The following is a 170250-nucleotide window of genomic DNA, read 5'->3' as shown; positions in this document are numbered from 1 at the left end:
CAGCGTGACGTGCTGAGTCCTGGCGGCCTGCAGGGCTGTGGCGGCGACTGCGTCGGGGTTGCGGACATTGCGTCCCTTGAGCCAGGTGGTGAGGCGGGCTTGGCCGTGCCGCCGTATGGCTGCCGGGGTCTGGTGGCGGGTGAGCAGGATGAGTGCGCCTTTCTGATCGGTGTAGTCGAAGGCCCGCTCCAGAGCGGGGAAGATCCCGGTGAGCATGTCGCGGAGTCGGTTGAGCATGCGGACGCGGTCGGCGATCAGGTCGGTGCGGTGGGCGGTCAGCAGAGCCAGGTCAGCTGCCAGCTGGGCGGGGACTCTGATGGAGGTGAAGTCCCGCCGCAGCCGGGCGGTGTCTGCGATCACGTAGGCGTCGCGGGCGTCGGTCTTGGCTTCACCGCGGTAGGACCCGGACATCCGGTTGACCGTCCGGCCGGGAACGTAGACGGCCTGTTGGCCGTGGGCGGCGAGTAAGGCCAGCAACAACGCGGATGCGGTGCCGGCGATGTCAACGGCCCAGTGCACCTGGTCGCAGAGGGCGAAGATCTCGCCGAGGGCGGTCAGGATCTCGCTCTCGTCGTTGGGGACCTTCTTGCTCCAGATCGTTGCTCCGGTTTCGTCGACCGCGGCGAGCCAGTGATGGGCTTTACCGGCGTCGATCCCGACCCAGAGGCGGGTCAGCTGCTCGGCCATGTGCGTCTCCTCGGTTAAGGCAGCATGCCGTTCGGCCCGAGGAACACCCGCCGTCAGCTCCGTAAACAGCGATCAGTGCGCAGATCTCAATCAGCGGCCAGGCGTCCCGAAGAGCGGGGCGGCCACTCCACCGGAGCCACCGAAGGCAAGCGACTTCAGAGCCACACCCCCACTCTTCCGGACCGCCAAACAACTTACGGAGCGACTTTGGGCCGGAGCTGCTCTAGCGCGAGTGATCATGGCCCCGTAACCTTCCGGCGCGTCGGGCAGTCTGTGGACCTGCCCGTTAAAGCACGACGTTGGGGCCATGATCTTCGAGGCCCGTGCCAAAGTGGCTGCCTGGAGCCGTGGAGTCGACCGCCCCAGCCACGGCGTACCTCTTCTCTGGCATCAGGCGCCTGATCGCCAGGAGCGCGGCGCGGGCGTCGGCCGGGCTGGAGCGGGGCGGAGACAGGAGCGCAGGCCCGGCCGGGGGCCGGGCCGCGCGCGGGGAGCGGAGCGAGCCGCCTTGAACTAGTACAGAGACTTTGAATCACACTCACGCTGGCGGCTGTTGATGCCGCTCTTGCGCCTGGTCGCTATCGGCTCGTGGTGTAGAAACCTGGGTATGGGGAGTGAACGGCGCGAGCGGATGAGGGTGTTTGGGGCACGTCTTCGGGCTCTGCGTGCGGAGGCTGGTCTGACGGGTGCTGCTCTGGCTCAGCGGGCCGGCGTTGGTCAGCCGACGGTCTCCAAGGTGGAAACCGGGCGCATGGTCCCCAGCGCCGATGTGCTGGACCGGCTGTGCCGAGCACTCAACCTCGATGAGTCGGCGGCCGGGGAAGTCCATGACCTGCTCGTCGCCGTTGAGTCTGCGATCGCCACCGACTCCCAGCCGGCGGGGCTGCCCGTTGGGCTCGTCGTTGATGACGCGGTCCGCGGTGCTCGGTCGGTTCGGTCCTTCCAGTGCGTCGTTCTGCCTGCCCTGCTCCAGAGCGCCGAGTACGCCCGCCACGTCTTCGAGAGTGTGCCGGACTCGACCCCTGAGGCGGTTGGTCGGGCTGTCGCTGCCCGTGTGGAGCGGCAGAGTGTGTTGTACGAGCCTGGGCGCGAGTCGGTGTTCGTGCTGACGGAAGCCGTGCTGCGAACCTGGCCGGGCACGCCGGCGCTGATGCTCGCCCAGTTGGACCGGTTGTTCGCCGTCGAGAGCCTGAGTACCGTCCGGCTCGGCGTCATCCCGTGGCGCTGCCCGGTGCCGCTTCTGCCTCGTCACGGTTTCACGCTGTGCGACGAGCAGGCTGTCGTGATCGAGGCGTTCACTGGTGAGCGGGTGTCGGTCGACTCCGCCGAGGTGGCTGCGTACGAGGAGACCTTCGACCGCTTCCAAGAAGCAGCCGTCTTCGGGGACGAGGCGCGTGAGCTGTTGTTGCGGGTGATGAAGGAGTTCCGTGAGCTGGGAGACACGGTCACCCCTTAGAGGAATAATTCCTCTACATGCCTAGCGTGCTGCCTTCCCGCGGGCATAACCTGCCGTCGCGCTGTCTAGTCCCCTAGACGCAGACAAGGAGCTTGCCATGCGTACCAAGTGGTGCCGCGCTTTCCCCGGTTTGGCCGAGCAAGTGGTCCAGGCCCGTCACTTCGTCGCTGCCTTAGTCGCCGAGAAGGGACCGGTCGATGACGCCACCCTGGTCGTCAGCGAATTGGCCACCAATGCCGTGCGGCACTCGCTGAGTGGGGCGGAAGGCGGCTGGTTCCTCGTGGTCGTCGGCTTCGGTGACGGCTTCGTCCGTATCGAGGTGGTCGACCAGGGCGGCGAACGGGTCCCGCACCTGTGCGATGTGACCAGCCAAGAAGAGGGCGGGCGCGGGCTGCTGCTGATCGCGGCCTGCGCGAAGGACTGGGGTGTGAAGAACTGGCCCGACGGGCGTTCCGTGTGGGCGGAGCTGGCCTGGGAGGGTGCGTGATCGCGCACCGTCCGCTGATAGGCGGCCGTTGCTGTGCCGGCGGTGACGGGTGACTCCTCGGGGTGTGCCTCGGCGGCGGTCGCGTTTCTTCGTCGTTGAAAGTCGTACGGGACGGCGCCTCCCGCCCATTCCGTCTAGGGCCCTAGACTCCTGGGTACTTCTGGGAGGTGTGGTCATGTCGGACGAGTTGCAGCGGATCATGGCGATCGATGATCCGTACCTGCTCCTGCGCGAGGTCACCACGAGGTTGGCCGCTGCGCAGCAGGAGGTTACCGAACTTGCCCGGCTCCGCCGCCGCGTGGTTCAGGACCTCCACGCGCAAGGAATGTCCTACGCGCAGATCGCCGAGAAGGCCGGCCTGAGCCGCGGTCGCATCCATCAGATCCGGCACACCGGCCCGGCTCCCGAGGGGGCCTTCCTCGGGACGGGCTCCGTCACGGTGGTGACGCCACTCCGGTGGGACGACACGAAGAAGCGCTCGGTTGTTGCCATGGCCGACATGAACTCCGGCAAGCGGCTGGAGGAGCTGGCGAAGTCGTACGGGCTGGACGTCAGCTCCGGCCACGTGCAGGTGAGTGGCGAGGTCGACCTCAACCGTGACGGCCTGGTTGTCGTCTGTGGGCCGGGCATGTCTCAGGCCATGCGCGACCTGTACGCCCAGGACCCGGTACTCGCCTGGGAACACTCGGAGGGTGAGCCCTGGGCGCTGGTGGACCGGCGTACTGGCACGGTGTACCACGCAGGGGCGGACCTTGAACCGAGCCGCCCGCACGATGTCGGATACCTGGGCCGACTGCCCCGCCCGGACGGCAACGGCTCGGTGCTCGCCATCGCCGGCATCCACACGGCAGGCTCCCTCGGCGTCGTCCACCTGCTCACCTCAGACCTCAGCACGCTATGGGGACAGGTGGGGGAGCGGCACTTCTCCACACTGGTGAGTGTCGAGTACGACCCCGAGACCGAAGAACCGCAATCCGTCGAACTCCTCTGCCCCCTCTACCTGCACGGCGAGGAGGTGACGGCGTGAACGTCGTCCTCGGCACGCTGTCCGCCGAACCAGACCAGCAGAACGAGGACTTCGCGGCCGCCGCTCCCGGTGCGGCCGTCCTCCTCGACGGTGCCGGCGTCGCCGGGGCCGAGACCGGATGCGTGCACGGTATCGCGTGGTTCTCCTCGACGCTGGGCGGACTGCTGCTGGGCAACATCGCTGGAGATCCCGTCCGGCCGCTCGCCGACTGTCTCGCCGACGCGCTCCGCGGCGTTCGATCCCTGCACGAGGACACGTGCGATCTGACCTACCGGGCCAGCCCGACCAGCACGGTCGTCGCGGTCCGCGTCGGCGGGGGAGCGCTGGAGTACCTCGTCCTCGGTGACTCGACCCTCCTCCTCGCCGGTCAGGACGGGAAGACGACCGCTGTCACCGACGACCGTCTGGACCAGGTCGGAAAGCAACTCCGCGCGCCGGTCGACCGACTACCCACCGGCACGCCCGAGCACGCTGCCGCCCTGGCCCAGTACCGCGACGACCTGACGGGACTCCGTAACCGGCCGGGCGGCTTCTGGATCGCCGGCCCCGAACCCCGGGCAGCCGAGCACGCCCTCACCGGAACGGTGCCGCTGGAGTCGCTGGCGTCCGTGACCTTGCTGAGCGACGGCGCGACACGCCTCGTAGACCGGTTCGGCCTCGCCGACTGGACGGACGTGCTGGACGTGCTCGCGTCCGCCAGCCCGGACGAACTCATCCGCCGTGTACGGGAAGCGGAGAACAGCGATCCCGACGGGCAGCGATGGCCTCGCGGAAAGGCGAGGGACGACGCCACGGTTCTCCACTGGGTGCCCTCGTCGTAGCCGCACACCCAACCATAGAATCGAACGTGTGAGCGACCAACCGTCCCGACTGGAGCTGCTGCGCTTCGCGCGCCGTGTGGTCGTGCAGCAGGCGACGGCTGCCGTGCGGCAGCTCGACGGTTGGATCGCGGACGAGGAGCGGCGCGAGGCTGAGCGGCGTCGAGGTGAGGAGATGCGGCCGCCGCCTTCGGACTGGCTGCTCCAGTACGGGCTCAACCGGAAGAACGTGGATGCCGTCCATGCCGGGGACTGCTGGGCAGCGGCGAAGTCGGGCCGGTGTCGTCCCGCGTCCCGCGAGCAGGTGGTTGAAGCTCTGCGGCATGGCGTGCCAGCGTGCGTGCACTGCCGCCCGGATACAGCGCTGGGCCTGCTCGACAACCCGTGACGGTGGTGGTCGAGGAGCGTGCGAAGGGCTCCCGAATGGCGTCGCTGGCCGCTGCGAGATCGGGTGGTCCCATCGACGCTCGCGCGACACGCTCGTATACCCCCCTAGACAGTTGACGGGGCGTCGGTTTACGGTGGTCGTCAACCCCCCTGGACGGTTGGGGTGGTCGCCTCCCTGTGCTGTCTAGGGGGGTATTCAACGGCTCGGCGTCCACGAGGGCGCCCGAATCACGTGAGGTTCAAAATGCGTGTCATCCCCGTGGACACCTCGTCCGCCACTCTGCTGGTCACCAAGCTCCCCGAGGTCAAGGTGAGGGACCGGCAGACCGGCGAGGTGGCCGTGGACCCGGTCACCAACGACCGGCTCATGGTCATGGAGTTGGTGTTCATTGCCCAGGGCGGCTCGGACATGATCAAGGTCACCGTGCCCGAGAAGGGCATCGGCGAGGGACTGGTCATGGGCGCGCCGGTGTTCCTGTCCGGTCTGATCGCGCGGCCCTGGGAGAGCGAGTTCGGCGGCCGTACTCGGCACGGCATCGCCTACCGGGCGGATGCAGTCATGGTCGGTACCCCGGCCGCGGTGCAGGGCTGAGCGCCATGACCGATGCCCTGTGGGTTCTGCTGTTAGCGCTGCTGGTGGCGGCTGCGCTGGTCGCTGTGCGTCGTCGGCTGCCGGTCCTGTTCTGGTGGTTGGTCGGGTATCCGGCTGTGACGCTGCGGGTGCTCGCCACGTATCGGGCCACAATGGACGCCTGCGGGCTGACGGTGCCCGCCTCGGCCGTGCGCCGTGCAACAGCCCGGATGCTGGGGCGGCAGGCCGCTCCCGTGCCGCCTCGTCGGTCGCTGCCACTGCCGACCGGGTCCGGACTTGTGATGCGGCTACGTATGGCGGCCGGCCAGGCACCCGAAGACTTCAACGCGTCCGCCGACCGGCTACGGCATGCCTGGGGTGCGCACGCCGTGCACGTCCGGCCCACCAAGCCGGGACGGCTGGAACTCCGGTTGGTCGGCTGGGACGTCCTCACCGACGTCCGGCCCCCTCGTCGGTGGCTGCGGACCGAACCGCTGACCCTGCCCCTGGCGCTGCGCGAGGACGGGCACTGGCACGTGCGGGACTTCCGCACCGTGCCGCACGAACTCATCCTCGGCGCAACACAGTCGGGCAAGTCCGTGTACCTGCGCAACCTGCTCTGCGGGCTGGCTCGGCAGCCCGTCGCACTCGTCGGCATCGACTGCAAGTGGGGCGTCGAACTGGCGCCCTTCGCGGCCCGGTTGTCGGCGCTCGCCGACACACCGGACCGCGCGAACGACCTCCTTGACGTCCTGGTGGACGAGATGGAGGCACGCTTCCGCCTCATCGGCATGAGGGGCGGGGCCGGTCCGGATGCCGTGCTCACCTCGGACGTCTGGGGCCTGCCGGAGAAGACGCGGCCGGTGCCGGTCGTGGTCGTCGTCGACGAGGTCGCCGAACTCTTCCTCGCCGCGAGCAAGGACGACGAGAAGCGGCGAGACGCCATGGTCACCAAGCTGATCCGCCTCGCCCAGCTCGGGCGCGCGGCCGGCATCTATCTAGAGGTGTGCGGGCAGCGCTTCGGCGCCGAACTCGGCAAGGGCGCCACCATGCTCCGCGCCCAGCTCACCGGTCGGGTCTGCCATCGCGTCAACGACGAGACGTCCGCCAACATGGCGCTCGGCGACATCGCACCGGAAGCGGCGCTGGCGGCCACCAGGATCCCGGCCGAACGACCCGGAGTCGCGGTGGTCGGTGACTCCTCCGGCGGCTGGTCCCGGGTCCGCTCCCCACACCTCACCCTCGAAGACGCGGCGGCCGTCTGCCGCGACACTTCGGGCCTCATTTCGGAACTTCCCCGCCTGGAGGCCTTCCGACCTGTCGTGGCGCAGCCTTCCGCTGTTCCCGCCGCGCAGCCCTCCGCGCGCCCGGTGACCGGGTAGCCGCACTTCCCCTCCAACGGTCGGCGTGACCGCCTCACGCCAAGTCCCTACCCCTGCCATGCCCGAACCGAAGGAGCCCGAGCCGATGCGTGCCCACCTGGTCCGCGTGGACGCCGTGATCGTGCAGGCCGTCATCGCCGGTGCCCTGTCCTTCTCCCACCTGCACGACGTCGCCGCGGCGGCCGGACAGGACGGCTGGAAGGCGTGGGCCTACCCCGTGAGTGTCGACCTGCTCCTGGTCGCCGCCTGGCGTCGGATGCGCCAGTCGCAGCGAGTGGGCCAGGCGGCCGGCGGTCCGCGTCTGTGGTTCCTCGTAGCCCTGGCCGCGTCCCTGGGTGCCAACGTCGCCACGGCCGGCCTCCTCGACTTGGACGACGTACCCGCCTGGCTCCGCGTGACGGTCGCGGGCTGGCCGGCTGTCGCCTTCTTCGGCGGCACGCTGCTGGCCCACGCTCCGCACACCCTGGAAGGGCCCGCCGCCTCTCCCGCGACGGACGGCGCTACGGCTCCTGACGGCGGTTCGTCCGACGTGGAGGGGCCCGATCACAAGGTTCCGTACAGCGCCGATCCCGAACCGACTCCCGAGCCTGCTGCTGCACCGGCCACCGCTCCCGCCCCGGCGCCTGCTCCAGCCGTCGCCCTGCCGCCCGCCCTCGTCGACCGCGTCCGGGCCTTGGCCGAGGAACACCGTTCGGCCACCGGCCGGCCCGCCGACCCCGATGCCGTACGTACTCAGCTCGGCCTGCCCCCGTCCATGACCGTATCCGTCGCCGCACACCTCTGAGAGGAGCCCCACCGTGAACCGCCGTTTCCGCAACCTCCGACGCATCGGCCCCGTCAACGTCGCCTCCTACGTCGAACGCGGCCGGAACCGCCACCTGGCCGCCTGCACCGCTCCCCGCTGCGACTTCTCCGCCGAGTACGACAGCCGTGCCGCCGCCGAACTCGCCGCCCGTACCCACCGCTGCCCGGCCTGACAGGAGACCACCGACATGGACGTTCCGCTCTGGCTCGCCCTGCTCGTCGTCGGCGTCCTTGGCGTCAAGCTCATCCGTCCGCCCTGGTGGCTCATCGCCGTACTGCTCCTCGGCGGCTACCTCCTCGCCGACAGCCTGCTCGCCCCCGTCATCGACCCCGCCCTCAAGTGACCCGCGAAGGGAGACCGCTCATGTTCCGACCGAAGGTCCCGACCATGCCGCAGCCCACCGGCCTGACCACCCCGCCCGCGGTCGTCGAACCGACCACCATCACGCCGGACACCCCGGCCCCGCCGCCGGCACCCGCTACCCCGGCCCCGGCCCGTCCGGCCGTCCAGCTCACGCCGGGCACCGTGCTCGCCCTGGTCGGCGGCGGCACCGCCGTGGTCCTGGTCGTCGGCGCCGTGTTGGTCTCCATGCTCCTCGCCGTCGCCCTCACCGCCGCATCCGTGGCCGTGTGTGCCCTCACCGTCCGCTCCGTCATCGCCCGCCGCTGACACCACTGCCCCGACCTCCCCGGTCTTTTCGCACTGTCTAGCCCCTCGACAAACTCAACCGCACGCCCACGTAAGGAGGACACCGCACATGACTCCTGCGGCTCCGACCGCAGCCTTCCGCCAGCTGGCAGCACTTGCCCGCCACGGCGACCTCAGCACCTACGCCCACCAAATCCAGCGCCTCGGCGGCTGTGAGCAGCCCATCCGAATGGAGGGCCACCGGCTCGACATCCACGCCACCACCGGGGAGATCGTCCGGGAATTCGCCGACCGCGACCTCCCGGCCGGACAACTCCTCATCCGCTGCAACAACCGCCGCGCCACCCGCTGCGCATCCTGCGCCGAGGTGTACCGCAAAGACACCTTCCACCTCGTCACGGCCGGCCTGAGCGGCGGCAAAGGCATCGGCCCGGCCGTGGCCCAACACCCGCGCGTCTTCGCCACCTTCACCGCACCGTCCTTCGGCCCCGTGCACAACCGCCCTGGCGGTGGAAGGTGCCGCTGCGGACGCCTTCACCCGGACGACGACCCCGCCCTCGGCACACCCCTGGACCCGGACCGATACGACTACCGCGCGGCCGTTCTGTGGAACGCCCATGCGGGGATGCTCTGGGGCCGCTTCACCACCTACCTGCGCCAGCACCTCGCCTCCCGCGCGGGCCTGAGTCGTTCGGCGCTGCGGCACTGCCTCAAGGTCTCCTACGCCAAGGTCGCCGAGTACCAGCGGCGCGGTGCCGTCCACTTCCACGCCGTCATTCGCCTCGACGGCCCGGACGGTGCCGAGGACACCCCGCCAGCCTGGGCCACGGCCGAACTCCTTACCGATGCGATCCGCTGGGCGGCCAGGGAGGCCGAGGCACCCGGTCCGGTCCTCGACGGCCACGCGTACGCCTTCCGCTTCGGCGACCAGCTTGACATCCGCCCCATCCGCTCAGCCGACTTCGACGGCACTTCGGAACTGTCCAGCCGCGCCGTGGCCGCCTACATCGCCAAGTACGCCACCAAGGGAGCCGAAACCGCCGGCACCCTCGACCGGCCCATCCGCAACCCGATCACCGACCTGATCGGCTCCGGCGTCACCGACCACGCCCGGCGCATGATCCTCACCTGCTGGCATCTCGGGGCGCTCCCCGAACTGGAAGACCTCCGCCTGCGCAAATGGGCCCACATGCTCGGTTTCCGCGGCCACTTCTCCACCAAGTCCCGCGCCTACTCCGTCACCCTCGGCGCTCTCCGCCAGGCACGCGCCGACCACAACGAAGCTTTGGCCCGCGAACGCGCGACCGAAGCCGGTCACCCCCTGCCCGACCCGGACACCGTGCTCGTCCTCTCGCACTGGCGCTTCGCCGGCACCGGTCTCACGGATGCAGAAGCCCTTTTCACTTCCTCGCACCCCGCTTCTCACAACGCAGAAGGAGAACCCGACCGTGCGCGATGACGAACTGCTCACCGTCGCTGAGGTGATGGCCCGTCTCAGGCTCGGCCGGTCCACCGTGTACGACCTGATCCGCACACGACGGCTTCCCTCGGTCACCATCGGCCGATGCCGGCGTATCCCGGCCTCCGCCCTGGGCGACTTCATCGCGGAACAGATGGAGCGTGCGGCCTGATGACCAAGCGTCGGAGCCGCGGGGATGGCGGCCTGCACTGGGACGAGAAGCGGCAACGGTGGATCGCCACGGCGAACCTCGGCTTCGATCCGAGCGGCAAGCGGATCGTCAAGCGGGGGAGTGGCAAGACCAAGACGGAGGCGAAGAACAAGCTCAAGGAGGTGTTGCGGGACCACGAGGACGGTCTTGCGATCGCGCCCACCAACTACACGGTCGAGGACGCGGTGACGGACTGGCTCACTTACGGCCTGGCCGGTCTCGACCCGCGCACCGTCGAGACGACGACGCTGCTGAGCCAGAAGCACGTCATCCCGTCACTCGGCGCACGCAAGCTCCGCGACCTGAGCGCGGAGGACGTCGACCGCTGGCTGGCTGCCAAGGCGAAGACGCTCAGTACGCGCACGCTCCAGGCGATCCACTCGTGCCTGAACCGTGCTGTCAAGCGGGCCATGGCTCGGGACAAGGTGAAGCGGAACGTCGTCGAGCTGTGCTCGGTGCCCCAGGGGCAAGCGGGGCGCCCTTCTAAGGCGCTCACCTACGCCCAAGCCGAAGCCGTGCTCAAGGGCGCCGAGGGGACCTCGATGTACGCGTACATCGTCGTCGCCCTGCTGACCGGTGCCCGTACCGAGGAACTGCGGGCGCTCACCTGGGACCACGTCTTCCTCAAAGGCAAGCCGGACGCGGACCCGCCGCAGCCTCCGCACATCGCGGTCTGGCGCTCGGTCCGGCGGGGCGGGGACACCAAGACCCGGAAGTCCCGGCGCACGCTCGCGCTGCCGACGCGCTGCGTCGAAGCCCTCTGGCAGCAGTTCGAGAATCAGGGCTGGGATCGGCTCGCCGCCGGCGACAAGTGGGAGGAACACGGGCTCGTCTTCTCCTCGGCCGTGGGCAAGCCGCTGGACGCGGCCAATGTGCGTCGTGCCTTCCGGCAAGCGCTCAAGGGCATCGACGGGATCAACCCCGACGAGTGGACGCCCCGGGAACTCCGGCACAGCTTCGTGTCCCTGCTGTCCGACCGCGGCGTCCCGCTGGAAGTGATCTCACGCCTCGTGGGGCACTCGGGGACGGCCGTGACCGAGGAGGTCTACCGGAAGCAGATCCGGCCCGTGATCCAGACCGGTGCCGTGGTCATGGACGGGATCTTCGGCGCTGATCCGCAGCGCCCGTAGGCACGCGGGAAGCGGTAGTCACGCAGATAGACACGCACCCGAAAACAGGTGAGGCACCTACTCACATCAGTAGGTGCCTCACCTGCTGTTACGGCTGTCGGGGTGGCGGGATTTGAACCCACGACCTCTTCGTCCCGAACGAAGCGCGCTGCCAAGCTGCGCCACACCCCGGTGTCGCTGCTGTCGCGGCGACGACGTTTACTTTAGCCCACTGGTGGCTAGAGACGAAATCTGGTTTTGGGGCGGGTGTGGTCCAGGGCCACCAGCAGGACCGCCACGGCGTAGATCGCCAGGCCGACGAGCAGCGCGTTGGCGAGCACGCTCCGGTAGCCGTGCCGGGCGACGTCGAGGAACGGGTAGAGGTAGCGGGCGGCGGTGGAGCCGGGAAGCAGTTCGCCGCGGGTGAGGGTGAAGGCCAGGTACGCCAGCGGATACAGGAGCCACGTCGTCGCCTGGCGCAGGTGCATGCGGGCCGGCGGGGTCAGGACCAGCCAGTCCAGCAGCGCGGCGACCGGCAGCACCGTGTGCAGCAGGTGGCCCGCGACCGGCTCGAGCCATGCCGCGCCTCCGCCGGAACCCGCCGTCATGGCATAGGCCGGCGCGGCGTCCGCGAGGGCGATGTGGTGGACCAGGGACGCGACGACCACGTACAGGAGCGCCGCCCCGGTCACGGCGCCCGGCAGGGGATGGCGGGCCGTCCACGCCCGGCGCGCCGAGGCCAGCGTCACCAGGGCCAGCAGCACCGTGCTCTGGATCACGAAGTAGCTCAGGACCCGGGTGGGGCTGCCGAGGAGGATCTCGATCAGTACGGCCGCCGTCGCCAGCACCGCCAGGGCCAGCCGGTACGCCGCGGTCAGCGGGCGGCGCACCGGCGGGACGACGGCTCGGGCGGGGACGACGGAGGGAAGCACCTGCGGAGCCGTCCGCGGGAGGGCGGGGATGTCCGGGAGGTCCCTGGGTATCGGCGCGGTCATGCCCCCAGCGTGGGCCGGGGGCGGTGGCGCGGCGACGTGGCGTGGGCCGGTCGGGTTACCCCACCGGTCGGCCGCTCAGCGGATCAAGCTCGAACTCAGCGCCTCAGCGCCGCCTCAGCGGCTCAGCGCCAGCGACTCAGCGGCTCAGCGCCAGCGACTCAGCGGCTCAGCGGCTCACCAGCGTCAGCAGCGTCGCCTCCGGCGGGCACGCGAAGCGCACCGGCGTGTAGCGGCTGGTGCCGCAGCCTGCCGAAACGTGCAGGTACGACCTGTGGCCCTCCGCCGTGTGCGTGGACAGGCCCTTCACCCGGTCCGTGTCCAGGTCGCAGTTGGTGACCAGGGCGCCGTAGAACGGGATGCACAGCTGCCCGCCGTGCGTGTGCCCGGCGAGGATCAGCGGGTAGCCGTCGGCCGCGAACGCGTCCAGCACGCGCAGGTACGGCGCGTGCACGACGCCCATCGAGAAGTCCGCCCCGGTCGACGGGCCGCCCGCCACCTCCGCGTACCGGTCCCGCTTGATGTGCGGGTCGTCCAGTCCCGTCAGCTCGATCGACGTGCCCTCGATCTTCAGGGTGCCCCGCGTGTTGGTCAGGTTGAGCCAGCCCGCCGAGTCGAAGCCGTCCCGCAGGTCCTCCCACGGGTTGTGGACGGCGTCGACGACCGGCGGGTTGCCGTTCAGGCCGTGGCGGCCCTGCACCTTCTCGACCAGGTAGCGGGCGGGGTTGCGCAGCCGGGGGCCGTAGTAGTCGTTGGAGCCGAAGACGTACGCGCCGGGGAACTCCATCAGCGGGCCGAGCGCGTCCAGGACCTCGGGGACGCCCTCGGGGTCGGACAGGTTGTCGCCCGTGTTGATCACGAAGTCGGGACGCAGTCCGGCCAGGGAGCGCAGCCAGCGCTGCTTCTTGCGCTGGCCGCCGACCATGTGGATGTCGGACACCTGCAGCACGCGCAGGGGGCGCATCCCGGAGGGGAGGACGGGGACGGTCACCCGTCGGAGGCGGAAGGAGCGGGCCTCGAAGCCCGCGGCGTACAGCAGTCCGGCGGCGCCGGCCGCCGTGATTCCCAGGGGGATTCCGTATCGCGCGCGCATACGCCCATCGTGTCAGACCCTGACGGTCCCTCCGCACACCCCACGGGCACTCAGGGGCAACGACGGCCCCGCAAATCAGCAGGCGCCGCCTCCCCCGCACCTGCGACAATCAAGTCATGACCACGCTCAAGTCGAAGCTGCAGGATGACCTCAACGCCGCGATCAAGGAGCGCGACGAGCTCCGCTCCTCGACGCTCCGGCTGACGCTCGCCGCGATCACCAAGGAGGAGGTCGCGGGCAAGGAGAAGCGCGAGCTCTCCGACGACGAGGTGCAGAAGGTGATCGCCCGCGAGGCCAAGAAGCGCCGTGAGGCCGCGGACGCCTTCGCGCAGGGCGGCCGCCCCGAGCAGGCCGAGCGGGAGAAGGCGGAGGGCGAGGTGCTCGCCGGCTACCTGCCCAAGCAGCTGTCCGACGACGAGCTGAACGCGATCGTCGCCCAGGCGGTCGAGGAGGCCCGCGCCGCCGGCGCCGAGGGGCCGCGCGCCATGGGCGCCGTCATGAAGATCGTGAACCCGAAGGTGGCCGGCCAGGCGGAGGGCGGCCGGGTGGCCGCCGCCGTGAAGAAGCTGCTCGCGGGCTGACCCAGCTTCACCAGAACGAGAACGGGGTGCGGCCCCCTCCCTGCCCAGGGAGGGGGCCGCACCCCTAGTCGCGTGGACTGTCAGGTGACCGGCGTCAGTCGCGTCCGCCCGGTCCGTTCCCCGGCCCCTGGATGAAGCCCTCGGGGATGGAGAACTCCGGGTCGGGTTCGCCGCCGTTGCCGCCGTCACCGCCCCCGTCGCCGTTGCCGCCGTTGCCGTTGCCGCCGTTGATCAGGCCGCCGATGAAGCCGCCGTCGCCGTTGCCGTCGTCGTCGCGGTCACGGTCGCGGTCGTCGGGCTTCTTCGGCTTCGGGTCCGGGATGTGCACCGGGACGAAGGACTCCGCCTCCTTGCCCTCGAGGGCGCCGGTCATGGCGTCCTTCCAGATCGGGCCCGGGGTGTCGGCGCCGTAGACGAGCTCGTGGTAGACGCCGCCGATGGTGATGTTCTGCATCTTGACCTGCTGGGTGGCGCTGCCGACCCAGACGGCGCCCGACAGGTTCGGCGTGTAGCCGACGAACCAGGCGTTGCGCCGCTCGTCGGTCGTACCGGTCTTGCCCGCGTTGTCACGGTCGCCGAGGCCGGCCTGCTGGCCGGTGCCGGAGTCGACCACGCCCTTGAGCAGGGCGTTGATGGTGTCGGCCGTGTTCTCCGACATCGCCCGCGAGCAGGAGGACTTCGGGACCTCGAGGCTCTCGTTCTTGTTGCCCACCCGCTGCGTGACCGACTCGATCGCGACGGGCGTGCAGTACATGCCGCGGTTGGCGAAGGCGGCGTACGCGGAGGCCATGGTCAGCGGCGAGACGGACTCCGTGCCGAGCGCGATCGACGGGACCTGGGGCATCTTCTTGCCGCTGCCCTGCCGTACGTGCAGCTTCTCGGCCATCTCGGCGACCGGGCAGAGACCGATGTCCGCGACCATCTCGATGAAGTAGGTGTTGACCGAGAGGGCCATCGCCTCCTTCAGCTGGTACGGGCCCTTCTCCGACTCGTTCTCGTTCGGGATCTTGGTGCCGTCGTCGTTCGTGTAGGGCTTGCCGCACGTCTGGATGGGGCTCGGGACCGTCAGCTCGTACGGGGACGGGTACTCCTGCGTCGGCGGGCGGCCCGCCTCCAGGGCGGCGGCGGCCACGAACGGCTTGAACGTCGATCCCGTCGGGAAGCCGGCGCTCGTCCCCATCTCGTAGTTCACCGAGTAGTTGATCTCGGTCTCGTGCTCCTTGGCGTTGGAGCCGTACGGCTTCGACTGGCCCATCCCCACGATCTTGCCGGTGCCCGGCTCGACCAGGGTGGCCGCGGCCGCGACCTCGTCGCTCTTGTTGACGTGGTCCTTCAGCGACTGCTGGACGGACTCCTGGGCCTTCGGGTCGAGCGTGGTGCGGATGGTGAGGCCGCCCTGGTTCCACAGCTTCGCCCGGGTCTGCTTGTCCTTGCCGAAGACCGGGTCGTTGAGGAACACGTTCCGGACGTAGGCGCAGAAGAAGCCGGCGCCCTTGACCGCCGTCGTGCAGCCGTTCTGCGGCTTGCTGACCTTGAGGCCGAGCGGGGAGCGCATCGCCTCGGCGGCCTGCTCGGGCGAGATGTCGCCGACCTCGGCCATCCGCTTCAGGACGACGTTGCGCCGCTTCTTCGCCTCCGCCTCGTCGTTCACCGGGTCGTAGCGGCTCGGTGACTGGACGATGCCGGCGAGGAGGGCCGACTCCTGGAGGTTGAGGTCCTTGGCGGGCTTGGAGAAGTAGCGCTGGGACGCGGCCTCGACGCCGTAGGCCTGCTGGCCGAAGAACGTGATGTTCAGGTAGTTCTCGAGGATCTTCTTCTTGCCCAGCTCCTCCTCGACCTGGATCGCGTACTTCAGCTCCTGGATCTTGCGGCCGATGGTCTGCTGGGTGGCCTGCGCGACCTTCGTCGGGTCGTCGCCCGCCTCCTCGACGAAGACGTTCTTCACGTACTGCTGGGTGAGCGTCGAGGCGCCTTCGGAGACCTCGCCGCTGCGGGCGTTCTTGTTGAGCGCGCGCAGGACGCCCTTCAGGTCGATCGCCCCGTGCTCGTAGAAGCGCGAGTCCTCGATGGCGACGATCGCCTTCTGCATGTACGGCGAGATGTCCTTGAGGTCGACCACCGTGCGGTCGCGCGAGTAGACGGTGGCGATGAGGCCGCCGTCGGCGTCGAGGATGGTGGTGCGCTGGCTCAGCGGCGGCGTCTTCAGGTTGGCCGGGAGCTCGTCGAAGCTCTCCACCGACCCCTTGGCCGCCAGGCCCAGCGCGCCCACGGCGGGCAGTGCGATACCGGCCATGACGGCACCGGCCAGGACACTGACACCGAGGAACTTGGCGGCCTGCTGCGTGGGAGACAGACCACCGCCCGAGCGCTTCTTTGGCATGGGAGCAGCCTACGTTCTCATTCGCCGGACAAGCGTATATGCCTTGGCCTAAGCTGCACTCAACTGTCACAGCAGTGAGGCCACGTATCAATACGTCCGGCGACCCCGAATCGTTCCGGATCCTCTCGACTTTCTTCGTGCAAGTTCGGTCGAGGAACGTGGAGACCGTGTCCGGATCGCCTCGTGTGTCACACGATGCCCGTTGTGACGTAACTGAACTGACCCGAAATGCCCGATTCGTTACGCATGTCGCCCCCTCACTCCCCCGGGTGATCTGCCGCTTACCCATAGTCCGTTCGGACCATTCAAGATTGGGCCCGCTGGGGGTGTTGCGCTGTGCCCACCTTCCGTAACGTCCTCAACTGGCGGCGGTGAATATGCCGCTGCCGCCGTGGGGGAGCCTCGATTCGGGAGAGGACGGCGCCGGTATGGGCTGGGTTACCGACTGGAGTGCGCAGGCTGCCTGCCGCACTACCGATCCGGATGAACTGTTCGTTCAAGGAGCAGCGCAGAACAGGGCCAAGGCGGTGTGCACCGGCTGCCCGGTGCGCACGGAGTGCCTGGCCGACGCGCTGGACAACCGCGTCGAATTCGGCGTGTGGGGAGGCATGACGGAGCGTGAGCGCCGTGCGCTGCTGCGCCGGCGGCCGACCGTGACCTCCTGGCGCCGGCTGCTGGAGACCGCGCGCTCGGAGTACGAGCGGGGCACGGGCGTCGTGCCGCTCAACGACGACCAGGTCTACGAGGACTACGCCGCGGTGAGCTGAGAGCGGGAGGCTCCCGGTGAGGGTGCTCGGGGGATCGTCCTCGGCGCGCCCGGTCCTGTTGGGTCCGTGACCGGGTCTGCGTGGGGCGTCTTCGGTGGTGGCGCGCAGGCGGAGAGGCCTGGGGTGCCCTGTTGGGCGCCGTTGTGCCCCGTCGTGCGCGGGGACGTCTTTGTGAGCTGGGCGTGCGCGGGTGCTTGAGGGTCGGCCATGGTGGTGCGTTGCGCCCTGTGACGCCTGAGGCGCGCGCCGGCGCGTGGGGCGTACGCGTGGTCACCGACCGGTGTGCGGAGAGCGCGCCCAATGCCGGCCCGCGCTGCTCCGAGCCGCTCGAATACAAGCCCGCGCGCGAGTCGTCACCGCCCGGAAAGGGACGCCGGGCGCGCCCCTCAGGGCGTGTCCGACAACTCCGTGCGCCCGGCGGCCAGCCGTTCGCCGATGTCGCGCAGGCCCGCGAGGTCGTGGACGTCGCCGGGCAGGGCGGCCACCTCGGTCATCGCCACCTCGGGGTGGAGTGCCGTGAAACGGTCACGCGTCCGCCGCTCGCGCGCGAGCAGCTGCATCCGCTCCGCGTGCAGCCTCAGCAGGCCGGCGGTGAGACGCTCCACGGAGCGCTCGGCATCCGTGTCGCCTTCCGCGTCCGCCGCGTCCACCGTGGTCGGGTCGTCTTCGGGAGCCGCGTCGGTGACGTCCTCGGTGGCGGGGGAGCCTCCGTCGGTGACGTTACGCGCGGATGGTTCTGAACTGCCGTACGTGTCGGGAGAGTTACGAAGTCCAGCTTTCCCGTCCGGCTGATCCACAATGCGGGAGTCCTCAAGATTTTCCGCGGCGGCCAGCGCCCGCTCCGCCGACAGCCGGCCGGCCCCGCTGCCGTGCACCCGGTTCAGCACCAGGCCCGCGAGCGGCATGTCCTCCGCGGCCAGCCGCTCCACGAAGTACGCCGCCTCCCGCAGCGCGTCCCGCTCCGGGGCCGCGACCACCAGGAACGCCGTACCCGGCGCCTGGAGCAGCTTGTACGTGGCGTCCGCGCGCGTACGGAACCCGCCGAACATGGAGTCCATCGCCGCCACGAACGTCTGCACGTCCCGCAGCAGCTGACCGCCGAGCACCTTGCCGAGCGCGCCGGTCATCATCGACATCCCGACGTTCAGGAACTTCATCCCCGCACGGCCGCCCACCTTGGCCGGCGCCAGCAGCACCCGGATCAGCTTGCCGTCGAGGAAGGAGCCGAGCCGCTTGGGCGCGTCCAGGAAGTCCAGCGCGGAACGCGACGGCGGGGTGTCGACCACGATCAGGTCCCACTCGTCCCGCGACCGCAGCTGCCCCAGCTTCTCCATCGCCATGTACTCCTGCGTGCCGGCGAAGCCCGCGGAGAGCGACTGGTAGAAGGGGTTGCCCAGAATCGCGGCGGCCCGCTCGGGGTCCGCGTGCGCCTCGACGATCTCGTCGAACGTGCGCTTCATGTCGAGCATCATCGCGTGCAGTTCGCCGCCCGCGGAGTCGTCGATGCCCTTGACCCGGCGGGGGGTGTTGTCGAGGGAGTCGATGCCCATGGACTGGGCGAGCCGGCGCGCCGGGTCGATGGTGAGGACCACCACCTTGCGGCCCCGCTCCGCCGCCCGCAGGCCCAGCGCCGCGGCCGTGGTCGTCTTGCCGACGCCGCCCGAGCCGCAGCACACCACGATCCGGGTGTCCGGATTCTCGATCAGCGGGTCGATCTCCAGCGCGCGGGCGGGCGACAGGTGCTCACGGACCGGGTCCTGGTCCTGCGCCGGTTCCGGACGACGGCTCATGACATCCCCTGCTTCCGGTGGGTCCGACTCGTGACGGGGGCGATGCGGTGGCGCGGGTGACGGTCCGAGGAACGGGTGTGGCCGCTCATGACACGCCCTGTCCGCGCAGCTTCCGCGCCAGCGCGTACAGCCCGGCCAGATCCATCCCCTCGGCGAGCAGGGGGAGTTCGTGCAGCGGCACGCCCAGCTCCGCCAGTACCGCACGCTGCTCGGTCTCCAGCGCGTACCGCTCGGCGTACTCCTCCGCCTGCGCGAGCAGCGGCTCCACCAGCCGCTCCGCGTGCCCGCCGCGCCGCGCGCCGCCGAGCCCGGCCGAGGACAGCGACCGCGCGACGGCGGAACGGGGGATGTCCCCGACGAGCTCCAGGTCGCCGGCGTCCAGCACCTGGGGGCGCACCATGTTCACGATGACGCGCCCCACCGGCAGCCGGGCCGCGCGCAGCTCCGCGATGCCGTCCGCGGTCTCCTGGACCGGCATCTCCTCCAGCAGGGTCACCAGGTGCACGGCCGTCTCCGGCGACTTCAGCACGCGCATGACGGCCTGCGCCTGATTGTGTATCGGGCCGATCTTGGCGAGCCCGGCCACCTCGTCGTTGACGTTGAGGAAACGGGTGATGCGGCCGGTCGGCGGGGCGTCCATCACGACGTAGTCGTAGACGAACCGGCCGCCGCGGTCCTTGCGCCGCACCGCCTCGCACGCCTTGCCGGTGAGCAGGACGTCACGGACGCCGGGGGCGATGGTGGTGGCGAAGTCGATCGCGCCGAGCTTGCGCAGCGCCCGGCCGGCGCTGCCGAGCTTGTAGAACATCTGGAGATAGTCCAGAAGGGCCAGTTCGGGGTCGATGGCGAGCGCGTACACCTCCCCGCCCCCGGGAGCGACGGCGATCTTCCGCTCCTCGTACGGCAGCGCCTGCGTCTCGAAGAGCTGCGCGATGCCCTGCCGGCCCTCGACCTCGACGAGAAGCGTCCGCTTCCCCTCCTCGGCCAGGGCCAGCGCCAGAGCGGCGGCCACCGTGGTCTTGCCGGTTCCGCCCTTGCCACTCACGACCTGGAGCCTGCTCACGTCTTCGAGCCTAAATGGTCACCGCGCGTGGCGGCGGCTCCGGGTGACGTTCCCGCCTCCGTGTGCCGTCCCGGGCGGGCGCGACGGCGACGCGGGCGGCGGGCGCGGCAGCGGCTAGAGTCGGCCGCATGACCAAGTGGGAATACGCGACTGTGCCGCTTCTCGTCCACGCGACGAAGCAGATTCTGGACACCTGGGGCGAGGACGGCTGGGAGCTCGTCCAGGTCGTGCCCGGGCCGAACAACCCCGAGCAGCTGGTGGCCTACCTGAAGCGCGAGAAGCAGGCATGAGCGGCGTCGTCGAGTCCAGGCTGGCCGAGCTGGGCCTGAGCCTGCCCGAGGTCGTCCCGCCGCTCGCCTCGTACCAGCCGGCGGTCGTCTCCGGCCGGTACGTGTTCACCTCCGGCCAGCTGCCGATGGTGGACGGCAAGCTGCCGGTGACCGGCAAGGTCGGCGCGGAGGTCACCGCCGAGGAGGCCAAGGAGCTGGCCCGCACCTGCGCGCTGAACGCGCTCGCCGCGGTCAAGTCCGTCGTCGGCGACCTGGACCGGGTCGCGCGCGTCGTGAAGGTCGTCGGCTTCGTCGCCTCCGCCGCGGACTTCACCGGGCAGCCGGGCGTCGTCAACGGCGCGAGTGAACTTCTGGGCGAGGTGCTCGGCGACAAGGGCGTGCACGCCCGCAGCGCGGTCGGCGTCGCGGTCCTGCCGCTGGACGCGCCGGTCGAGGTCGAGATGCAGGTGGAACTCACGGAGGCGTAGCCCTCCGGGCGCCCTCCGCTGACCTAGGGGAGTTCCCCGTTCCCCGTACGCCGCCCCGGCCGGCCCCACGCCCGCCGGGGCGCGGCGCGTCCGGCCGCCGAGTCTCGGCGGCCGGGGGTACGGGGTTGAGGGACGGCCCGGGGCCTTTCATGGGGGTGTCCGTCGCGAGGCGGGGGTACAGCGGCCCTCCGACAGCCTCCGGGTCGCAGCGCCCGCACGCGACCTTCGCTGGCCAGGGCCGTGGCCCGTCGGCGGCGCCGGAACACCGACACGCCGGCGGCGGCCCGCACCCGGCACGGGACGGACGACCGGCAACCCTTCCTTCCGGCCGCTGTCGAGCCGCCCGACCCCAAGAGATGCCCCGGTCCGCCGACGATCTCGGCGACCTCCCGCCTCGCCCCGGCCGTCGGCCTTCCGCCCTCGGGGCCTCCGCCGCACCGGCCGCCGCCCCCTCCCGTCCGCCCCGAGGGGCACTCGAACATCCGGGCGTCTCGGGATAGCCTCCGGCCATGGCGAATGCGCAGGCTGGCGGGCAGTGGTACCCGCCGGAGTGGCCCGGGCGGATCAGAGCGCTGGCGAGCGGTGACCTCACCCCCGTCACGCCGAAGCGCGCCGCCACCGTCATGCTCCTCAAGGACACCGGCCCCGGCGCCGGACCCGCCGTGCACATGCTGCGCCGCCGTACGTCCATGGCGTTCGCGGGCGGCGCGTACGCCTACCCCGGCGGCGGCGTCGACCCGCGTGACGACGACCGGCACGTCCGCTGGGCCGGGCCCTCGCTCGACTGGTGGGCCGGCCGGCTCGGCGTGGACCGCGCCGGCGCCCAGGCGATCGTCTGCGCGGCCGTGCGGGAAACCTACGAGGAGGCCGGCGTGCTGCTCGCCGGGCCAGCCCCGGACGCCGTGGTCGGCGACACCACCGGCGCGGACTGGGAGGCGGACCGCGCCGCCCTCGTCGCGCGCGAGCTGTCCTTCGCGGAGTTCCTCGACCGGCGCGGCCTGGTATTGCGCTCCGACCTGCTGGGCGCCTGGACCCGCTGGATCACCCCCGAGTTCGAGCCGCGCCGCTACGACACCTGGTTCTTCGTCGCCGCCCTCCCCGAGGGCCAGCGCACCCGCAACGCCTCCACGGAGGCCGACCGCACCGTGTGGATCACCGCGCGCGAGGCGGCCGACGGGTACGACCGGGGCGAGCTGCTGATGATGCCCCCGACCATCGCGACCCTGCGCCAGCTCACCGCGTACGGCACGGCCGCGGAGGCGCTCGACGCGGCGCCCGCGCGGGACCTCACGCCGGTGCTGGCCTCCGCGCGCCTGGTGGACGGCGAGATCGTCCTCTCCTGGCCCGGGCACGACGAGTTCACCAAGCACATCCCGACCGGGGGAGCCCCCTCATGACGGACGCCACCGCCCTCCCCGGCCAGCCGCGCGGCGGGGTCCTGTCCGGTCCCGCGACCGCGCGGGCCGTCAACGTGCTCGCCCCGAACGCCTCGGCGATGACCCTGGACGGCACGAACACCTGGATCCTGTCCGAGCCGGACTCCGACCTCGCCGTCGTCGTCGACCCGGGCCCGCTGGACGACGGGCATCTGCGGCATGTCGTCGGCACCGCCGAGCAGGCCGGCAAGCGGGTCGCCCTCACCCTGCTGACGCACGGTCACCCCGACCACGCCGAGGGCGCCGCCCGGTTCGCCGAGCTGACCGGCACGAAGGTGCGCGCCCTGGACCCGGCGCTGCGGCTCGGCGACGAGGGGCTGACCGCCGGGGACGTCGTCACCGTGGGCGGTCTGGAGCTGCGGGTCGTCCCGGCCCCGGGGCACACGGCGGACTCCCTGTGCTTCCATCTGCCGGCGGACCGGGCGGTCCTCACCGGCGACACCGTGCTGGGGCGCGGCACGACCGTCGTCGCCCACCCCGACGGCCGCCTCGGCGACTACCTCGACACCCTGCGCCGGCTCAGGTCCCTCACCGTCGACGACGGCGTCCACACGGTCCTGCCGGGACACGGGCCGGTGCTCGACGACGCCCAGGGCGCCGTCGAGTACTACCTCGCGCACCGCGCCCACCGGCTCGCCCAGGTGGAGACCGCCGTCGAGAACGGCCACCGCACGCCCTCCGAGGTCGTCGCCCACGTCTACGCCGACGTCGACCGCTCCCTGTGGCCGGCCGCGGAACTCTCCGTACGGGCGCAGCTGGAGTACCTGAAGGAGCACGGGATCCTTTAGATCCCTCACGGCACGGCACGGCACGACACGACACGGCACGACACGACACGACACGGCACGGCACGGCCGCGCCCCCACGGCCGGGGGCCGTAGGGGCGCGGAAGGTTTGTGGGAACGCGTCAGCGGGAGCGCTTGGCGAGCCGCTCCACGTCCAGCAGGATCACCGCACGTGCCTCCAGCCGCAGCCAGCCGCGCTGGGCGAAGTCCGCCAGGGCCTTGTTGACCGTCTCGCGGGACGCGCCGACCAGCTGGGCCAGCTCCTCCTGCGTGAGGTCGTGCACCACGTGGATGCCCTCCTCCGACTGCACGCCGAAGCGGCGGGAGAGGTCCAGCAGGGCGCGCGCGACACGGCCCGGGACGTCGGAGAAGACCAGGTCGGACATGGCGTCGTTGGTCTTGCGCAGCCGGCGGGCGACGGCGCGCAGCAGCGCCGTGGCCACCTCGGGGCGGGCGCTCAGCCAAGGGGTCAGGTCGCCGTGGCCCAGGCCCAGCAGCTTCACCTCGGTGAGCGCCGTGGCGGTCGCGGTGCGCGGACCCGGGTCGAAGAGGGACAGCTCACCGATCAGCTCGCCGGGGCCGACCACGGCCAGCATGTTCTCGCGGCCGTCGGGGGAGGTGCGGTGCAGCTTCACCTTGCCCTCGGTGACCACGTACAGGCGGTCGCCCGGGTCGCCCTCGTGGAACAGTGAGTCGCCCCGTGCCAGGGTCACCTCACTCATGGAGGCGCGAAGCTCCGCGGCCTGCTCGTCATCGAGCGCCGCGAAAAGCGGGTTCCGCCGCAGAACGTCGTCCACGAGTTCTCTCCTCTTCGACCTGCTCAGGGGATCTTGGTTCCCCTGCGTGCCAGGGGACCGTGGTTCCCATTTTGCCGGACCGTGCAAACAGTGTGATCTGTCACAAGGATGCCGCACAGGTCGGCCCGGGTATGCGGCAGGGGTCCAATTGGACGCCGATCCTCTGGGGCCGGGGCGGATGTCCGTACCGGGTCGTAGGCTGGCCGGGTGTCCAAATCGCCGGTGAGAGCACAGGCCGAGGGGGCTGCGCGGGTGAGTGCAGAACGCGATTCCGCTGTGGGCGAACAGGGCTCCGATGGCGGTAGGAAGACGGCGAAAGCCGCGAAGACGGCTGCCGCCGGGGCGCCTGCCGCGGCCAGGGAGGCCGCCTCCGCTTCCGGGAAGAGGGCTGCCCCGGCGAGCAAGGCCGCCACGGGGAAGAAAGCCGCCCCGGCGAGGAAGGGCGCCTCCGCCCCGGCGAAGAAGGCCGCCCCTTCCAAGAAGGCGCCCGCCGCCCAGAAGGCCGCCGCCAAGAAGCCCGCCCCCCTCAAGAAGGCCCCCGCCCCCAAGAAGCAGCTCGTCGCCCCCAAGAAGGCGACCGCCTCCGTCCCGGCCGCCCCGGCGAAGACGGTGGCCGCGCATCCGCGGGGCGAGTCCCGTACCGCGCTGGTGCGCCGGGCGCGCCGGATCAACCGCGAGCTCGCCGAGGTGTACCCGTACGCCCACCCCGAGCTGGACTTCGACAACCCCTTCCAACTCGTCGTCGCCACCGTGCTGTCGGCCCAGACCACCGACCTGCGCGTCAACCAGACGACCCCCGCGCTGTTCGCGAAGTACCCCGCCCCCGAGGACCTGGCGGCCGCCAGCCCGGAAGAGGTGGAGGAGATCCTCCGCCCCACCGGCTTCTTCCGCGCCAAGACCAAGTCGGTCATCGGGCTGTCGAAGGCGCTGGTGGAGCAGTTCGGCGGGGAGGTGCCGGGGCGGCTGGAGGACCTGGTCAAGCTGCCCGGCGTCGGCCGCAAGACCGCGTTCGTCGTGCTCGGCAACGCCTTCGGGCGCCCCGGCATCACCGTCGACACCCACTTCCAGCGCCTGGTGCGCCGCTGGAAGTGGACCGACGAGACCGACCCGGACAAGATCGAGGCGGCGGTCGGCGCGCTGTTCCCGAAGAGCGACTGGACCGACCTGTCCCACCACGTCATCTGGCACGGCCGCCGCATCTGCCACGCCCGCAAGCCCGCCTGCGGCGCCTGCCCGATCGCCCCGCTCTGCCCGGCCTACGGCGAGGGCGAGACGGACCCGGAGAAGGCGAAGAAGCTGCTGAAGTACGAGAAGGCCGGCCAACCGGGCCAGCGGCTGAAGCCGCCGCAGGCGTATCTGGACGCCGGCGGCAGGGCGGCCCCGCCTCTGGGGGCCGGATGAGGGCAGGCGGGGCGCCCCTGCGCGCCGCGGAACGATCTCGGGACCGCCGCGCGTTGGACCCGTGGGACGGGGCCGGACGACGGGGGTGGGCATGACGCGGGCGAGCGGGACGCAAGGGGGTCCGGTGTCCCTGAGCAGGGACGGGCTGCCCCAGTGGCTGGACCCGGTGGTCCGCGCCGCCGAGACGGTCCGGCCCACGCAGCTCAGCCGCTTCCTGCCGCCGCGGGACGGCTCGGGACGGCAGTCGGCCGTCCTCATTCTCTTCGGCGAGGGCGAGCGCGGGCCCGAGCTGCTGCTCATGGAGCGGGCCAGTTCGCTGCGCTCGCACGCCGGGCAGCCGTCCTTCCCGGGCGGCGCCCTCGACCCCGGGGACGGCGACCCGCAGGGCGACGGTCCGCTGCGCGCGGCGCTGCGCGAGGCCGAGGAGGAGACCGGACTCGACCCGTCCGGTGTGCAGCTCTTCGGCGTGCTGCCGGCGCTCTACATCCCCGTCAGCGAGTTCGTCGTCACGCCGGTGCTCGGCTGGTGGCGTGCGCCCAGCCCGGTCGGCGTCGTCGACCCGAACGAGACGGCGCGGGTGTTCACCGTGCCCGTGGCCGACCTCACCCACCCGGACAACCGTGCCACCGCGATCCACCCCAGCGGCTTCCGCGGACCCGCGTTCACGGTCGAGTCGGCCCTCGTGTGGGGGTTCACCGCGGGGGTCATCGACCGGTTGCTGCACTTCGCGGGCTGGGAGCGCCCCTGGGATCGGGAGAAGCAGGTCCCGCTGGACTGGCGGGCGTGACAGGGTGGGCGCCGTGCTGCGTAGGACGAGGCGAGGCTTGAATCGGTGAACGTGCTGGACATCCTGCTGCTGGTGGCAGCCGTGTGGTTCGCCGTGGTCGGCTTCCGACAGGGCTTCGTCGTCGGCATCCTGTCGGTGATCGGCTTCCTCGGCGGCGGTCTGGTCGCCGTCTACACACTGCCCGTCATCTGGGACGCGCTCACCGACGACTCCGAGGTGGGCACCACCGCGGCCGTCGTGGCGGTGGTGGTCGTCATAGTGTGCGCCTCGGTCGGCCAGGCCCTGACCACCCATCTGGGCAACAAGCTGCGCCGCTACATCACCTGGTCCCCGGCCCGGGCGCTGGACGCCACCGGCGGCGCCCTCGTCAACGTCGTCGCGATGCTGCTGGTCGCCTGGCTGATCGGCTCCGCCCTCGCCGGGACGACGCTGCCGACGCTCGGCAAGGAGGTGCGCGGCTCCAAGGTGCTGCTCGGCGTGTCCCGGGCGCTGCCGGACCAGGCCGACATCTGGTTCGCCGACTTCTCCTCCGTCCTCGCGCAGAACGGCTTCCCGCAGGTCTTCAGCCCGTTCGCCAACGAGCCCATCACGGACGTCCGTCCGCCGGACCCGGCGCTCGCGGGCAGCCCCGTCGCCGCCCGCGCGCAGCGCTCCATCGTCAAGGTGACGGGCACGGCGACGAGCTGCGGCAAGGTCCTGGAGGGCACCGGCTTCGTCTTCGACGACCGGCGCGTCATGACCAACGCCCATGTGGTGGGCGGCGTCGACGAGCCCGTCGTGCAGATAGGCGGCGAGGGCCGCCGGTACGACGCCACGGTCGTCCTCTACGACTGGAAGCGCGACATCGCCGTGCTCGACGTGCCCGACCTGGACGCGCCCGTGCTGCGGTTCGCCACGGAGGACGCGAGCAGCGGGGACAGCGCGATCGTCGCCGGCTTCCCGGAGAACGGCGCGTACGACGTCCGCGCGGCGCGGCTGCGCGGGCGCATCACGGCCAACGGCCCCGACATCTACCACCGGGGCACGGTGCGCCGCGACGTGTACTCGCTGTTCGCGACGGTCCGTCAGGGCAACTCCGGCGGTCCGCTCCTCACCCCGAAGGGCGAGGTCTACGGCGTCATCTTCGCGAAGTCGCTGGACGACGCCGAGACGGGATACGCGCTCACCGTGGACGAGATCCGCGAGGACATCGCCCGGGGCCGCAGCGCCGCCCAGGAGGTCGACAGCGACAAGTGCGCGCTGTGAGCGGGAACCGGACCGGATGCCGACGGCTCGTCAGGAACGGCCGGACGTCAGGAACGCCGGATGTCTCGCGGGGTCGCCAGGGACGGCCGGATGTCTCGCGGGGTCGCCAGGGACGGCCGGATGTCGCGGGCCCCTCAGGGACGCCCGGGCGGACCGTCAGCCGCGTGGGTGACGCAGCCGGACCGACACCCAGCGCGCGCGGCGGCGGAGAATGCGCGGGATGCCGACCCTGAGATCCGTAGCTGCCATCTGTGGTGCACCGCCTCGCTGGTGGGAGCCCACACCGCTCGCCGAGCGGCGATTGCGGCTTGCGTCACTGTAGTCGTGCGTCCAGCCCATACCCGGACGTGTGCCCCTGCCCCAAGGTCGATAACCGCCTGAGGGGCCGCCAATTGGCCTATGCGCCAGGCAATTGGCGTTCGCAGGACAAGCGTTCACGCCTTACCGGTCCGGCTCGGGATCCTTCAGCCAGTTGATCAGCTCGGTCGAGAAGGTGACCGGGTCCTCCTCGTGCGGGAAGTGCCCCAGTCCGTCGAACAGCCGCCAGCGGTACGGCGCTTCGACGTACTGCCCCGATCCCGCGGCGCTGCGCGTGCGCACCACCGGGTCCAGCGAGCCGTGCAGATGCAGCGTCGGCACCCGCACCGGGCGCTTCATCCTGCGGTTGAACTGGATGCCGTCCGGGCGCGCCAGCGACCGCACCATCCACCGGTACGGCTCGATCGAGCAGTGCGCCGTGGACGGGATGCACATGGCGCGCCGGTAGGTCTCCAGGGTCTTCTCGTCGGGCGGCTGCGGCCCGGACCACTCCGTGATGAGCCGCGCCACCATCGCCCCGTCGTCCGCGGTCAGCTGCCGTTCCGGGATCCAGGGCCGCTGGAAACCCCAGATGTGCGACTGGGCGGCCGTCTGCCGGGCGTCGGCGAGCATCGAGGAGCGCCAGCGCCTCGGGTGCGGCATCGAGGACACCGCGAGCCGCCGTACGAGCTTGGGGCGCATCGCCGCGGCCGTCCAGGCGAGGTAACCGCCCAGGTCGTGGCCGACCAACGCGGCGTCCGGCTCGCCCAGGGAGCGGACGACGCCGGTGATGTCGAGGGCGAGGTTGGCCGGGTCGTAGCCGCGCGGGGTGCGGTCGCTGCCGCCGACGCCCCGCAGGTCCATGGCGACGGCCCGGAACCCGGCGTCGGCGAGCGCGGTCAGCTGGTGCCGCCAGGTCCACCAGAACTGCGGGAAGCCGTGCAGCAGCAGCACCAGCGGGCCGTCGCCCAGCTCCGCGATGTGGAAGCGGGCGCCGTTGGCGGCGACGTCACGGTGGACGAGTCCGGGGGCGTCCGGGAGGTCCAGGCGTACGACCGAGGGAGGCTGCGCCGGAGGAGTGGCGGGGTCCGTCATGAGGACGAGCGTGCCACAGCCTCGACGGCCTCGGGGCCACGGTGCTCGGGAAGGGCCGGACGCGGATGCGGCTTGGCCTTCTGCAGGACGCCGGCCGTCTCCTTCACCGAGGCGGCGACCTTCTGCGGGCCGCGGCCCTTCTTGGCCTTCTTGGCGAAGGTGATGCCGATCAGCGCGAGGACGCCGGCGACGAGGCAGTTCGCCGCGAACGACAGCAGGAAGCACACCGCCATGTTCCAGCCGCTCCAGGTGCGGATGCCGTAGGCGAGCGCGAAGTTCAGCATCGGCAGGGAGAACAGCAGCAGCACGCCCGCCGCCATGAACGCGCCGCCGCTCGTCGCGCCCCGCTTCACGTCCTGCCTGAGCTGCGCCTTCGCCAGCGCGATCTCGTCGTGCACCAGCGCCGACATCTCCGCCGTCGCCGTGGCGAACAGCTGGCCGATGCTGCGTTCGGCGCCGACCGGGCTGCCGTCGGGTGCGCTCATCGCGGTCTCCCTCTTCTCCGTACGCCTCGCGTACGTCCGTCGTGCCTGCGCGGGACGATCCCGTCTTTTGTACCGTCTCGTCAGATCATGCCGGACCGTCGTGCCGATCGCCTGCCCCGCCCGGCACTTGTGCAAGCGCGTCTCGTGCGGCGGCCTTCTCGCGGGCGAGCCGCCGGTGCTCGGCGGCCTTCTTCTCGAGGATGCGGGCCATGCGCAGGTGGTACTCCGGGTCGTCCTGCTCGTAGACGTCCGGGACGCCGTCCTGGTCCTCGTCCCGCTCCTCCTCGTCGGCCAGCCTGCGGTACCGGGCGTTCCTGATCTTCAGCAGCACGGTCGCCAGGGCGGTCGCGATCAGCGAGCCGGCCAGGACGGCCGCCTTCACGCTGTCCGTCAACGCCGCGTCGTCCTCGAACGCCAGCTCCCCGATGAGCAGCGACACGGTGAAGCCGATGCCGGCGAGCGTGGCCACCGCGAACACGTCCGCCCACTCCAGGTCGTCGCTGAGCGAGGCGCGCGTGAAACGGGACGTCAGCCAGGTGCCGCCGAAGACGCCGAGCGTCTTGCCGGCCACCAGACCGAGGACGACGCCGAGCGTCTCGGGCTGCGTGAACACCTTCGCGAGCGCGTCACCGGAGACCGCGACACCGGCGCTGAACAGCGCGAACAGCGGGACCGCGAGACCCGCCGACAGGGGCCGGACGCGGTGCTCGATGCGCTCGCCCAGGGAGTGCTCCTCGCCCTCCTCCCGGTGGCAGCGCAGCATCAGACCCATCGCGACGCCCGCGATGGTGGCGTGGATGCCGCTGTTGTACATCAGCCCCCAGATCACCACGGCCAGCGGCACGTACACGTACCAGCCGCGCACCCGCCTGCGCAGCAGCAGCCAGAAGACCACCAGGCCCGCGACCGCGCCGCCGAGCGCCGCGAAGTTCAGTCCGTCGGTGAAGAACAGCGCGATGATCAGGATCGCGAACAGGTCGTCCACGACCGCGAGGGTGAGCAGGAAGGCGCGCAGCGCGCTGGGCAGCGACGTGCCGATGACGGCGAGCACGGCCAGCGCGAACGCGATGTCCGTGGCCGTGGGCACGGCCCAGCCGGCGAGGGAACCGCCGCCCGCTCCGCTGGTGAGCGTGTAGACGACGGCGGGGGCGATCATGCCGCACAGCGCGGCGGCGACGGGGAGCGCGGCCGCCTTGGGGTCGCGCAGGTCACCGGCGACCAGTTCCCGCTTGAGTTCGATGCCGGCGACGAAGAAGAAGACGGCGAGCAGGCCGTCGGCCGCCCAGTGCGCCACGGACAGGTTCAGCCCGAGCGACGCGGGGCCGATGTGCCAGTGGCTGACGCTCTCGTAGCTGTCGTGCAGCGCGGGTATGTTCGCCCACACCAGGGCGGCGACGGCGGCGAGCAGCAGCAGGACGCCCCCGACGGTCTCGGTGCGCAGCGCGTTCGCGACGAAGTTCCGCTCGGGCAGCGAGAGCCGGCCGAAGGCCTTGCGGGGGGCGGGGGCGGTCACGGGCGTTTCCTCCGGTGGTCGGGCAGCACGAATCGTGTGCCGACCAGACTTCCCGGCGCGCCATGAGACAGCTTGTTGGTGTCGAGGGTAGCCAACGTGCGTACGGGGCGCACCAGCGGCATCGACGGGGGCCGCGCGGACCGCCGCGGACCGCTGCGGATCGCTGCGCGGGGCGGTCGTCGGGCGGGGCGGTCGTCGGGCGGACGAGATGGGACGCCCCGCGGCGAGGCGGGGTGCGCGGCGGGTCCGGCGGGCGAGGCGGGGCCCCCGGGGACGGGAACCGCCCGTGTCCCCACGAGCGGGGGCACGGGCGGCGACGCACCCGGCCGGGCGGGCGGAATCGGACTGGGGCTCGTCCGATCCCGCCCGCGTGCGGCCAGGCGCCCGGTCAGTCCTCGCTCGGCGCCGCCGGCAGCTTCGCCTGGATGAGGTCCATGACCGTGGAGTCCGTCAGCGTGGTGACGTCCCCGAGCTGGCGGTTCTCCGCGACGTCCCGCAGGAGACGGCGCATGATCTTGCCGGAGCGGGTCTTCGGCAGCTCGGCCACCGGCAGGATTCGCTTCGGCTTGGCGATCGGGCCCAGCGTGGTGCCCACGTGGTTGCGCAGCTCGCCGACGAGGTCCTCGCTCTCGGCCGCCGTGCCCCGCAGGATGACGAAGGCGACGATCGCCTGGCCGGTGGTCTCGTCCGCCGCGCCCACCACGGCCGCCTCGGCGACCGACGGGTGGGAGACCAGCGCGGACTCGACCTCCGTGGTGGAGATGTTGTGGCCGGACACCAGCATCACGTCGTCCACCCGGCCGAGCAGCCAGATGTCGCCGTCGTCGTCCTTCTTCGCGCCGTCACCGGCGAAGTACTTGCCCTCGAAGCGCGACCAGTAGGTGTCGAGGAACCGCTGGTCGTCGCCCCAGATGGTGCGCAGCATCGACGGCCACGGCTCGGTCAGCACCAGGTAGCCGCCGCCTCCGTTGCCCACCTCGTTCGCCTCGTCGTCCACGACCGTGGCGGAGATGCCCGGCAGCGGGGTCTGGGCGGAGCCCGGCTTGGCGGAGGTCACGCCCGGCAGCGGGGAGATCATGATGCCGCCGGTCTCGGTCTGCCACCAGGTGTCGACGACCGGGGTGCGGTCCGCGCCGATGTTCTTGCGGTACCAGATCCACGCCTCGGGGTTGATCGGCTCGCCGACGGAACCGAGCACGCGCAGCGACGACAGGTCGAACTTGGCGGGGATGTCGTCGCCCCACTTCATGAACGTCCGGATCGCGGTGGGCGCCGTGTAGAGGATCGTCACGCCGTACTTCTGCACGATCTCCCAGAAGCGGCCCTGGTGGGGCGTGTCCGGCGTGCCCTCGTACATGACCTGGGTGGCGCCGTTGGCCAGCGGCCCGTAGACGATGTACGAGTGCCCGGTGACCCAGCCGACGTCGGCCGTGCACCAGTACACGTCCGTCTCCGGCTTGAGGTCGAACACCGCCCAGTGCGTGTACGACGTCTGGGTCAGATAGCCGCCGGAGGTGTGCAGGATGCCCTTCGGCTTACCCGTGGTGCCCGAGGTGTAGAGGATGAACAGCGGGTGCTCGGCGCCGAACGCCTCCGGGGTGTGCTCGCTGCTCTGCCGGTCGACCACGTCGTGCCACCACACGTCGCGGCCCTCGGTCCAGGCGACGTCCTGGCCGGTGCGGCGGACGACGAGGACGTGCTCCACGTTGTCCACCCGGGTGACGGCCTCGTCCACGGCCGGCTTCAGGGCGGAGGGCTTGCCGCGCCGGTAGCCGCCGTCGGCGGTGATGACGACCCGCGCGTCGGCGTCCTGGATGCGGGTGGCGAGCGCGTCCGCCGAGAAGCCGCCGAAGACGACCGAGTGCGCGGCGCCGATGCGGGCGCAGGCCAGCATCGCGACGGCGGTCTCCGGGATCATCGGCATGTAGACGGCGACCCGGTCGCCCTTGCGGACCCCGAGCTCCAGCAGGGCGTTGGCGGCCCTGGACACCTCGTCCTTGAGCTGGGCGTAGGTGATGGAGCGGCTGTCGCCCGGCTCGCCCTCGAAGTGGATCGCGACCCGGTCGCCGAGCCCGGCCTCCACGTGCCGGTCGACGCAGTTGTAGGCGACGTTGAGCTCGCCGTCCTGGAACCACTTGGCGAACGGCGGGTTCGACCAGTCGAGGGTCTCGGTGGGCTCCTTGGCCCAGGTCAGCCGGCGGGCCTGCTCGGCCCAGAAGCCGAGCCTGTCAGCCTTGGCCTGTTCATACGCCTCCGCGGTGACGTTGGCGTTCGCGGCCAGGTCGGCGGGGGGTGCGAAGCGTCGCTCCTCCTTCAGGAGGTTGGCCAGGCTTTCATTGCTCACGGCATCTGCCTTTCCCAGGGTGTCCGTTGTGTCCCAGGCCACAGCTCATCAGACCCGGGGGTGCGCTGACAAGGGTCGACGGGAAATTGGTTTAGACCTGTCGGGGCTCTGTCGTGCGGCTGCCCGACACCCCTTCCCACGGGACGGGGGGCAACCCGGTTCAAGAGGTGTAACGCCTCTCACACCCGGGCGTCCGTCACACCGCCAGATCCACGTCGCGTACCCGGTCGAACACCCTGTCCTCCTCCCGTTCGGCGAGCAGATACGCCTGGGCCTCACCCACGTGGAAGTACACCCCGTGCAGTTCGAGCCGTCCCTTCTTCATCGCGCGGGCGACCGACTCGTGGGCGCGCAGATGCTCCAGCTGCTGCACGACGTTGGTCAGGCAGAGCTGCTCGACGTCGTCCGCGGGGGCCCGCCCGGCCAGCCGGGGCGCGGGCGTACCGGTGTCGCGCAGCCGTTCGAGGCTCGGCCTGCCGTGCCGGAGCCAGCGCCCCAGCGGTGTGGCGGCGGGGGAGGCGGGGCGGGAGTCGAGCAGGGCCTGCATGGCGCCGCATCCCGAGTGGCCGCACACCGTGATCGACCGCACCGCCAGCACGTCGACGGCGTACTCGATCGCGGCCGCCACCGAGTCGTCGCCGCTCTCCGCGCCGGGCGGCGGCACGAGATTGCCGACGTTGCGCACCACGAACAGGTCTCCGGGACCGCTGGAGGTGATCATCGAGGTGACCACGCGGGAGTCGGCGCAGGTCAGGAACAGCTGGGACGGCCGCTGGCCCTCACGCGCCAGCCGGGCCAGCTCGCCGCGCACCAGGGGCGCCGTCCTGCGCTGGAACGTGCTGAGCCCGCGCACCAGTTGGGTGCCGCCCGGGGTGCGTCCGCGGGCCGGAGCGTCTGGGGTTGTGCCGGTCCGCGGGTCCGTCTCGACGCTCCCGGCGGCCTCGTCCGGGAGGGCCTCGGTGTCCGGGACGGGGGAGGGCCGGTCGCACTGGTGGTTGCGCCAGGCCGTCCAGGGGCGGCAGCGGCAGTCGCCCGTGGTTCCGGCCTCCCCGCCGGGAGCGTGCCCGGAGGCGAGGTCTCCGGGTTCGGCGATCCGCACGCCGGTGCGCCGGCCGGTGATCTCCACGGTGCCGCCGCGCGCGGTGTGCGTGCTCTGCCAGTCCTGAAGCGTCTCGTATGCCGCGTGGTCCATGAAGGACCCGTCCAACGCCACCACCGCGTCGGCGCCTTGAGGCACCAGATGCAACGCGCGGCTGAGCCGCGGCACCGCGAGGAACGTCAACTGCCCGCGCACGTGCACGTGATGAACGCCGCCCTCCTCCTCGTGGGTGATCCGGGTCCGGGTGAGCCGGTGCAGGGCCACGCCCACGGCCACGGCGATGCCGAGCACCACACCCTCCAGCACCCCGAGGCAGATCACCCCGAGGGCGGTGACGGCGTAGACCAGGACCTCGCGATGGCGCGTCACCGTGCGGATGTGGTGCAGGGACACCATCCGGAGACCGACCGCCATGACCAGGGTGGCGAGCGAGGCGAGCGGGATCAGCTCCAGCAGCGGGACCAGGAGCAGCGCGGCCGCCACCACCAGCACGCCGTGGACCATCGTGGAGTTCCGGCTGACGGCGCCCGCGTGGACGTTCGCCGTGCTGCGGACGGCGACGCCGGCCACCGGCAGACCGCCGAGGGCGCCGGAGACGACGTTGGCCGCGCCCTGACCGAGCAGTTCCCGGTCCAGGTCGGAGCGGACGACATGCCCCGCGCCGGGCCTGGCGGACGCCAGCTTGTCCACGGCCACCGCGCCGAGCAGCGACTGCACGCTGCACACCAGCGCCGTGGTCAGCACGGCCGCGGCGAGACCGAGCACCGGGCCGTCGGGCAGTCCCGCCAGCGCGTGGCTGCGCCACGACGGCAGGTCCACGACGGGCAGCACCAGCCCGGCCGCCGCGGCGACCGCGGTGGCGCCGGCGACGGCGACGAGGGCGGCCGGCACCCGCCGCAGCAGGCGTCCGGCGCGGCCGGGCAGCCGGGGCCAGAGCAGCAGGGCGGCCAGGGTCAGCACGCTCACCGCGAGGGCGGCGGGGTCGAGACGCGCCAACTGGGCAGGCAGAGCCTGGAGGTTGTCGGGCACGGAGCTCTGCGGCTCGCCCCCGAGGACGATGTGCGCCTGGGCGACGGCGATGGTGACGCCGATGCCGGCGAGCATGCCGTGCACGATCGCGGGACTCACGGCGAGGGCGCCGCGCGCCACGCGCAGACAGCCGAGCCCCAGCTGGACCAGGCCGGCCAGGACGGTGACGGCGCAGGTGGCCCGCCAGCCGTACTGGTGGATGAGGTCGGCGGTGACGACCGTGAGCCCCGCCGCCGGGCCGCTCACCTGGAGCGGGGAGCCGCCGAGCCGTCCGGCGACGAGCCCGCCCACCGCCGCGGCGACCAGGCCGGCCTGGAGGGGCGCGCCGGTGGCGAGCGCGATGCCGAGGGACAGGGGGAGGGCGATGAGGAAGACCGCGACGGCGGCCGACAGATCGGCGCCCGCGACGCGGAAGCGCGGGCGGCGGCCGTGCGGCGGGCTGTGCGGGGGGTGGGCTCGCTCGATGTGCGCCGATTCGGCGGCGCCGGCGGGAACGCAGGCTGACATGGACTCCCGTCTCCTTCGGGTCTGCGCGGTCGCGTGACGGTGGGGGCCCGCTCCGGGGGAGCGGTCGCGGCCGTGGGGCACGGCCCCAGAACGGCGGGATCAACGGTGGGACGAACGCTGAGGTGAACGGCGGGACGAACTCTGAGGTGAACGGCGAGACGAACGCTGAGGTGAACGGCGGGACGAACGCTGGGACGAACACAGAGCGGAACCGTGAGCGCGAAGCAACTCTCGGTAAACAGATCGTAATTGAGAGTAAAGGCCCGGCATAGACTTTCCGGGCAAATGGCGGCAAGCATCACCCCGAAGGGTGAAGTGGCCATTTCATCGGCTTGTCGTATTAATTCATTTCTTCCCTCCGTGCGACGTTGACGGCGCGGTCGGCGTGGACCGGCGCAGTGCCGCACAACGCCTCATCGAGCTCGGCCCGAGAGAAGGAAGAAGGTGGGCGAATGGCCGCCACCCACAGGATCGCCACGGGCACCGTGATCACCGCGGTCTGCCTCACCGCGCTCGCCGGCTGCGGAACCGGCGGAGGCGGTGCGGGCGGGCAGGAACGGGAGAAGGCGCAGCCGGCGCCCGCGCCCAAGAACGTCGTCCGGCTGATCGGCGACGGGTCCACCGCCTACACCGGCGCCCAGCCGCATCTGCCGAAACCGGAGCGGCTGAAGCCCGGTGAGAAGCCGCCGCAGTTCGTGGTGTTCTCCTGGGACGGCGCGGGCGAGGACAGCCAGAAGCTGTTCTCCCACTTCCGCAAGGTCGCCAAGGAGAACGACGCGACCATGACGTACTTCCTGAGCGGCGTGTACCTCCTGCCGGAGGAGAAGCGCGACCTGTACCACCCGCCGCAGCACTCGCCGGGCCGCTCCGACATCGGCTTCAACGACCAGCAGGGCATCGCCGACACCGTGAAGCAGCTGCGGCTGGCCTGGCTCGAGGGCAACGAGATCGGGACCCACTTCAACGGCCACTTCTGCGGCAGCGACGGCGGGGTCGGCGAGTGGTCGGTGGAGGAGTGGAAGGAGGAGATCGCCCAGGCCAAGCAGTTCGTGAAGACCTGGAAGACCAACGCCGGCATGAAGGACGAGGCCCCGCTGCCCTTCGACTACGACAAGGAACTCGTCGGGGCCCGCACGCCCTGCCTGGAAGGGCAGAAGAACTTCAGGAAGGCCGCCCGGGAGCTGGGCTTCCGCTACGACACCAGCGGCGTCAACAACCAGATCTGGCCCGAGAAGAAGGCAGGCCTGTGGGACCTGTCGATGCAGCTCGTGCCCTTCCCCGGGCACTCCTTCGAGCAGCTCACCATGGACTACAACTTCATGGTCAACCAGTCCGGCACCACCACCCAGGGCGACCCCGACAAGCACGAGATGTGGGGCGACCAGATGCGGGACGGCCTGCTCCAGGGCTTCGAGCGCGCCTACGACGGCAACCGGGCGCCGCTGATCATCGGCAACCACTTCGAGTCCTGGAACGGCGGCACCTACATGCGGGCCGTCGAGGAGGTCATCGAGACGGTGTGCACCAAGTCCGACGTGCGGTGCGTCTCCTTCCGCCAACTGGCGGACTGGCTGGACGCGCAGGACCCGGCGACCCTGGAGAAGCTGCGCTCGCTGGACGTCGGCGAGGCTCCGAAGCAGGGCTGGAAGGCCTTCCTGGCCTCCGGCCCCGCCCCGGCCCCCAAGGGCGCGCCGGGTTCCCCCGCCGCGAAGGAGTGAGACTCAGGCCCCGGCGGTGACGCTCTCGCCGAGCACGAAACCGGGGTCGACCTGCGCCGCCAGGTCGGCCCCGGTGCGCTCGTTCCCCCACGACCGGGCGTTCTTGAGGTGGAACTGCACCATCTGGCGCGTGTACCGCTCCCAGTCCCGCAGCTCGTACGTCGCGTCGGCGGCCTCGCGCAGCGTGCGCAGGGCGAGCCGGTTGGACTCCTCCAGGGCGGCGAAGCGGGGCGGGCGGCCCTTCTCCATGGCCCGCACCCAGTCCGAGTGGCCCACGGTCACCAGCAGGTCGTCCCCCACCTCAGCGCGGAGGAAGTCCAGGTCGTCCGGGCCCTGCACCTTGTTGCCGACGACCTTCAGCGCCACGCCGAAGTCGCGGGCGTACTCCTTGTACTGGCGGTAGACGGAGACGCCCTTCCGGGTCGGTTCGGCGACGAGGAACGTCATGTCGAAGCGGGTGAACATGCCGGAGGCGAACGAGTCCGAGCCGGCCGTCATGTCGACCACGACGTACTCGCCGGGGCCGTCCACCAGGTGGTTCAGACAGAGCTCCACCGCCCCGGTCTTGGAGTGGTAGCAGGCGACCCCCAGGTCGGCGTCGGTGAAGGGGCCGGTGACCATCAGGCGGACCGTGCCGCCGTCCAGCCCGACGGGACGCGCGCAGGCGTCGTAGACCGGGTTGTCCTCCAGGACCCGCAGCAGCCGGGAGCCCTCGCCGGGCGGGGTCGTCTTGATCATCGTGTCCGCGGACGCGATGCGCGGGTTGGCGCCGCGCAGGTAGTCCTTGATCAGCCGGAGGTGCTCGCCCATCGCGGGGAGGGCGGCGGCCTCGGACTCGTCCAGGCCCAGCGCGGCCCCGAGATGCTGGTTGATGTCGGCGTCCACGGCGACGACCGGGGCGCCCTCGGCCGCGAGATGACGGATGAACAGGGAGGACAGGGTCGTCTTTCCGCTCCCGCCCTTCCCAACGAAAGCAATTTTCATGTTCACAAAGCGTAGTAGGGGAGTAGCTGTACGTCACAGCCGGGCGTGAGGAAGACCACTCCATCGTGGGGTGGGCGTTCAGGGTGCGTAGGGTCGTACTCATGAGTACGACGGGCGCGACCGCCGATCCCCTCGCGGCCCTGGGCAACCTGCCCGGAGTGGCCGACTCCGTGGAGTCCGTGCGCAAGGCCGTGGACCGGGTCTACGGGCACCGGGTCATGCGGCGGCGCAGCAACGAGATCACCTCCGAGGCGGCCCTGCGCGGCGCCCGGGGTTCGGCGGCGCTGTCCGGCGCGGACTGGGCGCTGGAGGAGGTGCGGCGCCGCAGCGACTTCAGCGGCGACGACGAGGCGCGCACCGTGGGCGCGGCGCTGCGGCTGACGGCCGAGGCGGGTCAGCTGCTGTCGATCTGGCGGCAGTCGCCGTTGCGGGTGCTGGCGCGGCTGCACCTGGTCGCCGCGGCCGACAAGGCCGAGCACGTGGGCCGGCCCCGGCAGACGGGTGAGCCGGTCGACGAACCCCTGATCGACCTGCCCCTGCCGGGCGCCGCCGAGATGCACGGCCGGCTGGAAGGGCTGGCCGAGATCGTCATCGCGGGCGGTTCGGCGCCGGCGCTGGTGACGGCGGCCGTGGTGCACGGCGAGCTGCTCGCGCTGCGCCCCTTCACGTCCCACAACGGCCTGGTCGCGCGCACGGCCGAGCGGATCGTCCTGGTCGGCAGCGGCCTTGACCCGAAGTCGGTGTGCCCGGCCGAGGTCGGCCACGCCGAGCTGGGGCGGGACGCCTACCTCGAGGCGCTTAGGGGTTACCTGTCCGGCACGCCGGAGGGCATGGCGGCCTGGATCGCCCACTGCGGGCGCGCGGTCGGGCTCGGCGCGCGCGAGTCGACGGCGGTGTGCGAGGCGTTGCAGCGCGGAGCCGCCTGACCGGCCGGTAGGTCACACGGGCCGGGGTGGAGGGGCCCCGCGCGAGAAATGCGGCGGTACGAATACTCGTACCGCCGCTGGCACGTCCGCCGCGTTACCAAGCGTCCTCGATATGTGCCCATCAGGCCGGGGAACTTTGCCCGGCCTGGTGCGGCTGGCCCGTAATCGACGGGTCGACGTCGCGTGGGTGCGCGGTTTCCATGCGCGGTCCGTGGGGCCTCAAGCGTTCTGGAGGTCGTCCTCTCGGACGTCCTTGGTCTCGCGGGCCGACAACTCCTTTGTACTCCGGCTTCCCGGAGAGGGGAAGTCCTGGCCGCCGTTCCTTTACTTTTCCGTTCAAACGAGTAGTAAACGGACGCCGAAATGGCGAACGCGTCCCGGACGGGACGCGTGGCGAAGAAAAGGTATGTTCAGGCAACCGTCGAGCGGCGCCGGCTGGCATACCAGACAAGGCCCGCGGTGGCCGCCGCCGCGCCTATCGCGGCCGCCGCGACAAGGGCGGGACGCGGCGGAACGGAGAACGCCGGGAAACGCTGCTTCAGCCGTACCGGACGGTGGAAATCGAGGATCGGCCACTCGCGCGTCAGCGCTTCCCGGCGCAGCGCGCGGTCCGGGTTCACGGCGTGCGGGTGGCCGACGGCCTCGAGCATCGGGATGTCGGTCACCGAGTCGCTGTAGGCGTAGCAGCGGGCCAGGTCGTAGCCCTCGGACGCGGCCAGCTCCCGGACCGCCTCCGCCTTGGTCGGGCCGTAGGCGTAGTACTCCACCTCGCCGGTGAAGCAGCCGTCGTCGCCGACCACCATGCGGGTGGCCACGACCCGGTCGGCGCCCAGCAGCTCGCCGATCGGCTCGACCACCTCGGCGCCGGAGGTGGACACGATCACCACGTCGCGGCCGGCGGCGTGGTGATCCTCGATGAGGGTGGCCGCCTCGTCGTAGATGATCGGGTCGATCAGGTCGTGCAGGGTCTCCGCGACGATCTCCTTGACCTGCTGGACGTTCCACCCGCGGCACAGTGCGGACAGATACTTCCGCATCCGTTCCATCTGGTCGTGATCCGCGCCGCCGGCGAGGAACACGAACTGGGAGTACGCGGTCCGCAGGACGGCCCTGCGGTTGATCAGGCCGCCTTGGTAGAAGGACTTGCTGAAGGTGAGTGTGCTCGACTTCGCAATGACCGTCTTGTCCAGGTCGAAGAAGGCGGCGGTGCGGGGCGACAAGTGGTTTTCCACGTTCCTGAGCATAGGCGCAGCCCATTCGGCGTAAGGTGTGGCGCGTGGGTTTGCCTGAGAGGGCCCTCGGGTACACCATGGAAGTCACGGATCGTTCGCGACCGTGCTAACCCGGTCCGACTCCTCCCCCCCCCGAGTCGGCCGTGGGGACGACCCCCGCTCTCCCCCCGGCGGGGGTCGTCGCATGTCCGGACGCATTTTCCGCCGCTTGCTCCCCTTCCTTCTCCCGCGCGGGCTCGTGTGAGGAATTGATTGTCATGTGCGTGATAGGTGACGGAGGGTAGCGGTCGGACTGCTCTGCGGTTGTCGCACAGAAGCCGTGACGGTCTCACCGGTATGGGTGACCGCGATATTCACAGGCACCGTCTCGTCCACAGTTTTCCACCAAGATCCCCACGATTTCCGGGACCGCTGCACTGTCATTCCCACGCATCCCGCTCGGAGCGAGTTCCCACCCGCTTCCGATGCGCCGGGAAGCGTACGGCCGGTTTTCGCCGGCCGGTCCGCGGGAGGCCGCAGCGCGGTCCTCCCCCACCTGGAACCGGCGGGGCCCCGGGCCCCGCGAGGCAGCGAGCACTGGGGACGACATGACCGGAACCGGAACCGTCACACACGACCCGCCGCCCGGAGGCCACCGGCCGGGCGCACCGCTGATCGTCACCGAGGACACGGCACTCCTCGACGACCTGCTGCGCCTGTGCGCGGCCGCCGGCGCCACCCCGGAGGTCCACCACGGACTGCCCGGGCCGCGCGGAAGCTGGGAGGCCGCGCCCCTGGTCCTGGTCGGCGACGACGCCGCCCGGCGGGCCCGCGGCGCGCCCCGCAGACAGGGAGTGGTGCTCGTCGGCCGCGACCAGGACGACCCCGGCGTCTGGCGGCGGGCCGTCGAGATCGGCGCCGACCACGTGCTGATGCTGCCCGACGGCGAGCAGTGGCTCGTCGACCGCATCGCCGACGTGGCCGAAGGCGTCGGACGGCCCGCCCTGACCGTCGGCGTCATCGGCGGACGCGGCGGCGCGGGTGCCTCCACCCTCGCCTGCGCGCTCGCCGTCACCTCCGCCCGCGAGGGGCTGCGCACCCTGCTGGTGGACGCCGACCCGCTGGGCGGCGGACTGGACGTGGCGCTCGGCGGCGAGACGGCCGAAGGGCTGCGCTGGCCCGCCTTCGCCTCGTCGCACGGCCGGGTCGGCGGCGGGGCACTCGAGGAGTCCCTTCCCGAGCTGCACGCGTTGCGGGTGCTGAGCTGGGACCGCGGCGACTGTCTCTCGGTGCCGCCCCGGGCCGTGCGCGCGGTTCTCGCCGCCGCCCGGCGCGGCGGCGGAGCCGTCGTGGTCGACCTCCCGCGACGCGTCGACGAAGGCGTCGCCGAGGTCCTCGCCCAGCTCGACCTGGCGGTGCTCGTGGTCCCCGCGGAGCTGCGCGCCGTCGCGGCGGCCGGCCGCGTCGCGTCCGCCGTGGGCATGGTCCTGCGCGACCTGCGCGTCGCCGTCCGCGGACCGTACGCACCCGGCCTGGACGACCGCGAGGTGGCCCGGCTGCTCGGCCTGCCCCTTGTCGGGGACGTGCCCGTCGAGCCCGCCCTCCAGCGCCCGTACGGCACGGGACGGCCGCCCGGGGTGACAGGCCGGGGCCCGCTGGCCCGCTTCTGCCGGGAGTTCTGGGAGCGCGCGCTGGTGGAGGCGAGGGCGGCATGAGCGGTATGAACGGCATGGAGACGACCGGGGCGGGGATGCCGCCCGGCCTGCTCGACGGGGTGCGGCGACGGCTGGCCGAGAGCGGGGCCGAGCCGACGCCCGCACGGGTGGCGCAGGCCCTGCGCGAACAGGGGCGGGTGCTCGGCGACGCGGAAGTGCTCGGAGCGGCCGAGCAGTTGCGGTCCGAGCTGGTCGGCAGCGGACCGCTGGAGCGGCTGCTGTCCGACCCGACCGTGACCGACGTGCTGGTGTCGGCGCCGGACCGGGTCTGGGTGGACCGCGGCGGCGGCCTGACGCTCACCCCGGTGTCCTTCCCGGACGAGTCGTCCGTGCGGCGCCTGGCGCAGCGGCTCGCCGCGGTGGCCGGACGGCGCCTGGACGACGCCCGGCCCTGGGTCGACGCCCGGCTCCCCGACGGCACCCGGCTGCACGCGGTGCTGCCCCCGGTCGCGGTCGGCGGCACCTGCCTGTCCCTGCGGGTGGTACGGCCGCGCGCCTTCACCCTCGACGAACTGGTCGCGGCCGGGACGGTGCCGCCGGGCGGCGACCGGGTGCTGCGCGCCCTGATGGACGCGCGGCTGTCCTTCCTGGTCAGCGGCGGCACGGGGACGGGCAAGACGACCCTGCTCAGCGCTCTGCTGGGGCTGGTCGCGCCGGACGAGCGGATCGTGCTGGCGGAGGACTCGGCCGAACTGCGGCCCGACCACCCCCATGTCGTGCGGCTGGAGACCCGGCCCGCCAACCAGGAGGGCGCGGGACTGGTGACCCTGGAGGACCTGGTGCGCCAGGCCTTGCGGATGAGACCGGACCGGCTGGTCGTGGGCGAGGTGCGCGGCCCCGAGGTGGTGCATCTGCTCGCCGCGCTCAACACGGGCCACGACGGCTCGGGGACGGTGCACGCCAACGCGGCGAGCGACGTGCCCGCCCGGCTGGAGGCGCTCGGCACGGCGGCGGGGCTGGACCGGTTGGCCCTCCACAGCCAGCTCGCGGCCGCCCTGTCGGTGGTGCTGCACCTGGTGCGGGACCGGAGCGGCAGACGGCGCATCGCCGAGGTGCACGTGCTGGAGCGGGACGCCTCGGGGCTGGTGCGGACGGCGCCGGCGCTGCGGTGGGGACCGGAGACCTTCGTCGCCGAGCCGGGCTGGCCGCGCCTGCGGCACCTGCTGCGCGCCGCGCGCGACGAGGAGGCCCGGGCAGGTCGAGAGGCGGTCGGCGCATGAGCGGGGCGACCGGGACGTCGATGGGCGCGGCGGCGGCGTGCCTGGGGACCGCGGCCTGGCTGCTGGGCGGCGGCGGACACACGGAGGCCAGGCGGGCGCGGGCGCTCACCGGGGACGACCCACGCCCGGCGGGATGGTCAGGGGCACTGCTGCGGGCCGGCGACCGGCTCCGGCGGCGACCGCGCGTCGAGTGGGCGTCCTTGGCCGTCGGTGTGGTGCTGGCGGTGCTCGGGGCGTCGGTGCTGCCGGTCGTCGCGGGGGCGGCCGGGGTTCCTCTGCTGCGGAAGGCGCGGCGGGCCGCGGCCGTGCGCAAGGAGCGGGACGGCCGCGCGGACGCGGTGATCGCGCTGTGCGGGTCGCTCGCCGGGGAGCTGCGGGCGGGACGGCAGCCGGGCGAGGCGCTGTGGCCGGCCGCTCGGGACTCCGGAGGGCTCGGCGACATGCAGGCGGCCGTGCTGGCGGCGGCGCGGTTCGGCGGGGACGTGCCGGACGCGCTCGCGGCGGCCCGGCAGCCCGGCGCCGAGGGGCTGCGCGGTCTCGCCGCGTGCTGGCGCGTGGCGGTGGACCAGGGCGCGGGTCTCGCGGACGGCCTCGACCGGCTGGAGGCGGCACTGCGCGCCGAGCGGGACCAGCGTGCCGACCTGCGCGCCCAGTTGTCCGGGGCGCGGACCACGGCGGTGATGCTCGCGGGACTCCCGGTGGTGGGGCTGGCGCTCGGCGCGGCCCTGGGCGCCGACCCGCTGCACGTCCTGCTGCACACGCCGCAGGGGGCGGTCTGTCTGGCGGCCGGCGGGGTGCTGGAGGGGCTGGGCCTGTGGTGGGCGCTGCGGATCATGCGCGGTGCGGAGGAGGCGGCGTCATGAGCGGTGCCGAGAAGGCGGCGTCATGAGCGGCGACGTCGTCCACAGGCTGGGGACGGTCGTGGGGATCGCGGCGGTGCTCGTCGGGGCGTGGGCCTGGTGGCAGCGCCTGCGGTGCGAACGGCGGACACGGCGGCGGCTCGACGCGCTCTCCGCCCGGGAGCGTCGAAGGCCTGGCGCCCACCTCCCGCTGCTCAGGGCGGCGCGCGGACGGCTGCCGTACGTGGCGGTCGTGGGCGCCGGGTGGGTGACGGTGGGCGGGCTCCACGGCGTGGGGCTCGGGCTGGTCCTGGCGGCGGGACTGTGGCGGTGGCAGCGGCGCCGGACGCGGGCGGACGCCCAGGCGCCGGTGCCGGACACCGCGCAGGCGGCACGCCAACTCCCGCTCGCCGCCGACCTGCTGTCCGCGTGCATCGCGGCGGGCGCCGGGCCGGTACCGGCCGCGCAGGCGGTCGGGGAGACCCTGGGCGGCCCGGTCGGTGACGCCTTGGCGCGGGGCGCCGCGGAGGTGCGGCTCGGCGGTGAGCCGGGGGAGGCCTGGGGCCGGCTGGCCGCCCTGCCCGGCGCGGCTTCGCTGGCCCGGCTGCTGGAGCGGGCCGATGTGTCCGGCCTCCCGTTGGCCGCCCCGGTGGGCCGGCTCGCCGCCGAGGCGCGGGCCGAGTGGGCCCGAGCGGCGACCGCGCGGGCCCGGCGGGCGGCGGTCCTGATCAGCGCCCCGGTGGGGCTGTGCTTCCTGCCCGCCTTCATCGCCGTCGGTGTCCTGCCCGTGGTGATCGGCCTCGCGGGCGGGGTGCTGGGGGGAGGCGGGTGAGCGGACGACGGAGACGGACGACGACGGGACAGGACGACGGACGGCGAAGGACGGCAAGTGACATGGCACGTACGGAGGTTCGGATGTATCAGGTGGTGCGGGCGCGGCTGCGTGCCCTGACGGCGCGGGTGCGCGGGGCGCGGAGGGACGCCGGGATGGTGACCTCGGAGTACGCGATGGGCATCGTGGCGGCGGTGGCGTTCGCCGTGGTGCTCTACCGGGTGGTCAACAGCGGCCCGGTCAGCACGGCTCTGCGGAACATCGTGCAGCAGGCCCTCGATGGCCGGATGTGACAGGTGGCGCGGCAGATGGCACGACCGGTGGGACCGCAGATGGTGCGGCGGATGGCGCGACCGCGGGTTCGTGACGGCGGAGTCGGCGCTGGTGCTGCCCGTGCTGGTGCTGGTCATGGCGGCGCTGGTGTGGGGGCTGATGGTGGTGGCCGCGCAGATCAAGTGTGTGGACGCGGCGCGGGCAGGGGCTCGGGCGGCGGCCCGGCAGGATCCGCCGGACGCGGTGGTCGAGGTGACCCGGGAGGCCGCGCCGGCCGGTGCGCGGATCACGGTCCGCCGGGACGCCGAGGAGGTCCGGGTGACCGTCGTGGCCAGGGCGCCGATGCTGCGGGCGCTGCCCTTCGAGCTGAGGGAGGAGGCCGTCGCGGCGGCCGAGGAGGCGGTGGTTCCCGTGGACGCGGGGAGGGGGACGTGAGGGACGGCTCGCGGAGTCCGACGGACCGCGGCTCCGCCTCTGTCTGGTGTGTCGGTGCGATCGCCGTGCTGTGCGTGGTGTTCGGGGTGGTGCTCGCCCTGGGGCACGCCGTGGTGGTCCGTCACCGGGCGGCCGGCGGCGCGGATCTCGCCGCGCTCGCCGCCGCCGACCACTGGGCGCGCGGTGCGGCGGAGGCGTGCGCGCGGGCGGACCGGGTGGCCCGCGCCCAGGACGCGCGGCTGGTGCGGTGCGTGATGACCGGCGAGGTGTCGGACGTGTCGGTGGCGTCCGGCGCGGGGCCGTTCACGGCGGAGGTCAGGGCACGGGCGGGACCTGGCGGTCCGGCGCCTCCTCCGCCGGGCCGTCCGCCGGCGCACTGATCCGGTCGCCGTCCCCCTCGGGAGCCACGGCGCCGGCGGGCCCGGCGGCACCGGCCTCCTCCGTCCCGTCGGTCTTCTCCTCGGGCGCCCCCTCCAGCAGCACGTCCAGGAGCCGCACGGCGCCCCGCTTGTGCAAGGGGTCGTTGCCGTTGCCGCACTTGGGGGACTGGATGCACGAGGGACAGCCGGCCTCGCACTCGCAGGAGGCGATGGCCTGGCGGGTTGCGGTGAGCCAGGAGCGGGCGGTGTGGAAGGCGCGTTCCGCGAAGCCCGCGCCGCCCGGGTGGCCGTCGTAGACGAAGACCGTGGGCAGCAGGGTGTCGGGGTGCAGCGGGACCGAGACGCCTCCGATGTCCCAGCGGTCGCAGGTGGCGAACAGCGGCAGCATGCCGATCGAGGCGTGCTCGGCCGCGTGCAGGGCGCCACCGAGGATCTCCGGGTCGACGCGGGCCCGGTCCAGCTGGTCCTCGGTGACCGTCCACCACACGGCTCGGGTGCGCAGCGTACGAGGAGGGAGGTCGAGTTTCGTCTCGCCGAGCACTTCGCCGGTGATGACCCGCCGCCGCAGGAAGGAGACGACCTGGTTGGTGACCTCGACGGAGCCGAAGCACAGACGTCCGTCGCCCCAGGGGATCTCGGTGTCCGTCTCCAGGACGGAGATGGACGTCGTGTCCCGGGCCACGGTCGTGTAGGACGGGGACGCCTGCTCGACCAGGGCGACGGAGTCCTCCAGGTCGAGGGAGCGGACGACGTAGGTGCGGCCCTGGTGCAGGTGGACGGCGCCCTCGTGGACGCTGGTGTGCGCCGCGCCCTCGTCGACGGTGCCCAGCAGCCGGCCCGTCCCCTCCTCGACGACCTGGACGGGGCGGCCGCCCTGCCCGCGGATGTCGGTGAGGTCGGCGGCCCGCTCGCGGCGGGTCCAGTGCCAGGCCCGCGTCCGGCGGCGCAGCAGCTTCGCGGCCTCCAGCTGCGGCAGCAGCTCCTCGGCGGTGGGGCCGAAGAGGGCGAGGTCCTCGTCGGTGAGGGGCAGTTCCTCGGCGGCCGCGCACAGGTGGGGGGCGAGGACGTACGGGTTGTCGGGGTCGAGGACGGTGGACTCCACGGGACGGTCGAAGAGCGCCTCGGGGTGGTGCACGAGGAAGGTGTCCAGCGGATCGTCGCGGGCCACCAGCACCGCGAGCGCGCCCTGCCCGGAGCGTCCCGCGCGGCCGGCCTGCTGCCACAGGGAGGCGCGGGTGCCCGGGTAGCCGGCGATGACCACGGCGTCCAGGCCGGAGACGTCCATGCCGAGTTCGAGGGCGTTGGTGGCGGCGAGGCCGAGAAGCTCACCGGAGTGCAGGGCGCGTTCGAGGGCGCGGCGTTCCTCGGGGAGGTAGCCGCCCCGGTAGGCGGCGACCCGCCGGGCCAGGGGCCGGTCGACCTCGGCGAGGCGCTCCTGGGCGATCACGGAGATCAGCTCGGCGCCGCGCCGGGAGCGGACGAAGGCGACCGAGCGGACGCCCTGCACGGCGAGGTCGGTGAGCAGGTCGGCGGCCTCGGCGGTGGCGGTGCGGCGGACCGGGGCGCCCTTTTCGCCGTGCAGCTCGGTCAGCGGCGGCTCCCAGAGGGCGAACACCAGTTCACCGCGGGGTGAGGCGTCGTCCGCCACCTCGACCACGGGCAGGCCGGTGAGGCGGCGGGCGGCGACGGCCGGCTCGGCGGCGGTCGCCGAGGCGAGCAGGAACACCGGCGACGCGCCGTAGCGGGCGCACAGCCGCCGCAGCCGGCGCAGCACCTGGGCCACGTGCGAGCCGAACACGCCCCGGTAGGTGTGGCACTCGTCGATCACGACGTACTTGAGCGCCTTCAGGAAGGAGGACCAGCGGGGGTGGGACGGCAGGATGCCGCGGTGCAGCATGTCGGGGTTGGTCAGGACGTAGTTGGCGTACTGGCGGATCCATTCGCGTTCTTCGAACGGAGTGTCGCCGTCGTGGACCGCCGCGCGCACCGAATGGCCCAATGGCTGTGAAAGTTCCTTCACGGACCGGCACTGGTCCGCGGCGAGGGCCTTCGTGGGGGCGAGGTAGAGGGCGGTGGCGCCCCGGCCGTTCGGCGCCTCGGAGCCGTCCAGCAGCGTGGACAGCACGGGTACGAGGTACGACAGGGACTTGCCGGAGGCGGTGCCGGTGGCGACCACCACCGACTCGCCGTCCAGGGCGTGCTCGGCGGCCCGCGCCTGGTGGGCCCAGGGGTGTTCGATTCCCGCGTCCCGCACCGCGGCGATCACCTCCGCGCGGATCCGGTCCGGCCAGACGGCATGCCGACCCGCACGCGGGGGCAAGTGCTCCGTATGAGTAATGCGCGAAGCCCGGCTCGGTCCGGACGTGAGCCGGTCCAGGACGTCGCCCGGCGCGGCGGTCCCGGATCGCGTGTCCGTCGGGGGTCGATCGGATCGGTGATTCTTGGCCATCGGCACCGAGTGTGTCACCGGCGTGACGGACAATGGGGCCAAGGCGTCGTGCACGCCTGCCGGTAAGTGATTGAATGCCATGGCGGCTGGCGAACCGTCCCGGGGGCTGAGCCGAGATGTCCCAAGGGCGACCGCTCGATAGCTAGGTGCTGGAGGATCCGTGGACCTGTCCCTGTCGACCGAGACCGTGGGCGATCGCACGATCGTCAGGGTCGGTGGCGAAATCGACGTATATACCGCGCCCAAGCTGCGCGAGCAGCTGGTCGAGCTGGTGAACGACGGCAGTTTCCACCTTGTCGTCGACATGGAAGGTGTGGACTTCCTCGACTCCACCGGACTCGGCGTGCTGGTCGGCGGCCTGAAGCGGGTACGAGCCCACGAGGGCTCGCTGCGCCTGGTCTGCAACCAGGAGCGCATTCTGAAGATCTTCCGCATCACCGGCCTCACCAAGGTGTTCCCGATCCACACCTCGGTCGAGGAAGCGGTGGCGGCGACCGACTGACCACCCGCTCCCGGGCGGTCGTGCCCGGGCAGCACGAGAGACACGAAGGGGGCCGGGCGTTCGGCGGCCCGGCCCCTTCACCGCACGCCCGTAGTCGCGAGGGGGATGCATGGCCACCGTCGAACTCCGCTTCAGCGCGCTGCCCGAGCACGTCCGGACCGCCCGGCTCGTGGCGGCGGCGGTGGCGCGCAGGGCCGGAGTGGACGAGGCCGTCCTCGACGAGGTGAGGCTCGCCGTGGGCGAGGCCTGCACCCGCGCCGTCGGACTGCATCAGCACGGCGGCATCTCGGCGCCCGTGCGGGTGCTGCTGATCGAGGAGGAGAAGCAGTTCTCCATCGAGGTCGGCGACGAGGCCCCGCACGCTCCCGTTCGTGCCCGCTCGGCCGGTGAGGTGCTCGGCGACGCCGACACGGAGACCGAGGAGGACGAGATGGGCCTCGCGGTCATCAGCGGCCTCGTCGACGACGTCGAGGTCAGTGCCGGGGAAAGCGGCGGATCGATCCGCATGAGGTGGCCCACCACGCCGCCGGCCGCGCTGTTCACCTGACCGGTTCACCCGTACGCCGACCGTTTTCCGAAGGGCCCCTGCGTGGGGGCCCTTCGGCATGTGCGGGTGCCGGGGACCGCGCTTACAGTGGTTCCCAGCGGTTGATCGCGTGAATTCGTTCACGATCCTCCGTGCCCGGGAAAATGCGATCACGAGAATGCCTCAAAGGCATTACCGATTTCCGGCCGACCGATCGCCTGCCGTTCGGCCGAGATCAATCGTGAAGGGCGACTGCACGCCATTTACATTTCTCGCGGTCTGTTTAGATCAGGTTCCGGTACCTACAATCCCGTCCACATCTTGAGCTCAGCCCAAGCGTCAAGGAGGACGAATGGCGGGGCTTTCCATCTCATACGAGTCGGGCCAACCCACATCCCTCGCAGCCGCCGTGCTGACCGACGAGAACCGCGTGCTCGTGGTGACCATCGGCATCGTGGCCCTGGCGGCGCTGGCCGTCGCGGCGGTCCTGGTGCGCCAGGTGCTCGCGGCCGGCGAGGGCACCGACGGCATGAAGAAGATCGCGGCCGCGGTCCAGGAGGGCGCCAACGCCTATCTGGCCCGCCAGCTGCGCACCCTCGGCGTATTCGCCGTGATCGTTTTCTTCCTGCTCATGCTGCTGCCCGCGGACGACTGGAATCAGCGTGCCGGGCGATCGGTGTTCTTCTTGATCGGAGCGGCGTTCTCGGCGGCCACCGGCTATATCGGCATGTGGCTCGCCGTCCGCAGCAATGTCCGGGTCGCCGCCGCGGCCCGGGAAGCCACTCCGGCGGAGGGCGAGCCGGAAAAGGATCTCACCACCGTTTCGCACAAGGCGATGAAGATCGCTTTCCGTACGGGCGGTGTGGTCGGCATGTTCACGGTGGGGCTGGGTCTGCTCGGCGCCGCCTGTGTCGTGCTGGTGTACGCGGCCGACGCGCCGAAGGTGCTCGAGGGCTTCGGCCTCGGGGCCGCCCTGATCGCCATGTTCATGCGTGTCGGCGGCGGCATCTTCACCAAGGCCGCCGACGTCGGCGCCGACCTGGTCGGCAAGGTCGAGCAGGGCATTCCGGAGGACGATCCGCGCAATGCCGCGACCATCGCCGACAACGTGGGCGACAACGTCGGCGACTGCGCGGGCATGGCGGCCGACCTCTTCGAGTCGTACGCCGTGACGCTGGTGGCCGCGCTGATCCTCGGGTCCGCGGCGTTCGGCGACGCGGGACTGGCGTTCCCGCTGCTCGTCCCCGCGATCGGTGTGATCACCGCGATGATCGGCATCTTCGCGGTGGCGCCCCGGCGCACCGACCGCAGCGGCATGAGCGCGATCAACCGCGGCTTCTTCATCTCCGCGGTGATCTCGCTCGTCCTCGTCGCGATCGCCACGTTCGTCTACCTGCCGTCGTCGTACGCCGACCTCGACGGGGTGACCGACACGGCGGTCCTGGGCAAGAGCGGCGACCCGCGGGTCCTCGCGCTGGTCGCGGTGGCCATCGGCATCGTGCTCGCCGCGCTGATCCAGCAGCTCACCGGCTACTTCACCGAGACCACCCGGCGTCCCGTGCGGGACATCGGGAAGACCTCGCTGACGGGGCCGGCCACGGTGGTCCTCGCCGGCATCTCCGTGGGTCTGGAATCGGCCGTCTACACCGCCCTGTTGATCGGCCTCGGGGTGTACGGGGCGTTCCTGCTCGGCGGCACGTCGATCATGCTGGCGCTGTTCGCGGTGGCGCTGGCCGGCACCGGTCTGCTCACCACGGTCGGTGTGATCGTCGCCATGGACACCTTCGGCCCGGTCTCCGACAACGCGCAGGGCATCGCCGAGATGTCCGGCGAGGTCGAGGGCGCGGGCGCCCAGGTGCTCACCAACCTGGACGCGGTCGGCAACACCACGAAGGCCATCACCAAGGGCATCGCCATCGCCACGGCCGTCCTCGCGGCGGCGGCGCTGTTCGGCTCGTACCGGGACGCCATCACCACCGGCGCGCGGGACGTGGGCGAACGGCTCAGCGGCGAGGGCGCGCCGCTGACGCTGATGATGGACATCTCGCAGCCCAACAACCTCGTCGGCCTGATCGCGGGCGCGGCGGTCGTCTTCCTCTTCTCGGGGCTGGCGATCAACGCGGTGTCGCGGTCGGCGGGTTCGGTGGTCTACGAGGTGCGGCGGCAGTTCCGCGAAAAGCCCGGGATCATGGACTACAGCGAGAAACCGGAGTACGGCAAGGTCGTCGACATCTGCACCAAGGACGCCCTGCGGGAGCTCGCCACGCCCGGTCTGCTCGCCGTGATGGCGCCCATCTTCATCGGGTTCACGCTCGGTGTGGGCGCGCTGGGCGCCTTCCTGGCCGGCGCGATCGGCGCGGGCACGCTGATGGCGGTGTTCCTCGCCAACTCCGGCGGCGCGTGGGACAACGCGAAGAAGCTCGTCGAGGACGGCAACCACGGCGGCAAGGGCAGTGAGGCCCACGCGGCCACCGTCATCGGCGACACGGTCGGCGACCCGTTCAAGGACACCGCGGGACCCGCGATCAACCCCCTGCTGAAGGTGATGAACCTGGTGGCGCTGCTCATCGCGCCCGCGGTCATCAACTTCTCCTACGGCGAGGACGAAAGCGTCGGGATGCGGGTGCTGATCGCGGTCGTCTCTGCGCTGGTCATCGTCGCCGCGGTGTACGTGTCCAAGCGGCGCGGGATCGCGGTGGACGACGACGAGGGCGACGCGAAACCCGAGTCCAACTCACCGGACCCGGCGGTGGTTTCCCGGTAGGGCACGCCGGACACCGGACCAAGGTGCGGGCGGGCGGCGCGGATTGACGCGCCGCCCGCCCGCACGGTTTTCGTCCCGTGACCCTTGTCTCGCCTGGTGCAAATGGCTACAAAAACGCTTGTACCGGACGACCGACAAGTGGGTGTAGGCCATCCGGCGTGTATGTTCCGGGGCCGAAGGCCATGGAAGGGACCAATCCGGTGAACAAGAAGCTCGCGGCCGCACTGTCCGGCGGTGCGGTACTGGTACTGGCGCTGACGGGATGCGGCGGCGACGACAGCGACGAGAAGCTGGACGCCTGGGCGAAGGAGGTCTGCGACGCCGTGCAGCCGCAGGCCGCCAAGATCAAGGCGGCCAACACCGCGATCCAGAAGGAGACCTCGGACAACAGCACGCCCCAGGCCGTGCAGCAGGCCGACTCCAAGGCCTTCCAGGACATGTCCGACGCCTACAAGGCGATCGGCGCGGCCGTGAGCAAGGCCGGCGCGCCCGACGTCGACAACGGCGAGCAGAAGCAGCAGGACGCCGTGAAGGAGCTCAACAGCATCTCCGCGTCCTACGCCACCCTGAAGAAGCAGGTCGACGGTCTCAACACCAAGGACCAGGCGGACTTCGCGGACGGTCTCAAGGACATCGCGGCCGAGCTGGACAAGCTGAGCAAGAGCGGCAGCGACGCCCTCAGCACGCTGGAGGAGGGCGAGGTCGGCGAGGCCATGTCCCGGCAGGCCAGCTGCCAGACGGCCACGGCGTCGGCGGGCGCGACCAAGAGCTGACGGCGGAGCCTGGTGCCGCCCGCCCGGGTCGCTGACGGCTGCTCAGCGGCCGCGGGTGCGCGCCGGGTGGGGGCGGCGGCCACAATGGGGGGCGTGAGTGACGCCAGCCTGCCGCCCCTGCCCTTGTCCGACCGCACCGACGCCGCCGCCCGGCTGCGGGAGGCGCTGCTCGGCGCCTCCTTCACCGCCGACGGACTCCTCGACCTGCTCGGCGCCCCCGCGTACGCGGCGCTGGCCCGCAGCGAGACCGTCCCCGCGCTCCGCGCCACCCGTGGGGACAGTCCGCTGGAGCTGCTCGTGCGGCTGTTCCTGCTCCAGCAGCCGGTGCCGCGGGCGGGCCTGGACGCCGTCCTGCCCGTCGACGTGTGCCTGGAGAGCGGGTGGCTGCGGAGTGCGGGCGGCGACGCGCTCGCGGCGGCCGTGGACGTACGGCCGTACGGCGGGTCCGACGGCGAGGACTGGTTCGTGGTGTCGGACCTCGGGTGCGCGGTCGGCGGCGCCGGGGGCATCGGCAGCCGCGACCCGGGCGTGGTGCTCGGCGTCGGCGGCGCGTCCACCACCCTGGCCGGCATCACCGTCCGTACGCCCGTCAGCTCGGCGCTCGACGTCGGCACCGGGTCCGGCATCCAGGCGCTGCACGCCGCCCGGCACGCCACGCGCGTGACCGCCACCGACGTCAACCCGCGCGCCCTGCACATCACGGCGCTCACCCTGGCGCTGTCCGGGGTCCCGGCCGCCGATCTGCGCGAGGGGTCGCTGTTCACCCCGCTGCGGGACGACGAGACGTACGACCTGATCGTGTCCAACCCGCCGTTCGTCATCTCGCCCGGGGCGCGGCTCACCTACCGCGACGGCGGGATGGGCGGGGACGACCTGTGCCGCACGCTCGTCCAGCAGGCGGGGGAGCGGCTCAACCCGGGCGGCTACGCGCAGTTCCTCGCCAACTGGCAGCACGTGGAGGGGGAGGACTGGCAGGACCGGCTCCGCTCGTGGGTGCCGCGCGGCTGCGACGCGTGGATCGTGCAGCGTGAGGTGCAGGACGTGACGCAGTACGCCGAGCTGTGGCTGCGGGACGCGGGCGACCACCGTGGGGACGAGGCGGAGTACCGGGCGCGGTACGACGCGTGGCTGGACGAGTTCGAGGCGCGGAAGGTGAGGGCGGTCGGCTTCGGGTGGATCACCCTGCGGCGGTCGGACGCGGCCGTGCCGTCGGTCACGGTGGAGGAGTGGCCGCATCCGGTGGAGCAGCCGCTGGGCGACACGGTCCGGGCGCACTTCGAACGGCTGGATCATCTGCGGGCGCACGACGACGCGGCGCTGCTCGAGACGTGCTTCGCGCTGGCCGACGAGGTGGTGCAGGAGCAGGTGGGGCTGCCGGGGGCGGAGGATCCTGAGCATGTTGTGCTGCGGCAGAACCGGGGGATGCGGCGGGCCACGAAGGTGGACACCATCGGGGCGGGGTTTGCCGGGGTGTGCGACGGGAGCATGAGCGCGGGGCGGATCTTGGATGCCATTGCGCAGCTGCTGGGGGAGGATCCTGTGCTGTTGCGCGACCGTACGCCGGCTCAGATTCGGGTGTTGGTGGAGCAGGGGTTTCTGAATCCGGTGGGGTGAGGCGTCTGGGCTGGGCCGGGGGTGGGGTGCGCTGCTCGGCGCCGACGAGGTGCCGCTGCGCCCACCCTCCCCCACTCTCGGCTTCGCTCGAGCGGGAGGTGCCCCCATCGCCCAGCGGCACGAATGCCCGCAGCTGGCGCCGCCCGCTCAAGTCGCGAAGATTTTTGTACGCGGGTCGGGTAGGCCCGTTTACGTTCCCTCGCCGTCCTCCCGAGCCCCTTCGTTCACCTTCGGTTCGTCCTCTCGCCGCCCAGGCGTGGCAGCGTCCCCAGCAGTCGGCGCAGGGACGGACGAGAGGGGGCGCGGGCGGCATGGAGAGTGGGCCGGCGATCTTCGCGGGGACGGTGTTCTGCCTGTTCGGCGCCGCTTTGCTGGCCTGGACGGTGACCCGCGCGCGGCAGCACCGCCCGGTTGCCCTCGGTGTGAACCGCGTCGCATCGACCACGGTCGCCGGGACCGTCGCGACCGTCGCCCTGGCGCTCGGCGCCTGGTGCTTCACCCGCCTCTGAGACGCGTCGGGTTCCGGACGCCGCCGGTAAGCGAAGGATCGCGCTCCGCATAAGGGCGGGCGGAGTCTGGACACTCCGGGCGGCAGGAACGGCGGTAGTCGGGTTACCGTTCGAGTGGCCGTTGCGGGCTTTTCCCGTTTGACACGGGGGCGGGATGTACCGTCACACTCCGCAGCGTCACCATGACCCGACCCCGGGGAGAAGCGCCTGGGGAGGCCCGAGCGTCGACGGAGAGAAGAGCGAAGTTGTCCCCGACCAGCGAGACCGCGAACGGCGGCCGCCGACTCGTCATCGTCGAGTCGCCTGCCAAGGCGAAGACGATCAAGGGCTATCTCGGCCCCGGCTACATCGTCGAGGCGAGCGTCGGGCACATTCGCGACCTTCCCAGCGGCGCCGCCGAGGTTCCGGAGAAGTACACCGGCGAGGTGCGCCGCCTCGGTGTGGACGTCGACCATGACTTCCAGCCGATCTATGTGGTCAACGCGGACAAGAAGGCGCAGGTCAAGAAGCTCAAGGACCTGCTGAAGGAGTCCGACGAACTTTTCCTCGCCACCGATGAGGACCGCGAGGGCGAGGCCATCGCGTGGCACCTCCAGGAAGTGCTCAAGCCGAAGATCCCGGTCAAGCGCATGGTGTTCCACGAGATCACCAAGGACGCGATCCGGGAGGCCGTGGCCAACCCGCGTGAGCTCAACCAGAAGCTGGTCGACGCCCAGGAGACCCGCCGCATCCTCGACCGCCTCTACGGCTACGAGGTCTCGCCGGTCCTGTGGAAGAAGGTCATGCCGAAGCTGTCGGCAGGCCGCGTCCAGTCCGTCGCGACGCGTCTCGTGGTCGAGCGGGAGCGCGAGCGCATGGCGTTCCGCTCCGCCGAGTACTGGGACCTGACCGGCACCTTCTCCACCGGCCGCGCCGGTGACGCGAGCGACCCGTCGACGCTGGTCGCGCGGTTGCAGACGGTCGACGGACGCCGGGTCGCGCAGGGCCGCGACTTCGACTCGCTGGGTCAGCTGAAGAGCGCGAACACCCTCCACCTCGACGAGGCGAACGCCCGCGCGCTCGCCGCCGCCCTTCAGGACGCGCGGTTCGCGGTCCGCTCGGTCGAGTCCAAGCCGTACCGCCGCTCGCCGTACGCCCCGTTCCGTACGACGACGTTGCAGCAGGAGGCGAGCCGCAAGCTCGGCTTCGGCGCGAAGGCCACGATGCAGGTCGCGCAGAAGCTGTACGAGAACGGCTACATCACTTACATGCGTACGGACTCGACGACCCTGAGCGAGACGGCGGTCGCCGCCGCCCGCGCCCAGGTCACGCAGCTGTACGGAGCCGACTACCTGCCGCCGCAGCCGCGCACCTACGCGGGCAAGGTGAAGAACGCGCAGGAGGCGCACGAGGCGATCCGTCCTTCGGGGGACCGTTTCCGCACGCCCGCCGAGACGGGTCTCACCGGCGACCAGTTCAAGCTCTACGAGTTGATCTGGAAGCGGACCGTCGCCTCGCAGATGAAGGACGCGACCGGCAACAGCGTGACGGTGAAGATCGGCGGGACGGCCGCCGACGGCCGGGACGTCGAGTTCAGCGCGTCCGGCAAGACGATCACCTTCCACGGCTTCCTCAAGGCCTACGTCGAGGGCGCCGACGACCCGAACGCCGAGCTGGACGACCGCGAGCGCCGGCTGCCGCAGGTCGCCGAGGGCGACGCGCTGAGCGCCGAGGAGATCTCGGTCGACGGGCACGCCACCAAGCCTCCGGCCCGCTACACCGAGGCATCGCTGGTCAAGGAGCTGGAGGAGCGGGAGATCGGCCGCCCGTCGACGTACGCGTCGATCATCGGCACGATCCTCGACCGCGGCTACGTGTTCAAGAAGGGCACGGCCCTGGTGCCGTCGTTCCTCTCCTTCGCCGTGGTCAACCTGCTGGAGAAGCACTTCGGCCGGCTCGTCGACTACGACTTCACCGCGAAGATGGAGGACGACCTCGACCGCATCGCGCGCGGCGAGGCCCGCGCCGTGCCGTGGCTGAAGCGCTTCTACTTCGGCGAGGGCGCGGGCAACGGCGGCGCGGCCGACGCGGGCAACGGCGACGGGGACCACCTCGGCGGTCTCAAGGAGCTGGTGACCGACCTGGGCGCGATCGACGCGCGCGAGGTGTCGTCGTTCCCGGTGGGCAACGGCATCGTGCTGCGGGTCGGGCGCTACGGCCCGTACATCGAGCGCGGCGAGAAGGACACCGAGGAGCACCAGCGCGCCGACATCCCGGCCGACCTGGCGCCCGACGAGCTGACCGTCGAGCTGGCCGAGGAGCTGCTCGCCAAGCCGAGCGGCGACTTCGAGCTGGGCACCGACCCGGCGACCGGGCACACGATCGTCGCCAAGGACGGCCGTTACGGCCCGTACGTCACGGAGGTCCTGCCCGAGGGCACGCCGAAGACCGGCAAGAACGCGGTCAAGCCGCGTACCGCCTCGCTCTTCAAGTCGATGTCCCTGGACACGGTGACGCTCGACGACGCGCTGAAGCTGATGTCGCTGCCGCGCGTGGTCGGCGTGGACGCCGACGGCCAGGAGATCACCGCGCAGAACGGCCGCTACGGCCCGTACCTGAAGAAGGGCACGGACTCGCGGTCGCTCCAGGCGGAGGACCAGATCTTCACCATCACGCTGGAGGAGGCGCAGGCGATCTACGCCCAGCCCAAGCAGCGTGGCCGGGCCGCGGCCAAGCCGCCGCTGAAGGAGCTGGGCACCGACCCGGTCAGCGAAAAGCCGGTCGTGGTGAAGGACGGCCGCTTCGGCCCGTACGTCACCGACGGCGAGACCAACGCGACGCTGCGCTCGGGCGACAGCGTGGAGACGATCACGCCGGAGCGCGGGTTCGAACTGCTGGCCGAGAAGCGTGCCAAGGGTCCCGCCAAGAAGACGGCGAAGAAGACCGCCAAGAAGACGACGGCCAAGAAGGCGCCGGCGAAGAAGACCGCGGCGGCCAAGACGACCGCGGCGAAGAAGACCACGGCCGCCAAGAAGACGACGGCGAAGAAGACCGCCGCCGGGAAGACGGCCGCGGCGAACGGCGCGGAGGACTGATCCCGGTGCGGTGACCCCCGTGCCGTGCCCCCCGTCCCTGATCCGCATCCCCCGAACGCCGGGCTCCGCCGCCCGGCGTTCGGAATGCGAACGTCCCGGCACGGTTCTATGTCGGGACGTGTGCATGTCAGGCGCGTCGGCCCCGGGGTGTCGCCGCGGGCCGATAGGCTGAACGCATGACGCGAGCCGAGCAGCCCACGGCCTCCCCACCGGCCCCCGACGACGCCCTTGTCGCGGACTCCCGCGAGCGTGCCGTCCGCGCCCTGCTGCGCCGACCGCAGGTGAAACGGTTGTGGAGCGCACAGCTCGTGGGCGGGGTCGGTGACGTCCTCGCCCTCCTCGTGCTGGTGCTCCTCGCCCTCCAGGCCTCGGTCGTCGAGCAGGCGTTCGGCGGCGGGTACCGCGGGGCGGCGTTCGCAGTGGCGACCGTTTTCGGCGTACGGATCCTCGCGACGCTGCTGTTCGGCGCCGTGCTCCTCGGCCCGCTCACGTCGCTCACCTCGCAGGACGGACCGCTGGACCGCCGCTGGACCATGGTCGGCGCGGACGGACTGCGCGCCGCCCTGCTGATCGTCGCGCCGCTGTGGATCGACTGGACGCCCGACAACGCCCTGGCGCTCCTCCTCGTCACCGCGTTCGTGGCCGGGGTCGCCGAGCGTTTCTGGACGGTGTCCCGTGAGGGCGCCGCGCCCGCGCTGCTGCCCGCGCCGCCGCCCGAGGGCGCCAGCATCCGGCCGCTGCCCGACCACCTGGACGCCCTGCGCCGCCTGTCGCTGCGCACCGGCTTCGTGGCGATACCGCTCGCCGCCCTGACGCTCGTCGCCGCCGCCCTGTGCAACAACCTGCTGGGCACGGGCATCGAGTGGTTCGGCGAGCACCAGGCGGCCCTCGCCTCGTACGTCGCGGCCGGACTGTTCGCCGCGTCGCTGTCCGTCGTCACCTTCCTCGAACTGCCCGGCGCCCGCACGCCCCGCCCGCGCTCCCCGCTGGAGGGCCTGCGCCGCCCGCGGCACGCCGCCGGACCCGACAAGGGCCGCACCGGCGCGCTGCCGCTGCTGGTGCTCGCGGGCGCGGCCGTGGCCGGCGCGGTGGCGGCCGCCGTCGCCGTGTCCGTGCTGCACGCCAAGGACCTGGGCGGCGGACCCGTCCTGTTCGGCCTGATGGTGGGCGCGCTCACCGGCGGCGTGGTCGTCGGCATCCGCACGGCGCCCGCCCTGCTGCCGTCGCTGTCCCGGCGGCGGATGCTCGCCCTCACCCTCGCCTTCACGGGTCTCGCGCTGCTCGCCGCCGGACTCGTCCCGGACGTCACCAGCGTGCTGCTGATCCTGGCGCTGGCCGGCGCCGGCGCGGGCATGGCCGCCAACATCGCGCACGCCCTGCTCGACCAGGAGACCGAGGAGCAGCGCCGGTCCCGGGTCACCGAGCACCTGCACGCCGTGGTCCGCGTGTACGTGGGGCTCGGCGCGGTCGTCGCCCCCGTCGTCGCGGCGGCGATCGGCCCGCACCGCCTGGAGAACGGCAGGTTCGTCTTCGCGCACGGCGGCGCCGCCTTCACGCTCATGCTGGTCGGCGCACTGCTGCTGCCGGTCGCCGCGCTGGTCCTGGCCAAGGTCGACGACCGCTCCGGCGTGCCGCTGCGGCAGGACCTGCGGGACGCGCTGCTCGGCGGCGACGACCCCGCCCCCGCGTCCGCGGGCACCGGCTTCTTCATCGCCCTGGAGGGCGGCGACGGCGCGGGGAAGTCCACCCAGGCCGAGGCCCTCGCCGACTGGATCCGCGCCAAGGGCCACGAGGTCGTCCTCACCCGCGAGCCCGGGGCGACCCCGGTCGGCAAGCGGCTGCGCTCGATCCTGCTCGACGTCTCCAGCGCCGGCCTCTCGCACCGCGCCGAGGCCCTGCTGTACGCGGCGGACCGCGCGGAGCACGTGGACACCGTCGTGCGCCCGGCGCTGGAGCGCGGCGCGGTGGTCATCAGCGACCGGTACATCGACTCCTCCGTCGCCTACCAGGGCGCCGGACGCGACCTGTCGCCGACCGAGATCGCCCGGATCAACCGCTGGGCCACCGCCGGACTCGTGCCGAACCTGACGGTGCTGCTCGACGTGGCGCCGGAGACCGCGCGCGAGCGGTTCACCGAGGCGCCGGACCGGCTGGAGTCGGAGCCCGCGGAGTTCCACGCGCGCGTGCGCTCCGGTTTCCTCACCCTGGCCGCCGCCGACCCCGGCCGCTACCTGGTGGTCGACGCCGGCCAGGAGCCGGAGGCCGTCACCACGGTGATCCGGCACCGGCTCGACCGCGTCCTGCCGCTGTCCGAGGCCGAGATCGCCGCCCGCGAGGAGGCGCGCCGCAAGGCCGAGGAGGAGGCCCGCCGCAAGGCGGAGGAGGAGGCGGCCCGCAAGGCCGAGGAGGAGCGCCTGGAGCGGGAGCGCCAGGAGCAGCTCGCCAAGCTGCGCGCCGAGGAGGAGGAGCGCAAGCGGCGTGAACTGGAGGAGGCGCAGCGGCGTGAGGCCGAGCGCCAGGCGGAGGAGGCCCGGCAGCGCGCCGAGGAGGCACGCCGCCGCGCGGAGGAGGAGCGGCAGCGGCTGCTCGCCGAGGAGAAGGCGCGCGCCGAGGAGGAGGCGCGCCGCAAGGCCGAGGAGGAGCGCCGCCGCAAGCAGGCGGAGGAAGAGGCGCGGCTGCGTGCCGAGGCCGAGGCGCAGCGCCTGGAGAAGCAGCGCAAGGCCGAGGAGGCCCTGCTGCGGGCGGAGCAGGCCCGGCAGCTGGCCGAGCGCGCGGCGGCCGCGGCGGAGGCGGGCCCGCGCACCACGGCAACCCCCTCCGAGCCCCCGGCCCCGCCCGCCGCGCGCCAGGACGCCGGCGAGGCGGTGACCGTGCCGACGCCGGTGGTGACGCCGACGAACGCGACGGGCGGTCCGGTGGACGAGACGGCCGTCCTGCCGCGCGTACGGGACGAGCGCGTACGGGACGACCGCGTACGGGACGAGGACGGCGCGCGGGACTCCGGCCGGCAGGCGCCCGCCGACGCGGAGGTGACGACCGAGCTGCCCCGGCCGCAGGTGCCGGGCGCGGCGGACGAGACGGCGGTGCTGCCGCCCGTCCCGCCGGGCGCGGCGGACGAGACGGCCGTGCTGCCGCCGGTGCGCGGGGGCGAGTCCGGTCCCGCGGGCGGCCCGGAGGGGCCCGACGACCGTACGCGGGAGCTGCCGCAGGTCGACGCCCAGAGCGCCCCGCGCCGCCGGGAGCGCCCCGACTGGGCGGAGGAGACTCCGCTGGACGACCTGCCGTCGCTGGCCGACGAACTGCTCGGCCCGCGCGAGGACGACCACGGCGACGACGAGGGCCGCGGCGGCGGACGGTGGCGCCGCCGCTGAGACGCGGCCGGCGCCGGCGCCGAGACGCGGCTGTACCGTGCCGGGCGTGCCTGCGGGCGCGCCCGGCACCGCCGTGTTCCGGGCGGTCCGGGCGGAGGGGACGGGCCGTGTTCGGGGCGGAAGGGACGGGCCGTGTTCGGGGCGGAGGGGACGGGCGTGTCGGTCCGGACCCGCACAATGGATCCGGCACAGCACGGATGCGACGGACGCGACGGAAGGGCGGGCTGACCCATGACCGTGTGGGACGACCTGGTCGGGCAGGAGCGGGTGAGCGAGCAGCTCGCCGCCGCCGCCCGGGACGCCGACGCGTTCGTCACCGCCGCGGCGAGCGACGCGCCCCCGCCCGAGGCGTCCCGCATGACGCACGCGTGGCTGTTCACCGGCCCGCCCGGCGCGGGCCGCAACCAGGCGGCGCGCGCCTTCGCCGCCGCGCTCCAGTGCGTCAGTCCCGACCGGGCCCTGGGCGGCGTCCCCGGCTGCGGCTTCTGCGACGGCTGCCACACCGCGCTCGTCGGCACTCACGCCGACGTCTCCACGGTGGCCGCGGTCGGCGCGGAGATCCTGGTCAAGGACATGCGCGACACCGTGCGCAAGTCGTTCACCGCCCCGGCCAACGGCCGCTGGCAGGTGATCCTCGTCGAGGACGCCGAGCGGCTCAACGAGAAGTCCGCCAACGCCGTCCTGAAGGCCGTCGAGGAGCCCGCCCCCCGCACGGTCTGGATGCTGTGCGCCCCGTCCGTCGAGGACGTCCTGCCGACGATCCGCTCGCGCTGCCGCCACCTCGTCCTGAGCACGCCGTCGGTGGAGGCCGTCGCCGACATGCTCGTCCGCCGCGAGGGCATCGAACCGGACGTCGCCGCCGCCGTCGCCCGCGCCACCCAGGGCCATGTCGACCGGGCGCGCCGCCTGGCCACCGACCCGGCCGCGCGCGCCCGCCGCGCCGCCGTGCTGAAGCTGCCGCTGCGCGTCGAGGACGTCGGCGGCGCGCTGAGGGCCGCCCAGGAGCTCGTCGACGCGGCCGCCGAGGACGCCAAGCAGCTCGCCGAGGAGATGGACGGCAAGGAGACCGAGGATCTGAAGGCGGCGCTGGGCGCGGCCCAGGGCGGCCGCCTCCCGCGCGGCACGGCGGGCGCGGTCAAGGACTTGGAGGACATGCAGAAGCGGCGCAGGACGCGCACCCAGCGCGACAGCCTCGACGTCGCCCTGGCCGACCTCACCAGCTTCTACCGCGACGTCCTCGCCCTCCAGCTCGGCTCCCGCATCGCCCTCGCCAACACCGACGCCGAGGACGCGCTGGAGCGCCTGGCCCGCGGCAGCACCCCCGAGTCCACGCTGCGCCGCATCGAGGCGATCGCGGCCTGCGGGGAGGCCCTGGACCGCAACGTGGCGCCGCTGCTGGCGGTGGAGGCGATGACGATGGCGCTCAGGGCGGGCTGAGCGGGCCGAGCGGGCTGAACGGCGCTCGCACGCGGGGCCGCGCCGGCGGGCCGCCGTAACTCGTCCGGGGCACGGCGTGTGCACAGAGCGTCCGCCCGGTCGCTCACCGTTACGCTCGCGGTATGCACACACGGCGCACCCCACGCAGGACCCGTACCGCAGCCGCCCTGATCGCCACGGCCGCGCTGCTGCTGGCGGGCTGCTCCTCGGGGACCTCTGGGACCTCGACCACCAGCAGGGCCGGTTCGCCGGTGGCGGGAGCGGCCGCCGCGCTCGCCCCGCTGCCCGGCTCGACCCCCGCGGCCCTCGCCCCGTACTACGCACAGGAACCGGCGTGGCGCGACTGCGGCGTCCCCGGCTTCCAGTGCGCCACGGTGAAGGCCCCGCTCGACTACGCCGAACCGTCCGCCGGGGACGTCCGTCTCGCCGTCGCCCGCAAGAAGGCCACCGGCCCCGGCAAGCGGCTGGGCTCCCTGCTGGTCAACCCGGGCGGCCCGGGCGGCTCGGCGGTCGGCTACCTCCAGATGTACGCGGGCATCGGCTACCCGGCCGAGGTGCGCGCCCGCTACGACATGGTGGCCGTCGACCCGCGCGGCGTCGCCCGCAGCGAGCCCGTCGAGTGCCTGAACGGGCCCGCGATGGACGCGTACACCCGCACGGACACCACGCCGGACGACGCGAAGGAGACCGAGGCGCTGGTCTCGGCGTACCGGACGTTCGCCGAGGGGTGCGGGGCGAAGAAGCCTAAGCTGCTGCGCCATGTGTCGACCGTGGAGGCGGCCCGGGACATGGACATCGTGCGCGCGGTGCTCGGCGACGAGAAGCTGACGTACGTCGGCGCCTCGTACGGCACGCTGCTGGGCGCGACGTACGCGGGACTGTTCCCGGAGCGCACCGGGCGGCTGGTGCTGGACGGCGCGATGGACCCGTCGCTGAGCGCGCGCCGGCTCAACCTGGAGCAGACGGAGGGCTTCGCCACGGCGTTCACGGCGTTCGCGAAGGACTGCGTGCGGCGCAGCGACTGCCCGCTGGGCGGCAAGGGCACGAGTGCGGAGAAGGCCGGCGAGAACCTGACGGCGTTCTTCGAGAAGCTCGACGCGCGCCCGATGCCCGCCGGGGACGCCGACGGGCGCGAGCTGACCGAGTCGCTGGCGACGATGGGCGTGATCGCGGCGATGTACGACGAGGCGGCCTGGCCGCGGCTGCGCGAGGCGCTGACGTCGGCGATGAAGGAGGGCGACGGGGCGGGGCTGCTCGTGCTCTCCGACAGCTACTACGAGCGGGACGCGGGCGGCGCGTACAGCAACCTGATGTCCGCCAACGCGGCCGTCAACTGCCTGGACCTGCCGCCCGCCTTCGAGTCTCCGGACCAGGTGCGGGCGGCGCTCCCCGACTTCGAGAAGGCGTCCCCGGTGTTCGGCGAGGGCCTGGCCTGGGCCTCGCTGAACTGCGCGTACTGGCCGGTGCGGGCCACCGGCGAGGCGCAGCGCATCGAGGCGAAGGGCGCGGCGCCGATCGTGGTCGTCGGCACCACCCGGGACCCGGCGACCCCGTACCGCTGGGCGGAGGGCCTGGCCGGCCAGCTCTCCTCGGCCCGCCTCCTCACCTACGACGGCGACGGCCACACGGCGTACGGCCGCGGCAGCTCCTGCATCGACGCGGCGATCAACACGTACCTGCTGAAGGGCACCCCTCCGGCGGACGGAAAGCGCTGCTCGTAGCGGGTACGGCCACCCCCGGAGGCGACGGCCCCGCCCCGCCTCCGGGGGCGGTACGAAGCACCCTCGGAAACTGTGTAGACTTACCGACGTCGCTGATCGCACCATGGTGCACACGGCACGCCGCCTTAGCTCAGATGGCCAGAGCAACGCACTCGTAATGCGTAGGTCTCGGGTTCGAATCCCGAAGGCGGCTCTTTTTCGAGCCCCGCGCGGACAGTGTCCGAGCGGGGCTTCGTCGTGCCGGTGCGCTCACGCGCTGTGCCGGAGCAGTTCCCCGGCCGGCTCGCCGAAGCCCGCGTCCCGGGCCACCACCACCGCCGTCGCCCGGTCGTGCACCTCGAGTTTGGCGAAGATGCGTGAGACGTAGTTGCGGACGGTCTTCTCGGCCAGGAAGAGCCGGCGGGCGATCTGCCGGTTTCCCAGGCCGCCGGCCAGCAGCTCCAGTATCTCCAGCTCGCGGCTGGTCAGTCCCGGGAACCCGGCGCTGTCGTGCGGGCCCTGCATGGCGGAGAAGTAGCGGCTCAAACGGGCGGCGACGCTGGGGCAGAAGACGGCGCAGCCCCGGGCGACGACCTTCAGGGAGCGCAGCAGTTCGTCGGCCGAACCGAGGCGGGAGAGGTAGCCGTTGACGCCGGCCCGGAGGGCCGCGACGATCATCTCGTCGTCGTCGTTCTGCGCCACCACGATCATGTGCGGCCGGGACGCCTCGTCGGGGAAGGCGGAGGCGATGTGCCGGACGCGTGCGGAGACGGTTCTCCTGGAGGACGGTTCGCTCAGGACGACCACGTCGGGGTGGCGGGCGGTGCCGGCCAGGTCCGACAGACATCGCAGGTCGTCGGAGTCGTCCGTGGCACGGCCGACGAGAGTGCACTCCTCATCCTGATCGACAATCGCTTCCAGCCCGGCGAGGGACACCGGGTTGTCGCTGACCACGAACAGGTTGACGGTCATCTCGTACATCCCCCAGAAATGCGTCGGCGTGGTGCGGACGGCGCCGGACGGTCCCGGGGGCACACGCGACGAAGGGTCGGTCCGTATGCGGCCGACTCCGGGCGTGACGTGGTCAGTTGTGGTGTTCAGTGGCCCCCGTGGCCATGGCCTGTCGGCGCAGGCATGGTGTTGTTCCGGAGCGGCAAGGCGCTCGTGATGCCGAGTATGTGGACGCGTCCTGAGAGAACGCAAGGTCGTCAACACCCCTGATCCGTACGAGGGGTGAGTATCGGCCGGACCCCGCCGAACACTCCCTTTCCCGGCGTCGGTGGTGGTGGGGGCGGCTCCGGGCGCGCGACCCGCGGGACCGCACGCCCGTGGGGGCCGTGGTGTGCGGCGGACGACACTGGCCGAAACGGTCACCGCCCGGCGCGACACGCGGACGCACGGCGTTCCGCCCGTTGGACGGGTCGTGGAGCGAACACCTACGTTCGAGGGCATGGGTGGAGGGTCCCGGAGGCGTGCGCTCGTGTTGGACGCGGCGGCGGCCTGCGCGTTCACGCTCCTGCCGCAGGTGTCGCTGCTGCGGCCGGCCGTCGACGGCGGGACGGGCGGCGGCATCCTGTGGCTGCTGTCCCTGGGCGCCGGACTCCCCCTGGCAGCACGGCGGTTGTGGCCCGTCCCGGTCTTCGTCGTCGTCCTGGCCGCCGCGTGCGGGGCGTTGGCCGCCGGCCTCGGACCCGCCTCGTTCCTGGCCGCCTCCTACGCCGTCTACACGGTGGCCGCCACGCGGCGGCGCGACCCCGGCGTGTCGGCCGTCGCCGTCGCCGGGCTGTGCGCGGCGGTCGCCGCCCTGCTCACGCTGTCGGGCGGGCAGTCCTACCAGGGCGGCAGCACCACGGTGCAGGCCGTGTTCGGCCTCCTCGTGCTCGGCGCGACCTGGGCGGCCGGCTCGGCGGTCAGGGAGCGCAGACGCAGTACCCGGCGTGCCATCGAGCACGCCGCCGAGCAGGCCAGGACCGAGGAGCGCCTGCGTATCGCCCGTGACATCCACGACGTCGTCACCCACAGCGTGGGACTCATCGCCGTCAAGGCCGGCATCGCCAACCACGTCGTGGCCACCCGTCCGGAGGAGGCGAAGGAGGCCCTGGCGGTCATCGAGGACGTCAGCCGCCGGGCGCTGCGCGACATGCGCGCCACCCTGACCGTGCTGCGCGGTGAGGACCGGAGCGAGGCTGGGGATTTGCGGCCCGCCCGCGGCCTGGCGGACCTGCCGGCGCTGCTCGACACCGCCGAGGCGGCAGGCGTCCGGGTCGAACTGCGCACCCGGTACGACCAGGAGCCGCCCGAGGGCGTCGCGCTGGCGGCGTTCCGCATCGTCCAGGAGGCCCTCACCAACGTGGTCAAGCACGCCGCGCCGACCGGCTGCCGGGTGGAGGTCACGGCGCGGGAGGGCGTGCTGACCGTGGACGTGACCGACGACGGGCCCGGCCCCGGACGCCGGACCACGGTGCCCGGCGGCGGCATGGGGCTGGTCGGCATGAAGGAACGGACCGCCGCGCACGGCGGCACCCTCAGCGCGGGCCCCCGGCCCGGCGGCGGCTTCCGGGTGACGGCCACCCTGCCGTTCTAGGACCTGACCGACCCCGGCTCATCCTCGGGTATGAGGGACGCCCGTGCCGCACCCCGCCGGGTTCCCGACCGCGGGCCGATGTGGTCGCGGGGCGCCCACCGCGAGACTCGACGCGTGATGCTTGTTGAGAGACTGACCAAGCGGTACGGGCCCGCCACCGTCGTCGACGACCTGTCCTTCACGGTGCGACCAGGGGTCGTCACCGGCTTCCTCGGGCCCAACGGCGCCGGGAAGTCCACGACGATGCGGATGATGCTCGGCCTGACCCGCCCCGACAGCGGCACGGCCACCGTCGGCGGACGCGCCTACCACGACCTGACCTACCCCCTCCGGCACGTCGGCGCGCTCCTGGAGACGTCGGCCCCGCACCGTGGCATGACCGCCGTCGGCCACCTGTCGTGGCTGGCACGCAGCAACCGCATCCCCCGCCGGCGGGCGGACGAGGTGCTCGACGCGGTCGGTCTCACGGGAGCCGCCCGCAAGCGGGTCGGCACCTTCTCCCTGGGCATGGCACAGCGTCTGGGCCTGGCGGCCGCCCTCCTCGGCGACCCCCAGGCCCTGGTGCTCGACGAGCCGGTCAACGGGCTCGACGCCGAGGGCATCCGGTGGCTTCGCGAACTGCTGCGCGCCAAGGCCGCCGAGGGCCGTACCGTCCTCGTCTCCAGCCATCTGATGGCCGAGATGGCGCAGGTCGCCGACGAGCTGATCGTGATCAGCCGGGGCCGGCTCCTCGCCGAGACAAGCGTGTCGGAGTTCATCGGACGCCACGGCCGGACGTTCGTACGGGTCAGGACCCCCGAACCGCTGCGGGCCGCGCAGGAGTTCCAGGCGAAGGGCGCCACCGCGGTACGGCCGGCCGCGGACGGCGGCCTGGAGGTGGACGGCCTGCCGGCGGGCGAGGTGAACCGGATCGCCGCGGCGGCCGGCGTCCCGGTCGAGGAACTGAGCACCCACACCGGCTCGCTGGAGGAGACCTTCCTCAAGCTCGTCGACGACGGAGGAGACCCCACGCATGTCTGAGACCCTCGCGGCAGCGCGGGCGGAGTTCACCAAACTGCGGGCGGTGCGCGCCACGTCCGCCGCGCTGCTGCTGTTCGCCGCCGTCAGCGTGTTCATCGCCGCGCTGGGCGGCTGGTCGGCCAAGGGCGCGATCGAGTCCGACAACCCCGGGCTGCGTTCCGACTTCACGCCCGAGCAGGCCGGCCTGGACGGCATCCTCTACGGCCAGCTCGCCCTGATCGTGTTCGGGGTGCTGATGATGTCGGGCGAGTACACCTCGGGCATGATGCGGGTCTCGCTGCTCGCGGTGCCCCGGCGCGGCCGGTTCTACCTGGCCAAGACGGCCGTCACCGCCGCCGCGGCCCTGGCCGTCGCCCTGCCGGTCACGGTCGTGTCGTACCTGGTCACCCAACTCGCCCTGGGCCCGCACGGGTCGACGATCGACGCGGACGGTGTCCCGCGAGCCCTGGCCGGCGCGGTCGTCTACCTGACCCTCATGAGCCTGCTCGCCGTCGGGGTGGCGGCCGCCGCCCGCAGCGTCGTCCTCCCGCTGGCCGTGCTGCTGCCGCTGGTGCTGGTCGGCTCCCAGATCCTGTCCGTCATCGGGGCGACGAAGGAGGTGGCGCGCTGGTTCCCCGACCGGGCCGGCACCGAGATGCTCACCGTCGACTCGGGCGACGCCCTCACCGGCCTCGTCGTGCTGCTCGCGTGGACCGCGGCCGCCCTGACCGCCGGCTGGCTCCGGCACCGCTCGTGGGACGGGTGACGGGACGCGCCTGGGTCATGTGCCCCATGCACGTGGGACACGGCCCTCCGTAGGTTCCCGGACAGGTCACGGAGCCGAAAAGGTCGGCCCGGGCCGTTCGACCCACGGGAGGAACCATGACCGCGATCTACGAGCCGCCCGCCCTGCAGGAGATCGGCGACTTCGACGAGCTCACCAAGTGCCTCGGCGTCGGGAGCTGCAACGACTTCGCCGGCTGCGGTTACGCCGTCGTCTGCTTCTGGTGATCGCACCGGTGCCGGTGTGCCCCTCGCGGCACACCGGCACCGCCCGGGGGGAGTGAGACGACATGGAATTCACCGTGCTTCCGGACTGTCCCGCCGGCGCCGCGCTGGCGGACCGGGTGGGGGCGGCGAAGCGGATCGACCACGCGTCGGGACGGCCCTGGATCGTGGGGAGCTGGGCCGAGGGCGAGGCGACGGTGACCGAGGCCGGCACCCGCCGGCTGGCGGTGTTCGGACACACCAGGCCCGACGGCGCGGGATGGGCCTCCGCGCTCGGCCGGATGCGCTCGCTGCACGACGTCGACCGGGTCGCGTCCCGGCTGCCCGGGGTCTTCCACCTCGCGGCCTCCCTGGACGGCGCGGTCCGCCTCCAGGGTTCCGTGGCCGGCGTACGGCAGGTGTTCACCACCCGGGTCGACGGGGTGACGGTCGCCGCGAGCGCCGTGCGACCGCTGCTGCGCCTCACCGGCGCGGACCTCGACGAGACCTTGCTGGCCGCACGGCTGCTGGCACCCGGCGGGGCGCCCTGGCCGCTCTCGCTGCGCCCGGTCCGCCGCGGCGTGGACGCGCTGCCCACCGGCCACTGGCTGGAACTCGGCGCCGACGGCCGGGCCCGCAGCGTCCGGTGGTGGGAACTGCCCGAGGCGACCCTCTCGCTGGAGGAAGGTGCCGGGGCCGTCCGTTCCGCGCTGACGGACGCCCTCACGACCCGTGTGGACCCCCACCGCACGATCAGCGCGGACCTCTCCGGCGGGCTCGACTCCACCAGCCTGTGCTTCCTCGCCGACGCGGCCGGCGCCGACCTGGTCACCTATCACGTCATGCCGCTCGACGAGGCCAACGAGGACACCGCCTGGGCCCGCAAGGCCGCCGCGCACCTTCCGCACGCCCGTCACCACATGCTCGCCGCGGACCGCGCCGCCAACCTGTTCGACATCGGCTACACCGCCGACACCGTCAACGCGGCCCCCGAAGGCCCCTCGACGTGGGCCTCCGGACTCGCGCACATCCGGGACCTCGCCGGGCGGGCCACCGCCGAGGGCGCGGCCCTGCACCTGTCCGGGTTCGGCGGGGACGAACTCTTCGGCCGGATGCCCGCCTGCGCCTGGTCCCTCGCCCGGATCCGCCCCGCCGACGGCCTGCGGCTGGTGAACCGCTACCGGCTGGCCAACCGCTGGCCCTGGCGCAGCACCCTGCGGCAGCTCGCGGACCGTTCGACGTTCGCGCGGAACCTGACGGAGGTCGCCGGGCGGATCACCGCCCCGCCTCCGCCGGTCAACGAGCCCGACTTCGGCTGGGTGTTCGCGCCGCGCATGCCCGCCTGGGCCACCCCGGACGCGGTGGCCGCCGTGCGGGACCTGCTGACCACGGCAGCCGAACGGACCCCGGAACCGCTGGACGCCGACCGGGCACGGCACCAGGCGCTGTCCTCCCTCGTGTTCGAGGGGAACACCGTCCGGCAGGTCAACACCGCCGTCGCCGGCACCGGCCTGGTCTGGGAGGCGCCGTTCCTCGACGACCGGGTCCTCGAGGCGGCCCTCGCCACCCGGATCGACGAGCGGCTGGCGGCCGGACGGTTCAAGCCGCTGCTGACCACCGCCGTACGGGGCACCGTGCCCGGCGACTTCCTCGCCCGGCGCGACAAGGGCGAGTTCAGCGCCGAGACGTTCCGGGGCATCGAACGCAACCGGGACCGGATCCTGGACCTCTGCGAGGACTCGCTCCTGGCCCGGCTCGGCCTGGTCGACCCGGACGCCTTCCGGTCCGCGGTGCTCAACCCCGGGCCGATGTCCCATCACCTCCAGCCGATCCAGACCACGGTGGCGTGCGAGAGCTGGCTGAGGGCGCACCCCCAGGACACCGGAGAGAGCCGATGAAACTGAGTCTTGCCCGCGACGTCACCCTCACGCCCGTCGATTCCGGGGCGGTCCTGCTCGACGGCCGCCGCGGCCGCTACTACCAGCTGAACGCCTCGGGCTCCGCGATTCTGCACAAGCTGCTCGACGGCGACACCCCCGCCGCGGCCGCCGCGAGCCTGTCGGAGTCCGCTCCCGTCAGCGAGGAGCGGGTGCACCAGGACGTGCTGGCCCTGGTCCGCGCGCTGAGCGAGGCCGACCTCGTGGAGGTGGCGCAGTGACCACGCCCGCCGTCGCAGAACAGACCACGCGCCTCCCGCTGCACCGGCAGGTCGCCCCGAGATGCGCGGCCGGCGCCGCCCGCCTGCTGGTCCGGCTGCCCCCGGCCCGGCTGCACCGGGTGCTGCGCGTACTGAGCAAGGGCTCCCGGCCCGCCGGGTACGCCCAGGTGGCCCGCGCCCGGCGGTCCGTCGTCTCGGTCAGCACCCGCTGCGCGGGCCTCGGCTGCCTCCAGCGGTCCGTCGCCACGGTGCTGCTGCTCCGTGTCCGGGGCAGGTGGGCCGACTGGTGCACCGGCTTCCGGGTGCAGCCCTTCGCCGCGCACGCCTGGGTCGAGGCCGGCGGCCGTCCGGTGGACGAGCCCGGGGAGGTCGGCGTGTTCCGCACCGTGCTGGCCGTGCGCCGTACCGGGAGCGGCTCATGACGGCGATCCGGGCCGAGGGCCTCTACGCGTACTACGGCACCACGCCGGCCGTGAACGGCCTCGACCTGACCGTCCCCGAGGGCGCCACCTTCGGGTTCCTGGGACCGAACGGCGCCGGCAAGACCACCACGATCAGCATGCTCACCACGCTGCTCAGGCCCACGGCGGGCCGCGCGGAGGTGGCCGGGTTCGACGTCACCACGCACGCCGCCGAGGTGCGGCGCAGGATCGGCATCGTCTTCCAGGAGTCGACGCTCGACCTGGAGCTCACGGCCACCGAGAACCTGCGCTTCCAGGCCGATCTGTGCGGTCTGGGCCGGGCCGAGGCACGCACCGCGGTCGCTGCGATGCTCGACATGATGGAGCTCACGGGACGCGACAGGACCCCCGTACGGCACTTCTCCACCGGCCTGCGCCGGCGCCTGGAGATCGCCCGCGGGCTGCTCGGCTCCCCGCGCGTGCTCTTCCTCGACGAGCCGACCACCGGCCTCGACACGCAGACCCGCGCGGCCGTCTGGCACCACCTGGACCGGCTCCGCGAGGAGCAGGGCATCACGGTCTTCTTCACCACGCACCAGCTGGAGGAGGCCGAGCACTGCGACCGCATCGCGATCTTCGACCGCGGCAAGCTGGTCACGGAGGGCTCACCCGCGGAGCTGAAGTCCGTCATCGGGGCCGACGTCGTCGACCTGCGCACCGAGGACGACCGGCTGGCCGCTGACCTGCTGTCCGACCGCTTCGGGCTGACGGCCGAGACCACCCCCGGCGGGCTGCGGCTGAGGGTGCAGGACGGCGCCTCCACAGTGCCCCGCCTGTGCACCGGACTGGGCCTGACCGTGCGGTCGGTGACCGTCACCCCGCCCTCGCTCGACGACGTCTACCTGCACCACACCGGGACCGCGATCCGGGACAGCGGGTCCGACGGCCGCTCGCTCGACAGCCTCGGGGAGGGACTGCGATGACCCGGACCGACATCCCGCCGAGCGTCACCGTGACGAAACCGGCCGCACCCCCGTCCGAGGGGCGGACCTGGCACACCGTCCGGCCCTACGCGCTGCTGTGGCGGCGTGAGATGACCCGGCTGCGGCACAACCCGCTGCGTCTCGTCATGGGCCTGGTCACCCCGCTGCTGTTCCTGGTCGTGCTGGGCACGGGGCTGGAAGCGGCGTCGTCCACGCTCGGCAAGGCCCAGCTGAACGACTACCGGGCCTACCTGTTCCCGGGCGCGCTCGTGATGTCCGTGCAGGCCCCGGCCATCGCCGTGGGCATCTCGCTCGTCTGGGACCGCCGGCTCGGCATGCTGCGCCAGATGCTCGTCTCCCCGTTCCCGCGGTCGAGCATCGTCCTCGGCCTCGCGCTCGGCGGAGCCACCACGGGCGCCGTCTACGGCCTCGCCCTGCTCGCGGTCGGAGGCATCGCGGGTGTCCGGTACACACCGATGCTGCTGGTCGTCCTCATCGAACTGCTGCTGGTGTCGCTGCTGTTCACCTCGTTCGGTCTGCTCGCCGCGGTCACCATCCGGCAGGTCGACACCTTCCAGATCGTGGTGAACCTCAGCCTCATGCCGCTGATGTTCTTCTCCGGCGCGATGTTCCCGCCCAACGGGCTGCCGGGCTGGCTCGACACCGTCGTCAAGCTGAACCCGCTGACCTACGGCGTCGACGCCGTGCGCCGGACCCTGCCCGGCCCCGACGTCCTCACCTCGGAGCAGACCCGGCTGATGCTCGGTGACTGGAACCCGCCCGTGTACGCGGAACTCGGCGTGCTGGCCGCCCTCACCGCCGCCGTACTGGGCCTCGCCACCTACCGGTTCTCCCGGACGCAGTGAAAGGGGACCGGCCATGACGATCGTGCGGACCTGGGCGGGCACCGCGGCCCGGATCGTCCTCGCGGCGGTCCTGGGCTACGCGGGCTGGGTGAAGGTCCAGGACCTCACGGAGGCCGGCCGTACGGTCGCCCTCTACCGGCTCGTCCCCGAAGAAAGCGCACAACTCGTCGGCGCCGCCGTGGCGTTCGTCGAGCTGGCGCTCGCCCTGCTGCTCCTCGCCGGGCTCGCCACCCGCGCCGTGGCGGCCGTCACCGCCCTGCTGATGGTCACGTACATCGCCGCCATCACCTCGGTGTGGGCGCGCGGGATGTCCATCGACTGCGGCTGCTTCAGCAGCGGCGGCACCCTCACCGGCGGGGCGGAACGCGGCTACGTCATCGACATCGTGCGTGACCTTGCCTTCCTCGGCGCCGCCGCGTTCCTGATCACCCGCCCGCGAACCCGATACGCCCTGGACCGCCTGGTCCTGGAGACGAAGGAGCGTTAGACATGCAGCCGTCGACGGACGCCCAGGTCCGGGACATGGTGCACCGGCGCCGCCGCCGTCGCCGCACGGTGCTGGTGTCGCTCGCGGCGGTGGTCACGGTGCTCGGCGCCGCGCTCGTCGGCGCCGGCCTCGTCCGGGCCACCGACACCGAGCCCGGCGACGCGCCGGAGGAGGTCCCGGCCGGCGTGGCCGCCGACCAGGCCGGACTCGTCACGTCCGACGGCCCGGTCCGCGTCGATCTCTACCTCGACTACCTCTGCCCCGAGTGCCGGATCACCGAGAAGGCCCTCGCACCCGAACTGAGGAGGATGCAGGAACGCGGAGAGGTGCGCGTCGTCCACCATCCGGTCGCCTTCCTCGACGACCGCAGCGCCCCCGCCGGCTACTCCACCCGGGCCGCGTCCGCCGCCGCCTGCGCCGCGGACCAGGACAAGTTCGAGCCGTACACGGCGGCGCTCTTCGACGAACAGCCGCCGGAGCAGGGCCCCGGCCTCGACACCGACCGCCTGGTCGCCCTCGGCCGGGACGCCGGCATCACCGGCGCGTCCTTCGAACGGTGCGTGCGCGACGGCACGTACCGGCCCTGGGTGACGTACGTGTCCGACGTCGCCGCCTCCAGCGGGGTGGCGCTCACCCCGACCGTGAAGGTGGACGGCAAGCGCGTCGAGCTCTCCGGACCCGACCGGGCGAAGGACTTCGTGCGGGCGGTGGAGGAGAGCCGTTCATGAGCCGCCTGACCGTGGCCCTGACCGGGGACTGCATGGTGACGCGGGGTGCGCCGCTCACCTCCGACCCGGCCGCCGGCCGGCTGGGCGAGGTGCTGCACGGGGCCGACTTCGCCTTCACCAACCTGGAGGTCGCGCCCGCCACCGGACGCGGCCACCCCGTACCGGACGCGGCCAGCGGAGGCGGCCTGATCGCGGACCCCGCCGTCCTCGACGATGTGACGGCGATGGGCTTCTCGGCCCTGAGCTGCGCCAACAACCACGCCCTCGACCTCGGCCCGGAGGGCGTCCTCGGCACCGTGGACCTGCTGCGCGCCAAGGGGCTGCCGTTCGCGGGGATCGGCGCCGACCTCACCGCGGCCCGGCGCCCGGTGTATGCGGACCGGCCGGCCGGCAGCCTGGCGCTGATCGCGTGCACCGCCACCTTCCGGGACGGGCAGGAGGCGGCCGCCCCGTCCCCGGACCTGCCGGGCCGGCCGGGAATCAGCCCGCTGCGGCACGGGGTGACCCTCCGGGTGACGTCCACGCAGCTGGAGGTGTTGCGGGAGATCGACGGCGCCACCGGGCTGCGGTCCCGGCGGGCCGAGGCGCGCACCCTGCTCGGGTTCGACCCCGCCATGCCCGGCCCGGGCCGGCTCGCGCTGTTCGGCACCCGGTTCGAGACCGCGGACACCCCGGGCCTGACCACCGCCTGCGACCCGCGGGACGTCCACGACATCACCCGCTGGGTCGCCGAGGCGCGCCGCCGCGCGGACCTGGTCCTGGTCAGCGTGCACTCCCACGAACCCGGCCCGACCCCCGAGACCCCCGCCGAGTTCCTGCGGGACTTCGCCCGCGCGGTGATCGACGCCGGCGCCGACGCCGTGGTCGGACACGGCCCGCACATGCTGCGCGGCGCGGAACTCCACCGGGGCCGGCCCGTCTTCCACAGCCTGGGCAACATCGTCAGCCAGATCGAACTGGCCGACCGCGTCCCCGCCGAGGACTACGCGCGGGCCGGGACGGACGAGGCCCTCACCCCTGGCGGGTACTTCGAGCGGATCACCGCCCACGGCCGGCGGATGTTCGTCCCGCACCGCCGGTACTGGCAGTCGCTCGTCCCGGTGCTCACCTTCGACGACGGGGTCTTCACCGGAGCCCGGCTGCACCCGGTCGACCTGGGCTTCGGGCAGCCCGTGCACCGGCGGGGACGGCCCCGGCTGGCCGGTCCGGCCGACGCCAAGGAAATCTTCACCGACTTCGCGCGGCTCGCGGAGCCCTACGGCGTCACCGTCACCGTCGGGGACGACGGGACGGGGGAACTGGTGGCGGCGGAAACCTGACGGCGGTCACCGGCCCGGCCGGTAGGGTGCCGGGGAGACAGGCCGACGAGGTGTCGGACCGCCGGGGCACGGCGGCGACCCGAGGTACGAGGGATGCGGAATGGCCGAGGCGGTCCGGGTCCTGATCGCGGACGACCAGGCGCTGCTGCGCGGGAGCTTCCGGGTCCTCGTCGACTCGACTCCCGGCATGGAGACGGTGGGGGAGGCGGGGGACGGCGCCGAGGCCGTCGCGCTCGCCCGTGAACTGACACCCGACGTCGTCCTGATGGACCTGCGGATGCCCGTCATGGACGGGATCGCCGCCACCCGCGAGATCTGCTCCGACGCGTCGACGGCGGGCGTGCGGGTGCTGGCCCTCACCATGTTCGACATGGACGAGTACGTCTACCCGGCCCTCCAGGCGGGCGCGAGCGGTTTCATGCTGAAGGACGCCTCGCCGGACGACCTGGTCGCGGGCATCCGTGTCATCGCCACGGGTGAGGGCGTGCTGGCCCCCTCGGTCACGCGCCGCGTCATCGCGAACTTCTCCCACCAGGACACGGCCGCCCGGCCGGCCCCCCGGCTCGTCGGGCTCACCCGGCGCGAACAGGAGGTGCTCGTGCTGATCGCCAAGGGTCTGTCGAACGCGGAGATCGCCGAGCACCTGGTGATCAGCCTGCCCACCGTGAAGACCCACGTGAGCAGACTGCTCTCCAAGCTGAACGCCCGCGACCGCGCCCAACTGGTCATCGTCGCCTACGAGAGCGGCATCGCCGAGCGCGGGATGCCGCCGGGCTGACCCGGTGGCGGCGGTCCCGGCCGCGGAACGCCGCGGAGGGAACGGTCGTCAGGGCTCGTCCGTCGCACGCGCGGCCGGGCCGCGTTCCGCGCGGAGGAGTGCGCGGGCCGCCCGGAGGACGTCCTCGTCCTCTCCCGCACCACAGGCGACGAGGACGCGGAGCAGTCGGGTTCCCCATACGTCCGGGTCCGTCGCATGGGCGTCGAGGACCCGGACGCCGTGGCGTCCGCCCGTGCCGTCAGGGCCCGTCACGCGTCGGCGGACCGCTTGTCTCAGCGCGTCGTGGAGGTCGTGGACGGTTCCGCGGGACGTGCCCGTCAGTCCGGCCGCCGCTCCCGTGGTCAGCGCGGTGGCCACCAGTTCCGCTCCGGTCAACGTGGGCCCCTTCGGATGTGCGGGTTGTGCGTACGAGCACGGCCACTGTGTCCGGGGGTGCTGCAATGCTGATGAACGACCGATGAAGTGCGGGAGCGGAGGCTCGGGGTGGGCGGGGATTCTCGGCGGCTGCGCATCGAGGTGCTGGGCCCGCTGCGGGCGTGGCGGGACGGGAGCCCACTGCACCTGGGACCCCTCAGACGGCAGACCGTGCTGGCCGCCCTGCTGCTCCGGGACGGCGCCCTGGTGAGCCACGAGCACCTGCTCGACGGCGTCTGGGGAGCGGACCCGCCCGCTTCCGGCACCAAGGTGCTGGCCAGTCACGTCAATCCGCTGCGCAGAACGCTCGACCGTGCGGGCACCCGCCACACGGAGTCGGTGATCCGCAGCGGGAAGGGCTGGTACCGCTTCGTCCTGGACGACGTCCGCCTCGACCTCGCGGACCTCGCCGAGCTGGGCGACCGGGCGCTGCGGACCAAGGCGTCCGGCGATCGGGCAGGCGCCGCCGAGCAGTTGGCCAAGGCGCTCGCGCTGTTCCAGGGCGAGCCGCTGGCCCATCTCTCCGGGCCGTTCGCCGCGGCCGAGCGGGAACGGCTCCTGGAGCGTCGGCGGACCCTGCGGCTGGCCCGGCTCTCCTGTCTGGTCGACCTCGGCCGGTACGGCGACGCCCTGGACGACCTGGCGCGTCTGCCCGAGGCGGACCGGTACGACGAGTCGGTGCTGGCCCTGCGCATGCGCGCCCTCTACGGCTGCGAACGCCAGGCGGAGGCCCTGCACGCGTATGAGGACATGCGCAGGCGTCTCGCCGACGAGCTGGGGGTCGACCCGGGCGAGGAACTGCGCCGGGTGCACGAGGCGGTGCTGCGTCAGGACGACGCCACGCTCCTCGGCGCCACGGAGCGGCAGACGACCACCGTGCAGCCGCCGCCCCAACGGAGCCCCGTCAACCAGCTGCCGGGCGACACCGGCCAACTGGTCGGACGGGAGGCCGAGTTGTCCGTCCTGACGGCTCCCGGTCCCGCCGACGCGGTCTCCGTCGTCGCCGTGGACGGCCCCGCCGGGGTCGGCAAGACGGCCCTCGTCGTGCGGGCGGCCCACCGCATCCGCGACCGCTACCCCGACGGGTGCCTCTTCGTGGACCTGCACGCCCACAGCCGCGAACGCGGCAGGCCCGCACCGGAACGGGTGCTGCGGCGGCTGCTGCGCTCCCTCGGCGCGGACGGCAGCGAGGTGCCGGACGACCTCGACGACCTCATGACCGTCTGGCGGGCGGTCACCAGCCCGCTGCGTCTGCTGCTCGTCCTCGACGACGCGGCGGACACCCGGCAGCTTTGGCCGTTGCTGCCCGCCGGGCCCGGCAGCACGGTGATCGTCACCGGCAGACAGCGGCTGGCGGGCCTGGACGCCGACCGCCGGGTCACGCTGGAGACCCTCGGCGCCGGCGAGGCGGCCTCGCTGCTGCGGCAGATCGTCGGCCGGGAGCGCACGGACCGGGAGCCGGAGGCGACGCGGGAACTGGTCCGGCTGTGCGCCGGGCTGCCGCTGGCGCTGCGTATCGCGGGCACCCGGTTGCAGACCCGGCCGGCGTGGACGCTGGCGTATCTGGTGGACCGGATGGCGGACGACGAGGGGCGCCTGGGCGAACTCAGCGCCGGTGACCGCAGCGTGGAGGCGGCCTTCCGGCTGTCGTACGACCAGCTGCCGCCGGAGCAGCGGCGGGGCTTCAGGACACTGGGGCTGGCGCCGACCGTGGAGTTCGACGTGCGCACCCCCGCGGCGATGCTCGGCCGGTCCGCCCGTGACGCCGAGCGGATCATGGAAAGCCTGGTCGACACGAGCCTGCTCCAGCAGCCCCGGCCGGGCCGCTACCGGCTGCACGACCTGGTGCGGGTCCACGCGCGACGGCTGGCCGAGGCCGCGCCCGCCGAGACGGGTCCGGCACGCGAGGCGGCGCTGCGCCTCTACCTGGACGCGGCCCGTGTGGCCAGCGACTGGGGCGCCGGCGGCTATCCCACCGGTCCGGGGCCGTCCGGGACGTCGTTCACCGACTGGCGGGAGGCCGCGGTGTGGCTGGACGAGGCGGGCGGGGAGCTGGCGGACGTCGTCGGTCACGCGGTGGCGTCGGGCGAGGCCGACCACGCCTGCTGGATCGCCGAGGCCCTGACGGACCACTTCGTCGGCCGCGGCCGCCTGCACGAGTGCCAGGCGGCCCTCGAGACCGCGCTGCCGCACGTCGACGCGGCGGCGGACCGGCGGATGGCGCCCGCGCTGCACAACTGCCTCGGGTACACGCTCACGCACCGGGCGCGCTTCCCGGAGGCCTGCGGTCGCCTGCGGACGGCGCTCGACCTCAGCCGTGAGCGCGGGGAGCGGCACGAGGAGGGGCGGGCGCTCGTCGGACTCGGGGCGATGACCGGGCTGGGAGCCGCGGGACCGGACGCCGCCGGCGAGGAAGGGGTGTCCGTGCTCGTCGCGGGGCGGGAGCTCGCCGAGCGGTACGACGACCACTGGCTCGTCGCGATGGCCTCCTTCGCCCTCGGGTTCGTCCGCCACCGCCAGGGCAGGGACGAGGAGGCGCTGGCCTGTTTCCGGGAGGCCCACACCCGCGGCAGGGCCATCGGGCGGCCGAGGGCCCTGAGCAGGGCGCTGACCTCCAACCTCGACCTGCACCTGTATCTCGACCCGTCGGCGGCCAGGGTCCTGTTCCGCCGGGTGGCCGACCTGATCCAGCGGACCGGTGACGTACTCCTCCACACCCTGACGCTGGCCCGGCTCGGCACGGCGGAGCACACCGCCGGGAACCTGGACGCGGCGGCGGACGTGTTCCGGCGCGCCCTCGCGCAGCACGGGACACCGGACCCGCTCGACGATCCCGACCACGACCGGCGGGAAATGGACCTGAGGTGCAGGCTGGGCCGCACCTGCCTGGTGGCGGGGCGGCGGGCCGAGGCCCGGGAGCAGTTCCGGACCGCGCTGGCCGTGCCGGGCGCCGACCGGTACCCGAAGGAGCACAAGCTGGCGGTCGAGGGGCTCGCCGCCACCGAGGAACCGGGGCGGGCCGGCTGACCGGGGCGGGGCCGAAAAGAACGAGGCCCCGGTCGTTCACCTCTGGCGACCGGGAACCTCGTGACGCGGATCGGCCGGCGGCGACACTCCCCCGAGCAGCGCGTCCTTCGCGCGCACCCCCGGGCCGGATCCGGTGTAGTGATCACATCAAACCTTGCCAACGGATGGCTAACATAAGGCCAATGGGTTCCGTTTCGGTCAGCCGGAAGGCAGTGGTGCGGCGTGACACGACGCGGACTGCGCTTCGGACTGCTGGGGACGCCGGTCCTCCACGGCGGTGAGCCGGCCCGCGGTCAGGCGCCCCGCACCCCAGGCGGCGTCCCCGTCGTTCCCGTGACCAGCCCCAAGCTCCGCACCCTCCTCACCGTCCTGCTGCTCGACGCCGGGCGGGTCGTCTCCGTCGAGGTGCTGAAGGACGCCCTGTGGGGCGGGGCGCCGCCCGTCTCCGCGCTGCCCTCGCTGCACAACCACGTCGCCCGCCTGCGCCGCCTCCTCGACGAGCCCGGCCGGCTCCTCACCGTGCCCACGGGGTACGTCCTCCGCGTCGACGACGGCGAACTGGACGTCCAGGTCTTCGACACCCACGTCGCCGCCGCCCGTGCCGCCCGCGCCGAGGGCGACTGGGAGCGGGTGCGCGGGGAGTGCCGGGCCGCGCTCCGGCTGTGGCGGGGGACTCCGCTGGGCGGGCTCGCCCCCGACGTGGGCGGGTACGCCCTCGTGCGCCGCCTCCAGGAGGCGCGGCTGCTGCTCCACGAGTGGCGGTACGACGCCGAACTCGCCCTGGGTGACCGTCTGGCCGACCTCGTGCCCGAGCTGGCCGCCCTCGCCGAGGAGCATCCGCTGCGGGAGGCCTACCACCGCCAGCTCATGCTCACCCTGCACCGCACCGGCCGCCAGGCCGAGGCCCTCGTCGTCCACCGCGACCTGCGCGCCCGCCTCACCGACCAACTCGGCGTGGAGCCGGGGCCCGCCGTGCGCGACGCCCATGTGGAGGTGCTGCGGGGGAGCGGGACGCGGGACGGCGCGTCCCTGTGGGTGCGGCCCGCTCAGACGCCGATCGCTCAGACGCCGTTCGTTCAGGTGTCGTCCGGTCACCTGCCGTCCGCTCAGCTGCCACCAGCTCAATTCCCGCCCGGTCAAGTGCCACCCGGCCGACTTCCCCCCGCCCCCGCCCACTTCGTCGGCCGCGCCGACGCCCGCGAGGGCATCACCCACGCGCTCTCCGCCACGGACGGCGCGACCCGTCTCGTCGTCCTCAGCGGCACCGTCGGCATCGGCAAGAGCGCCCTCGCACTGCACGTCGCGCATGCCCTGGAGGAACGTTTCAGCGGAGGCCGGCTGTACCTCAACCTGCGCGGCGCCGAGCCCGGTTCCGCGCCCCTCACCGCCGAGCAGATCCTCGCCGCACTCCTCCGCGACCTCGGCGTCCCCTCGTGTGCCGTCCCCGAACACCCCGACACCGCCTCCGCGTTGCTGCGGTCCCTGCTCGCCCCCACCCGCACCCTGCTCGTGCTGGACGACGCCGTGAGCGCCGCCCAGATACGGCCGGTGCTGCCCGCCGGGCCCGGGTGCGGTGTCGTCGTCACCAGCCGGTCGCCCCTCACCGCCCTCGACGGCGCCGCCCGTTTCCCGCTCCCGCCGTTGAGCGACGAGGAGAGCGCCGCGCTGCTGCGGGCCGCGTCCGGGCGGGACGGGATCACCGCCCGGCACCCGCTGGTCGCCCTCACCGGGCGGCTCCCGCTGGCGCTGCGCGTGGTCGCGGCCCGGCTCGCCGCGCGCCGAGCCCTCACGCCGGACGCGTTCGCCGCCCAGCTCGCCGCCGCCGAGAGCAGGCTGGACCTCCTCGACTACGACGACCTCGGCGTCCGCCGCTCACTGGACGCCGCCTTCGCCGCGCTCACCGCCTCCGAGCGCCGTACCGACCGGGACGCGGCCCTCGCCCTGCGCCACATCGGCGCTCTCGACCTGCCCTCCTACGACGCCCCCTCGCTGGCCCGGCTCACCGGCGTCGACGAGGCCCGGGCCGAGGCGGCGCTGGAGCGGCTGGCCGACGTGGCGCTGCTGGAGGAGACCGCGTACGGGCGCTTCGTGCCGTACGACCTCGTGCGGGACTTCGCCCGCGAACGGGCGGCCGAACCCTGCGCGCACGCCCCGGCGGGGTGTCACTTCGCGTCGGCGTAGCACTTCACCACCGCCGTGGTGAACGGGAACCGCACCGGCGTCTCGCCGAACGCGATCCGCCCCGCCTGCTCGGCGGCCTCACGGATCGCCGCCGTCACCGCCCGCGTCTCCTCCTCGGGGCAGTGCACGATCACCTCGTCGTGCTGGAAGAACACCAGCTCGGCCGCCATGCCGGTCAGCGCCTGCCGGAGCCCCGCGAGCAGCAGCAGCGCCCAGTCGGCCGCGCTGCCCTGCACCACGAAGTTGCGGGCGAAGCGGCCCCGGGCGCGGGCGTCGGTCGAGGTGTAGCCGGGGGTCCACGGGCGGGCCGTCTCGGAGTCCGGATCGTCCCTCGCCACCGGGATGCCCGCCTCCTCCACCGCGTCGTCCGTCGTCCGCGCGGCCGGCGGGCAGGTGCGGCCCAGCCAGGTGCGCACCAGCCGGCCCTCCTCGCCCGCGCGGGCCGCCTCGTCGACGTACGCCACGGCCCGGGGGAAGCGGCGGCGCAGCGCGGCGAGGTTCTTCAGGCCGTCGCCCGAGGTCTGTCCGTACACCGCGCCGAGGACGGCGATCTTGGCGCGGTCGCGGTCGCCGGAGAAGGCGCGCTCGGACACCGCCTGGTAGAGGTCGCTCTCCCGGCCCGCGACCTCCATCAGCGCGGGGTCGCGGGAGATGGCCGCCAGCACCCGCGGCTCCATCTGGTCGGCGTCGGCGACGACGAGCCGCCAGCCGGGGTCGGCGACGGCCGCGCGGCGGATCACCTTGGGTATCTGGAGGGCGCCCCCGCCGTGGGTGACCCAGCGGCCGGTCACCGTGCCGCCCGCGAGGAACTCGGGGCGGAAGCGGCCGTCGCGCACCCAGTCCTGGAGCCAGGACCAGCCGTGCGCCACCCAGATCCGGTACAGCTTCTTGTACTCCAGGAGCGGCTTCACCGCCGGGTGGTCCACCGACCGCAGCTCCCAGCGGCGGGTGGAGGTCACCTTGACCCCGGCCTGCGCGAACGCCTTGACCACGTCGGCCGGGAGGTCGGGCCGGACGCGGCGGCCGAAGGCGGCGGACACCTCGTCGGCCAGCTCGGCCAGCCGGCGCGGCTCGCCCCCGCCCGCGTACCGCTCGCCCAGCAGGTCGTGCAGCAGCGCGCGGTGCACGTCCGCGCGCCAGGGCAGCCCGGCGCGGTTCATCTCGGCGGCGATCAGCATGCCCGCCGACTCGGCGGTGACCAGCAGCCGCATCCGGTCCGGGTGCGCGGTGGCGTCGGTGCGCCGCTGCTGCTCGGCGTAGACCGCGAGCAGGTCGGTCAGCGGCAGCGGGGCCGCCTGCGGGTCGAACAGGGACGACTGGGCTCCCGGGTCCGCCTGCCGCTGGGGCGGGTCGGGCGGTACGGGGCCGCCGCGCAGCCGGGCCAGGGCCGCCGCGGCCGAACGCGGCTCCCCGTACCGCCCCTCGTGGCCGAGGAGCAGGGTCTCGGCGGCCTCCACGTCGTACGCCCGCTCCACTCGCACCCCCGTGGCGAGCAGGCGCGGGTAGACCTCGGCGGTGGACCGCCACACCCACCGGGCGACGCCCGGGCGGCTCCGTACGGCCTCGGCAGGGTCCGTCTCGCGCCGCACCGGGCCGGAGGGCAGCCCGTCGGGGCCGAGGGGGGCGACGTCCACGCCACCGTCCTCGGCCGGAGCGAGCGCCCACCGGCCGGCCATGTACGCGAGTGTCGCAGGAGGGTGTGACAACGGCCTGGTGGGAGGGGTGCCGGGCCGGGCCGTGGATCAGCTCTCCCGCGTCGCCTCGTCCTCGGAGTCCGTCTCCACGTACTGCGCGAGCATCTTCGCCAGGTACTCCTCGGCGGCGGCCTTGGTGACGCCGAGGGAGCTGAGCACGCCGGTGCCGTTCTCGTGCTCGAGGAGGGCGAGCAGGATGTGCTCGGTGCCGATGTAGTTGTGGCCGAGGCGCAGCGCCTCGCGGAAGGTCAGTTCGAGCACCTTCTTGGCGGCCGGGCCGTACGGCACCAGCTCCGGGGCGTCCTCGACGGCGGCGGGCAGCGCCGCGCGCGCGGCCTCGCGGACCGCGTCGACGGTGACGCCCTGCTCGGTGATCGCCTTGACGGCCAGGCCCTGCGGCTCGGCGAGCAGGCCGAGGACCAGGTGCTCGGGGAGCCCCTCGGCGTTGCGGGCGGCCTTCGCCTCGTTGTGCGCGGCCATGACGGTGTTGCGGGCGCGGGGCGTGTAGCGGTTGAAGCCCTGGCTCGGGTCGAGGTCGTTGCCGCCCTGGGGGACGAAGCGCTTCTGGGCGGCCTGCCGGGTGACGCCCATGCTCCGGCCGATGTCGGTCCAGGAGGCGCCGGAGCGCCGGGCCTGGTCGACGAAGTGACCGATCAGATGGTCGGCGACGTCGCCGAGGTGCTCACCGGCGAGCACCGCGTCCTGGAGCTGTTCGAGCGGCTCCTCGTGGACCTTCTTGATGGCCGCGATGAGGTCGTCGAGACGGATGGATGACTTGATGGCGGGGTTCGTCGTCATGTGTCAACCGTAAGTTGACAGTAGGAGGGTGTCAACCCGTGGTTGACACTTTCGGGTGACGGGTCGCGGCGTGGCACGATCGGCCCCGTGAGTACGTCCTCCGCCGTCGACCGCGCCTTCCGTTCCGCCCTCTACGACACGGGCGACGACACCCTCGACACGGGCGCCTCCCTGCTCGCCGCGGACCCCACGGCGGACGCCGAACTCGCCCGCCGCGGCGAGGACTTCGTCGCGGCCGCCTGGCAGCGCGGGTGGCAGCCCGCCGACGTCGTACGGGTGGTGCGGCGGGAGCTGGACGAGACGCACGTCCGTCTGGCCGGCGCGCTGATCCTGGCCGAGGCGCGACGGGACGGGCGGACGCGCGGGGCGCGGTGGGAGGCGCAGCTCGCCGAGCTGCGGGCGGGGAAGCCCGCGCCGCGCGGTGACCGGTTCTCGTACGCCACCGCCGTCCTGGAGCTGTACCGGCTGCTGCTGCGGCTGCCCGCGCTGGAGCCCCTCGACGAGGCGGCGGGGGCCTCGCCGTCCGCCGGGCGGGAGCGGAAGCCGGAGTCCCGCATGCTCGGACGCATCCGGGCGCTGCTGGCCAAGGCGGAGGCGACCGGGTTCCCGGAGGAGGCGGAGGCGCTGAGCGCCAAGGCGCAGGAGCTGATGGCGCGGCACAGCGTCGACGAGGCGCTGCTCGCCGCGCGCACGTCCGCCGCGGAGGGTCCGGACGCCGTCCGGATCGGTGTGGACCCGCCCTACGAGCAGGCCAAGGCGGTGCTGCTGGACGCGGTGGCCTCGGCGAACCACTGCCGGGCGGTGTGGAACGAGCCGTTCGGCTTCTCCACGGTGGTGGGCTTCGCGCCCGACCTGGAGGCGGTCGAGCTGCTGTTCACCTCGCTGCTGGTGCAGGCGACCACCGCGATGACCAAGGCGGAGGCGGCGCAGCGGGCGGGCGGCCGGAAGCGGACGAAGACGTTTCGGCAGGCTTTTCTCGCCGCGTACGCCCACAGGGTGGGGGAGCGGTTGGCGGCGGCTGCGGCCGAGGTGCCGGTGGAGGGCGATCTGTTGCCCGTGCTGGCGTCGCGGGAGGTCGCTGTGGGGGAGCGGGTGGAGCGGTTGTTTCCGTCCACGACGAGTACGCGGTTGCGGGGGGTGGGTGATGTGGCGGGGTGGGAGGAGGGCAGTCGGGCGGCCGAGGAGGCGGTCGCCGCCACCCGGAGGCGGTTGGGCCGGCGCCGCTGACGTCGGGGTGCGGGCCCGTCGCCGACTGCGGGCGCCGTCCGCGCCCACCCGTGGCCGCCCCTACGAACCCAGGCCCTCCGTCGGCAGGCCCGGGGGCAGGCTGCCGCCCTCCGCCTTCGTGTACGTCTCCGTGCCGGCCGCGCCCTCCCAGGTGACCGTGAGGGACGACCCGTCGACCGACTCCACCGTGCCCTTGGTGCGGTCGCCGTCGCCGGTCGGGCACGTGAGGGTGAGGGTCGCGTCGCCGTCGCCCTTCGCCGTGCCGCTGCACACCGTGCCGCCGGTGACGAAGAGGGCCGCCTCCTCGCCGTTGACCATCAGGACCACGGCCTTGCCGTCCGCGGTGGTGAGCCAGCTGCCCTGGAGGTCGCCCGCCGGCGCGCCGTCGGAGCCCCCCGTGCCGCCGGTGCCGCCGCCGGAGTCCGCGGTCCGTGTGACGGACGGGGTGGGCGTGCCCGCGGAGTCGTCCGAGCCGCCGTCGCCGTCGTCGCCGCACGCCGTCAGCGTCAGCGCGCCCGCCAGCCCCACGGCCGCGAGCGCCCACCGGGCCCGCCGGGAACGTCCCCCACGCGCGCGTGCCGGGCCGAAGTGCTCCACCGAGGCCTCCGTAGTCACCGCTGGTCCCCTCCCTGACGCCGGCCCGGGCAGCCGGACGACCGCTGCCAGCTAACAGGAACCGCCCCGCGTCCGGCCAGGGGTGGGTGACGGACCTCGCACCATCACCGCCGGGCCGCCCGCAGCACCTCACCGCCCGCCCATCGAAAGGGCACAGGAGGGAACACAAACGCGCGCGCGTGCGTCTCTAAGGCAGCGGGGCCCGGTAAAGCGTCCGTCAAAGCGGGCGCCGTGCGGCCGGTGAGGCTGTAATCGCGCCGACACCCGCCGTGCACGTGCATACGCTCATGCATGTGCACATGAACGAAGCTATGATCCGGGTCAGTTGACCACTGCATCGATGGTCACACCAGCCAGTGCACCAGCGGGGAGCGACCTGTGGACCACGACGTGTACGACGGTGACGGGCACGACGGTGCCGGCGCGTCCGGCGTGTACAACGGCATGGCGGCCACCCGGCTGGACGGTGTGGCCTGGCAGAAGAGCAGGCACAGCAACTCGCAGGGGTCCTGCGTGGAGTTCGCCCGGCTGCCGGGCGGGGAGGTCGCGGTGCGCAACTCCCGCTTCCCCGACGGCCCCGCGCTCGTCTACACCCGCGCGGAGATCGAGGCCATGCTGCTGGGCGTGAAGGACGGCGAGTTCGACCACCTGGTCGCCGGCTGACCCGGCGCGGACACCGGAACCCGCGGGTCCCCGGCACCCCCGGGCCTTCCGAAACCCCCGGCGCCCCCGGTCGCCCGGCAGCACCTACGGCCGAGACGCCCGCGCGCGACGCGCGTAGACAAGTGACGCGCACGTGCGCCACGCCGGGATCAGGGCTGCGGGAGCCGGAAGAGCGCCCACACCACCTTGCCGCCGAGTGCGCCCGACAGCGGCTGCCAGCCCCAGCCGTCGCTGAAGGAGTCCACCAGGAACAGCCCGCGGCCGGACTCGGCGGAGCAGTCGTCGGGCAGGTCCCGCGGGTCCCGGGTGACCGGGCTCTCGTCGCTGGGGTCGCGCACCGCGCACACCAGCCGCTCGGTCCACCGCAGCAGGTGCAGCCGCACCGGGGGCTGCGGGGCAGCCAGGCGCGGGGCGTTCGCCGGGAGTCCGTGGCGCAGGGCGTTGGTGACGAGTTCGGAGACGACCAGGCAGACGTCGTCGAACCGGTCGCCGAGATGCCACTGGTCGAGGGTGCGGCGGGTGAACTGCCGTGCCTCGCGCACCGCTTCGTAGCGGGCGTGCAGGGCGCAGAAGGCGGCGTCGGAGGCGGCCGCGAAGTTCAGCGGCGGAAGGCCCTGCCGTAACGGCTCGAGCATGGTCGATCCATTCGTCCCCATGCGAGGCACTCCCGGAATTCGCGGTCGTAGCGAGGCGGCGGTGGTGCGGGGACCATGGTTTCGGATGCGCACAGCAGATGCAAGGGCAGATGCACGTGCAGCTGACCGAAATCAGCCCTACCGTTCTGGTTTGTTGGGCAATTTTTCCGTCATCCTCGTGTCTTCTCCCTGGCTGTTCTCTTGCCCCCTCGTTGCGTCGCCGTGCCCCTTCCGTGCCGCTTCCTGACCGGATCGAGCGGCCTGATTCCGTTTGCGTAACCGGTCGAGTACTGCTCGGAGTGTTTTAGTGGCAGACTGCGGGCCCTGAAGACGTTGGGGAGGCTGTCGGACGTGAGCGCGGGAGAGCCGGGATCGGTGGTGCGGCGCATGCTGCTCGGATCACAACTCAGGCGACTGCGTGAGGCGCGGGGGATCACGCGCGAGGCCGCGGGGTACTCGATCCGCGCCTCCGAGTCGAAGATCAGCCGGATGGAGCTGGGCCGGGTGAGCTTCAAGACCAGGGACGTGGAGGACCTGCTGACGCTGTACGGCATCACGGACGAGCAGGAGCGGGCCTCGCTGGTCTCCCTCGCCAGGGAGGCCAACGTGGCGGGCTGGTGGCACAGTTACTCGGACGTCCTGCCCAGCTGGTTCCCCACCTATGTCGGCCTGGAGGGTGCGGCCTCGCTGCTGCGCGCCTACGAGGTGCAGTTCGTGCACGGTCTGCTCCAGACCGAGGAGTACGCCCGCGCGGTGGTGCGGCGCGGCATGAAGAGCGCGAGCGACGCCGACGTGGAGCGCCGGGTGGCGCTGCGTCTGGAGCGGCAGAAGTACCTGGTCGCGGAGAACGCCCCCGAGTTCCACGTGGTGCTCGACGAGGCGGCGCTGCGCCGGCCGTACGGGGACCGCGCGGTGATGCGCGGCCAGCTCCAGCATCTGATCGAGGTCTCCGAGCGGCCCAACGTCCGGCTCCAGGTGGTGCCGTTCAGCATGGGCGGGCACTCCGGGGAGTCCGGCGCCTTCACCATCCTCAGCTTCCCCGAGTCCGACCTCTCGGACGTGGTGTACCTGGAGCAGCTCACCAGCGCGCTCTATCTCGACAAGCCCGAGGACGTGGCCCAGTACGAGAAGGCGCTCAAGGAGCTCCAGCACGACAGCCCGGGCCCCGCCGAGAGCCGCGACCTGCTCCGGGGACTCCTCCAGCTGTCCTGAGAGCTCCTCCAGCTGGCCTGAGGACGCCCCTGACTGGCTCGGAGACCCCCTTCAACTCCCTTTCATCACACGTACGATGACGTGACATCACACTCACGGTGTGCCGACCGGTTTTCTGCTGACGCAGCAAGGGATCGAGGGATCGCATGTCGTCGTACTTCACCGACCTGGCTCAGCAGTACATCGGCGGCGAGTGGCGCCCCGGCACCGGCGCCTGGGACATCATCGACTTCAACCCCTACGACGACGAGAAGCTCGCGTCGGTCACCATCGCCACGGCCGGCGAGGTCGACCAGGCGTACCGGGCGGCCGCCCGCGCGCAGAAGGAATGGGCGGCGGCCAACCCGTACGCCCGCCGCGCGGTGCTCGAGAAGGCGCTCCGGCTGCTCGAGGAGCGCGAGGAGCGCATCGCCGAGGCGATCGTCGCCGAGCTGGGCGGCACCCGGCTGAAGGCCGGCTTCGAGCTGCACCTGGCGAAGGAGTTCCTGCGCGAGTCGGCGCACCTGGCACTGGCCCCCGAGGGGCGGATCCTCCCCTCGCCGGTGGACGGCAAGGAGAACCGCGTCCACCGCGAGCCGGCCGGCGTGGTCGGCGTGATCGGCCCGTTCAACTTCCCCTTCTTCCTGGCGCTGAAGTCCGTCGCCCCCGCGCTCGCGCTGGGCAACGGCGTGGTCCTCAAGCCGCACCAGGACACGCCGGTGGTCGGCGGCACCCTGATCGCCAAGATCTTCGAGGACGCGGGGCTGCCCCCCGGGGTGCTCAACGTCGTGATCACCGACATCGCGGAGATAGGCGACGCCTTCATCGAGCACCCGGTGCCGAAGGTCATCTCGTTCACCGGCTCCGACGAGGTCGGCCGGCACGTGGCGACCGTCTGCGCCTCCCTCTTCAAGCGCGCGGTGCTGGAGCTGGGCGGCAACAGCGCGCTGGTGGTCCTGGACGACGCCGACGTGGACTACGCCGTGGACGCGGCCGTGTTCAGCCGGTACGTGCACCAGGGCCAGGTCTGCATGGCCGCCAACCGCATCCTGGTCGACCGGGCGGTGGCCGACGAGTTCACCGCGAAGTTCGTCGCCAAGGTGCGCACGCTCAAGGCCGGCGACCCGCGCGACCCGGAAACCGTCATCGGCCCGGTGATCAACTCCCGGCAGGCGGACCACCTCGCGGGCGTCGTCGCGCAGGCCCTCGCCGAGGGCGCCACCGCCCTGGTGCACGGCGCGCGCACCGGCAACCTGGTCGAGCCGTCCGTGGTCACCGGGCTGCCCGCCGGTTCCGCCCTGCTGCGCCAGGAGGTCTTCGGCCCCGTCGCCTTCCTCGTCCCGTTCGACGGGGAGGAGGAGGCGGTGCGCCTGGTGAACGACACCCCCTACGGGCTCAGCGGCGCCGTGCACACCGGGGACGTCGAGCGGGGCGTGCGCTTCGCCCGGCGCATCGACACCGGGATGTTCCACGTCAACGACGGCACCGTGCACGACGAGCCGATCGTCCCCTTCGGCGGCGAGAAGCACTCGGGTGTGGGCCGGCTGAACGGCGACACCTGGCTGGACGCCTTCACCACCACCAAGTGGATCTCGGTGCAGCACGGCCGCAGCCGCTTCCCGTTCTGAGCCGTACGGCCCCTTCCCGCAGGCCGCTCCCGGCGCCGTCCGGGCGCGGCCTACGCTGGGCGGCATGTCAGTGATCCGTCTCCTCGTGCTCGGCGCGGTGCGCCAGCACGGGCGGGCCCACGGCTACCAGGTGCGCAACGACCTGGAGTACTGGGGCGCGCACGAGTGGTCCAACGCCAAGCCCGGCTCGATCTACCACGCGCTGAAGCAGATGGCCAAGCAGGGGCTGCTGGTCGCGCACGAGACCGCCCCCTCCACGGCCGGCGGCCCGCCGCGCACCGAGTACGAGGTCACCGCCCAGGGCACCGAGGAGTACTTCCGGCTGCTGCGCGAGGCGCTGACCTCCTACGACCAGAAGCCGGACGTGCTGTCGGCCGGGCTCGGCCTGATGGTCGACCTGGAGCGTGCGGAGGCCCTCGCCCTGCTGGAGCGGCGGCTCGCGTCGATCGAGGAGTGGCGCAGGGCGGTCACCGAGTACTACATCCCCGAGGACGGGCCCGGTCAGCTCGGGCACATCGGCGAGATCATGGACTTCTGGGTCCACTCGGCCGACAGCGGGGCCGCGTGGACGCGGGACCTCATCGCGCGGATCCGGGGCGGCGCCTACACGTTCGCCGGGGAGGGCGAGCCGTTCGTCGGCGTGCTGGCCGAGGGCGAGGAGAACCCGTTCGCGACCGGGGAGACGGGCCGGCGTCGGGAAGATTCCGAGTAATCAAGTTTGACGAGCGAGGGGCACGGGTAATACGGTGCAGCGCTAGTCAACTTTGACTACTAAGGGGGCTTCAGTGTCCGACGCGGCGATCACCGTCGAAGAAGCACGCAAGACGTACCGGGGACCCAAGGGCGCGGGCACGGCCGCACTGGACGGACTCGACCTCACGGTCGCCCGTGGCACGGTCCACGCGGTGCTCGGGCCGAACGGCGCGGGCAAGACCACCCTCGTCCGGGTCCTGTCCACGCTGCTGCGCCCCGACTCCGGCCGGGTCGTGGTGGCGGGGCACGACGTGGTGCGCGAGGCGTACCGGGTGCGCCTGCGCATCGGCCTGCTCGGCCAGCACGCGGCACTCGACGAGGAACTCGGCGGCCGGCAGAACCTCGAACTGTTCGGCCGCCTCTACCACCTGGGCGCCCGGCGGGCCCGCGCCCGGGCGGACGAACTGCTGGAGCGCTTCGGTCTCTCCGGCACCGGGGCGAAGGCGGTGGCGCGGTACAGCGGCGGCATGCGGCGCCGGCTCGACCTCGCCGCCTCCCTGATCACCGAACCGGAGGTGCTCTTCCTGGACGAACCGACCACCGGACTCGACCCGCGCGGCCGCGCGGAGGTGTGGGACGCGGTGCGCTCCCTGGTCGGCGGCGGGACGACGGTCCTGCTCACCACCCAGTACCTGGAGGAGGCCGACCAGCTGGCCGACCGGGTGTCGATGGTGGACGCCGGCCGGGTCGTCGCGGACGGCACGGTGGACGCGCTCAAGACGGCCACCGGCGGCGACCGCATCGACGTCGTGCTGCGCGACGCCGGACAGCTGGAGGCGGCGGCGGGCCTGCTGCCCGTGGAGCGGGACGCGGTCACCGTGGACGCCGACCGGCGGCTGCTGAGCGCGCCGGTCACCGACCGCATGGCGGCCCTCACGGCCGTGGTGCGGGCCCTGGAGGAGGCAGGCGTCGAGGCCGAGGACGTCGCCCTGCGCAGGCCCACGCTCGACGAGGTGTTCCTGCACCTCACCGGGCGCGACGAGCGAGTGAAGGAGGCAGCATGAGCAGCACGGTGTACGCACTGACCGACTCCTGGACCATGACCCGCCGGGAGCTGGCCCGCTGGGGACGGCAGCCGGCCGCGGTGGTGGTGAACCTGGTCTTCCCGTTGATGCTGCTGCTGATGTTCGGCTACCTCATCGGCGGCGGCCGGGGCGTGGGCGGCGAGTACCTCGACTATCTGCTGCCGGGGATGCTCGCGCTCAGCATGGCCTTCGGCCTGGAAGGCACGATGATCGCCGTCACCCAGGACATGAACAAGGGGGTCGTCGACCGCTTCCGGTCCATGCCGATGACCGACGGAGCGGTCCTGGTGGGCCGCTCCGCCGCCGACATGCTCCAGTCGGTGCTCGGCCTCACGGCGCTGCTCGGCGTGGCCGCCGCGCTCGGCTGGCGCACGCACGCCGGCCCGGCCGCGTTCCTGGGCGCGGTGGGACTGCTCCTGCTGCTCCGGTTCGCGATGCTGTGGGTCGGCATCCACCTGGCGCTGGTGGCGGGCAGGCCGGAGATGGTGCAGGCGGTGCAGATCCTGGTCTGGCCGTTCGGCTTCCTGTCCAACGCCTTCGCCGTCCCCGAGTCCATGCCCGGCTGGCTGGCCACGGTCGTGGAGTGGAACCCGATCTCCCACACGGCCTCGGCCGTACGGGACCTGTTCGGCGCGCCCGGCGCCGAACCGGGCCACGCCTGGGCCGCGGTCCTCTGGCCCCTCGCCCTGCTCGCGGTGTTCTTCCCGCTGGCGGTACGCCGGTTCGCGCGGCTGAGCCGCTGAGGCAGGGTGGTCCGGCTCCCGTCCGGGGGCCCGCACGGGAGCCGGACCACTCGCTCAGTGGTGGAACCCGGTCGCCGCGTTCCGGTCCCGGGTGAGCGGGTGGGACTGGCTTCTCAGCTCGGGCAGCAGCCTGGTCAGGTCCTCCGCGAAGAGGCCGGCGAGGTCCTCCGAGAAGCCGTTGCGGCACACCACCCGGAGCACCGCCAGGTCCTGACGGTTCGCCGGGAAGGTGTACGCGGGCACCAGCCAGCCGTTCTCCCGCAGCCGGCGCGCCACGTCGAACACGTCGAACGCCGTCACGTCCGGCGCGGTGGTGAAGGCGAACACGGGCAGCTCGTCGCCCCGGGTGAGCAGCCTGAAGTCGCCGAGCGCCTCGATCCGCGCGGACAGTCCCGTGGCCACGTCCCGCGCCGCCTGCTGCACCGCGCGGTAGCCGTCCCGGCCCAGGCGCAGGAAGGAGTAGTACTGCGCCACGACCTGGGCGCCCGGCCGGGAGAAGTTCAGGGCGAAGGTCGGCATGTCGCCGCCCAGGTAGTTCACCCGGAAGACCAGCTCCTCGGGCAGCGCCGCCGCGTCCCGCCACAGCACCCAGCCCACCCCCGGGTACACCAGCCCGTACTTGTGCCCCGAGGTGTTGACCGACGCCACGCGCGGCAGGCGGAAGTCCCACACCAGGTCCTCGTCGAGGAACGGCGCGATCATCGCCCCCGACGCCCCGTCGACGTGCACCGGGACGTCCAGGCCGGTGCGCTCCTGGAGGCCGTCCAGGGCCGCGCACAGCTCGGCGACCGGCTCGTAGGACCCGTCGAAGGTGGAGCCGAGGATGCCGACGACCCCGATGGTGTTCTCGTCGCACAGCTCCACCGCGGCCGCCGGGTCGAGGTGGAACCGGTCGCCCTCCATGGGCACCTGACGGGGCTCCACCTCCCAGAAGGTGCAGAACTTCTCCCAGCAGACCTGGACGTTGACGCCCATCACCAGGTTGGGGCGGGCCTCCCGCGAGGGGTAGCGGCCGGCGTTGCGCAGCGACCAGCGCCGTTTCAGCGCCAGGCCCGCCAGCATGCACGCCTCGCTGGACCCGGTGGTCGAACAGCCCACGGCCTTCGCCGGGTCGGGCGCGTTCCACAGGTCGGCGAGCATCGCCACGCAGCGGCGCTCCAGTTCGGCGGTGCGCGGGTACTCGTCCTTGTCGATCATGTTCTTGTCGCGGCACTCCGCCATCAGCAGCCCGGCCTGCGGCTCCATCCAGGTGGTGACGAAGGTGGCCAGGTTCAGCCGGGCGTTGCCGTCCAGCATCAGCTCGTCGTGCACCAGCTGGTACGCCGTCGACGGGGCCATGGGACCGTCCGGCAGCCGGTGCTTGGGCGGCGCCGAGGTCATGTCCCCGACCGGGTTCGCGGGACCCAGGAAGGGGTTGACGGACATCGGGCGCTCACCGGCAGGCCGGCCAGGGTGCAGCGGCATGGGTCCTCCGTAAGGGGTCGGGCGGCCCGGAGCGGGCCGCCGGGGGAGCGGGGGTCACCTGACGGCCGTCCCGTCCGGCCGCAGCTGCATGTGCGGGCGGCCGGTGACGAGCAGCCAGGCGGGGAGGGAGGCGAGGCACAGCAGGGCGAGCATGCCGGGGGAGGCGACCAGGACGGCCGCGACGAACAGGCTCACCCAGCCCTGCCGGGTGACGGCCAGCAGCAGGCCCAGGACGCCGGCCGACACCCCGACGGCCGGATGCACCTCGGGCACCAGCGCGTGCGCGCACAGGCCGAGCGCGGTCCCCGCGAACACCGACGGGAAGATCCGCCCGCCGCGGAAGCCGCAGGACGCGGCGACCAGCATCGCGGCCAGCTTCACCACCGTCATCACGGCGAACTCGCCGGCCGTCCAGCCGTCGGGGTCGGCGGCCAGCTCGGCGATCTCGTCGAGCCCCTTGAAGAGGGTGAGGTGCCCGCCCAGGGCCGCGAGCGCGCCCAGGACCACGCCGCCGGCCGGGAGCATCAGCATCGGATGCCGCAGCCGCGCGAACACCCCGTGCGTGTACGGGAAGACGTACACCGCGCACATCCCGAGCAGCGCGCCCGCCGAGGCCACCACGAGCGACGCCAGCAGGTCGCCCCAGCCGGGCTGCCCGAACGGCGGCAGGTGCAGGTCGAAGCTCGGCCGGGACACCAGCGTGGTGGTCAGGGCGCCCGCCCCGGCGGCGGCCAGCGGCGCGAACAGGCTGTCCCACAACTGGCCCTTGACGCGCTGCCCGGCCAGCGCCTCGGAGATCACCAGCGCGGCGGCGACCGGCGTGCCGAACAGCGCGCCGATGGTCCCCGCCTCGGCGAGGGCCACCCACCCGCGTCCGGCCGTCGCCGGGAAGGCGCGGGCGCCGAACCACACCGCCAGCGAGACGTTCACGGCGATGATCGGGTTCTCCGGTCCCAGACTCGGCCCGCCGGCCAGCACGAGCGCGGTCACCAGCAGCAGTCCGGGCAGCACCGCGAGCGGCAGCACCGGCGCCTCCAGCCCTGTGGTCGCCGGGTCGGGGCCCGCGTGCCCGGGGACCTTCCACACCACCAGCCCGACCGCGACACCGGTGGCCACCAGCACCGCGAACATCCACGCCACGGAGTAACGACCGACGCCGAGCGCGTCCGGCAGGTCCCGCCAGAGCGCGCGCTGGAGCTCCTCGGCGGCCGCGCTCACCCCCAGCAGGACCAGGCTCGTCACCACGCCGACCAGCAGCGCGGGCACGATGGTCGGCAGGAGGGCGCGTGCCGAGGCCGCCGGGGCGGTGCCGGTCGCCGACTGCGTGCTGTCCTGGGCCACGCGCACACGATAAAGGGGTGAAAGGGATTAATCGGGAACCCGCTTGCACCTCACGTGGCGTGAGGACCCAGCCTTGAGCGCGGAACGGAAAGGAGCGGAAGTGAGCTACTCCGTAGGACAGGTGGCCGGTTTCGCCGGGGTCACGGTGCGCACCCTGCACCACTACGACGCCATCGGCCTGCTCGTGCCGAGCGAGCGCAGCCACGCGGGGCACCGGCGCTACAGCGACGCCGACCTCGACCGGCTTCAGCAGATCCTGTTCTACCGCGAGCTCGGCTTCCCGCTCGAGGAGGTCGCCGCGCTGCTCGACGACCCGGCCGCGGACCCGCGCGCGCACCTGCGCCGCCAGCACGATCTGCTGACCGCCCGGATCGAACGGCTCCAGAAGATGGCGGCGGCCGTGGAACAGGCCATGGAGGCACGCACGATGGGGATCAACCTGACACCCGAGGAGAAGTTCGAGGTCTTCGGCGACTTCGACCCCGACCAGTACCAGGAGGAGGTGCAGGAGCGCTGGGGCGACACCGACGCCTACCGCCAGTCGCGGGAGAGGACGGCCTCCTACACCAAGGAGGACTGGCAGCGGATCCAGCGCGAGGCCGACGAGCTGACCCGGCGGTTCGTCGCCCTGATGGACGCGGGCGAGCCGGCGGAGTCGGAGGCGGCGATGGACGTCGCCGAGGACCACCGCCAGGGCATCTCCCGCAACCACTACGACTGCGGCTACGAGATGCACACCTGCCTGGGGGAGATGTACGTCAACGACGAGCGGTTCACCCGCAACATCGACCAGGCCAAGCCGGGACTGGCCGCGTACATGCGGGACGCGATCCTCGCCAACGCCGTACGGCACACCGTCTGAGCGGTCGTGGCCCGGCCGGTCCGGGCCACGACCAGCGGTGATTCCCCCACGGCGCCGGCTCGCGGCTTTCGCCGGGGCGGGGCACAGTGCATCCTGGGTACCCCCGCGGAACCCGGGCTTCGACGGCTGCGTTCATAATTTGGGCAGCCAGCCCCGCCCTTGACCCCCAGCTGCAGGAGCCACATCCCCGTGACCACGCTTGCGCTCGGCCCCGAGTGGCTGAGCCCGGACTACCTCATCGAGACCTTCAGCCTCCCCGGCATCCTGCTGATCGTCTTCGCGGAATCCGGACTCTTCGCGTTCCTGCCCGGCGACTCCCTGCTGTTCACGGCGGGCCTTTTCGTGGCCGAGGGCACCTACATCAGCCAGCCCCTGTGGCTGGTGTGCACGCTGATCGTGCTCGCCGCCGTGCTCGGCGACCAGGTCGGCTACATGATCGGCAAGTTCTTCGGGCCCCGGCTGTTCAGCCGGCCCAACTCCAAGCTGTTCAAGCAGGAGAACCTGGAGAAGGCCCACGAGTTCATGGAGAAGTACGGGCCGAAGGCGATCGTCCTGGCCCGCTTCGTGCCCATCGTGCGGACCTTCGCGCCCATCGTGGCCGGCGCCGGCCGGATGAAGTACCGCACGTTCCTCACGTACAACCTCATCGGCGGCGTCGCCTGGGGCACGGGCGTCACGCTCGCCGGCTACTGGCTGGGCCAGATCTCGCTCATCAAGAACAACGTCGAGGCGATCCTCGTCCTGATCGTCCTCGTCTCCGTGGTGCCGATCCTGATCGAGTACCTGCGCGAGCGCGGGAAGAAGAAGCGCGCCGCCGCCGAGGCCCCGGCCGCCGCGACGCACGCGCAGCCGCCGGTCATGGACGACGCCACCACCCAGCTGCGCCGCATCCCCCCGGCCGCCGCGCCCCAGCAGCCCCGCCCGCAGCACTACGGCGACCAGGGCGGCTACCCGCAGCAGCAGCCGTACGGCGGCGGCAACGGCTACCCGCGGCAGCAGCCGGACCGGCAGCCCTACGGGAACGACCAGGGCTACGACCAGCAGCAGTACGACCAGCAGCGGTACGACCAGCAGTACGACCCGCGGCAGCCGTACAACGGCGGCGGCTACTGAGCACCCCGGCCGGGCGGCGGGCGGCCCGCGCGGGCTAGAACCCTCGCGTCCGCTTCGCCGCCCGCCGCTTCTCCGCGGAGCCGATCCGCAGGAACAGCCGGGAGATCTCCGAACCGAGGTTCACCCCGATCGCGATGGCCATCGCCAGCGCCACCGCCTTGGTGAGCGAGGTCAGACCCGAGTCCACCTCGTTCTGCGCGATGCCCAGCAGACCGAAGTACGTGGCCGAACCAGGCAGCAGCGGCCCGATCGCGGCCGTGGTGTACGGCAGCGCCGACGCGAACCGGTACCGGGCCAGCAGCTGCCCGAACAGACCCACCACACCGGCGGCCACCGCCGTGGACGCCACCGGCGAGATGTCGCCCGTGTCGTGCATCGCCCCGTACACCACCCAGGCGACCCCGCCGTTCAGCGTCACCATCAGCACCGTGGCCCGCTCCTGCTGGAGCAGCACCGCGAACGCGAGCGACAGCCCCAGGGACGCGGCGGTCTGGAGCACCGGCTGCGGCTCCGGCGCGCCGAGCGCGGCGTCCGGGACCAGGTTGGCGCCCAGCTGCACGCCGAAGTACAGCACCGTCAGCACGCCGATCACGATGCCGACGAAGAAGTACAGCACCTCCAGCAGACGCGCGGACGCCGTGATGTAGAAGCCGGTGAGACCGTCCTGCACGCCCGCCACCAGCGCCCGTCCGGGCAGCAGCGCGAACAGCCCACCGGTGATCACCGCGGAGGCCTTCACGTCCGCGTGCGCCAGGGTCAGCGCCACCCCGATCGCGGCCGGAGGCGTCGCGGCCACCGTGAACTGGTAGAACTCCGGCAGCCCGCGCCCGGCGCACAGCCAGGCCAGCCGGTCGCCGAGCATCGCGCCGACCGCCGCCGCGACGAACACCAGCAGCTGACCGCCGACCAGCACCGAGGCGGAGCCGGCCAGCAGCCCGCTCGCGGCCGTCAGCGCCCAGCCCGGGTAGGGGTGCCGGTTGCGGCGGATCTCCGCCAGCCGCCGGTACGCCTCCTCGAGGGTCACCTGGGTCTCGGCGTCGCTGAGGTCGTCCACCAGCTGGTAGACGGCCGCCAGCCGGGTGTAGTCGGGGGAGCGGCGGCGCACCGTGCGGGAGGCGGTCACCGGGTCGTCGACCAGGGACGGCTGGTAGGAGACGGCGAGCAGGGTGAAGGTGACGTTGGGCTCGCAGCGGTCCAGGCCGTAGGAGCGGCACACGGCGAACATCGCCGCCTCGACGTCCTCGGCGCCCTCGCCGCCCGCCAGCAGCAGCTCACCGATACGCAGGCTCAGGTCCAGCACGCGCGGCACGGCCGGGCCGGCCTCGTCGTGCCGCTGCACCGGCTCGGGGGCGGGCCGCTCGGTCACCGGCATGCGCAGCATCGTGCGCATCCGGTCCTGCCAGGGCACGTCCTTGGTCAGCCGGACCAGCGGGACACCGGTCGGCGGGGTGAAGGCGGCGGCCTGCTTGGCGCTGTACGTCCTCGGCGTGCTGAACGCCGAACCCTCCGGCTCGTGCGGCGGGGGCGGTGCGACGCCCAGACCGTCCGGAAGGGAGAACTCCGAGGTGGTCTCGGCCTCGGACGAGCCCGGCTTCGGCACGGCCAGCCCGTCGGGCACCGCGAACTCGGACGTCGTCGACGACTCGCTGTCGGCCGGCGCCGCGAGATGCGAAGGGGGTACGAAGGCGCTCCTCGCCTCGTCCGACTGCGGCTTGCGGTCCTCCGCGTCCGTCACGTGCCTTTCTCTCCCTGCTGACGACACCGTCCCTCAGTGTGCCCCCTGTCGCGCCAGTATGCGCACGCGCACCCGGCACACAGCACGACGACGGGCCGCACGCCTGCGCGTGCGGCCCGTCGTCACGTCCTGGGGCGAGGGGGCTCAGTGGCCGCCCTGCTCCTTGAACCGCTTGTAGGACCGCTCGATCTCGGTCTCGGCGTCGACCCGGCCGACCCAGTTGGCGCCCTCGACCGACTTGCCCGGCTCCAGGTCCTTGTAGACCTCGAAGAAGTGCTGGATCTCCAGCCGGTCGAACTCCGACACGTGGTGGATGTCGCGCAGGTGCTCCACGCGCGGGTCCGTGGACGGGACGCACAGCAGCTTGTCGTCGCCGCCGGCCTCGTCGGTCATGCGGAACATGCCGATGGCGCGGCAGCGGATCAGGCAGCCCGGGAACGTCGGCTCGTCCAGGATGACCAGCGCGTCCAGCGGGTCGCCGTCCTCGCCGAGGGTGTTCTCGACGAAGCCGTAGTCGGTCGGGTAGGCGGTCGAGGTGAAGAGCCGACGGTCCAGGCGGATCCGACCCGTCTCGTGGTCCACCTCGTACTTGTTCCGCGAACCCTTCGGGATCTCGATCGTGACGTCGAACTCCACCGGACGCTCCTCCATGATCAGCACATCGTTCTGGTGGTTAAGTGTCCCTCACGCAGGTGTGTGATCGCGAAAGGGGCTGGTGGTCGTGCCAGAGCTGAGGCCTTGGCGGGCCGCGGTACCGCACGTCGTGCGGATCGCGGACGCCGTACGACCGCGTCTGGCGCGGGTCGCCGCGGCCACCGGGCCGTGGTTCACCAGGGGGCGCCGGCCGGGATCGCCGCAGGCCCCACGGGTCGCGCGGCCCGGAGCCGGGTGGTACACCGCGACCGCCGCCACCGCCGGTCTGGCGCTGGCCGCGGGAGTGGCGACCGCCGCCGGCCCCTGGGACTCCTCGGGTCAGCGTACGGCCGAGCGGCACCGGGCCGTGGCCCTGGAAGCCTCGCGTGGCACAGATCACGAAGGCTCCCGGGCGCGCGCCGGCACCCAGCCGCGCGGGCCGCAGGCCGCCCCGCCTGCCCCGTCCGTGCTCACCGGCCTCGGCGGCACCGCCACCGCCGCGCGCTCGGCGCCCGCCGGGAAGGCGCTCGCCGCCGTCCTCGACCCGCTGCTGAAGGACCCGGCGCTGGGCCGCCGCTCCGCCGCCGTGGTCGACGCCGCCACCGGCCGCCGCCTGTACAGCGCCGACTCCGGCAACGCGCTCACCCCCGCCTCCACCACGAAGATCGCCACCGCGGTCGCCGCGCTGTCCGCGCTGGGCCCCGACCACCGGCTCACCACCCGCACGGTCTACGAGCCCGACACCAAGGAGGTCGTGCTGGTCGGCGGCGGCGACCCCACGCTCACCGCCCGCAAGAACGCCAAGGGGTCCGCGAGCCTGCGCGACCTGGCCGCCCGTACCGCGGCGGCCCTCGCCAAGCGGGGCGTGCGGAAGGTGACGCTGTCGTACGACACGACCCTCTACAAGGGCGGCACGACCCACCCGATCGGGGTCAACCCGAACATCGCCGACGTCACCCCGCTGATGGCCGACGAGGGCCGCACCGACGACTCCTCCAGCGGGCCCGCCCCGCGCGTCGCCGACCCCGCGGCCGACGCCGCCCGCACGTTCGGCGACCTGCTGAAGGAGCACGGGATCACGGCCACGCCGCCCGGCCCGTCGAAGTCGAGCACGCGCGCGACCACCCTCGCGACGGTGTCCTCGCCGCCGCTCTCCGCGCTCGTCGAGCGCATGCTGACCAACAGCGACAACGACCTCGCCGAGGCGCTCGCCCGGCACACCGCCGTGGCCACCGGCAAGCCGGCCGACTTCGCCGGCGCGGGCGCGGCGGTCACCGCCCGCCTGAAGCAGTTGGGGCTGCCGGTGAAGGGCGTGGTGATCAAGGACGGCAGCGGCCTGGACCGCGCCGGGCGGCTCACCGCCGACCTGCTCACCGCCCTCCTCGTCACGGCCGGCGACCCCGCCCACCCGGAGCTGCGCCCGGTCCTCACCGGCCTCCCCGTCGCCGGCTTCACCGGCACCCTCTCCGGCCGCTACGCCGACGGCGCGGCGGGCGTGGTCCGCGCCAAGACCGGCACGCTGACCGGCGTCAACACGCTGGCCGGAACGGTCGTGGACCGCGACGGCCGCCTGCTGGCGTTCGCGTTCCTCGCCAACGACACGACGGGGCCGGACGCGGCGCAGGCGGCCCTGGACAAGGCCGCCTCCGCCTTGGCGGCGTGCGGGTGCCGCCCCTAAGGGCGCGGGGAACTGCGCGGACGTTCCGCGTCCTGCCCTCCCGTCTTCGGGGGCTTCGCCCCCGGACCCCCTTCGCGCAGTTCCCCGCGCCCCTGTAGGCCGCAGTTCCCCGCGCCCCTGCAGGACCGCGGGCCGTGCGGATCTGCCCGTTTCCCCACCCCTCACGTACCGTTGACACATGACGAGCATCGGTGGTGCTGCCTCATCCATGGTCGACTGGAACCTCGCGGTCGCGACCGCGACCAGGCTCATGCGGCCGGGCCCCGACGTGAGCCGGGACGAGGCCCGCGCCGTCGTCGCGGAGCTCCGCCGCCACGCGCGCTCCGCGGAGGAACACGTCCGCGGCTTCACCGGTCTCGGCACCCCCGAGACCCATGACACGCCCCTCCTCGTGGTCGACCGCCCCGGCTGGGTGCGGGCCAACGTCGCCGGCTTCCGCGAGCTGCTCAAACCCCTGCTCGACAAGATGCAGGAACGGCGCGGCACCAGCCCCGGCACCATGGTCATGGGTGCCGTCGGCGGCAAGGTGACCGGCGTGGAGCTGGGCATGCTGCTGTCGTTCCTCGCCTCCCGGGTCCTCGGCCAGTACGAGACCTTCGCCCCCGCCACCCGGGACCTCCCGGCCGGCGCCCACGGCGGCGGACGGCTGCTGCTGGTCGCCCCCAACATCGTCCACGTCGAGCGGGAACTGGACGTCGAGCCGCACGACTTCCGCCTGTGGGTGACGCTCCACGAGGAGACCCACCGCACCCAGTTCACCGCCGTGCCCTGGCTGCGGGACCACCTCGAGGGCGAGATCCAGGCGTTCCTGAGCGAGACCGACGTCGACCCGATGACCGTGCTCGAGCGGGTGCGCGAGGCCGCCCAGTCGCTGGTCGGCGGACGCCCCGAGGGCGAGGAGGGCGACGAGGGGCGCTCCCTCGTGGAGATCGTGCAGACCCCGGCCCAGCGGGAGATCCTCGGCCGGCTCACCGCCGTGATGTCGCTCCTTGAGGGGCACGCCGACTACGTCATGGACGGCGTGGGCCCCGAGGTCGTGCCGAGCGTCGCCGAGATCCGGGAGAAGTTCCAGCAGCGCCGCGCCAAGGGCGCCTCCCGGCTCGACATGGCGCTGCGCAAGCTGCTCGGCCTGGACGCCAAGCTCCGGCAGTACCGCGACGGCGAGCGTTTCGTCCGCGCGGTCGTCGACGAGGTCGGCATGGAGGGCTTCAACCGGGTGTGGACGTCGCCGAACACCCTCCCCACCAAGGCGGAGATCGGCAAACCGGCGGACTGGATCACGCGGGTGCACCGCAAACCGGAGGCATAGGCACCGCGCCCCCGTCGCGCAGGGTGTCCGGGCGGCGGCAGACGGACGCCCCGCCAATCACCCGTCCGAGGGACCGTGAGCCCAGGGCAGGCGTGCAATGCTCGGGGAACGGCCCGGTTCTGTCACCATCTACACACTCTGCGTGACCGTCCCCGGGCTCAACCCCCCCCCGGAACAACATCATGAAGGGAACCGGACATGGGTCCCCATCCTGCGGTCGCGGCGATACGCCTGGCGGTCCGCCGCGTCCTGAACGACATCCTCGCCGAACACGGCCGGACGCCCGGCCGCCTCTCGCCCGACGAGCGGTCCTCCTCCCCGCTCGTGCTCGTGGCCTGCTCCGGCGGCGCCGACTCCATGGCGCTCGCCTCCGCCCTCGCCTTCGAAGCCCCCCGCGCCGGTCTGCGCGCCGGCGGCGTCACCGTCGACCACGGCCTCCAGGCGGGCTCCGACCTGCGCGCCGCCGAGGTCGCCTCGCGCCTGCGCGAACTCGGCCTGAACCCCGTCGAGTCCGTCGCGGTCACCGTCGGCCGCGACGGCGGACCCGAGGCCGCCGCCCGGGACGCCCGCTACGCCGCCCTCGACGCCGCCGCCGAGCGCCGTCGCGCCGCCGCCGTCCTGCTCGGCCACACCCGCGACGACCAGGCCGAGACGGTGCTGCTCGGCCTCGCCCGCGGCTCCGGCATCCGCTCCCTGTCCGGCATGGCCGCGGTCTCGGGGGCCGACGGCCGTTACCGGCGCCCCTTCCTCCAGCTCGACCGGCAGACCGCCCGCACGGCCTGCATGGTCCAGTCCCTGCCCGTCTGGGACGACCCGCACAACACCGACCCCGCCTACACCCGCTCCCGGCTGCGCCACGAGGGCCTGCCCGCCCTGGAGAAGGCCCTCGGCAAGGGCGTCGTCGAGGCCCTCGCCCGTACGGCCCAGCTCTCCCGTGACGACGCCGACGCCCTCGACGCCTGGGCCGGGAAGGCCGCGGCCGGCGTCCGGGACGCCGACGGCCGCCTGGAGTGCGCCGCCCTCAACGACCTGCCGCCCGCCGTGCGCCGCCGGGTGCTGCGCCGGGCCGCCATCGAGGCCGGCGCACCGGCCGGTTCGCTGTTCGCCCGGCACATCGAGGAGGTCGACCGGCTGATCACCGGCTGGCGAGGTCAGGGGGCCATCAATCTCCCCGGCCGGGTCGTCGCCCGTCGGCAGGGTGGCAGACTGGTGATTCGGCAGGGCTGAATCCGGACCCCACCGACCGCACGGGTCGCGGGGCGGACCGGACCGGCCGGTGGGACGACCGAAAGTGATGCGGGTGGACGCGAACGACATGGGTGCCGACCTCGAGAAGGTGCTCATCACCAAGGAAGAGATCGACGCCAAGCTGGTGGAGCTGGCGGCGAAGATCGACGCGGAGTACGCGGGCAAGGACCTGCTGATCGTCGGCGTGCTCAAGGGCGCGGTGATGGTGATGGCCGACCTCGCCCGGGCGCTGTCCACCCCCGTCACGATGGACTGGATGGCCGTGTCCTCGTACGGGGCGGGCACGCAGTCCTCGGGCGTGGTGCGGATCCTCAAGGACCTCGACACGGACATCAAGGGCCGGCACGTCCTGATCGTCGAGGACATCATCGACTCCGGACTGACCCTGTCCTGGCTGATCTCCAACCTCGGCTCGCGCGAGCCCGCCTCCCTCAAGGTGTGCACGCTGCTGCGCAAGCCCGAGGCCGCCAAGGTCGCCATCGACGTCGAGTGGGCCGGTTTCGACATCCCCAACGAGTTCGTCGTCGGCTACGGCCTGGACTACGCCGAGAAGTACCGCAACCTGCTGTTCGTCGGGACGCTCGCGCCCCACGTCTACGGCGGGTGAACCGCGGCGGCCCCGGCTGCCGTACGTGATCGGGAACCCCGGCGGGCTCCGCGGCGTTGGAGCATGCGTGGACGCCACTGCCGGCCGTCCCTCGCAGCGTCGGGGGCCCATGCTGGGGTACCGTCCGAAGAACAGCCTTTATCAAACTCACTATGGCAGGAGGGACGGGGCGGCACCGCTCCGTATGGATGGACGTGAAGCGATACTTCCGTGGGCCGGTCATGTGGATCGTGCTGGCCGTCCTTGCCGTGGTCGTGTTGATGCAGGTCGTCGGCTCGTCCGGCGGCTACAAGACGGTGGACACGGGCCAGGTCGTCCAGGCGATCAACGAGAACAAGGTCGAGTCGGCCAAGCTGACCACCGGCGACGAGCAGACCGTCAAGGTCCAGCTCAAGGACGGCCAGAAGGTCGAGGGCAGCTCGAAGATCCAGGCGAGCTACATCGGCGACCAGGGCGTCACCATCGCCAGCACGCTGCAGGACAAGTTCCAGAACGAGCAGATCCCCGACGGCTACACGGTCTCGCCGTCGAAGCAGAACCCCTTCGTGAGCATTCTGCTGTCGCTGCTGCCCTTCGTCCTCATCGTGGTCGTCTTCCTGTTCCTGATGAACCAGATGCAGGGCGGCGGCTCCCGTGTCATGAACTTCGGGAAGTCCAAGGCGAAGCTCATCACCAAGGACACCCCGAAGACGACGTTCGCCGATGTCGCGGGCTCCGACGAGGCCGTCGAGGAGCTCCACGAGATCAAGGAGTTCCTCCAGGAGCCGGCGAAGTTCCAGGCCGTGGGCGCCAAGATCCCCAAGGGCGTGCTGCTCTACGGCCCGCCCGGCACCGGCAAGACCCTGCTCGCGCGCGCCGTCGCGGGCGAGGCGGGCGTCCCGTTCTACTCGATCTCGGGTTCCGACTTCGTCGAGATGTTCGTCGGTGTCGGCGCCTCCCGTGTCCGTGACCTGTTCGAGCAGGCCAAGGCGAACGCCCCGGCGATCGTCTTCGTCGACGAGATCGACGCGGTCGGCCGCCACCGCGGCGCCGGCCTCGGCGGCGGTCACGACGAGCGCGAGCAGACGCTGAACCAGCTGCTCGTCGAGATGGACGGCTTCGACGTCAAGGGCGGCGTGATCCTCATCGCCGCGACGAACCGCCCGGACATCCTGGACCCGGCGCTGCTGCGTCCCGGCCGCTTCGACCGCCAGATCGCGGTGGACCGCCCGGACATGCAGGGCCGCCTCGAGATCCTCAAGGTGCACCAGAAGGGCAAGCCGGTCGCCCCGGACGTCGACCTCGGCGCCGTCGCCCGCCGCACGCCCGGCATGACGGGCGCCGACCTGGCCAACGTGCTGAACGAGGCCGCGCTGCTCACCGCGCGCAGCGACCAGAAGCTGATCGACAACAAGATGCTCGACGAGGCGATCGACCGCGTCGTCGCGGGCCCGCAGAAGCGGACCCGGATCATGTCCGACAAGGAGAAGAAGATCACCGCGTACCACGAGGGCGGACACGCCCTGGTCGCGGCGGCCTCGCCGAACTCCGACCCGGTCCACAAGATCACCATCCTGTCGAGAGGCCGCGCCCTCGGCTACACCATGGTCCTGCCGGACGAGGACAAGTACTCCACCACGCGCAACGAGATGCTGGACCAGCTGGCGTACATGCTGGGCGGCCGCGCGGCGGAGGAGCTCGTCTTCCACGACCCGACCACCGGTGCCGCCAACGACATCGAGAAGGCCACGGGTCTGGCCCGCGCGATGGTCACGCAGTACGGCATGACCGAGCGGCTCGGCGCCATCAAGTTCGGCGGCGACAACACCGAGCCGTTCCTCGGCCGTGAGATGGCTCACCAGCGCGACTACTCGGAAGAGGTCGCCGCGCTGGTCGACGAAGAGGTCAAGAAGCTCATCGAGACCGCGCACAACGAGGCGTGGGAGATCCTCGTCGAGAACCGCGACGTCCTCGACAACCTGGTCCTGGCCCTCCTGGAGAAGGAGACGCTGGGCAAGGAGGAGATCGCCGAGATCTTCGCGCCGATCGTCAAGCGCCCGCCCAGGCCCGCCTGGACCGGCTCCTCGCGCCGTACGCCGTCCACCCGCCCGCCGGTCCTCTCCCCCAAGGAGCTGGCCCTGACGAACGGGGCGAACGGCGCCACGCCGGCCATCTCCACCGCGAAGACCGCCACGACGGACCCCGCCCCGCAGCCGGAGCGGACCCCGGAGGAGCGCCCCGAGAGCTGACCGCAGGCTCTCGGCGCCCCACCGGGCCCGGAATGGATGCCGCGTCCCCCTGGTTCTAGCCTGGGGGACGCGGCATTTTGCGTAACCGCGGTTCAACACGCGTGCCCGTCACGCGTGCAGGCACAGGAACGAGGCACCCATGACCGACCCCGTGACGCTGGACGGCATAGCCCCCGTCGGTGAGTTCGACGAGAAGCGGGCCCGGAACGCCGTGCGCGAGCTGCTGATCGCGGTGGGCGAGGACCCGGACCGTGAGGGTCTGCAGGAGACTCCGGCGCGTGTGGCCCGTGCCTACCGGGAGATCTTCGCGGGGCTGTGGCAGAAGCCCGAGGACGTGCTGACGACGACGTTCGACATCGGGCACGACGAGATGGTGCTGGTCAAGGACATCGAGGTGTACTCGACCTGTGAGCACCACCTGGTGCCGTTCCGGGGCGTGGCGCACGTCGGGTACATCCCGTCGACCAGCGGCAAGATCACCGGCCTGTCCAAGCTGGCCCGGCTGGTGGACGTCTACGCCCGGCGCCCGCAGGTGCAGGAACGACTCACCACGCAGATCGCGGACTCCCTGATGGAGATCCTGGAGCCGCGCGGCGTCATCGTGGTCGTGGAGTGCGAGCACATGTGCATGTCGATGCGGGGCATCCGCAAGCCCGGCGCCAAGACGATCACCTCGGCGGTGCGGGGCCAGCTGCGGGACGCGGCGACCCGCAACGAGGCGATGAGCCTGATCATGGCGCGCTGACGCCGTTCGGGCAGAAGGAAAGGGGCACGGTTCGCGCGAACCGTGCCCCTTTCCTTCTGCCTGTGTCTGTGCCCGTACGGCCGTCAGCTCGCCGGGGCCGTGCCCGGGTGGTCGTCGTCCTCGTCGTCCGGGAGCTTGCAGACGTGCTCCAGGAACTTGGCCGCCGCTATCACGCCGATGCCCGCCACCACGGAGAAGCCGGCGTAGATGGCCTGGTCGCGGCGGGCGGGGATGTCGAGGGAGCCCAGCAGCACCACGAACGTGCCGCCGTAGAGGCCGGCGACGAGGGCCGCCACCAGGGCGCTGGCCTGTCCGAACACGACCGCGCGGGCCGCCTGCAGCGGGTCGACGCCCTTGGCGTCCGGCCGGCGCTCGCGCTGGGCCTTGAGGCGGGCGCGCAGGGAGAGCGCGGTGGCCGCGAGGACCGTGGCGATCAGGGCGAGGACGATCGGCGCGGCCACGGGCACGCTCGGGAGGGTCCCCAGCGAGTTCCACAGGCGGGCGCCGGCCCAGGACAGGACTCCGGCGACGACGAAGACGCCCGCCAGCACCCTGATGCGCAGCTCTTTCACGGTGTCCCTTCGCGTTCCCCGGGCCGGTGGCCCCGGGCTGTGGCCGTCCTCGACCTTAACGGCTACTCGGGCAGCCGGAGTTCCAGGTCGGCGCGCGGCGTGACACCGTCCCGGGTGACCGCGTCCAGCAGGTCCGCCACCGGACCGCGTCCGGGGAGCTCGGCGGCGGGGTCGATGTCGAGCCAGGGCGCGAGCACGAAGGCGCGCTCGTGGGCGCGCGGGTGCGGGAGGGTGAGCCGCGGGTCGTCGGAGTGCAGGTCGGCGTAGGCGACGATGTCGACGTCCAGGGTGCGCGGGCCCCAGCGCTCGTCCCGTACGCGGTGGAAGGCCTCCTCGACGGCCTGGGCGCGCTCCAGCAGGGAGGACGGCGGCAGGGTCGTCTTCAGCACGGCGACCGCGTTGAAGTAGGACGGCTGGCTGCCGGGCTCGACGCCCCACGGCTCCGTCTCGTACACGGGGGAGACCGCCTTGACCCGGATGCCCGGGGTGTCCTCCAGGGCGTCCACGGCCCCCTGGAGGGTCTCCAGGCGGTTGCCCAGGTTGGCGCCGAGGGACACCACGGCCCGTTTGGGGTTCTGGAGGGTGGTGTCGGCGGCGTCCACCTGCTCGACCACGGAGGCGGGGACGGGCTGGACGGTCGGGTCGGTGTGGCCCGAGGTGGTCGGCCTGGTCATGCGCGGCTCCGGGTGATGGTGACGGTCACGTCGTCGAAGGGCACGGTGATCGGCGCGTCCGGCTTGTGGACGCGCACCTCGACCTCCTGCACGACGTCGTGCTTCAGGCAGACCTGGGCGATGCGCTCGGCGAGGGTCTCGACGAGGTTGACGGGCTCGCCCTCGACGACGGCCACCACCTCCTCGGCCACGATGCCGTAGTGCACGGTCTTCGTCAGGTCGTCGTCGGCGGCGGCCGGGCGGGTGTCCAGGCCGAGGACGAGGTCCACGAGGAAGGTCTGGCCCTCCTCGCGCTCCTTGGGGAACACACCGTGGTGCCCGCGGGCCCTCAGGCCGCTCAGCGCGACACGATCCACGCGAATCACTCCTGCTGTCGTCGGTCCGGCCGGTCGGTGCCCTGTGCGGTCGGCACACCGGCCTTCTCCCGAATCTACCCGCGGCGGGCGCCGGTCCCGGCGGCCGTGCCCGGCGGGGTGAGAACCGCCACGTCTCGCGGGTCAGGGCGGGGTCGGGGTGTCGTCGTCCTCGTCGTCGTCCTCCTCGGCGAGCACCGGGGAGGCGTGGTGGGACCAGAGCTTCCAGCCGGAGGGGGTGCGCCGGTAGACGTTGGTGGCGACGACGAGCTGCCCGACCAGCGGCCCCAGCTCCTCGCCGGCCTCGGGGGCGGGTCCGCCGCTGAGGATGTTCTCCGTACAGGTCACCAGGGCGGTGTCCCCGGTCACGGAGACGTGCACGTCGGTGAGGAAGAACTGGATGTAGTCGGTGTTCGCCATGATCAGCGCGTACGAGCGGAGCACCTCGCCGCGTCCGGTCAGCACCGGCCAGCCGGGGTGCACGCAGGAGACCACGCCGCTGTCGGCGGGGTCGTGGTACGACTCGTCGACGCCGAGGTCGGAAGGGGTGAGCCAGGCCGACGCGACCTCTTCGAAGTCGCCTCTCTCCAGTGCCTCGTAGAAGGCGGTGTTGGCGGCCTCGACCTGCTCGACGTCGGTGTGGGGTGCGGTCACCGGGCTCCTTCCGCACCGTGCTCGGGGGATGTGGGCCGGTCGTCGGGGCGGGCTCGCTGTATCGCGCGGACCACCCGTACGGCGTCGGCGCTGGCCCGGACCTCGTGCACGCGCACCGCCCAGGCGCCCGCCTGGGCCGCCAGGGCGGTGACGGCGGCGGTGGCCGCGTCGCGTTCGCGGGCGGGCGGAGGCGGGGCGTCGGAGCCCGCCAGCACCCGGCCGAGGAACCGCTTGCGGGACGCGGCGACGAGCAGGGGGTGGCCGAGGCCCAGCAGGCGGTCGAGTCGGGCGAGCAGCGCCAGGTCGTGCTCGGCGTCCTTGGAGAAGCCGAGACCGGGGTCGACGATCACACGGTCGGCGGCGATGCCGGCCTCCAGGACGGCCTCCACGCGCGCGTGGAGCTCGTCGGCGACCTCGGTGACCACGTCGTCGTACACGCCCCGTACGTTCCCGCCCTCCAGGAAGCCACGCCAGTGCATGACGACGAACGGGGCGCCCGCGGCGGCGACGACGCCGGTCATGGCGGGGTCGGCGAGGCCGCCGCTGACGTCGTTGACCAGGGCGGCGCCGGCCGCGAGCGCCTGCTCGGCGACGGAGGCGCGCATGGTGTCGACGGAGACGGTGACGCCTTCCGCGACGAGACCGCGGACCACCGGGACGACGCGCCTGAGCTCCTCCGCCTCGTCGACGCGGGTGGCGCCGGGGCGGGTGGACTCGCCGCCGACGTCCACCAGGTCGGCGCCCTGGGCGACCAGGTCGAGGCCGTGCTTGACGGCCGTGGTGGTGTCGAACCAGCGTCCGCCGTCGGAGAAGGAGTCGGGGGTGACGTTCACGACTCCCATGACCGCGCACCGGTCCCGGTGGGGGAGGCCCGCGACCTGACGGCGTCCGCTGTGAGTGCTCATACGTTCAGCGTAGGCCCAGGGAGGGTGCGTGGTGCCGCGCGGGCCCGGCGCGCGGGAAACGCCGTGGGCGGACATTGGCGGGGCCTTTCGGGCCGCATTGCGGTGAGGGGGCGCGCGGAAGGCGGGGGTGAGCGGGAAAGGGGACGGAAACGGGGTTCGCGGCGAGGCGGGGAAACGGATCGGAGAGGGGCGGGACGGGAGGGTGCCGGCGGGCGGAATCGGAGGGCGGGGCGGAATCGGAGGGCGGGGCGGGGGCGGAACGGGCGAGAGGCGGGTGCGGAACGGGCGTGGGACGGGCCGGTGGGGGAGGGCGGCGGGGGCGCCGGGGCGGGGCGTCCGGCGGGGCCGGGGCGGCGGTCAACCGGAATGTACGGAGGACGAGTTGCGCGCCGGGCGGGCCGCATAAACGATCTTGAAGTAAATCCGGTTTACCGCTATTCACGCACGGCCCCGTTCGCTGACGGCCTGTGAAACGTTGCGTGTGGCTTTCTTTTTACGGGGCGGGCCACCATCATTCGCCTACGCGCGGTAAGTTTCTGGCCATGCCACGTGGACGTCACCGTCATTCCCCGCCTCTGCACAGGATGCTGCCCCCGTCGGCGATCGCAGGCGTCTCCGTCGTCTGCGCCCTGGGGCCCTGGGTGTTCACCCAACCGGTGGTGCTCCGTCTCCTGGCCGCGGCCGCCGCGGCCACGGCGGTCGTGGGCGCCGTCGTGATGCGTCACTGGGACGCCCAGGCGGGCAAACGCGTCGCCGATCTCACGCGCGCGCGGGCGAGCGACGAGTGGCGTTTCGAGGAGCGCGTCGCCGAACTCGAGTCGGACCTCGAGGAGTCGCGCGAGCTGCGCCAGAAGCTGGAGCAGCGGCTGCGCGCCAAGCGCGCGGAACTGGCGGGACTGCGCAACGAGCACGCCGCGCTGCTGCGCCGGTACGCGGCGGCCGAGGCCGAGCGGGCGAACGTCCTCGAGGAACGCCGGGTGCTGGAGATCGAGGCGGCCGTCCCGGCCCGCGCCCTGCCCGCGGGCGCGTCGGCGACGCCCGACCCGGAGCCCGCCGCAGCCGAGTCCGCCGCTTCCGAGCCGGAGACGGAGACGCCGGAGACGGAGACGACGGCGGACGCCGAGCGCACGGAGGACGCCCAGGAGGAGACGACCTCCGGCGTCTTCTCCCCGGAGGGTTCGAAGCTGTACCTGAAGGCCGACGCGGCACTGGCGCGGTTCGCGGGGCAGCGCGGGCCGAAGGACGAGCCGCAGCCCGAGGCGACGGCCGGGGAGGCGGACGGGAAGGCCACCGGGGAGACGGCCGGGAAGGCCACCCGGGAGGCGGACTCCGACGCGCCGGAGGAGACGGCCGCGAAGCCCTCCGTGCCGGCCGCGCGCAAGGAGAGCGCCCCCGGGGCCGCGAAGGCCGGGGACGCCCCGCAGAGCACCGCCGGCAAGGACGGCGGCACCCCCGAGGACGACGGGCCCGGCCCGGCCAAGCGGCGCAAGCCCGAGCCGGCGCAGGAGGACGAGGCCGGGGGGCAGTCCCGGGCGGCCGGCGACCATGAGCGCGCGGCCGCCCCCACCGCACCGGCCGCCTCCGCCGCCCCGGCCGTGCGGCGGCCCGCCGGGCACTTCACCGTGCCGACCGCCGTGGCGGTCGTCCCGCCGACGCAGCCGGTGCGGCGGCCCGTGCAGGACGACGGGTTCGACTTCTTCGGCACCAAGCAGGACGCGCGGCGCTCCGCCCTGGACGCCGTGCAGAACGAGGACCTCGCCGACGTCGTCGGCCAGGAGGCGCTCGCGCTGCACAAGGCGGAGGAGGAGGCGCAGTACAAGCCCGCCTCCGAGGAGACGCGCGCCGGCCAGGTCATCGACCTGACGGCCCACGACGAGACCGAGCGTATCGACGTCCAGGGCCTGCGCAGCGCGGTGTCCTGACGCCCGTGGACAGCGAAGGGGCCCCCGCCCGACCGGCGGGGGCCCCTTTCGCATGTACGGACGCCGGTCAGGCCACGTAGGTACGGCGCCGTCGGTCAGGCCATCCAGCGGTCCGGGAGGGCGTCGCGGCGGCCGGTGCGGGAGCGTTCGGCCTGGGCGTGGAGCAGGGCGGCGGCCTCGTCGGCGGGGCGGAGCCGGGCGGTGACGGTGCCGCCGGCGCCGGTGTCCACGTGCACGTCGGCGAGGCCGTGCGTCCGCTGCCAGGGTCCCTGGGCGAGCCGCACGCTCTGCACCTTGGCGTGCGGCACCAGCGCCAGGGTGCGCCGCAGCAGACCGCGCCGGGCGGCGAACACCGCGTCCGTGACGGCGAACCCGTGGCCCCGCCACCACACCGGCACGCACCACCGCGCCCCGCGCGGCGGGCGGGAGAACGCCTCGGGCGGGGGCACGGTCACCCCGGGCAGCACGCGCGCGACGACCGACTCCGCCATCGCGCGCGGAGCCACCGGCAGCAGCAGGGAGTTGGACGACCCGGCCACGTCCAGCTCCACGCGCACCCAGCCCCTCCGCCGCCACAGCAGCGGCTCGACCAGCCGCACGGTCTGCACCCGTCCGGGCGGCACCGTCTCGTGCGCCTGGTCGAGGAGCCCGTGGTCGATGCGCAGCCCGTCGGGCGACTCGGCCAGCGTCCAGTCGTACTCGGCGACGAAGCGGCCCACGCTGCTCGCGCCGGCCGCGCCGAGCATCGGCACGCCCGCCGCGAGCACCGTCCACAGGCTGTGGGTGGCGAGCCACAGCAGCGGCAGCGCGACGGAGGCGACCAGCAGCCAGGCCCAGGGCGCCCCCGTCAGCAGCAGCGACACGGCCAGCACGCGCGGCGGCACCCGCAGCATCTGCCGTGCGGGCGCCTCGCCCACCTCGTGCGCGGTCTCCGGGGCGAACCCGGCGGCCCGCGCCAGCAGTTCCGCGCGCAGCGCCCGCGCCTCGCCGGCCCCGAGGAAGGCCAGCTCGTCCTTCTTGTCGGCGCCGACGACGTCGAGTTTCAGCTTCGCCACCCCCGCGACCCGCGCCAGCAGGGGCTGGGTGACGTCGATGGCCTGGATCCGCTCCAGCCGGATGTGCGCGGTGCGCCGGAACAGCAGCCCGGTGCGCACCCGCAGCTCCCCGTCGGTCACCGCGAAGTGGGTGAACCACCAGCTCAGGAAGCCGTAGAGGGCGGCGGCCGGGATGAGCACGGCGAGCCCGACCAGCAGCGTGGTCGTGGTCAGCCGGGTGAGCTGGCGCTGCGCCCCGTCGGGGTCGTGCACCACCCAGCCCATCAGGACGGCCACCGGCGCCCACGCCCGCCGCAGCGGCGTGACGGGGTGCAGCCGCCGCTCGGTCACCAGCGGCCGGCCGGGCACGTCCTCCGGGACGCCGGGCGCGGTCACAGCCCCGCCGAACGGGCCTCGCCCAGCTCGGTGAGCCGGTCGCGCAGCCGCTCCGCCTCCGCCGGGTCGAGCCCGGGGATGGTCGCGTCGGTGGCCGCGGCGGCCGTGTGCAGCTGGACGCTGGCCAGCCCGAAGTGCCGCTCGACGGGCCCGGAGGTGACCTCCACGAGCTGCATCCGCCCGTACGGCACGACCGTCTCCTCGTGCCAGAGGACACCGCGGCTGATCAGCAGGTCGTCGGCGCGCTCGGCGTACCGCCAGGAGCGCCAGTTGCGCTCCAGCATCACCCAGCCGGACAGCAGCAGGGCCAGCGGCAGCACCGCGAAGGCGCCCCAGGCGGGCCCGGCCAGCAGGCCCGGGACCAGGGCGGTGGCCAGGGTCAGCAGCCCCAGCCACACCACCAGCAGCAGCCGCCGCATCGTCAGCAGCCCGGGCGGCAGCGCCCGCCAGACCGGCTCCGCGCCGCCGTCCGCCGTCGTAGGCGCGTCCGACGCGTCCGGCACGTCCGCCGTACCCATGTCCTGCGGGCTCCCCGTTTCCATGGAGCCAGCGTACGTAGGACAGACTGTGTGCATGACTCCTACGACCGAGACCATGGTCGGAATCGGCGGCGCGGCGGAGAGCACCGACATGGTGCTCAACATCGGCCCGCAGCACCCGTCCACGCACGGCGTGCTGCGGCTGAAGCTCGTGCTGGACGGCGAGCGGATCGTCCGGGCGGAGCCCGTGATCGGCTACATGCACCGGGGCGCGGAGAAGCTGTTCGAGGCCCGTGACTACCGGCAGATCATCGTGCTGGCCAACCGGCACGACTGGCTGTCGGCGTTCTCCAACGAGCTGGGCGTGGTCCTCGCCGTGGAGCGGATGCTCGGCATGGAGGTCCCCGAGCGCGCGGTGTGGCTGCGCACGCTGCTCGCCGAGCTGAACCGGGTGCTCAACCACCTGATGTTCCTCGGCTCCTATCCGCTGGAGCTCGGCGGCATCACCCCGATCTTCTACGCCTTCACCGAGCGCGAGAAGCTCCAGCACGTCATGGAGGAGGTCTCCGGCGGGCGCATGCACTACATGTTCAACCGTGTCGGCGGCCTCAAGGAGGACCTCCCGGCGGGCTGGACGGGACGCGCGCGTGCCGCGGTCGCCGAGGTGCGCTCGCACATGGACCGCATCGACGACCTGGTGCTCGGCAACGAGATCTTCCGCGGCCGCACCCGGGGCGTCGGCGCGCTGTCGCCGGAGGCGGTGCACGCGTACGGGGTGAGCGGGCCGATCGGGCGGGCCTCCGGCGTCGACTTCGACCTGCGCCGCGACGAACCGTATCTGGCCTACGGCGAGCTGGGCGACGTCCTCAAGGTGGTCACCCGCGAGGAGGGCGACTGCCTGGCCCGCTTCGAGTGCCTGCTGGAGCAGACGCACAACTCCCTGGACCTCGCCGACGCCTGCCTCGACCGGCTGGCGGAGCTGCCGCCCGGCCCGGTCAACCAGCGGCTCCCGAAGGTGCTCAAGGCGCCCGAGGGGCACACGTACGCGTGGACCGAGAACCCGCTCGGCATCAACGGCTACTACCTGGTCAGCAAGGGCGAGAAGACGCCGTACCGGCTGAAGCTGCGCTCGGCGTCGTACAACAACATCCAGGCGCTCACCGAGCTGCTGCCGGGCACGCTGGTCGCGGACATGGTGGCGATCCTGGGGTCGATGTTCTTCGTCGTCGGCGACATCGACAAGTAGCGCGGCACGTACTCCGGGAAGCGGCTGTCAGCCGGCCAGGACGTCTCCGGCGCCCACCGGCTGCACCAGCCACCCGAAGTCGCCGAGGCCGCCCTGCGCGGTCAGCTCGGAGGCCTCCCCGGCGGCGGCGAGGGCGCGGACGTAGCCGGCCGGGTCGCTGCTCGCCAGGGACAGCGGGGGGCGCCCGCCCGTGACGCCCAGGGCGCGCAGGGCGTCCCGCTGCGTCAGCAGGCGGGCGCCCGGCAGGGCGGGGGCGGTGGCGCACGCGTCCAGCGCGACGTGCGCCGTGAGGTCGCGGGAGCCGTCCGGCACGGGCGCCGTCTCCCGGCCCTCCCGGAACGCGGTCAGCGTCCCGAAGGGCGGGCGCGCGCCGGCGGTGTGCGCGTAGTCCACGGCGACGGCGGCGCCGCGCTCCAGCGTGGCGACGGCCGCCGTCCAGGCCCGGTCCCGGGGCAGCCCGATCTCCGCGCGCAGGCCCTCCTCGGGCGGCAGCGGCCACCACCGGTCCAGCCAGCCGGCGTCGGCGCCTGCGACCGGCTCCCCGAGCCGTTCGGCGCCGTCCGCCCGCACCAGCACGTACCGCGGGGTGCCGGACGCGTCCACCTCGGCGACGTCCACCGGCACGTTGTCCAGCCACTCGTTGGCGAACAGCAGCCCCGTGACGCCCTCGGGCGGCTCGTCCCGCCACACGATCCGGTCGTCAAGACCCTCGGGCCGCGCGGCCAGCTCGACCGCGTACGGGCGCACCCGGTCCGCCACGTCCGCGGGGAGCGCGCCGAGCACCCCGGTGACCAGTTCGCCCCGCCCGGCCGCCATGTCCACGAAGTCCAGCGCCGGCGGCCGTCCCAGCGTCTCGTCGACCCGGCACAGCAGCCGCGCCACGGCGCGTGCGTACAGCGGCGAGGCGTGCACGGACGTCCGGAAGTGCCCGGCCGGGCCCGCGCCGGGGCGGCGGTAGAAGCCGTCCGGGCCGTACAGGGCCTCCCGGGCCGCCTCCCGCCACCCGCGGAAACCGTTCTCCGCCGCCCCTTCCGTACCCGCCGTCACCGGTCTCACCGCCGCCCCGCGTCCGCCGTCGCCCTCCGCACCGGCCCAGGCTACGTGCGCGCACCGGACCGGCCTCCACCTTGGGGAGTACACGCGGCGCACGGGGATCGACCCTCCGGTTGACCCCTGCACGCATTTCGCTTCCCTACGCTGGGTTACGTGCAGCGCCTCTATGACTTCCTCCGCAGGCACCCGACGTGGGTCGACGGCTTCTGGGCCGTGATCCTGTTCGGGCTCTCGGTGATCGGCGGAGCGACCACGGAGGAGTCCCGGGGCACCGAGCTGCCCGCCCTCACCGTGCCGGTCGTGCTCCTGCTGTCCCTGGTCGTGGCGCTGCGCCGCCGGATGCCGGAGCGGATGCTGGTGCTCGCCCTGGGGGTGGGCCTCGCGCAGCTGGTGCTCGACGTGGCCACGGGGCCCGCCGACTTCGCCCTGCTGGTGATCGTCTACACAGTGGCGGCCGTCGGCGCCCGGTGGGCCTCCCGCGTCGCGCTGGCCGCCGGTCTGTGTGCCGCCCCGCTCGCCCAGCTGCGCTGGCCCAGCCCGCACTCCAGCACGTTCGAGAACGTCGCCCTGTCGATCATCCTGGCCGTGCCGTTCGCGCTCGCCTGGGTGCTCGGCGACTCCATACGCACCCGCCGCGCGTACTTCGCGCAGCTCGAGGAGCGGGCCGCCCGGCTGGAGAAGGAGCGCGAGGCGCAGGCCAAGGTGGCGGTCGCCGCCGAACGCGCCCGCATAGCCCGCGAGCTGCACGACGTGGTCGCGCACAACGTGTCGGTGATGGTGGTGCAGGCCGACGGCGCCGCCTACGTCCTCGACGCGGCGCCCGACCAGGCCAAGAAGGCCCTGGAGACCATCTCCGGCACCGGCCGCCAGGCCCTCGCCGAGATGCGCCGCCTGCTGGGCGTGCTGCGGACCGGCGAGCACCAGGAGGCGGGGGAGTACGTGCCGCAGCCGGGGCTCCAGCAGATCGAGGACCTCGTCGAGCAGTGCCGGGAGTCCGGGCTGCCGGTGGACTTCAAGGTCGAGGGCACCCCGCGCGAACTGCCCCGGGGGGTCGAGCTGACCGCCTACCGGATCGTGCAGGAGGCGCTGACCAACACCCGTAAGCACGGCGGTCCCAACGCGGGCGCCGGCGTGCGCCTGGTGTACTTCGACGACGGGCTGGGCCTGCTGGTGGAGGACGACGGCAAGGGCGCCCCGCACGAGCTGTACGAGGAGGGCGGGTTCGACGGCCAGGGGCACGGCCTGATCGGCATGCGCGAGCGGGTCGGCATGGTGGGCGGAACGCTGGACGCCGGGCCGCGGCCGGGCGGAGGATTCCGCATCAGCGCGCTGCTGCCCCTCAAACCGGCGCACTGACCGCATGCGCACGCCCCCGGTTGACACCTGTCACGCCCCCAGCGGCGACCCGGTCGCAACCTCAGTGACCACCACCGAGACCACCCGGACCACCGAACGGAAGAGGCCCCGATGACGATCCGCGTGATGCTCGTCGACGACCAGGTGCTGCTGCGCACCGGATTCCGGATGGTGCTCGCCGCCCAGCCGGACATGGAGGTCGTCGCGGAGGCGGGCAACGGCGTGGAGGCCCTGGAGGTGCTGCGGAGCACCGCCGTCGACGTGGTGCTCATGGACGTCCGCATGCCGAAGCTGGACGGCGTCGAGGCCACCCGCCGGATCTGCGCCGACACCGACCCGCCGAAGGTGCTGATCCTGACCACCTTCGACCTCGACGAGTACGCCTTCTCCGGGCTGAAGGCGGGCGCGTCCGGCTTCATGCTCAAGGACGTGCCGCCCGGCGAGCTGCTCACCGCGATCCGTGCCGTGCACAGCGGGGACGCCGTCGTGGCCCCCTCCACCACCCGCCGGCTCCTCGACCGGTTCGCCCCGATGCTGCCCAGCAGCGGCAAGCAGCCCGAGCACAAGGAGCTGGAGCGGCTCACCGAACGCGAGCGCGAGGTCATGGTGCTGGTCGCGCAGGGCCTGTCCAACGGGGAGATCGCGTCCCGGCTGGTGCTGTCCGAGGCGACCGTGAAGACGCACGTGGGCCGCATCCTCACCAAGCTGGGGCTGCGCGACCGCGTCCAGGTGGTCGTCCTCGCCTACGAGACGGGCCTGGTACGGGCCGGCGGACACGGCTGAGCGACGCCCCGGCCCCCGGTAGGGTGCCGCGCATGCTCCTGTGGATCAACGGCCCCTTCGGGGGCGGCAAGACACAGACCGCACACGAGATACGGCGCCGCCTGCCGGGCAGCGTCGTCTGCGACCCCGAGCAGCCCGGCTTCGGCCTCCACCGCATGCTGCCGCCTGAACTGCGCGGTGACTTCCAGGACTTGAAGGCCTGGCGGCAGGGTGTCGTGGAGGTCCTCGACCTCACCCTGACCCGGCGCGAGGGCGTGGTGATCGCGCCGATGACCGTCACCGACCCCGGCCACTTCGCCGAGACGGTGGGACGGCTGCGCGAACTGGGGCACGACGTACGGCACTTCACGCTGCTCGCCGAGCGGGAGACGGTGCTGCGGCGGCTGCGGGAGCGGGGGCTCGGGCATCTCGTCGGCGGCGGCCTGCGGCGGGAGAGCTGGGCGGTCGAGCGGCTCGGCCACTGCCTGGAGCGGCTCGCCGGACCGGAGTTCGCCGAGCACCTGTGGACCGACCACAGCACCGTGCCGAAGACGGCCGACCGCATCGCCGTCCTCGCCGGCCTCACCCTGCGCCCCAACCACGAAGGCCGTGTGCGCACCCGGCTGCGCCCGGCGGCCGTGGGCGTCCGCCACATCCGCCTGGGCTGAGACGTCCGTCCGGACCGACGCGTCGGTCGGGGCCTACCGGAGGATGCCCTCCAGGAAGTCGCTGCCCAGGCGGGCCACGACCGTCACGTCGAGCTGGTGCAGGACGTACCGGCCGCGGCGGCGGGTGGTGATCAGGCCCGCCTTCTTCAGCACGGCCAGGTGCCGGGATATCTCCGGCGCGGTCATGCCGTGCACCTGCGCCAGCTCGCTGGTGGTGTACGCGCTGCGGGCGAGGTTGCGGCACAGGCGCATCCGCACCGGGTGGGACAGCGCGGTCATCCGCAGGGCGAGCTGCTCGACGGTCGGCGGGGCGGCCAGCCCGGGGGAGCCGACCGGGTAGTGCAGCACGGGCTGCCAGCCGTGCCGGTGCAGCACCATCAGATGCGGCCAGCCGAGGCTGGTGGGGACCAGCAGCAGCCCGCCGTCACCGGTCGTGGTGCGGCCGTCGCCCAGCTTGTCGACGTCGATCCGGCCGGCCGCCTCGTCCAGCGTCACGGCGGAGGACACCGACGTCAGCGCCTCGCTCAGCCCCTTGCGGCGCAGCAGGTCCGTCTTGAGGCGGGCGTCCGCGGCGAGCTGGTGCCGCAGCCGGGACCACGCCTCCGCGAAGAACGCCTCGTCGCAGTCCTGGAGGAACTGCCGCAGCCACGCCCTGGTGCTCGGCGGGTCGGCCAGCAGCCGCTCGGTGAACAGCATCTGCCGTGGCCCCCGCGCGGCGGCCAGCTCCAGCGAGCGGCGGCGCAGCCCCTCGTCGGCCAGCGGGCCGAGCCCCGGCTCGTCGTAGGGGAGCGCGCAGGTGAACTCCAGGGCGCCGTCGACGAACTGCTCGTCCGACAGCTTGTCCAGCAGGTCCAGCTCCTCGGCGAGGGTGCCGCCGGGCAGCGCCGCGCGGCCCGGCACCCCGGCGCAGGCCAGGAACAGGTCGGAGAACGTGGTCCGCCACAGGAAGTCCGCCTCGCACAGGCGGTCCGCGAGATGCGGGTCCAGCCGTGCGGTCACCGCCGTCACCCAGGCCTGGGGGCCGGGGTGGTGGGCCGGCTCGGACAGCGCGTGCAGCGCCATGCCCAGCTCGGCCAGCGGCGAGATCACGGCGGCGATCCGCTCCGGCCGCAGCCCGGTGATGTCGATGTGCACGCCCATGCCCACATGGTGCACCCCGCCACCGACACCGGGCCCCGGCCGGTGTCCGCCCCCGGCGCGGCGGCTCGCTCCCGGCCGGCGTCCACCCCCGCCGCGCCGGTGCGGGCTACTTGCCGGTCAGGCGGCGGGCGAAGTCCGTGGCCGCCTCGCGGACGTCGTCTGCCGTCCACTCCAGGGCGGCGGAGCGGACGTAGACCTCGGTGAAGGTCAGGCCGGGTCCCTTGGGGTCCCAGTGGTTCGCGAACAGCATCGCGCCGGTCTCCTCGCCCGCCCGGATCGCCGTCTCCGCCACGAACTCCGTCTCGTACGGCAGCCACACCTGGAAGTCGTAGGTGTGCGGCACCTCCGGGTGCACCCGGAACCAGGGCAGCCCCCCTGCTTCCAGGCCCTCGCGCAGGGCGGCCGCCACCACGCGCGCGTGGCGGACGTACTCCGGCAGCCTGGGCAGCTCCCGGTCCAGCCCGATCAGCGCGGACAGCGCGGTCGGGAACTGCTGGAAGACCGCGCCCCCGTACCGGTGCCGCCAGGTCTTCGCCTCCTCGACCAGACAGGCGGGTCCGGCGATCGCCGCGCCGCCGAAGGCGTCGAGGGACTTGTAGAAGGACACGTAGACGCTGTCCGCGAGGCCCGCGATCTCCTCCAGCGGCTTCCCGAAGTGCTCGGTGCACTCCCACAGCCGCGCCCCGTCGACGTGGACGACCGCGTCGCGTTCCCGCGCGGCGTCCACCACCTCGGTCAGCTCCTCCCAGGTGGGCAGCACGAACCCGGCGTCCCTCAGGGGCAGTTCCAGCATCAGCGTCCCGAAGGGCTCCTCGAGGCCGCGGACCTCCTCGGCGGTGGGCAGCCTCGGCTCGTTCCCGAACCGCACCGGGCGCAGGCCGCTGACCTGGCTGAACGCGTTCCGCTCGTGCACCTCGGGGTGGCTGAGCGGGTGCAGCGCGACGGCCGGGTTCCCGGTGCGGCCGGCCCAGCAGCGCAGGGCGACCTGCTGCGCCATCGTGCCGGTCGGGAAGAACGCGGCCGCCTCGGTGCCGAGCAGTTCGGCGACCCGCTTCTCCAGGGCCTCGACGACCCCGTCGCCGTAGACGTCGGACGTCTCGTCGAGGTCGTAGGCGTCGCCGGCCGCCTCCAGGAGTGCCAGCCGCTCGCGGAGCGGGGCGAGGAAGCCGAGGCGCGCCAGCACGCGCGGTGCGTTGCGCCAGGCCGCGATGCGCCGTTCGCGCGGGGTGGGCGAGGGGGCCTCCTCCGCCTGCTCCGTCGCCTCCGCCCGTTCCGTCCGTTCCGTCCGCGGGGTCGTGCCGTCGTGGTCCGCCGTGTCAGTCATGCCCGCGATCATCCCCCGCCCCCTCCACGGGGTCACCTCCGTTTCCCCACGGGGCGTGGCGTGACGCGCCCCGCGGAAACCCACAGCCTGTGGACAACCGGTCGCCGCCGGAACCGATCGCGTTAACATGACGAGAAATCGTCCGGTACCCCGAGCGGACTGGAACGGGAAGGCCGTCGTCGCGTGAACACAACCCCACAGCCCGATCCCCGGGACCGCCCCGCGCGGCTCACCGTCGGCGTCGTAGGCGCCGGACGCGTGGGCCCCGCCCTCGCCGCGTCCCTGAAGCTGGCCGGACACCGCCCGGTGGCCGTCTCCGCCGTCTCCGACGCCTCCCGCAGGCGCGCCGAGGAGATGCTGCCGGACGTGCCGGTGGTGCCGCCCGCCGAGGTGCTGGAGCGGTCCGAGCTGGTGCTGCTGACCGTCCCCGACGACGCCCTGCCCGAGCTGGTCGCCGGGCTCGCCGACACCGGCGCGGTGCGCCCCGGCCAGCTCCTCGTGCACACCTCCGGACGCTACGGCGCGAAGGTGCTCGACCCCGCCCTGCGCGCCGGCGCGCTGCCGCTGGCCCTGCACCCGGCGATGACGTTCACCGGCACCCCCGTGGACGTGCAGCGGCTCGCCGGCTGCTCCTTCGGCGTCACCGCGCCCGAGGAGCTGCGGCTGGCCGCCGAGGCCCTGGTCATCGAGATGGGCGGCGAGCCCGAGTGGATCGCCGAGGAGAACCGCCCGCTCTACCACGCCGCCCTCGCCCTGGGCGCCAACCATCTGGTCACCCTGGTGGCCCAGTCCCTGGAGCTGCTGCGCACCGCGGGCGTCGGCGCCCCCGACCGGATGCTCGGCCCGCTGCTCGGCGCCGCCCTCGACAACGCCCTGCGCTCCGGCGACGCGGCCCTCACCGGCCCGGTCGCGCGCGGCGACGCCGGCACGGTCGCGGCACACGTCGCCGTGCTGCGCGAGCACGCCCCGGGGACCGTCGCCGGGTATCTGGCCATGGCCCGCGCCACCGCCGACCGCGCCCTCGCCCACGGGCTGCTGAAGCCGGAGCTCGCCGAGCCCCTCCTCGGGGTGCTCGCCGGCCCCGCCGACGGCGCGGGCGGCCCCGGAACCACCCCCGGAAGCACCCCATGACCGGTACCGCCCGCACTCCGCACACCCACCCCACCCGTACGCCCCCGCGCGCGTCCCGGAACGGAGCCGCCCGATGACCGCCACCCTGCTGCGCACCGCCGCCGACCTGCACGCCCGCGCGCGTACCGGCCGCCGTGCCGTCGTGATGACCATGGGCGCGCTGCACGAGGGCCACGCCACGCTGATCCGCACCGCCCGGGGGATCGCCGGACCGGACGGCGAGGTCGTCGTCACCGTCTTCGTCAACCCGCTCCAGTTCGGCGCCGGCGAGGACCTGGACCGCTACCCGCGCACCCTGGACGCCGACGTCGAGCTGGCCGGGGAGTCCGGCGCGGACGCGGTGTTCGCCCCGTCCGTCGACGAGGTCTACCCGGGCGGCGAACCCCAGGTCCGGATCAGCGCCGGGCCCATGGGCGAGCGGCTGGAGGGCGCCGCCCGGCCCGGCCACTTCGACGGCATGCTCACCGTCGTGGCGAAGCTGCTGCACCTCACCCGCCCCGACGTCGCCCTCTACGGGCAGAAGGACGCTCAGCAGCTCGCCCTGATCCGGCGCATGGTGCGCGACCTGAACTTCGGGGTGGAGATCGTCGGCGTGCCCACCGTCCGCGAGGAGGACGGGCTCGCCCTGTCCAGCCGCAACCGCTACCTCTCGCCCGCCGAGCGGCGCACCGCGCTCGCCCTGTCGCAGGCCCTTTTCGCGGGCCGCGACCGGCACGCCGCGCAGGAGGCGCTGCGCGCCCGCGCCCGTGAGGTGCCCGCCACCCTCGCGCGTGCCGAGGCGCTCAGCGCGATCGGCGAGTCCCGCGCCGCCGCCGACGCGCACGCCGTCGCCACCACCGCCGGCGGCCCCGCGGCGGTCCGCGCCGCCGCCCGCCTGGTGCTGGACGAGGCCGCCCGCCTCGACCCGCCGCTGCGGCTGGACTACCTGGCGCTGGTCGACCCGGCCGACTTCACCGAGATCGGCGACGACTTCACCGGCGAGGCCGTCCTCGCGGTCGCCGCGCGGGTGGGCGACACCCGGCTCATCGACAACCTCCCGCTGACCTTCGGAACGTTCGGAGACGCCTCGTGACCAGCACAGGCATACGCCCGCCCGCCGTCCGCCCCGAAGCGGCGGCGCCCGGCACCCGCCCCCGACTGCACGCGCCCGCGCCCGGGTGGTCCATCGACGCGGACGTGGTGGTCGTCGGCTCCGGCGTCGCCGGTCTCACCGCCGCCCTGCGCTGCGAGGCCGCCGGCCTGACCACCGTGGTGGTCACCAAGGCGCGCCTCGACGACGGCTCGACCCGCTGGGCGCAGGGCGGCATCGCCGCGGCCCTCGGCGAGGGCGACACCCCCGAGCAGCATCTCGACGACACCCTGGTCGCCGGCGCGGGCCTGTGCGACGAGGAGGCGGTGCGCATCCTGGTCACCGAGGGCCCCGACGCCGTACGGCGGCTCATCGCGACCGGCGCGCGGTTCGACGCGTCCACCGACGGCGACCTGGAACTCACCCGCGAGGGAGGCCACCACCGCCGCCGCATCGCCCACGCGGGCGGCGACGCCACCGGCGCGGAGATCTCCCGCGCCCTGGTCGAGGCGGTCCGCGCCCGCGGGCTGCGCACCGTCGAGAACGCGCTCGTCCTCGACCTCCTCACCGACGCCGAGGGCCGCACCGCCGGCGTCACCCTGCACGTCATGGGCGAGGGCCAGCACGACGGCGTGGGCGCGGTGCACGCGCCCGCCGTGGTGCTCGCCACCGGCGGCATGGGCCAGGTGTTCTCCGCGACCACCAACCCGGCCGTCTCCACCGGCGACGGCGTCGCCCTCGCGCTGCGCGCGGGCGCCGAGGTGAGCGACCTGGAGTTCGTCCAGTTCCACCCCACGGTGCTGTTCCTCGGCGCGGACGCGGAGGGCCAGCAGCCGCTGGTCTCGGAGGCGGTGCGCGGCGAGGGCGCCCACCTGGTGGACGCCGACGGCGTGCGCTTCATGCTCGGGCAGCACGAGCTGGCCGAGCTGGCCCCGCGCGACATCGTCGCCAAGGGCATCATGCGCCGCATGCGGGAGAACGACACCGAGCACATGTACCTCGACGCCCGCCACTTCGGCGCCGAGATGTGGGAGCACCGCTTCCCGACGATCCTGGCCGCCTGCCGCGCCCACGGCATCGACCCGGTCACCGAGCCCGTGCCGGTCGCCCCCGCCGCGCACTACGCCTCCGGCGGCGTCCGCACCGACTCCCACGGCCGCACCACGGTGCCCGGCCTGTACGCGTGCGGCGAGGTCGCCTGCACCGGCGTGCACGGCGCCAACCGGCTCGCGTCCAACTCGCTGCTCGAAGGCCTCGTCTACGCCGAGCGCATCGCCGCCGACATCGTCCGCACCGGCCTCCACGCGCGCGTGCCGCAGCCGCTGCCCACGCAGCAGCGCCCCGCGCACCCGCTGCTCCCGCCCGAGGCGCGCTTCGCCGTCCAGCGGATCATGACCCGCGGCGCGGGCGTGCTGCGCTCCGAGGCGTCCCTGGCCGAGGCCGCCGACCGCCTGCACCGGCTGCACGCCGACGCGCGCGACGCCCTCGACGAGAACGGCAAGACCGCCGAGCCGGGCGTCGACACCTGGGAGGCCACCAACCTGCTGTGCGTCGCCCGTGTCCTGGTGGCCGCGGCCCGGCAGCGCGAGGAGACCCGCGGCTGCCACTGGCGCGAGGACCGTCCCGAGCGCGACGACACGGCGTGGCGCCGCCACATCGTCGTACGGCTGAATCCCGACCGATCGCTGGCGGTGCGCACCACCGACACCACAGACTTCCCCCCGACCCTCCCCCAGGCCCAGGAGCAGTGACAGCAGTGACCACCCCCGACCTTCCCCTCGTCTCCTCCTCCGGCGGCTGCGGCGACGGCTGTGCCTGCGGCGCCGGCGAGGAGGACGCCTACCTGGAGTGCGGGCTCGACCCCGCGCTCGCCCAGCTCCTGGCCGACGCGGGGCTCGACCCCGTCGAGGTCGAGGACATCGCCAACGTGGCCCTCCAGGAGGACCTGGCGCACGGCGTGGACGTGACCACGGTCGCGACCATCCCCGAGGACGCCGTCGCCACCGCCGACTTCACCGCCCGCGAGGCGGGCACGGTGGCCGGCCTGCGGGTCGCCGAGGCGGTCATGTCGATCGTCTGCACCGAGGAGTTCGAGGTCGAGCGGCACGTGGAGGACGGCGACCGGGTGGAGGCCGGCCAGGTCCTGCTGTCGGTCACCACCCGCACCCGCGACATCCTCACCGCCGAGCGCAGCGCCCTGAACCTGCTGTGCCGGCTGTCCGGCATCGCGACGGCCACGCGCGCGTGGGCGGACGCCCTGGAGGGCACCAGGGCGAAGGTGCGCGACACCCGCAAGACCACGCCGGGGCTGCGCAGCCTGGAGAAGTTCGCCGTGCGCTGCGGCGGCGGCGCCAACCACCGCATGTCCCTGTCGGACGCGGCGCTGGTCAAGGACAACCACGTGGTCGCCGCCGGCGGCGTCGCGCAGGCCTTCAGGGCCGTCCGCGAGCGCTTCCCCGACGTCCCGATCGAGGTGGAGGTCGACACCCTGCACCAGCTCCGCGAGGTGCTGGACGCGGGCGCCGACCTGATCCTGCTGGACAACTTCACCCCCGGAGAGTGCGAGGAGGCCGTCGCCCTCGTCGACGGCCGCGCGGCCCTGGAGGCCTCCGGCCGCCTCACCCTCGCGGGCGCGAAGGCGTACGCCGACACGGGCGTCGACTACCTCGCCGTGGGCGCCCTGACCCACTCCTCGCCGATCCTCGACATCGGCCTCGACCTGCGCGCCGCGGAGTAGGACGGGCCATGCTGCTGACCATCGACGTGGGCAACACGCACACCGTCCTCGGCCTGTTCGACGGCGACGAGATCGTCGAGCACTGGCGCATCTCCACGGACGCGCGGCGCACGGCGGACGAGCTGGCCGTGCTCCTCCAGGGCCTGATGGGCATGCACCCGCTGCTGGGCGAGGAGCTGGGCGACGGCATCGACGGCATCGCCATCTGCGCCACCGTCCCGTCCGTGCTGCACGAACTGCGCGAGGTCACCCGCCGGTACTACGGCGACGTGCCCGCGGTGCTCGTGGAGCCGGGCGTGAAGACGGGGGTGCCGATCCAGTTCGACAACCCCAAGGAGGTCGGCGCCGACCGCATCATCAACGCGGTCGCCGCCAACGAGCTGTACGGCGGCCCGGCGATCGTCGTCGACTTCGGCACGGCGACGACGTTCGACGCGGTCTCCGCGCGCGGGGAGTACGTCGGCGGGGTCATCGCGCCCGGCATCGAGATCTCGGTGGAGGCGCTCGGGGTCAAGGCGGCCCAGCTGCGCAAGATCGAGGTGGCCCGGCCGCGCACGGTGATCGGCAAGAACACGGTCGCGGCGATGCAGTCGGGGATCGTGTACGGGTTCGCCGGGCAGGTCGACGGGGTCGTCAACCGCATGGCGCGGGAGCTGGCGGAGGATCCGGACGACGTGACCGTCATCGCCACGGGGGGACTGGCGCCGATGGTGTTGGGGGAGGCGACGGTGATCGATGAGCATGAGCCGTGGCTCACGTTGATCGGGCTTCGGCTGGTCTATGAGCGGAACGTGTCGCGTATGTAGGTGCGGGCGGCCTCCGGCGGGTGTGGATGTGGGCCTGGGCCGGGAGGTGTGCGGCGCTGTCACCACCGTTCGCGCAGTTCCCCGCGCCCCTGGGGTGTGCGGTCGGCCCGTGCCGGATCGGTGACCCGGGTCCCACCACCGTTCGCGCAGTTCCCCGCGCCCCTTGAGGGTGTTGCAGGTGCCCGCCGTGTCCACCTGCGCACATGCGCGGCCAGGTGGGTGTTGGGGTGCGCCACACCCTGTCCCGTATGCCGTGTTTGTCTGATTAGCGCGTATCGTCGGCGCATGCCCACGCCCTACGGATCCCGCGGCGGCCTGGCGTTCGGTGCGGAGGAGCTGCGTGTGCTCCGCCGTGCTCTCGCCCTCGCCCTGCACCCCAGCCCGGCCACGGCCGACGACGTCCAGGACTGCCTGCGCCTCGCCGCGTCCCTCGACGAGGCGACGCGCGAGAGCGCCCGGCTGCGCGCCTTCCTGGTGGCCGATCTCGGCCGCTACCGCGCCGCCCTCCCCGGCACCGCCGCCGGCTACCTCGCGCTCCTGGAAGAGGCGCTGGGCGCCGGATACCGGCCTCAGCCGGACGATCTGGCCGCCCTGCGCGCCCTGCGCGGCAACCCCACCGCCGCCGCCCTGCTGCGGCACTGCGAGCGCGTCCGCCTCACCGCCCTGCCCGGGGGCCTGTCCGCCGCGGGCCAGGAGCAGGAGCGGGAGCGGGAGGAGGGGGAGGAGAAGCCCGAGGAGCGGCCCTCCGCGCCGAACCCGAGCCCGAGCCCCGCGCCCGGCACCCCCCGTCCGGCCCGGCGGCCCGTGCCCACGCCCGGCGAGGTCTTCCCCCGGCGCAAACCCGCCACGCCCCCGCCGGACCAGCACCTGGCCGCCGGCTGACCCGTTCCCCTGGCTACCCTGGACGCATGGACTACGTCTCCGCGCTCCTGCCCCCGGTCGTCATGGCCGTCTTCTTCATCGGCGTGATCCGCGTCATCGTGAAGACGCAGGGCGGCGCCAACAAGACCAAGGAGGACGCCGCCGTCGACGCGGCCCTCGCCCGGGCGGACGGCGCGCCCGCCGGCAAGACCGACGCCTGACCGGGACCACCCCGGCCCCTCAGGGGCGTACGACCCGCCGTCGTACGCCCCTTTTGTCATGCTTCGCCAGGTATCGCGCACGTCCGGCACGCCATTGCCGTGATCTCCCACTATTGTTCTGAGTTGTGCCTCGCCCATTGGGAGAACTCGAAGACGCGGTGATGACGCGGGTCTGGAAGTGGAACCGCCCGGTGACCGTTCGGGAAGTCCTGGAAGATCTCCAGAAGGAACGGTCCATCGCGTACACCACGGTGATGACCGTTCTGGACAATCTCCATCAGAAGGGCTGGGTGCGACGCGAGTCCGAAGGACGCGCCTATCGATATGAGGCCGTCTCCACTCGCGCCGCCTACGCCGCCGCCCTCATGAACGAGGCGTGGTCGCGGAGCGACAACGCCGCCGCGGCTCTCGTCGCGTTCTTCGGCATGATGAGCGAGGAACAGCGGCAGGCTCTCCAGGACGCCATGCGGATCGTCCAGCTGCCGCAAACCACCGACGGTGACTCCGGCAGCACGGGCTCTGTCGAGGACGAGAACCCCGCCTCCCGTGACGAGCCCGGCGGGCGATAACGTCCGTCCATGTCAGCAGACAGCCCCGAAGTCACCGCGAATGCCCTCACCGTACGGCGGGCCCGCACCAGCGATGTGCCGGCCGTACGCCGCCTGCTCGACGTCTACGTCCGCGAGGGCATCCTGCTCGACAAAGCCACGGTGACGCTTTACGAGGACATCCAGGAGTTCTGGGTGGCGGAACGGGACGACAACGCGGAGGTCGTCGGCTGCGGCGCCCTGCACGTGATGTGGGAAGACCTCGCCGAAGTGCGCACTCTCGCCGTGAAGCCGGGCCTGAAGGGGGCCGGCGTGGGCCACCGCGTGCTGGAGAAGTTGCTGCAGACGGCCCGCTGGCTCGGTGTTCGGCGCGTATTCTGCCTGACCTTCGAAGTGGACTTCTTCGCCAAGCACGGCTTCGTGGAGATCGGCGAGACGCCCGTCGACCGCGATGTGTACGCGGAGTTGCTGCGCTCCTATGACGAGGGCGTCGCGGAGTTCCTGGGTCTCGAACGCGTGAAACCGAACACCTTGGGCAACAGCCGGATGCTTCTGCATCTGTGATCTGTGTCAGGGCCCCTATGCGGGGCCCTATGTCCGAAACGCGCATGTTTCCGTGGTGCGCGCGGGGCCCTGCCCTTCGCCGGGGGTTTGTGTTTTTACGGCAAAAGCGGTTTGCTTTCCGAGGTACTGCAGTACTGCATATAACAAGGGGCGGCGATACGGCGGACGCCGGCTCACCCCGGCCCACAAGTTATCGATGAAAGGAAATCCGGTGGCACAGAAGGTTCAGGTCCTTCTTGTCGACGACCTCGACGGCGGCGAGGCGGACGAGACCGTGACGTTCGCGTTGGACGGCAAGACCTACGAGATCGATCTCACCACCGCCAACGCGGAGAAGCTCCGCGACCTTCTCGAGCCTTACGTGAAGGGCGGTCGTCGTACCGGGGGCCGCTCCTCGGGCGGGCGCGGAAAGACGCGTTCCTCCTCGGGCGGCAGCCAGGACACCGCGGCCATCCGCGCCTGGGCCAAGGAGAACGGTTACGAGGTGAACGACCGCGGCCGCGTCCCGGCGTCCATCCGCGAGGCCTACGAGAAGGCCAACGGCTGATCCACGCCGTGCACGGCGGCGCCCGCAGCCGAGCGCCGCAGGCGCACGCGGTGGATCTGCGTCGCCAGGGTGTTGACCAGTCGCACGAGGTCCGCGGGGCCGTCAGCGTCCCCTCGCGGGTTTCTCGTGCCCATCGCCGACAGCGTCGGCAGCGAGGTCTCCGCCTCGCGACCCGGCTCGGGGGGCCGCAGCCATACGGCGGCCCCCTGCGAACGGTCCCGACCGCGCAGGCCCTCCTCGCCGGGCCGCCCGGCGTCCGGGCGCCCGCGCGGCAGGCCGGCCTCGGCGGCCGTCCCGGCGGTCCACGGGGCGGGGGCGTCCATCCGGCAGCCCTCGCCGAGCGCCCGCAGGTCGAGCCCCAGACCGCCCCACTCCAGCCACTCCAGCAGGCCCGGCAGCTCGTCCGCGCCGCCCGCGGCGACCAGCAGCCGCATCCTGCTCCCCTGGAGGGCCACCGGGAAGCCCCTCGCGGCCCCGCCCAGCCGCTCCAGCGCCGCGTGCCCCGCCTCCGCGGGCACGTCCAGGACGTCGAAGCGCACGCCCACCACCAGCCGCGGCGGCACGCCGGGCACCGTGGGCCAGCCCAGGACGTTCTCGTACCAGAGGCGCGTCCGGTCGCCGTGACGCCCCTCGCATCCCTCGCGTCCCTCGCGGGCCGGCGGGTCCGGCCGGCGGGGCGACGGGAGGACGGCGGAGCGGGTACGGGCCATGCCCGGGGAAACGGACGGCGGCCTCCTGGGGTTACGCTGGGTGTTTGAATGTATGCGCACGGTGTCGAACACGGGGGCGCGCGGGGGTGCTGGAGGGCGCAAGGTTGTTCGCCCGTAGCGGAGGGAACCCGTGCACTCGGCATGGACTGTCAGTAGCAGCGGGTAAGACATCCCTAGTGGGAGGGGGCGACACGCAGGGCGGGACGGCTCCCGTTCGCCACGGGCGTACTGGCGAAGGGGGTAACTGCCTGGCCTGCGGGAACATCGTCTCGCACCATCGGGTTGGAGCAGATGTCGGCGTGAGCGGGGTCAGGAGGCCATCGACGGTGTCGGCAGTTGGAATGAGCGGTCCCCGCTTGCGGGACTAAGCTGCGGAAGGACAGGGAGGGGAAGTTCCCCCCACTGCCTGACCGCTCTGAGGAGCGATTAACGATGTTCGAGAGGTTCACCGACCGCGCGCGGCGGGTTGTCGTCCTGGCTCAGGAAGAAGCCCGGATGCTCAACCACAACTACATCGGCACCGAGCACATCCTCCTGGGCCTGATCCACGAGGGTGAGGGTGTCGCCGCCAAGGCCCTTGAGAGCCTCGGGATTTCGCTCGAGGCGGTCCGCCAGCAGGTGGAGGAGATCATCGGGCAGGGCCAGCAGGCCCCGTCGGGTCACATCCCCTTCACCCCCCGTGCCAAGAAGGTCCTGGAGCTGTCGCTCCGCGAGGCCCTTCAGCTGGGCCACAACTACATCGGCACGGAGCACATCCTGCTCGGCCTGATCCGTGAGGGCGAGGGCGTCGCCGCCCAGGTCCTGGTCAAGCTGGGCGCTGATCTGAACCGCGTGCGGCAGCAGGTGATCCAGCTGCTCTCCGGTTACCAGGGCAAGGAGACCGCCACCGCCGGCGGTCCTGCGGAGGGCACGCCTTCCACGTCCCTGGTCCTCGACCAGTTCGGCCGGAACCTCACCCAGGCCGCTCGTGAGTCCAAGCTCGACCCGGTCATCGGGCGCGAGAAGGAGATCGAGCGGGTCATGCAGGTGCTGTCCCGCCGTACCAAGAACAACCCGGTGCTGATCGGTGAGCCCGGCGTCGGCAAGACCGCCGTCGTCGAGGGCCTCGCCCAGGCCATCGTCAAGGGCGAGGTGCCCGAGACCCTCAAGGACAAGCACCTCTACACCCTGGACCTCGGCGCCCTGGTGGCCGGCTCCCGCTACCGCGGTGACTTCGAGGAGCGCCTGAAGAAGGTGCTCAAGGAGATCCGCACCCGCGGCGACATCATCCTGTTCATCGACGAGCTGCACACGCTGGTCGGTGCGGGCGCCGCCGAGGGCGCGATCGACGCGGCGAGCATCCTCAAGCCGATGCTGGCCCGCGGCGAGCTCCAGACCATCGGTGCGACCACGCTGGACGAGTACCGCAAGCACCTGGAGAAGGACGCGGCCCTCGAGCGCCGCTTCCAGCCCATCCAGGTCGCCGAGCCGTCCCTGCCGCACACGATCGAGATCCTCAAGGGCCTGCGCGACCGCTACGAGGCGCACCACCGCGTCTCCATCACGGACGAGGCGCTGGTCCAGGCCGCCACCCTGGCCGACCGCTACATCTCGGACCGCTTCCTGCCGGACAAGGCGATCGACCTGATCGACGAGGCCGGCTCCCGGATGCGTATCCGCCGGATGACCGCGCCGCCGGACCTGCGCGAGTTCGACGAGAAGATCGCCGGCGTCCGCCGCGACAAGGAGTCCGCGATCGACTCGCAGGACTTCGAGAAGGCCGCCTCGCTGCGCGACAAGGAGAAGCAGCTCCTGGCCGCCAAGGCGAAGCGGGAGAAGGAGTGGAAGGCCGGCGACATGGACGTCGTCGCCGAGGTCGACGGCGAGCTGATCGCCGAGGTCCTCGCGACGGCCACCGGCATCCCGGTCTTCAAGCTGACCGAGGAGGAGTCCAGCCGTCTGCTCCGCATGGAGGACGAGCTGCACAAGCGGGTCATCGGCCAGGACGACGCCGTCAAGGCGCTGTCCAAGGCGATCCGCCGTACGCGCGCCGGTCTGAAGGACCCGAAGCGTCCCGGTGGCTCGTTCATCTTCGCCGGCCCGTCCGGTGTCGGTAAGACCGAGCTGTCCAAGGCGCTCGCGGAGTTCCTCTTCGGCGACGAGGACGCGCTGATCTCCCTCGACATGTCGGAGTTCAGCGAGAAGCACACGGTGTCGCGTCTGTTCGGTTCGCCCCCCGGCTACGTGGGCTACGAGGAGGGCGGCCAGCTGACGGAGAAGGTGCGCCGCAAGCCGTTCTCGGTCGTGCTCTTCGACGAGGTCGAGAAGGCCCACCCGGACATCTTCAACTCGCTGCTGCAGATCCTGGAGGACGGTCGCCTGACCGACTCCCAGGGCCGGGTCGTGGACTTCAAGAACACGGTCATCATCATGACGACCAACCTCGGCACCCGGGACATCTCCAAGGGCTTCAACCTGGGCTTCGCCGCCGCGGGCGACACGAAGACCAACTACGAGCGCATGAAGAACAAGGTCTCGGACGAGCTCAAGCAGCACTTCCGGCCCGAGTTCCTCAACCGCGTCGACGACGTGGTGGTCTTCCCGCAGCTGACCCAGGGCGACATCCTGCGGATCGTCGACCTGATGATCGACAAGGTGGACGAGCGCCTGAAGGACCGGGACATGGGCATCGAGCTCTCCCAGTCCGCCAAGGAGCTGCTGTCCAAGAAGGGCTACGACCCCGTGCTGGGCGCCCGGCCGCTGCGCCGGACCATCCAGCGGGAGATCGAGGACTCGCTGTCGGAGAAGATCCTCTTCGGCGAGCTGCGTCCCGGTCACATCGTGGTCGTGGACACCGAGGGCGAGGGCGAGGCCCAGACCTTCACCTTCCGCGGCGAGGAGAAGTCGGCCCTGCCCGACGTCCCGCCGATCGAGCAGGCGGCCGGCGGCGCCGGTCCGAACCTGAGCAAGGACGCGTAAGCGCCCTGCCTCACGGCCTGTGAAAGGGGCCGGCACCCGCGAGGGTGCCGGCCCCTTTCGTGTTCAGAGAGCGAAGGGACGGTGGTACGGAGCCTGAATCTCCGTGCCCGGGAAATCCGCCTCGAAGACCGTGGTGTCCAGACGCACAGCCCGGAGCGTGAGGAGTCGAACCATGCGTATGTTCGGACACAGTCGCGCCAGAGGTGCCAGATCCTCGGTCCCCAGGACGCCGGTCACCTGGAGCATCTCGACCTCGGGGAGCTCACCGGCGTCGGCGCAGTCGGCTGCTGCCGAGGCCGGGAGCGTGAGGAGGGTGAGTGCGGGCAGGGCGGCGAGTTCTGCCCAGTCCTCGGCACGGAGGCGTTCCGTACCTGCGCTCAAGGTGACTGCGGACAACAGCGACCAATTGCGCAGCCCTCGCAGTCCGCCCGCCATCAGGACTCCGACGTCCAGTGTCAGCTCGGTCAGCGGGGCGGCCTGCGGAAGTTGCCGCAGTCCGTCGGGGAGCCCACTGGTCACCGCCAGTCTGGTCAACGTGGTCAGACGATGGAGGCCGGTGATCAGCCCTGTGTGATACAAATCCAGCTCGCTCAGACTCAGGTCGGCGAGTGGTGAGAGGTCTCCTGCCTCAGGACATTGCATGAGCGCCACCTGCTCGATCGAGCCGAAGCAGGTCAACGGTCGCAGATCCTTTAGCGCCGCATTGTCTGCCAGGCCGACACCGCGTATTCCCTCGGGCAGCACCTGCACGATGTCCCCCGGCTCGTGCGGTCCGTTGACCCTCAGCCACTGTCGGGGCCCGAGCCGGGGCAGGGCGCGCAGGGCCTCCGGTGACGTGACGCTGACGAAGAAGTCACCGGTGTCCATGGGCGCAAGGATTTCGTCGGCGTAGGTGTCCTGGTTGAAACGATCCCAGGCACGCATCAGAGTGATCCGCACCCGCGTTTCACCGTGCCCGACGAACCGCGCCAACACCGGCAACGCGGCATCCGTCCCCACGAGGGCGGCCGTGGCCGCCACAGCCTCCGCCTCCTCGTCGCTCAGCCCGTCCGGCCCTGGAAGCAGCTCAAGGACCAAAGGCCCCGCCTCCGCCAGCTCACCGGCTTCCTCCCCGTTCCGCGGGGGCAGCAAGGCGTGAGCAAGTTCCTCCGTGCGCCGACGCACCTCGGGTGCCAGCTCCGTGGCGTGTTCCAGGGAAGCCATCGCCAACAGGTGGGCCCGCTTGTCCGGAAGGGCGGTCACCAGCGTCAGCAACTCCGCCCGCTCCCGTGGGCGTCCCTGAGCCACGGCCATGCGGATGACGTCCGACCACTGATCGTCCAGAGCATGTTCCGCGAGCAGGCCGAAGTCCCCCGACTCCACCGCGGCCCGTGCGCCCAGGTAGTCCTGGAAGGTGCGATGGACGAAGTGAACGGTGTCCTCGGACGGTGACAACAGCAGGCCGGTCCGGATGAGGAAATGACGCAGAACGGCCGTGGCGTCACCGAGCACGGCAGCCGTTGGGACCGCCGGGAGGAACTCCGCGATGATGCACTCTGCGCGTGCACGGTCCATCTCGGTGCGGCCGTTACGGATGAGCCAGTACGCGAGCCGTTGTAGGAGCTGCAGTTGTGGCTCCTCGCTGACTCCCTCCACGCCCGCCATGTCACGCTCGCGGTCGCGCCGGACCAGCAGCATCGAGAGGGCCGATTCATACAGCTCCTTGCGTCCGTGAGGCAGATAGCCACGCCGGTCCCGGTGCAGAGCGCAGATCAGGCCGCACATCAGGGGGTTGGTGGCCAGACGACCCAGGTCAGGCTTGGTGCGCACGGCGTTGAGCAGCTGCTTCTCGTACCTGGCGAGCAGTGCGTCCTCGTCCTCCTCACCGGTCACGGCGGCCAGATGCCAGCGTTTGATGAAGGACGCCACGTCGGACGCGCTCATCGCGGTGAGGGACAGCTCGGTGAACTCGTCGTCGACCAGCCACTCCTCACCGACGGCCGATGGGCGGGAGGTGACGAGCCAGCGGTTGCCGGGATAGGCATTCACCAGGTCGCGCAACCATCGACGAGCCCGGGCGCGCTCCGGCTCCGGAACCTCGTCGAGCCCGTCCACCAGGAGGATGCCGCGGCCAGCTGCCAGCACCCGGTGCTCCCAGCCCCCCGGCTGCGCCCCGGCCAGCGGGCAGTCGACGGCGCTGAGTAGCCGGTCGGGCGTCGGGAGCCGTTCGCCGTAGCGGGTGAGGGTGCGCAGAGGCAGGACGAAGGGAACCCGTCCCGCGAGATAGGCCATACGGCCGGTCGGCCGCTGGGCGGCGGACACGGCGAGCCACTGGACCAGTGTCGTCTTGCCTGAGCCCGCGACGCCGCGCAGCAGGACCCGGTCGTGCCCCGCCAGTACCTGGTCGGCGGGGGCCGAGACGGGTGCGGCGTGCCCCAGCCCTGGTGCGGATTCCGTGTGGCCACGTTCCAGCGTCTGGAGGCTCAGATAGGCGACGTCCAGCGGCCAGCGGGCCGGGGAATTGCTGAGGTCGATGCCGTAGATCGTGAGCTTGCCGTGCTTCTTCGCGACATACGCCCGGTACCGGCTCTCGAACGCGGTGTCGCGGGCGGCGGGGCGGGGCGTCCGTGTGATCAGTTCGTCGACCCTAGCGATGAGTTCGCCCTGGGCCCGGGTCTGCTCCACCAGGGTGCGTGCCACGAAGCCGGAGCGGCGGGTGAAGAACTCAAGGATGTGCAGGCATGCCCATTCCGTCGCCGAGTCGAGGAAGTAGCACGCGTCCGCCGACAATCCGTCGGTGGAAGGGGATGCGGTGCGCAGGTGCTGAGCCAGCTCCGTGTGGCCGAGCCGGACGGCCTGGACGTCGTCCATGTCGAGCTCGCCGAGGGCGAGCAGGCGACGGGCCAGGGCGGCGGCGACGGCCGGGTGTTCGTCGGGTGGGAAGGGCGGTTCACCGGGGGAGTCCAGGGCTTGCCCGACCAGCCGTCCGGCCAGCCGGTGCACCTCCTTTTCACCCAGCGTCCGCTTCTCACCGCGGAAGGAGACGAGGTCGGACAGCCGCACCGGCTTGGCGACCAACCCGGCGCCCGGGCCGTCCGCCACGAACAGTTTCCTCAGCAGCGGTGCGATGAGACCGGACGCCAGTCTGCCCCCCAGAAGTACGGGCTCCATCCGTCACCCTCCGTGATTGAGTCACACGGCAGGTGAACGGACGGAGCCCACCGGGGAGTTCCGGGTCAGGACAGCTGGCCGTCGTAGTCCGGGAGCTTGAAGGTGCGCTCGGCGTGGCCGCCGGAGAGGTCGGTGGCGCTGTTGCCGATGTTGGCGATGATCGTGTAGCCCTTGCGCTCGATGTCGACGCGCTGGGCGGTCTTGTACTCGGCGACGTTCCTGAAGAGGTCCAGGAAGCCGCGGACGTACAGGCCGGAGGACTCGTAGCCGGCGTGGTCGAGGTTCCACTCGGTGGGCGCCTCGATGATGCCGGGGCGGGCGGTGACGAAGAACAGGTCGACGCCGCGCTCCTCGGCGTACCGCGCGACCTCCAGGACCGGCTCGTTGGCGGGCTGCGGGAAGCTGAACCCGAAGTCGGTCTCCAGCGCGGTGTTGTCGATGTCGAGGACGATCGCCTGCTTCTCGCCCGGCCGGGCGTCCGCGATGCGCTGCTCCACATAGGGCAGGGCCTGGTCCATGACGGCCTGGCAGTCGCGCTGCCAGGTGTCGTAGTCGACGTCCGCCGCGAGGGCGGAGGGCGCGGCGGGGGCGGCGGCCGGGAGGGTGGCGGTGGCCGTCGTGGGGGCCGCTGCGGAGGGCGTGGCCTCGGCCGGTGCGGCGAGGGCCACCAGGGCGGTCGCGGAGACGGCGGTGACCGATACGCGGCGCAGCCAGGGGCGTCGGCTTCTCATCTCGTGGGGGTCCTCTCACGTCGTGACGCTGCCAACATGTCGTGTGCATGTTCGTGTGCGAGGGTGACGCGAGGTGAACCGTAGGGTTACCGGGCGGTAGGCGGCCAGAGGCCTGCGCCACATTTCTCCGCCCGCTTTTTCACTCCGCCGGTGACGTGCCGCACAGGAGCTGCGTCACATACGACCCGAAATAGTAGAGAGACACCGAAACTACATCGGACATTCCGGGCGAAAGTGCGAGCGAACGGCTTGAAATGGGGCTTTCGGCCCCTGTGAGCCCTGTCTCAGAGGGAGCGCAGCTCAGTCGATACCTACGAATTTCCGTCGTAGGTCACACCTTTGCGGCGTATCGGGCGAAAGGGTTACCACTGAATGGCCACCGCGCCACGGGTCCCGTGAGCCGGTGGTTCTCCTCTGTCCCCTCCCCCATGAGGTTTCGATGTTCGAGCGCGTCACGTCCCGTTTCCCCCGCACGTCCGCCACCCGTACCCGTGCGGCCGTCCTGGCCGCCGGCCTGGGCACCTCGGTCGTCCTGGGAGCCGGGGTCGCGGCCGCCGTCGACACCACGGCCGCCTCCGGCGCGGCCGGCGCCGTGCAGGCGCAGGCGGCCGCCCAGTCCAAGGCCGCCGAGGCTCAGGCGAAGGCCGTGCAGGCGCAGGCCGCCAAGGCCGAGAAGGCCGCCGAGGCGAAGAAGGCGGCCGCCGCCAAGGCCGTCCAGGCGAAGAAGGCGGCGAAGGCCGCGGCCAAGAAGAAGGCCGCCTCCTGGATCGACCCGGTGAAGTCCTACAAGCTGTCGGCGAGCTTCGCGCAGAACGGCGGCATGTGGGCGCACAAGCACTCCGGCCAGGACTACGCCGTCCCGACCGGCACCCCCGTGATGGCCGCCCACGGCGGCACGGTCGTCAAGGCCGGCGGCAACGGCGCCGGCGACGGCCCGGCGTACGGCAACGCCATCGTGATCAAGCACGGCAACAAGACGTACTCCCAGTACGCCCACCTGTCGCAGGTCAACGTGAAGGTCGGCCAGGTCGTCAAGACCGGCCAGAAGATCGCCCTGTCCGGCAACACCGGCAACTCCAGCGGTCCGCACCTCCACTTCGAGATCCGCACCACCCCGAACTACGGCTCGGCGGTCAACCCGGTGACCTTCCTGAAGAGCAAGGGCGTGACCGTCTGACCCGCGGGACGCGACCGAAAGCTCCCCGGGTCAGCCCTCGGCCGTGTGCCGGTGGGCCTGGGTGATCAGATCGACGGCGACCTCGAGAACGGCTTCGTGCCGCTTCACGGGGTCGCTTTCGACGTCCTGGAGGACGTGCATCCCGGCGTGCAGGGTGAACAGGGCGCTGATGCAGCGCACCTGGTCGACCAGGTCGGCGTCGGGGTCGATGAGGATGTCCCGCAGTCCGAGCATCTTCGTCTTGAACATGTCGCCGATGCGCAGCTCGCGGATGGCCGCCTGGTTCTCCTGCATGAAACGGAACAGCGGGGCGGCCTCCATCAGCGCCGCGCTGTAGCGGCGGATGATCTCCTGCTTGGTCTCCAGCGAGTGCGGCTGACGCCGTCCCCACGCGATCAGGTCCTCGATCGGCCGGGACAGGTCCTCGAAGATGCTGACGAGGATCTCTTCCTTGGTCTTGAAGTGGTAGTAGAGCGCCGCCTTGGTGACGTCCAGCCGCTCGGCGATCTCGCGCAGCGAGGTCTTCTCGTAGCCCTGCTCGGCGAAGAGCTCGAGCGCCTCGTCCTGGATGCGCTGGCGGGTGTTCCCGCGGCGCCGCTGCTTGGTGCCGTCCATGGTGCCGCCCATCTTCCCGCTCGGACCCTCTTGACGAAAACTTACTTGACGACCGGCTAGTTACGCGACTAGCTTCGCACCACAGTGAACTAGCCGGGCGGCAAGTAAGTAAAGACGGGCCATCGAGAGTGGCCGGGGGAGTAGGAGCGATGACGGACTCAGCGGCGGGGGCCGTCCCCACGGACGGGACGAAACAGCCGAGAAGCGTGCGCGTGGTGCTGCTCGCGCTCATGATCGCGATGATGCTCGCGATGCTCGACAACATGATCATCGGCACCGCGATGCCCACGATCGTCGGCGAGCTGGGTGGCCTGGAGCACCTCTCCTGGGTGGTCACGGCGTACACGCTGGCCACCGCGGCCTCCACCCCGGTATGGGGCAAGATCGGCGACATGTACGGGCGCAAGGGCTCGTTCATCGCCTCCATCGTGATCTTCCTGATCGGCTCCGCGCTCAGCGGCATGGCGCAGGACATGGGGCAGCTGATCGCCTTCCGCGCGGTGCAGGGCCTGGGCGCGGGCGGTCTGATGGTCGGCGTCATGGCGATCATCGGCGACCTGATCCCGCCCCGGGAGCGCGGCAAGTACCAGGGCATGATGGCCGCTGTGATGGCCCTGGCGATGATCGGCGGGCCGCTGGTCGGCGGCACCATCACCGACAACTGGGGCTGGCGCTGGGCCTTCTACATCAACCTGCCGCTCGGCGTGATCGCCCTGGCCGCGATCGGCGTGGTGCTGCACCTGCCGAAGAAGCGGTCGCAGGCCGGCATCGACTACCTCGGGGTGGCGCTGCTGACGGTCGGCATCACCGCGATCGTCCTGGTGACCACCTGGGGCGGCACCGAGTACGCCTGGACCTCCACGCGGATCATGGAGCTGATCGCCCTCGGCGTCGCGTCCCTGGTCGGCTTCGTGTTCTGGCAGACCCGGGCCGCCGAGCCGGTGGTGCCGCTGCACATCTTCCGCAGCCGCAACTTCACGCTGATGTCCCTCATCGGCTTCATCGTGGGCTTCGTGATGTTCGGCGCGACGCTGTTCCTGCCGCTGTACCAGCAGTCCGTGCAGGGCGCCTCGGCCACCAACTCCGGTCTGCTGCTCCTGCCCATGCTGGGCGCGATGCTGGTCACCTCGATGGTCGCGGGCCGGGTCACCACGAACACCGGCCGCTACAAGGTCTTCCCGGTGGCGGGCAGCGCCCTGCTGATCGTCGGCCTGTACCTGCTGTCCACGATGGACACCGGGACCTCCCGCCTCACCTCCGGCGTCTTCATGGCCGTGGTCGGCCTCGGCATGGGCTGCCTGATGCAGATCACCATGCTGGTCGCGCAGAACAGCGTGGAACTGAAGGACATGGGCGTGGCGTCCTCCACGACCACCCTGTTCCGCACCCTCGGCTCGTCCTTCGGCGTCGCGGTCATGGGCGCGCTGTTCAACCACCGCGTCCAGGACGTCATGGCGGAGCGCGCGGGCGCGCTGGGCTCCAAGGTGACCGAGCAGTCCGCCCAGCTCGACGCGGCGAGCCTGGCCAAGCTCCCGGAGGCGGCCCGCGAGGCGTACCAGCACGCGGTCTCCTCGGGCACGCACGGGGCGTTCCTGCTGGGCGCGGTCGTCGCGGTGCTGTCGCTGGCGGCGGCGGTGTTCGTCAAGGAGGTCCCGCTCAAGGGCGCGGGCCAGGCGAAGGACGACGACGGCGACGGCGCACCGGCGGCGGCGACGGTCACCGAGGCCGTCTGACCCTCCTCCCGTACGGCACGAAGGCCCCCGGCGGCGCACCCGCGCCTCCGGGGGCCTTCCCCGTCCACAGGCCCGGCCTCGTTGTCGGACCCCCGTGCCACCATCGGTCGCATGAACAGGACGCGGCAGCTGAGGCTGGCCAAGGACGCGATGGACCGGGACTGGGCCGACCCGGACCTCGACCTGGCCGCGGTCGCCGCGCACGCCGGATACTCGCGCTACCACTTCATCCGCGCCTTCCGGGAGACCTACGGCGAGACCCCGGGCCAGTACCTCACGCACCGCCGCATCGAGCGCGCCGAGGACCTGCTGCGCACCGCGAACCTGTCGGTCACGGAGATCTGCCACCTGGTCGGCTTCAGCAGCCTGGGCACGTTCTCCGCGCGGTTCAAGAGCCGTACGGGCCTCACCCCGAGCGAGTACCGCCGCAAGCACGTGGGCCGCGGCGCCGCCCTGATCCCCGGCTGCTACGCCATGCACTGGCTCGGCGGACACCGCGCCGCTCCGGCCGGTGCCGCGGGGAGCGCAATTCCGGAGAAGCGGGCCGACGGCGGCGCTGCCTACGGTGACAGGGCACCCAAGGAACGGCAGCGAAACGGGAGTACGCCATGATCAAGGGGCTCGCCATCACCACCGTCTGGGTCCTCGACCAGGACCGGGCGAAGGAGTTCTACACCGAGAAGCTGGGCCTTGAGGTCCGCACCGACATGACCCTGGGCGAGGGCGGCATGCGCTGGCTCACCGTCGGCTCGCCGAAGCAGCCCGACGTCGAGCTGACGCTGATGGTCCCCGGCGCGGGCATGGACCCCGAGTCCGCCGAGATGATCAAGAAGCTGGTGGCCAAGGGAGCGCTCGGCCCCGGCGTGCTGACCACCGACGACATCCACGGCGACTACGCCGAGCTCAAGGCCCGCGGGGTCGAGTTCATCCAGGAGCCGCAGGAGCGCCCGTACGGCACCGAGGCGCTGTTCCGCGACGACTCGGGCAACTGGTTCTCCTTCACCCAGCCCCGCGAGGGCGGCCTCGACACGGACAAGGACTGGGCCTGCTGAACCGCCCCCGCTACTGCGCCAGCACCGGATAGCTCCCCGTGTTCGTCGGGGCGTGCTCCGGCAGCCACAGGACGGCGGCGGCGCCCTCGGGCGGCGCGTCGTCCGGCGCGCCCGCCGGGCGTACGTTGCGGAAGGTCAGCCGCGCGCCCAGGACGCGCGCCTGGCCGGCCGCGATGGTCAGGCCCAGGCCGTGACCCCGGCCCGCCCGGTCCGCGCTGCCGGTGCGGAAGCGGCTCGGCCCCTCGGCGAGCAGGGCCTCGGGGAAGCCGGGCCCGTGGTCGCGGACCCGGACGACCCGGCCCTCCACAGTGACCTCGATGGGCGGGGCGCCGTGCCGGGCGGCGTTGGCCAGCAGGTTGAACAGCACCCGCTCCAGACGCCGCGGGTCGGTCGTGACCTCCGACTCGTGGACCACCCGCACCACCACGTCCGGGTCCTTCGCCGCCACCCGCCGGGCGACGAACTCGCCGAGCAGGATGTCCTGAAGCTCGGCCCGCTCGGAGGCGCTGTCCAGCCGGGCGACCTCCAGCACGTCCTCGACGAGGGTGCGCATCGCGCGGGCCCGGTCCTGCACCAGCTCCGTGGGCCGGCCGGGCGGCAGCAGCTCCGCCGCGGTGAGCAGGCCGGTCACCGGGGTGCGCAGCTCGTGGGCGATGTCGGCGGTCACCCGGCGCTCGGCCTCCAGCCGCTGGCGCAGCGCGTCCGCCATGGCGTCCACCGCGCTGGCCAGGTCGTCGGTCTCGTCCCGCACCACCCCGCCGATGGCCTCCCGCACCCGCACGTCCGTCTCGCCCCCCGCGACCCGGTTGGCGGCGGTGGCCGCCTTGCGCAGCCGCCGTGACAGGTGCCCGCCGATGAGCACGCCGAGCGCGCAGCCGCCGAGCACGGTGGCCAGGGAGCCGATCCACAGGGCCTGGTCCAGGTCCTTGAGGATGTCCGAGCTGCGGTCGGTGAAGCCGGAGTGCAGCGACATCACATGCCCGCTCTTCAGCGGCACCGCCGCCCAGATGTCCGGCGCGCCGCCCCGGTCGGCGACGTAGGTGGCGCGGCGGCCCTCCTCGACCTTGGCGCGCAGCTCCGCGGGCAGCTGCGGGTCGTCGATCTTGGTGTTGGGGAAGTTCAGCCGCCCGGACAGCTCGTAGTTGCGCTGGGCGATCATGATGCGCTCGTCGGCGAGGTCGCGCGCGTTGTCCAGCATCGACACCCGCGCCGCGTTGTGCACGACCAGGCTGAGCGCGACCGCCACCAGCGCGCCGACCAGCGCGATCGCCGCGCTGAGCTTCCATCTCAGGCCCGCCCCGATGCCGGCCCGCCGTACGAACGCCGTCACCAGGCGCCGGATGTGTCCCCGCATCCGCCCGCTCAGGCCTTCAGCTTGTAGCCGAAGCCGCGGACCGTCTCGATCCGGTCCTGGCCGATCTTCGCGCGCAGCCGCTGCACATGGACGTCGACCACGCGCGTGTCCCCGCCCCAGCCGTACTCCCAGACCCGCTCGAGCAGCTTGTCGCGGCTCAGCACGGTGCCCGGCGCCGCGGAGAACTCCAGCAGCAGCCGCATCTCGGTCGGGGTGAGCGCGACCGGCTGCCCGGCCTTGCGCACCTCCATGCCCTCGGTGTCTATCTCCAGCTCGCCGAAGGCCAGCAGCGGCCCGCCGTCCCCGTCGTCCTGCCCGGCGCCCGCGCCGCCCGCCCGCTCGAAGCGGCGCAGCACCGCCCGGATCCGGGCGACCAGGACGGCGCCGTCGAACGGCTTGGTCACGTAGTCGTCGGCGCCCGCCTCCAGGCCCAGCACCACGTCGATGGCGTCGGCCCGCGCCGACAGCATGATCACCGGGACGGTCGACTCGTCCCGTATCCGCCGGCACAGGCTGACCCCGTCCAGACCGGGCACCATGACATCGAGGAGCGCGATGTCCGGCCGGTCGGCGCGGAACGCCTCCAGACCCGACAGCCCGTCGGGCATCGCGGTGACCGCGAAGCCGTCCCGCTCCAGCGTGAGCTGGGTGGCCTCGCGGATGACGTCGTCGTCCTCGACGAAGAGGACATGGGTCTGGTCTGCCATCCCGCTGCTCTCAGTTCTCGTGTGGTCCCGGCCCGGGCGTGCCCCCGCCCTCGCCGGGTCTTACGTCGGCGGCCCACCCCGCGGGAGGCGCCGGCCGCGCGACGGGTCCACCCCTTCATCGTCCGTGGGCCCGCCGGCGGTTCCCGCTGTGAGCCGTGTCTCAGCCCTCGGGCGCCGGAGAGGGCACCGCGCCGGACACCGGCCCGTACTCGTTGTGGGTGCGGTACTTCTCGGCGAACCGGCCCGAGACCCAGCGGTACGTGATCACGATCTCGCCGGACGGGCTCGACACCGGGTCGCCGCGGTCGTAGACCTGCTTGGTCACCACCAGGTCCCCGCGGTCGATCTCGGCGTACACCGGCGGCTCCTCCGCGCCGAACACGTTGACGTACGCGTCGCCCTGGCGCCGGTACACGTACGCGCCGATGCCGACGGCGTCACCGCAGGTCAGCACGTTGACGACGACGTCGTCCCCGGCCTCGCCGGTCAGGTTGCCGTAGCTGACGTCCACCGGGTACTCGTCGGCGACACAGGGCTTCAGCTCCCGCTTCACCTCGGCCGAGACGGCCGGGTCCCGCTTGATCAGCCGCACCGCGTCGACCCGGTCCGGCGTCGGCGAGGCCGCGGTCGCGGGGGCGGCCGGGCTGGCCCCGCCGTCCACGCGCGCCGGGCCCTCGTCCCGGGCGCCGGTGCCGCTCGCGCCGCATCCGCTCGCGAACAGCGCGACGGCGGCGAGCACGGCCGTCGCCGTGCTCGCCGCCCGTGCGGTGGACCGGGCCCGTACGGACCCCGCGCCGGTCAGGCCGCGCAACGCTCCCGCTCCTCACGCTCCAGCGCGCGTGCGTCCGACTCGCGGGACTCCAGCTCCTCGCGGAGCCGGGCCAGCGCCCGGTGCAGCGTGCTCTTGACCGTTCCGGCCGACATGCCGAGTGCGGCGGCCGTCTCGTCCGTGGACATCTGCTCCCAGTGTCGCAGCACCACGACGCTGCGCTGCTTCGGGGCGAGGACCTTCAGCACGTCCATCAGCAGGGCGCGGTCCGCGTACTGCTCGGTGGCGTCCTCCACGCGCGACTCGGGGAGCTGCTCGGTGGGCACCTCCTCCAGCTTCCGCGCCCGCCACCACTCCGTCCGCGTGTTGATCATGACGCGGCGCAGATAGGCGTCGGCCAGCCGCTTGTCCTCGATGGTCTCCCAGCGGCCGTACGTGCGCACCAGCGCGGTCTGGAGCAGGTCCTGCGCCTCGATCGGGTCCGGGACCAGGCGCCGGGCGCTGCGCAACAGCGCGTCCTGCCGGGTGCGGACGTACTCCTCGAACTCGAGCACCTCGCCCTGCGCCATGGTGTACCGCCTTCCGGTCCCCGTTCCGGCCCGCCCCCGCGGGCCGGCCGTACCGCTCGTGATCCGTCTCGTCGTGCTCCGGTCGAGCACGCGACCGAAACTACGGAGGCGTTGTCACGGCACTGTCCGAAGCACCCTGCGGGCAGCCCTCGGGTGTCCGTCGGTTGTGTAACGGAGGGACGAACGGGACGAAGCGGCGAGGCGTTCGAGGCGGGTATGGGCGGTACGCCCGTCTCGTGCGGTGTGACGGGCGTGACGTGTGTGACGGAGGAGGCGGCGGGCTCTAGGTCAGCGGCAGCCGGTACAGGCCGCCCGGCATCGGCTCCACCAGGCCGTCGGACACCAGCCCGTCCAGCGCGCGGGCGCGCTGCACCGGCTCGTGCCACACCCGGTCCAGCGCCGCCTGCGGCACCGGCCCGTGCGCCTCCCGCAGCACCGCGAGCAGCCGCCCGCGGACCTGCCGGTCGGTACCCGCGTACGTCTGCCCACGGCGCGGCGGACCGTCGTGCGCGGGCTTGCCGGCCAGCCGCCAGGCGCACTGCGCGGCGATCGGGCAGCGGTGGCACGCCTCGTTCTTCGCCGTGCACACCAGCGCGCCCAGCTCCATGGAGGCGGCGGCCCACCGGGCGGCCGTGGCCGCGTCCTCCGGCAGCAGCGCGCGGGCGAGCCGGCGCTCGGCGGCGGTGGTGGCGTTCGGCGGGTACTGGGTGCCGGCGACCGCGCGGGCGAACACCCGGCGGACGTTGGTGTCCAGCACCGCGTGCCGCTGCCCGTAGGCGAACGACGCCACGGCCGCGGCGGTGTACTCGCCGATGCCGGGCAGCGCGAGCAGCTGGGCGTGGTCGGAGGGGACGTCGCCGCCGTGCCGTTCCGTTATGGCCACGGCGGCTCCGTGCAGCCGCAGGGCGCGGCGCGGGTAGCCGAGCCGGCCCCAGGCGCGGACGGCCTCGCCGGGCGCCTCGGCGGCGAGGTCGGCGGGGCGCGGCCACCGGGCCATCCACTGCTCGTAGACGGGCAGCACGCGGTTGACCGGGGTCTGCTGGAGCATGAACTCACTGACCATCACCCCCCACGCGCCGGCCTCCGGGCGCCGCCACGGAAGGTCCCGGGCGTGCTCGTCGAACCAGTCGATGACGGGGGAGTGCAGCGGCTCACCGGGAGCACGCTCGGACGCGGAATCGGCGGCGGTGCCGTACGGGGGCTTCGTGGGAGCAGTCATGACCCGTCGATCCTGCCACGCCGGGCCGCGTGGACGGCCGAGCGCCACGGGGGAGGGCCTCCGGCGGAGCAGTGCGCGCTCGCCGCTGGGCGCCGGGCGTGGGTGAACGGCCCTGGGCGGGCGGCCGTGGGTGAACGGTCGTGGGCGGACGGCCGGAACCGTGGGAACGGTCGGAACGGTCGAGGTATGACAAAAGGCAAGGGTGTGCGGCCGGTTACCGGGATGATGATCCGGAAAAGTTGCGCGTGGGGCGGCGGGTGGGACAAGTGAACGCCCGGATCTCTCGTACAGTTTGGGCCGTGGGATCTCTGCGCAATCCGGTCGGGCCGCTTCCCTCCTCCATCTACTGGCGTCGGAGGGCCGTACTGCTGTCCGTGCTCGCCCTGTTGGCGTTGTTGATCACCTGGGTCGTGGTCTCCACGGGCGGCGGCGGCAAGGGCGCGAACAACGGCGCGAACGGCAAGAATCCCGTGCCCTCCATCACCCCGGGACCCTCCGGTTCGGGCCCCGCGATCAGCCAGGCGCCGGGCGGACGCGACGAGACGGGCGACGGCGGGTCGGAGGGGTCCGGCGACGGCACGGGTGACCCCGGTGACTCCGGCGGTTCGTCCGGTTCCGGCTCCGACGACGAGGGCGGGGACGGCGACCCAGCCGACTCCGCGGGCGCCGGAGGCGCGGAGGGTTCCGGCAGCGGCGCGGGCGGCAGCGCCGGCGGCGGCTCCGAGGGCGGTACGTCCGCGGGGGTCGGCGCGGGTGACGCGCTGCCGGCCGGATCCAGCTCAACACTGCCCAACTGCTCGGCGAGCGCGGTTCGGTTCAGCCTGCGCAGCGAGCACAACACGTACGGGCCGACGGACACGCCCACCTTCCTGCTCACCGCGCGGAACACGTCCGGGTCCGACTGCAAGATCGACCTCGGTCCCGAGCGGACGGTGCTGACGGTCTCTCAGGCCACGGACGACGACACGTTCTGGGCGTCGGACGACTGCCCCAAGGGCGCGCGCAGTCTGTCCTTCCGGGTGCCGGCCGGGGACAGCATCACGTACACCGTGAAGTGGGACCGCAAGCCGAGTGCGGAGGAGTGCGCGACGCCTCGGGCGGGGGCGGCGAAGCCGGGTACGTATCTGGTCGAGGCGAAGGCGCCCGGGTTCGAGAAGGTGCGGACGTCGTTCGTGCTCAAGGCTGACTGACGTCTTTTGTCGACTGACGGCCCGGTGGGGGCCGGGCGCGCGGTTCCCCGCGCCCCTTCGGGGCGCGTTCGTCAGACGTAGCGTTCGAGGATGCTGCTTTCCGCCAGGCGGGAGAGACCCTCGCGGACGCTGCGGGCGCGGGCCTCGCCGACGCCGTCCACCGTCTGGAGGTCGTCCACGCTCGCGGCGAGCAGCTTCTGAAGTCCGCCGAAGTGCTCCACCAGGCGGTCGATGATCGCGCCGGGCAGCCGCGGCACCTTCGCCAGCAGGCGGAAGCCGCGCGGCGACACCGCCGAGTCCAGCGTCTCCGGAGAGCCGGTGTACCCGAGCGCCCGCGCCACCGTCGGCAGCTCCAGCAGCTCCGCGTGGGTGAGCGCGTCCAGCTCGTGCAGCGCCTCGTCGACCGTGCGGGAGCGCTTCGCGGTCGGCTCGGGGACGTAGTCCCGGACGACCAGTTCGCGCTCCGGCTCCACGCCCGCGATCAACTCGTCGAGCTGGAGGGCGAGAAGACGGCCGTCGGTGCCCAGTTCGACCACATATTCGGCGATTTCGGTGGCGATGCGGCGCACCATCTCCAGCCGCTGCGCGACCGCGGAGACGTCCCGGACCGTCACCAGGTCCTCGATCTCCAGCGCGGACAGCGTGCCCGCGACCTCGTCGAGGCGGAGCTTGTAGCGCTCCAGGGTGGCGAGCGCCTGGTTGGCGCGGGACAGGATCGCCGCCGAGTCCTCCAGGACGCGGCGCTGGCCGTCGACGTACAGCGCGATCAGGCGCATCGACTGGGAGACGGAGACCACGGGGAAGCCGACCTGCTTGGAGACGCGGTCGGCGGTGCGGTGCCGGGTGCCGGTCTCCTCGGTGGGGATCGTCGGGTCCGGGACCAGCTGGACGCCGGCCCGCAGAATCTTCGACAGGTCCGAGGACAGCACGATGCCGCCGTCGAGCTTGCACAGCTCGCGCAGCCGGGTCGCGGTGAACTCCACGTCCAGCACGAAGCCGCCGCTGCACAGCGCCTCGACGGTCTTGTCCGAGCCGAGCACGATGAGCCCGCCCGTGTTGCCGCGGAGCACGCGCTCCAGGCCGTCACGCAGGGCGGTACCGGGTGCCACGGCGCTCAGCGAGGCGCGCATCAGGCCATCGGAACCGGCACTCCCACCGGACTTTCCGGGAGCTGCTGCCCGGTCGTTGGCTGCCACTGCACTCCTCCGGTCGCAGGTTCTGGGCGCCCCCGCGCTTCGTACGGACGGGCGAGACCTGGGCAAAGTCTACCGGCGGTCCTCCTGCTCCCGTGGGGCCTCTCGCCGACGGGAGCGGGGAAGGACCCGCAGCGCGTCCCCTATGTCCGCCACTTCCAGTACCTTCATGCCCGCCGGGACCTTGCCCGGGTCGCCCGGCACCAGGGCGTGCGTGAAGCCCAGGCGGTGCGCCTCGGCGAGCCTGCGCTGCACGCCCGTGACGCGTCTCACCTCGCCCGCGAGGCCCACTTCGCCGATCGCGACGAGGTTCTTGGGCAGCGGGGTGTCGCTGGCGGCCGAGGCCAGGGCGAGGGCGACGGCCAGGTCCGCGGCCGGCTCGGAGAGCTTCACGCCGCCGACCGTCGCGGAGTAGATGTCCCTTTTGCCCAAGGCGCTGATCCGGCCGCGCTGTTCCAGCACGGCCAGCATCATCGAGACGCGGGAGGTCTCCAGGCCGGAGGTGGTGCGGCGAGGGGAGGGGATCTGTGAGTCCACCGTGAGCGCCTGCACCTCGGCGACCAGGGGGCGGCGGCCCTCCAGGGTGACGGTCAGACAGGTGCCCGGGACCGGCTCGGCCCGCCGGGTGAGGAACAGCCCGCTGGGATCGGCGAGTCCGGTGATCCCCTCGTCGTGCAGCTCGAAGCAGCCGACCTCGTCCGTCGTCCCGTACCGGTTCTTGACTCCTCGCACGAGCCTCAGCCGCGCGTGCCGGTCGCCCTCGAAGTGCAGCACGACGTCCACCAGGTGCTCCAGGAGACGCGGGCCCGCGATGGCGCCGTCCTTGGTGACGTGGCCCACCAGCAGCGTGGACATCCCGCGCTCCTTGGAGGCGCGGATCAGCGCGCCCGCCACCTCGCGCACCTGGGCCATGCCGCCCGGGGCGCCGTCGATCTCGGGGGACGCGACCGTCTGCACCGAGTCGAGGATCAGCAGGGACGGCTTCACCGCGTCCAAGTGCCCGAGGACGGCGGCGAGATCGGTCTCGGCGGCGAGATAGAGGTGGTCGTCGATGGCGTGGATGCGGTCGGCGCGCAGCCGCACCTGACTCGCCGACTCCTCACCCGTGACGTACAGGGTGCGGTGCTCGTCGCTCGCGGACTTGGCGGCGACGTCCAGCAGGAGTGTGGACTTGCCCACGCCCGGCTCGCCCGCGACCAGCACCACGGCGCCGGGCACCAGCCCGCCGCCGAGCACCCGGTCCAGCTCGGGCACGCCCGTGGAGCGGGCGGTGGCCTGCCGCCCGTCGACCTGCCCGATGGGCAGCGCGGACGTGGTGACCCGCCCCGGCGCGGTCGTCCGCACGGCGGGCGCCGCACCGTACTCCTCGACCGTCCCCCAGGCCTGGCACTCGGGACAGCGCCCGAGCCACTTGGCCGTCTGCCATCCGCACTCGGTGCAGCGGTAGGACGGACGGTCCTTGGACGTCTTGGTACGGGCAGCCATGCCCAAAAGGTAACGGCCCCCTCTGACACCGGAAGCCCGCCCCCGTCCCGGCGGGGCGCGTGCCCGCTTCGACCGCCGGTCACGCAGGCACCGCTGCGACGGCCGGCGCGACCGGCCGACACGCGGGGCACCGGCCGCCTCGATGCGGGCGGCACTCCGGTCGGGCTGTCAGGGCCCGGCGGCCCACCGGCCGGTCTCCCCGCCACGCGCTCGGGCTCGTCGGCCGGGTCCTGCGCGCCGGGTGGGCGCGGTCCGACCGGGGAGCCGGGCGGGCTGGGACGGCGCCCCCGTCACGCCGGCCCGGCGCCCGGCGGCCGGCCAGCCTGACGCGCGGCCGGGCTCGGTGGGCGGAGCCCCGAGCGCCCGCTGTGTTGGCTGCACCGTTCCTTCGGGCGGAGGCCCGGCGGTGTGGTTCGTGCTGGGCTCAGCTCTCGCCCGGCAGCCCATGGGGCGAGGAGGTGCCTTCCGGATGCGGGCCAGGGGTGTCGGACGTCCGCGCAGGACCGTGCGCCAGGTGGGCGTGATCCGTCCGGGTGTCCGGCCGGCCGGAGTGAGGCACCCCGCCAGGCGGATGCGGGACATGGCGCCCCCCGGCGCCGTAGGTGCCGTGTACCCGTCCCGCGTCGTGGCCGCTCACGCGGCGGGGAAAGGTTCCTGTCCCCGGATTGAGGGATCGTTTCACCCGTACGGATTAAAAGTGCGCACGGCGCCGGAAGGCGTCGGCCGGGGACGCCTACGGTCGCCGAATGACGAGCAGCGGCCCGGACACCTCGACCCGTACGTCCACCCGTACGACCGGAACCGACCGGACGCACCGGGAAGCGCGCGACCGGGCGGCCGCGCGCACACTGGCCCGGCGGTCGGCCGCCCGCTACGAGCCGCACCTGGACGGTCTGTTCACCTACTGCCTGTCCGTCCTGTGCGACCACGACGCGGCGACCGCCGCCCTGGCCGACGCGCTCCACCTCGCGGAGCGCCGCGACCGGCACGTCCCGGACGAACTCGGCAGCCTCCGCGCGTGGCTGTACGCCCTCGCCCGCTGGGCGTGTCTGCGCGCGCTGGCCGAGGCCAGGCAGAGACGTCAGGCCTCGCACGCCGGCGGCCGCTCCGGCAGACAGCGCGCCTCCGCGCGACATCAGGACGCCCCCGCCGTGCCCCCCGAGGAGCAGGAGCGGCGCCGTGGCGAACTGGCCGCGCTGGCCTGGCCGGAGGCCGCCGGCACCAGCCCGGAGCAGCGCGAGGCGCTCGAACTCGCCGTACGCCATCGCCTCGCCGCCCACGAGGTCGCCGCCGTGCTCGGCATGGCGCCCGCCGCGGCACGCGAACTGCTCGCCACCGCCGCCTGCGAGGTGGAGCGCACCCGCGCGGCCCTCGCCGTCGTCGAGACCGGCGCCTGCCCCGGCGTGGCGCATCTCACCGGCGACCAGGGGATGGTGCTCGGCACGACCCTGCGCCGCGAGCTCGTGCGCCACGTCGACGACTGCCCGCGCTGCCGCCGCACCGCCGAGCGGGCCGTCCCCGGCCGGTGGCCCGGCACCAGCGTCACGCCCGACACCCTGCCCCTCGTGCAGGCGCCCGCGGCCGCCCTGCACACCGCCCTCGCGCACCACCCCCGCGCGCGTGGCGGCGCGCCCCGCTTCGACCGGCGCGGCTTCCCCATGAACCCCAAGGACCGGGTCGCCCGCCGGGACCGCCTGCGCGCGCGTGCCGTCACCACGACCGTCGTCGCCACGGTCGTCGCCGCGCCCGTGCTGGCGCTGTGGGCCGCCTACCGGGGCACCCCGGTGGGCGAGGGCGTGGGCGGCGGCCCGTCCTCCGCCCGCGAGGACGGCACCGTCGACTTCGACGGCGGCGAGGGCGGCGCCGGCTACGAGAACGCCGGCAACGCCCGGCCCCGACCCGGCACCCGGTTCGGCGCCGACGGCGCTCCGGACGTGTCCGTGGAGGTCGTCGAGGTGGCCGGCGCCGGGCACAAGGGCGCCGCCGAGCTGGGTGTGTCGGCCGCCCACAGCGGTGACACCACGCTGATCACCCTCACCGCGCGGGGCGACGCACCGGTCCGCTGGTCCGCGTCCACCGGCGCCTCCTGGCTCTACCTCAACCGCTCCTCGGGCACGCTCGCGCCCGGCGAGTCGGTGACGATCCGGGTCTTCGTCGACCAGCTGCGCGAGCCGTCCGGCCACTGGCGGGCCACGGTGGCGATCTCCCCGGCGGGCTCCGTGGTGTCCATCGAGGGATACGGCCCCGCCCCGGCCGGCCCGGTCACCGGCTCCCCGTCGGCCCCGGGCACCCCGAGCGGCCCGCCCCCGTCGCCCTCGCACCCGGACCCCACGCCGACCACTCCGACGCCCTCGGACCCCACGCCGACCGACCCGCCGTCCTCCGAGGAGCCGGATCCGGACCCCTCGACGCCCACGGACCCCGCCCCGTCAGACCCCTCACCCTCCGACCCGTCGCCCTCGGACCCCTCCGACCCCGAGCCCTCGGACCCCGGCGGCTCCACGCCTCCCGGCGGCACGGGCACCCCGGACCCGGGCACGCCCGGCCCGGGCACGCCGTAGAACACCGCGTCTCCGCACACGAAGCGGCGCCCGTCCCCACTCTCGGGGAACGGGCGCCGGAAACGCCGTGAGCAACCCGTCAGGACGGGTCCGCCGGATGCGGCGCCAGCAGCGGCAGCTGCGACGCCAGCCGCTCCTCGCACAGCTCGACCAGCCGGTCGTACCCCGCCTTGCCCATCAGCTCGATCAGCTCCGCGCGGTAGGAGACGTACACCGGCTCGCCTGCGCCGTGCGCCGAGGTCGCCGACGTGCACCACCAGTGCAGGTCGTGGCCGCCGGGGCCCCAGCCCCGCCGGTCGTACTCGCCGATCGACACCTGGAGCACCCGCGTGTCGTCGGGCCGGTCGATCCACTCGTACGTACGCCGGACCGGGAGCTGCCAGCAGACGTCCGGCTTGGTCTCCAGCGGCTCGCGGCCCTCCTTGAGGGCGAGGATGTGCAGCGAGCAGCCCATGCCGCCCGCGAAGCCCGGACGGTTCTGGAAGATGCACGACCCCTGGAACGGGCGCGTCTGCCGCTCGCCGTCCTCGTCCTCGGAGATCCACCCGTTGCGGGTGCCCTCCGCGTGGTGCTGCCAGATGTCCGGCGTGAGCCTCGCCACATGCTCGGCGACGCGCTTCTCGTCGTCCTCGTCCGAGAAATGGGCACCCAGCGTGCAGCACCCGTCGTCCGCGCGGCCCGCCTGGATGCCCTGGCAGCCGCTGCCGAAGATGCAGTTCCACCGCGAGGTGAGCCATGTCAGATCGCAGCGGAAGACCTGCTCGTCGTCCGCCGGATCAGGGAATTCCACCCACGCGCGGGCGAAGTCGAGGAACTGCTCGTCGTCGGCAGGCGCCGGCCGCGGCGTCTGCGGGACCGGCACCCGCGAAGGATCGCCGGCCAGTCCGGCCCGCTTGTCCTTCCTGGCCTTTTTGTCCGTCTTCTCGTCCTTCGCCTTTTTCGTCTTTGGCACCCGTCCAGGGTAAGTCGCCGGGGACCCGCCCCGGCACCGCTCCCGCCCGTGGGAAACGGTCAACACGGCGCGCCGCCGGCAGTAGCGTTCCGTACATGAGACTCGGTGTCCTCGACGTGGGCTCGAACACGGTGCATCTGCTGGTGGTCGACGCCCACCCCGGCGCGCGGCCGCTGCCCGCGCACTCGCACAAGGCCGAACTGCGCCTCGCCCAGCTCCTCGACGACGACGGATCGATCGGCCCCGGCGGCATCGACCGGCTGGTGGCGGTCGTGCACGAGGCGCTCCAGGCCGCCGAGGACAAGGGCGTGGAGGAGCTGCTGCCGTTCGCGACCTCCGCGGTGCGCGACGCCCGCAACGCCGACGACGTCCTCAGCCGCGTCCGCGAGGAGACCGGGGTCGAACTCCAGGTGCTCAGCGGGGAGGAGGAGGCGAAGCTCACCTTCCTCGCCGCCCGCCGCTGGTTCGGCTGGTCCTCCGGGAAGCTGCTGGTCATCGACATCGGCGGCGGCTCGCTGGAGATCGCCTACGGCCTGGACGAGGAGCCCGACGCCGCGGTGTCGCTGCCGCTCGGCGCGGGCCGCCTCACCGCCGGCCGGCTGCCCGGCGACCCGCCCGAGGCCGAGGACGTCCGCGCGCTGCGCCGCCACGTCCGTACCGAGATAGCCCGCACGGTCGGCGAGTTCAGCCGGTTCGGCCCGCCGGACCACGTGGTGGCCACCTCCAAGACCTTCAAGCAGCTCGCCCGGCTCGCGGGCGCCCCGGGCTCCGCCGAGGGCCTGTACGTGCAGCGCGAGCTGAAGCGCGAGTCGCTGGAGGCGTGGGTGCCCCGGCTGGCCGGGATGACCGCCGCCGAGCGCGCCGAACTGCCGGGCGTGTCGGAGGCCCGCGCGGGGCAGCTGCTCGCCGGCGCGATGGTCGCCGAGGGCGCGATGGACCTGTTCGGCGTGGAGCGCCTGGAGATCTGCCCCTGGGCGCTGCGGGAGGGCGTCATACTCCGCCGCCTCGACCACATGGGCCCGGGCTGACCCCCGAGAGGGCCGCCCCCGAAGGCGCCGCCGCCCGCTATGGCAAACACCACAACGGCGAAGCGGTACCCCGCACCGCCCCCACCCCACCCCGTAACCTGAGGCTCGTGGCAGAAGCAAGGGACGTAGTCCGCATCCCGGATGCGAAGGTCGCCCTGTCGACGGCCTCCGTCTACCCGGAGTCGACGGCGACGGCCTTCGAGATCGCCGCGCGCCTCGGGTACGACGGCGTCGAGGTGATGGTCTGGACGGATCCGGTCAGCCAGGACATCGAGGCGCTCCGCAGGCTCAGCGACTACCACCGCATCCCCGTCCTCGCCGTCCACGCGCCCTGTCTGCTGATCACGCAGCGCGTGTGGTCCACCGACCCCTGGACCAAGCTCCAGCGGGCCCGGGCCGCCGCCGAGAAGCTCGGCGCGTCGACGGTCGTCGTCCACCCGCCCTTCCGCTGGCAGCGGCAGTACGCCCGCGACTTCGTGGAGGGCATCTGGCGGATGGCGGACGAGACCGACGTGCGGTTCGCCGTGGAGAACATGTACCCCTGGCGCTACCGCGACCGCGAGATGCTGGCGTACGCCCCCGACTGGGACGTGACCAAGGAGGACTACCGCCACTTCACGATCGACCTGAGCCACGCCTCCACCTCCCGCACGGACACCCTGCGGATGGTCGAGCGCATGGGCGACCGGCTCGGGCACGTGCACCTGGCCGACGGCCGGGGCTCCGCCAAGGACGAGCACCTGGTGCCCGGCCGCGGCGACCAGCCGTGCGCCGAGGTGCTGGAGGGTCTCGCGGGGAGCGGCTTCGACGGTCATGTCGTGATCGAGGTCAACACCCGGCGCGCCATGTCCAGCGCCGAGCGGGAGGCCGATCTGGCGGAGGCCCTCGCCTTCACCCGCCTCCACCTCGCCTCGGCGTCCTCCCCTTCCTCCCTGTCCTCCCCCTCCTCCCTCCGGGTCCCGCGACGATGACCGGCGTGACCGCGAGCGACGGCCCGACCGCCACTCCGCAGGGAGCCCCGCGGCGCCGGGGCCGCCCGCCGCGCACGGAGTCCGCGGGCACCCGCGACCGCATCCTCGACGCGGCCCGCGAGCAGTTCTCCGCGCGCGGCTACGAGAAGACGTCCGTGCGGGGCATCGCCAAGGCCGCCGGGGTGGACTCCGCCCTCGTGCACCACTACTTCGGCACCAAGGAGCGGGTCTTCGAGGCCGCCGTCGAGGTCGCCTTCGGACCGGTGCTCGACCAGCGGGACTCGGTGCTCGAAGGGCCGCTCGACGAGGTGGGCGAGCGGATGACCCGCATGATCGTCGGCCTGTGGGAGAACCCGGTCACCCGTGCCCCGCTGCTCGCGATCGTCCGCTCCGCCGTCAACAACGACGCCGCGGCCGCCGTGTTCCGCCGCCTCGTCGCCAGCCAGCTGCTGCGCCGGGTCGCCGGCCAGCTCGACCGGCCCGACGCGGAGCTGCGGGCCGAACTGGCCGCCGCCCAGCTCGTCGGCGTCGCGATGATCCGGTACGTGATCCGGGTGGAGCCGCTCGCCTCGGCGGACCCGGAGGAGATCGTCCGGCGGGTCGCGCCCGTCGTGCAGGGCCATCTCACGGGCGCCTGACCGGCGTCCGGGGTCCGTACGCACCGGCGCCGGACCGTCCCGGAAGCCCGAGGGCACCTGAGACACGCGTCCCGTATTCCGGACACCTTGTCCCGCCCTCTGGATGACCGGCGTACGCTCGATCCAGTCAGAACTCTCTGGCCAAGACTCCCCGAAGGTCTGAAGGAGCGAGCGACGATGCCCGAGCTGAGGTCCCGCACAGTCACCCATGGCCGCAACATGGCGGGCGCCCGCGCCCTTATGCGCGCCTCCGGTGTACCCGGTGCGGACATCGGCCGGAAGCCGATCGTCGCCGTCGCCAACAGCTTCACCGAGTTCGTCCCCGGTCACACGCATCTCGCCCCGGTCGGCCGGATCGTCAGCGAGGCGGTCACCGCGGCCGGCGGCATCCCGCGCGAGTTCAACACCATCGCCGTCGACGACGGCATCGCGATGGGCCACGGCGGCATGCTCTACAGCCTGCCCTCCCGCGACCTGATCGCGGACAGCGTCGAGTACATGGTCGAGGCGCACCGCGCCGACGCCCTGATCTGCATCTCCAACTGCGACAAGATCACCCCGGGCATGCTCAACGCGGCCCTGCGCCTGAACATCCCGACCGTCTTCGTTTCCGGCGGCCCGATGGAGTCCGGCCGGGCCACCCTGGTCGACGGCACGGTCCGCACGCTCGACCTGGTCGACGCGATGTCGGAGGCGGTCAACGAGAACGTCTCCGACGCGGACATCCTCCGTATCGAGGAGAACGCCTGCCCCACCTGCGGCTCCTGTTCCGGCATGTTCACCGCCAACTCGATGAACTGCCTCACCGAGGCGATCGGCCTCTCCCTCCCCGGCAACGGCTCGGTCCTGGCCACCCACACCGCCCGCAAGGACCTCTACGTCCGCGCGGCCCACACGGTCCTGGACCTCACCCGCCGCTACTACGAGCAGGACGACGACTCGGTCCTGCCCCGCAGCATCGCCACCCCCGCGGCCTTCGAGAACGCCATGGCGCTCGACATCGCGATGGGCGGCTCCACCAACACGATCCTGCACCTGCTGGCCGCCGCCCAGGAGGCGGAGGTGTCGTACGGCCTCACCGAGATGGACGCCCTCTCCCGCCGCGTCCCGTGCCTGGCCAAGGTCGCGCCGAACGTCGCCAAGGACCGCACGTACTACATGGAGGACGTGCACCGCGCGGGCGGCATCCCCGCCCTCCTCGGCGAACTGCACCGCGGGGGTCTGCTCAACGAGGACGTCCACTCCGTCCACAGCCCGTCCCTGGCCGACTGGCTGAAGACCTGGGACATCCGCGGCGGCTCCCCGTCGCAGGAGGCCGTGGAGCTGTGGCACGCGGCCCCCGGCTGCGTCCGCTCCGCCGAGGCCTTCTCCCAGTCCGAGCGCTGGGACTCCCTGGACGAGGACGCCGAGGGCGGCTGCATCCGCTCCGTCGAGCACGCCTACTCCAAGGACGGCGGCCTCGCGGTGCTGCGCGGCAACCTCGCCGTGGACGGCTGCGTGGTCAAGACGGCCGGCGTCGACGAGTCCATCTGGACCTTCGAGGGCCCGGCGGTCGTCTGCGAGTCGCAGGAGGAGGCCGTGCAGAAGATCCTCACCCAGCAGGTCAAGGAGGGCGACGTCGTCGTCATCCGCTACGAGGGCCCCAAGGGCGGCCCCGGCATGCAGGAGATGCTCTACCCGACCTCGTACCTCAAGGGCCGGGGTCTGGGGAAGGCCTGCGCCCTGGTCACCGACGGCCGTTTCTCCGGCGGCACCTCGGGCCTGTCCATCGGCCACGCCTCCCCGGAGGCGGCGGCCGGCGGCACCATCGCCCTGGTCGAGGACGGCGACCGCATCCGCATCGACATCCCGAACCGCTCGATCGAGCTGCTGGTCGACGACGCGGAGCTGGCCCGCCGCGAACAGGCCCTGAACGGCGCGTACGCCCCGAAGAACCGCGACCGCAAGGTCTCCGCGGCTCTGCGCGCCTACGCGGCGATGGCGACGAGCGCGGACAAGGGCGCGGTCCGCGACGTGAGCAAGCTGGGCTGAGGCCCCGCACCCCGCCGTACGGCCCCGTCGCCCGTCACCAGGCGGCGGGGTCGCCCGCGTCCACGGCGAAGACGGTGCCGTCGGGGGCGGAGGCGTAGACGCGCCCGTCGGCCACCACGGGCGCGGGCAGCGACGCGACGACCCGGTCGCCCTGCCCGAGCCTGGGCGGGGTCTGCCCGGCCGGCCGGCCGGTCCCGGCGTCGAAGGCGAGCAGCCGCCCGTCGGGCGCGGACAGGAAGACGTGCCGGCCGTCGGACACGGGGGCGGAGGCGCGGGCGAGGCCGGTCTGGAGCGTCCAGAGGCGGGCGCGGCGGTCCATGTCGACGGCGACGAGCGCCCCGCCGGTGCCCACGAGGTGGACGACGTTCCCGTGAGCGCTCCCCTGGGCCTGTTCGAGCGGGACGCCGAGCGGGACCCGCCGGGAGATCCCGGTGTCCGGGTCGTGGGCCACGACGGCCTCCGTGTCGCCGTAGACACCCTCGGCGGAGAGCAGGAAGACCTCCCCGCCGTCCGCGCCGACCGGCCTCAGCTGCCCGTCGAGCCGGTCGTCCCAGCGCACGTCCCCGTCGGCCGGGTCCAGCGCGGTCACGTTCGTGCTCTTCTCGTCCGCGGTGGGGCTCGTGACGTACACGAGGTCGTGCCCCAGGTCGTCGCCGGGGAACGAGGCGACGTCGGTGAGGCCCGGACCGGGGAGGTGCCGGGTCCACGCCGTGTCGCCCGACGCGCCGTCCACGGCGGTGACCGTCCCGTCGGTCCCGGCGAGCACCAGCGTGTCCCCCGTCTGCGTCACCGTCCGGTGCGCGGCTCCGGGTCCCTCCCACGCCGTCACCCCCGAGGCGGGGTCGAGCGCCACCAGCGGACCGCCCTGCCCGGGGTAGGGCTGGACGAGGCCGCCCGCGACCAGAGGCTTCTCGCCCCCGGTCGTCGCCGTCACGGCGCGCTGCCACAGGAGCCGGCCGTCGGAGGGGCGGAGGGCGAACGCCTTGCCGCCCTGGACGCAGACCAGCGTCCCGGCCCCGTGGGAGCAGCGCGGGATGCCCTCCGCCGGACCGGCGACCGCCCAGCCGCGAGAGCCGTCGGACGTCCCCTCGGGCCCGGTGCCGGCGGCGGGAGCCGTGTCGCCCCCGCCGAACACCTGGAGCGCCGTCAGCGCCAGCACCGCCGCCAGGCCCACGGCGCCCACCGTCCCGTAGACCGTCCGCCGGCGCCCGCGGTGCGGCCTGCCCGCGTCCTTCGGTTCCGCACCGGCCTTCGGTTCCGCCCCTGCCCTCGGTTCCGCCCCGGCGTTCGCTTCCGCCGCCCCAGGCTCCCGCCGCGCCGGTTCCGCCGCCCCCCGCCGCGCCGGGCGGCTCCGCCAGGGCGCTTCGTCGGTGCGCTGGCTCGGTATGAAGACCCGGGTGTCGTACGACGCCGCCACCGCCCGCAGCCCCGCCATCAGCTCGTCCGGCGTGGGCCGCTCCTCGGGCTCCTTGGCCAGGCACCGCCGTACCAGGTCGGACAACTCGTCCGGGACGCCCGTCAGATCGGGCTCGTCGTGCACCACCTGGTACGCCACGACGTACGGGCTGTCGGAGTCGAACGGCCCGCGTCCCGTCGCCGCGTGCACCAGCACCGACCCCAGCGCGAAGATGTCCGCCGCCGGCCCCACCTCACGCGGCCGGCGGAACTGCTCGGGCGCCATGAACGGCGGTGTGCCGATCAACTTGCCGGTCTCGGTGCGCAGTTCGCTGTCCTTCGGCCGCGAGATGCCGAAGTCGATGACCTTCGGGCCGTCCTCGGACAGCAGGACGTTGCTCGGCTTGAGGTCCCGGTGCACCACCCCGACGCGGTGGATGTCGCGCAGCGCCTCCGCCAGCCCGGCCATCAGCCGGCGCAGTTGGGAGGAGTCCAGCGGCCCGTTCCGCTTCACCTCGTCGGCGAGCGTCGGACCGGGGATGTGGAGGGTCGCCATCCAGGGCCGATCGGCCTCGGGGTCGGCGTCGACGACGGACGCGGTGAACGCGCCGCTGACCCGCCGGGCCGCCGCCACCTCCTGCCGGAAACGGCCCCTGAACTCAGGGTCCTTGGCGTACTCCGCGTGCACGACCTTCACCGCGAGCTTGAGTCCCGAGGTGCTGCGCGCCAGGTGCACCACGCCCATGCCGCCCGATCCCAGGCGGCGTTCCAGGCGATAGTGGCCGGCGAATTCAGGACGTTCCGCTTCCGCACCCGTCCCGGCGTCCTGCTGCGGCGCCATGGGACCACCCCCGTGCTGTTCCTCCGCGCGCGACGCTCGGAGCCTAATCGATGTCTCGTTCGGGACCGAGGAGGCTTGCTAGCCTCCGTGTTCGAGTCGCACACGGGTGTTTTCAGGCCGCGGCTCGGGGGAATCAACGCGACCCCAGAGACACCTGGGGTTTCACACGGGGGAGGTTCGCATGTCTGTCGACTCTGTCGCGGAGAACGAGTCCGGGGACGCCTCGGACGGCGCCACGGAAACGCTCGCCGCGTCCGCCACGCGCTACTACGCCGTCGCGCCGGGCGTCCGCCTGAACGTCCGCAGCGGTCCCGGCACCGGCTACCCGGTCGTCCGTATCCTGCCCGAGGGCGCCAAGGTCCCGATCTTCTGCCAGACCCCGGGCACGCGCGTGACCGGCCCGTACGGCACGTCGAGCATCTGGGACAACATCGACAACGGCCAGTTCGTCTCGGACGCGTACGTCTACACCGGCAGCGACGGCTACTTCCGCCCGCGCTGCTCCTTCTGACCACCCCGGGGGCCCGGCCCGTCCGGGCCCCCGCGCGATAATCGAACCGTGAGCGACGCACACGGCACCCCGGACCGCACCCCGGCCACCCCCTCCGGCCCCCGGCCGGAGCCCCTCCGTTTCTTCGGGACGACCTGGGTCGACCACTCCCGCGGGTACGCCGCCCGCCGTCTCGGTGTCGCCGCCGGCTCGCTGGCGGTCGCGTCCGCCGCCTGCTTCGTGCTGCGCTTCGCCTACCAGGGCCTCCAGATCGCCGCCGTCGGGAGCTTCGTCTCGCTGCTGGTCGTCGTGATGTTCGCGGTGTGCAGCGCGCTCGCCTTCGGGCACACCTGGTCGTCCTTCTCCACCCGGCCCGACCCCGACCGCCAGTCCTCCCTGCGCGGGCTGCTGACCATCGGGTTCATCGGGTCGCTCCTCGCCTACTTCTTCCGCTCCCTCACCGAGGCCCCCGGCGAGAAGCTGCACCGCGCCGAGTACGAGACGGCCCGCGAGGAGTACGACCGGCGCATCACCCGCCGCTCCGGCAACCCCGCGCGCAAACGACGCCGCGACGCCTGACCCGACGCCCCGCAGCCCGGCGGCTCCCGACCCGGCGGCTTCCGACCCGGCGGCTCCCGACCCGGCGGCTTCCGCCCCCCATCGGCTCTCCGAGAAACTCACGCCCACCCGACCGTCCCGCGGCGAGCATGACCGTATGACGACATCAAGGGACGACCAGGCCACCCACGCCGCCCGAGCCCACTCCTTCAACGCGGTCGCCGCCCAGTACGCGGACCACCGCCCCACCTATCCGCCCGCCCTGTTCGACGCGATCGAGGACCTCACCGGCCGCCCGCTCGCGGGGGCCCGAGCGGTGGACGTCGGGGCCGGCACCGGCATGGCCACCGCCCGCCTCCTCGAACGCGGCGCGCAGGTCGTCGCCGTCGAGCCCGGCGAGGGCATGGCGGCGGAGTTCCGCCACCGCCTCCCCGGCACGCCGGTCGTCCGCGGCGACGGCAACGCCCTCCCCCTCGCCGACCGCACCGCCGACCTGATCACCTACGCCCAGTCCTGGCACTGGACCGACCCCGCCCGCTCCGTCCCGGAGGCGCTACGGGTCCTGCGCCCCGGCGGCGCCCTGGCGCTGTGGTGGAACACCAGCGCCCTCGACGTGCCGTGGATCGCCGAGGCGACCGCCCGCGCCGGCCGGCACTTCGGGCAGGACTTCTCCCGCGCGCGACCGGACTTCGACCCCTCCGTCGCCGACCCCTCCGGCCGCCTGGACCTCCGCCGTCACACGGTCCGCTGGAGCCGCCGCGTCCCCGTCGACACCCACCTGGCCAACGTCGGCAGCCACTCGCTCTTCCTCGTCCAGAGCCCCCGCCGCACCGCCGCCTACCTCGCCGAGGAGCGGCGCCTCGTCCTCGAGGTGTTCCCGGACGGGATCGTCGAGGAGACCTATGACGTCGTCCTCCTCCTCGCCTCCGCACCGCGGGCCGCTTGACGCGTCCGCGCCGCCGGGAGCAGTATTCATCACATGATGAATTACTCCTCCCGGCCCCCGGAGGAACCGGCCGTGCACGCCCAGGGCCTCACCGTCGTCCGGGGCTCCCGCACCGTGCTGCGCGGCCTCGGCTTCACCGTCCCGCGCGGCCGCATCACCGGCCTCCTCGGCCCCTCCGGCTGCGGCAAGTCCACGCTGATGCGCGCCGTCGTCGGCACCCAGGCCAAGGTCACCGGCACCCTCGACGTCCTCGGCCGCCCCGCGGGCCACCCCTCCCTGCGCACCCGCATCGGCTACGTCACCCAGGCCCCGTCCGTCTACGACGACCTGACCGTCCACCAGAACCTCGACTACTTCGCCGCGATCCTCGCCCCGGGCCGGACGGCCGCCGACCGCCGCCAGGACGTGGACCGCGTCCTCGCCGACGTCGACCTCACCGGCCACGCCGACTCCCTCGCCGGCGCCCTCTCCGGCGGCCAGCGCAGCCGCGTCTCCCTCGCCGTCGCCCTCCTCGGCACCCCCGACCTGCTGGTCCTCGACGAACCCACCGTCGGCCTGGACCCCGTGCTCCGCCGCGACCTGTGGCAGCTCTTCCACCGCCTCGCCGAGGAGCGCGGCGCCACCCTCCTCGTCTCCTCCCACGTGATGGACGAGGCCGAGCGCTGCCACCAGCTGCTCCTCATGCGCGCCGGCGAGGTCCTCGCCGAGGGCACCCCCGAGGCCCTGCGCACCCGCACCGGCTCCGACACCGTCGAGACCGCCTTCCTCCGCCTGGTCGACGAGGCCGCCGCGGCCGCACGCACCGAGGAGTCCACCCGATGACCGCCACGAGCGCCCTCAGCCCGTCCCGCACCACCGCCACCGCCGCCCGCGTCCTGCGCCAGCTCCGGCACGACCCGCGCACCATCGCGCTGATGATCCTCGTCCCGTGCCTGATGCTGCTCCTGCTGCGCTACGTCTTCGACGGCAGCGCCCGCACCTTCGACACCATCGGCGCCTCGCTGCTCGGCATCTTCCCGCTGATCACGATGTTCCTGGTCACGTCCATCGCCACCCTGCGCGAACGCACCTCCGGCACCCTGGAACGCCTGCTCGCCATGCCCCTCGGCAAGGGCGACCTCATCGCCGGGTACGCCCTCGCCTTCGGCGCCGTCGCGGTCGTCCAGTCGGCCCTCGCCACCGGCCTCGCCGTGTGGCTCCTCGACCTCGACGTCACCGGCAGCCCCTGGCTGCTGCTCCTGGTCGCCCTGCTCGACGCGCTCCTCGGCACCGCCCTCGGCCTGTTCGTCTCGGCGTTCGCGGCGTCCGAGTTCCAGGCGGTGCAGTTCATGCCGGCGGTGATCTTCCCGCAGCTGCTGCTGTGCGGCCTGTTCGCCCCGCGCGACACCATGCACCCGGTCCTGGAGGCGATCTCCGACGTCCTCCCCATGTCCTACGCCGTCGACGGCATGAACGAGGTCCTCCACCACGCCGACCTCACGACCGCGTTCCTCCGCGACATCACGATCGTCGCGGGCTGCGCCCTGCTGGTCCTCACCCTCGGCGCGGCGACCCTGAAACGCCGTACGCCCTGACCGCCCGCCCGGTCCTTCGCCCTGCCCCCCCGCCCGGCGCTCCGTCCGCCCACCGGACGACCGCGCCCCCGCCACCCCCCGGATGGGACAATCACGACCAGGACGACCCACCCCCGGAGGGCACCCCCAGCCATGACCCAGAAAGTCGCAGTCCTCGGCACCGGCAAGATCGGCGAAGCCCTGCTCAGCGGAATGATCCGCGCCGGCTGGTCCCCCGCCGACCTCCTGGTCACCGCCCGCCGCCGGGAACGCGCCGACGAGCTCCGCGCCCGGCACGGCGTCACCCCGGTCACCAACCAGGAGGCCGCCAAGACCGCCGACACCCTGATCCTCACGGTCAAGCCGCAGGACATGGGCACCCTCCTCGACGAGCTCGCCCCGCACGTCCCCGCCGGCCGCCTGGTCATCAGCGGCGCCGCCGGCATCCCGACCGCGTACTTCGAGGAACGCCTCGCCGAAGGCACCCCCGTCGTCCGCGTCATGACGAACACGCCCGCCCTGGTCGACGAGGCCATGTCGGTCATCTCCGCCGGCCGCCACGCCACCGGGGACCACCTCGCCCACGCCGAGGAGATCTTCGGCGCAGTCGGCAAGACCCTCCGCGTGCCGGAGTCCCAGCAGGACGCCTGCACGGCGCTCTCCGGCTCCGGCCCGGCGTACTTCTTCTACCTGGTCGAGGCGATGACCGACGCCGGCATCCTGCTCGGCCTGCCCCGCGACAAGGCGCACGACCTGATCGTGCAGTCCGCAATCGGCGCCGCGACCATGCTCCGTGACAGCGGCGAACACCCCGTGAAGCTGCGGGAGAACGTCACGTCCCCCGCCGGCACCACCATCAACGCCATCCGCGAGCTGGAGAACCACGGCGTCCGCGCGGCCCTCATCGCCGCCCTGGAGGCGGCCCGCGACCGCAGCCGCGAGCTCGCCTCCGGCAACAACGGCTGACCGGTCCTCGCAGGCCGCGGCAGGTACGTGACCGTGCCGCGGCCCGTACGCGACCGCGCCGCGGGCCGGTACGTCACCGCGCCGCGGCCACCACCTCCTCGGTCGACACCACCCTCGCGAACCGACCGCCGTGCAGCGACACCGCCGTGGCCCGCGTCAGCTCGTCCGCCGTTGCCGACCAGCCGAACGGCCCGGCCAGGTCGAAGGTGTGCATGGCGTCGAGCGGGAACAGCACGTCGTAACCGAGGTTCCCGCCCATGCGGGCCGTCGTCTCGTTGCACATGTTCGTCTGGATGCCGGCGATCACGATCTGCCGCACCCCGGCGCCCTTCAGCCAGCCGTCCAGATCCGGCTCCCCGTAGAAGGCCGAGTTCACCGACTTCCGCACCAGCAGCTCCGGCCCGGCCCCCTTCCCCCGCCGCTCCTCGACGACGTCCTTGAAGTCGTTGCCCTCGTACCCGACCCGCAGCGGCGACCGCGACTGAGCGGGCGAGTCGTGCCGTACGAACACGACCGGACGCCCGCTCTGCTGCCAGACGTCGATCAGCGCGGCGATGTTCCGCTCCGCGTCCGGGTTGTTCCGCCGCCCCCAGAACGCGTCCTCGAACCCCTTCTGCACGTCGACGACGACGAGCGCGGCGTTCCCAGCTACCTCAACCGGTGTCTTCTCCATGCCTTCGATGCTCCCGCCGGGCCACCCCGCCCACCAGTGGCAGGAACGCTGAGCATCGATGGCTTCCTGCCAGTGCGCGGGCGCGTCCATCATGAAAGCCATGCAGCGCATCGCCCTCGTCGCCTTCCCCGGCATCCGCGCGTTCGACGTCTCCGTCATCACCGAGGTCTGGGGCAGCGAACGCGCGCTCCCCGGAGTCCCGCCCTTCGAACTGCGCCGCACCGCCGCCGCCCCCGGCGACCCGATCCCCATGCCGGGCGGCCTCACCCTCACCCCCGACCGCCCCCTCGACTGGCTGGACGACGCCGACCTGGTCGTCGTCCCGGGCCTGGTCGACCACGACACCCCCGTCGCCGCCCCCGTCCTCGACGCCCTGCGCCGCGCCCATCACGCGGGCACCCCGATCGCCGCCCTCTGCGCCGGCGCCTTCGTCCTCGCCCGCGCAGGACTCCTCGACGGCCGCCGCGCCGTCACCCACTGGCACCTGGCCCCGCACCTCCAGGCCCGCCACCCCGAGATCACCGTCGAACCCGACGCACTGTTCATCGAGGACGGCGACGTCTGGACCTCCGCCGGCACCGCCGCCGGCATCGACCTCTGCCTCCACCTGGTCCGCCTCGCCCACGGAGCCGAGGCCGCCGCCACCGTCGCCCGCTCCATGGTCACCGCCCCCTTCCGCACCGGCACCCAGGCGCAGTTCATCCAGCACCCCACACCCCGCGCCGACCGCGACGCCGACACCCTCGCCGCCGTACGCGAGTACGCCCTGCGCCGCCTCCACGAACCGCTCACCGTCGCCGACCTGGCCGCCCACGCCGGCATGGCACCGCGCACCTTCGCCCGCCACTTCACCGCGGCCACCGGCACCACCCCGCTGCGCTGGCTCCTCGACCAGCGCATCGCCGCCGCCCAGCGCCTCCTGGAACGCACCGACCTCCCCATGCCCGAGGTCGCCCGCCGCGCCGGGTTCGGCAGCGAGGTCACGATGCGCCAGCACTTCGCATCGCGCCTCGCCACCAGCCCCCGCGCCTACCGGGCCGCGTTCAGCGGCACCGCCGCCTCCTCCGAGGCCGGCAGCAGGCCGATCGCCCGGTGGGCGGCGTCCACCGTCGGCCGTGCCATCCCGCGCGCCCGCTCGGCACCCTCCCGCAGCACGCCGTCCAGATAGCCGGGATCGGCGCACAGCTCCTGGTGCCGCTCCCGCAACGGCCGCAGCACCTCGATCACCGCGTCCGCCGTGTCTCTCTTCAGCGCCCCGTACCCGTCGTACGCCGTTGCCAGCGCCTCGGGATCCCCGCCCGTGCACGCCGCAAGGATCTCCAGCAGATTGGCGAGCCCGGGCCGCGACTCCCGGTCGTAGACGACCTCACTGCCGCTGTCGGTCACCGCGCGCATGACCTTCTTGCGCACCACGTCCGGCTCGTCCAGCAGATAGACGATCCCCGGCCCGGTGTCGTCGCTCTTGCCCATCTTCGACGCGGGGTCCTGGAGGTTCATCACGCGCGCCGCCACCCCCGGGCTGGTCGCCCGCGGCACGACGAAGGTGTGCCCGTACCGCTGGTTGAACCGCACCGCGATGTCCCGCGCCAGCTCCACGTGCTGCGTCTGATCGTTCCCGACCGGCACCTCGTCCGTCCCGTACGCCAGGATGTCCGCCGCCATCAGCACCGGATACGTCAGCAGCGACAGCCGCACGCTCCCGCCCCGCCGCTGCTCGCGCGCCGCCTTCTCCTTGTACTGGATCATCCGGCGCATCTCGCCGTCCGTGGCCACGCACTCCAGCAGGTACGACAGCCGGGTGTGCTCGTCCACATGGCTCTGCACGAACACCGTGCACCGCGCCGGATCCAGTCCGGACGCCAGCAGCAGGGTGGCCGCCTGCCTGCTCAGCCGGCGCACCCGCGCCGGATCGTGGTCCACGGTCAGGGCGTGCAGGTCGACGATGCAGAACAGCGCGTCCGCCCGGTACTGGTCGACCGTGGCCCACCGCCGCATGGCCCCGAGGTAGTTCCCCAGCGTCAGATGTCCGGTCGGCTTGATGCCGCTGAAGACCCGAGTCATCACTTCTCCCTCTTCTGTCGAGCGTCGGGACCGCCGTCCGGGGCGGCCCGCCCCTCGAGCTCCGGGGGAGAAAGCGAAACGGCCGCCGAGGCGGCGGCCGTGGAGTGCATACGCAGGACGACCGCCGTCAGGCGGCCCACCAGAACTGGCTGTGCGTACGCGTCGTCATGCCCACGAGACTACGCCCCCGGGGTGGGGCACCGCAGCGAGTTGACACGCACCTGGGGGATCCGTAGTGTTCTCCGAGTTGTCCGACGTGAGCACCGACTCCGGTCGGCCCCGGACAGCCATCCCGCAAGTACCACCACTGATCGACGTCAGCGGCCTGTCCGTCGGCGCGTCATTGTCGTGCGTATTCGCGGAATGAGGAATCCGCACCCGAAAGGGAGCAGGACCCCGATTAGGTCGGGAGCCGGGAATCCGCTAAAGTCTCACTCGTCGGAACGGGCCGCAAGGGCCGGAAAGACAAACCCCGCTGACCGGGGGTCAGGTCGAGAAAAAGATCTGATAGAGTCGGAAACGCAAGACCGAAGGGAAGCGCCCGGAGGAAAGCCCGAGAGGGT

The 170250-nt window shown here is 72.8% G+C and carries 155 protein-coding genes, 2 tRNA genes and 1 pseudogene; 106 read left to right on the top strand and 52 right to left on the bottom strand.

Going from position 1 to position 170250, the window contains the following annotated elements:
* The coding region (locus ACFOSY_RS24200; RefSeq protein ID WP_394310374.1) for an IS110 family transposase at positions 1-687 on the bottom strand (687 nt) is incomplete at its 3' end.
* Between the two features lie 607 nt (positions 688-1294).
* On the opposite strand from ACFOSY_RS24200, the gene ACFOSY_RS24195 reads away from it, so the two are divergent.
* From ACFOSY_RS24195 to ACFOSY_RS24130, 14 genes are all read left to right on the top strand, one after another.
* Complete coding sequence (locus ACFOSY_RS24195) at positions 1295-2143, top strand: helix-turn-helix domain-containing protein (RefSeq protein WP_394310371.1); 849 nt, start codon at positions 1295-1297, stop codon at positions 2141-2143.
* 97 nt (positions 2144-2240) lie between these two features.
* Complete coding sequence (locus ACFOSY_RS24190; protein ID WP_006134834.1) at positions 2241-2630, top strand: ATP-binding protein; 390 nt, start codon at positions 2241-2243, stop codon at positions 2628-2630.
* A 175-nt stretch (positions 2631-2805) separates the two neighbouring features.
* On the top strand, positions 2806-3657 hold the full coding sequence (locus ACFOSY_RS24185; protein ID WP_394310369.1) for a sigma factor-like helix-turn-helix DNA-binding protein: 852 nt from the start codon (positions 2806-2808) through the stop codon (positions 3655-3657).
* Positions 3654-4478, top strand: coding sequence for an integrase (locus ACFOSY_RS24180; protein WP_394310366.1), 825 nt, complete (start codon positions 3654-3656; stop codon positions 4476-4478). Before ACFOSY_RS24185 ends, ACFOSY_RS24180 begins: the two co-directional genes overlap by 4 nt.
* A 28-nt stretch (positions 4479-4506) precedes the next feature.
* Positions 4507-4863: a DUF6233 domain-containing protein gene (locus ACFOSY_RS24175; RefSeq protein WP_394310364.1), complete on the top strand. Its 357-nt coding sequence runs from the start codon at positions 4507-4509 to the stop codon at positions 4861-4863.
* A 243-nt stretch (positions 4864-5106) separates the two neighbouring features.
* Entirely contained in the window at positions 5107-5454 is a 348-nt protein-coding gene (locus tag ACFOSY_RS24170; protein WP_028959488.1) for an SCO3933 family regulatory protein, read from the top strand.
* A 5-nt stretch (positions 5455-5459) separates the two neighbouring features.
* Entirely contained in the window at positions 5460-6815 is a 1356-nt protein-coding gene (locus ACFOSY_RS24165; RefSeq protein ID WP_394310360.1) for an FtsK/SpoIIIE domain-containing protein, read from the top strand.
* 85 nt (positions 6816-6900) lie between these two features.
* Positions 6901-7599 carry a DUF2637 domain-containing protein gene (locus ACFOSY_RS24160; protein WP_394310402.1) on the top strand — a complete coding sequence of 233 codons (699 nt, stop codon included), beginning with the start codon at positions 6901-6903 and terminating at the stop codon, positions 7597-7599.
* 13 nt (positions 7600-7612) lie between these two features.
* Positions 7613-7792: a mobile element transfer protein gene (locus ACFOSY_RS24155; RefSeq protein ID WP_019524147.1), complete on the top strand. Its 180-nt coding sequence runs from the start codon at positions 7613-7615 to the stop codon at positions 7790-7792.
* Positions 7793-7807: 15 nt separating this feature from the next.
* Positions 7808-7963, top strand: coding sequence for a hypothetical protein (locus ACFOSY_RS24150; protein WP_006134826.1), 156 nt, complete (start codon positions 7808-7810; stop codon positions 7961-7963).
* A gap of 20 nt (positions 7964-7983) precedes the next feature.
* Positions 7984-8289 carry a SpdD-like protein gene (locus ACFOSY_RS24145; RefSeq protein ID WP_394310356.1) on the top strand — a complete coding sequence of 102 codons (306 nt, stop codon included), beginning with the start codon at positions 7984-7986 and terminating at the stop codon, positions 8287-8289.
* Positions 8290-8377: 88 nt separating this feature from the next.
* A complete protein-coding gene (locus tag ACFOSY_RS24140) occupies positions 8378-9727 on the top strand; it encodes a replication initiator (RefSeq protein WP_394310354.1) in 1350 nt (449 codons plus the stop codon).
* The gene (locus ACFOSY_RS24135) at positions 9717-9899 is read left to right on the top strand and encodes a helix-turn-helix domain-containing protein (RefSeq protein ID WP_031020012.1); all 183 of its coding nucleotides are present in this window, start codon (positions 9717-9719) and stop codon (positions 9897-9899) included. Before ACFOSY_RS24140 ends, ACFOSY_RS24135 begins: the two co-directional genes overlap by 11 nt.
* Positions 9899-11068 (top strand): site-specific integrase, encoded by a 1170-nt coding sequence (locus ACFOSY_RS24130; protein ID WP_394310351.1) that lies wholly within the window; start codon positions 9899-9901, stop codon positions 11066-11068. The genes ACFOSY_RS24135 and ACFOSY_RS24130 overlap by 1 nt, the downstream gene beginning before the upstream one ends.
* Positions 11069-11165: 97 nt before the next feature.
* Here ACFOSY_RS24130 and ACFOSY_RS24125 read toward each other — a convergent pair.
* From ACFOSY_RS24125 to ACFOSY_RS24115, 3 genes are all read right to left on the bottom strand, one after another.
* A tRNA-Pro gene (locus tag ACFOSY_RS24125) sits at positions 11166-11239 on the bottom strand.
* A 47-nt stretch (positions 11240-11286) separates the two neighbouring features.
* The gene (locus tag ACFOSY_RS24120; protein WP_394310349.1) at positions 11287-12042 is read right to left on the bottom strand and encodes a Pr6Pr family membrane protein; all 756 of its coding nucleotides are present in this window, start codon (positions 12040-12042) and stop codon (positions 11287-11289) included.
* A 166-nt stretch (positions 12043-12208) separates the two neighbouring features.
* A complete protein-coding gene (locus ACFOSY_RS24115) occupies positions 12209-13132 on the bottom strand; it encodes a metallophosphoesterase (protein WP_394310348.1) in 924 nt (307 codons plus the stop codon).
* A gap of 116 nt (positions 13133-13248) precedes the next feature.
* Between ACFOSY_RS24115 and ACFOSY_RS24110 the strand changes: the two genes are divergently transcribed.
* A complete protein-coding gene (locus ACFOSY_RS24110; protein WP_006132540.1) occupies positions 13249-13713 on the top strand; it encodes a GatB/YqeY domain-containing protein in 465 nt (154 codons plus the stop codon).
* Between the two features lie 94 nt (positions 13714-13807).
* On the opposite strand, the gene ACFOSY_RS24105 is transcribed toward ACFOSY_RS24110, so the two are convergent.
* Positions 13808-16093: a transglycosylase domain-containing protein gene (locus tag ACFOSY_RS24105; protein ID WP_394310345.1), complete on the bottom strand. Its 2286-nt coding sequence runs from the start codon at positions 16091-16093 to the stop codon at positions 13808-13810.
* 428 nt (positions 16094-16521) lie between these two features.
* On the opposite strand from ACFOSY_RS24105, the gene wblA reads away from it, so the two are divergent.
* Positions 16522-16860, top strand: coding sequence for a transcriptional regulator WblA (wblA, locus tag ACFOSY_RS24100; RefSeq protein ID WP_019527064.1), 339 nt, complete (start codon positions 16522-16524; stop codon positions 16858-16860).
* Positions 16861-17246: 386 nt separating this feature from the next.
* Here the strand turns inward: wblA and ACFOSY_RS24095 are convergent, their stop codons facing one another.
* Both ACFOSY_RS24095 and ACFOSY_RS24090 read right to left on the bottom strand, forming a co-directional pair.
* Positions 17247-18650 carry an ArsA family ATPase gene (locus ACFOSY_RS24095; RefSeq protein ID WP_394310339.1) on the bottom strand — a complete coding sequence of 468 codons (1404 nt, stop codon included), beginning with the start codon at positions 18648-18650 and terminating at the stop codon, positions 17247-17249.
* A gap of 85 nt (positions 18651-18735) precedes the next feature.
* A complete protein-coding gene (locus tag ACFOSY_RS24090) occupies positions 18736-19713 on the bottom strand; it encodes an ArsA family ATPase (RefSeq protein ID WP_394310337.1) in 978 nt (325 codons plus the stop codon).
* A gap of 128 nt (positions 19714-19841) precedes the next feature.
* Here ACFOSY_RS24090 and ACFOSY_RS24085 point away from each other — a divergent pair, with 128 nt between their 5' ends.
* The 4 genes from ACFOSY_RS24085 (at position 19842) to ACFOSY_RS24070 (ending at position 22694) form a co-directional block, all read left to right on the top strand.
* On the top strand, positions 19842-20003 hold the full coding sequence (locus ACFOSY_RS24085; RefSeq protein WP_003975360.1) for a DUF4177 domain-containing protein: 162 nt from the start codon (positions 19842-19844) through the stop codon (positions 20001-20003).
* Positions 20000-20470 (top strand): RidA family protein, encoded by a 471-nt coding sequence (locus ACFOSY_RS24080; protein WP_394310334.1) that lies wholly within the window; start codon positions 20000-20002, stop codon positions 20468-20470. The genes ACFOSY_RS24085 and ACFOSY_RS24080 overlap by 4 nt, the downstream gene beginning before the upstream one ends.
* Before the next feature lie 509 nt (positions 20471-20979).
* Positions 20980-21867, top strand: a complete 888-nt coding sequence (locus ACFOSY_RS24075; RefSeq protein WP_394310324.1) for an NUDIX hydrolase — start codon at positions 20980-20982, stop codon at positions 21865-21867.
* On the top strand, positions 21864-22694 hold the full coding sequence (locus ACFOSY_RS24070) for an MBL fold metallo-hydrolase (protein WP_394310321.1): 831 nt from the start codon (positions 21864-21866) through the stop codon (positions 22692-22694). The genes ACFOSY_RS24075 and ACFOSY_RS24070 overlap by 4 nt, the downstream gene beginning before the upstream one ends.
* A gap of 119 nt (positions 22695-22813) precedes the next feature.
* Here the strand turns inward: ACFOSY_RS24070 and ACFOSY_RS24065 are convergent, their stop codons facing one another.
* Positions 22814-23488, bottom strand: a complete 675-nt coding sequence (locus ACFOSY_RS24065) for a Crp/Fnr family transcriptional regulator (protein ID WP_006132548.1) — start codon at positions 23486-23488, stop codon at positions 22814-22816.
* A gap of 276 nt (positions 23489-23764) precedes the next feature.
* On the opposite strand from ACFOSY_RS24065, the gene nth reads away from it, so the two are divergent.
* The 3 genes from nth to ACFOSY_RS24050 all read left to right on the top strand — a co-directional run bounded on the left by nth (position 23765) and on the right by ACFOSY_RS24050 (position 26921).
* Positions 23765-24889 carry an endonuclease III gene (gene nth, locus ACFOSY_RS24060; RefSeq protein ID WP_394310394.1) on the top strand — a complete coding sequence of 375 codons (1125 nt, stop codon included), beginning with the start codon at positions 23765-23767 and terminating at the stop codon, positions 24887-24889.
* A gap of 91 nt (positions 24890-24980) precedes the next feature.
* A complete protein-coding gene (locus tag ACFOSY_RS24055) occupies positions 24981-25676 on the top strand; it encodes an NUDIX hydrolase (protein ID WP_394310318.1) in 696 nt (231 codons plus the stop codon).
* 45 nt (positions 25677-25721) lie between these two features.
* A complete protein-coding gene (locus ACFOSY_RS24050; protein WP_394310316.1) occupies positions 25722-26921 on the top strand; it encodes a MarP family serine protease in 1200 nt (399 codons plus the stop codon).
* A 156-nt stretch (positions 26922-27077) separates the two neighbouring features.
* Here the strand turns inward: ACFOSY_RS24050 and ACFOSY_RS24045 are convergent, their stop codons facing one another.
* From ACFOSY_RS24045 to ACFOSY_RS24020, 6 genes are all read right to left on the bottom strand, one after another.
* Entirely contained in the window at positions 27078-27260 is a 183-nt protein-coding gene (locus tag ACFOSY_RS24045) for a hypothetical protein (RefSeq protein ID WP_078492825.1), read from the bottom strand.
* A gap of 102 nt (positions 27261-27362) precedes the next feature.
* A complete protein-coding gene (locus tag ACFOSY_RS24040; protein WP_394310313.1) occupies positions 27363-28313 on the bottom strand; it encodes an alpha/beta fold hydrolase in 951 nt (316 codons plus the stop codon).
* On the bottom strand, positions 28310-28798 hold the full coding sequence (locus ACFOSY_RS24035; protein WP_394310311.1) for a phage holin family protein: 489 nt from the start codon (positions 28796-28798) through the stop codon (positions 28310-28312). The genes ACFOSY_RS24040 and ACFOSY_RS24035 overlap by 4 nt, the downstream gene beginning before the upstream one ends.
* 85 nt (positions 28799-28883) lie before the next feature.
* Complete coding sequence (nhaA, locus tag ACFOSY_RS24030; protein WP_394310309.1) at positions 28884-30311, bottom strand: Na+/H+ antiporter NhaA; 1428 nt, start codon at positions 30309-30311, stop codon at positions 28884-28886.
* Positions 30312-30699: 388 nt separating this feature from the next.
* A complete protein-coding gene (acs, locus tag ACFOSY_RS24025; RefSeq protein WP_394310307.1) occupies positions 30700-32655 on the bottom strand; it encodes an acetate--CoA ligase in 1956 nt (651 codons plus the stop codon).
* A 196-nt stretch (positions 32656-32851) separates the two neighbouring features.
* Positions 32852-35290, bottom strand: coding sequence for a bifunctional SulP family inorganic anion transporter/carbonic anhydrase (locus tag ACFOSY_RS24020; RefSeq protein ID WP_394310304.1), 2439 nt, complete (start codon positions 35288-35290; stop codon positions 32852-32854).
* Between the two features lie 452 nt (positions 35291-35742).
* Between ACFOSY_RS24020 and ACFOSY_RS24015 the strand changes: the two genes are divergently transcribed.
* The gene (locus ACFOSY_RS24015; protein WP_394310300.1) at positions 35743-37008 is read left to right on the top strand and encodes a polysaccharide deacetylase family protein; all 1266 of its coding nucleotides are present in this window, start codon (positions 35743-35745) and stop codon (positions 37006-37008) included.
* Positions 37009-37011: 3 nt separating this feature from the next.
* Here the strand turns inward: ACFOSY_RS24015 and ACFOSY_RS24010 are convergent, their stop codons facing one another.
* Positions 37012-37992: an ATP-binding protein gene (locus ACFOSY_RS24010; RefSeq protein WP_394310298.1), complete on the bottom strand. Its 981-nt coding sequence runs from the start codon at positions 37990-37992 to the stop codon at positions 37012-37014.
* A gap of 101 nt (positions 37993-38093) precedes the next feature.
* On the opposite strand from ACFOSY_RS24010, the gene ACFOSY_RS24005 reads away from it, so the two are divergent.
* Complete coding sequence (locus ACFOSY_RS24005) at positions 38094-38918, top strand: oxidoreductase (protein ID WP_394310296.1); 825 nt, start codon at positions 38094-38096, stop codon at positions 38916-38918.
* Positions 38919-39328: 410 nt separating this feature from the next.
* Here ACFOSY_RS24005 and ACFOSY_RS24000 read toward each other — a convergent pair whose 3' ends face one another.
* Positions 39329-40162 (bottom strand): HAD family hydrolase, encoded by an 834-nt coding sequence (locus ACFOSY_RS24000; protein WP_394310294.1) that lies wholly within the window; start codon positions 40160-40162, stop codon positions 39329-39331.
* Between the two features lie 575 nt (positions 40163-40737).
* Between ACFOSY_RS24000 and ssd the strand changes: the two genes are divergently transcribed.
* From ssd to ACFOSY_RS23965, 7 genes are all read left to right on the top strand, one after another.
* Positions 40738-41844: a septum site-determining protein Ssd gene (gene ssd / locus ACFOSY_RS23995; RefSeq protein WP_394310292.1), complete on the top strand. Its 1107-nt coding sequence runs from the start codon at positions 40738-40740 to the stop codon at positions 41842-41844.
* 5 nt (positions 41845-41849) lie between these two features.
* A complete protein-coding gene (locus ACFOSY_RS23990; protein WP_394310391.1) occupies positions 41850-43064 on the top strand; it encodes a TadA family conjugal transfer-associated ATPase in 1215 nt (404 codons plus the stop codon).
* Positions 43061-43927, top strand: coding sequence for a type II secretion system F family protein (locus ACFOSY_RS23985; RefSeq protein WP_394310289.1), 867 nt, complete (start codon positions 43061-43063; stop codon positions 43925-43927). Before ACFOSY_RS23990 ends, ACFOSY_RS23985 begins: the two co-directional genes overlap by 4 nt.
* 22 nt (positions 43928-43949) lie before the next feature.
* Positions 43950-44735 (top strand): type II secretion system F family protein, encoded by a 786-nt coding sequence (locus tag ACFOSY_RS23980; RefSeq protein WP_394310287.1) that lies wholly within the window; start codon positions 43950-43952, stop codon positions 44733-44735.
* 83 nt (positions 44736-44818) lie between these two features.
* Entirely contained in the window at positions 44819-45028 is a 210-nt protein-coding gene (locus ACFOSY_RS23975; RefSeq protein ID WP_033274961.1) for a DUF4244 domain-containing protein, read from the top strand.
* Positions 45029-45098: 70 nt separating this feature from the next.
* Positions 45099-45443, top strand: a complete 345-nt coding sequence (locus tag ACFOSY_RS23970) for a TadE family type IV pilus minor pilin (protein WP_394310285.1) — start codon at positions 45099-45101, stop codon at positions 45441-45443.
* Positions 45440-45823, top strand: coding sequence for an Rv3654c family TadE-like protein (locus tag ACFOSY_RS23965; protein ID WP_394310278.1), 384 nt, complete (start codon positions 45440-45442; stop codon positions 45821-45823). The genes ACFOSY_RS23970 and ACFOSY_RS23965 overlap by 4 nt, the downstream gene beginning before the upstream one ends.
* On the opposite strand, the gene ACFOSY_RS23960 is transcribed toward ACFOSY_RS23965, so the two are convergent.
* Entirely contained in the window at positions 45759-48353 is a 2595-nt protein-coding gene (locus tag ACFOSY_RS23960; RefSeq protein WP_394310276.1) for a DEAD/DEAH box helicase, read from the bottom strand. The genes ACFOSY_RS23965 and ACFOSY_RS23960 overlap by 65 nt on opposite strands.
* Positions 48354-48432: 79 nt before the next feature.
* Here ACFOSY_RS23960 and bldG point away from each other — a divergent pair, with 79 nt between their 5' ends.
* The 11 genes from bldG to ACFOSY_RS23905 all read left to right on the top strand — a co-directional run bounded on the left by bldG (position 48433) and on the right by ACFOSY_RS23905 (position 64756).
* Entirely contained in the window at positions 48433-48774 is a 342-nt protein-coding gene (bldG, locus tag ACFOSY_RS23955; protein ID WP_006132569.1) for an anti-sigma factor antagonist BldG, read from the top strand.
* A 109-nt stretch (positions 48775-48883) separates the two neighbouring features.
* Positions 48884-49321: an ATP-binding protein gene (locus ACFOSY_RS23950; RefSeq protein ID WP_394310272.1), complete on the top strand. Its 438-nt coding sequence runs from the start codon at positions 48884-48886 to the stop codon at positions 49319-49321.
* 331 nt (positions 49322-49652) lie between these two features.
* Positions 49653-52064 (top strand): sodium-translocating pyrophosphatase, encoded by a 2412-nt coding sequence (locus ACFOSY_RS23945; RefSeq protein WP_394310270.1) that lies wholly within the window; start codon positions 49653-49655, stop codon positions 52062-52064.
* Between the two features lie 182 nt (positions 52065-52246).
* On the top strand, positions 52247-52837 hold the full coding sequence (locus ACFOSY_RS23940; protein WP_394310267.1) for a small secreted protein: 591 nt from the start codon (positions 52247-52249) through the stop codon (positions 52835-52837).
* Positions 52838-52921: 84 nt separating this feature from the next.
* Positions 52922-54451 carry a DUF7059 domain-containing protein gene (locus ACFOSY_RS23935; RefSeq protein ID WP_394310264.1) on the top strand — a complete coding sequence of 510 codons (1530 nt, stop codon included), beginning with the start codon at positions 52922-52924 and terminating at the stop codon, positions 54449-54451.
* 311 nt (positions 54452-54762) lie between these two features.
* Entirely contained in the window at positions 54763-54960 is a 198-nt protein-coding gene (locus ACFOSY_RS23930) for a hypothetical protein (RefSeq protein WP_394310259.1), read from the top strand.
* A 245-nt stretch (positions 54961-55205) separates the two neighbouring features.
* Positions 55206-58034: a type I DNA topoisomerase gene (gene topA / locus ACFOSY_RS23925; RefSeq protein ID WP_394310256.1), complete on the top strand. Its 2829-nt coding sequence runs from the start codon at positions 55206-55208 to the stop codon at positions 58032-58034.
* Positions 58035-58210: 176 nt separating this feature from the next.
* The gene (gene tmk / locus ACFOSY_RS23920; RefSeq protein WP_394310253.1) at positions 58211-61405 is read left to right on the top strand and encodes a dTMP kinase; all 3195 of its coding nucleotides are present in this window, start codon (positions 58211-58213) and stop codon (positions 61403-61405) included.
* Between the two features lie 231 nt (positions 61406-61636).
* Positions 61637-62842, top strand: coding sequence for a DNA polymerase III subunit delta' (locus ACFOSY_RS23915; RefSeq protein WP_394310251.1), 1206 nt, complete (start codon positions 61637-61639; stop codon positions 62840-62842).
* Between the two features lie 122 nt (positions 62843-62964).
* Positions 62965-64563, top strand: a complete 1599-nt coding sequence (locus tag ACFOSY_RS23910) for an alpha/beta hydrolase (RefSeq protein ID WP_394310248.1) — start codon at positions 62965-62967, stop codon at positions 64561-64563.
* Positions 64564-64682: 119 nt separating this feature from the next.
* A tRNA-Thr gene (locus tag ACFOSY_RS23905) sits at positions 64683-64756 on the top strand.
* 56 nt (positions 64757-64812) lie between these two features.
* Here ACFOSY_RS23905 and ACFOSY_RS23900 read toward each other — a convergent pair.
* The gene (locus tag ACFOSY_RS23900) at positions 64813-65514 is read right to left on the bottom strand and encodes a response regulator transcription factor (RefSeq protein WP_394310246.1); all 702 of its coding nucleotides are present in this window, start codon (positions 65512-65514) and stop codon (positions 64813-64815) included.
* 478 nt (positions 65515-65992) lie between these two features.
* Between ACFOSY_RS23900 and ACFOSY_RS23895 the strand changes: the two genes are divergently transcribed.
* From ACFOSY_RS23895 to ACFOSY_RS23835, 13 genes are all read left to right on the top strand, one after another.
* Positions 65993-67126, top strand: coding sequence for a sensor histidine kinase (locus tag ACFOSY_RS23895; protein ID WP_394310245.1), 1134 nt, complete (start codon positions 65993-65995; stop codon positions 67124-67126).
* A gap of 117 nt (positions 67127-67243) precedes the next feature.
* The gene (locus ACFOSY_RS23890; protein ID WP_394310389.1) at positions 67244-68146 is read left to right on the top strand and encodes an ABC transporter ATP-binding protein; all 903 of its coding nucleotides are present in this window, start codon (positions 67244-67246) and stop codon (positions 68144-68146) included.
* The gene (locus tag ACFOSY_RS23885; protein WP_394310240.1) at positions 68139-68891 is read left to right on the top strand and encodes an ABC transporter permease; all 753 of its coding nucleotides are present in this window, start codon (positions 68139-68141) and stop codon (positions 68889-68891) included. The genes ACFOSY_RS23890 and ACFOSY_RS23885 overlap by 8 nt, the downstream gene beginning before the upstream one ends.
* A gap of 116 nt (positions 68892-69007) precedes the next feature.
* Complete coding sequence (locus ACFOSY_RS23880) at positions 69008-69136, top strand: aborycin family tricyclic lasso peptide (RefSeq protein WP_394310238.1); 129 nt, start codon at positions 69008-69010, stop codon at positions 69134-69136.
* A gap of 62 nt (positions 69137-69198) precedes the next feature.
* Entirely contained in the window at positions 69199-71010 is a 1812-nt protein-coding gene (locus ACFOSY_RS23875; protein ID WP_394310235.1) for a lasso peptide isopeptide bond-forming cyclase, read from the top strand.
* Positions 71007-71270, top strand: coding sequence for a lasso peptide biosynthesis PqqD family chaperone (locus ACFOSY_RS23870; protein ID WP_394310233.1), 264 nt, complete (start codon positions 71007-71009; stop codon positions 71268-71270). Before ACFOSY_RS23875 ends, ACFOSY_RS23870 begins: the two co-directional genes overlap by 4 nt.
* Entirely contained in the window at positions 71267-71692 is a 426-nt protein-coding gene (locus ACFOSY_RS23865) for a lasso peptide biosynthesis B2 protein (protein ID WP_394310231.1), read from the top strand. Before ACFOSY_RS23870 ends, ACFOSY_RS23865 begins: the two co-directional genes overlap by 4 nt.
* Positions 71689-72654, top strand: a complete 966-nt coding sequence (locus ACFOSY_RS23860; protein ID WP_394310229.1) for an ATP-binding cassette domain-containing protein — start codon at positions 71689-71691, stop codon at positions 72652-72654. Before ACFOSY_RS23865 ends, ACFOSY_RS23860 begins: the two co-directional genes overlap by 4 nt.
* A complete protein-coding gene (locus ACFOSY_RS23855) occupies positions 72651-73520 on the top strand; it encodes an ABC transporter permease (RefSeq protein ID WP_394310226.1) in 870 nt (289 codons plus the stop codon). The genes ACFOSY_RS23860 and ACFOSY_RS23855 overlap by 4 nt, the downstream gene beginning before the upstream one ends.
* Positions 73521-73533: 13 nt before the next feature.
* On the top strand, positions 73534-74007 hold the full coding sequence (locus ACFOSY_RS23850; protein ID WP_394310224.1) for a MauE/DoxX family redox-associated membrane protein: 474 nt from the start codon (positions 73534-73536) through the stop codon (positions 74005-74007).
* A 2-nt stretch (positions 74008-74009) separates the two neighbouring features.
* Entirely contained in the window at positions 74010-74735 is a 726-nt protein-coding gene (locus ACFOSY_RS23845) for a DsbA family protein (RefSeq protein ID WP_394310222.1), read from the top strand.
* Entirely contained in the window at positions 74732-76054 is a 1323-nt protein-coding gene (gene mslH, locus ACFOSY_RS23840) for a lasso peptide C-terminal Trp epimerase (RefSeq protein ID WP_394310220.1), read from the top strand. The genes ACFOSY_RS23845 and mslH overlap by 4 nt, the downstream gene beginning before the upstream one ends.
* A gap of 100 nt (positions 76055-76154) precedes the next feature.
* On the top strand, positions 76155-76832 hold the full coding sequence (locus ACFOSY_RS23835) for a response regulator (RefSeq protein ID WP_394310218.1): 678 nt from the start codon (positions 76155-76157) through the stop codon (positions 76830-76832).
* A gap of 48 nt (positions 76833-76880) precedes the next feature.
* On the opposite strand, the gene ACFOSY_RS23830 is transcribed toward ACFOSY_RS23835, so the two are convergent.
* Positions 76881-77207: a hypothetical protein gene (locus tag ACFOSY_RS23830; RefSeq protein ID WP_394310216.1), complete on the bottom strand. Its 327-nt coding sequence runs from the start codon at positions 77205-77207 to the stop codon at positions 76881-76883.
* Between the two features lie 108 nt (positions 77208-77315).
* Between ACFOSY_RS23830 and ACFOSY_RS23825 the strand changes: the two genes are divergently transcribed.
* The gene (locus tag ACFOSY_RS23825) at positions 77316-80273 is read left to right on the top strand and encodes an AfsR/SARP family transcriptional regulator (RefSeq protein ID WP_394310214.1); all 2958 of its coding nucleotides are present in this window, start codon (positions 77316-77318) and stop codon (positions 80271-80273) included.
* Positions 80274-80495: 222 nt separating this feature from the next.
* Positions 80496-82454, top strand: a complete 1959-nt coding sequence (locus tag ACFOSY_RS23820; protein WP_394310212.1) for an AfsR/SARP family transcriptional regulator — start codon at positions 80496-80498, stop codon at positions 82452-82454.
* Here the strand turns inward: ACFOSY_RS23820 and ACFOSY_RS23815 are convergent.
* Entirely contained in the window at positions 82436-84130 is a 1695-nt protein-coding gene (locus tag ACFOSY_RS23815) for a bifunctional 3'-5' exonuclease/DNA polymerase (protein ID WP_394310210.1), read from the bottom strand. The two genes, ACFOSY_RS23820 and ACFOSY_RS23815, sit on opposite strands and share 19 nt — an antisense overlap.
* 66 nt (positions 84131-84196) lie before the next feature.
* Complete coding sequence (locus tag ACFOSY_RS23810) at positions 84197-84946, bottom strand: Clp protease N-terminal domain-containing protein (RefSeq protein WP_394310208.1); 750 nt, start codon at positions 84944-84946, stop codon at positions 84197-84199.
* 87 nt (positions 84947-85033) lie between these two features.
* Here ACFOSY_RS23810 and ACFOSY_RS23805 point away from each other — a divergent pair, with 87 nt between their 5' ends.
* Positions 85034-86173 carry a DUF2786 domain-containing protein gene (locus ACFOSY_RS23805; protein WP_394310206.1) on the top strand — a complete coding sequence of 380 codons (1140 nt, stop codon included), beginning with the start codon at positions 85034-85036 and terminating at the stop codon, positions 86171-86173.
* Positions 86174-86233: 60 nt separating this feature from the next.
* On the opposite strand, the gene ACFOSY_RS23800 is transcribed toward ACFOSY_RS23805, so the two are convergent.
* Positions 86234-86770, bottom strand: a complete 537-nt coding sequence (locus ACFOSY_RS23800; RefSeq protein WP_394310387.1) for a hypothetical protein — start codon at positions 86768-86770, stop codon at positions 86234-86236.
* A 396-nt stretch (positions 86771-87166) separates the two neighbouring features.
* Between ACFOSY_RS23800 and ACFOSY_RS23795 the strand changes: the two genes are divergently transcribed.
* On the top strand, positions 87167-87451 hold the full coding sequence (locus tag ACFOSY_RS23795) for a DUF397 domain-containing protein (protein WP_006132594.1): 285 nt from the start codon (positions 87167-87169) through the stop codon (positions 87449-87451).
* Between the two features lie 149 nt (positions 87452-87600).
* Here ACFOSY_RS23795 and ACFOSY_RS23790 read toward each other — a convergent pair whose 3' ends face one another.
* On the bottom strand, positions 87601-88086 hold the full coding sequence (locus ACFOSY_RS23790) for an ATP-binding protein (protein ID WP_394310200.1): 486 nt from the start codon (positions 88084-88086) through the stop codon (positions 87601-87603).
* Between the two features lie 387 nt (positions 88087-88473).
* Between ACFOSY_RS23790 and ACFOSY_RS23785 the strand changes: the two genes are divergently transcribed.
* The 5 genes from ACFOSY_RS23785 to ACFOSY_RS23765 all read left to right on the top strand — a co-directional run bounded on the left by ACFOSY_RS23785 (position 88474) and on the right by ACFOSY_RS23765 (position 93426).
* Positions 88474-89298, top strand: coding sequence for a helix-turn-helix domain-containing protein (locus tag ACFOSY_RS23785; RefSeq protein ID WP_394310385.1), 825 nt, complete (start codon positions 88474-88476; stop codon positions 89296-89298).
* 146 nt (positions 89299-89444) lie between these two features.
* Positions 89445-90905, top strand: coding sequence for an aldehyde dehydrogenase family protein (locus ACFOSY_RS23780; protein ID WP_394310196.1), 1461 nt, complete (start codon positions 89445-89447; stop codon positions 90903-90905).
* Between the two features lie 64 nt (positions 90906-90969).
* The gene (locus ACFOSY_RS23775; protein WP_394310194.1) at positions 90970-91617 is read left to right on the top strand and encodes a PadR family transcriptional regulator; all 648 of its coding nucleotides are present in this window, start codon (positions 90970-90972) and stop codon (positions 91615-91617) included.
* A 73-nt stretch (positions 91618-91690) separates the two neighbouring features.
* Entirely contained in the window at positions 91691-92662 is a 972-nt protein-coding gene (locus tag ACFOSY_RS23770) for an ATP-binding cassette domain-containing protein (protein ID WP_394310192.1), read from the top strand.
* Positions 92659-93426 (top strand): ABC transporter permease, encoded by a 768-nt coding sequence (locus ACFOSY_RS23765; RefSeq protein ID WP_394310190.1) that lies wholly within the window; start codon positions 92659-92661, stop codon positions 93424-93426. Before ACFOSY_RS23770 ends, ACFOSY_RS23765 begins: the two co-directional genes overlap by 4 nt.
* 54 nt (positions 93427-93480) lie before the next feature.
* Here ACFOSY_RS23765 and ACFOSY_RS23760 read toward each other — a convergent pair whose 3' ends face one another.
* Together ACFOSY_RS23760 and ACFOSY_RS23755 are read right to left on the bottom strand one after the other, a co-directional pair.
* On the bottom strand, positions 93481-94890 hold the full coding sequence (locus ACFOSY_RS23760) for a glutamate decarboxylase (protein WP_394310188.1): 1410 nt from the start codon (positions 94888-94890) through the stop codon (positions 93481-93483).
* Between the two features lie 54 nt (positions 94891-94944).
* Positions 94945-96231: an ion channel protein gene (locus ACFOSY_RS23755; RefSeq protein WP_394310186.1), complete on the bottom strand. Its 1287-nt coding sequence runs from the start codon at positions 96229-96231 to the stop codon at positions 94945-94947.
* Positions 96232-96331: 100 nt separating this feature from the next.
* Here ACFOSY_RS23755 and ACFOSY_RS23750 point away from each other — a divergent pair, with 100 nt between their 5' ends.
* Complete coding sequence (locus ACFOSY_RS23750) at positions 96332-97093, top strand: MerR family transcriptional regulator (RefSeq protein ID WP_394310184.1); 762 nt, start codon at positions 96332-96334, stop codon at positions 97091-97093.
* Between the two features lie 189 nt (positions 97094-97282).
* Positions 97283-98206: a DedA family protein gene (locus ACFOSY_RS23745; RefSeq protein ID WP_394310182.1), complete on the top strand. Its 924-nt coding sequence runs from the start codon at positions 97283-97285 to the stop codon at positions 98204-98206.
* Positions 98207-98240: 34 nt separating this feature from the next.
* Here ACFOSY_RS23745 and ACFOSY_RS23740 read toward each other — a convergent pair whose 3' ends face one another.
* Both ACFOSY_RS23740 and ACFOSY_RS23735 read right to left on the bottom strand, forming a co-directional pair.
* Entirely contained in the window at positions 98241-99941 is a 1701-nt protein-coding gene (locus ACFOSY_RS23740; RefSeq protein ID WP_394310180.1) for a threonine/serine exporter family protein, read from the bottom strand.
* A gap of 144 nt (positions 99942-100085) precedes the next feature.
* A complete protein-coding gene (locus ACFOSY_RS23735) occupies positions 100086-100577 on the bottom strand; it encodes an inorganic diphosphatase (RefSeq protein ID WP_394310383.1) in 492 nt (163 codons plus the stop codon).
* A 79-nt stretch (positions 100578-100656) separates the two neighbouring features.
* Here ACFOSY_RS23735 and dacB point away from each other — a divergent pair, with 79 nt between their 5' ends.
* From dacB to folE, 6 genes are all read left to right on the top strand, one after another.
* Positions 100657-102252: a D-alanyl-D-alanine carboxypeptidase/D-alanyl-D-alanine endopeptidase gene (dacB, locus tag ACFOSY_RS23730; protein WP_394310178.1), complete on the top strand. Its 1596-nt coding sequence runs from the start codon at positions 100657-100659 to the stop codon at positions 102250-102252.
* Positions 102253-102430: 178 nt separating this feature from the next.
* Entirely contained in the window at positions 102431-103561 is a 1131-nt protein-coding gene (locus ACFOSY_RS23725; protein ID WP_078592275.1) for a zinc-dependent metalloprotease, read from the top strand.
* 198 nt (positions 103562-103759) lie between these two features.
* Positions 103760-104788, top strand: coding sequence for a tRNA lysidine(34) synthetase TilS (gene tilS / locus ACFOSY_RS23720; protein ID WP_394310175.1), 1029 nt, complete (start codon positions 103760-103762; stop codon positions 104786-104788).
* A gap of 67 nt (positions 104789-104855) precedes the next feature.
* Positions 104856-105416, top strand: a complete 561-nt coding sequence (gene hpt / locus ACFOSY_RS23715; protein ID WP_394310381.1) for a hypoxanthine phosphoribosyltransferase — start codon at positions 104856-104858, stop codon at positions 105414-105416.
* Positions 105417-105604: 188 nt separating this feature from the next.
* Entirely contained in the window at positions 105605-107644 is a 2040-nt protein-coding gene (gene ftsH / locus ACFOSY_RS23710; protein WP_369161773.1) for an ATP-dependent zinc metalloprotease FtsH, read from the top strand.
* Between the two features lie 139 nt (positions 107645-107783).
* Positions 107784-108389: a GTP cyclohydrolase I FolE gene (gene folE, locus ACFOSY_RS23705; RefSeq protein ID WP_006132610.1), complete on the top strand. Its 606-nt coding sequence runs from the start codon at positions 107784-107786 to the stop codon at positions 108387-108389.
* 83 nt (positions 108390-108472) lie between these two features.
* Here folE and ACFOSY_RS23700 read toward each other — a convergent pair whose 3' ends face one another.
* From ACFOSY_RS23700 to folP, 5 genes are all read right to left on the bottom strand, one after another.
* Positions 108473-108961 carry a DUF3180 domain-containing protein gene (locus ACFOSY_RS23700; protein ID WP_019526730.1) on the bottom strand — a complete coding sequence of 163 codons (489 nt, stop codon included), beginning with the start codon at positions 108959-108961 and terminating at the stop codon, positions 108473-108475.
* A 62-nt stretch (positions 108962-109023) separates the two neighbouring features.
* Complete coding sequence (gene folK, locus ACFOSY_RS23695; RefSeq protein WP_394310171.1) at positions 109024-109635, bottom strand: 2-amino-4-hydroxy-6-hydroxymethyldihydropteridine diphosphokinase; 612 nt, start codon at positions 109633-109635, stop codon at positions 109024-109026.
* A complete protein-coding gene (folB, locus tag ACFOSY_RS23690) occupies positions 109632-109991 on the bottom strand; it encodes a dihydroneopterin aldolase (RefSeq protein WP_006132613.1) in 360 nt (119 codons plus the stop codon). The genes folK and folB overlap by 4 nt, the downstream gene beginning before the upstream one ends.
* Before the next feature lie 141 nt (positions 109992-110132).
* Positions 110133-110642, bottom strand: a complete 510-nt coding sequence (locus tag ACFOSY_RS23685) for a nuclear transport factor 2 family protein (protein WP_394310168.1) — start codon at positions 110640-110642, stop codon at positions 110133-110135.
* Positions 110639-111547 (bottom strand): dihydropteroate synthase, encoded by a 909-nt coding sequence (gene folP, locus ACFOSY_RS23680; protein WP_394310166.1) that lies wholly within the window; start codon positions 111545-111547, stop codon positions 110639-110641. The genes ACFOSY_RS23685 and folP overlap by 4 nt, the downstream gene beginning before the upstream one ends.
* A gap of 542 nt (positions 111548-112089) precedes the next feature.
* Here folP and ACFOSY_RS23675 point away from each other — a divergent pair.
* The gene (locus ACFOSY_RS23675; protein WP_394310164.1) at positions 112090-113469 is read left to right on the top strand and encodes a hypothetical protein; all 1380 of its coding nucleotides are present in this window, start codon (positions 112090-112092) and stop codon (positions 113467-113469) included.
* Between the two features lie 95 nt (positions 113470-113564).
* Here the strand turns inward: ACFOSY_RS23675 and ACFOSY_RS23670 are convergent, their stop codons facing one another.
* Positions 113565-114899 (bottom strand): PH domain-containing protein, encoded by a 1335-nt coding sequence (locus ACFOSY_RS23670; RefSeq protein WP_394310161.1) that lies wholly within the window; start codon positions 114897-114899, stop codon positions 113565-113567.
* Complete coding sequence (locus tag ACFOSY_RS23665; protein ID WP_394310159.1) at positions 114896-115441, bottom strand: PH domain-containing protein; 546 nt, start codon at positions 115439-115441, stop codon at positions 114896-114898. The genes ACFOSY_RS23670 and ACFOSY_RS23665 overlap by 4 nt, the downstream gene beginning before the upstream one ends.
* A gap of 31 nt (positions 115442-115472) precedes the next feature.
* Here ACFOSY_RS23665 and ACFOSY_RS23660 point away from each other — a divergent pair, with 31 nt between their 5' ends.
* The gene (locus tag ACFOSY_RS23660) at positions 115473-116624 is read left to right on the top strand and encodes an NADH-quinone oxidoreductase subunit D (RefSeq protein ID WP_394310157.1); all 1152 of its coding nucleotides are present in this window, start codon (positions 115473-115475) and stop codon (positions 116622-116624) included.
* A 27-nt stretch (positions 116625-116651) separates the two neighbouring features.
* On the opposite strand, the gene ACFOSY_RS23655 is transcribed toward ACFOSY_RS23660, so the two are convergent.
* The gene (locus ACFOSY_RS23655; RefSeq protein ID WP_394310155.1) at positions 116652-117671 is read right to left on the bottom strand and encodes an SAM-dependent methyltransferase; all 1020 of its coding nucleotides are present in this window, start codon (positions 117669-117671) and stop codon (positions 116652-116654) included.
* Positions 117672-117830: 159 nt separating this feature from the next.
* Between ACFOSY_RS23655 and ACFOSY_RS23650 the strand changes: the two genes are divergently transcribed.
* From ACFOSY_RS23650 to ACFOSY_RS23640, 3 genes are all read left to right on the top strand, one after another.
* Positions 117831-119033: a sensor histidine kinase gene (locus tag ACFOSY_RS23650; protein ID WP_394310151.1), complete on the top strand. Its 1203-nt coding sequence runs from the start codon at positions 117831-117833 to the stop codon at positions 119031-119033.
* 111 nt (positions 119034-119144) lie between these two features.
* Positions 119145-119816, top strand: coding sequence for a response regulator (locus ACFOSY_RS23645; protein ID WP_394310149.1), 672 nt, complete (start codon positions 119145-119147; stop codon positions 119814-119816).
* A 32-nt stretch (positions 119817-119848) separates the two neighbouring features.
* Positions 119849-120463, top strand: a complete 615-nt coding sequence (locus ACFOSY_RS23640) for an AAA family ATPase (protein WP_394310147.1) — start codon at positions 119849-119851, stop codon at positions 120461-120463.
* Between the two features lie 33 nt (positions 120464-120496).
* Here ACFOSY_RS23640 and ACFOSY_RS23635 read toward each other — a convergent pair whose 3' ends face one another.
* Positions 120497-121603 (bottom strand): DUF5937 family protein, encoded by a 1107-nt coding sequence (locus ACFOSY_RS23635; protein ID WP_394310146.1) that lies wholly within the window; start codon positions 121601-121603, stop codon positions 120497-120499.
* A gap of 106 nt (positions 121604-121709) precedes the next feature.
* Positions 121710-122939 carry a threonine aldolase family protein gene (locus ACFOSY_RS23630; protein ID WP_394310143.1) on the bottom strand — a complete coding sequence of 410 codons (1230 nt, stop codon included), beginning with the start codon at positions 122937-122939 and terminating at the stop codon, positions 121710-121712.
* A 171-nt stretch (positions 122940-123110) separates the two neighbouring features.
* Between ACFOSY_RS23630 and ACFOSY_RS23625 the strand changes: the two genes are divergently transcribed.
* The 10 genes from ACFOSY_RS23625 to ACFOSY_RS23580 all read left to right on the top strand — a co-directional run bounded on the left by ACFOSY_RS23625 (position 123111) and on the right by ACFOSY_RS23580 (position 131411).
* Entirely contained in the window at positions 123111-124058 is a 948-nt protein-coding gene (locus ACFOSY_RS23625) for a Rossmann-like and DUF2520 domain-containing protein (RefSeq protein ID WP_394310141.1), read from the top strand.
* A gap of 73 nt (positions 124059-124131) precedes the next feature.
* Positions 124132-125130: a pantoate--beta-alanine ligase gene (gene panC, locus ACFOSY_RS23620; RefSeq protein WP_394310139.1), complete on the top strand. Its 999-nt coding sequence runs from the start codon at positions 124132-124134 to the stop codon at positions 125128-125130.
* Positions 125131-125141: 11 nt separating this feature from the next.
* Positions 125142-126878, top strand: coding sequence for an L-aspartate oxidase (locus ACFOSY_RS23615; protein ID WP_394310377.1), 1737 nt, complete (start codon positions 125142-125144; stop codon positions 126876-126878).
* A gap of 5 nt (positions 126879-126883) precedes the next feature.
* Positions 126884-127864 carry a carboxylating nicotinate-nucleotide diphosphorylase gene (nadC, locus tag ACFOSY_RS23610; RefSeq protein WP_394310137.1) on the top strand — a complete coding sequence of 327 codons (981 nt, stop codon included), beginning with the start codon at positions 126884-126886 and terminating at the stop codon, positions 127862-127864.
* 8 nt (positions 127865-127872) lie between these two features.
* A complete protein-coding gene (locus ACFOSY_RS23605; RefSeq protein WP_225656935.1) occupies positions 127873-128670 on the top strand; it encodes a type III pantothenate kinase in 798 nt (265 codons plus the stop codon).
* A gap of 285 nt (positions 128671-128955) precedes the next feature.
* Positions 128956-129552, top strand: coding sequence for a hypothetical protein (locus tag ACFOSY_RS23600; protein WP_394310135.1), 597 nt, complete (start codon positions 128956-128958; stop codon positions 129550-129552).
* 26 nt (positions 129553-129578) lie between these two features.
* A complete protein-coding gene (locus ACFOSY_RS23595) occupies positions 129579-129752 on the top strand; it encodes a hypothetical protein (protein WP_006129608.1) in 174 nt (57 codons plus the stop codon).
* 125 nt (positions 129753-129877) lie between these two features.
* Complete coding sequence (locus tag ACFOSY_RS23590; RefSeq protein WP_394310132.1) at positions 129878-130321, top strand: BlaI/MecI/CopY family transcriptional regulator; 444 nt, start codon at positions 129878-129880, stop codon at positions 130319-130321.
* A gap of 9 nt (positions 130322-130330) precedes the next feature.
* Complete coding sequence (locus ACFOSY_RS23585) at positions 130331-130864, top strand: amino-acid N-acetyltransferase (protein WP_006129606.1); 534 nt, start codon at positions 130331-130333, stop codon at positions 130862-130864.
* 211 nt (positions 130865-131075) lie between these two features.
* Positions 131076-131411, top strand: a complete 336-nt coding sequence (locus ACFOSY_RS23580) for a histone-like nucleoid-structuring protein Lsr2 (RefSeq protein WP_006129605.1) — start codon at positions 131076-131078, stop codon at positions 131409-131411.
* Here the strand turns inward: ACFOSY_RS23580 and ACFOSY_RS23575 are convergent.
* Positions 131390-132121 carry an SCO3374 family protein gene (locus ACFOSY_RS23575; RefSeq protein ID WP_394310129.1) on the bottom strand — a complete coding sequence of 244 codons (732 nt, stop codon included), beginning with the start codon at positions 132119-132121 and terminating at the stop codon, positions 131390-131392. The genes ACFOSY_RS23580 and ACFOSY_RS23575 overlap by 22 nt on opposite strands.
* 432 nt (positions 132122-132553) lie before the next feature.
* Here ACFOSY_RS23575 and ACFOSY_RS23570 point away from each other — a divergent pair, with 432 nt between their 5' ends.
* The gene (locus tag ACFOSY_RS23570; RefSeq protein WP_394310127.1) at positions 132554-135079 is read left to right on the top strand and encodes an ATP-dependent Clp protease ATP-binding subunit; all 2526 of its coding nucleotides are present in this window, start codon (positions 132554-132556) and stop codon (positions 135077-135079) included.
* 63 nt (positions 135080-135142) lie between these two features.
* Here the strand turns inward: ACFOSY_RS23570 and ACFOSY_RS23565 are convergent, their stop codons facing one another.
* Complete coding sequence (locus ACFOSY_RS23565) at positions 135143-138229, bottom strand: NACHT domain-containing protein (protein ID WP_394310125.1); 3087 nt, start codon at positions 138227-138229, stop codon at positions 135143-135145.
* A 65-nt stretch (positions 138230-138294) separates the two neighbouring features.
* Complete coding sequence (locus ACFOSY_RS23560; protein ID WP_394310124.1) at positions 138295-138960, bottom strand: HAD family acid phosphatase; 666 nt, start codon at positions 138958-138960, stop codon at positions 138295-138297.
* Positions 138961-139399: 439 nt separating this feature from the next.
* On the opposite strand from ACFOSY_RS23560, the gene ACFOSY_RS23555 reads away from it, so the two are divergent.
* Complete coding sequence (locus tag ACFOSY_RS23555; RefSeq protein WP_394310123.1) at positions 139400-140137, top strand: M23 family metallopeptidase; 738 nt, start codon at positions 139400-139402, stop codon at positions 140135-140137.
* A gap of 30 nt (positions 140138-140167) precedes the next feature.
* Here the strand turns inward: ACFOSY_RS23555 and ACFOSY_RS23550 are convergent, their stop codons facing one another.
* Positions 140168-140764, bottom strand: coding sequence for a TetR/AcrR family transcriptional regulator (locus ACFOSY_RS23550; protein WP_394310122.1), 597 nt, complete (start codon positions 140762-140764; stop codon positions 140168-140170).
* 137 nt (positions 140765-140901) lie between these two features.
* Here ACFOSY_RS23550 and ACFOSY_RS23545 point away from each other — a divergent pair, with 137 nt between their 5' ends.
* From ACFOSY_RS23545 to ACFOSY_RS23535, 3 genes are all read left to right on the top strand, one after another.
* A complete protein-coding gene (locus tag ACFOSY_RS23545; protein ID WP_394310120.1) occupies positions 140902-142485 on the top strand; it encodes an MDR family MFS transporter in 1584 nt (527 codons plus the stop codon).
* 111 nt (positions 142486-142596) lie between these two features.
* Positions 142597-143097 (top strand): helix-turn-helix transcriptional regulator, encoded by a 501-nt coding sequence (locus ACFOSY_RS23540; RefSeq protein ID WP_394310118.1) that lies wholly within the window; start codon positions 142597-142599, stop codon positions 143095-143097.
* Positions 143094-143537, top strand: a complete 444-nt coding sequence (locus ACFOSY_RS23535; RefSeq protein WP_394310115.1) for a VOC family protein — start codon at positions 143094-143096, stop codon at positions 143535-143537. Before ACFOSY_RS23540 ends, ACFOSY_RS23535 begins: the two co-directional genes overlap by 4 nt.
* 10 nt (positions 143538-143547) lie before the next feature.
* Here the strand turns inward: ACFOSY_RS23535 and cseC are convergent, their stop codons facing one another.
* The 5 genes from cseC to ACFOSY_RS23510 all read right to left on the bottom strand — a co-directional run bounded on the left by cseC (position 143548) and on the right by ACFOSY_RS23510 (position 148155).
* Positions 143548-144891, bottom strand: coding sequence for a two-component system sensor histidine kinase CseC (gene cseC, locus ACFOSY_RS23530; protein WP_394310113.1), 1344 nt, complete (start codon positions 144889-144891; stop codon positions 143548-143550).
* Positions 144892-144899: 8 nt separating this feature from the next.
* On the bottom strand, positions 144900-145598 hold the full coding sequence (gene cseB / locus ACFOSY_RS23525; protein WP_225656924.1) for a two-component system response regulator CseB: 699 nt from the start codon (positions 145596-145598) through the stop codon (positions 144900-144902).
* A gap of 160 nt (positions 145599-145758) precedes the next feature.
* Entirely contained in the window at positions 145759-146409 is a 651-nt protein-coding gene (locus ACFOSY_RS23520; protein ID WP_394310109.1) for a hypothetical protein, read from the bottom strand.
* A complete protein-coding gene (locus tag ACFOSY_RS23515; protein WP_225656922.1) occupies positions 146397-146936 on the bottom strand; it encodes a SigE family RNA polymerase sigma factor in 540 nt (179 codons plus the stop codon). The genes ACFOSY_RS23520 and ACFOSY_RS23515 overlap by 13 nt, the downstream gene beginning before the upstream one ends.
* A gap of 283 nt (positions 146937-147219) precedes the next feature.
* Entirely contained in the window at positions 147220-148155 is a 936-nt protein-coding gene (locus ACFOSY_RS23510) for an A/G-specific adenine glycosylase (protein WP_369157271.1), read from the bottom strand.
* Between the two features lie 299 nt (positions 148156-148454).
* On the opposite strand from ACFOSY_RS23510, the gene ACFOSY_RS23505 reads away from it, so the two are divergent.
* Entirely contained in the window at positions 148455-149345 is an 891-nt protein-coding gene (locus ACFOSY_RS23505; protein ID WP_394310105.1) for a hypothetical protein, read from the top strand.
* 71 nt (positions 149346-149416) lie between these two features.
* Here ACFOSY_RS23505 and disA read toward each other — a convergent pair whose 3' ends face one another.
* The gene (gene disA / locus ACFOSY_RS23500; RefSeq protein ID WP_031020135.1) at positions 149417-150541 is read right to left on the bottom strand and encodes a DNA integrity scanning diadenylate cyclase DisA; all 1125 of its coding nucleotides are present in this window, start codon (positions 150539-150541) and stop codon (positions 149417-149419) included.
* A 69-nt stretch (positions 150542-150610) separates the two neighbouring features.
* Complete coding sequence (gene radA, locus ACFOSY_RS23495; RefSeq protein ID WP_394310101.1) at positions 150611-152023, bottom strand: DNA repair protein RadA; 1413 nt, start codon at positions 152021-152023, stop codon at positions 150611-150613.
* Between the two features lie 746 nt (positions 152024-152769).
* On the opposite strand from radA, the gene ACFOSY_RS23490 reads away from it, so the two are divergent.
* On the top strand, positions 152770-154584 hold the full coding sequence (locus ACFOSY_RS23490; RefSeq protein WP_394310100.1) for a BACON domain-containing protein: 1815 nt from the start codon (positions 152770-152772) through the stop codon (positions 154582-154584).
* A 79-nt stretch (positions 154585-154663) separates the two neighbouring features.
* Here the strand turns inward: ACFOSY_RS23490 and ACFOSY_RS23485 are convergent, their stop codons facing one another.
* Positions 154664-155536: a hypothetical protein gene (locus tag ACFOSY_RS23485; protein ID WP_394310097.1), complete on the bottom strand. Its 873-nt coding sequence runs from the start codon at positions 155534-155536 to the stop codon at positions 154664-154666.
* Between the two features lie 95 nt (positions 155537-155631).
* On the opposite strand from ACFOSY_RS23485, the gene ACFOSY_RS23480 reads away from it, so the two are divergent.
* From ACFOSY_RS23480 to ilvD, 4 genes are all read left to right on the top strand, one after another.
* A complete protein-coding gene (locus tag ACFOSY_RS23480; RefSeq protein ID WP_394310096.1) occupies positions 155632-156564 on the top strand; it encodes a Ppx/GppA phosphatase family protein in 933 nt (310 codons plus the stop codon).
* Between the two features lie 107 nt (positions 156565-156671).
* Positions 156672-157535, top strand: a complete 864-nt coding sequence (locus ACFOSY_RS23475) for a sugar phosphate isomerase/epimerase family protein (protein ID WP_394310094.1) — start codon at positions 156672-156674, stop codon at positions 157533-157535.
* Positions 157532-158173 (top strand): TetR/AcrR family transcriptional regulator, encoded by a 642-nt coding sequence (locus ACFOSY_RS23470; protein ID WP_394310090.1) that lies wholly within the window; start codon positions 157532-157534, stop codon positions 158171-158173. The genes ACFOSY_RS23475 and ACFOSY_RS23470 overlap by 4 nt, the downstream gene beginning before the upstream one ends.
* Before the next feature lie 177 nt (positions 158174-158350).
* Entirely contained in the window at positions 158351-160204 is a 1854-nt protein-coding gene (gene ilvD, locus ACFOSY_RS23465) for a dihydroxy-acid dehydratase (RefSeq protein WP_394310088.1), read from the top strand.
* 34 nt (positions 160205-160238) lie between these two features.
* Here ilvD and ACFOSY_RS23460 read toward each other — a convergent pair whose 3' ends face one another.
* A complete protein-coding gene (locus ACFOSY_RS23460; RefSeq protein ID WP_394310086.1) occupies positions 160239-162440 on the bottom strand; it encodes a protein kinase domain-containing protein in 2202 nt (733 codons plus the stop codon).
* Between the two features lie 181 nt (positions 162441-162621).
* Here ACFOSY_RS23460 and ACFOSY_RS23455 point away from each other — a divergent pair, with 181 nt between their 5' ends.
* The 6 genes from ACFOSY_RS23455 (at position 162622) to proC (ending at position 166953) form a co-directional block, all read left to right on the top strand.
* Positions 162622-162951 carry an SH3 domain-containing protein gene (locus ACFOSY_RS23455; RefSeq protein WP_394310083.1) on the top strand — a complete coding sequence of 110 codons (330 nt, stop codon included), beginning with the start codon at positions 162622-162624 and terminating at the stop codon, positions 162949-162951.
* Positions 162952-162999: 48 nt separating this feature from the next.
* Positions 163000-163509 (top strand): EamA/RhaT family transporter, encoded by a 510-nt coding sequence (locus ACFOSY_RS23450; protein ID WP_394310081.1) that lies wholly within the window; start codon positions 163000-163002, stop codon positions 163507-163509.
* Positions 163510-163645: 136 nt separating this feature from the next.
* Positions 163646-164434 (top strand): class I SAM-dependent methyltransferase, encoded by a 789-nt coding sequence (locus ACFOSY_RS23445; protein ID WP_394310079.1) that lies wholly within the window; start codon positions 163646-163648, stop codon positions 164432-164434.
* 33 nt (positions 164435-164467) lie between these two features.
* Positions 164468-165256, top strand: coding sequence for an ABC transporter ATP-binding protein (locus ACFOSY_RS23440; protein WP_394310077.1), 789 nt, complete (start codon positions 164468-164470; stop codon positions 165254-165256).
* Entirely contained in the window at positions 165253-166008 is a 756-nt protein-coding gene (locus ACFOSY_RS23435; protein WP_394310075.1) for an ABC transporter permease, read from the top strand. The genes ACFOSY_RS23440 and ACFOSY_RS23435 overlap by 4 nt, the downstream gene beginning before the upstream one ends.
* Positions 166009-166140: 132 nt before the next feature.
* Positions 166141-166953, top strand: a complete 813-nt coding sequence (proC, locus tag ACFOSY_RS23430) for a pyrroline-5-carboxylate reductase (protein ID WP_394310073.1) — start codon at positions 166141-166143, stop codon at positions 166951-166953.
* Positions 166954-167026: 73 nt separating this feature from the next.
* Here the strand turns inward: proC and ACFOSY_RS23425 are convergent, their stop codons facing one another.
* Positions 167027-167626 carry a cysteine hydrolase family protein gene (locus ACFOSY_RS23425; protein WP_394310071.1) on the bottom strand — a complete coding sequence of 200 codons (600 nt, stop codon included), beginning with the start codon at positions 167624-167626 and terminating at the stop codon, positions 167027-167029.
* Between the two features lie 91 nt (positions 167627-167717).
* Here ACFOSY_RS23425 and ACFOSY_RS23420 point away from each other — a divergent pair.
* Positions 167718-168719: pseudogene (locus tag ACFOSY_RS23420) on the top strand (GlxA family transcriptional regulator); the annotation flags it as partial.
* Here the strand turns inward: ACFOSY_RS23420 and trpS are convergent.
* Positions 168656-169687 (bottom strand): tryptophan--tRNA ligase, encoded by a 1032-nt coding sequence (trpS, locus tag ACFOSY_RS23415; RefSeq protein ID WP_394310066.1) that lies wholly within the window; start codon positions 169685-169687, stop codon positions 168656-168658. The pseudogene ACFOSY_RS23420 and the gene trpS sit on opposite strands and share 64 nt — an antisense overlap.
* Positions 169688-170250 lie beyond the last annotated feature (563 nt).

Origin of the sequence: Streptomyces lusitanus (genome assembly GCF_042647945.1) — a bacterium.
Taxonomy (GTDB): domain Bacteria; phylum Actinomycetota; class Actinomycetes; order Streptomycetales; family Streptomycetaceae; genus Streptomyces; species Streptomyces pseudogriseolus.
Note: the sequence above shows the minus strand (reverse complement) of the source record. Positions and strands in the feature narration are given on the sequence as shown.

What these genes read in the sequence shown, in the direction of transcription:
- ACFOSY_RS24195 (WP_394310371.1), top strand. Translation starts at nt 1,295, where the DNA reads ATGGGGAGTGAACGGCGCGAGCGGATGAGGGTGTTTGGGGCACGTCTT.
- ACFOSY_RS24190 (WP_006134834.1), top strand. Translation starts at nt 2,241, where the DNA reads ATGCGTACCAAGTGGTGCCGCGCTTTCCCCGGTTTGGCCGAGCAAGTG.
- ACFOSY_RS24185 (WP_394310369.1), top strand. Translation starts at nt 2,806, where the DNA reads ATGTCGGACGAGTTGCAGCGGATCATGGCGATCGATGATCCGTACCTG.
- ACFOSY_RS24170 (WP_028959488.1), top strand. Translation starts at nt 5,107, where the DNA reads ATGCGTGTCATCCCCGTGGACACCTCGTCCGCCACTCTGCTGGTCACC.
- ACFOSY_RS24165 (WP_394310360.1), top strand. Translation starts at nt 5,460, where the DNA reads ATGACCGATGCCCTGTGGGTTCTGCTGTTAGCGCTGCTGGTGGCGGCT.
- ACFOSY_RS24160 (WP_394310402.1), top strand. Translation starts at nt 6,901, where the DNA reads ATGCGTGCCCACCTGGTCCGCGTGGACGCCGTGATCGTGCAGGCCGTC.
- ACFOSY_RS24150 (WP_006134826.1), top strand. Translation starts at nt 7,808, where the DNA reads ATGGACGTTCCGCTCTGGCTCGCCCTGCTCGTCGTCGGCGTCCTTGGC.
- ACFOSY_RS24145 (WP_394310356.1), top strand. Translation starts at nt 7,984, where the DNA reads ATGTTCCGACCGAAGGTCCCGACCATGCCGCAGCCCACCGGCCTGACC.
- ACFOSY_RS24140 (WP_394310354.1), top strand. Translation starts at nt 8,378, where the DNA reads ATGACTCCTGCGGCTCCGACCGCAGCCTTCCGCCAGCTGGCAGCACTT.
- ACFOSY_RS24130 (WP_394310351.1), top strand. Translation starts at nt 9,899, where the DNA reads ATGACCAAGCGTCGGAGCCGCGGGGATGGCGGCCTGCACTGGGACGAG.
- ACFOSY_RS24120 (WP_394310349.1), bottom strand. Translation starts at nt 12,042, where the DNA reads ATGACCGCGCCGATACCCAGGGACCTCCCGGACATCCCCGCCCTCCCG.
- ACFOSY_RS24115 (WP_394310348.1), bottom strand. Translation starts at nt 13,132, where the DNA reads ATGCGCGCGCGATACGGAATCCCCCTGGGAATCACGGCGGCCGGCGCC.
- ACFOSY_RS24110 (WP_006132540.1), top strand. Translation starts at nt 13,249, where the DNA reads ATGACCACGCTCAAGTCGAAGCTGCAGGATGACCTCAACGCCGCGATC.
- ACFOSY_RS24105 (WP_394310345.1), bottom strand. Translation starts at nt 16,093, where the DNA reads ATGCCAAAGAAGCGCTCGGGCGGTGGTCTGTCTCCCACGCAGCAGGCC.
- wblA (WP_019527064.1), top strand. Translation starts at nt 16,522, where the DNA reads ATGGGCTGGGTTACCGACTGGAGTGCGCAGGCTGCCTGCCGCACTACC.
- ACFOSY_RS24095 (WP_394310339.1), bottom strand. Translation starts at nt 18,650, where the DNA reads ATGAGCCGTCGTCCGGAACCGGCGCAGGACCAGGACCCGGTCCGTGAG.
- ACFOSY_RS24085 (WP_003975360.1), top strand. Translation starts at nt 19,842, where the DNA reads ATGACCAAGTGGGAATACGCGACTGTGCCGCTTCTCGTCCACGCGACG.
- ACFOSY_RS24080 (WP_394310334.1), top strand. Translation starts at nt 20,000, where the DNA reads ATGAGCGGCGTCGTCGAGTCCAGGCTGGCCGAGCTGGGCCTGAGCCTG.
- ACFOSY_RS24075 (WP_394310324.1), top strand. Translation starts at nt 20,980, where the DNA reads ATGGCGAATGCGCAGGCTGGCGGGCAGTGGTACCCGCCGGAGTGGCCC.
- ACFOSY_RS24070 (WP_394310321.1), top strand. Translation starts at nt 21,864, where the DNA reads ATGACGGACGCCACCGCCCTCCCCGGCCAGCCGCGCGGCGGGGTCCTG.
- ACFOSY_RS24055 (WP_394310318.1), top strand. Translation starts at nt 24,981, where the DNA reads ATGACGCGGGCGAGCGGGACGCAAGGGGGTCCGGTGTCCCTGAGCAGG.
- ACFOSY_RS24045 (WP_078492825.1), bottom strand. Translation starts at nt 27,260, where the DNA reads ATGGGCTGGACGCACGACTACAGTGACGCAAGCCGCAATCGCCGCTCG.
- ACFOSY_RS24040 (WP_394310313.1), bottom strand. Translation starts at nt 28,313, where the DNA reads ATGACGGACCCCGCCACTCCTCCGGCGCAGCCTCCCTCGGTCGTACGC.
- ACFOSY_RS24035 (WP_394310311.1), bottom strand. Translation starts at nt 28,798, where the DNA reads ATGAGCGCACCCGACGGCAGCCCGGTCGGCGCCGAACGCAGCATCGGC.
- ACFOSY_RS24020 (WP_394310304.1), bottom strand. Translation starts at nt 35,290, where the DNA reads ATGTCAGCCTGCGTTCCCGCCGGCGCCGCCGAATCGGCGCACATCGAG.
- ACFOSY_RS24015 (WP_394310300.1), top strand. Translation starts at nt 35,743, where the DNA reads ATGGCCGCCACCCACAGGATCGCCACGGGCACCGTGATCACCGCGGTC.
- ACFOSY_RS24010 (WP_394310298.1), bottom strand. Translation starts at nt 37,992, where the DNA reads ATGAAAATTGCTTTCGTTGGGAAGGGCGGGAGCGGAAAGACGACCCTG.
- ACFOSY_RS24005 (WP_394310296.1), top strand. Translation starts at nt 38,094, where the DNA reads ATGAGTACGACGGGCGCGACCGCCGATCCCCTCGCGGCCCTGGGCAAC.
- ACFOSY_RS24000 (WP_394310294.1), bottom strand. Translation starts at nt 40,162, where the DNA reads ATGCTCAGGAACGTGGAAAACCACTTGTCGCCCCGCACCGCCGCCTTC.
- ssd (WP_394310292.1), top strand. Translation starts at nt 40,738, where the DNA reads ATGACCGGAACCGGAACCGTCACACACGACCCGCCGCCCGGAGGCCAC.
- ACFOSY_RS23990 (WP_394310391.1), top strand. Translation starts at nt 41,850, where the DNA reads ATGAACGGCATGGAGACGACCGGGGCGGGGATGCCGCCCGGCCTGCTC.
- ACFOSY_RS23985 (WP_394310289.1), top strand. Translation starts at nt 43,061, where the DNA reads ATGAGCGGGGCGACCGGGACGTCGATGGGCGCGGCGGCGGCGTGCCTG.
- ACFOSY_RS23980 (WP_394310287.1), top strand. Translation starts at nt 43,950, where the DNA reads ATGAGCGGCGACGTCGTCCACAGGCTGGGGACGGTCGTGGGGATCGCG.
- ACFOSY_RS23975 (WP_033274961.1), top strand. Translation starts at nt 44,819, where the DNA reads ATGTATCAGGTGGTGCGGGCGCGGCTGCGTGCCCTGACGGCGCGGGTG.
- ACFOSY_RS23960 (WP_394310276.1), bottom strand. Translation starts at nt 48,353, where the DNA reads ATGGCATTCAATCACTTACCGGCAGGCGTGCACGACGCCTTGGCCCCA.
- ACFOSY_RS23950 (WP_394310272.1), top strand. Translation starts at nt 48,884, where the DNA reads ATGGCCACCGTCGAACTCCGCTTCAGCGCGCTGCCCGAGCACGTCCGG.
- ACFOSY_RS23945 (WP_394310270.1), top strand. Translation starts at nt 49,653, where the DNA reads ATGGCGGGGCTTTCCATCTCATACGAGTCGGGCCAACCCACATCCCTC.
- ACFOSY_RS23940 (WP_394310267.1), top strand. Translation starts at nt 52,247, where the DNA reads ATGGAAGGGACCAATCCGGTGAACAAGAAGCTCGCGGCCGCACTGTCC.
- ACFOSY_RS23935 (WP_394310264.1), top strand. Translation starts at nt 52,922, where the DNA reads ATGGGGGGCGTGAGTGACGCCAGCCTGCCGCCCCTGCCCTTGTCCGAC.
- ACFOSY_RS23930 (WP_394310259.1), top strand. Translation starts at nt 54,763, where the DNA reads ATGGAGAGTGGGCCGGCGATCTTCGCGGGGACGGTGTTCTGCCTGTTC.
- tmk (WP_394310253.1), top strand. Translation starts at nt 58,211, where the DNA reads ATGACGCGAGCCGAGCAGCCCACGGCCTCCCCACCGGCCCCCGACGAC.
- ACFOSY_RS23915 (WP_394310251.1), top strand. Translation starts at nt 61,637, where the DNA reads ATGACCGTGTGGGACGACCTGGTCGGGCAGGAGCGGGTGAGCGAGCAG.
- ACFOSY_RS23910 (WP_394310248.1), top strand. Translation starts at nt 62,965, where the DNA reads ATGCACACACGGCGCACCCCACGCAGGACCCGTACCGCAGCCGCCCTG.
- ACFOSY_RS23900 (WP_394310246.1), bottom strand. Translation starts at nt 65,514, where the DNA reads ATGACCGTCAACCTGTTCGTGGTCAGCGACAACCCGGTGTCCCTCGCC.
- ACFOSY_RS23895 (WP_394310245.1), top strand. Translation starts at nt 65,993, where the DNA reads ATGGGTGGAGGGTCCCGGAGGCGTGCGCTCGTGTTGGACGCGGCGGCG.
- ACFOSY_RS23890 (WP_394310389.1), top strand. Translation starts at nt 67,244, where the DNA reads ATGCTTGTTGAGAGACTGACCAAGCGGTACGGGCCCGCCACCGTCGTC.
- ACFOSY_RS23885 (WP_394310240.1), top strand. Translation starts at nt 68,139, where the DNA reads ATGTCTGAGACCCTCGCGGCAGCGCGGGCGGAGTTCACCAAACTGCGG.
- ACFOSY_RS23880 (WP_394310238.1), top strand. Translation starts at nt 69,008, where the DNA reads ATGACCGCGATCTACGAGCCGCCCGCCCTGCAGGAGATCGGCGACTTC.
- ACFOSY_RS23875 (WP_394310235.1), top strand. Translation starts at nt 69,199, where the DNA reads ATGGAATTCACCGTGCTTCCGGACTGTCCCGCCGGCGCCGCGCTGGCG.
- ACFOSY_RS23870 (WP_394310233.1), top strand. Translation starts at nt 71,007, where the DNA reads ATGAAACTGAGTCTTGCCCGCGACGTCACCCTCACGCCCGTCGATTCC.
- ACFOSY_RS23860 (WP_394310229.1), top strand. Translation starts at nt 71,689, where the DNA reads ATGACGGCGATCCGGGCCGAGGGCCTCTACGCGTACTACGGCACCACG.
- ACFOSY_RS23855 (WP_394310226.1), top strand. Translation starts at nt 72,651, where the DNA reads ATGACCCGGACCGACATCCCGCCGAGCGTCACCGTGACGAAACCGGCC.
- ACFOSY_RS23850 (WP_394310224.1), top strand. Translation starts at nt 73,534, where the DNA reads ATGACGATCGTGCGGACCTGGGCGGGCACCGCGGCCCGGATCGTCCTC.
- ACFOSY_RS23845 (WP_394310222.1), top strand. Translation starts at nt 74,010, where the DNA reads ATGCAGCCGTCGACGGACGCCCAGGTCCGGGACATGGTGCACCGGCGC.
- mslH (WP_394310220.1), top strand. Translation starts at nt 74,732, where the DNA reads ATGAGCCGCCTGACCGTGGCCCTGACCGGGGACTGCATGGTGACGCGG.
- ACFOSY_RS23835 (WP_394310218.1), top strand. Translation starts at nt 76,155, where the DNA reads ATGGCCGAGGCGGTCCGGGTCCTGATCGCGGACGACCAGGCGCTGCTG.
- ACFOSY_RS23815 (WP_394310210.1), bottom strand. Translation starts at nt 84,130, where the DNA reads ATGGCCGGCCGGTGGGCGCTCGCTCCGGCCGAGGACGGTGGCGTGGAC.
- ACFOSY_RS23810 (WP_394310208.1), bottom strand. Translation starts at nt 84,946, where the DNA reads ATGACGACGAACCCCGCCATCAAGTCATCCATCCGTCTCGACGACCTC.
- ACFOSY_RS23790 (WP_394310200.1), bottom strand. Translation starts at nt 88,086, where the DNA reads ATGCTCGAGCCGTTACGGCAGGGCCTTCCGCCGCTGAACTTCGCGGCC.
- ACFOSY_RS23785 (WP_394310385.1), top strand. Translation starts at nt 88,474, where the DNA reads ATGCTGCTCGGATCACAACTCAGGCGACTGCGTGAGGCGCGGGGGATC.
- ACFOSY_RS23780 (WP_394310196.1), top strand. Translation starts at nt 89,445, where the DNA reads ATGTCGTCGTACTTCACCGACCTGGCTCAGCAGTACATCGGCGGCGAG.
- ACFOSY_RS23775 (WP_394310194.1), top strand. Translation starts at nt 90,970, where the DNA reads ATGTCAGTGATCCGTCTCCTCGTGCTCGGCGCGGTGCGCCAGCACGGG.
- ACFOSY_RS23765 (WP_394310190.1), top strand. Translation starts at nt 92,659, where the DNA reads ATGAGCAGCACGGTGTACGCACTGACCGACTCCTGGACCATGACCCGC.
- ACFOSY_RS23760 (WP_394310188.1), bottom strand. Translation starts at nt 94,890, where the DNA reads ATGCCGCTGCACCCTGGCCGGCCTGCCGGTGAGCGCCCGATGTCCGTC.
- ACFOSY_RS23725 (WP_078592275.1), top strand. Translation starts at nt 102,431, where the DNA reads ATGACGAGCATCGGTGGTGCTGCCTCATCCATGGTCGACTGGAACCTC.
- tilS (WP_394310175.1), top strand. Translation starts at nt 103,760, where the DNA reads ATGGGTCCCCATCCTGCGGTCGCGGCGATACGCCTGGCGGTCCGCCGC.
- hpt (WP_394310381.1), top strand. Translation starts at nt 104,856, where the DNA reads ATGCGGGTGGACGCGAACGACATGGGTGCCGACCTCGAGAAGGTGCTC.
- ftsH (WP_369161773.1), top strand. Translation starts at nt 105,605, where the DNA reads ATGGACGTGAAGCGATACTTCCGTGGGCCGGTCATGTGGATCGTGCTG.
- folE (WP_006132610.1), top strand. Translation starts at nt 107,784, where the DNA reads ATGACCGACCCCGTGACGCTGGACGGCATAGCCCCCGTCGGTGAGTTC.
- folK (WP_394310171.1), bottom strand. Translation starts at nt 109,635, where the DNA reads ATGACCAGGCCGACCACCTCGGGCCACACCGACCCGACCGTCCAGCCC.
- folP (WP_394310166.1), bottom strand. Translation starts at nt 111,547, where the DNA reads ATGAGCACTCACAGCGGACGCCGTCAGGTCGCGGGCCTCCCCCACCGG.
- ACFOSY_RS23675 (WP_394310164.1), top strand. Translation starts at nt 112,090, where the DNA reads ATGCCACGTGGACGTCACCGTCATTCCCCGCCTCTGCACAGGATGCTG.
- ACFOSY_RS23665 (WP_394310159.1), bottom strand. Translation starts at nt 115,441, where the DNA reads ATGGAAACGGGGAGCCCGCAGGACATGGGTACGGCGGACGTGCCGGAC.
- ACFOSY_RS23660 (WP_394310157.1), top strand. Translation starts at nt 115,473, where the DNA reads ATGACTCCTACGACCGAGACCATGGTCGGAATCGGCGGCGCGGCGGAG.
- ACFOSY_RS23645 (WP_394310149.1), top strand. Translation starts at nt 119,145, where the DNA reads ATGACGATCCGCGTGATGCTCGTCGACGACCAGGTGCTGCTGCGCACC.
- ACFOSY_RS23640 (WP_394310147.1), top strand. Translation starts at nt 119,849, where the DNA reads ATGCTCCTGTGGATCAACGGCCCCTTCGGGGGCGGCAAGACACAGACC.
- ACFOSY_RS23635 (WP_394310146.1), bottom strand. Translation starts at nt 121,603, where the DNA reads ATGGGCGTGCACATCGACATCACCGGGCTGCGGCCGGAGCGGATCGCC.
- ACFOSY_RS23630 (WP_394310143.1), bottom strand. Translation starts at nt 122,939, where the DNA reads ATGATCGCGGGCATGACTGACACGGCGGACCACGACGGCACGACCCCG.
- panC (WP_394310139.1), top strand. Translation starts at nt 124,132, where the DNA reads ATGACCGCCACCCTGCTGCGCACCGCCGCCGACCTGCACGCCCGCGCG.
- ACFOSY_RS23605 (WP_225656935.1), top strand. Translation starts at nt 127,873, where the DNA reads ATGCTGCTGACCATCGACGTGGGCAACACGCACACCGTCCTCGGCCTG.
- ACFOSY_RS23600 (WP_394310135.1), top strand. Translation starts at nt 128,956, where the DNA reads ATGCCCACGCCCTACGGATCCCGCGGCGGCCTGGCGTTCGGTGCGGAG.
- ACFOSY_RS23595 (WP_006129608.1), top strand. Translation starts at nt 129,579, where the DNA reads ATGGACTACGTCTCCGCGCTCCTGCCCCCGGTCGTCATGGCCGTCTTC.
- ACFOSY_RS23585 (WP_006129606.1), top strand. Translation starts at nt 130,331, where the DNA reads ATGTCAGCAGACAGCCCCGAAGTCACCGCGAATGCCCTCACCGTACGG.
- ACFOSY_RS23575 (WP_394310129.1), bottom strand. Translation starts at nt 132,121, where the DNA reads ATGGCCCGTACCCGCTCCGCCGTCCTCCCGTCGCCCCGCCGGCCGGAC.
- ACFOSY_RS23570 (WP_394310127.1), top strand. Translation starts at nt 132,554, where the DNA reads ATGTTCGAGAGGTTCACCGACCGCGCGCGGCGGGTTGTCGTCCTGGCT.
- ACFOSY_RS23565 (WP_394310125.1), bottom strand. Translation starts at nt 138,229, where the DNA reads ATGGAGCCCGTACTTCTGGGGGGCAGACTGGCGTCCGGTCTCATCGCA.
- ACFOSY_RS23560 (WP_394310124.1), bottom strand. Translation starts at nt 138,960, where the DNA reads ATGAGAAGCCGACGCCCCTGGCTGCGCCGCGTATCGGTCACCGCCGTC.
- ACFOSY_RS23555 (WP_394310123.1), top strand. Translation starts at nt 139,400, where the DNA reads ATGTTCGAGCGCGTCACGTCCCGTTTCCCCCGCACGTCCGCCACCCGT.
- ACFOSY_RS23550 (WP_394310122.1), bottom strand. Translation starts at nt 140,764, where the DNA reads ATGGGCGGCACCATGGACGGCACCAAGCAGCGGCGCCGCGGGAACACC.
- ACFOSY_RS23545 (WP_394310120.1), top strand. Translation starts at nt 140,902, where the DNA reads ATGACGGACTCAGCGGCGGGGGCCGTCCCCACGGACGGGACGAAACAG.
- ACFOSY_RS23540 (WP_394310118.1), top strand. Translation starts at nt 142,597, where the DNA reads ATGAACAGGACGCGGCAGCTGAGGCTGGCCAAGGACGCGATGGACCGG.
- ACFOSY_RS23535 (WP_394310115.1), top strand. Translation starts at nt 143,094, where the DNA reads ATGATCAAGGGGCTCGCCATCACCACCGTCTGGGTCCTCGACCAGGAC.
- cseC (WP_394310113.1), bottom strand. Translation starts at nt 144,891, where the DNA reads ATGCGGGGACACATCCGGCGCCTGGTGACGGCGTTCGTACGGCGGGCC.
- cseB (WP_225656924.1), bottom strand. Translation starts at nt 145,598, where the DNA reads ATGGCAGACCAGACCCATGTCCTCTTCGTCGAGGACGACGACGTCATC.
- ACFOSY_RS23515 (WP_225656922.1), bottom strand. Translation starts at nt 146,936, where the DNA reads ATGGCGCAGGGCGAGGTGCTCGAGTTCGAGGAGTACGTCCGCACCCGG.
- ACFOSY_RS23510 (WP_369157271.1), bottom strand. Translation starts at nt 148,155, where the DNA reads ATGACTGCTCCCACGAAGCCCCCGTACGGCACCGCCGCCGATTCCGCG.
- radA (WP_394310101.1), bottom strand. Translation starts at nt 152,023, where the DNA reads ATGGCTGCCCGTACCAAGACGTCCAAGGACCGTCCGTCCTACCGCTGC.
- ACFOSY_RS23490 (WP_394310100.1), top strand. Translation starts at nt 152,770, where the DNA reads ATGACGAGCAGCGGCCCGGACACCTCGACCCGTACGTCCACCCGTACG.
- ACFOSY_RS23480 (WP_394310096.1), top strand. Translation starts at nt 155,632, where the DNA reads ATGAGACTCGGTGTCCTCGACGTGGGCTCGAACACGGTGCATCTGCTG.
- ACFOSY_RS23470 (WP_394310090.1), top strand. Translation starts at nt 157,532, where the DNA reads ATGACCGGCGTGACCGCGAGCGACGGCCCGACCGCCACTCCGCAGGGA.
- ilvD (WP_394310088.1), top strand. Translation starts at nt 158,351, where the DNA reads ATGCCCGAGCTGAGGTCCCGCACAGTCACCCATGGCCGCAACATGGCG.
- ACFOSY_RS23460 (WP_394310086.1), bottom strand. Translation starts at nt 162,440, where the DNA reads ATGGCGCCGCAGCAGGACGCCGGGACGGGTGCGGAAGCGGAACGTCCT.
- ACFOSY_RS23455 (WP_394310083.1), top strand. Translation starts at nt 162,622, where the DNA reads ATGTCTGTCGACTCTGTCGCGGAGAACGAGTCCGGGGACGCCTCGGAC.
- ACFOSY_RS23445 (WP_394310079.1), top strand. Translation starts at nt 163,646, where the DNA reads ATGACGACATCAAGGGACGACCAGGCCACCCACGCCGCCCGAGCCCAC.
- ACFOSY_RS23440 (WP_394310077.1), top strand. Translation starts at nt 164,468, where the DNA reads ATGATGAATTACTCCTCCCGGCCCCCGGAGGAACCGGCCGTGCACGCC.
- ACFOSY_RS23435 (WP_394310075.1), top strand. Translation starts at nt 165,253, where the DNA reads ATGACCGCCACGAGCGCCCTCAGCCCGTCCCGCACCACCGCCACCGCC.
- proC (WP_394310073.1), top strand. Translation starts at nt 166,141, where the DNA reads ATGACCCAGAAAGTCGCAGTCCTCGGCACCGGCAAGATCGGCGAAGCC.
- ACFOSY_RS23425 (WP_394310071.1), bottom strand. Translation starts at nt 167,626, where the DNA reads ATGGAGAAGACACCGGTTGAGGTAGCTGGGAACGCCGCGCTCGTCGTC.
- trpS (WP_394310066.1), bottom strand. Translation starts at nt 169,687, where the DNA reads ATGACTCGGGTCTTCAGCGGCATCAAGCCGACCGGACATCTGACGCTG.